Source organism: Ralstonia sp. SET104 (genome assembly GCF_003851545.1).
Lineage (GTDB): Bacteria > Pseudomonadota > Gammaproteobacteria > Burkholderiales > Burkholderiaceae > Ralstonia.
This window is the reverse complement of sequence record NZ_BHVX01000008.1, coordinates 1-222,359: the sequence shown is the minus strand read 5'-3', so window position 1 is coordinate 222,359 and position 222,359 is coordinate 1. Positions and strand designations below refer to the sequence as shown.

The 222,359-nt window shown below is 64.0% G+C and carries 214 protein-coding genes, 1 tRNA gene, 3 pseudogenes and 4 riboswitches (1 of these 222 running past the window's edge); of the genes and pseudogenes, 101 read left to right on the top strand and 117 right to left on the bottom strand.

Going from position 1 to position 222,359, the window contains the following annotated elements:
* The 3 genes in view from slmA to argB are tightly spaced (at most 45 nt apart) and all read right to left on the bottom strand, a layout consistent with a single transcriptional unit that may run on beyond the window.
* Positions 1-604: the 5' portion of a nucleoid occlusion factor SlmA gene (slmA, locus tag PSUB009319_RS12990; RefSeq protein ID WP_124382634.1), read on the bottom strand. The gene continues 47 nt to the left of window position 1, outside the view; only the first 604 of its 651 coding nucleotides appear in the window; it begins with the start codon at positions 602-604; its stop codon lies beyond the left edge, outside the window.
* Positions 605-649: 45 nt separating this feature from the next.
* Positions 650-1,528 (bottom strand): pyrimidine 5'-nucleotidase, encoded by an 879-nt coding sequence (locus tag PSUB009319_RS12985; protein WP_124382633.1) that lies wholly within the window; start codon positions 1,526-1,528, stop codon positions 650-652.
* On the bottom strand, positions 1,528-2,460 hold the full coding sequence (gene argB / locus PSUB009319_RS12980; RefSeq protein ID WP_124382632.1) for an acetylglutamate kinase: 933 nt from the start codon (positions 2,458-2,460) through the stop codon (positions 1,528-1,530). The genes PSUB009319_RS12985 and argB overlap by 1 nt, the downstream gene beginning before the upstream one ends.
* A gap of 205 nt (positions 2,461-2,665) precedes the next feature.
* On the opposite strand from argB, the gene PSUB009319_RS12975 reads away from it, so the two are divergent.
* Genes PSUB009319_RS12975 through PSUB009319_RS12965 form a run of 3 tightly spaced genes read left to right on the top strand, consistent with a single transcriptional unit; the run spans position 2,666 to position 3,718 of the window.
* Positions 2,666-3,259, top strand: a complete 594-nt coding sequence (locus PSUB009319_RS12975) for a sigma-70 family RNA polymerase sigma factor (protein WP_124382631.1) — start codon at positions 2,666-2,668, stop codon at positions 3,257-3,259.
* 34 nt (positions 3,260-3,293) lie between these two features.
* Positions 3,294-3,506 (top strand): zf-HC2 domain-containing protein, encoded by a 213-nt coding sequence (locus PSUB009319_RS12970; RefSeq protein ID WP_124382630.1) that lies wholly within the window; start codon positions 3,294-3,296, stop codon positions 3,504-3,506.
* A complete protein-coding gene (locus tag PSUB009319_RS12965) occupies positions 3,503-3,718 on the top strand; it encodes a cysteine-rich CWC family protein (RefSeq protein ID WP_124382629.1) in 216 nt (71 codons plus the stop codon). The genes PSUB009319_RS12970 and PSUB009319_RS12965 overlap by 4 nt, the downstream gene beginning before the upstream one ends.
* Here the strand turns inward: PSUB009319_RS12965 and PSUB009319_RS12960 are convergent, their stop codons facing one another.
* Together PSUB009319_RS12960 and PSUB009319_RS12955 are read right to left on the bottom strand one after the other, a co-directional pair.
* Positions 3,719-3,940, bottom strand: a complete 222-nt coding sequence (locus tag PSUB009319_RS12960) for a hypothetical protein (RefSeq protein ID WP_124382628.1) — start codon at positions 3,938-3,940, stop codon at positions 3,719-3,721. It abuts the gene before it with no gap.
* 48 nt (positions 3,941-3,988) lie between these two features.
* A complete protein-coding gene (locus tag PSUB009319_RS12955) occupies positions 3,989-4,483 on the bottom strand; it encodes a copper chaperone PCu(A)C (RefSeq protein WP_124382671.1) in 495 nt (164 codons plus the stop codon).
* Between the two features lie 145 nt (positions 4,484-4,628).
* Here PSUB009319_RS12955 and PSUB009319_RS12950 point away from each other — a divergent pair, with 145 nt between their 5' ends.
* Together PSUB009319_RS12950 and PSUB009319_RS12945 are read left to right on the top strand one after the other, a co-directional pair.
* Positions 4,629-5,990: an ATP-binding protein gene (locus tag PSUB009319_RS12950; RefSeq protein ID WP_124382670.1), complete on the top strand. Its 1,362-nt coding sequence runs from the start codon at positions 4,629-4,631 to the stop codon at positions 5,988-5,990.
* Between the two features lie 50 nt (positions 5,991-6,040).
* Positions 6,041-6,619: a response regulator transcription factor gene (locus tag PSUB009319_RS12945; RefSeq protein WP_124382627.1), complete on the top strand. Its 579-nt coding sequence runs from the start codon at positions 6,041-6,043 to the stop codon at positions 6,617-6,619.
* Positions 6,620-6,652: 33 nt separating this feature from the next.
* On the opposite strand, the gene PSUB009319_RS12940 is transcribed toward PSUB009319_RS12945, so the two are convergent.
* The 20 genes from PSUB009319_RS12940 to gatC all read right to left on the bottom strand — a co-directional run bounded on the left by PSUB009319_RS12940 (position 6,653) and on the right by gatC (position 26,924).
* The gene (locus tag PSUB009319_RS12940) at positions 6,653-6,856 is read right to left on the bottom strand and encodes a CsbD family protein (RefSeq protein ID WP_124382626.1); all 204 of its coding nucleotides are present in this window, start codon (positions 6,854-6,856) and stop codon (positions 6,653-6,655) included.
* Positions 6,857-6,927: 71 nt separating this feature from the next.
* Positions 6,928-7,542 (bottom strand): hypothetical protein, encoded by a 615-nt coding sequence (locus PSUB009319_RS12935; protein WP_124382625.1) that lies wholly within the window; start codon positions 7,540-7,542, stop codon positions 6,928-6,930.
* Positions 7,543-7,755: 213 nt separating this feature from the next.
* Positions 7,756-9,087, bottom strand: a complete 1,332-nt coding sequence (gene hslU, locus PSUB009319_RS12930) for an ATP-dependent protease ATPase subunit HslU (protein ID WP_124382624.1) — start codon at positions 9,085-9,087, stop codon at positions 7,756-7,758.
* 47 nt (positions 9,088-9,134) lie between these two features.
* Positions 9,135-9,671: an ATP-dependent protease subunit HslV gene (gene hslV / locus PSUB009319_RS12925; RefSeq protein WP_004628261.1), complete on the bottom strand. Its 537-nt coding sequence runs from the start codon at positions 9,669-9,671 to the stop codon at positions 9,135-9,137.
* 161 nt (positions 9,672-9,832) lie between these two features.
* On the bottom strand, positions 9,833-11,434 hold the full coding sequence (locus PSUB009319_RS12920; RefSeq protein ID WP_124382623.1) for an ABC transporter substrate-binding protein: 1,602 nt from the start codon (positions 11,432-11,434) through the stop codon (positions 9,833-9,835).
* Between the two features lie 111 nt (positions 11,435-11,545).
* Positions 11,546-12,874, bottom strand: a complete 1,329-nt coding sequence (zigA, locus tag PSUB009319_RS12915) for a zinc metallochaperone GTPase ZigA (protein ID WP_124382622.1) — start codon at positions 12,872-12,874, stop codon at positions 11,546-11,548.
* Between the two features lie 84 nt (positions 12,875-12,958).
* The gene (gene dksA, locus PSUB009319_RS12910; RefSeq protein WP_124382621.1) at positions 12,959-13,378 is read right to left on the bottom strand and encodes an RNA polymerase-binding protein DksA; all 420 of its coding nucleotides are present in this window, start codon (positions 13,376-13,378) and stop codon (positions 12,959-12,961) included.
* Positions 13,379-13,800: 422 nt separating this feature from the next.
* Positions 13,801-14,886: a GTP-binding protein gene (locus tag PSUB009319_RS12905; protein WP_124382620.1), complete on the bottom strand. Its 1,086-nt coding sequence runs from the start codon at positions 14,884-14,886 to the stop codon at positions 13,801-13,803.
* The gene (locus PSUB009319_RS12900) at positions 14,874-15,401 is read right to left on the bottom strand and encodes a Fur family transcriptional regulator (protein WP_124382619.1); all 528 of its coding nucleotides are present in this window, start codon (positions 15,399-15,401) and stop codon (positions 14,874-14,876) included. Before PSUB009319_RS12900 ends, PSUB009319_RS12905 begins: the two co-directional genes overlap by 13 nt.
* Positions 15,402-15,493: 92 nt before the next feature.
* Positions 15,494-16,741 (bottom strand): lactonase family protein, encoded by a 1,248-nt coding sequence (locus tag PSUB009319_RS12895; protein ID WP_124382618.1) that lies wholly within the window; start codon positions 16,739-16,741, stop codon positions 15,494-15,496.
* Positions 16,742-16,755: 14 nt separating this feature from the next.
* Positions 16,756-18,282, bottom strand: coding sequence for an FAD-binding oxidoreductase (locus PSUB009319_RS12890; RefSeq protein ID WP_124382617.1), 1,527 nt, complete (start codon positions 18,280-18,282; stop codon positions 16,756-16,758).
* Positions 18,283-18,414: 132 nt separating this feature from the next.
* Positions 18,415-18,933, bottom strand: a complete 519-nt coding sequence (locus tag PSUB009319_RS12885; protein WP_124382616.1) for a metal-dependent hydrolase — start codon at positions 18,931-18,933, stop codon at positions 18,415-18,417.
* A gap of 81 nt (positions 18,934-19,014) precedes the next feature.
* Positions 19,015-20,211, bottom strand: coding sequence for a class I SAM-dependent rRNA methyltransferase (locus tag PSUB009319_RS12880; protein WP_124382615.1), 1,197 nt, complete (start codon positions 20,209-20,211; stop codon positions 19,015-19,017).
* 36 nt (positions 20,212-20,247) lie between these two features.
* Positions 20,248-21,237: a tyrosine recombinase XerC gene (gene xerC / locus PSUB009319_RS12875; RefSeq protein WP_124382614.1), complete on the bottom strand. Its 990-nt coding sequence runs from the start codon at positions 21,235-21,237 to the stop codon at positions 20,248-20,250.
* A gap of 13 nt (positions 21,238-21,250) precedes the next feature.
* Positions 21,251-21,946: a DUF484 family protein gene (locus tag PSUB009319_RS12870; protein ID WP_124382613.1), complete on the bottom strand. Its 696-nt coding sequence runs from the start codon at positions 21,944-21,946 to the stop codon at positions 21,251-21,253.
* Positions 21,947-21,966: 20 nt separating this feature from the next.
* Positions 21,967-23,445: an Asp-tRNA(Asn)/Glu-tRNA(Gln) amidotransferase subunit GatB gene (gene gatB, locus PSUB009319_RS12865; protein WP_124382612.1), complete on the bottom strand. Its 1,479-nt coding sequence runs from the start codon at positions 23,443-23,445 to the stop codon at positions 21,967-21,969.
* Between the two features lie 72 nt (positions 23,446-23,517).
* A complete protein-coding gene (locus PSUB009319_RS12860) occupies positions 23,518-24,510 on the bottom strand; it encodes a dienelactone hydrolase family protein (RefSeq protein WP_124382611.1) in 993 nt (330 codons plus the stop codon).
* Positions 24,511-24,533: 23 nt separating this feature from the next.
* Entirely contained in the window at positions 24,534-25,007 is a 474-nt protein-coding gene (locus PSUB009319_RS12855; protein ID WP_124382610.1) for a hypothetical protein, read from the bottom strand.
* 39 nt (positions 25,008-25,046) lie between these two features.
* Complete coding sequence (gatA, locus tag PSUB009319_RS12850; RefSeq protein WP_124382609.1) at positions 25,047-26,546, bottom strand: Asp-tRNA(Asn)/Glu-tRNA(Gln) amidotransferase subunit GatA; 1,500 nt, start codon at positions 26,544-26,546, stop codon at positions 25,047-25,049.
* A 78-nt stretch (positions 26,547-26,624) separates the two neighbouring features.
* The gene (gene gatC, locus PSUB009319_RS12845) at positions 26,625-26,924 is read right to left on the bottom strand and encodes an Asp-tRNA(Asn)/Glu-tRNA(Gln) amidotransferase subunit GatC (protein WP_124382608.1); all 300 of its coding nucleotides are present in this window, start codon (positions 26,922-26,924) and stop codon (positions 26,625-26,627) included.
* A gap of 659 nt (positions 26,925-27,583) precedes the next feature.
* On the opposite strand from gatC, the gene PSUB009319_RS12840 reads away from it, so the two are divergent.
* The 5 genes from PSUB009319_RS12840 to rodA all read left to right on the top strand — a co-directional run bounded on the left by PSUB009319_RS12840 (position 27,584) and on the right by rodA (position 34,100).
* Entirely contained in the window at positions 27,584-28,627 is a 1,044-nt protein-coding gene (locus tag PSUB009319_RS12840; RefSeq protein ID WP_004628293.1) for a rod shape-determining protein, read from the top strand.
* A gap of 245 nt (positions 28,628-28,872) precedes the next feature.
* Positions 28,873-29,931: a rod shape-determining protein MreC gene (gene mreC / locus PSUB009319_RS12835; RefSeq protein WP_124382607.1), complete on the top strand. Its 1,059-nt coding sequence runs from the start codon at positions 28,873-28,875 to the stop codon at positions 29,929-29,931.
* A 12-nt stretch (positions 29,932-29,943) separates the two neighbouring features.
* A complete protein-coding gene (gene mreD, locus PSUB009319_RS12830; protein ID WP_124382606.1) occupies positions 29,944-30,456 on the top strand; it encodes a rod shape-determining protein MreD in 513 nt (170 codons plus the stop codon).
* A gap of 42 nt (positions 30,457-30,498) precedes the next feature.
* Positions 30,499-32,925, top strand: a complete 2,427-nt coding sequence (gene mrdA / locus PSUB009319_RS12825; RefSeq protein ID WP_124382605.1) for a penicillin-binding protein 2 — start codon at positions 30,499-30,501, stop codon at positions 32,923-32,925.
* A gap of 23 nt (positions 32,926-32,948) precedes the next feature.
* Positions 32,949-34,100, top strand: coding sequence for a rod shape-determining protein RodA (rodA, locus tag PSUB009319_RS12820; RefSeq protein WP_374704190.1), 1,152 nt, complete (start codon positions 32,949-32,951; stop codon positions 34,098-34,100).
* 38 nt (positions 34,101-34,138) lie between these two features.
* Here the strand turns inward: rodA and PSUB009319_RS12815 are convergent, their stop codons facing one another.
* Positions 34,139-35,827, bottom strand: coding sequence for an AMP-binding protein (locus PSUB009319_RS12815; protein ID WP_124382604.1), 1,689 nt, complete (start codon positions 35,825-35,827; stop codon positions 34,139-34,141).
* Positions 35,828-36,280: 453 nt separating this feature from the next.
* Between PSUB009319_RS12815 and PSUB009319_RS12810 the strand changes: the two genes are divergently transcribed.
* A complete protein-coding gene (locus tag PSUB009319_RS12810; RefSeq protein WP_024977062.1) occupies positions 36,281-37,219 on the top strand; it encodes a LysR family transcriptional regulator in 939 nt (312 codons plus the stop codon).
* A 74-nt stretch (positions 37,220-37,293) separates the two neighbouring features.
* Here PSUB009319_RS12810 and PSUB009319_RS12805 read toward each other — a convergent pair whose 3' ends face one another.
* The 4 genes from PSUB009319_RS12805 to PSUB009319_RS12790 all read right to left on the bottom strand — a co-directional run bounded on the left by PSUB009319_RS12805 (position 37,294) and on the right by PSUB009319_RS12790 (position 43,076).
* Positions 37,294-39,936: a DNA topoisomerase III gene (locus PSUB009319_RS12805; protein ID WP_124382603.1), complete on the bottom strand. Its 2,643-nt coding sequence runs from the start codon at positions 39,934-39,936 to the stop codon at positions 37,294-37,296.
* 239 nt (positions 39,937-40,175) lie between these two features.
* The gene (locus PSUB009319_RS12800; RefSeq protein WP_124382602.1) at positions 40,176-40,556 is read right to left on the bottom strand and encodes a thioredoxin family protein; all 381 of its coding nucleotides are present in this window, start codon (positions 40,554-40,556) and stop codon (positions 40,176-40,178) included.
* A gap of 62 nt (positions 40,557-40,618) precedes the next feature.
* Positions 40,619-41,827: a DNA-processing protein DprA gene (gene dprA / locus PSUB009319_RS12795; protein ID WP_124382601.1), complete on the bottom strand. Its 1,209-nt coding sequence runs from the start codon at positions 41,825-41,827 to the stop codon at positions 40,619-40,621.
* 61 nt (positions 41,828-41,888) lie between these two features.
* A complete protein-coding gene (locus PSUB009319_RS12790; RefSeq protein ID WP_124382668.1) occupies positions 41,889-43,076 on the bottom strand; it encodes a LysM peptidoglycan-binding domain-containing protein in 1,188 nt (395 codons plus the stop codon).
* 252 nt (positions 43,077-43,328) lie between these two features.
* On the opposite strand from PSUB009319_RS12790, the gene def reads away from it, so the two are divergent.
* The 15 genes from def to PSUB009319_RS12715 all read left to right on the top strand — a co-directional run bounded on the left by def (position 43,329) and on the right by PSUB009319_RS12715 (position 59,106).
* Positions 43,329-43,844 carry a peptide deformylase gene (gene def / locus PSUB009319_RS12785; protein WP_124382600.1) on the top strand — a complete coding sequence of 172 codons (516 nt, stop codon included), beginning with the start codon at positions 43,329-43,331 and terminating at the stop codon, positions 43,842-43,844.
* Between the two features lie 10 nt (positions 43,845-43,854).
* Positions 43,855-45,873, top strand: a complete 2,019-nt coding sequence (locus PSUB009319_RS12780) for a glycosyltransferase family 39 protein (RefSeq protein ID WP_124382599.1) — start codon at positions 43,855-43,857, stop codon at positions 45,871-45,873.
* A gap of 56 nt (positions 45,874-45,929) precedes the next feature.
* Entirely contained in the window at positions 45,930-46,916 is a 987-nt protein-coding gene (gene fmt, locus PSUB009319_RS12775) for a methionyl-tRNA formyltransferase (protein ID WP_124382598.1), read from the top strand.
* A 47-nt stretch (positions 46,917-46,963) separates the two neighbouring features.
* Entirely contained in the window at positions 46,964-47,629 is a 666-nt protein-coding gene (locus PSUB009319_RS12770) for a LysE family translocator (protein ID WP_124382597.1), read from the top strand.
* Between the two features lie 120 nt (positions 47,630-47,749).
* On the top strand, positions 47,750-48,610 hold the full coding sequence (htpX, locus tag PSUB009319_RS12765) for a zinc metalloprotease HtpX (RefSeq protein ID WP_124382596.1): 861 nt from the start codon (positions 47,750-47,752) through the stop codon (positions 48,608-48,610).
* A 124-nt stretch (positions 48,611-48,734) separates the two neighbouring features.
* Positions 48,735-50,078, top strand: coding sequence for a 16S rRNA (cytosine(967)-C(5))-methyltransferase RsmB (gene rsmB, locus PSUB009319_RS12760; protein WP_124382595.1), 1,344 nt, complete (start codon positions 48,735-48,737; stop codon positions 50,076-50,078).
* A 13-nt stretch (positions 50,079-50,091) separates the two neighbouring features.
* Positions 50,092-50,856: a DUF4390 domain-containing protein gene (locus PSUB009319_RS12755; RefSeq protein WP_124382594.1), complete on the top strand. Its 765-nt coding sequence runs from the start codon at positions 50,092-50,094 to the stop codon at positions 50,854-50,856.
* Entirely contained in the window at positions 50,853-53,324 is a 2,472-nt protein-coding gene (locus tag PSUB009319_RS12750) for a PAS domain-containing sensor histidine kinase (RefSeq protein WP_124382593.1), read from the top strand. Before PSUB009319_RS12755 ends, PSUB009319_RS12750 begins: the two co-directional genes overlap by 4 nt.
* Before the next feature lie 36 nt (positions 53,325-53,360).
* Complete coding sequence (locus tag PSUB009319_RS12745; RefSeq protein WP_124382592.1) at positions 53,361-54,074, top strand: response regulator; 714 nt, start codon at positions 53,361-53,363, stop codon at positions 54,072-54,074.
* Between the two features lie 68 nt (positions 54,075-54,142).
* Positions 54,143-54,218, top strand: a tRNA-Phe gene (locus PSUB009319_RS12740).
* Positions 54,219-54,505: 287 nt separating this feature from the next.
* Positions 54,506-54,811 (top strand): hypothetical protein, encoded by a 306-nt coding sequence (locus tag PSUB009319_RS12735; RefSeq protein ID WP_124382591.1) that lies wholly within the window; start codon positions 54,506-54,508, stop codon positions 54,809-54,811.
* Positions 54,812-54,996: 185 nt separating this feature from the next.
* On the top strand, positions 54,997-55,905 hold the full coding sequence (locus PSUB009319_RS12730; RefSeq protein ID WP_124382590.1) for a MurR/RpiR family transcriptional regulator: 909 nt from the start codon (positions 54,997-54,999) through the stop codon (positions 55,903-55,905).
* Between the two features lie 15 nt (positions 55,906-55,920).
* Positions 55,921-57,276: an aspartate aminotransferase family protein gene (locus PSUB009319_RS12725; RefSeq protein WP_124382589.1), complete on the top strand. Its 1,356-nt coding sequence runs from the start codon at positions 55,921-55,923 to the stop codon at positions 57,274-57,276.
* Positions 57,270-58,106 (top strand): 3-keto-5-aminohexanoate cleavage protein, encoded by an 837-nt coding sequence (locus PSUB009319_RS12720; RefSeq protein WP_124382588.1) that lies wholly within the window; start codon positions 57,270-57,272, stop codon positions 58,104-58,106. The genes PSUB009319_RS12725 and PSUB009319_RS12720 overlap by 7 nt, the downstream gene beginning before the upstream one ends.
* 94 nt (positions 58,107-58,200) lie before the next feature.
* Positions 58,201-59,106, top strand: coding sequence for a transporter substrate-binding domain-containing protein (locus tag PSUB009319_RS12715; RefSeq protein WP_124382587.1), 906 nt, complete (start codon positions 58,201-58,203; stop codon positions 59,104-59,106).
* A 22-nt stretch (positions 59,107-59,128) separates the two neighbouring features.
* On the opposite strand, the gene PSUB009319_RS12710 is transcribed toward PSUB009319_RS12715, so the two are convergent.
* The 4 genes from PSUB009319_RS12710 to PSUB009319_RS12695 all read right to left on the bottom strand — a co-directional run bounded on the left by PSUB009319_RS12710 (position 59,129) and on the right by PSUB009319_RS12695 (position 64,502).
* The gene (locus PSUB009319_RS12710) at positions 59,129-60,415 is read right to left on the bottom strand and encodes a multifunctional CCA addition/repair protein (RefSeq protein ID WP_124382586.1); all 1,287 of its coding nucleotides are present in this window, start codon (positions 60,413-60,415) and stop codon (positions 59,129-59,131) included.
* Positions 60,412-61,113 carry a glutathione S-transferase family protein gene (locus tag PSUB009319_RS12705; RefSeq protein ID WP_124382585.1) on the bottom strand — a complete coding sequence of 234 codons (702 nt, stop codon included), beginning with the start codon at positions 61,111-61,113 and terminating at the stop codon, positions 60,412-60,414. Before PSUB009319_RS12705 ends, PSUB009319_RS12710 begins: the two co-directional genes overlap by 4 nt.
* Before the next feature lie 227 nt (positions 61,114-61,340).
* Positions 61,341-62,345: a complex I NDUFA9 subunit family protein gene (locus PSUB009319_RS12700; RefSeq protein WP_124382584.1), complete on the bottom strand. Its 1,005-nt coding sequence runs from the start codon at positions 62,343-62,345 to the stop codon at positions 61,341-61,343.
* A gap of 195 nt (positions 62,346-62,540) precedes the next feature.
* Positions 62,541-64,502: a lytic transglycosylase domain-containing protein gene (locus tag PSUB009319_RS12695; RefSeq protein ID WP_124382583.1), complete on the bottom strand. Its 1,962-nt coding sequence runs from the start codon at positions 64,500-64,502 to the stop codon at positions 62,541-62,543.
* Between the two features lie 193 nt (positions 64,503-64,695).
* Here PSUB009319_RS12695 and PSUB009319_RS12690 point away from each other — a divergent pair, with 193 nt between their 5' ends.
* Together PSUB009319_RS12690 and PSUB009319_RS12685 are read left to right on the top strand one after the other, a co-directional pair.
* Positions 64,696-65,298: a 5-formyltetrahydrofolate cyclo-ligase gene (locus tag PSUB009319_RS12690; protein ID WP_124382582.1), complete on the top strand. Its 603-nt coding sequence runs from the start codon at positions 64,696-64,698 to the stop codon at positions 65,296-65,298.
* Between the two features lie 19 nt (positions 65,299-65,317).
* Positions 65,318-65,932 (top strand): pyridoxamine 5'-phosphate oxidase family protein, encoded by a 615-nt coding sequence (locus PSUB009319_RS12685; RefSeq protein ID WP_124382581.1) that lies wholly within the window; start codon positions 65,318-65,320, stop codon positions 65,930-65,932.
* A gap of 4 nt (positions 65,933-65,936) precedes the next feature.
* On the opposite strand, the gene PSUB009319_RS12680 is transcribed toward PSUB009319_RS12685, so the two are convergent.
* The 7 genes from PSUB009319_RS12680 to PSUB009319_RS12650 all read right to left on the bottom strand — a co-directional run bounded on the left by PSUB009319_RS12680 (position 65,937) and on the right by PSUB009319_RS12650 (position 71,817).
* Positions 65,937-66,392, bottom strand: coding sequence for a TfoX/Sxy family protein (locus PSUB009319_RS12680; RefSeq protein WP_124382580.1), 456 nt, complete (start codon positions 66,390-66,392; stop codon positions 65,937-65,939).
* 26 nt (positions 66,393-66,418) lie between these two features.
* Positions 66,419-67,249, bottom strand: coding sequence for a methylenetetrahydrofolate reductase [NAD(P)H] (gene metF, locus PSUB009319_RS12675; protein WP_124382579.1), 831 nt, complete (start codon positions 67,247-67,249; stop codon positions 66,419-66,421).
* Between the two features lie 10 nt (positions 67,250-67,259).
* Positions 67,260-67,604, bottom strand: a complete 345-nt coding sequence (locus PSUB009319_RS12670) for a phage holin family protein (protein ID WP_004628357.1) — start codon at positions 67,602-67,604, stop codon at positions 67,260-67,262.
* Between the two features lie 64 nt (positions 67,605-67,668).
* Positions 67,669-69,093: an adenosylhomocysteinase gene (gene ahcY, locus PSUB009319_RS12665; RefSeq protein WP_124382578.1), complete on the bottom strand. Its 1,425-nt coding sequence runs from the start codon at positions 69,091-69,093 to the stop codon at positions 67,669-67,671.
* 95 nt (positions 69,094-69,188) lie between these two features.
* Positions 69,189-69,262: riboswitch (S-adenosyl-L-homocysteine riboswitch) on the bottom strand.
* Positions 69,263-69,627: 365 nt separating this feature from the next.
* The gene (locus PSUB009319_RS12660) at positions 69,628-69,921 is read right to left on the bottom strand and encodes a contact-dependent growth inhibition system immunity protein (RefSeq protein ID WP_124382577.1); all 294 of its coding nucleotides are present in this window, start codon (positions 69,919-69,921) and stop codon (positions 69,628-69,630) included.
* A 12-nt stretch (positions 69,922-69,933) separates the two neighbouring features.
* Positions 69,934-70,779 (bottom strand): RNase A-like domain-containing protein, encoded by an 846-nt coding sequence (locus PSUB009319_RS12655; protein ID WP_185453461.1) that lies wholly within the window; start codon positions 70,777-70,779, stop codon positions 69,934-69,936.
* A 312-nt stretch (positions 70,780-71,091) separates the two neighbouring features.
* Entirely contained in the window at positions 71,092-71,817 is a 726-nt protein-coding gene (locus tag PSUB009319_RS12650; protein ID WP_124382576.1) for an AAA family ATPase, read from the bottom strand.
* Positions 71,818-72,030: 213 nt separating this feature from the next.
* On the opposite strand from PSUB009319_RS12650, the gene PSUB009319_RS12645 reads away from it, so the two are divergent.
* The 5 genes from PSUB009319_RS12645 (at position 72,031) to PSUB009319_RS12625 (ending at position 77,264) form a co-directional block, all read left to right on the top strand.
* Entirely contained in the window at positions 72,031-73,491 is a 1,461-nt protein-coding gene (locus PSUB009319_RS12645) for an alkaline phosphatase (RefSeq protein WP_124382575.1), read from the top strand.
* A 16-nt stretch (positions 73,492-73,507) separates the two neighbouring features.
* Positions 73,508-74,905, top strand: a complete 1,398-nt coding sequence (locus PSUB009319_RS12640) for an alkaline phosphatase (protein WP_124382574.1) — start codon at positions 73,508-73,510, stop codon at positions 74,903-74,905.
* A gap of 81 nt (positions 74,906-74,986) precedes the next feature.
* Entirely contained in the window at positions 74,987-75,691 is a 705-nt protein-coding gene (locus PSUB009319_RS12635; protein ID WP_124382573.1) for a hypothetical protein, read from the top strand.
* Positions 75,692-75,966: 275 nt separating this feature from the next.
* Positions 75,967-76,878 carry a bifunctional hydroxymethylpyrimidine kinase/phosphomethylpyrimidine kinase gene (gene thiD, locus PSUB009319_RS12630; RefSeq protein ID WP_124382572.1) on the top strand — a complete coding sequence of 304 codons (912 nt, stop codon included), beginning with the start codon at positions 75,967-75,969 and terminating at the stop codon, positions 76,876-76,878.
* Positions 76,879-76,904: 26 nt separating this feature from the next.
* Positions 76,905-77,264 (top strand): DUF4369 domain-containing protein, encoded by a 360-nt coding sequence (locus tag PSUB009319_RS12625; protein WP_124382571.1) that lies wholly within the window; start codon positions 76,905-76,907, stop codon positions 77,262-77,264.
* A gap of 70 nt (positions 77,265-77,334) precedes the next feature.
* Here the strand turns inward: PSUB009319_RS12625 and PSUB009319_RS12620 are convergent, their stop codons facing one another.
* From PSUB009319_RS12620 to PSUB009319_RS12585, 8 genes are all read right to left on the bottom strand, one after another.
* Positions 77,335-77,814, bottom strand: coding sequence for a VOC family protein (locus PSUB009319_RS12620; protein WP_124382570.1), 480 nt, complete (start codon positions 77,812-77,814; stop codon positions 77,335-77,337).
* A 93-nt stretch (positions 77,815-77,907) separates the two neighbouring features.
* Positions 77,908-79,062, bottom strand: a complete 1,155-nt coding sequence (locus PSUB009319_RS12615; RefSeq protein WP_124382569.1) for a thiamine phosphate synthase — start codon at positions 79,060-79,062, stop codon at positions 77,908-77,910.
* Positions 79,059-79,886, bottom strand: coding sequence for a thiazole synthase (locus tag PSUB009319_RS12610; protein ID WP_124382568.1), 828 nt, complete (start codon positions 79,884-79,886; stop codon positions 79,059-79,061). The genes PSUB009319_RS12615 and PSUB009319_RS12610 overlap by 4 nt, the downstream gene beginning before the upstream one ends.
* A gap of 9 nt (positions 79,887-79,895) precedes the next feature.
* Positions 79,896-80,123 carry a MoaD/ThiS family protein gene (locus tag PSUB009319_RS12605; protein ID WP_124382567.1) on the bottom strand — a complete coding sequence of 76 codons (228 nt, stop codon included), beginning with the start codon at positions 80,121-80,123 and terminating at the stop codon, positions 79,896-79,898.
* Positions 80,120-81,277 (bottom strand): FAD-dependent oxidoreductase, encoded by a 1,158-nt coding sequence (locus PSUB009319_RS12600; RefSeq protein WP_124382566.1) that lies wholly within the window; start codon positions 81,275-81,277, stop codon positions 80,120-80,122. Before PSUB009319_RS12600 ends, PSUB009319_RS12605 begins: the two co-directional genes overlap by 4 nt.
* A gap of 14 nt (positions 81,278-81,291) precedes the next feature.
* The gene (gene thiC / locus PSUB009319_RS12595; protein ID WP_124382565.1) at positions 81,292-83,199 is read right to left on the bottom strand and encodes a phosphomethylpyrimidine synthase ThiC; all 1,908 of its coding nucleotides are present in this window, start codon (positions 83,197-83,199) and stop codon (positions 81,292-81,294) included.
* Positions 83,200-83,293: 94 nt separating this feature from the next.
* A riboswitch (TPP riboswitch) is annotated at positions 83,294-83,395 on the bottom strand.
* A gap of 300 nt (positions 83,396-83,695) precedes the next feature.
* Entirely contained in the window at positions 83,696-85,129 is a 1,434-nt protein-coding gene (locus PSUB009319_RS12590; RefSeq protein ID WP_260392973.1) for a hypothetical protein, read from the bottom strand.
* Position 85,130: 1 nt separating this feature from the next.
* Positions 85,131-85,607 carry an HEXXH motif-containing putative peptide modification protein gene (locus PSUB009319_RS12585; RefSeq protein WP_124382564.1) on the bottom strand — a complete coding sequence of 159 codons (477 nt, stop codon included), beginning with the start codon at positions 85,605-85,607 and terminating at the stop codon, positions 85,131-85,133.
* A 308-nt stretch (positions 85,608-85,915) separates the two neighbouring features.
* On the opposite strand from PSUB009319_RS12585, the gene PSUB009319_RS12580 reads away from it, so the two are divergent.
* Entirely contained in the window at positions 85,916-87,064 is a 1,149-nt protein-coding gene (locus tag PSUB009319_RS12580) for a nitronate monooxygenase family protein (RefSeq protein WP_124382563.1), read from the top strand.
* Positions 87,065-87,142: 78 nt separating this feature from the next.
* On the opposite strand, the gene PSUB009319_RS12575 is transcribed toward PSUB009319_RS12580, so the two are convergent.
* A complete protein-coding gene (locus PSUB009319_RS12575) occupies positions 87,143-88,240 on the bottom strand; it encodes an ABC transporter substrate-binding protein (RefSeq protein ID WP_124382562.1) in 1,098 nt (365 codons plus the stop codon).
* A gap of 254 nt (positions 88,241-88,494) precedes the next feature.
* Here PSUB009319_RS12575 and hemN point away from each other — a divergent pair, with 254 nt between their 5' ends.
* Positions 88,495-89,979 (top strand): oxygen-independent coproporphyrinogen III oxidase, encoded by a 1,485-nt coding sequence (hemN, locus tag PSUB009319_RS12570; protein ID WP_124382561.1) that lies wholly within the window; start codon positions 88,495-88,497, stop codon positions 89,977-89,979.
* A gap of 22 nt (positions 89,980-90,001) precedes the next feature.
* Here hemN and pyk read toward each other — a convergent pair whose 3' ends face one another.
* The 5 genes from pyk to gcl form a co-directional block, all read right to left on the bottom strand.
* Positions 90,002-91,480 carry a pyruvate kinase gene (gene pyk / locus PSUB009319_RS12565; RefSeq protein ID WP_124382560.1) on the bottom strand — a complete coding sequence of 493 codons (1,479 nt, stop codon included), beginning with the start codon at positions 91,478-91,480 and terminating at the stop codon, positions 90,002-90,004.
* Between the two features lie 183 nt (positions 91,481-91,663).
* Positions 91,664-92,983 (bottom strand): glycerate kinase, encoded by a 1,320-nt coding sequence (locus PSUB009319_RS12560; RefSeq protein WP_124382559.1) that lies wholly within the window; start codon positions 92,981-92,983, stop codon positions 91,664-91,666.
* Positions 92,984-93,055: 72 nt separating this feature from the next.
* Positions 93,056-93,970 (bottom strand): 2-hydroxy-3-oxopropionate reductase, encoded by a 915-nt coding sequence (glxR, locus tag PSUB009319_RS12555; RefSeq protein ID WP_124382558.1) that lies wholly within the window; start codon positions 93,968-93,970, stop codon positions 93,056-93,058.
* A gap of 631 nt (positions 93,971-94,601) precedes the next feature.
* Positions 94,602-95,384, bottom strand: coding sequence for a hydroxypyruvate isomerase (gene hyi, locus PSUB009319_RS12540; protein ID WP_124382557.1), 783 nt, complete (start codon positions 95,382-95,384; stop codon positions 94,602-94,604).
* A gap of 43 nt (positions 95,385-95,427) precedes the next feature.
* Positions 95,428-97,203: a glyoxylate carboligase gene (gene gcl / locus PSUB009319_RS12535; protein WP_124382556.1), complete on the bottom strand. Its 1,776-nt coding sequence runs from the start codon at positions 97,201-97,203 to the stop codon at positions 95,428-95,430.
* A gap of 346 nt (positions 97,204-97,549) precedes the next feature.
* Here gcl and PSUB009319_RS12530 point away from each other — a divergent pair, with 346 nt between their 5' ends.
* Both PSUB009319_RS12530 and PSUB009319_RS12525 read left to right on the top strand, forming a co-directional pair.
* Positions 97,550-98,467 carry a LysR family transcriptional regulator gene (locus PSUB009319_RS12530; RefSeq protein ID WP_124382555.1) on the top strand — a complete coding sequence of 306 codons (918 nt, stop codon included), beginning with the start codon at positions 97,550-97,552 and terminating at the stop codon, positions 98,465-98,467.
* A gap of 328 nt (positions 98,468-98,795) precedes the next feature.
* On the top strand, positions 98,796-99,023 hold the full coding sequence (locus tag PSUB009319_RS12525; protein WP_124382554.1) for a hypothetical protein: 228 nt from the start codon (positions 98,796-98,798) through the stop codon (positions 99,021-99,023).
* 29 nt (positions 99,024-99,052) lie between these two features.
* Here the strand turns inward: PSUB009319_RS12525 and PSUB009319_RS12520 are convergent, their stop codons facing one another.
* The 3 genes from PSUB009319_RS12520 to PSUB009319_RS12510 are packed head-to-tail and all read right to left on the bottom strand — an operon-like array spanning position 99,053 to position 101,722.
* Positions 99,053-99,640, bottom strand: coding sequence for a YigZ family protein (locus PSUB009319_RS12520; RefSeq protein ID WP_124382553.1), 588 nt, complete (start codon positions 99,638-99,640; stop codon positions 99,053-99,055).
* 8 nt (positions 99,641-99,648) lie between these two features.
* Entirely contained in the window at positions 99,649-100,344 is a 696-nt protein-coding gene (locus PSUB009319_RS12515; RefSeq protein ID WP_124382665.1) for a GntR family transcriptional regulator, read from the bottom strand.
* Between the two features lie 37 nt (positions 100,345-100,381).
* On the bottom strand, positions 100,382-101,722 hold the full coding sequence (locus tag PSUB009319_RS12510; RefSeq protein WP_124382552.1) for a C4-dicarboxylate transporter DctA: 1,341 nt from the start codon (positions 101,720-101,722) through the stop codon (positions 100,382-100,384).
* Between the two features lie 344 nt (positions 101,723-102,066).
* Between PSUB009319_RS12510 and alc the strand changes: the two genes are divergently transcribed.
* The 3 genes from alc (at position 102,067) to PSUB009319_RS12495 (ending at position 104,970) form a co-directional block, all read left to right on the top strand.
* Positions 102,067-103,077 carry an allantoicase gene (gene alc / locus PSUB009319_RS12505; RefSeq protein ID WP_124382551.1) on the top strand — a complete coding sequence of 337 codons (1,011 nt, stop codon included), beginning with the start codon at positions 102,067-102,069 and terminating at the stop codon, positions 103,075-103,077.
* Complete coding sequence (locus tag PSUB009319_RS12500; RefSeq protein WP_124382550.1) at positions 103,074-103,601, top strand: ureidoglycolate lyase; 528 nt, start codon at positions 103,074-103,076, stop codon at positions 103,599-103,601. The genes alc and PSUB009319_RS12500 overlap by 4 nt, the downstream gene beginning before the upstream one ends.
* 94 nt (positions 103,602-103,695) lie before the next feature.
* Positions 103,696-104,970 (top strand): M20/M25/M40 family metallo-hydrolase, encoded by a 1,275-nt coding sequence (locus PSUB009319_RS12495; protein ID WP_124382549.1) that lies wholly within the window; start codon positions 103,696-103,698, stop codon positions 104,968-104,970.
* Between the two features lie 172 nt (positions 104,971-105,142).
* On the opposite strand, the gene PSUB009319_RS12490 is transcribed toward PSUB009319_RS12495, so the two are convergent.
* A complete protein-coding gene (locus tag PSUB009319_RS12490) occupies positions 105,143-106,891 on the bottom strand; it encodes a GMC family oxidoreductase (RefSeq protein ID WP_124382548.1) in 1,749 nt (582 codons plus the stop codon).
* 382 nt (positions 106,892-107,273) lie between these two features.
* On the opposite strand from PSUB009319_RS12490, the gene PSUB009319_RS12485 reads away from it, so the two are divergent.
* Complete coding sequence (locus PSUB009319_RS12485) at positions 107,274-108,698, top strand: coniferyl aldehyde dehydrogenase (protein WP_260392971.1); 1,425 nt, start codon at positions 107,274-107,276, stop codon at positions 108,696-108,698.
* Positions 108,699-108,756: 58 nt separating this feature from the next.
* Positions 108,757-109,665 carry a LysR substrate-binding domain-containing protein gene (locus tag PSUB009319_RS12480; protein WP_124382547.1) on the top strand — a complete coding sequence of 303 codons (909 nt, stop codon included), beginning with the start codon at positions 108,757-108,759 and terminating at the stop codon, positions 109,663-109,665.
* Between the two features lie 10 nt (positions 109,666-109,675).
* Here the strand turns inward: PSUB009319_RS12480 and PSUB009319_RS12475 are convergent, their stop codons facing one another.
* A complete protein-coding gene (locus tag PSUB009319_RS12475; protein ID WP_260392969.1) occupies positions 109,676-110,620 on the bottom strand; it encodes a VOC family protein in 945 nt (314 codons plus the stop codon).
* Here PSUB009319_RS12475 and PSUB009319_RS12470 point away from each other — a divergent pair.
* The gene (locus PSUB009319_RS12470; protein ID WP_124382546.1) at positions 110,605-111,534 is read left to right on the top strand and encodes a hypothetical protein; all 930 of its coding nucleotides are present in this window, start codon (positions 110,605-110,607) and stop codon (positions 111,532-111,534) included. The genes PSUB009319_RS12475 and PSUB009319_RS12470 overlap by 16 nt on opposite strands.
* Before the next feature lie 310 nt (positions 111,535-111,844).
* Positions 111,845-112,642, top strand: a complete 798-nt coding sequence (locus PSUB009319_RS12465) for a hypothetical protein (RefSeq protein WP_124382545.1) — start codon at positions 111,845-111,847, stop codon at positions 112,640-112,642.
* Positions 112,643-112,888: 246 nt separating this feature from the next.
* Here the strand turns inward: PSUB009319_RS12465 and PSUB009319_RS12460 are convergent, their stop codons facing one another.
* Both PSUB009319_RS12460 and PSUB009319_RS12455 read right to left on the bottom strand, forming a co-directional pair.
* Positions 112,889-113,110 carry a hypothetical protein gene (locus PSUB009319_RS12460; RefSeq protein ID WP_124382663.1) on the bottom strand — a complete coding sequence of 74 codons (222 nt, stop codon included), beginning with the start codon at positions 113,108-113,110 and terminating at the stop codon, positions 112,889-112,891.
* Between the two features lie 109 nt (positions 113,111-113,219).
* Positions 113,220-113,660: a thioesterase family protein gene (locus tag PSUB009319_RS12455; RefSeq protein WP_124382544.1), complete on the bottom strand. Its 441-nt coding sequence runs from the start codon at positions 113,658-113,660 to the stop codon at positions 113,220-113,222.
* A gap of 159 nt (positions 113,661-113,819) precedes the next feature.
* Here PSUB009319_RS12455 and PSUB009319_RS12450 point away from each other — a divergent pair, with 159 nt between their 5' ends.
* The 4 genes and pseudogenes from PSUB009319_RS12450 (at position 113,820) to PSUB009319_RS12435 (ending at position 116,522) form a co-directional block, all read left to right on the top strand.
* The gene (locus PSUB009319_RS12450; RefSeq protein WP_124382543.1) at positions 113,820-114,209 is read left to right on the top strand and encodes a hypothetical protein; all 390 of its coding nucleotides are present in this window, start codon (positions 113,820-113,822) and stop codon (positions 114,207-114,209) included.
* 88 nt (positions 114,210-114,297) lie between these two features.
* A pseudogene (locus PSUB009319_RS12445) lies at positions 114,298-114,447 on the top strand (hypothetical protein); the annotation flags it as partial.
* A 60-nt stretch (positions 114,448-114,507) separates the two neighbouring features.
* The gene (locus tag PSUB009319_RS12440; RefSeq protein WP_124382542.1) at positions 114,508-115,173 is read left to right on the top strand and encodes a response regulator transcription factor; all 666 of its coding nucleotides are present in this window, start codon (positions 114,508-114,510) and stop codon (positions 115,171-115,173) included.
* Positions 115,149-116,522, top strand: coding sequence for an ATP-binding protein (locus PSUB009319_RS12435; RefSeq protein ID WP_185453460.1), 1,374 nt, complete (start codon positions 115,149-115,151; stop codon positions 116,520-116,522). Before PSUB009319_RS12440 ends, PSUB009319_RS12435 begins: the two co-directional genes overlap by 25 nt.
* Before the next feature lie 144 nt (positions 116,523-116,666).
* Here PSUB009319_RS12435 and PSUB009319_RS12425 read toward each other — a convergent pair whose 3' ends face one another.
* Positions 116,667-116,939 carry a metal/formaldehyde-sensitive transcriptional repressor gene (locus tag PSUB009319_RS12425; RefSeq protein ID WP_124382540.1) on the bottom strand — a complete coding sequence of 91 codons (273 nt, stop codon included), beginning with the start codon at positions 116,937-116,939 and terminating at the stop codon, positions 116,667-116,669.
* 105 nt (positions 116,940-117,044) lie between these two features.
* On the opposite strand from PSUB009319_RS12425, the gene PSUB009319_RS12420 reads away from it, so the two are divergent.
* Positions 117,045-118,166 (top strand): nickel/cobalt efflux protein RcnA, encoded by a 1,122-nt coding sequence (locus tag PSUB009319_RS12420; protein WP_124382539.1) that lies wholly within the window; start codon positions 117,045-117,047, stop codon positions 118,164-118,166.
* Between the two features lie 122 nt (positions 118,167-118,288).
* Here PSUB009319_RS12420 and PSUB009319_RS12415 read toward each other — a convergent pair whose 3' ends face one another.
* Positions 118,289-118,732, bottom strand: a complete 444-nt coding sequence (locus tag PSUB009319_RS12415) for a PaaI family thioesterase (protein ID WP_124382538.1) — start codon at positions 118,730-118,732, stop codon at positions 118,289-118,291.
* A gap of 268 nt (positions 118,733-119,000) precedes the next feature.
* On the opposite strand from PSUB009319_RS12415, the gene PSUB009319_RS12410 reads away from it, so the two are divergent.
* Positions 119,001-119,378 carry a hypothetical protein gene (locus tag PSUB009319_RS12410; RefSeq protein ID WP_124382537.1) on the top strand — a complete coding sequence of 126 codons (378 nt, stop codon included), beginning with the start codon at positions 119,001-119,003 and terminating at the stop codon, positions 119,376-119,378.
* 136 nt (positions 119,379-119,514) lie between these two features.
* On the opposite strand, the pseudogene PSUB009319_RS12405 reads toward PSUB009319_RS12410, so the two are convergent.
* Positions 119,515-119,710, bottom strand: a pseudogene (locus tag PSUB009319_RS12405) (hypothetical protein); the annotation flags it as partial.
* On the opposite strand from PSUB009319_RS12405, the gene PSUB009319_RS22910 reads away from it, so the two are divergent.
* Complete coding sequence (locus PSUB009319_RS22910) at positions 119,660-119,800, top strand: hypothetical protein (RefSeq protein ID WP_185453466.1); 141 nt, start codon at positions 119,660-119,662, stop codon at positions 119,798-119,800. The pseudogene PSUB009319_RS12405 and the gene PSUB009319_RS22910 sit on opposite strands and share 51 nt — an antisense overlap.
* Positions 119,801-119,812: 12 nt before the next feature.
* Here PSUB009319_RS22910 and PSUB009319_RS12400 read toward each other — a convergent pair whose 3' ends face one another.
* Positions 119,813-120,649: a bifunctional allantoicase/(S)-ureidoglycine aminohydrolase gene (locus tag PSUB009319_RS12400; protein ID WP_124382536.1), complete on the bottom strand. Its 837-nt coding sequence runs from the start codon at positions 120,647-120,649 to the stop codon at positions 119,813-119,815.
* 404 nt (positions 120,650-121,053) lie between these two features.
* On the opposite strand from PSUB009319_RS12400, the gene PSUB009319_RS12395 reads away from it, so the two are divergent.
* A complete protein-coding gene (locus PSUB009319_RS12395) occupies positions 121,054-122,346 on the top strand; it encodes an MFS transporter (protein WP_124382535.1) in 1,293 nt (430 codons plus the stop codon).
* A 3-nt stretch (positions 122,347-122,349) separates the two neighbouring features.
* Here the strand turns inward: PSUB009319_RS12395 and PSUB009319_RS12390 are convergent, their stop codons facing one another.
* From PSUB009319_RS12390 to PSUB009319_RS12370, 5 genes and pseudogenes are all read right to left on the bottom strand, one after another.
* A complete protein-coding gene (locus tag PSUB009319_RS12390; RefSeq protein WP_124382534.1) occupies positions 122,350-122,787 on the bottom strand; it encodes an SRPBCC family protein in 438 nt (145 codons plus the stop codon).
* 48 nt (positions 122,788-122,835) lie between these two features.
* Positions 122,836-122,934: pseudogene (locus PSUB009319_RS12385) on the bottom strand (carboxymuconolactone decarboxylase family protein); the annotation flags it as partial.
* A 142-nt stretch (positions 122,935-123,076) separates the two neighbouring features.
* The gene (locus PSUB009319_RS12380) at positions 123,077-124,534 is read right to left on the bottom strand and encodes a PLP-dependent aminotransferase family protein (protein WP_124382533.1); all 1,458 of its coding nucleotides are present in this window, start codon (positions 124,532-124,534) and stop codon (positions 123,077-123,079) included.
* Between the two features lie 79 nt (positions 124,535-124,613).
* On the bottom strand, positions 124,614-125,828 hold the full coding sequence (locus tag PSUB009319_RS12375; RefSeq protein ID WP_124382532.1) for an NnrS family protein: 1,215 nt from the start codon (positions 125,826-125,828) through the stop codon (positions 124,614-124,616).
* A gap of 20 nt (positions 125,829-125,848) precedes the next feature.
* Entirely contained in the window at positions 125,849-127,054 is a 1,206-nt protein-coding gene (locus PSUB009319_RS12370; protein ID WP_124382531.1) for a globin domain-containing protein, read from the bottom strand.
* 229 nt (positions 127,055-127,283) lie between these two features.
* Here PSUB009319_RS12370 and PSUB009319_RS12365 point away from each other — a divergent pair, with 229 nt between their 5' ends.
* The 3 genes from PSUB009319_RS12365 (at position 127,284) to PSUB009319_RS12355 (ending at position 128,825) form a co-directional block, all read left to right on the top strand.
* Entirely contained in the window at positions 127,284-127,766 is a 483-nt protein-coding gene (locus PSUB009319_RS12365) for an Rrf2 family transcriptional regulator (RefSeq protein WP_124382530.1), read from the top strand.
* Positions 127,767-127,891: 125 nt separating this feature from the next.
* The gene (locus tag PSUB009319_RS23415) at positions 127,892-128,260 is read left to right on the top strand and encodes a DUF2795 domain-containing protein (protein WP_124382529.1); all 369 of its coding nucleotides are present in this window, start codon (positions 127,892-127,894) and stop codon (positions 128,258-128,260) included.
* A 28-nt stretch (positions 128,261-128,288) separates the two neighbouring features.
* Positions 128,289-128,825: a DUF4142 domain-containing protein gene (locus PSUB009319_RS12355; RefSeq protein ID WP_124382528.1), complete on the top strand. Its 537-nt coding sequence runs from the start codon at positions 128,289-128,291 to the stop codon at positions 128,823-128,825.
* A gap of 94 nt (positions 128,826-128,919) precedes the next feature.
* Here PSUB009319_RS12355 and PSUB009319_RS12350 read toward each other — a convergent pair whose 3' ends face one another.
* Together PSUB009319_RS12350 and PSUB009319_RS12345 are read right to left on the bottom strand one after the other, a co-directional pair.
* Positions 128,920-130,380 (bottom strand): sensor histidine kinase, encoded by a 1,461-nt coding sequence (locus PSUB009319_RS12350; protein WP_124382527.1) that lies wholly within the window; start codon positions 130,378-130,380, stop codon positions 128,920-128,922.
* Entirely contained in the window at positions 130,358-131,038 is a 681-nt protein-coding gene (locus tag PSUB009319_RS12345; RefSeq protein ID WP_124382526.1) for a response regulator, read from the bottom strand. The genes PSUB009319_RS12350 and PSUB009319_RS12345 overlap by 23 nt, the downstream gene beginning before the upstream one ends.
* 147 nt (positions 131,039-131,185) lie before the next feature.
* Here PSUB009319_RS12345 and PSUB009319_RS12340 point away from each other — a divergent pair, with 147 nt between their 5' ends.
* Positions 131,186-132,235, top strand: a complete 1,050-nt coding sequence (locus tag PSUB009319_RS12340; RefSeq protein WP_124382525.1) for an ABC transporter substrate-binding protein — start codon at positions 131,186-131,188, stop codon at positions 132,233-132,235.
* Between the two features lies 1 nt (position 132,236).
* Here the strand turns inward: PSUB009319_RS12340 and PSUB009319_RS12335 are convergent, their stop codons facing one another.
* Positions 132,237-133,367, bottom strand: a complete 1,131-nt coding sequence (locus tag PSUB009319_RS12335; RefSeq protein WP_124382524.1) for a porin — start codon at positions 133,365-133,367, stop codon at positions 132,237-132,239.
* 281 nt (positions 133,368-133,648) lie between these two features.
* On the opposite strand from PSUB009319_RS12335, the gene PSUB009319_RS12330 reads away from it, so the two are divergent.
* Entirely contained in the window at positions 133,649-134,083 is a 435-nt protein-coding gene (locus PSUB009319_RS12330; protein ID WP_124382523.1) for a PaaI family thioesterase, read from the top strand.
* Positions 134,084-134,115: 32 nt separating this feature from the next.
* The gene (locus tag PSUB009319_RS12325) at positions 134,116-134,706 is read left to right on the top strand and encodes a hydrolase (RefSeq protein ID WP_124382522.1); all 591 of its coding nucleotides are present in this window, start codon (positions 134,116-134,118) and stop codon (positions 134,704-134,706) included.
* Positions 134,707-134,709: 3 nt separating this feature from the next.
* Here PSUB009319_RS12325 and PSUB009319_RS12320 read toward each other — a convergent pair whose 3' ends face one another.
* The gene (locus tag PSUB009319_RS12320) at positions 134,710-135,555 is read right to left on the bottom strand and encodes a helix-turn-helix transcriptional regulator (RefSeq protein ID WP_124382521.1); all 846 of its coding nucleotides are present in this window, start codon (positions 135,553-135,555) and stop codon (positions 134,710-134,712) included.
* Between the two features lie 124 nt (positions 135,556-135,679).
* Here PSUB009319_RS12320 and PSUB009319_RS12315 point away from each other — a divergent pair, with 124 nt between their 5' ends.
* Positions 135,680-137,146: an MFS transporter gene (locus tag PSUB009319_RS12315; RefSeq protein ID WP_124382520.1), complete on the top strand. Its 1,467-nt coding sequence runs from the start codon at positions 135,680-135,682 to the stop codon at positions 137,144-137,146.
* A gap of 123 nt (positions 137,147-137,269) precedes the next feature.
* Positions 137,270-138,049: an aquaporin gene (locus PSUB009319_RS12310; RefSeq protein WP_124382519.1), complete on the top strand. Its 780-nt coding sequence runs from the start codon at positions 137,270-137,272 to the stop codon at positions 138,047-138,049.
* 10 nt (positions 138,050-138,059) lie between these two features.
* Here the strand turns inward: PSUB009319_RS12310 and PSUB009319_RS12305 are convergent, their stop codons facing one another.
* The 15 genes from PSUB009319_RS12305 to PSUB009319_RS12240 all read right to left on the bottom strand — a co-directional run bounded on the left by PSUB009319_RS12305 (position 138,060) and on the right by PSUB009319_RS12240 (position 158,462).
* Positions 138,060-138,707 carry a response regulator transcription factor gene (locus PSUB009319_RS12305; RefSeq protein ID WP_124382518.1) on the bottom strand — a complete coding sequence of 216 codons (648 nt, stop codon included), beginning with the start codon at positions 138,705-138,707 and terminating at the stop codon, positions 138,060-138,062.
* Positions 138,708-138,956: 249 nt separating this feature from the next.
* Positions 138,957-140,171, bottom strand: coding sequence for an EAL domain-containing protein (locus tag PSUB009319_RS12300; RefSeq protein WP_124382662.1), 1,215 nt, complete (start codon positions 140,169-140,171; stop codon positions 138,957-138,959).
* Positions 140,172-141,101: 930 nt separating this feature from the next.
* Positions 141,102-141,908 carry a MetQ/NlpA family ABC transporter substrate-binding protein gene (locus PSUB009319_RS12295; protein WP_124382517.1) on the bottom strand — a complete coding sequence of 269 codons (807 nt, stop codon included), beginning with the start codon at positions 141,906-141,908 and terminating at the stop codon, positions 141,102-141,104.
* 162 nt (positions 141,909-142,070) lie between these two features.
* Positions 142,071-144,887 (bottom strand): sensor histidine kinase KdpD, encoded by a 2,817-nt coding sequence (locus tag PSUB009319_RS12290; protein ID WP_124382516.1) that lies wholly within the window; start codon positions 144,885-144,887, stop codon positions 142,071-142,073.
* Between the two features lie 82 nt (positions 144,888-144,969).
* On the bottom strand, positions 144,970-146,346 hold the full coding sequence (locus tag PSUB009319_RS12285) for an L-serine ammonia-lyase (protein WP_124382515.1): 1,377 nt from the start codon (positions 146,344-146,346) through the stop codon (positions 144,970-144,972).
* Between the two features lie 94 nt (positions 146,347-146,440).
* Positions 146,441-147,559, bottom strand: coding sequence for an alginate lyase family protein (locus PSUB009319_RS12280; RefSeq protein WP_124382514.1), 1,119 nt, complete (start codon positions 147,557-147,559; stop codon positions 146,441-146,443).
* A gap of 175 nt (positions 147,560-147,734) precedes the next feature.
* A complete protein-coding gene (gene gcvP / locus PSUB009319_RS12275) occupies positions 147,735-150,686 on the bottom strand; it encodes an aminomethyl-transferring glycine dehydrogenase (RefSeq protein WP_124382513.1) in 2,952 nt (983 codons plus the stop codon).
* 76 nt (positions 150,687-150,762) lie between these two features.
* On the bottom strand, positions 150,763-151,143 hold the full coding sequence (gene gcvH / locus PSUB009319_RS12270; RefSeq protein ID WP_124382512.1) for a glycine cleavage system protein GcvH: 381 nt from the start codon (positions 151,141-151,143) through the stop codon (positions 150,763-150,765).
* Between the two features lie 43 nt (positions 151,144-151,186).
* Positions 151,187-152,314 carry a glycine cleavage system aminomethyltransferase GcvT gene (gene gcvT / locus PSUB009319_RS12265; protein ID WP_124382511.1) on the bottom strand — a complete coding sequence of 376 codons (1,128 nt, stop codon included), beginning with the start codon at positions 152,312-152,314 and terminating at the stop codon, positions 151,187-151,189.
* Between the two features lie 127 nt (positions 152,315-152,441).
* Positions 152,442-152,569: riboswitch (glycine riboswitch) on the bottom strand.
* Positions 152,570-152,581: 12 nt separating this feature from the next.
* A riboswitch (glycine riboswitch) is annotated at positions 152,582-152,679 on the bottom strand.
* Between the two features lie 88 nt (positions 152,680-152,767).
* Complete coding sequence (gene kdpC / locus PSUB009319_RS12260) at positions 152,768-153,382, bottom strand: potassium-transporting ATPase subunit KdpC (RefSeq protein WP_124382510.1); 615 nt, start codon at positions 153,380-153,382, stop codon at positions 152,768-152,770.
* Positions 153,383-153,392: 10 nt separating this feature from the next.
* Complete coding sequence (kdpB, locus tag PSUB009319_RS12255; protein WP_124382509.1) at positions 153,393-155,594, bottom strand: potassium-transporting ATPase subunit KdpB; 2,202 nt, start codon at positions 155,592-155,594, stop codon at positions 153,393-153,395.
* A 33-nt stretch (positions 155,595-155,627) separates the two neighbouring features.
* Positions 155,628-157,400: a potassium-transporting ATPase subunit KdpA gene (gene kdpA / locus PSUB009319_RS12250; protein ID WP_124382508.1), complete on the bottom strand. Its 1,773-nt coding sequence runs from the start codon at positions 157,398-157,400 to the stop codon at positions 155,628-155,630.
* A gap of 19 nt (positions 157,401-157,419) precedes the next feature.
* Positions 157,420-157,509, bottom strand: a complete 90-nt coding sequence (gene kdpF / locus PSUB009319_RS12245) for a K(+)-transporting ATPase subunit F (RefSeq protein WP_037026363.1) — start codon at positions 157,507-157,509, stop codon at positions 157,420-157,422.
* On the bottom strand, positions 157,506-157,631 hold the full coding sequence (locus PSUB009319_RS23255; RefSeq protein ID WP_260392964.1) for a hypothetical protein: 126 nt from the start codon (positions 157,629-157,631) through the stop codon (positions 157,506-157,508). The genes kdpF and PSUB009319_RS23255 overlap by 4 nt, the downstream gene beginning before the upstream one ends.
* A gap of 30 nt (positions 157,632-157,661) precedes the next feature.
* The gene (locus PSUB009319_RS12240) at positions 157,662-158,462 is read right to left on the bottom strand and encodes a TorF family putative porin (protein ID WP_124382507.1); all 801 of its coding nucleotides are present in this window, start codon (positions 158,460-158,462) and stop codon (positions 157,662-157,664) included.
* 351 nt (positions 158,463-158,813) lie between these two features.
* On the opposite strand from PSUB009319_RS12240, the gene PSUB009319_RS12235 reads away from it, so the two are divergent.
* From PSUB009319_RS12235 to PSUB009319_RS12225, 3 genes are read left to right on the top strand one after another with little or no spacing between them, the layout of a single operon-like run.
* Positions 158,814-159,785 carry a chromate resistance protein ChrB domain-containing protein gene (locus PSUB009319_RS12235; protein WP_124382506.1) on the top strand — a complete coding sequence of 324 codons (972 nt, stop codon included), beginning with the start codon at positions 158,814-158,816 and terminating at the stop codon, positions 159,783-159,785.
* 22 nt (positions 159,786-159,807) lie between these two features.
* The gene (locus PSUB009319_RS12230) at positions 159,808-161,010 is read left to right on the top strand and encodes a chromate transporter (RefSeq protein WP_185453459.1); all 1,203 of its coding nucleotides are present in this window, start codon (positions 159,808-159,810) and stop codon (positions 161,008-161,010) included.
* 13 nt (positions 161,011-161,023) lie between these two features.
* Positions 161,024-161,485 carry a chromate resistance protein ChrB domain-containing protein gene (locus tag PSUB009319_RS12225; protein ID WP_124382505.1) on the top strand — a complete coding sequence of 154 codons (462 nt, stop codon included), beginning with the start codon at positions 161,024-161,026 and terminating at the stop codon, positions 161,483-161,485.
* Between the two features lie 52 nt (positions 161,486-161,537).
* Here PSUB009319_RS12225 and PSUB009319_RS12220 read toward each other — a convergent pair whose 3' ends face one another.
* The 4 genes from PSUB009319_RS12220 to PSUB009319_RS12205 are packed head-to-tail and all read right to left on the bottom strand — an operon-like array spanning position 161,538 to position 163,573.
* Positions 161,538-162,245, bottom strand: a complete 708-nt coding sequence (locus PSUB009319_RS12220; protein WP_124382504.1) for an MIP/aquaporin family protein — start codon at positions 162,243-162,245, stop codon at positions 161,538-161,540.
* Between the two features lie 5 nt (positions 162,246-162,250).
* On the bottom strand, positions 162,251-162,745 hold the full coding sequence (locus tag PSUB009319_RS12215; RefSeq protein ID WP_124382503.1) for an arsenate reductase ArsC: 495 nt from the start codon (positions 162,743-162,745) through the stop codon (positions 162,251-162,253).
* A 10-nt stretch (positions 162,746-162,755) separates the two neighbouring features.
* Positions 162,756-163,238: an ArsI/CadI family heavy metal resistance metalloenzyme gene (locus PSUB009319_RS12210; protein WP_124382502.1), complete on the bottom strand. Its 483-nt coding sequence runs from the start codon at positions 163,236-163,238 to the stop codon at positions 162,756-162,758.
* 11 nt (positions 163,239-163,249) lie between these two features.
* Positions 163,250-163,573 carry a helix-turn-helix transcriptional regulator gene (locus PSUB009319_RS12205; protein ID WP_124382501.1) on the bottom strand — a complete coding sequence of 108 codons (324 nt, stop codon included), beginning with the start codon at positions 163,571-163,573 and terminating at the stop codon, positions 163,250-163,252.
* Between the two features lie 643 nt (positions 163,574-164,216).
* Here PSUB009319_RS12205 and PSUB009319_RS12200 point away from each other — a divergent pair.
* Positions 164,217-165,173: a hypothetical protein gene (locus PSUB009319_RS12200; protein ID WP_124382500.1), complete on the top strand. Its 957-nt coding sequence runs from the start codon at positions 164,217-164,219 to the stop codon at positions 165,171-165,173.
* 69 nt (positions 165,174-165,242) lie between these two features.
* On the opposite strand, the gene PSUB009319_RS12195 is transcribed toward PSUB009319_RS12200, so the two are convergent.
* The 3 genes from PSUB009319_RS12195 to PSUB009319_RS12185 form a co-directional block, all read right to left on the bottom strand.
* Complete coding sequence (locus PSUB009319_RS12195; RefSeq protein ID WP_124382660.1) at positions 165,243-165,620, bottom strand: RidA family protein; 378 nt, start codon at positions 165,618-165,620, stop codon at positions 165,243-165,245.
* Positions 165,621-165,815: 195 nt separating this feature from the next.
* Positions 165,816-167,195 carry a nitrate/sulfonate/bicarbonate ABC transporter ATP-binding protein gene (locus PSUB009319_RS12190; protein WP_124382499.1) on the bottom strand — a complete coding sequence of 460 codons (1,380 nt, stop codon included), beginning with the start codon at positions 167,193-167,195 and terminating at the stop codon, positions 165,816-165,818.
* A gap of 33 nt (positions 167,196-167,228) precedes the next feature.
* Positions 167,229-169,013 (bottom strand): ABC transporter permease subunit, encoded by a 1,785-nt coding sequence (locus PSUB009319_RS12185; RefSeq protein WP_124382498.1) that lies wholly within the window; start codon positions 169,011-169,013, stop codon positions 167,229-167,231.
* Between the two features lie 260 nt (positions 169,014-169,273).
* Between PSUB009319_RS12185 and PSUB009319_RS12180 the strand changes: the two genes are divergently transcribed.
* Positions 169,274-169,561, top strand: coding sequence for an acylphosphatase (locus PSUB009319_RS12180; RefSeq protein WP_124382497.1), 288 nt, complete (start codon positions 169,274-169,276; stop codon positions 169,559-169,561).
* A gap of 36 nt (positions 169,562-169,597) precedes the next feature.
* Here PSUB009319_RS12180 and ppk2 read toward each other — a convergent pair whose 3' ends face one another.
* From ppk2 to minC, 6 genes are all read right to left on the bottom strand, one after another.
* Positions 169,598-170,500 (bottom strand): polyphosphate kinase 2, encoded by a 903-nt coding sequence (ppk2, locus tag PSUB009319_RS12175; RefSeq protein ID WP_124382496.1) that lies wholly within the window; start codon positions 170,498-170,500, stop codon positions 169,598-169,600.
* 131 nt (positions 170,501-170,631) lie between these two features.
* Entirely contained in the window at positions 170,632-171,489 is an 858-nt protein-coding gene (locus PSUB009319_RS12170; RefSeq protein ID WP_124382495.1) for a 23S rRNA (adenine(2030)-N(6))-methyltransferase RlmJ, read from the bottom strand.
* 60 nt (positions 171,490-171,549) lie between these two features.
* Positions 171,550-172,980, bottom strand: coding sequence for a CoA transferase (locus tag PSUB009319_RS12165; protein WP_374704192.1), 1,431 nt, complete (start codon positions 172,978-172,980; stop codon positions 171,550-171,552).
* 81 nt (positions 172,981-173,061) lie between these two features.
* Entirely contained in the window at positions 173,062-173,316 is a 255-nt protein-coding gene (gene minE, locus PSUB009319_RS12160; protein ID WP_024977189.1) for a cell division topological specificity factor MinE, read from the bottom strand.
* Positions 173,317-173,331: 15 nt separating this feature from the next.
* Entirely contained in the window at positions 173,332-174,150 is an 819-nt protein-coding gene (minD, locus tag PSUB009319_RS12155; RefSeq protein ID WP_124382493.1) for a septum site-determining protein MinD, read from the bottom strand.
* Positions 174,151-174,196: 46 nt separating this feature from the next.
* A complete protein-coding gene (gene minC / locus PSUB009319_RS12150; protein ID WP_124382492.1) occupies positions 174,197-174,964 on the bottom strand; it encodes a septum site-determining protein MinC in 768 nt (255 codons plus the stop codon).
* 324 nt (positions 174,965-175,288) lie between these two features.
* Between minC and PSUB009319_RS12145 the strand changes: the two genes are divergently transcribed.
* Together PSUB009319_RS12145 and PSUB009319_RS12140 are read left to right on the top strand one after the other, a co-directional pair.
* The gene (locus tag PSUB009319_RS12145) at positions 175,289-177,346 is read left to right on the top strand and encodes a bifunctional 2',3'-cyclic-nucleotide 2'-phosphodiesterase/3'-nucleotidase (protein WP_124382491.1); all 2,058 of its coding nucleotides are present in this window, start codon (positions 175,289-175,291) and stop codon (positions 177,344-177,346) included.
* Positions 177,347-177,359: 13 nt separating this feature from the next.
* Positions 177,360-178,163, top strand: coding sequence for a tetratricopeptide repeat protein (locus tag PSUB009319_RS12140; RefSeq protein WP_124382490.1), 804 nt, complete (start codon positions 177,360-177,362; stop codon positions 178,161-178,163).
* 13 nt (positions 178,164-178,176) lie between these two features.
* Here the strand turns inward: PSUB009319_RS12140 and PSUB009319_RS12135 are convergent, their stop codons facing one another.
* The 4 genes from PSUB009319_RS12135 to PSUB009319_RS12120 all read right to left on the bottom strand — a co-directional run bounded on the left by PSUB009319_RS12135 (position 178,177) and on the right by PSUB009319_RS12120 (position 181,472).
* The gene (locus PSUB009319_RS12135; RefSeq protein WP_124382489.1) at positions 178,177-179,154 is read right to left on the bottom strand and encodes a 2-dehydropantoate 2-reductase; all 978 of its coding nucleotides are present in this window, start codon (positions 179,152-179,154) and stop codon (positions 178,177-178,179) included.
* Positions 179,155-179,158: 4 nt separating this feature from the next.
* Entirely contained in the window at positions 179,159-179,992 is an 834-nt protein-coding gene (locus PSUB009319_RS12130) for a class II aldolase/adducin family protein (protein WP_124382488.1), read from the bottom strand.
* Between the two features lie 110 nt (positions 179,993-180,102).
* Positions 180,103-181,050 carry a DUF2272 domain-containing protein gene (locus PSUB009319_RS12125; protein ID WP_124382487.1) on the bottom strand — a complete coding sequence of 316 codons (948 nt, stop codon included), beginning with the start codon at positions 181,048-181,050 and terminating at the stop codon, positions 180,103-180,105.
* A gap of 143 nt (positions 181,051-181,193) precedes the next feature.
* Positions 181,194-181,472 (bottom strand): HU family DNA-binding protein, encoded by a 279-nt coding sequence (locus PSUB009319_RS12120; protein ID WP_124382486.1) that lies wholly within the window; start codon positions 181,470-181,472, stop codon positions 181,194-181,196.
* A gap of 650 nt (positions 181,473-182,122) precedes the next feature.
* Here PSUB009319_RS12120 and PSUB009319_RS12115 point away from each other — a divergent pair.
* Positions 182,123-182,662 carry an SET domain-containing protein gene (locus tag PSUB009319_RS12115; RefSeq protein WP_124382485.1) on the top strand — a complete coding sequence of 180 codons (540 nt, stop codon included), beginning with the start codon at positions 182,123-182,125 and terminating at the stop codon, positions 182,660-182,662.
* Positions 182,663-182,687: 25 nt separating this feature from the next.
* Here PSUB009319_RS12115 and PSUB009319_RS12110 read toward each other — a convergent pair whose 3' ends face one another.
* Positions 182,688-184,361, bottom strand: coding sequence for a sensor histidine kinase (locus PSUB009319_RS12110; RefSeq protein WP_124382484.1), 1,674 nt, complete (start codon positions 184,359-184,361; stop codon positions 182,688-182,690).
* 9 nt (positions 184,362-184,370) lie between these two features.
* The gene (locus PSUB009319_RS12105) at positions 184,371-185,081 is read right to left on the bottom strand and encodes a response regulator transcription factor (RefSeq protein ID WP_124382483.1); all 711 of its coding nucleotides are present in this window, start codon (positions 185,079-185,081) and stop codon (positions 184,371-184,373) included.
* A 64-nt stretch (positions 185,082-185,145) separates the two neighbouring features.
* On the opposite strand from PSUB009319_RS12105, the gene PSUB009319_RS12100 reads away from it, so the two are divergent.
* On the top strand, positions 185,146-185,373 hold the full coding sequence (locus PSUB009319_RS12100) for a DUF3717 domain-containing protein (protein WP_124382659.1): 228 nt from the start codon (positions 185,146-185,148) through the stop codon (positions 185,371-185,373).
* An 18-nt stretch (positions 185,374-185,391) separates the two neighbouring features.
* Here the strand turns inward: PSUB009319_RS12100 and PSUB009319_RS12095 are convergent, their stop codons facing one another.
* Together PSUB009319_RS12095 and phhA are read right to left on the bottom strand one after the other, a co-directional pair.
* Positions 185,392-185,697, bottom strand: coding sequence for a 4a-hydroxytetrahydrobiopterin dehydratase (locus PSUB009319_RS12095; protein ID WP_124382482.1), 306 nt, complete (start codon positions 185,695-185,697; stop codon positions 185,392-185,394).
* 47 nt (positions 185,698-185,744) lie between these two features.
* A complete protein-coding gene (phhA, locus tag PSUB009319_RS12090; RefSeq protein WP_124382481.1) occupies positions 185,745-186,689 on the bottom strand; it encodes a phenylalanine 4-monooxygenase in 945 nt (314 codons plus the stop codon).
* Positions 186,690-186,828: 139 nt separating this feature from the next.
* Between phhA and PSUB009319_RS12085 the strand changes: the two genes are divergently transcribed.
* From PSUB009319_RS12085 to PSUB009319_RS12070, 4 genes are all read left to right on the top strand, one after another.
* Positions 186,829-187,305, top strand: a complete 477-nt coding sequence (locus PSUB009319_RS12085; protein WP_124382480.1) for an Lrp/AsnC family transcriptional regulator — start codon at positions 186,829-186,831, stop codon at positions 187,303-187,305.
* 92 nt (positions 187,306-187,397) lie between these two features.
* Positions 187,398-188,162, top strand: coding sequence for a lysoplasmalogenase (locus tag PSUB009319_RS12080; RefSeq protein WP_124382479.1), 765 nt, complete (start codon positions 187,398-187,400; stop codon positions 188,160-188,162).
* 35 nt (positions 188,163-188,197) lie between these two features.
* Positions 188,198-189,199 carry a delta(1)-pyrroline-2-carboxylate reductase family protein gene (locus PSUB009319_RS12075; protein ID WP_124382478.1) on the top strand — a complete coding sequence of 334 codons (1,002 nt, stop codon included), beginning with the start codon at positions 188,198-188,200 and terminating at the stop codon, positions 189,197-189,199.
* Positions 189,200-189,402: 203 nt separating this feature from the next.
* Positions 189,403-190,122 carry an OmpW family protein gene (locus tag PSUB009319_RS12070; protein ID WP_124382477.1) on the top strand — a complete coding sequence of 240 codons (720 nt, stop codon included), beginning with the start codon at positions 189,403-189,405 and terminating at the stop codon, positions 190,120-190,122.
* 65 nt (positions 190,123-190,187) lie between these two features.
* Here the strand turns inward: PSUB009319_RS12070 and PSUB009319_RS12065 are convergent, their stop codons facing one another.
* Positions 190,188-190,400, bottom strand: a complete 213-nt coding sequence (locus PSUB009319_RS12065; protein ID WP_124382476.1) for a heavy-metal-associated domain-containing protein — start codon at positions 190,398-190,400, stop codon at positions 190,188-190,190.
* 147 nt (positions 190,401-190,547) lie between these two features.
* Between PSUB009319_RS12065 and PSUB009319_RS12060 the strand changes: the two genes are divergently transcribed.
* The 9 genes from PSUB009319_RS12060 (at position 190,548) to PSUB009319_RS12020 (ending at position 200,994) form a co-directional block, all read left to right on the top strand.
* Positions 190,548-192,773: a cation-translocating P-type ATPase gene (locus tag PSUB009319_RS12060; RefSeq protein WP_124382475.1), complete on the top strand. Its 2,226-nt coding sequence runs from the start codon at positions 190,548-190,550 to the stop codon at positions 192,771-192,773.
* Complete coding sequence (gene cueR / locus PSUB009319_RS12055; RefSeq protein WP_124382474.1) at positions 192,770-193,252, top strand: Cu(I)-responsive transcriptional regulator; 483 nt, start codon at positions 192,770-192,772, stop codon at positions 193,250-193,252. The genes PSUB009319_RS12060 and cueR overlap by 4 nt, the downstream gene beginning before the upstream one ends.
* Before the next feature lie 75 nt (positions 193,253-193,327).
* Positions 193,328-194,197, top strand: coding sequence for an alpha/beta hydrolase (locus tag PSUB009319_RS12050; RefSeq protein ID WP_124382473.1), 870 nt, complete (start codon positions 193,328-193,330; stop codon positions 194,195-194,197).
* A gap of 67 nt (positions 194,198-194,264) precedes the next feature.
* Positions 194,265-195,899: a GMC family oxidoreductase gene (locus tag PSUB009319_RS12045; RefSeq protein WP_124382472.1), complete on the top strand. Its 1,635-nt coding sequence runs from the start codon at positions 194,265-194,267 to the stop codon at positions 195,897-195,899.
* A 235-nt stretch (positions 195,900-196,134) separates the two neighbouring features.
* Positions 196,135-196,905: an ABC transporter ATP-binding protein gene (locus PSUB009319_RS12040; protein ID WP_124382471.1), complete on the top strand. Its 771-nt coding sequence runs from the start codon at positions 196,135-196,137 to the stop codon at positions 196,903-196,905.
* An 86-nt stretch (positions 196,906-196,991) separates the two neighbouring features.
* On the top strand, positions 196,992-197,744 hold the full coding sequence (locus PSUB009319_RS12035) for an ABC transporter ATP-binding protein (RefSeq protein WP_124382470.1): 753 nt from the start codon (positions 196,992-196,994) through the stop codon (positions 197,742-197,744).
* A gap of 75 nt (positions 197,745-197,819) precedes the next feature.
* Positions 197,820-199,028, top strand: coding sequence for an ABC transporter substrate-binding protein (locus PSUB009319_RS12030; protein ID WP_124382469.1), 1,209 nt, complete (start codon positions 197,820-197,822; stop codon positions 199,026-199,028).
* Between the two features lie 80 nt (positions 199,029-199,108).
* Positions 199,109-199,993 carry a branched-chain amino acid ABC transporter permease gene (locus PSUB009319_RS12025; protein ID WP_124382468.1) on the top strand — a complete coding sequence of 295 codons (885 nt, stop codon included), beginning with the start codon at positions 199,109-199,111 and terminating at the stop codon, positions 199,991-199,993.
* A 14-nt stretch (positions 199,994-200,007) separates the two neighbouring features.
* The gene (locus PSUB009319_RS12020; protein ID WP_124382467.1) at positions 200,008-200,994 is read left to right on the top strand and encodes a branched-chain amino acid ABC transporter permease; all 987 of its coding nucleotides are present in this window, start codon (positions 200,008-200,010) and stop codon (positions 200,992-200,994) included.
* Positions 200,995-201,278: 284 nt separating this feature from the next.
* Here PSUB009319_RS12020 and PSUB009319_RS12015 read toward each other — a convergent pair whose 3' ends face one another.
* On the bottom strand, positions 201,279-201,713 hold the full coding sequence (locus PSUB009319_RS12015) for a hypothetical protein (RefSeq protein ID WP_124382466.1): 435 nt from the start codon (positions 201,711-201,713) through the stop codon (positions 201,279-201,281).
* A gap of 270 nt (positions 201,714-201,983) precedes the next feature.
* On the opposite strand from PSUB009319_RS12015, the gene PSUB009319_RS12010 reads away from it, so the two are divergent.
* Both PSUB009319_RS12010 and PSUB009319_RS12005 read left to right on the top strand, forming a co-directional pair.
* On the top strand, positions 201,984-202,421 hold the full coding sequence (locus PSUB009319_RS12010) for a hypothetical protein (protein WP_124382465.1): 438 nt from the start codon (positions 201,984-201,986) through the stop codon (positions 202,419-202,421).
* Positions 202,422-202,444: 23 nt separating this feature from the next.
* Complete coding sequence (locus PSUB009319_RS12005) at positions 202,445-203,203, top strand: TSUP family transporter (protein ID WP_124382464.1); 759 nt, start codon at positions 202,445-202,447, stop codon at positions 203,201-203,203.
* Positions 203,204-203,206: 3 nt separating this feature from the next.
* On the opposite strand, the gene PSUB009319_RS12000 is transcribed toward PSUB009319_RS12005, so the two are convergent.
* The gene (locus PSUB009319_RS12000) at positions 203,207-203,584 is read right to left on the bottom strand and encodes a cupin domain-containing protein (protein ID WP_124382463.1); all 378 of its coding nucleotides are present in this window, start codon (positions 203,582-203,584) and stop codon (positions 203,207-203,209) included.
* A 170-nt stretch (positions 203,585-203,754) separates the two neighbouring features.
* On the opposite strand from PSUB009319_RS12000, the gene PSUB009319_RS11995 reads away from it, so the two are divergent.
* Positions 203,755-204,306 carry a phosphonate degradation HD-domain oxygenase gene (locus tag PSUB009319_RS11995; RefSeq protein ID WP_124382462.1) on the top strand — a complete coding sequence of 184 codons (552 nt, stop codon included), beginning with the start codon at positions 203,755-203,757 and terminating at the stop codon, positions 204,304-204,306.
* Here PSUB009319_RS11995 and PSUB009319_RS11990 read toward each other — a convergent pair.
* Positions 204,292-205,248 (bottom strand): SDR family NAD(P)-dependent oxidoreductase, encoded by a 957-nt coding sequence (locus PSUB009319_RS11990; RefSeq protein ID WP_124382461.1) that lies wholly within the window; start codon positions 205,246-205,248, stop codon positions 204,292-204,294. The genes PSUB009319_RS11995 and PSUB009319_RS11990 overlap by 15 nt on opposite strands.
* Before the next feature lie 105 nt (positions 205,249-205,353).
* Here PSUB009319_RS11990 and PSUB009319_RS11985 point away from each other — a divergent pair, with 105 nt between their 5' ends.
* Positions 205,354-206,250 (top strand): LysR family transcriptional regulator, encoded by an 897-nt coding sequence (locus PSUB009319_RS11985; RefSeq protein WP_124382460.1) that lies wholly within the window; start codon positions 205,354-205,356, stop codon positions 206,248-206,250.
* Positions 206,251-206,262: 12 nt separating this feature from the next.
* Here the strand turns inward: PSUB009319_RS11985 and PSUB009319_RS11980 are convergent, their stop codons facing one another.
* Complete coding sequence (locus tag PSUB009319_RS11980; RefSeq protein ID WP_124382459.1) at positions 206,263-206,478, bottom strand: DUF3820 family protein; 216 nt, start codon at positions 206,476-206,478, stop codon at positions 206,263-206,265.
* Positions 206,479-206,483: 5 nt separating this feature from the next.
* Positions 206,484-207,392, bottom strand: a complete 909-nt coding sequence (crgA, locus tag PSUB009319_RS11975) for a LysR family transcriptional regulator CrgA (RefSeq protein ID WP_124382458.1) — start codon at positions 207,390-207,392, stop codon at positions 206,484-206,486.
* Positions 207,393-207,499: 107 nt separating this feature from the next.
* On the opposite strand from crgA, the gene PSUB009319_RS11970 reads away from it, so the two are divergent.
* The 15 genes from PSUB009319_RS11970 to PSUB009319_RS11900 all read left to right on the top strand — a co-directional run bounded on the left by PSUB009319_RS11970 (position 207,500) and on the right by PSUB009319_RS11900 (position 222,193).
* A complete protein-coding gene (locus tag PSUB009319_RS11970) occupies positions 207,500-208,105 on the top strand; it encodes a short chain dehydrogenase (RefSeq protein WP_124382457.1) in 606 nt (201 codons plus the stop codon).
* Positions 208,106-208,253: 148 nt separating this feature from the next.
* On the top strand, positions 208,254-209,402 hold the full coding sequence (locus PSUB009319_RS11965; protein WP_124382456.1) for an ABC transporter substrate-binding protein: 1,149 nt from the start codon (positions 208,254-208,256) through the stop codon (positions 209,400-209,402).
* Positions 209,403-209,830: 428 nt separating this feature from the next.
* The gene (gene mnmG, locus PSUB009319_RS11960; RefSeq protein WP_124382455.1) at positions 209,831-211,780 is read left to right on the top strand and encodes a tRNA uridine-5-carboxymethylaminomethyl(34) synthesis enzyme MnmG; all 1,950 of its coding nucleotides are present in this window, start codon (positions 209,831-209,833) and stop codon (positions 211,778-211,780) included.
* Positions 211,780-212,445 (top strand): 16S rRNA (guanine(527)-N(7))-methyltransferase RsmG, encoded by a 666-nt coding sequence (rsmG, locus tag PSUB009319_RS11955; RefSeq protein ID WP_124382454.1) that lies wholly within the window; start codon positions 211,780-211,782, stop codon positions 212,443-212,445. Before mnmG ends, rsmG begins: the two co-directional genes overlap by 1 nt.
* Positions 212,446-212,482: 37 nt before the next feature.
* Positions 212,483-213,268, top strand: a complete 786-nt coding sequence (locus PSUB009319_RS11950; protein ID WP_124382453.1) for a ParA family protein — start codon at positions 212,483-212,485, stop codon at positions 213,266-213,268.
* Positions 213,269-213,295: 27 nt separating this feature from the next.
* Positions 213,296-214,207, top strand: coding sequence for a ParB/RepB/Spo0J family partition protein (locus tag PSUB009319_RS11945; RefSeq protein ID WP_124382452.1), 912 nt, complete (start codon positions 213,296-213,298; stop codon positions 214,205-214,207).
* A 352-nt stretch (positions 214,208-214,559) separates the two neighbouring features.
* Positions 214,560-215,108 carry an ATP synthase subunit I gene (locus tag PSUB009319_RS11940; protein WP_124382451.1) on the top strand — a complete coding sequence of 183 codons (549 nt, stop codon included), beginning with the start codon at positions 214,560-214,562 and terminating at the stop codon, positions 215,106-215,108.
* Between the two features lie 220 nt (positions 215,109-215,328).
* Positions 215,329-216,210: a F0F1 ATP synthase subunit A gene (gene atpB / locus PSUB009319_RS11935; protein ID WP_124382450.1), complete on the top strand. Its 882-nt coding sequence runs from the start codon at positions 215,329-215,331 to the stop codon at positions 216,208-216,210.
* Positions 216,211-216,293: 83 nt separating this feature from the next.
* A complete protein-coding gene (gene atpE, locus PSUB009319_RS11930; protein WP_003262709.1) occupies positions 216,294-216,560 on the top strand; it encodes a F0F1 ATP synthase subunit C in 267 nt (88 codons plus the stop codon).
* Between the two features lie 106 nt (positions 216,561-216,666).
* Entirely contained in the window at positions 216,667-217,137 is a 471-nt protein-coding gene (locus tag PSUB009319_RS11925) for a F0F1 ATP synthase subunit B (RefSeq protein WP_124382449.1), read from the top strand.
* Between the two features lie 2 nt (positions 217,138-217,139).
* Positions 217,140-217,676: a F0F1 ATP synthase subunit delta gene (locus PSUB009319_RS11920; protein WP_009239555.1), complete on the top strand. Its 537-nt coding sequence runs from the start codon at positions 217,140-217,142 to the stop codon at positions 217,674-217,676.
* Positions 217,677-217,748: 72 nt separating this feature from the next.
* Positions 217,749-219,290 carry a F0F1 ATP synthase subunit alpha gene (atpA, locus tag PSUB009319_RS11915; protein WP_124382448.1) on the top strand — a complete coding sequence of 514 codons (1,542 nt, stop codon included), beginning with the start codon at positions 217,749-217,751 and terminating at the stop codon, positions 219,288-219,290.
* Between the two features lie 64 nt (positions 219,291-219,354).
* Positions 219,355-220,230, top strand: coding sequence for a F0F1 ATP synthase subunit gamma (gene atpG, locus PSUB009319_RS11910; RefSeq protein WP_124382447.1), 876 nt, complete (start codon positions 219,355-219,357; stop codon positions 220,228-220,230).
* A 43-nt stretch (positions 220,231-220,273) separates the two neighbouring features.
* Positions 220,274-221,677 carry a F0F1 ATP synthase subunit beta gene (gene atpD / locus PSUB009319_RS11905; protein WP_037012562.1) on the top strand — a complete coding sequence of 468 codons (1,404 nt, stop codon included), beginning with the start codon at positions 220,274-220,276 and terminating at the stop codon, positions 221,675-221,677.
* A gap of 99 nt (positions 221,678-221,776) precedes the next feature.
* Complete coding sequence (locus tag PSUB009319_RS11900) at positions 221,777-222,193, top strand: F0F1 ATP synthase subunit epsilon (protein WP_124382446.1); 417 nt, start codon at positions 221,777-221,779, stop codon at positions 222,191-222,193.
* The last annotated feature ends 166 nt before the right edge of the window (positions 222,194-222,359 follow it).

Here is a 222,359-nt window from a genome sequence, read left to right as displayed (position 1 = left end):
ACTTGCGGAAGCCGCTCTTGGCATACCGATGCCAGCGCCCCAGCACCGCGCAAACGATCAGATTGGCACGCGAAGCAATATCGGCATCGGCCGGCCACGCGCCCTGCGTCACCGCCATGCGCAGGCTCTGCTTGAACGACGCCTCGATGCGGTCCAGGCACTGCGCCATGCGCTCTGGCAGGCGCTCGTCTTCGCCGACCAGCGCATCACCCACCAGCACGCGCGTCATGCCCGGATTTTTATCGGCAAACGACAGCAGCATGTGCGCGATGGCGTGTGCCTGGCGCAGACCGTGTTCTTCCCGCAGCGTGATCTGGTTGATGAGACCAAAGACGGTCTGCTCGATAAATTCGATCAGCCCTTCGAACATCTGCGCCTTGCTGGCGAAGTGGCGGTACAGCGCCGCTTCCGATACATCCAGCCGGGCGGCCAATCCTGCCGTAGTGATTTTTTCACCACGCGGATGCTCCAGCATACCGGCAAGTGTCTGCAGAATCTGCACGCGCCGCTCGCCTGGGCGGGGGCGCTTGCGTACCGGCGGTGCTTCTATCGCGACGTCCGCGACCGGCTCAGCGGTCGGAAACTCCGTTTGCGCATTGCTCATGACTTCCTGCCCCTCTCCCGTTCTGAACGCGGAGTTACCCACTGCCTAGCCGCGTCGAACAAGCCTTCGTTTTAGTTGAAGCACCGATTTTACTTTCACGCTCACATAGCCGGGCCGGTTGGCGAACAAAATCGGTGCGGCGGCCGGTTGATGTGGCGAATTTGCACGCGCGTCCATCGCTGGCACTTGCATCGGATGCAACGCATCGGCTGCGGAAGCCGGCTGTGCGCCGGGCGCCACCGCAGTCGCCACTTTCCGCAGGTAGCCGGTCACCCACACGGTGCCGATTCCCAGATGCCGGTAGCGCTTGAGATGCGAGAGTGTGTCTTCTACCAGAATGGCACGCGACGGCGCGATCCGCTCGCGCGCCAGCAGCCGGCGCAACATCAGCGGGTCGGGTTTCGGCCGCAGGCGCCGATGCACCCACATGTGCTCGACGGCAATCTCGCGCATGAACGCGCGCTTCAGGCCGATGAGCCGCACCACCTCGCGCGCATAGGCGACGGGCGCATTGGTCAGCAGAATCTTGCGCCCAGGCAGGGCGCGCAGCAGTTGGGCCAGGCCGCGTTCGGCGCGCACCATGGTGCGCAGGTCTTCAAAGCGGTGGGCCTCGGCGAGGAAATCATCGGGATCGACACCATGATGGCGAACCAAGCCGAGAATGGTGGCCCCATAGCGGCGCCAATAATCCACCCGCACCTGGCTGGCGGTGGCGTCGTCTGTGCCGAGCACGCGCGCCATGTAAGCCGTCATCAGCCGGTTGATCTGCGGAAAGATCGCGTGCGATGCATGGTGGAGGGTGTTGTCGAGGTCGAACAGCCAGACCGGCTGCCGGGCGGCCCGATCAGACAATGGGCCCGCCGGCACCTCGCGCGGCCAGGTGCGCGCTGCATGGCGCATCCGGGCCGCTCGGGTATTTCGCATCAATGCGAGCGGATCATCGTGCCGAACGCCTGTTCGGTCAGGATTTCCAGCAACAGCGAATGCTCGATCCGGCCATCGACGATGTGCACCGAGTTGACGCCGCTCTTGGCCGCATCCAGCGCAGACGAGATTTTCGGCAGCATGCCGCCCGAGATCGTGCCATCGGCAAACAGCTCGTCGATCTCGCGGGCGGAGAGATCCGTCAGCAGATTGCCCTGCTTGTCCATCACGCCCGGGATGTTGGTCATCATGACCAGCTTCTCGGCCTTGAGAATTTCGGCCATCTTGCCGGCCACCACGTCGGCGTTGATGTTGTAAGCCTGGCCTTCGTCGGAAAAGCCGATGGGCGAGATGACGGGGATGAACGCGTCGTCCTGCAGCGCCTTGACCACGGCGGGGTTGATCGTCTCGATGTCGCCCACAAAGCCGATGTCGATGAATTCGCCGGGCTTTTCGCGGTCCGGCATTTTCAGCTTCTTGGCGCGGATCAGGCCACCGTCCTTGCCGGTCAGGCCGACTGCCTGGCCGCCGTACTGGTTGATCAGCATGACGATGTCCTGCTGAACTTCACCGCCGAGCACCCATTCGACCACTTCCATGGTCTCTTCGTCGGTCACGCGCATGCCCTGGATGAAGGTGCCTTGCTTGCCAACCTTCTTCAGGGCTTCGTCGATCTGCGGACCGCCGCCGTGCACCACCACCGGGTTCATGCCGACCAGCTTGAGCAGGATCACGTCACGCGCAAACCCGTGCTTGAGCTTCTCCTCCGTCATGGCGTTGCCGCCGTACTTGATGACGATGGTCTTGCCGTGGAACTTGCGAATGTAAGGCAGAGCCTGCGCGAGAATTTCAGCCTTCACCGGCGGCGCAATGTGCGCGAGTTCGGGGTCGAGGCCAGCAGGGTCGGGGGCAGCAGCAACAGAAGCGGTCATGAAGGTGACATCCGGGATTAAGCGGACTGATTGGGCGGATTGGGCGGATGGGGCGGGTATGATGGAGCGCCGAATGTCGCGTGCTACACAAAACGCAGCAGCCCATTTTCGGCAGGCGCGATTTTACAAGAAAAGCCAGCATAGTCGGATGGCGCACCTTGCGTGCCTACGGTACCGTTGCGAGCAAAGAACACCCTGGGGAAACATGGCCATCGCACCCGACCAACTCGACGCCCTGCGCCCGCACCTGCTGCGATTTGCGCAACTGCAATTGCGCGACACAGCGTTGGCCGAAGACGTCGTTGCCGACACCATCCTGGCCGTGCTGGAACACCCCGAACGCTTTGCCGGCAACGCTTCGCTCAAGACGTACGTAATCGGCATCCTCAAGCACAAGATCATCGATGCGATCCGCTCTGGGCGGCGCGAAGTGCGCATCTCGCTACTCACAGGCGGCGAGTCCGACGAGGCTGGCCTGCGTTCCGACGAAGCCGTTTTCGACAGCTTGTTCGCCGCCGATGGTCATTACGTCAGCCCGCCCTCGGATTGGGGCGATCCTGATGCGGCGCTGTCACGGCGCGAGTTCTTCGATGTGCTGCAGATCTGCGTCGACCGCCTGCCGCCGCGCGTGGGCCGCGCGTTCATGATGCGCGAGTGGCTGGAGTTGGAGACCGACGAGATTTGTCAGGAATTGGAGATCACCGCGACCAATGTCTGGGCACTGCTCTATCGTGCCCGCATGCGCCTGCGCGAGTGCCTTGACCTGCACTGGTTCGGCAATCAGCCGAGCGCCGCCTGAGCCGCATATCTGTTGCACCACCGAGAAAAACTACATGCCGAACCGTTGGGGAATGCTCTCCTGCAAGGAAGCGCACCGCATGCTGGTGAGCGGAATGGACCGCGACCTGCGCACGGGCGAGCGCCTAAGCCTGCGCGTGCACCTGTTGGCGTGCGATGCGTGCACGCGGTTCTCGCACCAGATGGGGTTGCTGCGTCAGGCGATGCGCAAGCTCGGGCGGGACGAAGATGGGGGCGGCCGCTCGTGAACCCGTTAGCCGCCAACACCGCGTGCGCAATCTGCGGCGCAGCATTGCGCTGCGGTGCCATCGGCGACGGCAAGCAGCGCGACGCGACGTGCTGGTGCACAGCGGAAGAGACGCTGCCCGCCAGCGCGCGGCGCCCAGGACAGGGCTGCCGCTGTCAGCGCTGCCTGCGCGCGGCGATCTTGCTGGCGCAAACGGCTTCTGAATCCGACTGATTAGTCTTTGTCTTTGCTGTCGTCGTCCAGCGTGCGCAGTGCGCGGCGGACATCGGCCCGGCCGCGCTGGCGTTCAGCGTGGCCGCCTTCGGTGTGGGCCCCGGCCTTGCGGCCCCGGGCGAGCGGCACGAGGACGTTGCGCGGGCGCGCCGTGCCGGCCTGCGTTGAAGGCTCGATGCGGAAGGTCAATTTCTGGCGAGTGCCAAGCGTCTTGTTAGCCATGGGAATGTGCTTCCTTGTGTGGCCTGCCGCAGCACTCGCCGCAAGCGATTAATGTTTGTGTTCGCCGCCGTGATTCATGGCGGGCATGTTGCCGGCGGTCAGGTCGCGCACCTTGACGTCCACCTTCTGCTCGACGACGCGCTTGTCGGCCAACTCCACCTTGAGCGTGAGGGGCACGGTGGTGTCTTTGACCAGCGGCTGCTTCACGTCCATCAGCATCACGTGGTAGCCGCCCGGCTTGAGCTGCACGGTCTGGCCCTTGGGCAGATCCAGCACGGGCATCCTGCGCATGCGCATCACGTCGCCTTCCATCTTCATCTCGTGAATCTCGGCCGTGCCAGCCACGGGCGTCGACACGCCCACCACCTTGGCACCCTCGGCCGATTGCAGCGTCATGAATGCGCCGCTGGACGTCTGACCCGGCACCGTGCCGCGCACCCAGGCGTCTTGCACCGTGATCTGTGCAAAAGCGGCGGCGCTGGCAAGCAAGCCTGCGGTGAATACAGCCAGGCAAGCGGAAGAACGGATCGATCGAGACGTCATCATCAAAGGCTCCTGTCGGGGACAAACGTGCTGCGCATTAAAGCACAGCGCCCGTGGGGCGACAGGTTGAGTGCACAATTGTGCGGCTGATTGACGCATCGCCGCACAAAGAACCGCGGAGTGCGCGCGTTTACACTTGTCCACCATGCTTTCCACCCTGTCTCTTGCCGCACCGCTGCTGGACGCATCCAGTCTACGCCGCCTCTTCTGGCTGCGATGGAGTCTGCTGGCCACCCAGCTCGTCCTCATGCTGCTCGCGCCGCTGGTGTTTGGCGTGCAACTGCCCGTGCTGCCGCTGCTAAGCGTGATGGGCCTGCATGCGCTGTTCAACCTGCTGACCGGCTGGCGCGTGCGGCGCAACCGGCCCGTGCAGCATATCGAGATCACCGTCCAGTTGCTGGTGGACCTGAGCGCGCTGTCCGCCCTGCTGTACTTCACGGGCGGCGCGACCAATCCGTTCGTCTCGTTCTACCTCCCTGCGCTGGCGATTGCCGCCGCCATGCTGCCGATCGCGCATGTGGTGGGCCTGACGCTGTACGCGCTGGCCGCCTACAGCATGATGCTCGGCAACTACATCCCGCTGAAGCTCGCGAACCCGGCCGATGCCGTGGCGTACCACCTGGCCGGCATGTGGATCGACTTTGTGGCCAGCAGCGCGATGATCGCGGGCTTTACGGCACGCCTGTCCGCCGCGCTGCGCGAAAGCGATGCACAACTGACCGAAGCGCGCGAGCGATTGCTGCGCGAACAGCGTATCGAAGCGCTGATGTCGCAAGGCGCCAGCGTGGCGCATGAAATGGGCACGCCGCTGTCCACCGTGGCCGTCATCGCCGGTGAGTTGCAGCACGACGCGAAGCAACCGAACTCGCCGCTCGGCCCGTACCGCGAAGACCTGCGCGCCATCGAACAGCAGCTCGAACTGTGCCGCGCCGCCCTGGCGCGCCTGCAGCGCAAACCCAACGACGGCGCGCCCGAGCCGCTGGGCCAATGGCTGCCGAACTTCACGCAGACATGGCAACTGCGCCATCCGGACATCCGCCTGCACACCGAAACATCACCCGCGGCGCAAGCGGTGGAGCTGGATGCCGTGAACGTCGGCCAGATCCTCACCATCCTGCTGGACAACGCGGCCCGCAGCCAGCACCACGCCGGGCGCGATCTGGTGCCGCTGCTGCTGACCGTCAAGATCGACGCCAACCACGAAGCCCAGCGCTCGCCGGGCAACCACAACCCGCCCCCGCAGATCGTGCTGTCCATCGTCGATACGGGGTTGGGGCTGCCGGAAGACCTGCGCACCTCACTGGGCCGCACGCCGGTGCCGAGCCGGCACGGCGGTCACGGCATCGGGCTGTATCTGGCCTCCACCACCGCGCGCCGCCTGGGTGGTACCGTGGCGCTACGTCCGAACCCGCCGCAAGGCGCCATTGCCGAACTCCGACTGCCCGTTGGCGGTCCGACGGAACACGCGGCGGCGCCCATCATTGGCGCACCCACCCTCTTCACATAACGAGACCGCCTGACGCAGCCCCAGTGGCACGTACGGCCCCGGAGAACACCATGCAGCAACCCGCCCCTTTCCTGATCCTCGACGACGACGACGTCTTTGCGCAGACGCTGGCGCGCGCGCTCACGCGCCGCGGGTTTGCCCCGCAGATCGCCCACACCGGCGGCGAAGCACTGACCCTGGCGCGGCAGACGCGCTTTTCCTGCGTCACGGTCGATCTACACCTGGCCGCCAGCGACAAGGGCCTGATGCCCCATGGCGGCACAGATTCGGGCCTGCACTGGATTGCCCCGCTACGCCAGGCATTGCCGGACGCGCGCATGCTGATCCTCACGGGCTATGCGAGCATCGCCACCGCTGTGCAGGCGGTCAAACTCGGGGCGGATGAATATTTGGCCAAGCCGGCCAATGTCGATTCGATTCTGCTGGCCCTGCAAGTGGGCGTGTCTGAAGCCGTGGCCGAGCAGACAATGGAAAACCCCGCCCCGCTGTCGGTCGCGCGGTTGGAGTGGGAGCACATCCAGCGCGTGCTGGCCGAGCACGGCGGCAACATCTCGGCCACCGCGCGGGCGCTGAACATGCACCGGCGCACGCTGCAGCGCAAGCTGGGCAAGCGGCCGGTCGCCAAATAAACGCCGGCCGCGTGGAGCAGTCTCAGTGTCGCGTCACCAGCGGGTATCGCGTTCCCACGCCTTGAGTTCGTCTTCGGCGCGCTCCTTCGTGTAGCCGTAGCGTTCCTGGATCTTGCCGGCAAGCTGGTCGCGCTTGCCGCGGATCGTGGTCAGATCATCGTCCGTGAGCTGGCCCCACTTCTCCTTGACCTTGCCCTTGGCCTGATCCCATTTGCCTTCGATCTGGTCCCAATTCATACGTCCTCCGTTGTGATTGAAACAAAGCAGGGGCAACCCGTTGGCCGCCCGTGTGGACACTTCTGCGCGGCTTACTTCTTGAACTTGGCGGCTACGTCGTTCTGGCACTTCGTCTTGGCATCGCCCGACATGGCGTCGCAACGTTCCTTGGCGGCCTTGTAGTTGGCGTCGTTGTCATCCTTGACAGCATCTCGGCGCGCTTCGCTGACGTCCTTGGCGGTACCCGTCGCCTTGGCGTGGCTCACTTCCTCACCACCCTTGGCGCGCGTGTAGGCGGCCTTGGCGTCCTTCACGCAGTTGTCTTTGTCGTTGCCCTTCATGGCACCGCACTTGGTCTTGGCGACGTCATAGTCAGCCTCGGCCTTTTCCTTCGCGGCGCGGTCGCGGGCGGCCTCGGTGCCGTCGCGGTCGACCATGGCGTTAGCCTTGGCGACGTTGTAATCGCCCTTGGCCTGCGCACGGCAGACGTCCCGGTCATTGCCCTTCACTGCATCGCACTTGTCCTTAGCGACTTTGTAGTTGGCATCGGCTTGTTTGACCGCGCTGTCGTAGGCGGTGCGCTTGGCATCGTTGGGTGCCGAAGCGCTGGCGGGCCCGGTTGGCGCGGGCGTGAGTTGGGCATGGGCAATGCCAAACGGGGCACAGGCGAGCACGCAACACAGGGCCAGGCGTTGGATCGGTTTCATACGCTTCTCTCCTTGTCATGGTTGGGGTCGCGCACGCTGGGTGCGCGGCGCGCATTGTCTTTGCGGCACCACCGTGTTCAGCAGATAACGGGCCCGATCCCGCAGGATTCTGAGCAATCCCTTGCGGGGCCTGGCTTGGCAGGCGCCCAAACAGAACGGGCCGCATCGTCTCCGATGCGGCCCGCAGGGCGTGAGAATGCGTTGCTTACACGCTTAGAGCACGTAGCGCGACAGATCTTCGTTGCCCGACAGTTCGCTCAGGCGCTCATCGACGTACGCAGCGTTGATGGTCACCGTCTCTCCCGACGATTTGTGCGCGTGGAACGACAGATCTTCAAGCAGCCGCTCCATCACCGTGTATAAACGGCGTGCGCCAATGTTCTCGACCTTCTCGTTCACCGAGCAGGCGATTTCCGCCAGGCGATGGATGCCGTCATCGGCAAACACGAGGTCAACGCCTTCGGTCTTCAGCAGCGCCTGATACTGCTTGGTGAGGCTCGCGTCCGTCTGCGTGAGGATCGCGCGGAAGTCTTCCACCGACAGCGAATCCAGTTCCACGCGAATCGGGAAGCGGCCCTGCAGCTCCGGAATCAGATCGCTCGGCTTGGACAGATGGAACGCGCCCGACGCGATAAACAGGATGTGATCGGTCTTGATCATCCCGTACTTGGTGTTGACGGTCGTGCCCTCCACCAGCGGCAGCAAGTCACGCTGCACGCCCTGGCGCGACACCTCGCCGCCGCCGTACTCGCTGCGGCTGGCGATTTTGTCGATCTCGTCCAGGAACACGATGCCGTTCTGCTCGACGTTGGCCACCGCCTTCTGCTTGAGCTCGTCTTCGTTCACGAGCTTGGCAGCCTCTTCGTCGATCAGCAGCTTGAAGGCTTCCTTGACCTTCATCTTGCGACGGTTCTTCTTGCCCTGACCCAGGCCCGCAAACATCGAGCGGATCTGCTCGGTCATGTCTTCCATGCCGGGCGGGCCCATGATGTCCATGCTCGGCGTGCCGGCCGACACTTCCAGCTCGATCTCCTTGTCGTCGAGTTGGCCTTCGCGCAGCTTCTTGCGGAAGGTCTGGCGCGCGGTGGAATCCTTCTCTTCCGGCTGCGCAAAACCGATGTCGCGCGGCGGCGGGATCAGCACGTCGAGAATGCGATCTTCCGCTGCGTCTTCGGCCTTGGCGCGCACCTTCTTCATCTCGGATTCGCGCGTCTGCTTGACGGCCATCTCGGCCAGGTCACGCACGATGGTGTCGACATCACGGCCAACGTAGCCCACCTCGGTGAACTTGGTTGCCTCGATCTTGATGAACGGTGCATCGGCCAGTTTGGCCAGGCGGCGCGCGATCTCGGTCTTGCCCACACCGGTCGGCCCGATCATCAGGATGTTCTTGGGCGTGATCTCCTGGCGCAGCGGGTCACTCACTTGCTGACGGCGCCAGCGGTTGCGCAGCGCCACGGCCACGGCCTTCTTGGCCTTGTGCTGGCCGATGATGTGCTTGTCGAGTTCGGAGACAATTTCCGACGGCGTCATGGTTTCAGACATGGGAATCCTGGCAGTACGTGCGGACGAGATGGCGAAAAGCGGGGCGCTTACTCGAGCGTCTCGATCACGAAATTGGTGTTGGTATAGATGCAGAGTTCGCCGGCGATGCGCAGCGATTTCTCCACCACGTCGCGCGGAGCGAGGTCGGTGTTCTCCATCAGCGCCTTGGCAGCCGATTGTGCATACGAGCCGCCCGAACCGATGGCAGCGATGCCGCCTTCGGGATCGAGCACATCGCCGTTGCCTGTGATGACGAGGGTGGCTTCACGATCCGCGACGATCAACATCGCCTCGAGGTGGCGCAGCGCCCGGTCGGTGCGCCAGTCCTTGGCGAGATCCACGGCCGAGCGCAGCAGGTTGCCCTGGTGCTTCTGCAGCTTGGCCTCGAAACGGTCGAGCAGGGAGAAGGCGTCGGCGGTGGCGCCGGCAAAGCCGACCAGCACCTTGCCATCGTAAATGGCGCGCACTTTGCGGGCCGAGCCTTTCATCACAATGTTGCCCAGCGTGACCTGGCCATCGCCGCCGAGCGCGACCTGGTTGCCGCGCCGCACGCTGACGATGGTGGTGCCGTGATACTGTTCCATGCGCTTGTTCCTAGGGGTGAGCCAGCGTGGCGCGGCCCAAAACGGGCCGACCACCGGGGTCGGCCAAAGAGCTCCATACTTGACGCCAGCCCCCAGGATTTCAAGCCTGATTTCCGTCACAACGCACACTTTTTGTGCACCGGAAATCGCTTTTTGCTGCTTCAGCGCGTCACATCAAATGCGTAGGTGCGTTCATCCAGACGCGGCACCACCGTGTAACCCTTGCGCGCCGCCCATACGTTGATATTGAAGTAGAGCGGAATCACGCCGCCATCGCGCATGCCGATTTCGGTAGCTTCCTGCAGCAGTTTCTCGCGCTTGGCATCATCGATGGTCTGCAGGGCTTCGGCCAACTTGGCGTCAAGCGCCGGGTTCGAATAGCGCCCGCGATTGGATGCACCCCAGCCGCGCGCCGGATCATAGGTGGCGAGCAACGCCTTCAGGCTCGAACTGGCTTCGCCCGTATCCGCGCCCCAGCCCGCTTGCAGAAAGGAGAAGTCCAGCTTGTTCGCCCGCGTGAAGAACGACGCCGATGGCATCGTCTCGACCTTGGTCGCAATGCCCACCCGCGAAAGCATCGAAGCGATCACCTGCGCGACGCGGTCATCGTTCGGGTAGCGGTTGTTGGTCGCGTGCAGCGTGATGGCAAAACCATCGGGGTAGCCAGCCTGGGCAAGCAGCTTTTTGGCGCCGGCCGGATCGGCCACCGGCGCCTTCAGGCTCGGCACGTGGCCAAACAACGCGCTGCCCACGAGCTGGCCGGTCGGCTCGGCAGCGCCTTCCATCACGCGGTCGACGATGGCCTGGCGCGAGATCGCCAATGAAATCGCCTGGCGCACGCGCGGGTCCTTGAGCGGATTCTTCGGCAGCGGCTTGCCGGCCTTGTCGGTCACAAACGGCGACACATCGCGGTTTGAATCCATGTGCAGATACATCATTCGAAACACCGGCATCTTGAACACCGACACCGCCGGGTTGGTCATCAGCTTCTTGATGTCGGAACTGGGCACGTTCTCGATGACCTGCACGTCGCCGGCCAACAATGCAGCAACGCGCGGTGCGTCAGCCGTCAAAATGCGCAGCGTCACGTGCTCCCATTGCGGCTTCTTGCCCCAGTAGCCGTCATAGCGCGTCAGCTCAAGCCGATCGCCGCGCGTGAACGACACGAATTTGTACGGCCCCGTGCCGATCATCGCGCGGCCATTGTTGAAGTCGTCGGCGCTGGCTTTCTCGACGGCCTTCTTCGACACCATGTAGATGGTCGACAAGTCGTTGGGCACCAGCGGATACGGCCCGTTGGTGGTGATGCGCACGGTCAGCTTGTCGATCGCCGTCACCTCCTTGAAGCCGCGCGTATAGATCGTAAACGGCGACGGGCTGTTCTTGATGGTGGCCGGGCGTGCCAGCGAGTAGACGACATCGGCCGAGGTGAACTCGCTGCCGTCATGGAAATGCACGCCGGGGCGCAGCTTGATCTCCCACACCACATCGCTCACGGCCTTCCACGACGTGGCCAGGCCGGGCTTGAGGCGCATCTTCTCGTCCTTGGCGATCAGCGCCTCGAACATGTGCTCGGCCACATTCGAATTGGGCGTGACGTTGTGGAAGTGTGGATCCAGCGAGGTGATATCGCCCGAGAGGCCGATCGCCAGCGTAGACGCAGGCTGGGCATGCGCCGCAAGCGGCACCAGCGCCGTGAGCGCTGTGGCAAAAGACAGCGTGGCGATCAGGCTTGCAACGCGCAGCAGACGCAGAACCGGCATGACGACTCCCCGATGGTTTGTGACGAAAACAAACGTTCGGGGATTGTCAGGATGGGATGACGCCGGTGTCAACGTCGATGAAGCGGGAGGAGGGCTGTGCGCTGGCAGTGCTCAGTGATGGTGCCCGCAGCCGCAATCGTCACCGTGTTCGTGATCGTGCCCATCGGCTTCGTCATCCCAGTCTTCGTCGTCATGGTCGTCAAAGGCCCAGGCCGGAAACGGATCAGGCAGTGCGGCCCAGGCTTCGGGGCCGGCAGCCAATTCGGCGTCGGTCAGCAGACAGGCGTCGATCTGTGCGACGAGCGCGGCCTCATCCAGATCCGTACCGATGAAGACGAGTTCCTGGCGGCGGTCGCCCCATGCTGCAGGCGCACCGTTGTCGAGCATCTTGTCGACGATGTCAGCGCGGGCCTCTTCCTCGTCGGGCCATTCGGCTTCGTCCACGGCGGCCCACCACGCACCGGCACCGCCGTGGCGCATCACACCGCCGGCCTGGCCCCAGCTACCGGCCGTCTCCATGCGCGACGCCAGCCAGAAATAGCCTTTGGAGCGCAGCACGCGGCCGTGTTCACGCAGCCATTCGGTGTGCATCAGGTCCCACAGGCGCTGCGGGTGGAACGGCCTGCGGCGGCGATAGACAAAGCTGCGGATGCCGAACGCTTCCGTTTCGGGTACGTGCTCGCCGCGCAACTCGGCCAGCCACGCGGGTGCAGCGGATGCGGCATCGAAGTCGAAGCGGTGCGTGTTGAGAATCTCGTCCAGCGGCACCGTGCCGAACGACGCCGGCACGATGCGGGCACGCGGGTTCAGCGAATGCAGGATGCCGGCCAGGCGCTCGCGCTCCGCGTCGCTCACGAGGTCGATCTTGTTGAGCACAATCACGTCGCAAAACTCAACCTGTTCGATCAGCAAGTCGACGACGGTGCGGTCGTCGTCCTCATCACGGGCCTGACCACGGTCTGCCAGGAAATCCGCAGCATCGTAGTCGGCGGGGAAGTGCTGAGCGTCAACCACGGTGACCATCGTGTCCAACCGCGCGAGGTCCGACAACACGTCGCCCTCGGCATCTTCAAAGGTGAACGTCTCGGCAATCGGCAGCGGCTCGGCCACGCCGGTCGATTCGATCAGCAGATAGTCGAAGCGGTCTTCGCGGGCCAACCGCGCGATTTCGTCGAGCAGGTCTTCGCGCAGTGTGCAGCAGATGCAGCCGTTGGACAGCTCGACCATGCGCTCGTCGGTGCGCGAGAGTTGGGCGCTGCGGTTGTCGATTGCCGCCGTGCCGTCGCCCACGAGTTGCGCGTCGATATTGACGTCCGACAGGTCGTTGACGATCACGGCCACGCGCTTGCCCTCGCGGTTGGCGAGCACATGGTTGAGCAGCGTGGTCTTGCCGGCGCCCAGGAAGCCGGACAACACGGTAACGGGAAGCGGACGAGACATGTTCGTGGCCTATAAAGCAAACAGCCCGGTGGGTTACCGGGCTGCAAGATTCAAACGAATGCGTCAACCGATGCGACGCACGCGTCAGTCACCCATCAACTTCTGCCGCTTTTCGCGGCGCTCCTGCGCCTCCAGCGTCAGGTTGGCGGTGGGGCGTGCAAGCAAGCGCGGAATGCCGATCGGCTCGCCGGTTTCGTCGCAGTAGCCGTAGTCGTTGGCGTCAATGCGGGCGATCGACTGTTCGACCTTCTTGAGCAGCTTGCGCTCGCGATCACGCGTGCGCAGCTCCAGCGCGTGCTCTTCTTCGATGGTGGCACGGTCAGCCGGGTCCGGCACGATCACAGTCTCGCGCAGGTCGCTGACAGTCTGGTTGGCATTCGCGAGAATTTCGTCGCGCATTTTTACAAGCCGGTCCTTGAAGAAGGCAAGTTGCGCCTCGTTCATGTAATCCTTGTCGCCCATCTTCAGGATTTCGGCTTCGGTGAGTAGTTTCTTGCTGCTCATGGTTGCTGCGGATGATCCTGGTAAATCGCGCGCCGTGTCGGCTTTCGCGTCGTCCTTGCGCGGGGATGCGCCGGACTCATTCTGGCTGGCGGCGGACTTGCCGCCCCGCGCGCCTCCTGTTGCCTTGCCCGCAGCGGCGCCCCCTGCCGCTTTTTTCCGGGTGGCTGGCTCAGCCTGGGCTGCAGCCGACTCCGTTTCGGGCCGCATGGCGCCCCCTTGGGCGCTGCGTCCGTCCTTGTTCTGCGTGACCATCGCCTGCTCCTCCTGTCGGACGTGCTTCTGACGACGTGCCTCGAAATCGACCTATTGTAGCTGAACGATATTAACTGAACTATCGGAGAAACACGGACAGAAAACCCGGGCCGGATTCTGCCTGAAAGCGACCGGCAGAGCCACCCAAAAGGAGGGGGAAGCATCCTGGATCAGGCCAGGCAGTTCTCCAATCCTTTCAGAATCGTTTCGCGCGGCAGGTCCACGCCAATGAACACCATCCGGTTGGAAGGGGTCTCGCCGTCCCATTTGCCGCCCACATCGCTGCCCATGAGCTGGTGCACGCCCTGGAACACCACCTTGCGGTCGACGCCCTCCATATAGAGCACGCCCTTGTAGCGCAGCAGCTTCTCTCCGTAGATGTTCAGCACGCCCGAGAGGAATTCCTCCAGCTTGGTGTAATTGAACGGGCGCTCGCTGCGGAAGACGAACGAGGCGATGCGATCGGTGTGATGCGCGTGACCGTGGTGATGGTGGCCGTGACCATGGTGGTGGTCATGCCCGTGATCGTGGTCGCAATCGGCCGAGCAGGCGTGGTCATGCCCGTGGTCGTGATCATGATCATGGTCGTGATCGTCTTCACGCAGGAAATCGGGGTCGATCTCCAGCTTGGCGTTCAGGTTGAAGCCGCGCAGATCAAAGATGGTGTCGATCGGCGTGTCGCCAAAGTTGGCGGTGCGGATCGGGGCGCGCGGGTTCATGTGCAACAGCCGGTGGCGCAGTGCGTCCACGTCGTCGGCGGAAACGAGATCGCTCTTGGTAATGAAGATGGCGTCGGCAAAGCCCACCTGGCGCTGCGCCTCTTCCTGCTTGTCGAGCTGCATGTTGCCGTGCTTGGCGTCGACCAGCGTGATGACGGCGTCCAGCAGGTAGCGGCTCGCGATTTCGTCATCCATGAAGAAGGTCTGCGCGACGGGGCCGGGGTTGGCCACGCCGGTCGTCTCGATGACCACGCGGTCGAACTGGATCTGGCCGTTGTCGCGGCGCGTGAGCAGATCCGACAGACCGGCCACGAGATCGCCACGGATGGTGCAGCAGATGCAGCCGTTGCTCATCTGCACGATCTGCTCGTTGCCATCCTGCACGAGGATGTCGTTGTCGATGTTCTCTTCGCCGAACTCGTTTTCGATCACGGCGATCTTCATGCCGTGCTGTTCGGTCAGGATGCGCTTGAGCAGCGTGGTCTTACCGCTGCCGAGAAAGCCCGTCAGGATGGTGACCGGGATCATTTTGGACATGATGCGTTTCCTGTCTTGTGGTGGGCGGCGGGATCAGCGCAATCCGCGCAAGCGCCTTTGATGGTGAGTTCGGCATGGTCTGCCGCGAAGCCGGCGGGCAGAGCGGCCTTTGGCATGGCCGGTGGCTCGGCGGCTTCCAGGCAGAAGTCGCGCCCGCATTGTGTGCAATGGAAGTGGCTGTGAGTGCGATGCACCGCTTCGCGCGCGGCGTCATGCTCCGCCAGGCTGAAGCGGAAGACGCGATCCGCGCCCGCAGTCTTGTGGACGATGCCGCCAGCCACCAACCAATCGAGCACGCGATAGACCGTCACACGATCGATGCCCGAGTCGACCGGCAGCGCGTCGCACACGGCCTGGTGCGAGAGCGGATCGGCGCCCTGCATCAGCACGGCCAGCACGCGTACGCGGGGCTCGGTCACACGGCTGCCCAAACCGCGCAAGCGTGCGCGCGCAGCCTCTTCAGGCGAATCGGGGTGCTTAGTGACGAGATCGTCTCGTGCGGCCGGGGCAGTCATGCGCGGGATTGTCCCACGGGGCGCGGGTTGCTGCAATTGAGTTGCAACTGGGCGACCCTGCACCGCCCAGTCCTTTTGCGCTTAGCTTCAGCTCATGCCGCAACCACCAGACACACCGGCGTCGGCACCTTCGCCACGACTGTGGGCTGATCCAGCTTGCCGGTCTGCGGGTCAATGCGCAGGCGCAGGATCGTGTCGCCTTTCTGGTTGAGCACGTAGAGGTGGCCGCCGTCGGGTGCCATCGTCATCGCGCGCGGGAAGCGCACACCTTCACTCCAGTGCTGGAGCGGCGTGAGCTTGCCCGACGCGTCAATGCTGAACGCGGCCACGCTGTCGGCCAGCGGGTGGTCCGACTTCAGCTTTCGGTTGCTGGCATAGAGGAAGCGCCCCGACGGATGCATCAGCAACTCGGCGCCGCTCTTCTGGCCGGTGTAGTCGGCAGGCGTGGTGGAGATGCGCTGGCGCTCCTCCAGCACGTGGCCGGTGGCGGGGTCGTACCCGTGGCAAGCGACGGAGCCATCCAGTTCGTTGATGACATACAGCAGCGTGCCCTGCGGATGCAGCGCCAGATGGCGCGGGCCGCTGCCGGGCTTGAGCTGTGCGCGATCACGCGGGGCGAGCTTGCCGCCTTCCATGGCGAACACGTTGATGCGATCGGTGCCCAGGTCGGTGCCGATCACGTGCTTGCCGGTGGTGTCGAACAGCATCATGTGGGCGTGCGGCGCTTCCTGTTCGGGGCGCGGGCCCGAGCCGGTGTCCTTGAAGATGCCGGATACGTTGCCGAGCTTGCCGCCTTCATCAATCGGCAGGAGGTTGTATGCCCCGCCGCTGTAGATCGACACGCAAAGGTAGCGCCCATCCGGTGACACCACCACGTGCGCCGGATTCGTGCCCGATAACGATAGCGGCTGCCGGTTGAGCAGCGTCAGCTTGCCGTCCTGCGGGTCGATGGCGTAAGCCTCGGCACTGCCGTTCGGGCGGCCTTCGTAGACTTCAAGCTCATTGATGGCGTACAGAAACCGCTGATTCGGGTGCACGGCCAAGAACGACGGGTTGGCGCTCTCGACCACCTGCACCTGCGTCCAAGCATCGCCGCGCGGGGCAAGCACGTAGATGCCGCGTGCGGCCGGGCCACCGGCGGTACCGCCCGGTGCGTTGAACGTGTAGGTGCCGACGTAGGCGAAGCGCAGCGCGCGGGGCACTGCGGCGGGCTGTGTACCCGAAGCAGCGGGCGCGTCGCCGGCCTGGGCCATCAGAGTTTTGGGAAACGCGCCTGCCAAGGGCAGGCTACCGGTCCATTGCATGAAGGTTCGACGCGTTGGGGGTTGGCGGTTGGTCATTAGGTGGCTCCTCCTCACACACGCACGGACATCGCGTGGTGGAAGATGTTGTTCGGATCATACCGGCGCTTCACTTCCTGCAGAAATGCATACAGGTCGCCATTGCCGTAATAGAGCTGCGGCCAGAACGGGTGGGCGAGCATGTCGACGTCGGGGTAGTTGATGTAGCAGCCCTCGTACCGGTCACCGGGGTAGGGCGTGCCGCTGTGCGGGGCGGGCACGTCGGGGGCACCGTAGACGTCGCGGTAGAAATCACTGATCCAGCGCAGGTGCCCCGCGTCGTCAGCAGGGGCGCCCCAGTACGTCTGGTATTGCAGCTTCATGATGGACGCGCGCTGCGGCACAGCGGTATCGCCAATGCGCTCGGCCTTGTTGGTGGCGCCACCGTACGAATCCACCTGCAGCAGCGATTGGCTCAAATCCAGGCCGGGCATCGTCCGCGTGAGGTGCGTGTAGATACGCTGCGCCTCGTGCGCCGTAAAGCCGCGCTTCATGTAAGCAGACTTGTACTTGCCGCGCTGGTTGACGCCCGAGCCGTTCAAGTATTGCGTGGCCGTCAGCCAGTCGTATTGCACGATGGTGTGCGGCTTGGAGCAAAGCAGTTGCCCCATGCCTTGCTTGTGCGCAGGGCCATAGCCGGGCGGGCGCCCCTTGACCGGTGCAGGCGCGCAGGCCTGGAAGCGGTTCAGAAAATCATTGAGGACAGAGAGATCACGGCACGTGCCATCCGGGTTGCAGAACTGTGTGAGCAGCACGATCTGCCCGGCCGATTTGTGCGTGAGCTTAAGCAGCGAGAACATGCCCCAGGTGTCCGGGTCCTTGCCGCGCGTCTCCCAGTAGTCGCCGTAGATGCGCAGCAGCTCGGCAAAGCGCTGGGGCGTCATGTTGGCCCAGTCAAACGCCACGGTGGCGAGCGCCACTTCCTGCGGCGCCTCGGGCAGCTTGGCGAACGTGTAGCCGGTGATGACACCAAAATTGCCGCCGCCCGCACCCCGGCATGCGCGGAAGAGATCCGGATCGTGCGCAGCGTCCACCGTACGCGCGGCCGCCTTGCCCGCCTTGTCGACGGTAACGATATCCACGGCGGAAAGCCAATCCACCGTCAGCCCCTGCAGCCGTGATAGCAACCCGTAACCGCCGCCGCAGATATGCCCACCCGCGCCCACCGAATAGCACGAGCCGCCGGGCAGCGTCACGTTGTGGCGCTTGTACAGCTCGAGGTAGCCGTTCCAGTTCTGCGTGCCGGCCGGAATGCGCACCGAGCCATCGGCGTGCACCTCGGGCGAGTCAAGCAAGCTCAGGTCGACGATCGTGCCGCCGGGGTTGTTGGAGACAAAGTCTTCATAGCAATGTCCGCCGCTGCGCACCGTCGGGCGCTGGCCCGCGTTGATGATGCGCTGTACGGCGGGCACCACATCGCCGGGCTTTTCAATGAGGGCGATGCGGCCGGCAGCCTGCGCATCCGTTGCCGGCCAGCGCAGGTTGAAACCATGTTTGAGTGTGTTGTAGCGAGGGTCCTGGCGAGTCACATCCAGCGTCATCGACGGCTCCCGGTGAGGGCGTTTGCGCAAGCGTTGCGCAAACGAAGTTGGATTCGGACGCGCGACGTCCGGCGGTTTCAACTTAGTCGCTCGCAGGCCCGGCTACCATCAGACAGTGTCGATAGCGCTGCGTCAGCGCATTGGATGGGCGAACCACGTGAGGACACGTGTCGCTGTCGTTGCCCACAACGGCCGCGCCAGCCAGCACGCTGCGCCCCACGCCAGGATCACCACGATCAGATCGCAGCGCCCGCTCTTCCAAAGGTTCAGGGAATGACGGCCCCAGATCCACGGCACGCCCAGCGGGTTGGGCCAATCGGCCAGCAGGTGCATCAACCCGCCGCAGGCAAAGCCGAACAGCAGCGGCGCCCATGCGTGACCGTGGCCGAGCGCGTGATACGACAGCACCAGCACCGCAATCCAGCCGACGCCCCAATGGGTGGCGGTGCGATGCGTGATCCAGAGGCGGCGTGCGCGGCGCCACCACGCCACCTCCATCCAGTCAGGCGCAGTGCTGCCGGCAACTGCCGCGCAAAACGCCAGGATGCTGCCGAGGTGCTCAAGAGAGGTATGGGAAGCCTGTGCGACGAAGGTGGCGGCGATCAAACCCGCCGCCCAGCCTGTCGCGTGATGGGCGGCGCTGGATGCCATCGACGTGATGCGAAAAAACCAAAGGGCCGCATCTTCGCAATTTCTGGCTTGCCGGGACAAGCCAAAAATTGCGACAAATTGCTAGCCGATCTGCAGCAACAAGCCCTTGAGGTATTCGCCCTCCGGGAAACTTGTCAGCAACGGGTGGTCCACACCACCGGCCAGCCGACGCTGGATGCGCGCGGTCACCTTGGCATCGGCGGCCGCGCCAGCGACGATCTTCTGGAACAGGTCTGCATCAATGGCGCCCGAGCACGAATACGTGAACAGCAGACCGCCCGGACGCAGCAATTGCATGCCGACGAGGTTGATCTCCTTGTACGCCCGCGCCGCGCGATCCACCTGCTGCGCCGACGCCGCAAACTTGGGCGGGTCCAGCACAATCAGGTCGAACTGGCGCCCTTCCGCGCGGAAGTTGCGCAACGACTTGAACACATCCGCATCGAGCCACTCGGCGCGCGCGGCATCAAAGCCATTGAGTGCGACGTTGCGCTCGGCCACCGCCAGCGCTTCGCCAGACGAATCGATTGACACCACCGAGCGCGCCCCGCCCTTCAATGCCGCCAGCGAGAAGCCGCCGGTGTAGCAGAAGCAGTTGAGTACGTCCCGGTCTTTCGCCAGTGCGCCGACGAGTGCGCGGTTGTCGCGCTGGTCGACGTAGAAGCCGGTCTTGTGGCCTTCGCGCACATCCACGTAATACCGCACGCCGTGCTCGGTGGCCGACAGGTCTTCGGGCGGCTCGGCACCGGCCAGCACGCCGGTCATCTGCTCCAGGCCTTCGCGCTCGCGCACGCTCACATCAGAACGTTCATACACGTTCGGGCAGCCGGTTTCTTTGATGAGCGCGGCGACGATGGCGTCCTTCCAGTGCTCGACGCCGGCAGCGCTGAACTGGCAGACAAGCTGGCCAGTCTCGCCCGTGCCGTACTGGTCGACGATCAAGCCGGGCAGGCCGTCGGCCTCGCCCATGACGAGGCGCACGGCGTCGGTGTCGTGCACCCACGCGCGGCGGTACGCCACGGCAGCGGCGATGCGGCGCTTGAAGAAGGCGTGATCGATGGGCTCGGCCTCGTCAAACGACCACACGCGAGCGCGAATCTGCGAAACAGGGCTGAATGCGGCGCGCGCCAGGAACTGGCCGCTGGCGGCACGCACGACCACCGTTGCACCGGAGGCCGGCGGGCGGCCTTCCATACGGTCGATGGCGTTGGCGAAAATCCACGGGTGCCGGCGCAGCAGCGAGCGCTCCTTGCCGGGCTTGAGAATCAGGGTTTGCATACGACTGGGATGGTTCGCCCGGCAAAGCGGGCAGCGCTACTTCTTCTTCGCGCGGGGATGCGCCTGATCGTAGATCTTGGCCAGGTGCTGAAAATCGAGCGAAGTATAAACCTGCGTGCTGGCAATGCTGGCGTGCCCAAGCAGTTCCTGCACCGCGCGCAAATCGCCAGAAGACTGCAGCATATGCGTCGCAAACGAATGCCGCAGCACGTGCGGATGCACATCGGCCGGCACCCCCCCCTCGATGGCGTTGCGCTTCATGCGCAGCTGGATCTGCCGCTGCGCAATCCGCTTGCCGCGCGGCGAGAGAAACAGCGCATGCGCATCTTCCGGCGCGGCATCCGGCTTGGCCAGTTGCTCGCGCACCGCCAGCCACGCGGCCAGCGCCTGGGCGGCTTTGGAGCCGACCGGCACGGTGCGCCGCTTGCTGCCCTTGCCGAGCACCATCACCTCGCGCGCGTCGAGGTCCAGCCAGCTGGCCGATTCGTACTCGCCGGCCTTCACGTGGCGCAAGTCCAGGCTGACCAGCTCAGACAAACGCAGCCCGCACGAATAGAACAACTCGTTGACGGCGCGGTCCCGAATCGTCTCGGCATCGTCGCCGGGCAATTGCTCCATCAGCGCAACAGCGTGTTCGACGGACAGCGCTTTGGGCAATCGCTTGGGGCTTTTCGGCGCACGCACGCCATCCACCGGATTGGCGGTGACCGCCGCATCGCGCAGCGCCATCCACTTGAACCAGCCGCGCCACGCCGACAGCGCCCGCGCAATGCTGCGGCCCGACAGACCGTTGCCGTGCAGTTGCGCCATCATGCGGCGAATGTGGTGGGTCTGCAGTTGCGTGAGGTCGATGCCGGCGGCGTGTTGCGCGCCCAGGCGCTGCAGCACGGCCAGCTCGTGGCCGTAGCTCTCCAGCGTGTGCGGCGAGAGTTGCCGCTCGAACTTCAATGCATCGAGATAGGCCGCAATCTGCGGATGCGGTGGCGCGGGTGCGTCGCGATCCTCGTGGTGGGCAGATTGCGGCATGTGGCGCGTGCGCTCAGTCGCGCAGGCGGTTGAGCGTGGCGGCGGCCAGTTCGCCGATCTGCGCCAGATAGGTCGTGCCCATGCCGTCGTGGAAGCGGCGGGCATCTGGCGAGCCGAGCACCAGCAGGCCGAAGGCCGGCGCGGCGCTGGCATCGGCATCGGCATCCCCACGTACCGGCACGCGCAACGTGACAATGGCGAGCGACTCGATGGCCTCGCCGCCGGTGTCCGACGTGTCGAGCCAGCCAGCCGCCTCGAAGCCTGCATTGGCGCCGCAATACGGCGCGCGCAGGCCGGCTGCGAACAGGCGTACTTCCTCGCTCACGCCCTGCGCCACTTCCAGGTGCGCGAACTCTTCGCCCACCTGCCACACGCGCAGCGCCACGGCGGGCACTTCAAAAATCTCGCGCAAGCCATCCAGCACCGCGTACGGCAGCGCGTGCGTGTCGGCTTCGCCCAGCAGGCGCGTTGTCCACGCGTGCACGCGCTGCTGTGTGCGGTCGTTCTCGTTACCGTGGCGCATGAGGTCCGACAGCTTGAGTTCGAGGTGCTTGTTCTTGTCGCGCAGGATTTCCATCTGGCGCTCCTGCAACGACACGGCGCGGTGGCTGTGCGGGCTGGTCAACTGAATGGCGGCCAGCAACTCGGCGTGTTCTTCAAAGAAGGCCGGATGCGCTTGCAGATAGTTGGCGACGTCTTGTGCGTTCATGGTGCTTGGGGTCTGGTTTCCTAGGCTGCGCCCAGTTTCTTCTTCAGCAAATCGTTCACTTGTGCGGGGTTGGCTTTGCCCCGCGTGGCCTTCATGGCCTGGCCGACCAGTGCGTTGAACGCCTTCTCCTTGCCCGCACGGAATTCTTCCACCGACTTGGCATTCGCCGCCAGCACGTCGTCGATGATCTTTTCCAACTCGCCGGAATCCGACATCTGCTTCAGGCCCTTCTCGGCGATGATCGCGTCGGCATCGCCACTGCTCTCGCCAGCCCACATGGCCGGGAAGACGTCCTTCTTGGCGGTGTTGTTCGAGATCGTGCCGTCAGCAATGCGCGCGAGCAGCTTGGCCAGTTGCGCAGGCGACACCGGTGCAGCATCGATTTCCAGATCGGCGCGGTTCAGGTTCGAGGCAACCTCGCCCATGATCCAGTTGGCCGCAGCCTTGGCGTTGGCAGCGCCCGTATCGCCCCCAACCGCGGCCACGACGGCTTCGAAGTACGCGGCGGTGGCCTTGGTGGCGGTCAGGATGCTGGCGTCGTACTTCGGCAAGCCGTAGGCCGATTCAAAGCGCGCAGCCATGGCGGCGGGCAGTTCGGGCAGCGTGGCGCGCACGCGGTCGACCCAGTCGTCGCCGATGACGAGCGGCAGCAGGTCGGGATCGGGGAAGTAGCGGTAATCCTGCGCGTCTTCCTTGCTGCGCATCGAGCGCGTTTCCTTGCGGTCGGGGTCGTACAGGCGGGTTTCCTGCACCACGGTGCCGCCGTCTTCGATCAGCTCGATCTGGCGGCGCACTTCGTAGTTGATGGCTTCTTCCAGAAAGCGGAACGAGTTCAGGTTCTTGATCTCGCAGCGCGTGCCAAAGGGCGCATCCGGGCCCCGGCGCACAGAGACGTTCGCATCGCAGCGGAAGCTGCCTTCCTGCATGTTGCCGTCGCAGATGCCCAGCCACATCACCAGTGCGTGCAGGGCCTTGGCATACGCCACGGCTTCGGCCGCGCTGCGCATGTCGGGCTCGGTCACGATTTCCAGCAGCGGCGTGCCGGCACGGTTCAGGTCGATACCGGTCATGCCGGCAAAGTCTTCGTGGAGCGATTTACCGGCGTCTTCTTCCAGGTGGGCGCGCGTCAGTTGCACGGTCTTCTCATAGCCGGGCTGGCCGTTCTTGCCCTCCACCTGGATGGTGAGCGTGCCACCCTGCACCACCGGAATCTCGTACTGGCTGATCTGGTAGCCCTTGGGCAGATCGGGATAGAAGTAATTCTTGCGCGCAAAGATGCTCTTGGGCGCGATCTTGGCGCCAATGGCCAAGCCAAACGTGATCGCGCGCTCGACAGCGCCCTTGTTGAGCACCGGCAGCACGCCCGGCAATGCCAGATCCACCGGTGCGGCCTGCGTGTTGGGCTCAGCACCGAATGCGGTGGAGGCGCCGGAGAAAATCTTCGAGACCGTCGAGAGCTGCGTGTGCGTCTCGAGGCCGATCACCACTTCCCATTGCATGTTGCGTGTGTCCTGTCGATTGTTGTGGTGTGAATGTCTAGGTACTTAAGTCTTGGTGTGCTGCCGTGCGGATCAGGGGTGCGGCGCATCGAGCCACGCCGCGAGCTTCGCGAATGCCGCTTCGCGTGCCGCCGGATCACCGCCAACGGTGACGGTGCCCGTATGTCGCCCATTCTGGCGCCCATTCGGAATGCCGCTGCGCTCCTTGACCGGCGCCGTGCCGTCAAAGCCGTGATACGCGCCGCCAAACATGTCCAGCTCGAAACGCGCCTGCGGCTGGCGGGCCAGCACGGCGGTCTGCAATGCCTGGCAGTGATCGGCGGGGGTCCAGTCGTCGTTGCCGCCGGCCAAGAGCAGCAGCGGCGCGTTCAACCGATAATCGGCCCGCTTTTGCGCCGACGCACAGCCCGGGTAGAACGCCACGGCGCGATTGACCGGCGGCGTATCGGCGGGCCATGCGCGGCTGCCGTCCACAGCTTCCAGCACCGCTTGCGCGCCGTTGGACCAGCCCAGAAGCACAATGCGGCGGGCATCCACGCCCGGCTGCGTGGCCACCCAGCGGATCGTCGCCAGAACGTCGGCCCGCCGGACAGTCCCATTGATATCACGCGCGGCGGTGCGCTCAGTGCAGATGCCGTGCGGCTTGCCGCGCGGGCCAAAGCTGTCCGGGAACACCACGGCGTAACCGCGTGCGCGCAGCCACTGCGCATAACCGCGATACCGCGAGCCCAGCGCCTTGGCATCCGTACCGGTCTGCGTGTACAGGCCGCTGCAGCCGTGCAAGGCGATCACCACCGGCGAACCGCCAGCGGGCGCCTTGATGGGCGATGTGGGCGATGTGGACGATGCGACCCAATAGGCAGTCAGCGTTTGCGGCGCGTCCTCCGCATCCTTCATGGATGCACGTGGAATCTCCACCGTCTGCACATCCAGTTCTGCTGACGACGGTGCACGCGCAGCCGGCATATCCGGCAGGGCGCCTTCAGCGTCCGGCGTCGGTTGCGCGACGGCGTGCAGCGCCAAGGCGCCGGCCAACCCCGCAAACACGCGAAGCGATGTACGCATCACTGCGGACATTACCGAGCGCATCAGCGGGCATTCCGGGCGCACTGGCCCGTTTGCGGATCGAACATCACTGGCCACGCTTCTTCATAGATGCCGGGCGTGCAGTGCGCTTCGCAATTGGCGTGCGCCAGCGTCACGCGGCGCGGATCCTGCCAGACCATCAATGTGCAATTGCTGTTGCGCTCGCGCAGTTCGATGCTGGGGCGGCGCTTGGTCTGCTGGAACGTCGACAGATCAAACCGGCACGAACCGCGCCGGCCGACCCACAGTTGCCATTGCATTGCGCTGACGTTGTTGTCGGCCACCGTGAGCGTCGCCTGCTCGCGGAAGCCGTCCTCCTCGGTCTGGCTGCAGTAGCCGTTGACGTCGATGCGCCGATCGGAAATCGGCGTCGGCCGGCCCAAGCCCGGAAGCGACGGCAGCGGAATCGGCACGCACGCCGCCAGCAGGCCAGCGGCAAGCCCCAGCCAAAGTGCAGTGCGGATGCGGTGGTTCATGCGTGCCTCCTGCGTACAGCGGGATCGTCGAAACGGGCCTCAGGCGGCCGGCTGGCGGTTGTGCCAGTCGGTCGCCTGCTGGAACGCATGTGCAATCTGCAACATGCGCGCCTCTTCAAAATAGTTGCCGATGATCTGCAAGCCAACCGGCAGACCGTTGGCGCCAAAACCGGCCGGCACGCTCATGCCCGGCAGGCCGGCCAGGCTGGTCGACAGCGTGAAGATGTCGGCCAGGTACATCTGCACCGGGTCACTGGTCTTCTCGCCGAGTTTCCAGGCGACGGTCGGGGCCACCGGCCCCATGATCACGTCGCATTGGCGGCTGGCACCGGCCAGCACGTTCTGGAAATCCTGCGCGATGATGCGGCGGATCTTCTGCGCCTGCAGGTAGTACGCGTCGTAATAACCGTGCGACAGCACATAGGCGCCCACCAGGATGCGGCGCTTGACCTCCCAGCCGAAACCCTCGGCGCGGGACTTGCGGTACATGTCAGCCAAGTCGCGGTATTCCGCCGCGCGGTGGCCGTAGCGCACGCCGTCAAAGCGCGACAGGTTGGACGACGCTTCGGCCGGGGCGATCACGTAGTACGTCGGGATCGACAGCTCGGTCTTGGGCAGGCTGATGTCGACCAGCGTGGCACCGAGCTTTTCCAGTTCAGCCAGCGCGGCACGCACCGTATTGCGCACGTCATCGGCCAAGCCTGCGCCAAAGTATTCCTTGGGCAGGCCGATGCGCAGGCCTGCCAGCGGACGCGCTGCATCGGCGCCTTGCAGGGGCTGGCCGAGCAGGCGGCTGAAATCTTCCGTATCGCCACCGCGGCCCGGTTCCAGGCTGGTGGAATCGCGCGGATCAAAGCCGGCCATGGCAGACAGCAGCAGCGCGCAGTCTTCAGCCGTGCGCGCCATCGGGCCGCCCTGGTCCAGCGACGAGGCAAAGGCGATCATCCCGTAGCGCGACACGCGCCCATACGTCGGTTTGATCCCGGTGATACCTGAGAACGATGCCGGCTGGCGAATCGAGCCGCCCGTGTCGGTGCCGGTTGCGGCTGGCGCCAGATCGGCCGCCACAGCCGCTGCCGAGCCGCCCGACGAGCCGCCCGGCACGTGCTCGACGTTCCACGGGTTCTTGACCGCGCCGAAGGCCGAGTTCTCGTTGGACGAACCCATGGCGAATTCGTCCATGTTGGTCTTGCCCAGCGTCACCATGCCGGCAGCGCCCAGGCGCTCGACCACGGTGGCATCAAACGGGCTGACGTAGTTGCCGAGCATCTTGGAGCCGGCCGTGGCGCGCCAGCCGCGCGTGACGAACACGTCCTTGTGCGCGATCGGCACGCCGGTCAGCGGCGCCGCGTTGCCGGCTGCGATGCGCGTGTCGGCGGCTCGCGCCTGGGCGAGCGTCAATTCGGCATCGACATGGGTGAAGGCGTTGAGGTGCGCCCCCGCCTCGATGCGCGACAGGTAGTGGCGCGCCAGTTCTTCCGCCGAAACCTCCTTGGCGGCGAGTTGGGCGGACAGGGCTTTGATCGTGGATGCGGTCATCGAATACGTTCGGATGGGCTGCCGGCAATGGCCGGCGACGTCGAATGGGGAGGGTCGAGGGTGACGCCTGGGCGCCGTTTATTCGATCACCTTGGGTACGAGGTACAGGCCGGCCTCGGTGGCCGGGGCGCACTGCTGGTAGTCGGCGCGGCGGTCGGCCTCGGTGACGGCATCTTCGCGCAGGCGCTGAGCTTGCGCCTGGACCTGCTCGATCGGGTGGGCCATCGGCTCGATGCCGGTGGTGTCCACGGCCTGCATCTGCTCGACCAGCGAAAAGAACTGGTTGAGCTGGGTAAGGGTCTGCGCCGCCTCGCCTTCAGAGACTTCGATACGGGCGAGATGGGCGATGCGTTTGACGTCGGAGAGTTCGAGTGCCATCGGAGTGGGTCAGTGAGTGCAGCAGCGGGCAACGTGCGTAATCTGCTGTAAGCGACGGCAGTGCGCTGCTGTAAGCGACGACTACTGCGCGCAGGGCGCTCCCAGATTGCGGCCTGGCGGCGCCGATTTGCCGCAATTTTGGCGCCAAACGCTCGCCGAATACCCGCAGAATGCCCGAATTATAAGGTATGATTGCCGACTAAATTTCTAAGTCAGCAGGCGACTTCGTGCAGTCACGGACCCTCTGATTAAGTGCTCGGGAACGTCCCGACAGCGGCAGGTTCTGAGAATCTGTTCGCAATCCGTAGCGAGCGGCCCGAGGTTGGCCTGGGAAGCGAAGCCGTACATGGGTACGGCGAGCATCGCAAGGCCAAGATCGGGCAGCGCAACAGGATTGCGGGCAGATTCTCGCGACACTTAATCAAAGGTTCCTTGGGGCCAGCCCTCTCCGGGCGGCTTGCGATCGGCAGGATGGCCGGTGCTTCGGCACCCCTTTGCGCCGACCACCACGGAGCCCGCGACACATTCCCGGGAGCGCAGTAACAAGATCGGACCGTTCGGTGGCCATGTGGCAACCTGCGACGTCCGCGCATCGGTGTAGCCGGTGACCGTGATCTTGATGCTGGGCGGCCCATGACTTGAAAAACAGGATTCATTCGATGTTCGGCTTTCTGCGCAGCTATTTCTCCAACGATCTCGCGATCGACCTCGGCACCGCCAACACCCTGATCTACGTCCGCGACAAGGGCATCGTCCTGGACGAGCCGTCGGTGGTGGCCATTCGCCAGGAAGGCGGCCCGAACGCCAAGAAAACCATCCAGGCCGTCGGCAAGGAAGCCAAGCAGATGCTGGGCAAGGTGCCGGGCAATATCGAGGCGATCCGCCCGATGAAGGACGGCGTGATCGCCGACTTCACCGTCACCGAGCAGATGCTCAAGCAGTTCATCAAGATGGTGCACGACACCAAGCTGCTGCGCCCGAGCCCGCGCATCATCATCTGCGTGCCGTGCGGCTCGACCCAGGTCGAGCGCCGCGCCATCCGTGAATCGGCACTGGGCGCCGGTGCCTCGCAGGTGTACCTGATTGAAGAGCCGATGGCCGCGGCCATTGGCGCCGGCCTGCCGGTGTCGGAGCCGTCGGGCTCGATGGTGGTGGACATCGGCGGCGGCACCACCGAGGTGGGCATCATCTCGCTGGGCGGCATGGTCTACAAGGGCAGCGTGCGCGTGGGCGGTGACAAGTTCGACGAAGCCATCGTCAACTACATCCGCCGCAACTACGGCATGCTGATCGGCGAACAGACCGCCGAAGCCATCAAAAAGGAAATCGGCTCGGCCTTCCCGGGGTCGGAAGTCCGCGAGATGGAAGTGAAGGGCCGCAACCTGTCGGAAGGCATTCCGCGCGCCTTCACGGTGTCGTCCAACGAAATCCTGGAAGCGCTGACCGATCCGCTGAACCAGATCGTGTCGTCGGTGAAGATTGCGCTGGAACAAACTCCGCCGGAACTGGGCGCCGACATTGCCGAGCGCGGCATGATGCTCACGGGCGGCGGCGCGCTGCTGCGCGACCTGGACCGCCTGCTGGCCGAAGAAACCGGCCTGCCGGTGCTGGTGGCCGAAGATCCGCTGACCTGCGTGGTGCGCGGCTCGGGCATGGCACTCGAGCGCATGGATAAGCTCGGCAGCATCTTCTCGTACGAATAACGGAACCATGCACCACGCCAATCCGCGTTCCGCTGTTGTGGCCGATTCCGTGACCACGGTTGGGGTCACGCCAACAGCCTTCGCGGATCGCTGAGATGCGTCTCGCGCCGGTGCGCCGTGCTCCGCCCACCTTGGGGCCCGGCACTGCACCGGCGCCACACTCAATCTGTTGCCGGCAGGCCGCTGACGTTGATTCTGACGTCGACCGTCACGCGCCTGCCGTGCCTATTTGAAGCGTCCGGGTCATGGATTACTCCCCGCCGCCCCTCTTCAAGCAGGGCCCGTCCGCTACCGCGCGACTGGTCGCTTTGCTCGCGCTTGCGCTTGCGCTGCTGGTGATTGATGCTCGCATGTCGGTGCTGGGCGTGGTCCGGCAAGTCGTGTCGATCATCCTGTACCCCGTCGAGCGCCTGGTGCTGATTCCGCGCGATACGGCGCGCGCAGCGCTCAATTACACACAATCGTCCACCAAGCTGGCCGTTGACAACCGCAACCTGCGCGAGTCGGCTGTTGCCCAAGCGCAGCAATCGCTGCGCGCCTCGCAGCTCGAAGCCGAAAACCGCAACCTGCGTACGCTGCTCAATCTGAAGCAGCACGCAGCAGTGCCCACGGTGGCCGCGGAAGTCCTCTACGAAGCACGTGATCCTTATACGCAGCGCATCGTGATTGATCGCGGCTCCAAGGACGGCGTGCGCGCGGGCTACCCGGTCATTGATGATCGCGGCGTAGTTGGCCAGGTGACGCGCGTGTCGCTGTTCGAATCGCAAGTTACGCTGCTGACCGACAAGGATCAGGCGATTCCCGTAGAAGTCGTACGAAATGGCTTGCGCAGCGTGGCCTTTGGCGGTGCCCGGCCGGGCGCGCTGGACCTGCGCTTCATGGCCGCTTCGGCCGACTTGCAGCAGGGCGACCTGCTGGTGACGTCAGGGCTGGACGGCGTCTATCCGGCAGGCCTGCCGGTGGCGCGCATTTCGCAGATCGAGCGCAAGGCCGACACCGCGTTCTCGCGCGTGATCTGCGAGCCGGTGGCCGGTATCCGCAGCAACCGGCACTTGCTGATCGTGAAGTACGAGTCGGGCTTCCCGCCGCCGACGGATCTGTCGCCGGCGCCAGTGCCCAAGGGCAAGAACGCCGCGCGTGACGCGCGCGAAGAGAAGGACCGCGCCGCACGCGCCGCCGCCGAAGCCAACGTGCCAGGCCCTGCGACTGCGCCCGCGCCCACGCCTGAAGAGAACGCTCCGCCGCCGCGCCCGACCGACGCAGACGGCAATCCGCTGGATACCGATTCAGCGGCCAAACGCTAGAAGGCGACACGCATGAACTCGCCCCAATACCTGCTTCGCCCCGTCAACCCCGGCTTCATCGCTTTCAGCTTCGTGCTGGCGTTCCTGTTCAACCTGATGCCGTGGGGCCACATGGAGTGGATTCCCGATCTGGTGGCGCTGGTGCTGGTGTTCTGGAACATCCATCAGCCGCGCCGCGTGGGCATGGTGGTGGCCTTCCTGCTGGGCCTCTTGATGGACGTGCATGAAGCGCGCCTCTTGGGCGAGCACGCGATGGCCTACACGATGCTGTCGTACTTTGCGATCACGATCCATCGGCGCGTGCTGTGGTTCTCGGTGCTGTCGCAGGCGCTGCATGTGCTGCCGTTGCTGGTGCTGGCGCACGCCGTGCCGATCGTCATCCGCCTGCTGATGGGCGCGCACCTGCCGGACTGGCAGGTCATCCTGCCACCGCTGATCGAGGCAGCCCTGTGGCCGTTTGCGAACGACTTCCTGCTGGCGCCGCAGCGCCGCCCAGAGAGCGTCGACGAAACCCGGCCGATCTAAGGCGGCCGATCTGATGCGCTCCGCTATTCGCGCTTATCTGGCATGACCGAAATCCGCAACGTCGAACAGGAGCTGTCGCGCTTCCGCCTGCGGCTGGCGGCGGCCGCCCTGTTCGTGCTCATCTGCTTCGGGCTGTTGCTGGCGCGCTTCTTCTGGCTGCAGGAGGTCAAGCACGAGCAGTACTCGGCCAAGGCCGAAGACAACCGCATCTCGGTGGCGCCGATCGAGCCCAATCGCGGCATCATCATGGACCGCAACGGCGTGGTACTGGCGCGCAACTACTCGGCGTACACGCTGGAGATCACGCCGTCCAAGCTGCAGGACACGCTGGACAACACCATCGACCAGCTTGCGCAGGTGGTCGACATCCAGCCGCGCGACCGCCGCCGCTTCAAGCGCCTGATGGAAGACGCACGCAGCTTCGAGAGCCTGCCGATCCGCAGCCAGCTCTCCGATCAGGAAGTCGCGCGCTTCTCGGCGCAGCGCTTCCGCTTTCCTGGAGTGGACGTGCATGCGCGGCTGTTCCGCCAATATCCGCTGGGCGAATCGGCCTCGCACGTGATCGGCTACATCGGCCGCATCTCCGAGCGCGATCTGGACCGCATCGACAACATGAGCGATGCCAACAGCCAGCCCGGCGTGGCGTACGACCCGCGCAAGGACGCCAACAACTACAGCGGCACCGAATACATCGGCAAGGTCGGCATCGAACAGAGCTACGAGACCGAGCTGCACGGCCTGACCGGCTACGAAGAGGTGGAAGTCAGCGCGGGCGGGCGGCCGATCCGGACGCTCTCGACCTCGCAGGCAACGCCGGGCAACAACCTGATCCTGTCACTCGACATCAACCTGCAGCGCCTGGCCGAGCAGCTTTTCGGCAACCGCCGCGGCGCGCTGGTGGCGATCGAGCCAGAGACGGGCGACATCCTCGCCTTCGTCTCCAAGCCGACGTTCGACCCGAACATGTTCGTCGAAGGCATCGACAGCACCTCCTGGAGCGAGCTGAACAACTCGCCCGACAAGCCGCTCTTGAACCGGCCGCTGCGCGGCACGTACCCGCCGGGTTCGACCTACAAGCCGTTCATGGCACTGGCTGCGCTGGAGCTGGGCAAGCGCACGCCGCAGTGGGGCATGGCTGATCCGGGCTCGTTCACGCTTGGCAACCACACCTTCCGCGACGACGCGCCGGGCGGGCATGGCTGGGTCGACATGTTCCGCTCGATCGTGGTGTCGTGCGACACGTACTACTACCGCCTCGCCAACGACATGGGCGTCAACGCCATCCACGATTTCATGAAGCCGCTGGGCTTCGGGCAGATCACAGGCATCGACATCGAGGGCGAGCGCACCGGCATCCTGCCCTCCACCGAGTGGAAGCGCAAAGCCTACAAGCGCCCCGAGCAGCAGAAGTGGTACGACGGCGAAACGATTTCGCTGGGCATCGGCCAGGGCTACAACAGCTTCACTATCCTGCAGCTCGCGCATGCCGTGTCGACGCTGGCGAACAACGGCGTGGTGATGAAGCCCCACCTGGTGAAGGCCGTCGAGGATTCACTCTCCAAGTCACGCGCGCTGACAGTGCCGACCGAGAGCTATCGCATCCCGCTCAAGCAGGCCAACATTGACGTGATCAAGCGCGCCATGGTGGGCGTGAACCAGGCAGGTACGGCCGCCAGGGCGTTTGCCGGTGCGCAGTATGTGTCGGCGGGCAAGACGGGCACGGCACAGACCTTCTCGCTGGGCAAGAACGAGAAATACAGTCACCACGCGATTCCTGAATACAAGCGCGATCACGCGCTGTTCGAGGCCTTTGCGCCGGCGGATCATCCGAAGATCGCGGTGGCGTTGATCGTCGAAAACGCCGGCTTTGGCGCCACCTCGGCCGCGCCGATCGCGCGCGCGGTCATGGACTATTACCTGAGCGGCAAGTGGCCGGCCGAGCTGGCGGCTACCGCGCCGAAGGCCCAACCGCAACCGCCGGTGGATACGCCGAGCGTGTTCTCGACCGGCAAGACGGCTACCATCGCCAGCGCCACGGCCGCACCACCGGTGGCGGCCGATGTGGTCGCGCAGACGGCGTCCGGCGTCGCGGCCGCTTCTGGCGTGGCAGCCACCGCCAGCGGTGACGCCGCGGCTTCCGCCCCGGCTGCCTCGTCTGCAACCGGCGCCACGCGCGGCACGCCGCCGCTGTCGCCCGATCTGTTGGCGCCGGCCCTGCGCGAGGCCGGCACCAGCGCAGAGGCTGTCGCCCCAGCCACGCTGGACGCTCAGGTCCTGCAAGCGCTATCGCACGCTCAACCGGCCCCCGAACTGCCGCCGCGCGGACGCGGCAATACCGCCGCACCGGCCTCGGCGCCCGCCACGAGCCCCAAGGGCGGGAAAGAGGCGAAGCCGGGCAGCAAGCCGCCACCAAAGCCCGCGCAAAAGCCCACGCCCAAGCCCGCACCCGCTGCGTCGGCCGCGCCCTGATATTTGCGCTTGAGGATCACGCCATGGACAAACTGGACAAGCGCCGCATATTCAACGTCATCAAGTCGCTCTTCACGGGCTTCGATGGGCCACTGGCCCTGATCGTCTTTCTGCTGCTGGGCACGGGGCTGATTGCGCTGTACTCGGCGGCCATCGACATGCCGGGCCGGGTGGAAGACCAAGTCCGCAACATCCTGCTGTCTTTCGTGCTGATGTGGATCATTGCCAACCTGCCGCAGCAGACGCTAATGCGCTTTGCGGTGCCGCTCTACACCGTCGGGGTGGCGTTGTTGATTGGCGTGGCGGCGTTCGGGCTGATCCGCAAGGGTGCACGGCGGTGGCTGAACATCGGCGTAGTGGTACAGCCCTCCGAGATCATGAAGATCGCCATGCCGCTCATGCTGGCGTGGTACTTCCAGAAGCGTGAGGGGGTGATCCACTGGTACGACTATCTGGCGGCGGCCGTGCTGCTGCTGATTCCGGTGGGCCTGATCGCCAAGCAACCGGACCTGGGCACCGCACTGCTGGTGCTGGCCGCGGGCATCTACGTGATCTACTTTGCCGGCCTGTCATGGCGGCTGATCGTGCCGGTGCTGGTGATTGCGGTGACGGCGATCACGCTGGTGGTGTCGTTCGAGTCGCGCATCTGCGCGCCAGGGGTGAACTGGCCAATCCTGCACGACTACCAGCAGCACCGCGTGTGCACGCTGCTGGACCCCACCACCGACCCGCTGGGCAAGGGCTTCCACACCATCCAGTCGATCATCGCCATTGGTTCGGGTGGAGTCACGGGCAAGGGATGGTTGAAGGGTACGCAAACCCACCTGGAGTTCATTCCCGAGAAGCACACCGACTTCATCTTTGCGGTGTATTCCGAAGAGTTCGGACTGGTGGGCAACGGCATCCTGCTGTTCCTGTATCTGCTGCTGATCTTGCGTGGGCTCTTCATTGCCGCCAATGCAGGCACGCTGTTCGGGCGCCTGCTGGCCGGATCGATCACCCTGATCTTCTTTACCTATGCCTTCGTCAACATGGGTATGGTGAGCGGGATTCTGCCGGTGGTGGGCGTGCCGCTGCCGCTGATCAGTTATGGGGGCACGGCGCTCGTCACACTGGGCATGGGCATTGGCATCCTGATGAGCATCGCCCGACAGAAGCGCTTCGTGCAGACCTAAACAAAAACGGCCGCCAGAATTTGGCGGCCGTTTTGCATTCAGGCAGCGATTGCTTCTTCGCGCAGCAACCGCCTGAGCACCTTGCCTGTCGCCGTGGACGGCAACGCATCATGAAACTTGACGCGGCGCGGCACCTTGTACGGCGCCATGTTGTCGCGCGACCAGGCAATCAATTCCGCTTCCGAGAGCGTCACACCGCTCATCGGCACCACGTGCGCGCAGACGACCTCGCCTTTGTCCGGATCGGCCAGGGGTGTCACGGCCACCTGCCGGATGCCCGGATGGCGCGACAACAGTGCCTCGACTTCTTCCGGAAACACGCTGTAGCCCGATACCTTGATCATCTCCTTGATGCGGCCCTGCCATTGCAGATAGCCGTCGGGCGAGACCTGGCCGATGTCACCCGTGCGCAGAAAGCCGTTGTGCAGGACGGCACGTGTGGCCTCGTCGCGCTGCCAGTAACCGCGGAACACGCCGGGGCTGCGGATGGTGATCTCGCCGGGCTGGCCGGGCGGCAGTTCAGCGCCGGTGAGCGGGTCGGCGATGCGTACCTCGGTCTGCGGGACGATCTTGCCGTGCCACCCCCAGCGCGGGGCATCAGCAGGAGTGATGGCGTCACAGGTGTGCGTTTCCGACAGGCCGTACGCGGCTTCGTACGTGCGGCACTGCGGCCCGGCGAAGGCACGCCACTGCTCGGCAATCGCCTCGGTGAGTGTCACGCCAAAACTCGTGCACGGATTGGTCACGAGCGATTCCATGCGGTATTGCGCTGCATCGGGGTGCGCCATCACCGCAAGGTTCATCGGCGTCATGCTGTACCACCACGTGACGCGGTAACGGTCGATGGCCTGAAGCACGGCCAGCGGGTCGAAACGGTAAAGCAGGATGGTGGGCGCGCCGGAATACAGCATCACGTTCATGCCCATCAGCATGCCGGCGATGTGCGACAGCGGCGCTACCGCCAGCAGCACGTCGGCCGCGTGGATGCCGCCCACCTGTACTGTCACGGCGGTCTTGTACAGCGCATTGCGGTGCGTGAGCATGGCGCCCTTCGGGCGGCCGGTGGTGCCAGAGGTGTAGACCATCAGCGCCACTTCATCCAGATCCACCTGGATGGCGGCCACGGCATCGCGTTCGGCCACATCCACGGGTTCGGCCATCAGTTGCATCAGATCGAGCTGCGCGGCGCCCGGCTTGTTCTTGAGCGGTGGCGCAGACGAGGCATCCGCCGCAATCAGTTCGGGCGGCACGGCCAGCGCCTTGCGGCACGCAGGCTGCGACGGCTGCAGATCGGCATAGCGGGTTGTGATGACGGTCGTGATCGACGTGCCGGGCCGCGCGGCCTCGACAATCGGCATCAGGTCTGCCGCCGCCACCAGAATCCTGGCGCCGGAATCGGCCAGTTGGTCGCGCAGCTCGTGCTGGCGCGACAGCGGCCCGCACGGCACGACAATGCCGCCCAGCTTGGCCGTGGCCAGATGCGCCACGATCGCTTGCGGACAGTTGTGCAGGAACAGCGCAACGCGGTCACCGCGCGCCACGCCCAGCCGCTGCAACTGCACCGCCAGCCGCGTCGAGGCCTGATCCAGCTCGCGCCAGCAGATCGTGCGGCCGTACCACAGCAGGGCGATACGCTCGGGCGTCTGCTGCGCATGGTGGGCGCAATACCGGTGCAGCGGCATCTCGCCCGCCAGATAGTTGACCGGTTCGCGGTTCTGGATGGTCATGTGGTGTCTCCTCGGCCGCCGGCATCGCAGAGCGATACATCGGCCGTGATGGCCGCCCTCATCGCGGGGCGCTCATGCTGGTCAGGGTTCGTGGCATCCATTATTCGAGTATGGCGAAGCCGCCTGGCCACCGCCGCACCGATTTGCGCAAGATCGCGTTCCACCCATGATCTGGAGCAAGCGTGACCTCGTACAAGGCGAATCCCACAAAAAATCTACCGTTCGGTATAGAGTCTCGGCGCAAATCTGCTGTTGCGTCAATCGGTGAGAAGTCGGATACGCAGCCTCGGCAATAAAACATCGCAAATGCAACTGTGGTGGATTTTCCCGCATGAGCGGGCGCTCACATTTAATAATTGTCCCTAGGCAGTAAATTGCGCGAGCCACTATTAAACATTTGCTGTCATAACAGATTTGTTCTATTTTTGACAACAAATCATGTGAGAGGCTGGAATGGATCGTTTGCAGTCGATGCGGGTGTTTTCCAAGGTGGTGGAGCTCGGCAGCTTCGCCCGGGCGGCCCAGCATCTGTCAATGAGCAATGCCGTAGTCACGCGCTACGTGGCCGATCTGGAGGCGCATCTGGGCACGCGCCTGCTCAACCGCACCACGCGCAGCCTGTCGCTGACCGACGTGGGCGAAACCTACCTGCAGCGCTGTGCGCAGATCCTGCTCGACATTGACGAAGCAGAGTCGCTGGCCACGTCGCGCAGCCAGGCGCTGGTCGGCGGCCTGCGGATCGTCGCACCGGTGATGTTCGGGCTGCACGTGCTACCGATGCTGCTGGCGCGCTTCCAACAGCTCTATCCCGAAGTGACGTTTGACGTGGCGCTGTCGGATCGCCCCATCGACATCGTTGAAGACGGCCGCGACGTCGGCATCATGGTCTCGGAACTCGGCCTCGGCTCGCACTTGGTGGCGCGCCGCATGATCTCGGCCGAGATGGTGATGGCTGCCACGCCCGCCTACCTGCGCCAGCATTCCACCCCGCAGCGCGCCGAAGACATTGCCGAGCACCGCGTGATTGCCATGTGGCACCCGCAACTGCGTCACGAGTGGGAGATGAGCACGGCGGACGGCCAATCGATTTCGGTGCCGGTGCAGCCCTCGCTCGTCACCAGCAACGCGGAGCTGATGCACCGCGCGGTGCTGGCTGATATGGGTATCGCGATTCTGTCGTCGTACATGGCGCGTCCGGATCTGGAATCCGGACGGCTGGTGCGCGTGTTGCCGCAGTACAAGCTGCCGCACCGGTCGCTGTCGCTGGTGTATCCGAGCCGCAAGTTTCTGCCAACCAAGGTGCGTACCTTTATCGACTACATGCTGGCCCAGGCGATGGAGGTCAAGCACAGCGAGGCGCGCGCTGGCCGGGGCCTGAGCGAAGCTGCATAAGCGCAAACCGCGTCGCCAAAACAAAACGGGAGGACACTGTCCTCCCGTTTGCATTGGCGCTTGCGAAAGCGTGATCAGGTTTCGCTGGTGCTTTCCTCGTCGGTCTCGGCTTGGGCCGCTTTCTTGCGTGCCGGCGCTTTCTTGGCGGCGGTCTTGCTTGCGGTCTTGGCCGGAGCCTTCTTGGCAGCCGGTGTCTTGGCTGCGGCCGTTGCCTTCTTCGCGGCCGTCTTCGCAGCGGGCTTGCCCTTGCCTTCGCCGCGCGGCTCGAACTCGAAGCCGATCTTGCCGTCCGGCTGCTTCACCAGGAATGCCTTGAAGTTGCGACCGGTGCGCGCCGACTTGAAACCGGTCAGCAGATCGGTCTTGCCTTCGGTCAGCAGCTTGGCCAACTGCTCGCGGCTGATCTCCTGCTGCAGGATGATCTTGCCCGTAGTGAAGTCGCAGGTCTTGGGCTGCGCCACGGCGTTCTCGCACACGTATTTCAGGCCGTGCTCGTAGACGCTGCCGTTACACTTCGGGCAATGGCCGACGCTTTCCTGGCCGGAGAAATCCACCGGTTCGCCGTCGTCCTCGTCGTTCTGGCCGAAGTCGAACTCCATCTTCCAGTGGCCGTCTTCCTGCGCCAGCTTGAGGATGGCTGCAAACGGCCGGCCCATCTTGCTGCGGAAGCCCTGCAGCGGGCCGATGGTCTTGTTGATCAGCAGCTCTTCCACTTCATTCAGTTCGAACTGCCGGCCGCCCGGAATCTTGCTGATCGAGAAGTCGCAGTGGCTGCAGGCGAAGCGGCGGTAGTTTTCCTTGACCACGTGGCCGCACTGCGGGCATGGCGTGGCCAGCGTCGCGTAGTCGCCGGGGATGGTGTCGCTATCGTATTCTTTGGCGCGCTTGACGATCTGCTGCGTCATCTGCGCGATCTCGCGCATGAATTCGTCGCGCTCAAGCTGGCCGCGCTCGATGAGCGAGAGCTTGTGCTCCCAGCCTCCGGTCAACTCGGCTTGCGTGAGCTCTTCCACGCCCAGGCCGCGCAGCAGCGTCATCAACTGGAATGCCTTGGCGGTCGGGATCAGCTCGCGGCCTTCGCGCACGAGGTACTTTTCCGTCAGCAGCCCTTCAATGATGGCCGCACGCGTGGCTGGTGTGCCCAGGCCCTTGCCGGCCATGGCTTCGCGCAGCGCGTCGTCGTCGACCAGCTTGCCTGCGCCTTCCATGGCCGAGAGCAGCGTCGCTTCGTTGTAGCGCGCGGGCGGCTTGGTGGTCAGGCCCACCGGCTCGACCTTGTCGGTCTTGACCTTTTCGTCCTTGGCGATCGGTACGAGGTTGGCGCTGTCGTTGTCATCCTTGCCCTGCGCCTCACGGCCGTACACCGCAAGCCAGCCCGGATTCACCAGCACCTTGCCTTCAGTCTTGAAGTGATGCCCTGCCACTTCGGTAATACGCGTGGTGACCTGATATTCGGCCGCCGGAAAGAACACTGCCAGGAAGCGGCGCACCACCAGGTCGTACAGCTTCTGCTCCGGCTCCGACAGGTTCTTCGGTGCCTGCAGCGTTGGGATGATGGCGAAGTGATCGCTGATCTTGCTGTTGTCGAAGATCCGCTTGTTTGGCTTGACCCACTGGTTGGCGAGGATCTTCTTCGCGTGCGGCAGATAGTTATGCGAGCTCTCGCTTAGCATGTCCAGCGTCTGCTTGACCGTGCCTATGTAGTCTTCGGGCAGCGCGCGCGAATCGGTACGCGGGTAGGTCAGCACCTTATGCTTTTCATACAGCGCCTGCGCCAAGCCCAGCGTGTTCTTGGCCGAGAAGCCAAAGCGGCCGTTGGCCTCGCGCTGCAGGCTGGTCAGGTCGAACAGCGCCGGTGACATCTGCGTCGACGGCTTCGATTCTTCGGTGACCGTGCCCGGCTTGTCGCGGCATGCGGCCACAATGCTCTTGGCCTCGGCTTCGCTCCACAGGCGCGAGTCGCGCTGCTCGGGGTCGAACTCGTTCTTCTTGAACTTGGGGTCGAACCAGCGGCCTTCGTACAGACCGGCTGCGGCGATGAACTCGGCACGCACTTCCCAGTAATCGCGCGGCACGAAGCGTTTGATCTTCTCCTCGCGCTCCACCACGATCGACAATGTGGGCGTCTGCACGCGGCCCACGGTGGTCAGGAAGAAACCGCCGCCCTTGCTGTTGAAGGCGGTCATGGCGCGCGTGCCGTTGATGCCGACCAGCCAGTCGGCTTCGGAGCGGCAACGGGCGGCGTCGGCCAGCGGCATCATGTCTTCGTTGCTGCGCAGCTTGCCAAAACCATCGCGGATGGACTGCGGCGTCATCGATTGCAGCCACAACCGCCGCACGGGCAGCTTGGTATTCGCGTGCTGCGCGATCAGGCGGAAGATCAGTTCACCCTCACGCCCCGCGTCACAGGCGTTGATCAGGCCGGTCACGTCCTTGCGCTTGATCAGGCGCGTGAGCACCTTCAGGCGCGATTCGGATTTGGCGATCGGGCGCAGATCAAAGTGCGGCGGGATCACCGGCAGGTGAGCAAAGCTCCATTTGCCGCGCTTGACTTCATATTCATCCGGCGCGGCAATCTCGACCAGGTGGCCAACCGCCGACGAGAGGACGTATTCGTCGCTCTCAAAGTACTCGTCGTGCTTGGTGAAGCCACCCAGCGCGCGCGCGATATCAGCGGCGACCGACGGTTTTTCGGCAATGATGAGAGCCTTGGACATGTGAGCGGATCCTGGCGATCGCAAGTGATCGGTAAAAAGGGGCGCTTATTTATAGCGACCGTTCGCGTGGTTTTTGTAGAGTCTTATGGCAACGCCTGCCGACTTCAAGTGCCGCGGGCGCCCGTCAGAGCGCACATCGGAGCAGTGCGCCCAAAATTTGGCCGCCAATCATAAGCGCGGTTCCTTTTCAGGCGCAATAGAGTGGCGCATGCATCGCATGGCATTGTCAAGGCCTGCGATCACGCCGATTCCAGCAGCCAGCCTCGCAAGTCCGGGGCTGCGACCACTGCGGTAGTGGCGCTCAGATCACGCGAAAGCAATCCATCAACAACGCCCGCGTGCGGCAAGACTGGGCCGAAAAACAACACATCGCTCCCACGCTGCACCAGCAGGGTCGGGAAGTTTTCAACGTCGAAATCGCCCAGCGCATCGGCATGGTCTTCCACATCGACCCAGACAAAGCAGCATTCCGGATGCCGTGCCGCCAACTCCGTGAAGGTCGTGCGATAGCTGCGGCATGTGCCACACCATTCCGCGCACAGGCACGCGACCAGCAGTTGCCCGGCGCGGATGCGCGCATGCAGCATGGCGGCGTCGATGTTGGGCGAGAACAGGGGCATGAAAAACTGGACTGAGCGATCTGCTGGGTGACGAACGGATCGCGCCTATTGTAGTCACGCTTTCACGGAAGCCGCAGGAAGCGCCCGCCTGGCTGCCGCTCGACGCGGCCGTCCAGTTCCAACGCAAGGAGCTGCGCGGACAGCGCGGCAGCCGCTTGGCCCGTACGCTCACACAAGGTGTCCAGATCGACCGGATCAAAACCGAGCGCATCGAGCAACGTGGTTTCGGCAGCGCCAGGCGCGGGCCGATCGGCAAGGGCAGGCGCGGCGGAAGCTCCCTCCGCCATGGCCGCCCGCGTCGCACGTCTGGCCGGCGCGGCGGCGCGCCCCCAGCCGAGTTCGTCAAGGATATCGGCGGCGGTTTCCACCAGCTTGGCACCTTGCTTGATCAGCAGATGGCAGCCCTTGGCCAGTGGCGAATGGATCGACCCGGGTATCGCAAACACGTCGCGCCCCTGTTCGGCGGCCAGCCGCGCTGTGATGAGCGAGCCTGATTGCGCAGCCGCCTCCACCACCAGCAGCCCGCGCGCCAAACCCGAGATCACGCGATTGCGGCGCGGGAAGTTCTCAGCGCGCGCCCCCATGCCCAGCGGGTATTCGGAGACGATCACGCCCGCCTCGGCAATGCGATGCGCCAGCGCCCGGTTGCGCGCCGGGTAAACAATATCGAGCCCCGTACCGACGACGGCTATCGTGCTGCCGGGCCCGGCCAGCGCACCATCATGCGCAGCCGCGTCAATGCCAAGTGCCAGACCTGACACGATCGTCACGCTCGCCGCCGACAGCGCCTGGGAAAACGCCCGCGCATTGTCGATGCCGGCCGCCGTGGCGCTACGTGCGCCCACCACGCCCACCGCTGCCGCGCGCAACAAGGAGGCGTTGCCCTTGGTATACAGCAGGGTCGGTGGGTCTGGCAGTTCAAGCAGGCGGGGTGGATAGCCGCGGTCGGCCAGGGTGAAGACGGCGTTGCCCGGCTCGTTTACCCAAGCGACAGTGCGCTCGATAAGCGCCGCAAGCGCTGCGTCTGGCTCGGCGAGCACCGCGCGCGCCTGCCGCTCCGGCAGCACCTTGGTGAGGGATGCGTACGACTGGGCGAAGATGTCTTGCGGCAACCCGAAGGCCGTCAACAACTGCCGCGCTGCGACAGGCCCGACACCGGGCGTTTCAGTCAGACGCAGCCACGCGGCCAGTTCGGCCGGGTCGCGCGTGCAGGAGAGGGAATCGGTGGAGTCGGTCGCAGCGGGCGCCGCGACCTGGGATGCATCGGTCAAATCAAGGCGTGCGGGTAGCGCGTAGTTCAGGGGCGCGCAAGGCGTGCGGGTAGCGCGTAGTTCAGGGGCGCGGCGACATCGGGTTGCTGACGCTGTCGCCCACTTCCACAGTATTGGAGGCGTCCGTCACCAGCGCATAGGCCACGTGCGGGAACACGCGGAACACGAAGGCCAGACCGTAACGCTCTTCCGGCAACTGCACGGTCTCGTTGCCGGCAGTCGCGTCTTTCACGGCCACCCCAGCGCGCGCCAGCGACAGCACATGCCCCGGCTCAAGCCCCTGCTGGCTGCCGATGTTCAGCACGACCACTTGGTCGGTGCCGCCAAAGCGCACGCCACCCGTTACCTTGGCAATCACGCCATGCACATCGCCTTCGGGCGCATGCGGCACATAGCGCACCGGCACGCGAGGCGGCAGCGGCATCAGTTGCGAGCCGACGCCCATTTCCTCCTTGGACGACAGCACTTCCATCTTGGTCACCGCCTGCGGGCCGGTTGCCGCGCGCACCACGCGCAGCGTGCCCAGGAAGTCCGCTTCATAACCGAGCACGCTGCCGGTCATCGGATCCTTGAGCGGCCGCACCGGGCGATATGCCTGCCATTCGGCGCCAGCCCGGCCGCTTTCGCCAGCCGGCAGGCCGCGGGCGTAGGCATTTTCGCCCTTGCCCAGATAAACGCGGCCCTCGGGCAGCGAGAAGATGCGCGCCGGCGTGGCCAGCGTTTCTTCATCCACCACGATCGGCTGCGTCAGGAACGGTTCGATGGCGGCGGCGGGGATGCTGGAGATGGCATCACCATCCTGCCCCGACACACGGGTGTGCGGCGACAGGCGCACCGTGCTGCCATCCGCCGAGGCGGGTGAGGTCGACAGCCAAGCGCGGCCGTTGGCGTGATGGAGATACAGAATCTGGCCCGGATAGATCAGGTGCGGATTGCGGATCTGCTGGCGGTTCATGCCCCACAGCTCCGGCCAGCGATACGGCCGCTTGAGATACTTGCCCGAGATTGCCCACAGCGTATCGCCACGGCGCACGGTGTACTGCGCCGGCGCGCTGGTGGACAGTTCGGACTCGGGAATACCCGCTTGGGCAGCGGTCGCGGCCTGGGCTTGTTGTGCCGGCGTCACAGTACGCTCGACGGCGTGCGCGGCGCCCACGCAGAAAAGCACTGCCGCGGCAACCGCCGACAGGGCGCAAACGTAAGACTGGCGCGCTTTCATGGCAGATTGCATGGCGGGCTGAGAGAGCATCGGTGTGTTACGATGGCGCATTATTCTATGAAGAATCGGCGAGTGGTCCGCGTGCCTGTTCGACGCCTCACCGCCGCAGCTGTACGCGGTTTTGCGCTGCAGCAAGAGGGGTATGGCATCCAACATTCGTCAGGCTTTTTCCTAAGCCATGTGGCGGATAGCGCCCCCGATTCTGCATGACATTCCAAGCGATCGCAATTGAAGGCAACCCCTCGTTAGCGTGGCCTTCTGCAACCGTTGTTGCCAAGCATCATGGCCCTACTGAATATCCTGCAATACCCTGATCCGCGGCTGCATAAAGTCGCCAAACCGGTCGCTGTTGTGGATGACCGCATCCGCAAACTGGTGGCCGACATGGCCGAGACCATGTACGAGGCGCCGGGCGTTGGCCTGGCCGCCACGCAGGTCGACGTGCATGAGCGCGTGATCACCATCGACGTGTCGGAGTCTCGCGACGAACTGCGCGTGTTCATCAACCCCGAGATCATCTGGGCAAGTGACGCGCACAAGGTCTGGGACGAAGGCTGCCTGTCGGTGCCCGATATCTATGACAAGGTGGAACGGCCGGCCCGCGTGCGCGTGCGCGCACTCAACGAAAAGGGCGAAACCTTCGAGCTGGAGGCCGACGACCTGCTGGCGGTGTGCATCCAGCACGAGATGGATCATCTGATGGGCAAGGTGTTTGTCGAATACCTCTCGCCGCTCAAGCAGACGCGCATCCGCTCCAAGCTCAAGAAGCATCAGCGCGACACGGCGCCCCAGCGTTGAACGCGTTTTCATGCCTGCCGACGCCGACGCGCACCCCATCCCGCTGATGTCGATCACTCCCGCTGACGCAGGCACGAACGCCGGCCCGCGCCGTCTGTTGGCGCTGCTGGTGCGGCGCTGGCGGGCTGTTGTCATGCTGATGCTGTGCGCGTATTTCGTCGCCGGCACGTTCTGGCGCGCACCGTGGAAGGCCGACGAGCCGTATTCGTTCGGCATCGTTATCAACATCATCGAGCGCGGCGACTGGATCGTCCCCAATGTCGCCTTCGAGCCGTTCGTTGAAAAACCCCCGCTGATGTACTGGACCGGGGCGCTGGCCGCGCTGGCGCTACCCGACATGCCGCCGCACGAAGCGGTGCGCGTGGCCGTGCTGTTCTGGATGGCGCTGACGTGCTGGGCGGTCTGGCGTACGGCGCGCCTGCTGCGCGGCGAAGCGCGCGACTGGCGCATGCGCGTCGGCGCCGACCTCGCGCGCGGACGGCCCGGGCTGACGCTCGCGGCACGCCGCGCCGCCAGTCTCGACGCTGGCGGTGCCACGCTGCGCGACTATGCGCTAGGCGCACTGCTGCTGTTTGCCGGCTGCATCGGGCTGGTGGAGCACGTCCACAAGTTCATTGCCGACGTCCCCCAGTTGGCCGGCACGGCGATGGCGCTGTATGGCCTCGCGCGCTTCGCCAAAGAGAGCGAAGCCGGCGGCACCGCAGGCGTTGACGTGCTGCGCCCCGCGCTGTGGTTCGGCACGGGCATCGGTGTGGCATTCCTGGGCAAGGGCGTACTGGTGCCGGGGCTGTTCGCGCTCACCCTGCTGGCGGCAATTGCGCTGCTGCCGGATTTCCGCAACCGCCAGGCGTGGCGCTTCTATAGCCTCTCGCTGCTGGTGGCGCTGCCATGGCTGGTGGTCTGGCCGGCCATCTTCTGGCACGAATCGCCGGATTTGTTCATCGAATGGCTCTGGGTCAACAACCTGGGCCGCTTCTTCGGCTTCTCGCACCTGGGCGGCGAGAAGGGATCGCTGGCAACAACCATCCGGTCAATCTTCCTGACCGGCACGCCTGCCGTGTGGCCGGCGGTGGCGGTGCTGGGCGTGTCGCTCTACAAACTCGTGCGGCAACGCGGACGCGGCGCGCGCACGGCGTGGCTGCTGCCGTATCAGGGGCACCTTGTCGTTGCGTTGTTCGTGCTGGTGACGATTGCCGTAGTGCTGCGTTCGGCCGTGCTGCGCGATGTGTATCTCATGCCGCTGCAGCCCGCGCTGGCGGTACTGGGTGCGCCAATGCTGCTGCTGATTCCGCCCGCATGGCGCGCGCGCGCATGGGGCGCGGCGGTGGCGCTGTTTGGCGTGCTGGGGCTGGTGGTCTGGGCCGTATGGGGCGCGCTCGTTACCAGTGCCGGGCAGTTGCTGCCGGGCTGGCTTGCCAAGATGCTGGGCCGCGTGTTGCCGTTGCCGTATGACATGCTGATTCACCCGGTCGCCGTATTGGCGGCAGGGAGCATCACCGTGCTCTGGGCGATCTGCGTATGGCTGCGGCCGGCGCGTTCGGGCGTGGTGGCGTGGACGGCAGGCCTGGGCATGGTGTGGGGCCTGCTCGGCACCCTGCTGATGCCATGGGTGGATGACGCCCGCAGCTACCGCCCGTTGTTCCAGGCGATCAAGCCGGTGCTCGAATCGGCGCAGATCTGCGTGGCCACGCGCGGCATGGGCGAAAGCGAGCGCGCGCTGATGCACTACGAAACCGGCGTACGCCCCGTCAAATGGCTGCTGGGCCACAGCGGCGCGGGCGACGACCACCGCCCCAACCCGACCGCGCGCACCTGCGATCTGATGCTGGTGCTCGAAAAACGGCCGGAACACGCCCGACGCCGTCCGCACGGCAACAACTGGGAAATGGTGTGGCGTGGCAGCCGCCCCGGCGATACCAACGAAACCTTCTCGCTGTTCCAGCGGCGCGGCAATGGCGTGTCCGAGGCGCTGCCATCGCCCGAGCCGATCATGCCGCTGACCGACACCCCGCATCGCAGCCGCCGTTAAGCCCGATGCGCTACGCTGTCGTGTAGCGCGTCTTCCCTTGTTTTGGTTTCCCATCCATGACGTCCACCCTTCGCGTAGCGTTTGCCGGCACGCCTGAATTTGCGCAGATCGCCCTGGCGGCGATTCATCAAGCCGGCTTTCCCGTCGTTGCCGTACTGAGCCAGCCGGATCGCCCGGCCGGGCGTGGCATGCAATTGCAGGCGAGCCCCGTCAAGCAGTACGCAATGACACACGGGTTCGGACCGATCATTCAGCCGCCGTCGCTGCGCCGCACGGGCAAGTATCCGCAAGAAGCCGCCGAAGCCATTGATACGCTGGCCGCCCAGCGCCCCGACGTGATGGTCGTAGCCGCCTACGGCCTGATCCTGCCACAGGAAGTGCTCGACCTGCCGCGCTTTGGCTGCATCAATATCCACGCCTCGCTGCTGCCGCGCTGGCGTGGCGCTGCCCCCATCCACCGAGCCATTGAAGCGGGTGACGCCGAATCGGGCATCACGCTCATGCAGATGGATGCAGGCCTCGATACCGGCGACATGGTTGCCATGGAGCGCGTGCCCATCGGCCTGACCGACACGACTGGCACGCTGCACGACACGCTGGCCGCGCTTGGCGGGCGCATGGTGGTGGAAGCGCTCACCAAGCTGGCGGCGCAAGACAGCAAGCTGCCCGCCACGCCGCAGCCGGCCGAAGGCATCACCTACGCCGAGAAGATCGCCAAGGACGAGGCGGTACTCGACTGGTCGCGCCAGTCCGCCGCCCTGCTGCGCCAGGTGCATGCGTTCAATCCATTTCCGGGGGCATGCGCTACGCTCGATGGCGTGGCGATCAAGTTCTGGCAAGCGCAAGCGCTGGCCGACCGCCCGGCGGGCGCCGAACCCGGCACGGTGCTCGCCGCCAACGCCGATGGCGTCACCATCGCCTGCGGTGCTGGCGCGCTGCGTGTGACCCAGTTACAGAAGCCAGGCGGCAAACGCCTGCCTGCGCGCGAATTCCTGCAGGGCCTGGCCGTCCAGCCCGGCCAGCGCTTCGCCTCGCGCGGCTGACTAAAGCGATCTCGACATCCAACATCTATATAGAAGAGGGTTTCACCATGACCGCGCTGGGCATCGTCAATCTGCCGCTCTTCATGCTGGCCGTGTTCCTGCTGAATGTGACGCCAGGGCCGGATACGGCGTACATCGTTGGGCGCAGCGTCTCGCAGGGGCGCGCGGCTGGGTTGCTGTCTGCGCTGGGCGTGTCGGCCGGTTGCTGCGTACACGTGCTGGCGGTGGCCTTCGGGCTGACGGCCCTGCTGGCGGCATCCACCGTGGCGTTCACGGTCATCAAGGTGGTGGGCGCGGCCTACCTGGTCTATCTGGGCGGCCGCATGCTGCTGGCGCCACCCGAGCGCGACGATGCTGCCGATGACGCCGAAACCGCCGGGCAGACCGCCGCCGCCAAACGACCGCGCCCGCTCAAATCGCTGTTTATGCAGGGTTTTCTCACCAACGTGCTGAACCCGAAGGTGGTGCTGTTCTTCCTGTCGTTCTTCCCGCAGTTCGTCGATCCGCACGCCAGTCACAAGGCGGTGGCGTTCCTGATGCTGGGCGCGGTGTTCATCCTCATGTCGACGGTGTGGAACAGCCTGGTGGCGTGGGTCGCCGCCAGCGTCACGCGCAGCGTGGCGGGCAAACCGGGCATCAAGCGCTGGCTCGATCGTGTGGTCGGCACGGCGTTCATTGGGCTGGGTGCGCGGCTGGCGTTCGCCACCCGTTGATGGGTCAAGCGTTATCTGCGGCGAAATATCGCGCAAGTACCGCCCAAATCCTTGAATTTCCGCCGATTATCGCGATCTAAGAGACTCGCAAAACCCTAGACCCACAGGAGCCACGCCCCCATGTTCAACTGGATCAAGACCTTCATGCTGATGGCAGCGATTACCGCGCTGTTCATTGTCATCGGCGGCATGATCGGCGGACGCAGCGGGATGATGCTGGCGCTGCTGTTCGCGCTGGGCATGAATGTCTTCTCATACTGGTTCTCCGACAAGATGGTCCTGCGCATGTACAACGCGCAGGAAGTCAACGAGAGCAGCGCGCCGCAGTTCTACCGGATGGTGCAGGAGCTTGCCGGCCGCGCCGGCCTGCCGATGCCACGCGTCTACCTGATCCAGGAAGACCAGCCCAACGCCTTCGCCACCGGCCGCAACCCGGAACACGCTGCAGTTGCGGCCACCACCGGCATCCTCAACATCCTCTCGGAGCGCGAATTGCGTGGCGTGATGGCGCACGAGTTGGCGCACGTGCAGCACCGCGACATCCTGATCTCCACGATCTCGGCCACCATGGCCGGTGCGATCTCGGCGCTGGCCAACTTTGCAGTGTTCTTCGGCGGGCGCGACAGCGAAGGCCGTCCGGCCAACCCGATCGCCGGGATCGCGGTAGCGATCCTTGCACCACTGGCTGCAGCGATGATTCAGATGGCGATTTCCCGCGCGCGTGAGTTTGAGGCCGACCGAGGTGGCGCCACGATCAGCGGCGACCCGCAGGCATTGGCGTCCGCGCTGGACAAGATCCATCGCCACGCCGCGGGCATCCCGTTTGCCGCGGCCGAGGCCCACCCGGCCACCGCACAGATGATGATCATGAACCCGCTGCACGGCGGCGGTCTGGCCAACCTGTTCAGCACGCACCCGGCCACGGAAGAGCGCATCGCGCGCCTAATGCAGATGGCGCAGACCGGCCAGTATCCGTCGTAAAAGCGGCGGCCGTCGATTGGGCCGATTGGGTCAATTGGGCGCTTCCTTTATACTTTCGCAGTCCGCACGAGCCCGCCCACCGCGGGCTCGTTGCTTTTCCTCTGCCTGATTCCCTGCTGCTCCGATGCGCCTGCCGCCCGATTCCCTCGCCCACGCCTTGTCGCTTGCTGCCGTTGCGCTGGGCAAGCTGCGGCAGGGCACGGCATTGCCTCAGGCCATTGATGCCGTCTGCCAGGGGCAACCGGCCCCCGTGCGCGGCGCCGTGCAGGATCTCGCCTACCGCGCCACGCGCTGGTTGGGCAGCACCGACTGGCTGATCCGCACGCTGATTCCGCGCCCGCCCGCCGAAGGCGCCGCCAACCTGCTGCGCGTCGCACTCGCACAATTGCTGGACGACCCGCTGCCGTACGCATCCTTCACCGTGGTCGACCAGACCGTAAGTGCCGCCTCGGCCGACCCGAAGCTTTCGCACAGCAAGGGCATGGTCAACGGTGTGCTGCGGTGCTTCCTGCGCGAGCAGGGCGAACTCCTCGCAAGCATGCAGTCCGATGCGGTGGCCACCACCAACTATCCGGCCTGGTGGATCGACGCCGTCCGCAGTGCATATCCCGACACATGGCAGGCCATCCTGGCCGCTGGCAACCGCCGCCCGCCGATGGTGCTGCGCGTGAACCCACGCCGCATTGCCGTCGATGCGTACCTCACACGCCTGGCTGAAGCCGGCATCGACGCCAAGCGCATCGGCGAACAGGCCGTGCGCCTTGCACGCGCCGTCCCCGTTTCCGAGCTACCGGGTTTTGCCGAGGGCGATGTCTCCGTGCAGGACGCCGGTGCGCAACTGGCTGCAACGCTGCTCGATGTGGCGCCCGGCCAGCGCGTGCTCGATGCCTGCGCCGCGCCCGGCGGCAAGACCGGCCATCTGCTGGAGTTGGCTGACGGCCTGAATGTGACGGCGCTTGAATCGGATGCCGTGCGCGCGGTGCGTATCAACGAGAACCTTGCGCGCCTGAACCAGACCGCCACCATCTGCGTGGGCGACGCAGCCAAACCCGACGCCTGGTGGGACGGCCGCCCGTTTGATCGCATCCTGGCCGATGTGCCATGCTCGGCCGCCGGTATCGTGCGGCGCCATCCGGACATCCGCTGGCTGCGCCGCCAGGACGACCTCAAAGCGCTGGCTGCGCTGCAGCGGGACATCGTGCGCGCCCTCTGGGCATGCCTGAAGCCCGGAGGCAAGTTGGTTTATGTCACCTGTTCGATTTTCCCGACGGAAGGTGAAGACCAGGCCCGATGGTTTGAACGCCATCTGGAAGATGCGATACGATTGCAAGCGCCCGGCCAGCTGCTGCCCGAGTTGTCGCCCGTTGCGCCCGACGCGGCGCCGGCCAGCGGCTTCATCCCCGGCACCTCGCTCTTGCCGCTCGATCACGACGGCTTCTTTTACGCGGTTTTCCAGAAACGGCCCTGATGCACCGACCGTTGTGACTGTCATCCTTCGCCCATCGATCCGGCTGCTGCAATCGCGGTTCCGGCAGATTCTGCAACGGCTGGTCGTATTGGGCATGCTGTTCCTGTGGTGGCCGGTCATGGCGCCCGCTCAGTCCATCGAAATCAACCGCGCTCAGCTCGAGTATGCCGACGGCGGCTGGAACCTCTCCGCCGATTTTGATTTCGATCTGCCCAGCAACCTCGAAGATGCGGTCAACAAGGGCATCGCGCTCTACTTCCTCGTCGAGTTCGAGTTGATCCGCCCACGCTGGTATTGGTTTGACGACCACGCCATCAGCGCCACGCGCGTGGTGCGGCTGTCGTACCACCCGCTCACGCGCCAGTACCGCGTGTCGACCGGGGGCCTTCAAGTCCCGTTCTCGCGGCTGAAAGATGCCGTCGACTTCATGCAGCACGTACGTGGCTGGCGCGTGTTCGAGCAGCGCGCCGTCAAGACCGGCGAAACCGTGCAGGCCGAAGTGCGCATGCGCCTGGACGTCACGCAGTTGCCCAAGCCGTTCCAGATCAACGCCGTCAACACGCGCGACTGGAATCTCAGTTCCGAGTGGAAACACTTCAGCCTGCAGGTGCCGAACGAGCCGCCGCCGGCTCCGGCGCCCGCCCCTGCTGCGCCGCCGGCCAGCACGCCGGCATCTTCGCCACCGGCATCCGGCTCATTGGGCCTGTCGCCCAATCCGGGCTGGGGCATGAGCGCTGGCCCCTCCAGCGCAGGCTCGCTGCTGGCGCCCGCCAAATGATCTTCGATCGCAGCTACAAACGGCTGCTCTATCAGGTGGTGGCTGGCACCATTGTCTTTCTGGCGATCGTGCTGGTGGGGCTGCTGGCCGCGGCATCAGCCAACACCGAGTTCTTCGACCGGTATTTCACGCTGCTCTACAAGGTCAATCTCGTCATCGGGGTGCTGCTGGTAGTGATCATCGGCGGGCTGATGCTGGCGCTGGCGCTGCGTGCGCGGCGCGGCAAGTTCGGCACACGGCTGATGACCAAGCTGGCGGTGTTCTTTGGCGTGGTGGGCGTGCTGCCGGGGGTGCTGATCTATCTGGTGTCGCTGCAGTTTGTATCGCGCAGCATCGAGTCGTGGTTCGACGTAAAGGTCGAATCTGCGCTGGAGGCCGGCCTGAACCTGGGGCGCTCCACCATGGACACCGCGCTGGCCGATCTGCAGAACAAGGGCAGATTGATCGCCGAGCAGGTAGGCGATGGATCCGCCTCGGCCACAGCCATCACGCTCAACCGCTTGCGCGAGCAATTCGGCGTGCAAGAGGCCACCATCTTCACCGCCAGCGGCCGCGTGATCGCCACCGCGTCGAACACCTACGACACGCTCGTGCCCGCCCTGCCCGATCAGGCCGTGCTCGAGCAGGCGCGCGCACCGGGCGGCTATGCCAGCCTGGAAGGCGGCGGCGATACCGAAACCGATGGCGCCTCCACGCCGGCCGCATCGGCGCCTGCTGCGCGCAACAACGGCCGCCGCAGCGATCTGTACCAACTGCACGTGGTGGTGGCGCTGGGCACCTCATCCCGCGAAGAGCCAGGCCTGGGGCTGAACACGCCGGCGCGCAAATGGGCCGGCACCGGCCTGCTCGCCGATCGTCGGCCGGAAGATGGCAGCAGCACCTCGCGCGGCTTCGGCCTGATCGGCGACAGCGGCCGCGACGAACGCTTCCTGCAGCTCGTGCAACCGGTGCCGCAGGCGCTCGCCCGCAATGCCGACGCTGTCCAGCGCGCCTATCAGGAATACCAGGAGAAAGCGCTCGGCCGCACCGGCTTGCGCAAGATGTACATCGGCACGCTCACGCTCACGCTGTTCCTGGCGGTGTTCATTGCCGTGATGCTCGCGCTGCTGCTGGGCGCGCAGCTGGCACGGCCGCTGCTGATGCTGCTCCAAGGCACGCGCGAAGTGGCTGAGGGTGATCTCTCGCCCAAGCGGGAACTGCATACGCGTGACGAACTGGGTGTGCTCACCCAGCAGTTCAACCAGATGACGCGCCAGTTGGCCGATGCGCGCCGCGCCGTGGAGCAGAACCGCGCGGCACTCGAGCAATCGAAAGCCTATCTTGAGAGCGTGCTGACAAACCTGACCGCAGGCGTGTTCGTGTTCGACCATCGCTTCGTGCTGCTGACCGCTAATCCCGGTGCCGAGCGCATCTTCAAACAGCCCTTCGGCGCGTGGGTCGGCCAGGGGCTGTCCAGCATTACACCGGTGGCGGCGTTCGCCCCCGTCGTCGAACAGGCCTTTGCCGAGCAGGATGCGAGCACTGCTGCCGGCGGCGCGGTAGCCCACTGGCAGAAACAGGTCGAGATTCCGCTCGAAGACGAAGACGAACCCCTCACGCTGCTGGTGCGCGGCACGCGCCTGCCCGGCCCGTCGGTCGGCGCGCACGGCACCGAGCGCGGCTACGTCGTGGTGTTCGACGATATTTCGGACGTCATCTCGGCGCAGCGCTCGGTGGCGTGGGGCGAGGTCGCGCGGCGCCTCGCGCACGAGATCAAAAATCCGCTCACGCCCATCCAGCTCTCCGCCGAACGGCTGGAGATGAAGCTCTCGCCCAAGCTGTCGGATACGGACGCCGATGTGCTGCGGCGCGGCGCCACCACCATCGTCAACCAGGTGGCTGCGATGAAGCGCATGGTCGATGACTTCCGCGATTACGCCCGCACGCCGCCGGCCATGCTGCAGGAGCTGGACCTCAACGCGCTCGCCGCCGAGGTGCTGCACCTGTACGGCATCGATCACCCCGACCGTCGCGATCATCCTGTCATCGAGGCCAAGCTGGGCGCCAATCTGCCGCTCATCAAGGGTGACCCGACACAGTTGCGCCAGGTCATCCACAACCTGCTGCAGAACGCACAGGATGCTGTGGCCGAGAATGAAGCGGCCGGGCGAGCCGCTCCACATGTCATGTTGCAAACTGACACGGTAGAATACGACGACGCCTCGGGCGCGCGGCGGCAAGCCGTGCGGCTTGCGATCGCGGATAACGGCGGCGGATTTCCCTCCCGCATCCTCAACCGCGCTTTCGAGCCGTACGTCACGACCAAAGCCAAAGGCACAGGATTGGGCTTGGCCATGGTGAAGAAAATCATGGATGAGCACGGGGCGCGTATCGAATTGCGCAACCGCCAATCCGACACAACATCGGGCACATCGGGTACCGACACCGTCGGCGCCCAGGTTTCCATACTGTTCGTAAAACTCGCGTAGCGCGGACGGCAATCCCGCCGCACATAGAGGAAAAGCATGGCCACCATCCTCGTTGTCGACGACGAAATGGGTATCCGGGAGTTGCTCTCCGAAATCCTCGGAGACGAAGGGCACGTTGTTGAAGTCGCCGAGAACGCGCAACGCGCGCGCGAATATCGCGCGAACGCAATGCCCGACCTCGTCCTGCTCGATATCTGGATGCCGGATACCGACGGTGTGACGCTGCTCAAGGAGTGGGCGTCACAGGGTCTGTTGACCATGCCCGTCATCATGATGTCGGGCCACGCCACCATCGACACCGCCGTCGAGGCAACCAAAATCGGCGCGCTGAATTTCCTTGAGAAGCCCATCGCACTGCAAAAGCTGCTGACAGCGGTGGAACAGGGCCTGTCGCGCAGCAAGGAAAAGCCGCGCTCGGTGGCACCGGCTGCCGCACCAGCGGCAGGTCTCGCAGGCGCCGCGCCTAACGCCGCAGCAGCAGGTGCACCAGCCGCGCTCGGTGGCGCTGACATCAACGGCGTACCAACCCGGGCAGCCGAAGGCGGCGGCATGCAGTTCTCGTTCGACATGCCGCTGCGCGAAGCACGCGATCTGTTCGAGCGCGCCTACTTCGAATACCACCTGCAGCGCGAGGGGGGCAGCATGACCCGCGTGGCCGAAAAGACCGGCCTGGAGCGTACCCACCTGTATCGCAAGCTCAAGCAATTGGGCGTCGAACTCTCGCGCAACAAGGGCGAGCCGGCCGCCTGATCATCAAAAGTGCGCACAGACGCTTGACGGCAGTGCGCAAACCCTGTCATACTTGCCTTTCTTTGCTTGGCCCGGTAGCTCAGTTGGTAGAGCAGCGGATTGAAAATCCGCGTGTCGGTGGTTCGATTCCGCCCCAGGCCACCAAAATTCTTCGCCCTTCAAGATCAATCGATTTTGCAGGGCAACAAAAAAGACCTCCTCGCGAGGTCTTTTTTCATTTCTGCGCCGCACTTCGCACGCGCCCGCCATCTCCTTGTTTGCCGCGCCAGTCGCCAATCTGCGGCGCAGTGTCGCAGTCACAAAAAATGCATCCAAGCCTCTTGACGCAGCGCAGCTCAGGGTATACCTAGCGGCGCAAACTGCGCCAAACTGTCGCAGGTCTCGGTATAGTGACTCAACGCTATCAGGCGGCAAGCACAAGGAGATTCTCCATGGCACTCGTTGGCACCGGTCACCACCACTTTCATTTCCACGCTTTCGACGGCATCGGCCGCAAGACGCGGTTGACGTGGTTGCGCAACGCCGCGGCGCTGACGTGTTTGATGGCCCTCATCGCGGCCATGTGGGTTGGCGGCAATCTGTCGGCACTGATGCATACGCCGCTCATGAGCGGGATTTCATCGCTGGGCGCAGTCATGATTCTGGCCTGCACGTGCATGGCGTTGAGCCTGCTCGGCCTGATCGCTGCCGGGTTCTTCCAGTTCCGCATGGAACAGCTGGACGCGCCAGCAACCTGATATACATACGCCACATCTACATCTGATCAACGGAGGCTTCGGCCTCCGTTTTTGTTTGCCCGCCACGGCCGCATTCCTCTTGGATGGGGCCGTTTTGCTTGCGCACAGCGCCGGGTGAATTCGCTATTGACTCAACTGTTTCAGTTAAGTAGTTTACGAAACAATTGAATCATCGCAATCACCTCATGACGTTCGATGGGCTTATGCAGACGCTGCGCGACCGCGCCGGCGATCTGTCTCCGCAATTGCAGCGCGCCGCCATGTTGCTTGAAACGCACCAGAGCGACATCGCTTTGCTCTCCATGCGCGATCTGGCGCGCCGCTGCGACCTGCCCCCGGCTACGTTCTCGCGCCTGGCACGCGCGCTCGGCTTTGACGACTTTGCCGCACTGCGCGACATCTGCGTGAATCACCTGCGCCAGCAGGCTGATGGCTTTGCCGGCCGCGCCAGCGCGCTACAGGGCGACGAGGCTGCGGGGACGTCCGACGCCGAACGCATCGGCATTGCCATTGGCGCGCATGTGCAGTCGGCGTTTTCGCCCGCCAACCTGGCGGCATTGGACACGGTGGCCGCAGCGCTGTGCAAGGCGCACCGTATTTATCTGCTCGGCGCGCGCAGTTGCCTGGCGCTCACGCACGCGTTCGGCTATGCCGCGCAATTGTTCGACGACAAGGTCGTGCTGTGCGCTGGCAGCGGCAACACGCTGGCCGACCCGCTGCGCTTTTGTGGTGAAGGCGACATCGTGGTCGCCGTCACGTTCGATCCGTACACGCGCGAGGTTATCGAGGCGATGCAGTACGCGCATGCACGTGGCGCACGCCTCGTCTATGTGACCGACAGCGCCATCGCCCCCGGCGCTGAACTGGCGTGGCAGCAACTCGTTGCGCCGGTGACGATCCCATCATTCTTCCATTCGCTGGCCGCACCACTGGCGCTGCTCGACGCGCTCCTGATGACGTGGTTCCGCCACGCCGGCCCGGCGGCGCTGGCCCACTTGGCCGACAGCGATGCCCAACTCAAGCAACAAGCCGCCTACGTGCGCAGCACCCGCCGCAGTGAAGCGGCCGTCGCCGTGCCACCTACACAACGCTGATCCTCCCGACCAACCATGACGCCACCCACGACATCCGTCTTCCACCGCGACCCGCGCAAGACACTGCCCACCGCTGTCAGCGGTGCCGGCATGACCCTCATTGACGCCGACGGCAAGCGCTACCTCGATGCCTGCGGCGGTGCCGCCGTCTCGTGCCTGGGCCACGGCCACCCGCGCGTGGTAGACGCCATCTGCAAGCAGGTGCGTGCACTAGCCTATGCGCACACGTCGTTCTTCACGACCGATGTGGCGGAAGAACTGGCTGCACGCCTGACCGCTGCTGCGCCGGGCGATCTGGATCATGTGTACTTCGTCAGCGGCGGTTCGGAAGCGATCGAAGCGGCGCTGAAGCTCGCGCGCCAATACTTCGTCGAAATCGGCCAGCCGCAGCGCCACTACTTCATCGCGCGTCGTCAGAGCTATCACGGCAACACCCTGGGCGCCCTGGCGATTGGCGGCAACGCGTGGCGCCGTGAGCCCTTCCTGCCGCTGCTGGTGCCCGCGCATCATGTATCGCCGTGCTATGCGTATCGCGAGCGCCTGGATGGCGAGAGCGACGCGCAATACGTGCAGCGCCTGGCCGACGAGCTGGACGCGAAGATCGTCGAGCTTGGCGCAGACAACGTCGCCGCCTTCGTGGCCGAGACGGTGGTGGGCGCCACAGCGGGTGCGGTGCCGCCGGTGGGCGACTACTTCCGCAAGATCCGCGCGGTGTGCGATCGCCACGGCGTGCTGTTGCTGCTCGATGAGGTGATGTCCGGCATGGGCCGCACCGGCCACCTGTTCGCCTGCGAGGAAGACGGCGTGGTGCCCGACCTGATCGCCATCGCCAAGGGGTTGGGCGGCGGATATCAGCCGATCGGCGCGACGCTGGTGAGCCATCGCATCTACGACGCCATCACGCGCGGCAGCGGCTTCTTCCAGCATGGCCACACCTATATCGGTCACGCCACGGCATGCGCGGCGGCACTGGAAGTGCAGAAGGTGATTGCCGAAGAAAACCTGCTCGCCAACGTACAGGCGCGTGGCGAACAACTGCGTACCGCGCTGCGTGCGCGCTTTACCGACCATGCGTACGTGGGCGATGTGCGCGGACGCGGGCTGTTCGTCGGCGTGGAACTGGTCGCCGATCGCGCGACCAAGGCGCCGCTGCCCCCCGCACGCAAGACGCACGCACGTGTGAAGACCGAAGCCATGCTGCGCGGCCTGATGGTCTATCCGATGGGCGGCACGATCGATGGCCAGCGCGGCGACCACATCCTGCTCGCGCCGCCGTTCATCGCCACCGCACAAGACATTGATGCCATCGTCGAGCGCCTGGGCGATGCTGTTGACGCCGCCACGGCCGACGCACTGGAGGCCGCGTGGTAACGCAACCCATTGCCATCGCTGTTGCGCCCAATGGCGCGCGCAAGACGCACGCTGACCACCCCGCGCTGCCAATCACGCCCAATGAACTGGCCGCCTGCGCGCGCCAATGCGTTGACGCGGGTGCGGCGATGCTGCACCTGCATGTACGCCGCCCCGATGGCACGCACAGCCTGGAGCCGGACGATTACCGCCCGGCCATCACCGCCGTGCAGCAAGCCGTGGGCGATGCGCTGGTGATTCAGATCACCACCGAGGCCGTCGGCATCTACACGCCCGAACAACAGATGGCATCGGTGCGCGCGCTGCAGCCGGAGGCGATCTCCGCCGCGTTGCGCGAGCTGGCACCCGATGCGGCGCACGAGGCGCAAGCCGCGCGCTTCTTCGGCGAGCTTGCTGCGGCGCGCACGGCCATCCAATACATCCTCTATTCCGCCGACGACGTGGTGCGCTACCGCGACCTGCGCGCACGCGGTGTGTTGCCTGACACGCCGCACTGGGTTCTGTTTGTGCTCGGCCGCTACAGCGCCGGCCAGCGCTCCGATCCGTCCGACCTGCTGCCCTTCCTGCAAGCGTGGTCCGATGGCGGCGAGCTGACGGCCAGCGTGCCCTGGGCGATGTGCGCGTTCGGCCCGCGTGAAGCCGAATGCGCGCTCAGCGCCGCGCTACTCGGTGGCCATGCGCGCCTGGGGTTCGAGAACAACATGGCCCTGCCCGACGGCAGCACCGCGCCCGACAACGCAGCGCTCGTCACCAACCTGCGGCGGCATCTCGACGCGCTGCATCGGCCACTGGCCAGCGCCGCAGATTTGCGTAGCTGGTTCCACCGCTAGGTTGACCACTCAGCGCTCCACACTCATCACCACGAAGCCAAAGCACAGACGGCCGCAACACAACAGGCCGCGCACCACAACCATAGGAGGAAGTATGCGTTTGACCACCCGCTGTATCCGATCCATCCCGCTGGCGCTGACCGGCCTGCTCGCGATCAGCGCGCACGCGCAGGCCCTCGACGGCACGCTCAAGAAAATCCAGGACAGCAACACGATCCTCATCGGCGTGCGCGAATCGTCGATCCCGTTCTCGTACCGCGACAGCAAGAATCAGATCATCGGTTTCTCGGCCGACCTGTGCTCGCGCGTGATCGACGCGGTCAAGCAGAAGACCGGCAAACCCAACCTGCAGATTCAGCAGATTCCGGTGACATCGCAAAACCGGACGTCGCTGGTACAGAACGGCTCGGTGGACCTGGAGTGCGGCGTGACCACGCACCTGAAGTCACGCGAGCAGCAGACGGCGTTCTCCACCACCTTCTTCATTGCGGGCACGCGCCTGCTGACCGGCGTGAAATCGGGCGTGAAAGATTTCCCCGATCTCGCTGGCAAGTCGGTCATCACCAACGCTGGCACCACGTCGGAACGCATCCTGCGCAAGATGAACGACGAGAAGAAGATGAACATGAACGTCGTCAGCGGCAAGGACTACGGTGAATCGTTCCTCACGCTGCAAAGCGGCCGCGTCGCGGCGTTCATGATGGACGACGTGCTGCTGGCTGGCGCGCGCACCCTGGCGCAGAAGCCCGACGACTGGGTCGTGACCGGCACGCCGCAGTCGTTCGAGGCCTACGGCTTCATGCTGCGCCGTGACGATCCGCAGTTCAAGAAGCTGGTTGACGACACGATGATCGGCGTGATGAAGAGCGGCGAGATCAAGACGCTCTACGCCAAGTGGTTCGAAAAGCCGGTGCCGCCCAAGAACCTGAACTTCAACTTCCCGATGAACGATCAGTTGAAGGCGCTGTACGCCAACCCGAGCGATACGCCGTTCGAGTAAGCCAGTCCGAGTCCAGGCCGGCTTAGATGCCGGCGTGCGCGACAGCCTCGATGCGGGCCTGATGCACGGCTTGTTTGATGTGTGCCGGGTTCTCGGCATAGCGTTTGGCGACCGCGCCCGCATCGATCGACGAGGCGGCCGCCAGCGCGCGCAGCAGGCGCTCCGTTTGCGGATAAGCGCGGTCTTCAAACCCGAGGCGCCCACGCGCATCAGCCTCGCACGCCTGCAGCGCCTGACGGAAACGATCGGGCTTGCGCAGCGCATCGCAGCGTTCGAGCAAGCGCACCAGTGCAGCGGCGTCAAAGCCATCGCAGCGGTGGATATTGCCGTGCTCGCGCGCGACCACGAGCGCCAGTTCGCGGCAGTCGGTCGGCACGCGCAGGCGCAGACAGATCGCTTCGATCATCGGCACGCTGCGTTGTTCATGGCCGATGTGGCGCGGCAGAACCTCTTCGGGCGTGGTGCCCTTGCCAAGGTCGTGCACCAGCGCGGCAAAGCGCACGGGCAACGATGCTCCCATTGCGGCAGCCGTTTCGATCACCATCATCGTGTGCACGCCGGTGTCGACTTCGGGGTGATAATCGGCCCGCTGCGGTACGCCCCACAGGCGGTCGAGTTCGGGCAGCAGGCGCACCAGTGCGCCGCAGTCGCGCAGCACGGCAAACATGCGCTGCGGGTGCGCCTCCATCAGCCCGCGGGCGATTTCCTGCCACATACGCTCGGCCACCAGCGCATCGACCTCACCGGCCTGCACCATGCGCTGCATCAGCGTGTTGGTTTCGGGCGCGACATGAAAGTCTGCAAAGCGCGCGGCAAAGCGCGCCAGGCGCAGGATGCGCACCGGGTCTTCCATGAACGCGTCGGACACATGCCGGAACGTGCGCGATGCGACATCGGCCTGTCCGCCATATGGATCGATGACGGGTCCGACCAGCGCGCCGTCTTCCGCCACGCGCTGCGCCATCGCGTTGATGGTCAGGTCGCGGCGGATGAGGTCGTCTTCGAGCGTGACGTCGGGCGCGTAATAGACCGAGAAACCCTTGTAGCCGGCAGCCGTCTTGCGTTCGGTACGCGCGAGTGCATATTCGGCACGCGTGACCGGGTGCAGAAAGACCGGGAAGTCTTTGCCAACGGCACGAAAGCCGCGCGCTTCCATGCCTTCCGGCGTGGCACCGACCACGACGTAATCCCGGTCCTGCACCGGCAGCCCGAGCAGCGCATCACGAATGGCGCCACCCACGGCATACACTTCCAGCCCGTGCGTGGCCGGATCGACAATGGCCTCAGCCTTCGCTGCGCGTTCCGTCATTGATTGGCGGCATGGTCGGTAACAACAAGCGTGTCTTCGTCCGGCGCGGTGCGATAGGGCTCATCGTCGGCGAGGAAGTCGTGCTCGGCGCGTGCACCGTCAATCCACTCCTGCATGGCGGGCAGGTTGAGGATGTGATCGGCGTAGGCCTTGGCAACTTCGGGCAGACGCACGCCATAGGTGGCGAAGCGGCTGACCACCGGCGCGTAGAACGCATCGGCCACCGTGAAGTGGCCAAACAGGAACGGGCCCGCCGACGCGTACTTCTGGCGCAACTCGGTCCACATGCCGGCAATGCGGTCGATGTCACGCTGCACAGCCACGTTCCAGCCCATGCCGGGCAGCACGGCTGTCACGTTCATGGGCATGTTGTTGCGCAGGTTGCCGAAACCGGAGTGCATTTCAGCGCAGATCGAGCGGGCGTGTGCGCGGCTCTTCGGGTCTGCCGGCCACAGTTGCGCGCGCGGAAAGCGCTCGGCCAGCGTCTCGCAGATGGCGAGCGAATCCCACACGTTCATGTCACCGTCCACCAGCACAGGCACGCGGCCGGCCGGGGAATGGCGCGCCACGTCGGCCGCAAAGGTCTCGCTCAGCAAGCGCACGCGAATCTCTTCGAACGGAATGCCGGCCTGCTTGGCCAGCAGCCACGGGCGTAGCGACCACGACGAATAGTTCTTGTTGCCGATGACCAGTTTCATGATTCCCGTCCTTGGAGAGTGCACAGCAATTGTGTTGTGGGAGCCCGCCTGCATCGCGCAGGAATGCCGGGGCGCTCTAGTCTTGTTGTATCGGAAGCGGCGGGCGGCAGCGCGAAGGCGAGCGAATCATTCTAGCCTCGCGCTGCACCGCCACAAAATGAAACGGATTGGCCACCGTTGTGAAGCTGATTCACAAACGGCGTGAACGCTCCGGGTTTCCGTAGCCGCTAGCGATGGACCCGCGTCCGTGCAGCACGCAATCCGCGGTCCGGCCCTAGGCCAGCCAGCGCGGGCAGCATCACCGCCTCCATGCCAAGCGGGCGGATACCCAGTTCCGGTGCGACCGGCTCCATGCTGACGTTGTCCACGCGCATGGAGTCGAGGTTGTCCCGCGAAATGGGCGCACCCGGCAAACGCTCCAGCAACGCTGCCTGCATGCGGCCCAGACCTTCGGGCAGCGGCACGATCCAGCGCGGATGGCCGCTGGCACGCCCAGCAAAGCGCATCAGCTCCGCCAGGGTGTAGATGCGCGGCCCGACCAGCGGATAGGCGTGCCGGATCGTGGCCGGCTTCTTGAGTGCGTTGATGAATGCGGCGGCCACGTCGTCCACATAGACGGGCTGGAAGCGCGCATCGGCACACGCCAGTGGCACGAACGGCGCCATGCGCTGCATGCTTGCAAACAGATTCAGGAAATGATCCTGCGGGCCGAACACGACCGACGGGCGAAACACGGTCCAGTCCAGTTCGCTGTTCATGACGACGCGTTCGCCGTCGCCCTTGCTGCGCAGGTACATCGACGGGCCGGCGGGATCAGCGCCCAGAGCGCTCATGTGCAGCAGCCGGTTCACGCCGTGGCGCCGGCAGGCGGCAACGATACGGCGCGGCAGATCGACATGCACACGCTGGAAGTTCGGGCCGTACGGCATCTCGCGCGCATCCTGCAACACGCCGACGAGGTTGATGACGGCGCAGTGCTCGCCGCCGCGCTCGGTGAGCGCCAGGAACAGCGCGTCGAGGGCATCGTCAGCGTAAATGTCGGCGTCCATCACATCCACGCGTGGCAGCAGCGTGAGATTGTGCGCGCGGGACGATTCAGGATCGCGTGTGGGCACGATCACCCGGCCCTCCGGAAGGCCGGGTGCGGAGAAGGTCTCCGTCACCAGCCGCGACAGCAGCTGCGAACCGATAAAACCGGTACCGCCAAAAACAAGCAGATTGGAGGGCTGCATGGAGGCATCTCCAGGACGGGTGGGGGGCAACACTCACAATATATCCCGAACGTGATCGCCCCCAAGGGGCGTCGACACGCCATGCTGCCGGTGTATCGAAGTCCGCACTGTTGTGATTCGACAGGCGCATGCGCCCATGAGAAACGCCCGCGTTGCAGCGGGCGTATTGTGGGACGAGGCGATGACGCTCGTCTCTTACGGCAGATCGTCCGGCGTCACCGGCTCCGGCCCGACCTTGCCCAGGCGATCCTTCAGCGATTGCGGACGACCGCTGAGCAGCGCGCTGTAGTACGTCGCGTTCGACAGCACGTTTTTCACATACGTGCGCGTCTCGTTGAACGGAATCGTCTCGGCGAAGATCGCGCCTTCCACAGGGCGCGTGAGCGTCGAGCGCCAGCGCTTCGGCCGGCCCGGGCCGGCGTTGTAGCCGGCGGTAGCCAAGGTCATGGAGCTATCGAGATCGGTCAGGATCATCGACAGGTAGCTCGTGCCGAGCAGTACGTTGGTATCGATGTCGCTCATCTGCGAGGGGCGGAAACCCGGTAGGCCGATCTTCTTGGCCACGCGCTTGGCGGTTTCCGGCATCACCTGCATCAGGCCCGACGCCCCCACCGATGAACGCGCGTCCATGATGAAGCGCGACTCCTGACGGATCAGACCGTACGCCCAGGCAATGTCCAGGCCCACGGCATCGGCATTGCGCTGGACCACATTAAGGAACGGTGTCGGGAAGCGAAGTGAGAAGTCATGCTCGGTCTTGGTCTTGTCGGCCGAATTGACAGCGCGGTCGAGCAAGCCGAGCTTGCGGCCGTATTCTGCCGCCGCAATCAGCTCGCGGTCGCTCATGTTGCGCAGCTCCCAGTTCCACTCGCGGTTGCCCTCAAAACGCAGGTTCAGGTCGTACAGCTTCTTGGCGCGCGCGAAGCCTGGGTGGTTGCGTCCCATCGGGTCGATCTCGGCATCCGTCACCGTGGTCTTGGCCGGCACGGTGATGCGCTGGCCCAGATCCTCCAGCGCCAGTTGGCCGTAGAAGTTGAACTGCCCGGCGATCGACTGGAACTGCTGCTTGGCCTCGTCGTTACGGTTGTCGGCCTTGAGCGCGCGGCCGTACCAGTATGTCCAGGCCGGATCGCGGCTGCGCAGTGTCGGGCGCATGGCCTCGATGGCCTGGCGCACCATCTTCCAGTCACCCGCGCGCAGGGCGGTGCGCACGCGCCATTCCTGCGAATCGTCCGAGAGATAGGCATCGCCGCCGAGCGTCATCTGGCGGCGGTAGGCATCCAGCGCATCGGGCGTCTGCTTCTTGGCCGCGTACTGGCCGATCACGCCCCAGCCCGCACCTTGCTCTTCGCGCGACAAGCCGCCGCTTTGCGCCAGCAGATACGCCGTCGCCTGCGATGGGTCATTGCGCGCCATGCGCGTCACGTTGGCCGGCGTGTCGTTGTCTACACGGTCGCCCTCGGGCAGCACGGCCGCAATGCGCGATGCCTGCGTAACGAGGTTCTGCTCCAGCGACAGCCGCGCGGCAAAAGCCACGTCCGCCCGGGTGAACTGCTGCGATTGCGCGAGGTAACCGATCAGGTCGATACAGCCTTCGCCATAGCCCTTCGGATCGAGCAGCGTGGCGCGTGCATCGGCAACCACGTTCTGCCCCTTCATCGCGCGCGAGAGCAGGGCGTAGCACTCGACTTGCGTGTCGTCCTTCAGCACGAAGTTGGGGTACTCCGCATCGAAGGTGGCCCAGTCGCGCTTCTTGCCGAGCACGAGCAGCCAGTCGTTGCGCAAACGGTCGGCAATCGCTTCGCCCTTGTAGCGTTGCAGGAACGCGCGGATATCGTCTTCCGGTGCATCCGTGCGCGCATAGCCGCTGGCATCAAACAGCTGCGGCTTGATGCGGAAATACTGCACATAAGACTGGATGGGGTAATCGGAGAGGCTGTCGGCCAACTCCCAACTGCGCGCAACATCGTTGCGGCGCGCCGCATTGCGCAGCTCAACAAACGCATCGTCCGGATTGGCCGGAATGCCTTGCGGCGCCTGGCGTTTGGCGGCCACCGCCAGCGAAATGGGACTCAGCGGGCCCACCACGCTCATGCCCACCATGCCCGCAAAAGCCAGCGCTACCGCGCGATATACTGCCTTGGCCTTCAATGTCATCTCCTGCCCCATCCGATCATCACTGTTAGGTCCCGAATTATCCCATGTCAGCCTTAGCGCCAATTCACGATCCTGCCGCGCGCCCCGATCTTGGCACTGCGATGCTCGCCCTACTGCACGTGTACGGCTGCGTGCCTCGCACCAACCTCGGGCCGCTCGCCACGAATCGTGAACCGGCGAGGGGCCACATCCAATGAGCGCGCACGATCCGGCGCACCCCACCACGCCAATCGAATCGCGGCGCACGCTGCGCACCATGCTGCTCGATGCGCGGGCCGGACTGTCCGATCGCGTCGCACACGATGCTGCACTGGCGCATCACCTTGCCGAGTTGCTGGGCGCACTGCCCATCAAGCGTCTGGCCGCCTACTGGCCAACGCAGGGGGAATTCGATGCGTTGACCGTGCTGCGGCATTGGCTGGCGGCCGGTTCAACCACCCGCACGCGCCACGCGCTGCTGCCCGTAGTGACAGACAAGTTTTCGCCCCTGCAGTTTCGGCGCTGGACGCCCGATTGTGAAATGACGCCGGGCGCGTACAACATCCCCATCCCCCGCTCGGGTGAGATGGAAACACCCGATGCCTTGCTGATCCCATGCGTGGGTTTTGACGCGCAGCGCTATCGCATTGGCTACGGTGGCGGCTTCTACGACCGCACACTCGCCGCGCTGCATACCGCTGGCCACCGCCCGCGCACGATTGGCGTGGCGTACGAAGTGAACCGGGTGGAATCCATCGCACCGCAATCGCACGACATCGCACTCGACTGCATCGTCACCGAATGCGGCGTGTTTTAAGCCGGTTCAGAACCTCCACATGCCCTACACGCTGAAAACCGTTGCCGACCTCGAAACCGTGTACGGCGCCCCGAACCCGCGCTCGCTGCTCAAGGAGATCGACCACCTGAACGAGGACTACCGCGCGTTCGTCGAAGCGTCGCCGTTTATCGTGCTGTCGTCGGTGGGCGCGGCGGGCACGGACGCCTCGCCCAAGGGCGATGCGCCGGGCTTCGTGCGCATCCTCAACGAGCGCCTGCTGGCGATTCCCGACCGGCCCGGCAACAACCGCATCGACAACCTGCGCAACATCGTGGAAGACGGGCGCGTGTCGGTGCTCTTCATCGTGCCGGGTGTGGGTGAAACGCTGCGCGTGAACGGCACGGCCACCATCACGGCCGATCCGGAATGGCTCGCGTCATTTGCGGTGCAAGGCAAGCCGCCGCGCAGCGTGATCCTCGTAAAGGTGCAGACGGTGTACTTCCACTGCTCGAAGGCGCTGGTGCGCTCGAAGCTTTGGGAGCGCGGCGCGCAAGAGGCGAAGCCAGCCGTGCCCACCGCAGGCAAGATCCTGCAGCACATCAGCGGCGGCGCGTTCGATGGCGACGCTTACGACCGTGAGCTGCCGGAGCGGTTGAAGGCAACGCTGTACTGAACGCTCAGCGCTTGGTGGTGACTTTCTTGGTGGTTTTTTGCGCGGCGGCCTTCTTGGTCGCCGTTGTCTTTGCTGCCTTTGCTGCGACGCGCTTGGGCGCGGCCGCCTTGGCATTCGCATCGCGCAACGCGGCTTCAATCGCCAGCCGCACCCAGTCGCGCAATGGTTGGCCGCCGTCGAGCGCCTCCGCTGGCATGCTCAGGTAGCCCGTCATGCTGATGGTGCGGCCGTTGCGATCGTAGCTGAACGGTACGGATTTCTCGGCGACAAAGCGCCCGCGCGTGGAATCGTCCACGCGCAGGTAGCACGTGCCACGCAGCACCAGCGCAAAGACGATGTCGTCGTAATACAGCGCCGCACCGCCAAACATGCGGCGCGCGCGGATCGGGCCGATCTGCGCGGCAAGCGGCTGGAGTTCGTCAAGCAACCAGACGATCAGCGGATCGGGTGCGGCGGCCATGACGATCTCCTTCTTCTTGTTTGCCTTTACAGACCCAAGCGCTGCCAGATCGCGCGCGTGGAGCCGGCCGCGTTGAGCGTATAGAAGTGCAGGCCCGGTGCGCCACCTTGCAGCAGGCGGTCGCACATCGCTGTCACCACATCCAGGCCGAAGGCGCGGATCGATTCGCGGTCGTCGCCAAAGCTCTCCAGGCGCTTGGCGATCCAGCGCGGCACTTCTGCACCGCACATCTCAGAAAAGCGCATGAGCTGCGACGAATTCGTGATCGGCATGATGCCCGGCACGATGGGCACGTCCACGCCGAGCTTGCGTGCGTCGTCAACGAACTGGAAGTACGCATCCGCATTGAAGAAGTACTGCGTGATGGCGGAATCAGCACCAGCCTTCACCTTGCGGGCGAAGTTGTCCAGATCGTGCTTGGGCGAGCGCGACTGCGGGTGGTATTCCGGATACGCCGCCACTTCAATGTGGAAGGCCTCGCCAGTTTCCTGGCGGATGAACTCGACCAGCTCGTTGGCAAAACGGAATTCACCGATCTCGCCCATGCCCGAAGGCATGTCGCCGCGCAGCGCGACGATGCGACGGATGCCGTGATCGCGATACGTGTTGAGAATGCCGCGGATGCTCTCGCGCGACGAGCCCACGCACGACAGATGCGGCGCGGCCTCGATGCCTTCGCGCTGGATTTCCACCACGGCGTCGAGCGTGCCCTGTTGCGTGGTGCCGCCCGCCCCGAAGGTCACGGAAATAAAGCGCGGCTTGAGCGGCGAGAGCTGCGCGCGCGTATTGCGCAGCTTCTCAGCGCCTTCCGCCGTCTTGGGCGGGAAGAATTCGAAACTGAATTGACGGTCTTGCATGACAGAAACCTTAAGCCTCGCGCAGCAGCAAGCTCGAGAGCAGCCACGAGATCACGCTGTACAGGATGGAGCCCAGCAGCGCCGCGCCAAAGCTGGCCACCTGAAAGCCCGCCAGCAGGTTGCCGACGAACAGGAACAGCAGCGCGTTGATGATGAAGATGAACAGCCCGAGCGTGAGCAGCGTCACCGGCAGGGTGAGGATCACCAGAATCGGACGGATCAGCGTATTGACGAGACCCAGCACCAGCGCCGCGATCAGCGCAGAGCCAAAGCCGTTGACGTGAATGCCTTTGAGCAGATAGGCGACAAGGAGCAAGGCCAGCGCGTTGATGACCCAGACAGCAAGCAGTCTCATGGGAAGTCCTCGGGTTGAATGCCGGCGGCAGGAAATGCCGCCGGCAGTTACGGCTTACAGCAGATCAATAACGGTAGTGATCAGCCTTGTACGGGCCCTGCTTGCTCACGCCGATGTACGCGGCCTGCTGATCGGTCAGCTCGGTCAGTTGTGCGTTCAGCTTCTTGAGCTGCAGGCGCGCGACCTTCTCGTCCAGGTGCTTGGGCAGCGTGTACACGCCCACCGGGTACTTGTTCGAGCCCTTTACCGCTTCGGTCCACAGTTCGATCTGCGCGATGGTCTGGTTGGCGAACGAGCTGCTCATCACGTACGACGGGTGGCCCGTGGCGCAGCCCAGGTTCACCAGACGGCCCTTGGCCAGGATGATGATCTTCTTGCCGTCGGGGAAGATCACGTGATCCACCTGCGGCTTGATCTCTTCCCACTGGTACTTCTCGACAGAAGCGATGTCGATCTCGTTGTCGAAGTGGCCGATGTTGCAGACGATGGCCTGATCTTTCATGCGGGCCATGTGGTCGTGCGTGATGACGTGGTAGTTGCCCGTGCAGGTGACGAAGATGTCGCCGTGCTCGGCGGCGTAATCCATGGTGACAACGCGGTAGCCTTCCATCGCGGCCTGCAGCGCGCAGATCGGGTCGATTTCCGTCACCCACACTTGCGCGGACAGCGCACGCAGCGCCTGCGCCGAGCCCTTGCCCACATCACCGTAGCCCGCCACGATCGCCACCTTGCCCGCGATCATCACGTCGGTTGCGCGCTTGATGCCGTCGACCAGCGATTCACGGCAGCCGTACAGGTTGTCGAACTTGCTCTTGGTGACCGAGTCGTTCACGTTGATGGCCGGGAAGCGCAGCTCACCGCGCTGGGCCATCTGGTACAGGCGGTGCACGCCCGTGGTGGTTTCTTCGGTCACGCCCTTGATGGCGTCCAGGTTGCGGCTGTAGAAGGTGGCGTCCTTCGCCAGCTTTTCCTTGATGGCGGCGAACAGGAAAGTTTCTTCTTCGCTGCCCGGCTTGGCGATGACGGAAGCATCCTTCTCAGCGCGGGCGCCCAGATGCAGCAGCAGCGTCGCGTCGCCGCCGTCGTCCAGGATCATGTTCGGCGTGCCGCCATCGGCCCATTCGAAGATGCGGTGCGTGAAGTCCCAGTATTCCTTGAGCGACTCGCCCTTGAACGCAAACACCGGCGTGCCCGATGCGGCGATGGCTGCCGCGGCATGATCCTGCGTCGAAAAAATGTTGCACGAGGCCCAGCGCACGTCTGCGCCGAGCGCCTTGAGCGTCTCGATCAGCACGGCAGTCTGGATGGTCATGTGCAGCGAGCCGGCAATGCGCGCGCCCTTGAGCGGCTGGCTGGCGGCAAATTCGTCGCGGATCGCCATCAGGCCGGGCATTTCGGTCTCGGCAATGGCGATTTCCTTGCGGCCCCAGTCGGCCAGCTTGATGTCGGCGACGAGGTAGTCGTGTTTCAGGTCGGTCACAGCGTTCATTGGATCACTCCGGAAAATTGGGGTGACTGCACGCTGGGGAGTGCCAAGGCCATGCGCCTTGGGGTAGATGCGTTCTCGCCATCGTGTCAGCCACGATACTGCGAGCGCCGTTTGAACTTCCGAGCCTGGCGGTTGGGCTGTGCCGACCGTTGCAACGCTCCTCGGAATGGGCTGGATTGTAGCGGATTCTGAAGGGGCTGCGCGGGCAACAAGAGGGGACTTTGCTCAAACCATGTAACGCATCAGCCACCCCAAACGCTCTGCAGTGTCAATGCGGCTTGAATGCGTGACGAATCTTCTCCAGACAATTGGGCGAGGACACGTCAGAACGGCGCTCACGCTCCGGCACGCTTAGGCCACTCAAGCGAAACTGCCTGAGCCCCCCTCCTGACTAAGTCCGAGCATGACATTGGTGGCAATTTCGTACCAACCGTACACGTCTCCCTACGACAAGCACAGCACCCGTCGACGTGAGCCGTACTGAGAGACATATGAAAGACCTCAGTCCCAGGCTGTTCGATGCAGATGAATTCGCTATTTCTGCAGGAGCCGCTTTAGCTCATCGAGAAATGGAACCACTTTTTTTTGTCCCCACATATCAATATGCCCAAGTTCACCGAATATTTCGACAAAAGCGGCATCGATATTTTTATCGTTCTCAATCTTGAACGCGTCAATCTGAGACACAACCTCCATCCGCAGATCATCGTCCGCATCGGCATTGAATGACGAAACAATCTCCTCCATGGTTTCACCAAACAAATCGTAATCCTCATGAAAATAGCAAACAATAAGCTGCCATAACTCAGGATAGCGACTCTCGTCCATAAAAAACCTCACTCAAGGTTCCAAAAATGCCGTAAGAATGTAGTACGGCGTGCCATTATAAATTTTGCACTTCAGCATTACGAAAATTGTTCTACCTGGAACGGATGCCTTCGCACCTCGATCCAATACAATCCCAGCACTCAATACAATGCGCGTAGAAAACGCTTTGGGAGTGGAAGGCTTTGTGCTCGCCCAGCGGGCAATCTGTGTAGCATTCGCTCGCATCACCTCGGAAATCGCCCGTTCCGCCAGTCGTTGATTGGTAAATGTGGACACGCGTAGCCTGCCGGGCTCCGCCGCAAGCCGCGCCCGCAACTCCGCCTCAGTCTTACCAACGTGTTTCAGAAGCGTATGCCCGCCAAGCCGGGAACCCGGTTTCGCCTCATGCATCGCCAGATTGATCCGCCCCATCTGGATGCTACTGGCCCGCACAGCGCCCAACATCCCAGAAATTCCGAACGGCACTGCAATATCCAGCGACAGCCCGATGTTGTCCGCCAGATCGGGGGCTACCCTCATCGCGTCGGCAAGCTTCGTTGTGCCTTGTTGGACCAGCGTGCGCGTGTCTTGTCCCGTCCACACTTGCTTCAGGCCTGTGCCTGCTACGTCCGAGCCATGTAGCCCAAACGCGATGCAACCCACCTTGCTCGCCATCGTGGGTTCGGGCATCACGCACAGTGCTGCAGCGCCCGTCATTTCCAGCACACCACCGACAACGGCCAGGCCACCCCACAGGCGGTTGGACAACGTGGCTTCTTGGCTCAACGACTCCCCAGCCAGCACAGCAGCCAACTGCACCGGAGAGAGGGCAACACGAACACCATCTTGATCGGCTTGCGACGTTGGATACGGCTCCATTGGATAACCAGGAAGCCGCATGCTAGTTAGACATGCGGATATGTAGCGCTCCTGTAATCGAAATTGATAATGGCAGGCACCCCACACAGCACATATGCACGATCGCTATCATCCACGTGTCACCGCCTCGGCAGTGACCGGGTTTAGCAGCCCATCTACCTCAGATGGACAGCCGCCTTTTGCGCGGCGTTTTCATGTCCGATGCTTGCGCACGCCTATGCTTTTTATGGCGGGCCGGGCGGTGAGACCTTTGGGGCTGGCGAGCGCCAATAACGATAAGAAGGACGTATCTCCGAGACGGGCGGAGATACTTCACGCTTCAAGCAGCATATTGAGCATCCGCTGCGGATTCGCCAGAAAATCGCGCGTCACCTGAAAGTGCGCGGTCTCTTCATAGGCGATGCGCCGGATGCCGCCCCCATCGCACTGGTAGATCCACGCATCGGGATACGCCATCAGGATGGGCGAATGCGTGGCAATCAAAAACTGGCTTTCCGCCTGCACCAGGTCATGCAGGCGCGTGAGCACCGCCAGTTGCCGCTGCGGCGAGAGCGCGGCTTCGGGTTCGTCGAGCAGGTAGAGGCCGTTATCGCCGAAGCGTTGCATCAGCAACGCAAGAAACGATTCCCCATGCGATTGCGCATGCAGCGACTTGTCGCCGTAGTAATGGCCGACATCCAACCGTTCGATCTCGCTAGCAACGTTATAGAAGCTCTCTGCACGCAAGAAGAATCCAGTACGCGGCTTGCGAAAGCCCCTGGCAATGCGCAAATGCGCGTGCAGCTCGGAGTGCGATGCGTGGGTGCTGAAGTTGAAATTGCGCGAGCCGCCCTCGGCGTTGAAGCCAAGCGCCACGGCAATCGCCTCCATGAGCGTGGATTTGCCCGAGCCGTTTTCGCCAACGAGGAACGTGACCTTGGGATGCAGCTCTAGCGTGTCGAGCGCGCGCACGGCGGCCAGGCTGAACGGATACGCATCGAACGCGGTAACGGTGTCGCGCCGCAGCGTGACATGGCTGACGAATTGGCGGGTGAGCATGGCAGCGCGTGGCAATAAGAGAGGCCGCATCGTATCGCGCCACGCTTTTGACTGACTGCTCAGACAACGGCGCGGCTCTAGCGCTTGCCACACGGCGGTGTCAATGCGCTGTCACATTCCAACCTTGTGATCCGGTTAGCAAGTGGCGCCTCCGCATCACGCCACTGCAACACGTAGCCACCAAAGTGCCGGGCATCGTTCAGGGAGCCAACGATGCACAACCATAAACTCACGAAATACGCCGCCGCCATTGCGGCCGCAATCGCCATGGCGGCATGCGGCACCGACGGCACGTCGACCCCCGGCGGCGCCACGCCGGATGCCGGCACGCCCTCCACCACCCCCGCCAAGAACGTCGTGTTCTTCCTGGGCGATGGCATGGGCCTGACCACCATGACCGCCGCGCGCATCTACAAGGTGGGCGAAGACGGCGAGCTGACCATGGACACGCTGCCGGAAACCGGCTTCGTGCGCACCTTCTCGAACAATGCACAGGTGACCGACTCGGCGCCGTCGATGTCGGCCTACATGACCGGCGTGAAGATGAACAACGAGGTCATCTCCATGTCGGCGGACACCAGCGCCTATGACGCGGGCGGCAAGGATTACATCTCGGGCGCCGACAGCACTTGCCCGTCGACCGGCAACGGCAAGCCCGTCACCACGCTGCTTGAGCTGATGAAGGCCGCAGGCTACGGCACGGGCGTGGTCACCACCACGCGTATCACGCACGCCACGCCGGCAGCCACGTACGCGCACATCTGCCACCGTGATGGCGAGAACACCATCGCCGCGCAACTCACGCCGGCCGGCAAGAGCTTCAACGCTGCGCTGGGCGATGGTGTGGACGTCGTCTTCGGCGGCGGCCGCAAGCACTTCTTGCCGACCACCGCGGGCGGCGCACGCACCGACGGCCGCGACCTGATCGCTGAACTCAAGGCGGGCGGCTACCGCTACGCCAGCAACAAGGCCGAGTTCGACACGCTGGCCGCCACCGACAACAAGGTCGTGGGCCTGTTCACCAGCAGCCACATGTCGTACGACCTGGACCGCGACCCGACCAAGGAACCGAGCCTGGGCGAGATGACCAACAAGGCCATCGACGTGCTCGCCGCCAAGAAGAAGGGCTTTTTCCTGATGGTGGAAGGCGGCCGTATCGACCACGCGCTGCACGAGACCACCGCCCGCAAGGCACTGCAGGACACCGTGGCGTTTGATTCGGCCATCCGTGGCGCAATCGACAAGCTCAACACGATCGATCCGGGCCTGAAGAACACGCTGATCGTCGTCACGGCTGACCACGACCACACGCTGGTGCTCAACGGTTACGCCAAGCGCACGGGCCCGACCAGCGACACCAGCCCCGGCGTGCTGGGCCTGCTCAAGAGCTACGCGAGCGGCAACAACGCCACCGACACGGCGGGCAACCCGTTCACCATCATCGGCTTCGGCACGGGTGAGAACCGCCCGGCCACGCGCGGCGCACTGACAGATGCCGCCGTGTACGACAAGACCTACCACCAGGAAGCTGCCATCCCGGTTGCACCGGGCGGCGAAACGCACGGCGGCACCGATGTCTTTATCGGCGCGCGCGGCCTGGGTGCCGAGCGCTTTACCGGCACGATGGACAACACCGAGGTCTTCGGCCTCATCAAGCAGGCCGTGGGTCTGTAAGAGGGAGAGGGCAATCATGAACACGCAATCGAATCGCATTGTCCGCGCCACGGTGTTGGCGCTGGCCGCCGCTGCATGTGCCCAAGCGCACGCCGCCGGTGAAGCCAAAAACGTGATCTTCTTCCTGGGCGACGGCATGGGCCCGACCACCGTCACGGCCACGCGCATCTACAAGGTGGGCGAGGCTGGCAAGCTGACGATGGAATCGCTCAAGCGCACGGCGCGCATCAAGACGTACTCCAACGATGCGCAGACCACCGACAGCGCCCCGTCGATGTCGGCCTACATGACCGGCGTGAAGATGAACAACGAAGTCATCTCCATGTCGCAGGACACCAAGGCCAGCGACAGCACCGGCAAGGGTTATGTGACGGGCTCTGACAGCACGTGCCCCGCCACGGGCAATGGCACGCCGGCCGTCACGCTGCTGGAGCTGGCCAAGGCGGCTGGCAAATCGGTGGGCGCCGTCACCACCACGCGCGTGACGCACGCCACGCCAGCGGCCACGTACGCGCACATCTGCCACCGCGACGGCGAGAACCAGATCGCCGCACAAGGCGCTCCGGGCAACGCGCTGTACAACGCCGCGCTGAAGGACGGCGTAGACGTGCTGCTGGGCGGCGGCCGCCGCCACTACCTGCCGCAAGGCACCACCGGCAGCAAGCGCACCGACACGACGGACCTGATCGGCCAGTTCACGGCCGCCAACTACACGTATGTGTCGACCGGCACGCAACTCGCCGCCGTGGACCCGACGAGCACCAACAAGCTGCTCGGCCTGTTCAACCTCGACCACATGAACTACGAGCTGGACCGCAAGAAGAACAATGTGGACGAGCCCAGTCTGGCCGACATGACGGAGAAAGCCATCCGCGTGCTGCAGAAGAACGGCAAGGGTTACTTCCTGATGGTGGAAGGCGGCCGCATCGACCACGCGCTGCACGGCACCAACGCCAAGCGCGCGCTGGAAGACGCCGGTGCGTTTGATGAGGCCATCAAGCGTGCACTGGGCACGGCCGATCTGTCGAACACGCTGATTGTGGTGACGGCCGATCACGACCACACGATGACGATCAACGGTTACCCGCGCAAGGGCAACCCGATCCTGGGCGTGTCGAACGACATCAAGACCGGTCAGCCGCAACTGGCCGCCGACGGCCTGCCGTACACCACGCTGGTGTTCGGCAACGGCGGCACGCCGCGCAAGGCGACGCGCGACAACGTGGCAGCAGTCGATACGACGGCAGACGACTATCTGCAGGAAGTGGGGGTGCAGCTCGGCACGCCTGGTTCGGAAACGCACGGCGGCGGTGATGTCATGCTGTTCTCCTCTGGTCCGGGCAGCACACCGCTGAAGGGCACGCTGGACAACACGAAAGTGTTCGGCGTGGTCAAGACGGCCATGGGCCTCTGATTCCGGCGTTTCCATTCACGCGCATGCCGAGGCAATCGGCATGCGCTTTTTTCGTTTCAGCTTTCCCGATTGCACATTCGCATGATCCGATCTGCCCGCTTTTTGCTGCCCTTTGCCGTCTGCGCGCTGGCTGCCACGGCACAGGCCGCCGCCCCCGCATCCAATACCGCATCTAGCGCGCTCACCGCCCTGCGCGTCGAACACCAGATGTCGTCGCTTGGCACCGACGGCATCCAGCGCGACATGCGCTTTGCCGAGCGCGTCTACCGCCAGGGCGAGCGCGTGTGGATCGCGCGCGAACTGCCGCCCGCCTCCGCTCATGCAGAGCACGACCATACCAACGCCCACGCCGGCCACAAGCACGCCGACACCGACACCGCCCCGCGCTGGATCGAGCGCGACGCCAAGGGCGCGCTGACCGTGCGCGTGGTCAGCGAGTCGCAGCAAAAGAACTACGCCGTAGAACCCGCCGAGTATTCCAATATCGGCTTCGACGGCTCGTGGGCCACGGCCTATCACCTGCTCGACCCCGCCGCGCTCAAAGGCATGCGCGCCGACGGCCCCGTGCGCAATGGCGTGCAAACCTATCGTGCCAACCAGGGCGAGCGTACCGTCACGGTGGACTGGGATGTGGCTGGCCAATACCCGCGCCGCGTGGAATCGCGCAACGCCAGCGGCTCGCAGCGCAAGCTCACGCGCGTAACGGCGCTGCCCGCACCGGCCGCCGCGCCGTGGGTGCGCGCCCAGCGCTATACCGCGGCGGACTACACCGACTTGATGGATTGAAGCGCGCGGCGTTCAGAACCCCGCGCTCGGAGCACCGAGCCTCGCGCTCCGGGTTCCGGGCCTCACGTTCGGGGTTCCGAACCTCGACTGCCGGGTTCGGTGCCTCACGCGTGGGGTTCCGGACCTCGCCCTCCACGTTCCAGACCGCGACCTTGGCGTGCCGGACTTCACATTCGGGGTTCGGAACGCCGCGTTCTGTGTGCACGGCCCCGCACCATCCGGCGGCCCCCGATGGCGCTATAGTGCGAACACTCCCCTCAACGCTCGCACCCGTCATGACGATCACCGATCCGACCCTCGCTGCGTTTGCTGCTCCCGCCTCGCACGTGCCGCGCGTGCTCACTATTGCCGGTTCAGACAGTGGCGGCGGGGCGGGCATCCAGGCCGACCTGAAGACGTTTGCCGCGCTCGGCTGCTACGGCATGTCGGCCATCACAGCCATCACCGCGCAGAACACGCTGGGCGTGACGGCGGTGGAATCGCTCACACCGGATATCGTCGCCGCGCAGATCGATGCCGTGGCAGGCGACATTGGCGTGGACGCCGCCAAGACCGGCATGCTCGGCACGCCGCAGGTGGTGGAGGCCATCCTCTCGGCGCTAGACCGCCACCCGATCGCCAACTTGGTCGTCGACCCGGTCATGGTCAGCACCAGCGGCGCACCGCTTGGCAGCGATGCCACAGCCCAGGCCATGGCGAAGTGGTTGTTTCCGCGCGCGCTGCTCGTCACGCCCAACCTGCCGGAAGCCAGCGCGCTGCTCGGCCGCGAGGTGCGCACGGCAGACGACATGCTGCCCGCCGCGCATGATCTGCTCGCGCTGGGTCCGCGCGCGGTGCTGCTCAAGGGTGGTCATCTGGCCAGCGTATCCCCGGCGGGGGAAGACGACGTATTGCAGGACGTGCTCGTCACCGCCAATGGGGCCGAGCGCGTCTACGTCCACACCTATATCGACACGCCGCACACGCACGGCACGGGCTGCACGCTGTCTGCCGCCATTGCCGCGCACCTGGCGCGCGGCGACGCGCTGGAAGCGGCCATCGAAGCATCGCTCGATTACCTGCTGCACGCCATCGGCGCCGGCCGCCACCTGGCGCTCGGGCGCGGGGCCGGCCCGCTGAACCACGGCTTTGCGCCGCGCCCGCTGGCCGCACCGCGTGCGCTGGAAGTGGATATCGAAGAAGACTGAACTGCGCCACCCAAGGAGCTGCCGCCATGAAACGTCTGCCAACCATGCTGGTCCGCCACCTTCCGGTCGCCGCGCTGTGTGCGTTGCTGAGTGCCTGCAACGGGTACGTCGGTATCGGCTCCCCCATCGGCAGCGCCTTCTCGATTGGCGGCACGTTGAGCGGGTTGCCGGGCGGTCAGTCCATCGTGCTGCTCAACAACGGCCGCGATTCGCTCACGCTGGCCGCCAACGGCGCGTTTGTGTTTGGGGGGCTGGTGCCGTTCAACGGCAGCTATCTGGTGACGATCAGCGCGCAGCCGGCGTCGGCCAACTGCACGGTGGCCAACGGCAGCGGCACGGTCGACGGCGACATCAACAACGTGCAGGTGACCTGCCAGCCGCGTTAGGCATGCAACGCTGGTATGGAAAGCAAAAAGCGCGGATCTCGGTCCGCGCTTTCCTTTTGGGCAAACAGGTTCAAGCCGCACTGCCAGCCTGTTCCTTCGTCCACTTCTCCATGCGCTGGGCCATCTCCTGCGGCGCGACGTCTTCCACATGCGTGGATACGGTCCACACATGGCCGAACGGGTCTTTGAGCGTGCCGGAGCGATCTCCGTAGAACTGGTCCACCACCGGGCGGACCTCCGTGCCGCCGGCCTTGAGCGCGTTGGCAAACACGGTATCGACGTTGGGCACGTAGATCATCATCCCGACCGACGTGCTCTGCAACGTGTCGGGGCTGGCGCAGGCCATGTTGGGAAATTCATCGGCCAGCATGATGGGCGAATTGCCGATGCGGATTTCAGCATGCGCGATGGTGCCATTGGGGCCGGGCATGCGCATGATTTCGGTGGCGCCGAAGGCTTGCTTGTAGAAGTCGATCGCGCGTGCGGCGCCTTTGATGCTCAGGTACGGGGTGACGCTGTGGTAACCCTCGGGGATGGGCTTGACCGCCATGTCTTCTCTCCTGCTGCGTGGTGTGGGGTACCGCCACAGCAAAGGCCGCAGCGGTGCACGAACAGGATAGGTCAGCCCGATCGGGCTCGCGTGTCAGCCGCGCACGTGCGCCGCGAACGTCGCTTGCAGCGTGTCGACGGCGGCTTGCACATCCTCCGCCTGGGTGATGGCACGTACCACGGCTACGCAGCCGACGCCCGATTCCAGCACGCGCGGCATCGCCGCCAGATCAATCCCGCCGATGGCCACCAGCGGCGGCGCCGGCACGCGCGTGCGCATGGCGGCCGCATAGGCAAACAGCCGGCCCAGGCCCTGCGGCACGGTTGGCATGGTCTTGGTGGGCGTGGCAAACACGGCGCCCAGCGCAAGGTAGCTCGGGTTGAGCGGGGCGACGCGCAGCATTTCGGCGTAGCCGTGCGTGCTGATGCCCAGACGCAAACCTGCCAAGCGGATCGCCCTCAGGTCGGCATCGTCGATGTCTTCTTGTCCGAGATGGATGCCGTAGATGCCGCTGTTGAGCACGCTTGCATGCACGTCCAGCGCCACCCGCCAGTGGTCGTTGATGAACAGGCGCGTGCTGCTGCCGCGTGCGGCGGCTTCTGCGCGGCGCACCTGGTCTGCCACGGCTTGCACGTCGTCGGATTTGAAGCGCAATTGCACTGTCGGCACCTTGAGCGCGACAAGGCGTGCCACCCATTCGGCATCCGGCACGACGGCGTAGATGCCGAGTTGCGTCGGGCACGGTGCGAAGGCGAGATCCGCCGCCACCGGACAGGGCAACGCCGGTTCCAGCACGCGCGGCAGGGCATCAAAGCACGTAGGCCACGTCAGCCCGTCTGCATTGGCCTCGGCGACCCAGGCACGCGCCACGCACAGCGCATCGCGCGGCTCAAAGGCCAGCGCCAGCGCCGCGCCGAAGATGGCGACAAAGCGGGCGCCGAGCGCATCGCCTTGGGCAGCGGAAGTGAAGCGATACGTGCCGAGGCGGTCGTGCACGGTGTCGATGCGCTGGTCGCCTTCCGTTGCGGCGAGCACGACAGCGGCGCCAGCCGTGCGGGCGCGGTCGGCTTGTGTGGCGTCGGCGGTCAGTAGAACGGTGGTGGCGGTGGTCGCCTCATCGGCGCGGTCAGTCACGCTCCAGGCGTGCGGCGCGCGGCCGAAGGCTTCGGCGTGACGATCAATGACCTGCGCGGCAAGGGCAGCCGCCTCGGGCCACGCGGCAGAGAACCGCAACGCAGACATGCTCATGCCTGCTTCTCCTCGGCATGCCAGAACGGGAGCCCGACAACGGGCGTGCTGGCCTGTGCAACATCACGCTCGGGCATCGGGCCGGACAAGCGCGCAAGGCGGCCGGCCTGCGTGGCCATCGCAAACGCCTGCGCCATTGCCACAGGGTCACCCGCCTGTGCGACGGCGGTGTTGAGCAGCACGGCGTCGTAGCCCCATTCCATCACCTGCGTGGCGTGCGACGGCACGCCCAAGCCTGCGTCAACGATGAGCGGCACATTGGGCAGACGCTCGCGCAGCAAGCGCAGGCCATACGGGTTGGTGGGCCCGCGGCCGGTGCCGATGGGCGCGGCCCACGGCATCAGCGCCTGGCAGCCGACGTCGAGCAGGCGGCGGCACAGCACGAGGTCTTCGGTGCAATACGGCAGCACCTTGAAGCCATCGCGGATCAGGCGTTCGGCAGCGGCAGGCAGTGCGAGTGTGTCGGGCTGCAGCGTGTAGTCGTCGCCGATGACTTCGAGCTTGATCCAGTCGGTCTCGAACACTTCGCGTGACATCTGCGCGAGGGTATAAGCCTCGTCGGCGGAATAGCAGCCGGCGGTGTTGGGCAGCACGGGCACGCCCAGCTCGCGCAGCATCTTCCAGAAGCCCGCGCCGCCTTCGGGCGAGCCCGCGCTCTGGCGGCGCAGCGCGACAGTCAGCATGGCCGGGTTGGACACGCGCACCGCATCCTCCAGCGATTGCGGCGACGGATAGCGCGCCGTGCCGAGCAGCAGGCGCGAGGCGAAGGTTTCGCCGTACAGGCGCAGCGGGTCAGCGAGCGCGGAAAGATTCGTAGTGGTCATCAAAAACTCCTAGCCGCCCACGACAGGCTGCACCAGCGCAATGCGGTCGCCTGTGTTGAGCGCATGCTGCGCGTGGCGCGTCTTGGGCACGAAGTCACCGTTCACGGAGGCAGCAAACGGCGGCGCGATCTGCAGTTGCGGTGCGCCCGCCTGGGTGACGAAAGCGATGGCATCCGCCAGCGTGCTACCAGCGGGCAGCGCGAGCGACAGATCGTTGAGGGTGACGTTCAGCGTCATGACAAAACAGGTTCGGGCCGGTTTGGCGACATGCGGCTCGCAGCGAACAGTTCGGGCCATGCGTCGTTGTTCGCATCCATGGCACGGCCATCCAACAGTTCACGCGCAACCGCCACCGCCGCTTGCGTGACGGCGGGCGCGATCATGTAGCCGTGCCGGTACAGACCGTTGACCGACAGCGTGCTCGCACCATCCCAACGGATAGCGGGGCGGTGGTCGGGCAGCGTTGGGCGGCACTGCGTGTTCAGCTCCAGCACACGCGCCTCACCAAAGGCGGGGTGCACAGCATAGGCAGCAGACAACAGCTCCAGCGTGGAGCGCACACTGGCGGGCGACATGTCGTCGGATTCGATTTCCGTCGCGCCGATCACGTAGACGTTGCCTGGCTTGGGCGCGATGTACAGCGGATAGCGCGGATGCAGCATGCGAACGGGCCGCGTGAGCGATACATCGGGCGCATGGATGCGCACCACCTCGCCACGCAGGCCACGCAGACGCGGCCATTGCGGTTTGGCGCCCAGCCCACGGCAATCGAGCACGAGACGCGCGCCCAGGCCATTGGCCGCGAGTGCATCGGGGCTCGGATCGGTGACCTCCGTGTTCCAGCGCAACTGCACGCCGAGCATTTCCAGTTCCGTCGCCAGCGCATCGAGCAAAGTGCGCGGGTCGAGCTGAGCTTCGCCCGCCAGATACAGGCCCTGCGTGAAGCGCTGCGCGAGCAGCGGCTCCAGCGCGGCGATGCCAGCGGCGTCTACCGCGCGCAAATCGGCGGCAACGCGCTCGGCGGGCGCGGCGGCTCGCACGTGGTTGGCAAACAGCGATGCCTCGCCGCGGTCTGCCGCATGCCACACCACCAGCGTGCCGGCTTCCTGGAAGAACACCGGCGTGCGCAGCCGGGGCAGCCAATCGCGCCACAGTGCCAGACTTGCCAACCCCAAGTCGACGACGAAACGATCCGCCACGGCGGCTTCGGCCAGCGGGGCGAGCATGGCCGCTGCCACGTACGCAGCAGCACCGCTGCCATCGCGCGCGCCGCGCTCCACCACGGCAATGCGCGCGGGCGGTACCCCCGTCTGCGCGAGTTGCCAGGCACACAGGCGGCCAGCAAGGCCGCCACCGAGGATCGTTACATCAAAAGCCGTTGAAGTTGACATTGCACCGGTTGAGGTTAGCTGTAGATCTTGCTGCCGCTCTTGCGGAACTCGATCGACTTCTCTTCCATGCCCGCCGTTGCGTTAACCGCGGCGGTGGTGGCGTTGGCGTCGAGCGAAGCCGCGTAGTCGCGCACTTCCTGCGTGATCTTCATCGAGCAGAACTTCGGACCGCACATCGAACAGAAGTGCGCGATCTTGGCGCCCTCGGCCGGCAGCGTTTCATCGTGGAAGGCGCGTGCCTTCTCCGGATCGAGGCCGAGGTTGAACTGGTCTTCCCAGCGGAATTCAAAGCGCGCCTTGGACAGCGCGTTGTCACGCAGTTGGGCACCCGGCCAGCCCTTAGCCAAGTCCGCTGCATGCGCGGCAATCTTGTAGGTGATGATGCCTTCGCGCACGTCTTCCTTGTCCGGCAGGCCCAGGTGTTCCTTGGGCGTGACGTAGCAAAGCATGGCGGTGCCATACCAGCCGATATTGGCCGCGCCAATGCCGCTGGTAATGTGGTCGTAGCCCGGCGCAATGTCCGTCACCAGCGGGCCCAGCGTGTAGAACGGGGCTTCGAAGCAGTGCTTCAGCTCTTCGTCCATGTTGGCCTGCACGCGCTGCAGCGGCACGTGGCCCGGGCCTTCAATCATCACCTGCACGTCGTGCTCCCACGCCTTCTTGGTGAGTTCACCCAGCGTGTGCAGTTCGCCGAATTGCGCGGCGTCATTCGAGTCGGCAATGCAACCGGGGCGCAAGCCATCGCCCAGGCTGAACGACACGTCGTACGCCTTCATGATTTCGCAGATCTCGTCGAAGTGCGTGTACAGGAAGTTTTCTTTGTGATGCGCCAGGCACCACTTGGCCATGATCGAACCACCGCGCGAGACGATGCCCGTGATGCGGTCGGCCGTGAGCGGCACGTAGCGCAGCAGCACGCCCGCGTGGATGGTGAAGTAGTCAACGCCTTGCTCGGCCTGCTCGATCAGCGTGTCGCGGAACATCTCCCACGTCAGGTCTTCGGCCACGCCGCCGGTCTTGTCCAGCGCCTGATAAATCGGCACCGTGCCGATGGGCACCGGCGAGTTGCGCAGAATCCATTCGCGCGTTTCATGGATGTGCTTGCCGGTGGACAAATCCATGATCGTGTCGGCGCCCCAGCGGATCGCCCACACCATCTTTTCCACTTCCTCGGCCAGCGACGAGGTGACCGCCGAGTTGCCGAGGTTGCCGTTGATCTTCACGCGGAAGTTGCGGCCGATGGCCATCGGCTCCAGTTCCGTGTGGTTAATGTTGGCCGGGATGATCGCGCGGCCGGCGGCGATTTCTGCGCGCACGAATTCCGGCGTGATGTCTTCCGGGCGCTGCGGCAGGTTGGCGCCGTACGAGAAGCCCGGATGCTGCTTAAGCAGTTGGCGGTACTCGGGCTTGTCTTGCAGCGCCTGCAGGTTCAGCGATTCGCGCAGCGCGACGTATTCCATTTCCGGCGTGATGATGCCGCGGCGCGCGTAGTGCATCTGGCTCACATTGGCGCCAGCCTTGGCGCGGCGCGGCTTGGAGATGTGCGAGAAGCGCAGGTGCGCCGTGGCCGGGTCATTCGCACGCGTCTGGCCGTATTCGGACGACAGGCCGGAGAGGATTTCCGTATCGCCGCGCTCTTCGATCCACTTGGCGCGCAGCGGGGCCAAACCGGCCTTCAGGTCGATGTGCACGTCGGGGTCGGAGTACGGGCCCGACGTGTCGTACACCGGCACGGGCGGGTTCAGCATCTCGCCCTTGTCGGTGCGCGTGGCGGTCTGCTTGATGGTGCGCATCGGCACGCGAATGTCTGCTCGGCTGCCTGCGATGTAGGTCTTGCTGGAGGCCGGATAGGCGAACTTCTGGTCGAGCTCGGACTGCAGCGAGTCGAATGAGGCGGCGGGGGCGTTTTTGGCTTGGGGCATGGTCTCGTCCTTGATTCTGTGGCCTGGTGGAGCAGGCGGTGGACGAAACCGGGAGAGGTGGCGTGACCCAGAAGGGTGGCTGCCAGAGACTGCGCGGTGTTCTGTAGAAACTTCCCACGCCGGTACGAACCGGATCGGGTGCGAAGGGACTCTCTCAGCCGCACGGCCCATCCGTACGGCACCCCTGTTTCATCCAACGAGGCTGAATTTAAGCACAGGGCTGCCAGCGTTGCCAGCAGGAAAACCCGACAGGTGACGGGGCCAAGCGGTCATTTCAGTCGGAACCCGCATGCAATGTGCAGGATTGCGCACCAGAAACGCCCCTTAATCTAGCTGTTCATCTCACGGGATCACGCCTGAGCCAGCCTTGGCAGAGACCCGAACGTCACATGAAGCCTTTCCAACCAGTCCCTTGTCCAGCAGGCTCTGGAGGATGGGGGCAACGTGATCCCATCCGCCTCGGGCAACAGTGCTTCGGCCAGCTCGTTTCCGTTCATCAGTCCCTCCTTATATGTCGAACTTCGACGATCACCTTATGCTCTGCAATCCCGTCCAACATGGCATCGACCGCCGACGCGTTATTCGAATCGAGGTTTGCGTCCCACTCATCGAGCAGGACGTACTTCACATCATCTTGTTGGAGAATTTCTTGGAGACACGTCACTGTTCGCTGCCCGGTAGACAAATTCTTGCCGTCCGCGAGCCACATCAAGCCCGTAAGATTGGCCGGCAACATGACGCACTGAGTCCCGTACTCCTGTTTAAGCGCCATAAGTGCCGTCGATTTACCGCTGCCGTTGGGCCCTGTAATTCGATACCTTCCATTCGCAACTGCAGAGAAATAATCAAGCAGATCGGTCTTCCCTGAAATCGCCACCCCATTTACATTGATCTGCCCGATAGTTCCAGGATCAAGAAGGGCCTCTTCAGAAATACTATCCCTCACGGAGAATAAAACATTAAGCCGAGACTGCACAGCCGACAAATCCAAAGCCTTGTGAACAAGCGCGCTTAAGGAATTAATTATCAGAAATATTCTCGTCAAGCTAACAATAACTGCCGCAATCACCGGCGGACTTGCAGCGTTATCACGCACAATCGCCAATACGAGGTAGATGGTCGGCGCCAACGACGTCGCAGCCAGCAGCACATTACTAATTTGTTTCCTTGCCTCCAAACTGTTGGCGGAAGCATAGAACGATTGCCCAGCATCTTCTCTTCTGTTTTGCCATACAGCAGCGTTATGCCGGTTTCCAATCGTCAGGTTTTGCCATCCCACATCTAGCACGGTGGAGTAGTCCAGGTACCGGTTTTCATACGCCGATGACGCTCGCGAAACTGTTCCGCGCAACGCAGCGATGATGACAAAGCATAGAGCGAGGCTCACCCCGTATCCGACCAAGAGATCGGTCGGCAGCAGGAAACTGATCACGGATATGCTCAGTACACTGTTGAGCGTGAAACTTGCCAGGTCATGGATGAATGAAATGTAGTCCTTCAAAACGGGAAATGCATTACGCGCCAAGATGGCAGTCACGCGCTCACGCACTTTCTCGTGTCGATACTGGCCGGTACTGTCCTTCATTCTGCGAACTACAAGCGCAACAAAATCTTGATGGGCATTGTTAATCCATCGCTGCAGGAACAAAAATGACGCACATCCCGGCAAGTAAGGGAATGCCATTGCTGCAAGATAAAGTGCGAGACTCGTCGCGTATGGATGGCCCGATTGGAATTGCTCGATGACCCTTGTTAGGAAGATGGTTGAACTAGCCACGACGCCCTGATGCAGAACAACAAGGGCAAGCGCGACATAAGCGGAGGCGTGGAAAAGAACAATGCGTGTTTTCGAGTCCCCTGAGCGTGCGCTTGCGGCACCGCACACAGACGTAGGCTCAGTGGACGTTTCGCGTGTTAACACATTTTCCATGTTAGAGGGTGCTCGCAGGGAGGGGCATCGCGCCCTCATGCCGATGTGTCGCTTCGGTCGATGGGCGACCGAAAACATTGGCCATCACCCGCTTCGCGTTGGCAAGCAATGCAAGGGCTCGCGGCTGAAAGACCGCCTGATTCTGCTGAACGGACGCCTCCATAGAGGCAATGGAGGAACTCACTTGCTCGATAAGAACATCCGTCGGAGGATGAACGCGAGACTGAACGGGATGACCGAGATGCGCATTCCTCCATAGCAACACTTCCACAGCAACAACAGTGCTATGCAAAACCTTATCCAGTGGGCGATCAACGTTCAGGATGGCCGAACGGGCCCATGTGGAGCGCTTCAGAATTTCCGCATATGCGTAGTGCCCATACCGCAACTCATCAAGGAACATTGCATGATGCGTAAATTCGTGAATAAGTATCCTTGATCTTCTCCACTGCCTTTTTAACGACGGCGTCGATTTCAATCGATTTCATAAGCCTCTCCAAGAAGTTTTAATCGCACCGGAATGGGTGCTTTTTCACGTTAGAGTTCATGCCCTCTGGGTTCAAGAATCAAGCTGAACTTCTGACAAGAAGAGACAGATTGCCGGCCTTTGTGATTCCTACACCCCCTCAAATCGCTGAAAAAATATCAACTGCGCACGTGGCGCATGTGCAGCGATGTGCACCGATATCCCCGGCCTTGATCTGGCGCAACGCGGCCGCGTTTCACTTATGCGACGCTCGAACCCATTTTCTATTGCGTTGCGGTAAAGCCGCTGAGGGAGTTGTCATGCTGGAGCGTCGGTTCACACTCGCGGGGCGCAGCCTCGTGCCCATCGTGCAGGGCGGGATGGGCGTGGGTATTTCGGCGCACCGGCTGGCCGGCGCCGTGGCGCGCGAGGGCGGCGTCGGCACTATCGCCAGTATCGATTTGCGGCATCACCATGCAGACCTGCTGGCCGCCACTGAAAAGTCGCGCGACAAAGACGCCATCAACGCCGCCAACCTCGTCGCGCTGGACCGCGAAATCCGCGCCGCGCGTGAAGGCAGCCAGGGCAACGGCATGATTGCCGTAAATGTGATGAAGGCGGTGGAATCACACGCGGCGCTGGTGCGGCAGGCGTGCGAGAGCGGCGCCGATGCGATCGTCATGGGCGCGGGATTGCCGCTCGATCTGCCGGAGATGACGGCGGAGCATCCGAAGGTGGCACTCATTCCGATTCTTTCCGACTCGCGCGGCGTGGGCGTGGTGCTCAAACGATGGATGAAGAAGGCGCGGTTGCCCGATGCGGTGGTGATCGAGCACCCGACCCACGCCGGTGGGCACCTGGGTGCGGCGCGCATTGAGGATTTGCGCGACGAGCGGTTCTCGTTTGCGCGCGTGCTGGATGAATGCCGTGAACTGTTCGTCAAGCTGGGGCTGGCCGCCGAGCAGATTCCGATCATCCTGGCGGGTGGCATTGATTCGCATGCGAAGGTGAAGCACTGGCTCGACAAGGGCGCAGCCGCCGTGCAGCTCGGCACCGCGTTTGCAGTGACGGAAGAGGGCGATGCGCACGTGCGCTTCAAGCGGGTGCTGACCGGCGCAGAACAGGGGGATATCGGCGAGTTCGTCAGCGTGGCGGGCTTACCCGCACGCGCGGTCATGACACCCTGGTTGTCGCGCTATCTGTCGCGGGAGAGTGCCTTGCAGGCCAAGGCCAAGGTGCGGGATTGCCTGCAGGGGTTCGACTGCCTGCAAACCTGCGGACTACGGGATGGGATTGGAAAGGTGGGGCAGTTTTGTATTGATTTGAAACTGGCCCAGGCGCTGCGGGGAGATGTTGAACGTGGCTTGTTCTTCCGCGGCGCCGGGAAGTTGCCGTTTGGTCAGGCGATTCGGCCCGTGCGGGAATTGATGCATTACTTGCTGACTGGGGAAAAGCCAGCGGCGAGTTGAACCGTTGGGGCCCTGGGGCCTGTCAGTAATTTCGTACCTCTGCCGGCGACGAACAGGCGGAAAACCGCAGCGCCCCAATCAATCCCTCACCCCCTGGATGTAGGTCAGATCCACAAATTCACTACCGCGATTCCCGCGTGTGAAGTCCAACGTGAATCCACCCACATCCATCCGCGTCTGCAACGCCCGCCGCAGTTCAGCCCCTGCCACCCTCCCTCCAGCCGTATTGATCGCCTGAATCAAATACGTCGCGGCGATATACCCTGACAGCGTCGCGGCAGAGGGGGGCTCATCCAGAAACTGCTTCATCCGCGCCATATGCTCGCGCGCAACCTTGGTGTTGCCGCTGGCCGGGTTCGGCACCGTCTGCGCGAGCAGCAACCCACCGCTGTACCCCGTGCCCAGAATCTCCCGCGCGACCTGCGGGTTGACCGACGACAGCCCGACCAGAAAGCCGTACCAACCCTGCTGCGCCAGCGCGCGCCCGACGGTGGCGTAGGTGAGGGTGTCGCCAGCAACGATGACTGCCGTGGGTTTGGTTGGCGCAATGCGCGCGGCAAGCGCGCCCGCATCGCCGGCGAGTGTGTAGAGGTCCAGCGTTTCCGTCGCCGCACCCTTGGCCAGCGTGCTGCGCAGCCGCGCACCAAGCTGCGGATCAAAGCCCGCAGCGGTAACCAGCGCGATCCGCCGCATACCGAACTGCCGCAGCCTGAGATGCGCGGCAACGATTTCATGGTCGTAGTCGGGGCGGATGAACAAGACGTTGTCAGAGGCAGACGTCGCGCCCGAAAGCGGTGCGAGCAGCGGCACATTGCGCCGTGCGATGTCCGGTGACGCGGCCAGCGCGGGCAGCAGGCGCTCACTTACACCGAAGAGCACCTCCACGCGGTCGCGCTCGATCATGTCGATGGCCTGCGGTACGGCCTCGTTCTGCGCAACTTCACGCCGGACCAGGCTGATGGGCCGGCCCTTGATGCCGCCGCTCTGGTTGGCGGCATCGAACGCGACTTTGGCGCCGGCCATGAAGTCGCGTGCGTAGTCGGCTTGGTCCCCGCCGCGCTCGATCAGTTGTCCGACGACGAACGACGTGCCTTGCGCATGCGCCGTCAGCGTCACAGCGGCCGCGCACGCCAGTGCACATGCACACGCGCAGCGGCGTGCCAGTGTCTGCCACATGGTGCTTCCCCCAAAAGGCGAATCGATGGCGTGCGCTGTTGTGTTGTTCTGACGGCCCAAGCATGGTGAGCAACAGGGCCACGACGCCGATCATCGATGTTAGAGGGCGGAACATGACAGATCGGTGAAGTTAGCCCCCTACTGACGGAGGGATCGACGCGTTTGAACCCACGTTGACGGGCGTTGACACACGTCAACGCGGCGCAGATTCCATCGCTCTACGATGCATCATCGCCCTCGCTACAACCGCCCCCATGTTCCCCTTTGCCAAGCCGGCCGACGATCCGTCCGCCGCAAACGACACCGCCTTCCGCTGGTCGGCGCCGCAGGTGCGCGCGCTCGCGCAGCGCTTTGACACGCACGGCCCGCGCTATACCTCGTACCCGACGGCAGACCGCTTTCACAACAAGTTCGGTAACGCCGACTACCTCGACGCCTTGCACCGCCGCGCCGCGATTGCGCCCGCGCTGCATGCGCCGCTGTCGCTGTACATGCATCTGCCGTTCTGCGCGAACCTTTGCTACTACTGCGGCTGCAACAAGGTCATCACAAAAGACCACTCGCGCAGCGCACGCTACGTTGAAACCCTCGCGCGCGAGATGGCGATGGTGGCCGGGCAGATTGGCCCGCTGCGTCGCGTGACACAGTTGCACTGGGGCGGCGGCACGCCCACGTTCCTTGCACACGACGAGATGCGTGCCGTAATGGCCGCCACGCGCGAGCATTTCGACCTGGCCCGCGACGGCGAGATCTCCGTCGAGCTCGACCCGCGCCACGCCGATGACGCCACGCTCGAAGTGCTGGCCGAGATCGGTTTCAACCGCGCGAGCCTGGGCATTCAAGACTTTGACCCCGACGTGCAACGCGCCGTCCACCGCATCCAGAGCGTGGAACAGACGCGGCGCGTGGTCGACACGGCGCGGCGCCTGGGTTTTGAGTCGATCAGCTTCGATCTGATCTACGGCCTGCCGTATCAGCGCACCGAGACCTTCAACGCCACGCTGGACCGCGTACTGGAGATGGCGCCCGATCGGCTCTCCGTCTACAGCTACGCGCATCTGCCGCACCTGTTCAAGGCGCAGCGCCGCATCGACGCGCTCACGCTGCCCAGCGCTGACGAAAAGCTCGATCTGCTGGCAATGACCGTCGAACGCCTGGTCGCGGAAGGCTACGTGTACATCGGCATGGACCACTTCGCACGCCCCGACGATGCGCTCGCCATCGCGCAGCGCGAAGGGCGGCTGCAGCGCAATTTCCAGGGCTATTCCACGCACGCCGATTGCGATCTGCTGGCCTTTGGCGTGTCCGCCATCAGCCGCGTGGGCGATGTGTATGCACAGAACGAGAAAGATCTCGACGCGTATTACGCCCGCATCGACGCCGGCGAGCTGGCCGTGCTGCGCGGCATGTCGCTCACGCCGGACGACCACGTGCGCCGCGCGCTGATCAGCGAGCTGATGTGCGGCTTTGAATTGGACATGCGCGCATTCGGCGCGCGCCATGGGCTGGATTTCAAGCGCAGCTTTGCTGAAGAGCTTCAGGCGCTGCAGCCGCTGGAAGAAGCGGGGCTGCTGCAGGTGGGCGACGAGCGCATTCTCATCACACCGCAGGGGCGGCTGCTGGTGCGGCGCATCGCCATGGTGTTTGATGCGCATCTGCGCGCCGCTGGCACCGAGCGCGCGGTCGAGGCGGAGGGCAAGCCCGTCACCTTCGTCCCGCGCTACTCCAAAGTGGTCTGAGACCTGCTGATCCCGGGCGGCGTCAGACCGTTGCCGGTTCGGGCTGCAGCGCGTTGGTTTCCGTCTGCGCGGTCACCAGCGTCTGCGGCCAGATTTCAGCCAGGCGCAGCAGGTTGGTCGAACCCGCCTGACCGAACGGCATGCCCGCCGTGATGGCAATCTGATCGCCCGACACGGCAAAGCCTTCACGCGCGGCGGCGCGGCACGCTGCATCCACCATCTCATCCACGTTGCTCACGTCCGGGCTGACCGTGCTGTGCACGCCCCAGGCGATTGCCAGACGGCGCGCCGTATCCAGACGCGGCGTGATGCTCACAATGGGCGCCAATGGGCGCTCGCGTGCGGCACGCAGGCTGGTCTTGCCGCTGGAGGTGTAGGTGACGGTGGCCACCGCGCCCAGGATGTGTGTCACGTCGCGCAGCGCCGCGCAAATGGCGTCCTGGCGCGTCGGCAGCGGTGGTTGATGTTGTGCATCGATCAGGTTGCGGTACAGCGGGTCGCGCTCGGTCTCGGCAATGATGCGGTTCATGATGCTGACCGCCGCCACCGGATGCTTGCCGCTGGCCGATTCGGCCGAGAGCATCACCGCATCGGTGCCGTCGTACACGGCGGTGGCCACGTCGGACGCTTCGGCGCGCGTGGGCACCGGCGCTTCGATCATCGATTCCAGCATCTGCGTGGCCACCACCACCGGCTTGCCGTGCTGGCGCGCGATGCGCAAGATGCGCTTCTGCACACCGGGTACGCGCTCGGGCGGCAGCTCCACGCCAAGGTCGCCACGCGCCACCATCAGCGCGTCAGAGGCCTGCACGATGTCTTCCAGATGCAGCAGCGCGGCGGGCTTCTCGATCTTGGAGAGCAGGCCAGCGCGGTCGCCGATGATCTCGCGCGCGGCGATCACGTCTTCGGCGCGCTGCACGAACGACAGCGCAATCCAATCCACACCCAGCGACAGGGCGAAATCGAGGTCGCGCAAGTCTTTCTCAGTGAGGGCGGGGATGGGGATCACGGCGTCCGGCACATTCACGCCCTTGCGGTCCGACAGCGGGCCGCCGTCGACCACGCGGGTGATGATGGCCGTCGGGTCTACAGCCTCCACGGCCAGGCGGATCTTGCCGTCGTCCAGCAGCAGCGATTGGCCCGGCGCAGCGGCTGCGTACAGCTCGGCGTGCGGCAGATGCACACGGGTGACATCACCCGGCGTCGGGTCGCGGTCGAGCACAAAGCGCTCCCCGTTCTTGAGCACGACGCGGCCTTCGGCAAACGTACCGATGCGCAGCTTCGGACCTTGCATGTCGGCCAGGATGCCAATGGGGCGGCCGGTCTCGGCTTCTACTGCGCGCACGGTGTCGTAGCGCTTGCGGTGGTCTTCGTGCGAACCGTGGCTGAAGTTCAGGCGGAAGACGTCTGCGCCCGCATCGAAGAGGGCGCGGATGGTGTCCTTGTCGCTGCTGGCGGGGCCGAGGGTGGCGAGGATTTTGGTGTTGCGGAAGCGGCGCATGATGTGTTGTTCCGGTGTGTTGCTGTTTGGGCCTTGGTGGTCCACTCCCTTTCACCCCCTGCCGGGGGCGACTCACTTTCTTTGTCTTGCCAAAGAAAGTAAGCAAAGAAAGTGAGTCAGCCCCGGCAGGGGATGAAACAAGGGATGGACCACAAACAAAAAAAAACCATCCCACATCGAACCTCACCCAGTAATCAAAATCGCCCGAAAGTCATTCACGTTAGTCCGAGTCGGCCCGGTAACGATCAGATCGCCGAGCGCATCAAAAAACCCATACCCATCGTTGTTGTCGAGCAGTTGCTTCGGCTTCAAGCCGAGTGCCTCGGCACGGGCAAGACTGTCCGGCGTCAGAAGCGCGCCAGCGTTGTCTTCCGAGCCATCGATGCCATCGGTATCGCAGGCAATCGCATGCACGCCCGGCAAGCCATCCAGCGCCACGCCCAGCGCGAGCAGGAACTCGGCATTGCGGCCACCACGCCCATTGCCACGCACGGTAACGGTCGTCTCACCGCCGGACAGAATCACGCACGGCTTGTTGAACGGCTGATTGCGCGCCACGATCTGCCGCACGATGCCAGCATGCACTTCGGCCACATCGCGCGCTTCGCCTTCGATGCTGTCCGACAGGATGTGCGCCTCATAACCGAGTGCACGGGCCTGTGCTGCAGCGGCTTCCAGCGCGTGTTGCGCCGTGGCGATGACGTGACTGCGGTGGCCTTCGAAGCGTGCATCGCCGGGCTTGGGCGTTTCACCCGCGCCGGTTTCCAGATGACGGCGCACGGCTTCGGGCACGTCGATGCCGTATTTGTTGATCACGGCCAGGGCATCTGCGCAGGTGGTCGCGTCGGGCAGCGTCGGGCCGCTGGCGATGAGCGTTGGGTCATCGCCGGGAATGTCGGAGATGAGCAGCGTCTCCACACGCGCCGGTGCGCAGGCCAGTGCCAGGCGCCCGCCCTTGATCGACGACAGGTGCTTGCGCACGCAGTTCATCTCGCCGATGCTCGCGCCGCTCTTGAGCAGCGCGCGGTTGACGGCCTGCTTGTCGGCCAGCGTCAGCCCTTCGGCCGGTGCCGCCAGCAGGGCCGAGCCACCGCCGGAAATCAGGCACAGCACGAGGTCGTCTTCTGTCAGACCTTCCAGCAAGCCAACCATGCGTTGCGCAGCACGCTGACCGGCCTCGTCGGGAACCGGGTGCGAAGCCTCCACGACTTCGATACGGCCGCTCGTGCCCGGCGCGCGACCATGCTCGTAACGCGTGACCACCAGGCCAGACAGCTCGCCCTTCCAGTGCTGCTCAACCGCTTCGGCCATCGCCGCAGCGCCTTTGCCTGCGCCAATCACAACCGTGCGACCACGTGGCGGCGCAGGCAGAAAGCCCGGCAGACACTGCGACGCGCTGACCGCGGCCACGGCGGTATCAAACAAGCCGTGCAGCAACGCGCGCGGCGACGGATTGGGCAAAGCGGCGCGCAAGGCGGCCTGGGCGGAGGGGTCGTTGTGCATGGCGAAAAACGTGGGGACAGCTCAAACGAAACTGCCGGCACCCGAAGGCGACGGCAGGGTGCGGCTCAGCGCTTAGGCAATGTCGTGGTTCGACATGATCTCGATCGCGCGGCACAGTGCCGAATGATCTTGCTTGCCCATGCCGTTGGCGGCGCAGGTGTTGAAGAGCTCTTGCGCGGTGGCGGTGTTGGGCAGGGCCACGCCCAGCGTCTTGGCGCCTTGCAGGGCGAGGTTCAGATCCTTCTGGTGCAGCTCGATGCGGAAGCCCGGATCAAACGTGCGCTTGACCATGCGCTCGCCGTGCACTTCCAGAATGCGCGACGCCGCAAAGCCGCCCATCAGCGCCTGACGTACCTTTGCCGGGTCTGCGCCCGCCTTCGATGCGAACAGCAGCGCTTCCGACACCGCCTGGATGTTCAGCGCCACGATGATCTGGTTGGCCACCTTGGTGGTCTGGCCGTCGCCGTTGCCGCCGACCAGCGTCACGTTCTTGCCCATCAGGTTGAACAGCGGTGCAACGCGGTCGTACGCAGCTTGTTCACCGCCCACCATGATCGTCAGCGACGCCGCCTTCGCGCCCACTTCGCCACCCGACACCGGCGCGTCCAGGTACTGCGCACCGGTCTTGTTGATGCGGGCAGCGAAGTCCTTCGTCGCGATCGGCGAGATCGAGCTCATGTCGACCACGATCTTGCCCGCAGCGGCGTCCTTGCCTGCCTCCTTCAGCGCCTTGGCGACGCCCTTCTCGCTGAACAGCACCGCCTCTACGTGCGGCGTGTCCGGCACCATGATGAAGATGATGTCGGCGCGCTTGGCGACTTCTTCCGCGCTGGTGCAGACCGTCGCCCCCGCTTCCACCAGCGCGGCCGGGGCCGGGTTCACGTCGTGCACAAACAGCGTGTGGCCTGCTGCACGCAGATGGCCAGCCATGGGGGCGCCCATGATGCCGAGGCCGATGAAACCGAGGTTCAGAGTTGTGGTTGCCATGGTGAGGGAGCTCCTTGGTTTGGGTGTTGGTGGTTTGGTCTTTGGGTTGGGCCTTGGTGGTCCATCCCCCTTTCACCCCCTGCCGGGGGCGACTCACTTTCTTTGTCTTGCCAAAGAAAGTAAGCAAAGAAAGGCGCGCCCAAGATGGCGACACCCCCCTTGAATTTGTGTAACCGGGCGGAGACGGGGAAAACTCGCTTCGCTCAAACAGTTCCCCGTCTTTTTTCCGCCCGCTTACACAAATTCAAGGCGCCATCTAGGGCAGGGTACGGCCACACAATCTGTGTGCTGTCCTGGACGGCTCTTGGTTGTGTTGCTCTTGCTTGCTTTGCTTCGCGCTGTGTTGCTGGTTCCCACTGCACTCGTGGTCGATGGTTTGGCCTTTGACGTTCCTGCCCTTGATGGCGCCTTGAATTTCTGTTGCAAGGAGGATCAAGGAAGGGGAACTGTCTGAGCGCAGCGAGTTTTCCCCTTCCCCTCCTTGCAACATAAATTCAAGGGGAAGTCGCCATCTCGGGCGCGCCTTTCTTTTGCTTACTTTTCTTTGGCAAGACAAAGAAAAGTGAGTCAGCCCCGGCAGGGGATGAAACAAGGGATGGACCACCCCCGCCGGAACAAGGCAAAAAACAAATCAAGCAACCTTGTGATCAGCGCGCCAGCCAAGGCCCTCAACCGTCCCAGCCTTAGGCTTGTACTCACACCCAATCCAGCCGTTGTAGCCAATCTCATCCAGCCAGTTGAACAAGAACCGGTAATTGATCTCACCCGTCCCCGGCTCATTACGCCCAGGGTTGTCCGCCAATTGCACATGCTTGATCTTGTCCAGATGGCGCTTCAGCGTGTTCGCCACTTCGCCTTCCATCCGTTGCATGTGATAGATGTCGTACTGCACATACAGGTTGGACGCATCCACGTCGTTGATCAGGTCCAGCGCCTGCTGCGTGCGGTTCAGGTAGAAGCCGGGAATATCAAACGTGTTGATCGGCTCGATCAGCAGATCAATCTTCTCGGCCTTCAGTGCCTTGGCCGCAAACTTCAGGTTGTCCACCAGCGTCTTGCGCGCAGCGTCTTCGCTCACGCCTTCGGGGCGAATCCCCACCAGGCAGTTGAGTTGCTTTACGCCGAGCACCTTGGCGTATTTGATCGCCTCGCCCACGCCTTCCTGAAACTCGCCCACGCGATCCGGCAGCACGGCGATGCCACGCTCGCCGCCGTCCCAGTTGCCGGCCGGCAGGTTGTGCAGCACCAGATCGAGCTGGAAGCGGTTCAGGCGATCGGCAATCTGGTCTGCATGAAACGCGTAGGGAAACAGGAACTCCACGCCGCGAAAGCCCGCACGCGCGGCGGCTTCGAAGCGGTCGAGGAACGCCTGCTCGTTGAAGAGCATGGTCAGGTTGGCTGCCAGCTTTGTCATGGTTTCTCCTTTATCGGAACGGTGAGGGAACAGCGCGCCGTCTTTATGCGGTGGCGTCTTCTTCAGCGAGGGTGTCTTCCAGGTCGAGCACCTCTTCAAACTCGACCACGTTGTCGATCTCGGTGCCCATGGCGATGTTCGTCACGCGCTCGAGAATCACTTCCACCATCACCGGCACCGAGAACTCGGCCATCAACAGGCGGGCCTGCGCGAAGGCGGGTTCGATGTCTTCCGGCTTGAACACGCGGATGGCCTTGCAGCCCAGACCTTCCACCACCTTCACGTGGTCGACGCCGTAGCCGTTCAGCTCCGGTGCGTTGACGTTGTCGAAGGCGAGCTGGACGCAGTAGTCCATGTCGAAGTTGCGCTGCGCCTGGCGGATCAGGCCCAGGTACGAGTTGTTCACCACCACGTGGATGTACGGCACCTTGAACTGCGCGGCCACCGCCATTTCTTCGATCATGAACTGGAAGTCGTAGTCGCCCGAGATGGCCACCACGTCGCTGTTGGGCGAGGCCACCTTCACGCCAATGGCGGCGGGAATCGTCCAGCCCAGCGGGCCGGCCTGGCCGCAGTTGATCCAGTGGCGCGGCTGGTTGACCGACAGAAACTGCGCCGCGGCGATCTGCGACAGGCCAATCGTCGACACGTAGCGGACGTCGCGCGGGAAGTACTGGTTCATCTCGCGGTACACGCGCTGCGGCTTGATGGGCACGTTGTCGAAGTCCGAACGGCGCAGCATGGTGCGCTTGCGCTTTTGCACATCGGCGTTCCAGCTTTTGCGGCACGGCAGCTTGCCGGCGGCCCTCAGCTCGCGCGCGACTTCAATGAACTTCTCCAGCGCGGCTTTGGCGTCGGACACGATGCCCAGGTCCGGGCCGAACACGCGGCCGATCTGGGTCGGTTCGATATCAACGTGCACGAACTTGCGGCCCTTGGTGTAGACATCAACGCTGCCGGTGTGGCGGTTGGCCCAGCGGTTGCCGATGCCGAACACGAAGTCGGAGGCGAGCAGCGTGGCGTTGCCGTAGCGGTGCGAGGTCTGCAAGCCGACCATGCCGGCGTTGAGCGGGTGATCATCGGCCAGCACGCCCCAGCCCATCAGGGTGGGCACCACGGGCACGTTCACCAACTCGGCAAACTCGACCATCAGCTTGGCCGCATCGGCGTTGATCACGCCGCCCCCGCATACCAGCAGCGGACGCTCGGCTTGGCACAGCATTTCGATGGCGCGCTCGGCCTGTGCACGCGTGGCCGCGGGCTTGTAGACCGGCAGCGGGCTGTAGGTGTCAGGGTCGAATTCAATTTCAGCGACTTGCACGTCGAACGGCAGGTCGATCAGCACCGGGCCCGGACGGCCCGAGCGCATCAGGTGGAACGCCTGCTGGAACACGCGCGGCACCAGCGCCGGCTCGCGCACCGTGACGGCCCACTTGGTGACCGGCTTGGCAATCGATTCGATATCGACCGCCTGGAAGTCTTCTTTGTACAGACGGGCGCGGGGCGCTTGGCCGGTGATGCACAGGATGGGAATCGAATCGGCCCAGGCCGAGTACAGACCGGTGATCATGTCGGTGCCCGCCGGGCCCGAGGTGCCGATGCACACGCCGATGTTGCCGGGCTCGGCACGGGTGTAGCCCTCGGCCATGTGCGAAGCGCCTTCCACGTGGCGGGCGAGCACGTGGTCAATGCTGTTGCCAGCCTTGCGCAAGGCCGAGTACAGCGGGTTGATGGCGGCACCAGGCACGCCGAAGGCCGTGGTGATGCCCTCTTTTTCCATCACCGCAACTGCGGCGTCAATCGCTCTCATCTTCGGCATGGTGTGTCTCCGGGAAGGGGAAGGTGGGAATGGGTTGGAGCTGATCCTATTCCCGCACACCGATATCGATAAACGGCGTTTTCGTCAGTTGATTGCTAACCATGTATATCGAATGCTTTCTCGTGCCGCAGCAATTCAGAGGCAACAAGATCGCCGCAGAAGCCCGCAGCCATGCCATTTACCCGTGATTTTGTGCGCCGCAAAAATCGAGCGCCTTGCGCGAGCATTGATCCCATCACTGCTTCGCATTTCAGTCATTCGTCACAGGTGATATGCGCTGGATAGCGCCAATCCGCGTACGGAATCCTCCATAAAATGGTCAGACATTGCGAACTGGAATGATGGAATGGACAAGCTCAAGCAGATCGAAGCGTTCATCGCCGTGGTGGAACACGGCAGCATGGCCGCCGCCGCACTCACGCAGGATGTGACGCCCGTCATGATCGGCCGCCGCATCAATGCGCTGGAGGCTCGCCTGGGCGTCAAGCTGCTGCATCGGTCCACGCGCCGCATTGCGGTGACGGAGCAGGGCGCGGTGTTCATGGAACAGTGCAAGAAGGCACTGGGCGAACTGGACCGCGCTGAACTGCTGGTTGCCGAAGGCCGCCACAAGGCGACCGGCCACCTGATCGTCTCGGCACCGGCCGCGTTCGGCCGCAAGCACGTCGCGCCGCATGCGCCGGACTTTCTGCGCGCCAACCCGGACGTGCGCATCTCGTTCAACCTGACCGACCGCGTGGTTGATCTGGTGCGCGAGGGTTACGACGTGGGCATCCGCATTGGCGGGGCGATCGATCCGAACTTCGTGGCGATTCGTCTGGCGTCAAACAAGCGCGTGGTGTGCGGCACGCCCGCGTACTTTGCCAAGCACGGCGTGCCGCGCACGTTGGATGATCTGGAAAAGCACAACTGCCTCGCCTTCAACCTGCAGGGCGGCCAGCAGCGCGGCTGGTATTTTCAGCACAACGGCAAGGCCGTCACCGTAAAGGTGAACGGCAACCTCGACTGCAACGATGGCGAACTGCTGCACCGCTGGATGGGCGAAGGCTTGGGTCTTGGCTGGCGCTCAACGTGGGAGATCCAGCCCGAGCTGGAATCGGGCGCGCTGATGACGGTGCTGGATGACTACGCGCTGCCCGACTACGACATCCTCGCCGTGTATCCGCAGCAGCGGCCGGTGCCGGCCAAAATCCGGTTCTTTATCGAACATCTGAAGACGGTGTATGGGCAGCCGGGGTATTGGTCGCGGGTGGGTGAGCGATAATCGCGTCCCTGCGCGTCCCCGCGCATAGTCCTTTTCTGATTTATCCCGTTTCGTATTGCCTTCATCAAACGCAGCCCGATAGACTTGTCGGCGCTGCTTTCGTGCCACGAGAGAAAGCGGCCGAAGACTGGACATCTTCGATTAGCAACCGGCGAGGGCTTGGCACAAGTCCTTGTCGTCAATCTCCCGTGGCCGCTCTCCCTTATGGGCGAGCCGGCAGGGACGGCCTCGGCCGTGTCGAGCGTTGCTACTCGGTGTCCAACTTGCTGTGCTCGCCCACCCGCCTCTTGCGGGTGGCGCGTTTCCTCAATTCGACGGAGACCACGCCATGACAGATTCCAATGCCGTTCCCGATCCTCACCCTTATCAGGCGCATGCCGAATTGTTCGACAAGCTATCCAAGCTGCGTGCGTTTTTGAGCATGCTGCATGCGGGTGGCTTCGAGCATTTCCGGTCATTGGATGAGACGCGGCAAGCGGAGATTCTCTGGACCTGCCTGGACTACGCCGAGGGTGCCTATACAGCAACGACCGTCCGGGACGGGGCATCCTCCTGAGGCCGTCGTAAGGCCCTCGTGAGGCGGCATCAGGAAGCCACCACCACCCGCCCTTGCGTCAAATCCCGCAGCGCCCCGCGCGCCGCCGCCTCATCCGTCACCGGCAGCCGCACCGTCAACGTCACGCCCCCATCGTAGGCCGCATCGACGAGCGTGTAGCCGCCATCGTCAATCCAGCGCCGGATGCGTGCCTCATCGGCATAGTTGGTGACAAGCGTGAGGGTGGTGCGGGCGATGCGCTCCACGCGTTCGGCCTGCATGAGCGCGGTGGCGATGGCGTCGGTGTACGCACGCACGAGTCCGCCCGCGCCCAGCTTGACGCCACCGAAGTAGCGCACCACAGCACCCAGCGTGCTGTCCAGATCGTGATGGCGCAGCACTTCCAGAATCGGGCGCCCGGCGGTGCCGGAGGGTTCGCCGTCATCGGACATGCCGGATTGCCCGCCCGCAAGCAGTGCCCAGCAGACGTGCGTGGCGGCCGGGTGTTCGGCACGCAGGCGTGCGATGACATCCATGGCGGCCGCGCGGTCCTCAACCGGCACGGCCCATCCGATGAAACGGCTCTTCTTGATTTCCAGCTCGACGCAGACTGGCGCGCGCAGCGTGTAAGTTGGCACCGCGAGGTTCAGGCCAGCAGTGCGGCAACGAGGTCCGTTGCGCGGCCGCCCGGCGATTCGAACTTGAGCGAGCTCTCGGTGTGCGCCATGTGCTCTTCCATCAGGGCGATGGCGCCTTCCACGTCACCGCGCTTGGCCGCTGCCAGAAAGGCGGTGTGCTCGTCGGACGAGCGCACGGCGTCATAGGTGGATTGATACATCATCGTGATGACCGAGCTGCGCGCGGAAAGCTCGTACAGCATTTCCTTGAGCACGCTGTTGCCGACCACATCGGCCATCAGCAGATGGAAATCGGCCATCAGGCGGTTGCGGCGCGGGACGTCTGACAGGTCACCGCTGGCGGCCACCTTGTGTTCTTCGGCCAGATGCTTTTCCAGCCGCTTGTAATCGGCGGGCGTGGCCTTGGCGATGAACTCGCGCACCAGCGCCACTTCCAGCACGCGGCGCACGGCAAACACCTCGCGCGCCTCGGTTTCGTCCGGCTTGGCCACAAACGCACCGCGATCCGGCTCCATGCGGATCAGCTTGTCTTTGGCCAGCATCAGCAGCGCCGCGCGAATCTTGGTGCGGCTGACGCCGTAGACCTTCGCCAGCGCTTCTTCGCGCAGCTTGGTGCCCGGCGGCAGCCGGTGCGCGACGATCGCCTGGGCGATGTCGTCGGCAATGCCTTCGGAGGAGATGTCGGCGGCGGTGGTTTCAGTCATGGCGCCGATTTTACCGCCGTCCGACCAGACACCGGCTTCAGGCATGCGGCACGGTATGCGCCGAGACCGCCGGCGTGCCGTGTGCATGCGGAATCGACTCGCCTTCTTCGGTGATATCGATCTTGCCGTCCAGTACTGCGTTGGCGCGCACGCGGTCGATGTCTTTCTCCCACGCGGCGATCACGACCGTGGCGACGCAGTTGCCGATCAGGTTGCCCAATGCACGGGCAATCCCGATGAACCAGTCGACGGAGAGCACCAGCACCAGACCAATGGCCGGAATGGCAGGAATGACCGACAGCGTGGCTGCCAGAATCACGATGGCCGAGCCCGGAATGCCATGCGCGCCCTTTGACGTGATGAGCGCCACACCGAGGATGAGCAGCAAGTCCTGGAAGGCCAGCGGCGTGTTGGTCGCCTGGGCGATGAACACGGCAGCCAGCGTCAGGTAGATCGAGAATGCATCGAGGTTGAACGAATACCCGGTCGGGATGACGAGGCCCACCACCGAGCGCTTGATGCCCATCTTCTCAAGCTTGTTCATGATGGACGGCAGCACCGCGTCGGACGACGCCGTGCCCAGCACCACCAGCAGCTCGGCGCGCAGGAAGCGGATCAGCTTGAAGATGTTGAAGCCCGCCAGGCGCAGGATGCTGCCCAGCACCACCACCACGAAAATCGTCACCGCCGCATAGAACAGCAGCACCAGGAAGCCCAACTGCTTGAGCGAGCCCGCGCCGTACTTGCCCACCGTAAAGGCCACCGCGCCCAGCACGCCCAGCGGCGCCAGACGGATGATCACCGCCATCATGCGGAACAGCACGTGCGAGAGCTGATCGATCAGGTTCACCAGCGGCTTGGTGCGCTCACCCAGCAACGACAGCGAGCAACCGAACAGGATCGACACCAACAGCACCTGCAGGATGTCGCCCTTCACGAAGCCACTCACGAACGTATCCGGGATCAGCTTGAGAAAGAACGCCGCCACACCGGTCGATTCCACCTGCTTGGCCGTGTTCATGTACGACGCCATGGCCGCCGGGTCGAGCGATTTCGGATCGACATTCATGCCGTGGCCAGGGCCGAACAGATAGGCCAGCGCAATGCCCAGCGCCAGCGCAATCGTCGTCACGATCTCGAAGTAGATGACGGCTTTGCCGCCCACGCGCCCAACCTTCTTCAGCTCGCCGGCGCCGCAAATGCCGACCACCACGACTGAGAACACGATCGGCGCGATCAGCATCTTGATGAGTTTGAGAAAGCCGTCGCCAAGCGGCTGCAGTTTCTGCGCAAATTCAGGCGCCCAGATGCCCAGCGCGATGCCCACCGCCAAGGCAATCAAAACCTGCCCGAACAAGGGGCGCGTAAAGCGTTGCATGATGAATCCTCCTTTGGATTACAGATGTCTCGAGCCTTGCCCAATCGTCTAATTCGGTCTGCTGCGATTGTCGTCACGGCTTTGTTTCGCTCGTTGCATCGCAACAAATTGTCGTCACGAATTGTTGAGCGTTGACGGCATCATAGGCGATCCAATTTTTGTATGCAATTTTTGAATTCACATGCTAGCATCGGTCCATGCAGTCCCGCGAAGCCTTGTGCTTGCACCATCTACGCTGCACTTCCGGCGTTCCCATCGTCAGGGTTTCGAGTGTTCTTACTCGTCGTTTTTTGCCCGGTGGGTCTGCCGCATAACATCCAGAGACAAAGACCAAGGAGACTCCCATGGCGATGCCCATGCTCGATCCGAACGCACCCGATTTCACGCGCCGATATCCGAACCTGGCGGACCCCCGCTTGGGCGCCGAAGCCACGTTCGCAACTGACGAATTCTTCGCACCGAAGAACCGCATGCTCGACCCGCAGCCGGCGGTCTTCATTCCCGGCAAGTACGACGACCACGGCAAGTGGATGGACGGCTGGGAAACGCGCCGTCGCCGCAACGGCGGCTATGACTACTGCATCGTCCGTCTGGCCCGCCCGGGCGTGGTGAAAGGCGTCGATATCGACACCAGCCACTTCACCGGCAACTTCCCGCCGGCCGCTTCCATCGAAGCCGCCTACCTGCCCGACGGCGAGCCGACCGACGCGACGCAGTGGACCGAAATCGTTCCGTCGACCACGCTGCAAGGCAACAGCCACGCCTACGTGGCCGTGACCAACGGCGGCGCCTTCACGCATCTGCGCGTGAACATCTTCCCGGACGGCGGCATTGCGCGCCTGCGTGTGTACGGCCAGCCGCAAGTCGACTGGAAGGGCGCTGACCGGACCAAGCTGTTCGACCTGGCCGCCATGGAAAACGGCGCCTACGTGGTCGAAGCCAACAACGAACACTTCGGGCCGGCCTCGCGCATGCTGATGCCGGGCCGTGGCGAAAACATGGGTGACGGCTGGGAAACGCGCCGCCGCCGCGAGCCGGGCAACGACTGGTGCGTGATCGCACTGGCCAATCCGGGCCGCATCCGCAAGATTGAAGTCGACACCGCCCACTTCAAAGGCAATTTTGCTGACCGCGTTTCCATTCAGGCCGCACGCGTGGTGGGCGGCACCGACAGCTCGCTGAAGACGCAAGCCATGTTCTGGCAGACGCTGCTGCCCGAGCAAAAGCTGCAGATGGATCTGCAGCACTATTACGAAGCGGAAATCGCTGACTTGGGGCTGGTCACGCACGTGCGGTTCAACATGTTCCCGGACGGCGGCGTGTCGCGTCTGCGTTTGTGGGGAGTTCTGGAATGAGCCAAGACACTGCCGCTCGCGTAGCGCTCGCCATCGAGCCGCTCACGCGCGAAGCCTTCGCGCCCTTTGGCGACGTGATCGAGCTGGAAGGGGCCAAGCAGTTCCCGATCAACCAGGGCACGACCACGCGCTTTCATGACCTCGCCAACGTGGATGTGGGTGACGATGGCCGCGCGCTGATCAACCTGTTCCGTGGCCAGCCGCGTACGCTGCCGTTCGAGGTGAAGATGCTGGAGCGCCACCCGCGTGGCAGCCAGGCCTTCATCCCGCAGAACGACAAGCCGTACCTGGTGGTCGTGGCACCCGCCGGTGAGCTGGATCCGTCCAAGCTGCGCGCGTTCGTTTCACGTGGCTGGCAGGGCGTGAACTATGCGCGCGGTGTGTGGCATCACCCGTTGCTGGCTCTGGGCGAAGTGAGCGACTTCCTGGTTGTCGACCGCGGTGGCGAAGGCCACAACTGCGACGAGCAGGACCTGCCAGAATCGGTGTGGCTGACCGCCGAGGCCATGCAAGCCGCACAGTAAGCGCCGCTTTCATCGGTACCAATCCTGGGCCCCCGCACAACGGGGGCTCAGTCACTTTCGATCCTCGTCCAACAACAACCCCGGAGACATCGACATGACTCAGGCTCAGCTCACCTCCGCCGGCATCGACGCGGACATCCGCGCGTTTATCGAGGCTGCGCACGCGCGGCAGATCGATTTCCTGCGGGAACTGGTGAAGGTGCCGTCGGACAACCCGTCCGGCGACTGCGCCGCGCACGCGGCGCGCGCCAAAGCGCTGCTGGAGACGCTGGGCCTGACGGTCGAGGCGCATGCCGTGCCCGAAGCCCAAGTGCGTGCCGCCGGCATGGTCAGCGCCACCAACCTGATCGTGCGCCGCACGTTTGGCAATGGTGGGCCGACGCTTGCCATGAACGCGCACGGTGATGTCGTTCCGCCCGGCCAGGGCTGGACGCATGATCCTTACGGTGGTGAGATCGTCGAAACCGAACAGGGCCCTACGATGTTCGGCCGCGGCGTGGCGGTTTCCAAATCGGATTTCGCAACCTACACTTGGGCGCTGCTCGCGCTGATCGATGCCGAGAAGCGCGGTGCCAAGCTCAACGGCACGGTCGAACTGCATTTCACTTACGACGAAGAAACCGGCGGCGACATTGGCCCGAAATGGCTGCTGGATCAGGGCCTCTCCAAGCCGGACTACGCCATCTCGGCTGGCTTTGCGTATGGCATCACCTCGGCGCATAACGGCTGCCTGCACGTGCAGGTAACGGTGCGCGGCAAGCAGGCGCACGCCGCCATGCCGCATACCGGCATCGACGCCATTGAAGCGGCCACCCACATCCTGCAAGCTGTGTATGCGTATCGCGCAGAACTGGCGACGCGCAAGTCAGCCGTGTCCGGCATTGACCACGCAACGTTGAACGTGGGTTTGATCCGGGGTGGCATCAATACCAACGTGGTGCCGGATCTGGTGACGTTCCGCATCGACCGTCGAATGATTCCCGAAGAGGCCGGGCGCGATGCGCAAGGCGAGCTGCGAGCGGTGATTGAGCGTGCCGCAGCCGAGCGGCCGGGGATTGCGGTGTCGGTTGAGCGGATTCTGCTGGCTGAGCCGCTTGCCGAACTGCCGGGCGTAGACGTGTTGATTGGCGCTGTGCGGCGTCATGCGCTGGCGGTGTTTGGGGGCGATGTGCCAGTGCACGGTGTGCCGTTGTATACCGATGCCCGGCATTACACGGCGCATGGCGTGCCGACAATCCTCTATGGCGCTGGGCCGCGTACGCTGATGGAAGCGCGCGGGCACAACACAGATGAGAACCTGCGGTTGAATGATCTGCGGGCCGCTACCGTTGTGGTGGGTTGTGCCGTGGCGGAATTACTGGGCGCTTGACCGCTGTCGCTTAGCGTTGCGCTTGGGGCTTGAAACCGCTCTTGCCTTCGCTCTTGCCTTTTCCTCCCGGCAACAGAGGCGCAAGGCGCCGCATAGGGCGCAGGGCACGGCCAAACCGTCGGTGTGCCCGCGGCGGCGCCAAGGCTCGTCTTGCTGGCCCCGGCGCCTCCACTCAGTGGACTTCGGCCGGCGTGGCTTGTGCGGGGGTGCTCGTCAGCACATTCTGCGTTGGGCGCCCATATTGGCGCATCAAATCTGCGTGGCGCATCAAATCTGCGGCGCGCTCGGCAATCATGATGATCGGCGCGTTGGTGTTGCCGCCAATCAGCGTCGGCATGACCGAGCCATCGATCACGCGCAGGCCGGTCAGGCCACGCACGCGCAGTTCTGGGTCCACCACGGCCATGGCATCGTCTGCGCTGCCCATCTTGCAGGTGCCGACGGGGTGGTAGATGGTGTCGGCATGCTGGCGGATGAGCGCGCGCACGGCTTCGTCATCCGACCCGTCGCCGCGGAGGTTTCCCGAATACAACTCACGCCCGCCCAGATCGGCCAGCGGACGCTGCGCGAAGATGCTCTTCACGGCACGGAAACCGGCGAGCATACCAGCCATGTCGCCAGGGTCTGAGAGGAAGCGCGGGTCGATCAGCGGTGCCTCGCGCGTGTCGGCCGAGGCCAGGCGCACCTCGCCTCGGCTCTTCGGGCGCAGCACGCACACGTGGCACGAATAGCCGTGGCCGTAGTTGAACGTGCGATTGTGGTTGTCGGCCATGGCGACCACGAAATGCAGTTGCAGGTCGGGTTCGGCCAGATCGGGGCGGCTCTTGATGAAGCCGCCGGCCTCAGCAAAGTTGGTGGCGAGCATGCCGCGCCGCTCGCGCCGGTAGCGCAGAATCTCGCCCAGCATGTGGGCGCTGCCGCGCGCGGAATAGCCGATCAGGTCAAGGTTGAAGACCTTCTTGTGCAGGATGATGTCGAGATGGTCCTGCAGATTCTGGCCGACGCCGGGCAGGTCATGCACAACCGGAATGCCGAGCGAGCGCAGATGTTCGGCCGGGCCAACGCCCGAGGCCATCAGCAACTGCGGCGAGCCGAACGCGCCGGAAGACACGACGACTTCGCGGCGCGCATGCAGCGTTTCGGTGCGGCCCGCGCGCTCCACCACCACGCCCGCCGCACGCTTGCCCTCAAAGATGATGCGCAGCGCCTGCGTTTCGGGCATCACCGTCAACTGGCGGCGGTTGCGGCTGAAGGTGGTGTCGGCCTTGTCGCCGCCATGCAGATAGGCGCGTGCGGCGTTCCAGCGTTCGCCATTGTGCTGCGTGACCTGATATGGGCCGACGCCTTCCTGATCCGGGCCGTTGAAATCGTTGTTGCGGCGGTAGCCTGCAGCCACGCCGGCATCAACAAAGCGTTGTGCGATCGGATTGCCGGTACGCAGGTCGCTTACGTGCAGCGGGCCGGTGCCGCCGTGCAGCGCGTCGTCATCGCGGCCGGCAAAGCGCTCGTTGCCTTCTGAGCGCTTGAAGTAGGGCAGCACGTCGTTCCAGCTCCAGCCGGTGCAGCCTTGTTCGGCCCAGTGGTTGTAATCGTTGGGGGTGCCGCGGATATAGATCATCGCGTTGAGCGACGAGCTGCCGCCCAGCCCGCGCCCGCGCGGCTGATACCCCTGACGCCCGCCCAGGCCCGCTTGCGGCACAGTCTCAAACCCATAGTTGCGCTTGTTTTTGAACGGCAGCGACGCTGCGCACCCGGCCGGTACCCACACCGAGAGGTGATGGTCGTGCGGCCCCGCTTCCAGCAGCGCAACCGTCACGTCGGGGTCTTCGGTCAGCCTGCTGGCGAGAGCGCAACCGGCCGAACCGGCGCCGACGATGACGTAATCGAAGGTGAGGGCGGAGGTGGGCAAATCAGTGGCCATGGGTGTCTCCGGATGGATTTTTTATTGGGCGAGCGCCGCCGCCGGCTTATTGCCGGTCATGAACCCACATCCTAGGCGCTCCGGGTTGTTTCAAACGGCGGGGCTTACCCGCATTAGAAGCATCGCTCGATGGCATGCAGCAATGCCGGTGAAGCTGGGGCGGCAATCGCTGCCGAGGCGCGGATCCTGCGATTGCCGCATCGCAGCAAACCGCGCCTCACACACGTGTGCGCGCACCCGTACGAGCGGGCCGTGCCGCACACGGCGCTGCCGTATCAGCCCGTTGAAGGCCGCCCGGGCGACCATACTCGTTGGCAATTGCACCTATCTGCCAACCGACCTCTCCCACCCCGGGCTTCGCCCACCCTGCCAGGAGCACGCCATGCAACCTGCCGACCTGCCCGCCCCGCACTTGCTGCGCATGCAGCAGACCTTCGAAGCCATGCGTGCCGCTCATCAGGCCGACATGCTGCCCGCGTGGCCAGTGCGCCGCGACAGGCTCGCGCGGCTCAAGCGCCTCGTCATGGATAACCGCGAGGCCATCGCCCAGGCCGTCAGCGCAGACTTCGGCAACCGCTCACGACAGGAAACCGAGCTGCTGGAAATCTTCCCGAGCGTGGACGGCATCAAGCACGCGCTCTCACACGGCAAACGCTGGATGCGCGTGCAGCGGCGCGGCGTGAGCCTGTGGTTCCGGCCCGCCAGCACGCGGTTGATTCCGCAGCCGCTGGGCGTGGCGGGCATCGTCGTGCCGTGGAACTACCCGATCTATCTGACCATCGGGCCGCTGGTATCTGCACTCGCGGCGGGCAACCGGGCAATGGTCAAGCTGTCGGAATACACACCGCGTTTTTCTGCGTTGTTTGCTGATCTGATCGAGCGCCACTTTGCCGCCGATGAAGTGCGCGTCGTCAATGGCGATGCCGCCGTTGCGGAAGCCTTTTCTCGCCTGCCGTTCGACCATCTGCTGTTTACGGGATCGACCAACGTCGGCCACCACGTCATGCGCGCGGCGGCCGACAACCTCACGCCCGTTACGCTGGAACTCGGCGGCAAGTCGCCCACCCTCATCGGGCCCGATGCAGACTTTGATCGCGCGGTAGAACGCACACTGGTCGGCAAGCTGCTCAACGCCGGGCAGACATGCGTGGCGCCCGACTACGTGCTGCTGCCGGCCGGCACCGAGCAACGCTTCATTGATTCCGCACGCAAGCTGGTCGGCAAGATGTACCCAAACATGGCCGCCAACCGCGACTACACCACGCTCATCAGCCCGCGCCACTTCCAGCGCATGACGCGCATGGCCGACGAGGCACGCGAGCAGGGCGCACAGGTGCTGCCGCTCACCGACGTGGCGCCCAATGACGCCACGCGCCAGTTCCCGCCCGCACTCATCACCGGCGGCACCGACGACATGCGCGTGATGCAGGAAGAGATTTTCGGCCCGCTGCTGCCCTTGGTGCCGTACCGCACACTGGACGAAGCGCTCGCCTACATCAACGCGCGCCCGCGCCCGCTGGCGCTGTATGTGTTCGAGCGCAGCAGCAGCACCGTCGACCGCGTGATGGCCAGCACCATTGCCGGCGGCGTGTGCATCAACGAGACGCTGCTGCACGTAGCGCAAGACGACCTGCCGTTTGGCGGCGTGGGCGCCAGCGGCATGGGCGCGTACCACGGCATCCACGGGTTTGAGCGGTTCTCAAAGATGAAGCCGGTGTTCAGGCAAGCCAAGCTCAATGGGCTGGGCATGTTCCGCGCGCCATACGGCAAGACGTTCGACGCAATGATAAAGCTGCTGGTGCGCTGACAAGCCATTAGCAACCGCGAGGTTTTTGGCCTGACGCATTAGCACCTAGAATGCAGCGATGGCCAAGAACCTCGACATCACCCTTGTCCGCACCTTCGTTGCCGTGGCGGAAAACGCCAGCATGACGGTCGCGGCCAACGCGCTGCACCTCACGCAGGGGGCCATCAGCCAGCAGATCAAGCGGCTCGAAGACGCCTTCGAATGCCGCTTGTTCGCGCGCGACGGCCGCCGGCTCGAACTCACCCACGCGGGGGAACGCTTTCTCGGCCGGGCCAAACGGCTGCTCGCCCTCAACGACGAAATCTGGGCCGACATGGCCGCACGCCCGCTGCAAGGCCCGGTGCGCCTGGGCGTGCCGTATGACCTGGTCGGCACCGTCTTCCCGCCGATTTTCAAGGCCTTTACTGAGGCGTGGCCATCGGTGGAACTGACCATCGTGTGCGGTACCTCGCCTGACTTGGCTGAAGGTATCGCGCGCGGCGAACTGGACGTCGCCGTGGTCGAAGCCCCGGTGGACGAGGCGACCGGCGAATGCCTGTGCGTGGAGCGTCTGGTGTGGGTTGGTGCACGTGGCGGCAACGTGCATGCGAAACGGCCACTGCCGCTGTCGATGGTGGACGAGAGTTGCGCCTTTCGCGCCCGCGTGCTCAAGGCGCTGGGGGAGCACCGCATCGAATGGCGCACGGTGTTTGAGAGCGGCAACATCGAGGCGACCACCGCCACGGTGCGCACCGGGCTGGCCGTCACCGCGTGGCTGACGCCCACAGTGCCGGCGGACCTGGACATCCTCGGGCCAGAAACCGGCTTGCCTGAACTGCCGATGTTTGCCATCAGCCTGCTACTGCCCGCGCAGGGTGCGAGTGCTGCGGCGCAGGCGCTGGGGCAGTGTGTGCGAGACGGGTTTTCTACGCGGCAGCAGGTGGGGCAGCAGGTGGGGCAGCGGCTGGGAGAGCGGCGCGCCGCCTGACCGGTGGCCGTTACAGACCGCCGCCTTCGATCTGCACCCGCCCATTCGGCGTATCGAGCACGAGCGTCAATGCCGGCCGCGCCGCATCGGCAAATTCAACGTATCGGTTCTCGGGGCTGGCAGCAGCCCATCCGAGGCCATGGAGCTTGGTGCGAATGGCGGCCATCTCTGGATGCGCGAGTTGGAATCGGTTCAGGCGCAGCCCAACATCCTGCATCTTGTCGGCGGGGCTTTTGCCGCCAGCCCAGTCGATGAAGGCAGGCAAGCATCCGCCTGCTTCGGGCTCACCATCTGCCCGGTGGAAGAAGTGCCACCGCAAATCGCCGCGAGACACTTCAAGCAGCTCGTGCTGCGGCGACTGGATTGCGTTGTTGCGCGCCAGACCGGGAAGGCTGGCAACCCAGCCAAGCAACTGCGGCGCATCTTCCAGTTTGCCTTCCCGCATCAGACGGTCGAGCGCAAACCAGCGCGTCCTGTTTGGCGCAAGCGCCTCGGGGTCAATGGCGATGAATTCCAGAAAAACACCGGGCGCGATCCGCGTGACCAGATTGTGCGTTCCCATCAAAGGATGCCGGCCCCCGCAGGCAACGCCACGCCAAACACCTGCGAGGCATACGCCTTCGCTTGGTCGAGGGATCGCGCGGCGAAGGCAATGTGATCGATCTTCAAGCTGGCTCCCGTTGGTGTGCGTCTGAAACAGGAGGCGCCAGAATGCCACAGCGCACGCTACGGTGTTTTCTGGAGATCGGCTTGGCAGCGGCTTATTGCTGGCATCCCCGCCTGCCCGGAGGATGCGTCGATGGCATCGATAAAGCCGTTCACGAATGCCGGTGGCCTGCATCTCGGTGAGGTCACAAATCAATACATGCAAAGGATGGCACCCGCCCAATTGGGAGCCTACGCTGAAAATCCTGAATTTCGTAGAAGAGGATGCAGCCCATGATGCCAGCAGCAAACAACGTCTTTTCCAGTCAATCTTCAGAGGCACCCGCCCAAAGCGAAGAGAACAATCTGCAAGCATTGGCGCAGCAAGCCATGGCGGAATACCTGACGCCACGGCAAACAGAAGCAATTTATGAACTGCTGCAAGGCGAATCATCACAAGGAATGATGCAGCCTCCCCCGGCGACTGGAACGACGAATGAATTTTTGCAAACTGAAGCGAAAAAAATAAATGCAGATCTATCCCCGCATGAACTTCAATTGATTCACGCGCAAATAGATCAATGGAATCACATAGAAAAAAGACAGCGGTTTTTGGAAAAAATATTTGAGCGCGCGCAACTCTCCCCGTGTTTTGTGAAGATCAGATTTCAATCTGATTTCCGCGCCATTAAGAAATTTAAAAAAGCAGAGCACGAAATCATTGGGAATTTCGAAGACATGAGACGCGCCATGATCGACGGCACGATCCGCCAGCATCTCGCCACCAAATCACCTGATCTCGACACCGCGCTATCAAAAATAAAACAAAACCAAGATAAATTCGCCCACAGCCTATCCAATACTAAAGAAATCATCCAATTGGATGAAATCCAGCGCCTTAGTGACAACAATGCGATGCTGGAACTCAGCATGAAGCAAGCGGGGCAGCTTGGAACCCTTATTCAGAAGATCGAGCAAAAATGTATTGCAGAGTCTCGCCCAGAGAATCTGGCTGCCTTGAAGACGAGGCAAGTGCATTTACAACGACAACATGCCAGGGAACAAACTCACATCAGCAGGCAGCAAAGCGAACTGCAACGCCTGCAAATGCCATGGCCCGAAGTCCCGCCCGACCTCTGCCTCGATGCCGGAGTCGAGACACAGCCTGGCCCCAGCACAAGAGCAGGAGCCATCGCACCACCGGGCCTTCCGCATGAGCGCTGAACGGACTGGTATGTCACATGATTGATGGGTACGACTGGCGTTGGCAGCCGCAAGACTCGCGCGATCAACGACCGATCGGGTCATATAGGCGCGCGCTTATGGGGCAACATCCGCGGTGACGGGTCGCAAGGAACAGCATGCGTGAAGAACAGCAGGACGTGAAGCAACACTCACTTGTGGAAGCGGCCACACGGTTTCTATTGAGGCCCACAAACCGAAGCACATCACAAATCTATACAAGTCAATGTTGGCACCGGCTCCGCCGACCCTCTATTCTGAAATCTCGAACTTCAGAAGGAGGATTTGATTGATGATTCCAGCCAAAAACAATGGCAATGGTAATGAAGGCGCCTCAGATACATCCACGCAGCAGATGGCGCAAACGCTCGATTCAACATACGAAACGAATACCATGCTTCAGCAGTTCAAGGCAATTGCAACGCAGCACAAATTGCCATCACCAGAGATAAAATTAGCCGTAGAGCAAATAATAAAATGGGACACTCTCAGAAAAAATCAGCTATTTATTGAAGAAACACTAAATCGCGCGAATCAATCTCCCATGCCAGAGAGAAACAATCTTCATGTGGAAACCCGAAAAATCGAAAACCTGAAGTACCTCAACAGCGAGATCGCCTTACACTTCGACACCATTCAAAACACAAAAAAGGATGAAGAATTCAGCAAAAATGTCATCGTGGCCATACACAAAATTGACAAGAAAGTTTATGAAATGGAAATGCTTCAGAAGCATTTGCTCCCCGGCTTTGAGAAAAATATCAAGCTGATCAAAGACAACGAAGCCTTGCGACGCTCGCATCTAGAGAAAGAAATAGAGAAAACGATGAAGCGCGCCGGAGAGCGTGAAGCCAGGGCGCGCGCCAACGGGTTCGGGCGGGAAAATCCAGCTACGCGACAAATAGCGCAAGCGAATGAAATGCAGCAAATAAGGGCGCAGATTGACCTTCGCAGGCACCAGAATGAACTACAACCGCTTCGGGCGCCGTGGCCAGAGAAACACCCAAGCCTTTGCGTAGGCGTAGAGGCGCCGCAACCCGGTCCCAGCGCAGGAGCCAAGGCTCGAACAAGCCCCGCTTTCGAACGCTGAATGTGCGGCGGTGCCATCGCCGTGCGCCGGGGTCATGGGCCTGTGTGTCATCAATAACAGCCACGGCATCGCAACACTGGCGACTTCACAGGCGGCCTCAGCGCGCTCAACCGCGTGATCGGCGCATGCACGGATTTGGCACGGATTTGGCATGTATTCGGCCATCCGGTCGGCTTGTTCAACATGCCAAATAAAAACCCCGCCAGCCGGCGGGGTCCCCCAAATCCTTTCGAGCCTGCAAGCCAATCAAGCCTGCGGCGCGGCTCCATCTTGCGAAGCCGCCTCGGCACCTTCGGCCTTGGCTTCGTCCTTCTTTTCCAGCATCTCTTCCAGCGCACCGGCGCCCTTGAAACCAGCGACCGCTGCGACAGCCTTGGTCAGCAGGCCGGCATCCGGATCGACTTTCTCGGCGGCTTCAACGGCGGCGACGGCGCCGGCGATCTTGCCCACTTCATCCAACAATCCCATGGTCATCTCCACCAGGTTGAACGGGAGAGTCATCTTCCCACCGGCAAGTGGCAGGAGCGCAAACAAAGTTAAAAATTTTTCAGCAGCGCTCGTTTGCGTAGGCCATGCATCACTCGGCTTCTGCGCCTGCCGGGGCGATGGTGAGTGCGCCAAGACGTTGGCGTGCGCTATCGGTAATGGGGCTCGATTGGCGTGTGGCAACCTCGATCTGCACGATCACGGATTGCGAGGTGGCGGCGCAGCGGCCGTTCTGAAAGATGGCCTGTTCGAGCTTGACAGAACTGCGGCCGACGCTCGCCACGCGCGTGCCGATCTGTACCGAGCCGGGCCAGAGAATCTCGTTGCGGAAGTCGAGCACGAGCTGGGCGATGACGAACTCGCAGCCGGGCGCGGCCAACGGGTTGTCAGGCGTGAAGAGCATTTCCACGCGGCCCGTTTCCAGATAGGTAGCGAAGACGGCGTTGTTAATGTGGCCCTGGCGATCGGTGTCGCCATAGCGGAGTTTGTCGGTGGACAGCAGCGGGAAATCGTTGGGCGACGGGAGCGTCATTGCAATGTGTGATGAGGCGACAGTGCCTGCATTGTGCCGGGCTTTGCGCACCGGTGCAGAGCGAGCGTCACCCCAGGGCCCGCACTGATGTGTCATCACTGACCGGTCCGGCATGGTCTAGGATGAAGGCACCTTTTCGTCACATCCCGAGGACACACCATGCCGCATCGCCGCCGTCTTGCGCTTGCCTTCGCTGGCGCCGCGCTGTTTGCCGCCGCTACGCCGTCGTTTGCATATTTCCGCAATGTGCTGGCCAGTACCATCATCGGATCGATGAGCCCGACGGAGCTGAAGTCATTCACCAAAGCCGTGGGCGATGCGCTGGTCAACACCACCGACAACACGCCCGCGCAATGGACGTGGCCCGCCAAGGGCAAGCAGGCCGCCATTGACGCCACCATCACGCCGCTGGAAACCAAGACCGACGCCGGCCAATCCTGCCGGCGCCTGCAAAGCGAACTCGCACGCGGCAGCAGCAAGGAGCAATGGACGGCGTGGCTGTGCAAGCAGCCTGGAGGGGAATGGAAGTTGCGGCGCCTGGCGCAATAAGCCATTGGCTGCCGGGCGGCTATGGATGATCTAAGTCTGCCCCGGCAGACTGATGCGGAATCTCCCTTCATCCCCTTGGAGAATCCGCATGGTTCTCTCCGCACAAAAGCACCCCATGGCCCCGTCCCGCAGCAAACTGCCCGAGATCACCCTGGCGTTCTGGATCGTGAAGATCAGCGCCACCACGCTGGGCGAAACCGCGGGCGATCTGCTCTCGATGGCGCTCAAGATCGGCTATACGACCGGGCAGGCGCGGCACAGCGCGTTGCAGGCTGCCTGACCATTCACCAGACATTGAATGCGCGTTCTCCTCGTTGAAGATGACCCGATGATCGGCGCGGCCGTAGAAGCCGCGCTGCAAGACGCCGCCTATGCCGTGGACTGGGTGCGCAACGGCCAGACCGCGCTGGACGTGGCCGCGCATCAGCACTACGACGTGCTGCTGCTCGATCTCGGCTTGCCGGGCAAAGACGGCCACGCCGTGCTCGGCAGCCTGCGCACCCGAGACAACCCGGTGCCGGTGCTGATCCTGACCGCGCGCGATGCGGTGGATGAGCGCGTACGCGGCCTCGACGGCGGCGCCGACGACTACATCCTCAAACCCTTCGAAATGGTCGAGCTGCTGGCCCGGATGCGCGCCGTCCTGCGCCGCAAGGGCGGGGCCGCCAGCCCGGTGCTGACCAACGGCACGCTCACGCTCGACCCCGCCGCGCACGAAGCGCGCATGGGCGATGCCGAGCCGGTGCGCCTGTCCGCACGCGAATTCGCACTGCTGCAAGCACTCATGCTGCGCCCCGGCGCCATCCTTTCGCGCACGGAACTGGAAGAACGCATTTACGGCTGGGGCCACGAGGTGGCAAGCAACGCAGTCGAATTCCTCATCCATGCGCTGCGCAAGAAGCTCGGCGCGGAGGCCATCAAGAACGTCAGGGGGGTGGGATGGATGGTGCCGAGGGGCCAATGACGGCATCCACGTCCACCGCGGCATCGGTGCAGCGGCGGCTGTCGATCTGGCTGTCGGCAATCATCGTGACGGTGGCGGTGCTGGCTGGTGGTGTGGCGTTTGGCGAAGCGTTTCACGAAGCCTATGCACTGCAGGATGACGTGCTGCGCCAGGTCGGCGCCATGTTTGACCCGACGCATCTGCCCGCCACCAACAATCTGGGCGAGAACACGCCGGTGTCGGACAAAGAGGCGCGCGTGCTCGCACAAGTGCTGCCCGCGCCCGGCACGGCGGCCGCGCCGGATGCAGACGCACGGCGCCCGACCCTTCCGGCAACGCTGGTCGACGGCATGCAGACTGCACGTGCCGGCAAGCGCGAGTACCGCGTATGGGTCCGTACGCTCGTCAATGGTCAGCGCGTTGCCGTGGCGCAGGAGACCGCCGTGCGCGATGAGACCGCGCGCGACAGCGCCATCCTCACGCTCATCCCGTTCGTGATCCTGGTGCCCATCCTGTTGCTGGCGGTGGCCCACGTGCTGCGCAAGATGTTCGCGCCCATTAAGCGCCTTGCGCACGAGGTCGACCAACGCGAGACGGTGGATCTGCGTCAACTGCACGCCTTCGCACCCGAGGCCGTGCCCGACGAAGTGCGTCCGTTTGTGGTGGCCATCAACCGCCTGCTGGCGCGGGTGCAGCAGTCGATGGACGCGCAGCACCGCTTTGTTGCCGATGCCGCGCACGAACTGCGCACACCGCTGTCCGCACTGTCGCTGCAGGCCGAGCGGCTGGGGCAGGCCGCCATGTCGCCCGATGCGCAGGAGCGGCTTGCCACGCTGCGCCAGGGCATCGAACGCAGCCGTGGGCTGCTCGAACAGTTGCTCGCACTGGCGCGCGCGCAGGAAGCCACCGGCGTGCCAACGAGCACCGTGTCGGTCCAGCGCGTGTTCCGCAGCGTGCTCGAAGACCTCATGCCGCTGGCTGACGCCAAGCGGCTCGACATGGGCGTCACCACTGAAACCGATGCGCGCGTGCATGCCAATGAACTCGACCTCTTCGTCGCCGTGCGCAACCTTGTTGACAACGCCATCCGCTACACGCCGGCAGGCGGGCGCATCGATCTGTCGGTCGCCACCGATGCGCGCGTGGTGTCGATCGCCGTGCAGGACACCGGCCCCGGCATCCCCGCCGGCGAACGCGCGCGCGTGTTCGACCCGTTCTATCGCGTGCTCGGCAACGAGGCGACCGGCTCGGGGCTGGGGTTGTCTATCGTCAGTACCGTTGTGCGGCGCCTGGGTGGCGAGGTCGAACTGGGTGACGCCGAGGGTGATGCCGGCGGGCTGCGCGTGACGGTGCGGCTGCCGAAGGCCTGACGGCAACCGCACGGCTGGCCCGCTATCTCGCCCGGAACACCACCGCCAGCCCCAGCAGGATCATCGCCATGCCCGCCACCGCAACGGGCGCGAGACGATGGCCGAGCACTGCGTCATCCAGCAATGCCGTTACGCACCCACGCGCTATTTCAGATAGGACTTGATCACCTGCAGCACGGCGTCGAGGTCTTCCTGGCGCTGCGCCTCGGTGGGTTCTTTCACCACATGATCCGTCAGGTGGCCTTCAATGACAGCAGCCATCAGCCCATTGACTGCACCGCGAATTGCTGCGATCTGCTGCAGGATGGCCGTGCAATCGCCCTCGTCAGCGAGTTGCTTCTCCAGCGCAGTCGCCTGCCCCTGGATGCGCCGTACACGCGCCAGCAGCTTGGCTTTGTCGCGGATGGTATGGGCCATGGGTTGATGTGTCGAGGGGGGATGTTGAAGTCGCGGCAGGGTAGCACGGCAATACTAGGGGGGAGTATAATCCGCCGATCGAAAAATCGTAACCTGCACCCGCCCATGACTGCGTTCGCCACCCTGCTGCAACAAGGCAATGCCTGGCTGTTTGTCCCTAGCGCGATCCTGCTGGGCGCGCTGCATGGCCTGGAGCCTGGGCACTCCAAGACGATGATGGCGGCGTTCATCGTCGCCATCCGGGGCACGCTGGGGCAGGCGGTGCTGCTGGGGCTGTCGGCGACGCTCTCGCACACGGCGGTGGTGTGGGCAGTGGCCATGGCGGGCCTGTACTTCGGTCGCAACTGGAATGCAGAGACCACGGAGCCGTACTTCCAGGTGGCCTCTGCCGTACTGATCGTGGCCGTGGCGGCGTGGATGATGTGGCGCACATGGCGCAGCACGCACGCGGCACATGATCATGACCACGCCCATGACCATGATCACGGCCATCATCACGGCCATGACGAGGCCCGGCGCATCGACACCGGGCACGGCATCGTCCGGCTGGAAGTGTTTGAAGACGGCGTGCCGCCACGCTTCCGGCTCACGCGCGAGGGCAGGCACGGCCACATGTGGACGGCCGATCAGGTTCGGATCGTGACGGAACGGCCCGAGGGCAGCCAGCAGACCTTCCGCTTTGTGCAGCGCGATGGCTTTCTGGAATCTGAGCAAACCATTCCAGAACCGCACGCGTTCACCGCACGCCTGTCGCTCGGACACGAACACCATCGGCACGACTATGACGTCGAGTTTGCCGAGCACGACCACGGTGGGCTGGATGTGTCGTCGGCCGAATACCAGGACGCCCACGAGCGCGCGCATGCAAACGACATCCGCCGCCGCTTCGCCAACCAAAACGTGACCACCGGCCAGATCGTCATGTTCGGGCTCACCGGCGGGCTGATCCCATGCCCCGCGTCAATCACGGTGCTGCTGCTGTGCCTGCAGCTCAAGAAGGTGACGCTGGGCGCGGCACTGGTGCTGTGCTTCAGCATCGGCCTGGCGCTGACGCTGGTGGCGTCGGGCGCGCTGGCCGCGCTGAGCGTGAGGCACGTCTCGCGGCGCTGGAGCGGCTTTGGGGACTTCGCACGCAAGGCGCCTTACTTTTCTGGCGTGCTGATTGCGCTGGTGGGGCTCTATGTCGGCTGGCAGGGCGTGCATGGCTTGCTCGCGCTGCCGGGCTAGCAACGCGAGCGCTGTCGGCTGCACGTTGACTGGAATCCATTGAGGTTTTGGCCCGGGAAGGTGCGCAGCGCTTCCCCACCACGCGGGTGGCAGAGCGCGCCCCAGCACACGGGACCCGGCTGCTACTTCTCTGCCTTACCCTGCAGCACCATGATGGTCTGCTGCATCAGCGCGCACAGCGCTTCCCGGCCGCCACTGACCGCGAAGACTTCCGCCTGGGTGACGATCAGCGTTCGACCCGCGCGAACGACCGCGCCCCTGGCGATGAGCTTCTCGCCGTCGGCCGGTGCGACAAGGTTCATCTTGTATTCGACCGTCAGCACCGACGCACTCGCCGGGACCGTCGTCATGGCCGCATAGCCGGCGGCGGAATCCGCGATCATGCCGACGACCCCGCCGTGCACGAAGCCATGTTGCTGCTCCACGCCGTCCCAATGGGGAAGGTGAATTTCAGCGCGGCCGTATTCAACGACGGGCAGCGTCGCCTGAATCAGATGCATCGCATTCTGCTTGTTGAAGCTGGCAGCAATGGTGGCGGCAAAGTCGGGATTGGCTGGCTGGGTCATGCACGGGCTCCATGCAATATGGAAGGTCAGATGGTGTGCGGCGTTCACCTTATAAGAAGATCGGCGCGTACGCATTCTCTGCATCCACCTCTGTCCCCTCTGCGTATCTGAGAGGACAGGCTGGCGCGCCACATTTTTTTTGTCGATGCTGTGTCAGGTTTGCAGCCGTGCCGCGACCAACCTGGGAGATCGATGCCGTCCAGCCGGTGGCGCCGATCCGTCGGACTGCCATCCACCGATGGCGCACGCTCACCCTGAGGAGTTCATCATGCACACCCCCCGTTCAAGCACACGCGCCCGCACCCGCCGTCTGCCGCTCGCCCTGCTGGCCACGCTAACGGCATCTGCAGCCCTGTTCGCAGCGCAACCCGCCGTCGCCCTAGTTGCAGACCCGTACACGCAAGGACAAAGCCGCATGGACCAAGCGGACCCATTCACGCAGGGGCAACAGCAGACGAACAAGGCCGATCTCTTTACGCAAGGCGCCGATCGCCAGGCCGACACCTATGGTTACCTGTCATGGAGAGGCGACCGCTTCGATCCGTACACACAAGGCACCGACCAACCACGCAGCGACGCACGCGGCGTGCTGGCCTGGCACCGCGATTCAAGCTATCCCACCGACCCGCAGAGCTCACGCGCGTGAGCCGCACGGTCGGGGTGAGAAGGTCCAGGCCGCCCCGACCGGTTTTTCACCCGCGCGCACCATGGCAGCTTCATCAACGGGCCAACGTTGTCCCTTCGTCAACGATCATCTCGTAGAGCGCACGTGCAGCGGGGGATCACTGCGCGGCCTTGCGCGTCACGAGCACCAGCGTGCGCGAGACCTCTGGCTCGATCGGCTCGATCAGCTCGATCAGCTCGATTGAACTGCGCTGCACTTCATAGAACGAATGCAGCGTCACGCCGCAGCACGGAAGCGGATGCATGATCCAGAATCTTCACGCGATCGTGCGGCCGGTGCTCGGAGAACGCACGCGCCCAGTCGCGACGCGCAAGTCGGCGCAACGCAGCGGCACCGCCCATGAAAAAACCCGCCGGCATATCCGGGCGGGTTTTTTCGTCTGACCTGCGCGGTGCTTAGCGCGCCGGGTTCAGCGTCAGGTTCATGTGGCGGTTCACATCCTTGTACAGCAAGTAGCGGAAGCGGCCGGGGCCACCCGAATAGCAAGCCTGTGGGCAGAACGCGCGCAACCACATGAAGTCGCCCGCTTCCACCTCAACCCAGTCCTGGTTCAGGCGATAGACAGCCTTGCCCTCGAGCACGTACAGGCCATGCTCCATCACATGCGTTTCAGCAAACGGAATCACGCCGCCCGGCTCGAACGTCACGATGTTCACGTGCATGTCGTGGCGCATGTCGCTCATGTCGACAAAGCGTGTTGTCACCCAGGCGCCGTTGGTGCCCGGCATCGGAATCGGCTCGACGTCCTGCTCATTGGTAACGAACGCGTCCGGCAGCGGAATGCCGTCGACCACCTGGTAGTGCTTGCGGATCCAATGAAAGCGCACCGCAGAATCGCTGGCGTTGTGCAGCGTCCAGTCAGCACCCGGCGGAATGAACGCGTAGCCACCTGGCTTGAGCGTGTGCGTCGTACCTTGCAGCGTCAGCTCGGCTTCGCCTTCAACGACAAACAGCACGGCTTCGGCGTTCTTGTCTTGCTCAGGCTTGTCGCTGCCGCCGCCCGGGTTCACTTCAACGATGTACTGCGAGAAGGTTTCAGCAAAACCCGACAACGGGCGCGCGATCACCCACAGGCGCGTGTTCGTCCAGAAGGGCAGCCAGCTCGTGACGATGTCGCGCATTACCCCTTTCGGGATGACTGCGTACGCCTCGGTGAACATCGCGCGGTCGGTCAGCAGATCGGTCTGCGGCGGATGGCCGCCATGCGGTGCGTAATACGTGGTCTTAGACATATTGCATTCAGGCATTGGGTTGGTCCGGCCCCGAGTGCAAACGGCATCGGGCAGGCGGCGTTGACGATAGCGAAGTCGCTCACGATCGACCAATTAAATGTTGCGATGACGTTCATTTGATTTGCCACTATCTGCCCGGCCCGCACGCATCACGCCCTGACGATCGGAGGGTCTGCCGCCAATGGGCACCGCCCGTGCCGCGCGCTTTCGATGCGGCGGGCGAAATAATTCATTGCACGCCTCGGCGCTGTGACGAGATGCAGAATCATCCTTGAATAAAGTTTGACTTCTTGTGTCACGACAACTATCTTAAGATATGTTTTTCGACACAACGCGGTGCGCCAGCGGGCCGGTTCCGGCTGTGGTCTGCGCGCGCCGCTTCTTCCCTCTCTTCATTCGCCCTCATGCCCTTACTTGATTCCTCGCGCGAGCGCCGGTTGCTCTGGCTGCTCGCGCTCACGCAGTTCACCGTCATCATGGATTTCATGGTGATGATGCCGCTCGGTCCGCAAATCATGCATACGTTTGGCATTGGCCCGGCGGCGTTCGCGACGGCGGTGTCGGTGTATTCGCTTTGCTCCGGCGCTTCGGGGCTGCTGGCCGCTACGTATGTCGACCGCTTTGACCGGCGCCGCCTGCTGCTGACCGTCTATGGCCTCTTCACACTGGCCAACCTGGCGTGTGCGCTGTCGGGCAGCTACAGCATGCTGCTGTTTGCCCGCGCGTTTGCGGGCCTCACGGGCGGCGTGCTCGGCTCGATCGTCATGGCGGTGCTGTCCGACGTGATCCCGCCCGCGCGGCGCGGCGCGGCCACCGGCGTAGTGATGACGTCATTTGCCCTGGCCGCCATGGCGGGCGTGCCCGTGGGCATTGCGATCGGCGCGCACTTCGGCTGGTCAGCGCCGTTCTTCCTGCTGACGGCGCTCACCGTGCTGATCTGGCTGGGCGCGCGGCAGACCATTCCGCCGCTGGCCGAACATCTGGCTGGCAAGCACAGCCAGACGCTGGGCGAAATTCTCTACGGCCTGTGGCAACTGCTCACCAACCCGCGCCATTTGCGTGCCTTCGTGCTGACCTTCGTGATGATGGGCTCGCACATGATGGTGATCCCATTCATCTCGCCGGTGCTGGTGGCCAACCACGGCGTGTCGCCCGAAAACCTGTCATGGCTGTATGTGGCGGGCGGCGCGGCGTCGTTCTTCAGCTCACGCGCCGTCGGCAAGCTGGCCGACCGCTACGGCCGCCGCCGCGTGTTTGTGGGCGCCGCGCTGCTGGCGTTCATCCCGGTGCTGGTGATGACGCATCTGCCTGACTGGCCCTTCATCGGCATGCTGCTGTTCTTCCCGTTCTTCATGGTGATTCTCTCCAGCCGCATGGTGCCGATGCAGGCATTGATGACGACGGTGCCCGCTCCGCAAGTGCGGGGCGCGTTCCTGTCGGCCAACAGCGCGGTGATGTCGGTCGGCACCGGCGTGGGCGCATGGGTGGGCGGGCTGCTGCTGTCCGGCGGCGCGGGCGGCCGCATCGAGGGCTATGGCCTCAACGGCTGGCTGGCCGTGGTGGCGGGGCTGTTCTGCGTGTTCTGGGTGAGCCAGGTGAAGGGGTCGGATGCGCATGGCGATCCGTCGCTGGCGGCACCGTCCGCACCGTCCGGGGCACAAACGGTGCCGCAAGCCCCACAGGCGGAGAAGGCCTGAGCGCTATTCGGCTTCCAGCACGATCTTCAATCTCGCCAGATCGCGTTGTACCCAATCAGCGTCGGCGTCGAATTGCGCGTCGTCCATGTTGGGCTGCTGGAACAGCGTGAGCGACACCGTGGTACCCGCGCCGTTGCGCACCACGCGCAGCGGCACGTAGATCACCGCGCCGTCGGGCAGGCGGACCCAGTGGTCGGCAATACCAAAGGTGTTGGGCGGGCTGAAGCGGATGAACACCACGCCGTCGCTGCTATCAGGGTTGGGCGCTGCCTTGGCGATCCACTCGTCCGGCGCCGCGCCAGAACCCTGCGTGCCGGGTGCCAGCCCCTCCGACAGACCGGTCGCCCAGATCGGAAAATTCAGCGGCTCGGCCAAGAACGTGGCCACGTCATCGAAGTGACGGTCGACGTTGATGCTCAGGGTGCGGACGTTGTGCAGCATGAAGCCTCCGTGTGCGGTGCGCGCCGTGCGAGGCAGTATATGCGCCGCTCAGGTCGGCAGCTTGCGAAAGCGGATCGCCTGCCGGTTCCACGTGTTGATGGTGCAGACCCGCAGTGTCAGGTCGACCAGCTCCGCATCGGAAAACTGCGCACGCATGACGGCCGGGAGGGCGGCCGGATTGCTTTGGGTGAAGTGGCAGCGGGCTTGCATGATTTGGCTCCTGTGCTTGAGAACGGAAGCCGGTCCAGGGGCCGTGGCGGCACCTTGAAATCGTCAATCTCAACGAACATCAGGTAACCGCCTTGGCCAGCACTTGCGCCAGCTTGCCGAGCCCCGCGTCGATCTCCGTGATGTTTACATGACCGTAGCCGACCAGCAAACCGGGCTGCGGTGGCCGCGCCATATACATCCTGGCAGTGCCGTATAGGCCCACCCCCACGCGCTCTGCCAGCTTCACCAGCTCCGCCTCCGGCAACGGCGTTTGCAACAGCGCCGCCATGTGGATGCCGGCAGCAGATGGCACAGGCACCAGCCACGGGGCCAGGGGCCCGCACAGATGCTGCAGCAGCGCATTGCGGCGTGCGGCGTATTCCTTGTGCATGCGCCGCAGGTATTTGCCGAAATCCCCATCAAGCATGAACTTGGCCAGCGCCGCCTGCATGAGCGATTCACTGTGCAAGTCGGCTACCTGCTTGGCGTGCCGCAGCGGCACCACCAGCGAGGGCGGCGGCACCACGTAGCCGATGCGCAACTCCGGAAAGATCGTCTTGGAAAACGTGCCGACGTAGGCCACGCAACCTACGGCATCCAGGCTCTTGAGTGATTCCATCGGGCGGCCATCGAAGCGGAACTCGCTGTCGTAGTCGTCTTCCACGATGAGCGCGTCATGGCGCTGCGCCCAGTCGAGCAGTTGCGCGCGGCGCGCGAGACTCATCGGCATGCCGAGCGGAAACTGGTGCGACGGCGTCACGTAGACGAGCTTGGCGTGCGGCGGCAGCGCATCAACGATCAACCCTTCGGCATCCACGGGCACCGGCACCACGTTGGCGCCCAGCGCCTGCAGCGCAATGCGCGCGGGCGGATAGCCGGGGTCTTCCACCGCCACCGTATCGCCTGGGCGCACCAGCACGCGTGCGATCAGGTTGATGGCCTGCTGCGCGCCGTGCGTAACAACAATATCGGCCCACGCACACACCACGGCGCGGCTGAACGCCAGATAGCGCGAGATCGCCAGGCGCAGCGCCTCGTCCCCCGCCGGGTCGTGATAGCCGCCGCGCCCACGCGCCTGCTGGCGCAACGCGTGCGCCACACAACGGCGCCACACATCAAAGGGGAACAGGCGCTTCTCCGTTACACCGCCAACGAAGTCGTAGACAACGTTTGTGCGCGGCATGGGCAGCACCGCGGGCATGGTGTTCCAGGAGGTGTCGAACGTGCGTACGGCCGGCGCGGGCGAGGCCAGTTGCGCAGCAGGCGAGGCCGCGGGCGTACGGGCGCGCAACCCTCCGGTGGCCTCGGCGACGAAGGTGCCGGATCCGGCGCGCGAGCGCAGATAGCCCTCGGCGATGAGGCGTTCGAACACATCGAGCGTGGTCTTGCGCGACACGCCAATCTGCAGCGCCAGGTCGCGCGTGGAGGGCAAGCGCTCGCCCGGCACGAGCCGGCCATCAAGGATGGCGGTGCGGAGTTGCTGATAGAGCTGGCCGGCAAGATCATGCCGGCCATGGATCGTTAGATGGACATCCATCGTGGGCGCAGTGTGCGAAGGGGCTGCGCCATTCTACGTAGCTGCCGGCAAGAAGGCGGCAGACCGGCAACGTTGAAGCTCAGCCTTCCCGGCCGTCAGCGCGCGGCGCCATCAGCCACGGTGTGTAGCGCCACAGATACACCACAAACGCCGCCACCCACAGCACGCTCGCCCCGCCGACCCACACCCCGCGCGGCAGCAACGCAGGGCCAGCCACCCGCACAAGTGCTGCCAGCGCGATGGCGGCGTAGGCGAAGTTTTCTGCCCAGCCCGTGCGCAACATCCGCCCGGTGTGGCCCAGCGCGGTGCGCGTGATCATCGCGATGATGGCACCGCCAATGGCCCCGGCCGTGAGCGCATGCAGCGCGGTGGAGCGATCGCCCCAACCAAGTGCCGCCGCGGCCAGCATGGCAAAGCCGATCGGCAGGAAGGCATATGCCACATGCAGGATGGAAACGATGGGCGTGCGCAGTGTGCGGCGCGTGTCCCAGCCAGCCCAGCGGACGGCCTGCACCACTGCCGCCGCTGCAAACACGATGGCGGGAACGATGCCCTGAAGAGGCGTCGCCAACATGACGACCGCGAACGCCGTTGCCGGCACGATTGCGCGCTCGGCCCACACAACACGCCGCACACGCGCGCCAGGCACTGCGTTGGACGTGAACATCGGGATGACACGCCCGCCGATCACAGTGACGAACAGGCAGACCAAGCCCGCGGCCGCATCCAGGCAACGCAATGCAACCAGCGGCGCATCCAGTGTCAGCGCCGCATGGAACATGGCGTTGACGGTGCCGAGCACCAGCAACGCGATCGCCAGGCCATAGTTGCGTGCGCTCTTCGCGCGCCGGAGGACACGCAGGAACGCCAAGCCACATGCGGGCAGGAAGGCCACGTCGGCCACCACTGCCAGCGCAACGGGGCCGGTCCACATCAGCACGCGCGCCGCCAGCCATAAGGCAGCCAGCGCGGCGAGCTGCGTGCCTTGCGGCGTCTGCAGGCCCGTCCAGTTTTTGCCAGCGGTGAAGAGGAAGCCGACCACCACCGCCGTCGCAAAGCCAAACACCATCTCGTGCGCGTGCCAGAACAGCGGCGCCATGGTGGCCGGGCCGTGCGCCGACGGCAGCACGCCCAACAGCAGGGCAGCCCACAACGCCATACCCAGCGCGGCAAACGCGGCCGCCAGCAAGTAGAACGGCCGGAAACCGAGCGCGAAGACAGCACGCCCCGCGTAAGGCAAGCGGCTTGCCGGGTCAGGCTTGCCGATGGTGAGCAGCGGGGCGGGGCGGGGCATGGTGAACTCCGTGGTTCTGGTCAGAGGATGTCGTCCAGCAGGTCAGGGCCGAACACTTCGCGGTGGATGCGCTCCGACGGCACGCCACTGGCGAGCAGCGCCGCACGCTGTGCCTGCATGAACGGCAGCGGGCCGCAGAGGTAGAAGTCCGCCTCCGCCGCGTTGTCGCGCACGAACGTGTCGACCGTCATGCGGCCGGGCTGCGCGGGGCGCGATGCAAATTGCGTGTCTTCACCCGACTCCAGGAACACGTGCGCCTCGAACGCCGGCAAGGCCTGCGCGGCACGTTCCAGATCATCTGCATGGGCCACGTACGAGGCTGCGCGACCCGCATGGCTGAACACGATCTTGCGTGCGCTGCTCTGCTGCGCGAGCGTGTTGAGCGCCGAAATCATCGGCGTGATGCCAACGCCGGCCGACATCAGCACGATCGGGTTGTCGGTGGCGAGTTGCGGCACGAAATCGCCGTAGGGCTGGCTGACCAGCAGGACGTCGCCTTCGCGTGCATTGGCGTGCAGCCAGCTCGACACCGTGCCGGCCGGGCGATCACCGTCGCCGGCGTCGCGCTTGACCGAGATGCGCCACGTGCGGCCATTCGGCGCATCCGACAGGCTGTACTGGCGCTGCTGCAGTGCGCCCGGTGCCAGCTCCACCTGCACAGAGATGTACTGGCCCGGCAGGAAATCGGCCAACGGTGCGTCGCCCACGGCTTCGAGCGTGAGCGAGACGACGTCTTCGGCCTGCTGACGGCGCTCGACAATGCGCACGGGCTGGCGATGGTCGGGGCCGCTGCCGGTGTGCTGATACAGGCGCGCTTCAGCGGCGATCAATTCGGCGGCGAGCAACCAGTAGGCTTCATCCCAGGCGGCAAGCAGATCCGGCGTGGCGGCATCGCCCAGCACTTCGGCAATCGCACCCAGCAGGTGGCGGGCGACGATCGGGTAGTGGCTCGGTTTGATGCCCACGGCAGCGTGCTTGTGCACGATGCGGTTGACAACCGGCCCCAGCGCCGCGTTGTTGCCATGGTTGGCGGCGTACGCAAACACCGCGGAAGCCAGCGACTGCTGCTGCGACCCATTGGCCTGGTTGCCCATGTTGAACACGTTGGTCAGCTCGGGGTGGCTGGCAAACATGTTGCGATAGAAGGTCTGGGTGATGGTCAAGCCGTGCTCGCGCAGCACAGGAACGCTGGCATCGATATAGGGCTTGGACTTGTCGGACAGCATGCTGGACTCCAAATATGCGTGAAATATGCAACAAATAAGACGGGGGGCGCCGTCACGCTTTGTTCTGGATTGCCGGACACCCAGGCAACCGCTGCATTGGATTCTATTAAACGTATATTTGTGATGCAACAAATTGAGCTGCGGCAAACCGGCGCATCTTAAGTGCAACTTCCCGATAAGATGTGTCTCTTATGAATGTTTCCACTCGCGGCACCCCCGCGCGCGCGCCATGCGACTGACCGACTACACCGACTACGCCCTGCGCACGCTGATCTACGTGGCCGTACACCCGGACGAGCTCGTCACGATCCAGCGCATTGCGGATGCCTTCGACATTCCCAAGAACCACCTCATCAAGATCGTGCAGCAGCTCGGGCAGGACGGCTTCTTGCACACCGTGCGTGGGCGTGCGGGCGGCATCACACTTGGCCGTCCTGCGCAGGAAATCAACCTGGGCGACGTGGTGCGCGCTACCGAGCCAGACTTCCGCATGGTCGAGTGCTTCCACGCCGACCACAACAACTGCGTCATCACGCGCGTGTGCGGGCTGCGTGGCGTGCTGCACGCGGCATTGCAGGCGTACTTTGGGGTGCTGGGCCGCTACACGCTGCAGGATCTCGTTGACAAGCCCAATGCGGTCAGCCGGGCGCTGGGGGAGGCCAAGTCCTTGCCGATGCCGCGCTCACGTGCCAAGGCGGCAGCGCACACGTAGCCGCGCCGTCGCGCGTTTCATCTCCGCGGGTTTTTGCGGCATCGCAGGCATGTTCAGTGCTGCGAAACCGTTGTCGGCCGCGCCATTCCCGGTGACGGCCCGATCAACCGACCAGCGGAGGTGTCATGAAACCGACTCGCGACAAGAGCAAGCACGCGTCGCATTCGAAAACGGCGTCGCACAGCAAACACGGCAGCGCATCAGGCGAACAAGGGGGACACGCCAGCCACGGCAAATCCACTGAACGCGCCGGTGCCAAGTCGCACGAACGCGGCACGCCAGGCACCCATGGGCGCGAGCACGCCACGCATTCGCCCATCGGCATCCAGAAGGCGCTGAAGGGCGCTTCGTATCCGGCCAAGAGGCAGGATCTGCTCAAGACCGCGCAAGCCAATGGTGCCGACGACAGCACCCTGCAAACCCTGCGCAAGATGCCCGATGACGAGTACGACTCGCCGGCCGCCGTCTCCAAGGCCATAGGCCATGAGACCTGACGCGCGCCCGCACAGGAGGACGATTCCCATGAAGACATCGAAACACCGATTTGGCGCGCGGCGCATTGCCGCGCTGTGCCTGGCAGGCGGGCTCGGCTTTTTTGGCGCGCTGGATGTGGCTTCGGCCGCTGCGGACAAGGCCGATACCACTTACGTGACCAAGGCTGCCACGGCCGGCATGATGGAAGTGCAGGCCAGCCAGACCGCCGTCACCCGCGCCAGCAACCCCGATGTGCGCGCCTTCGCGCAACGCATGGTGAAGGACCACACCGCCGTCGGCGACGAACTGAAAACGCTGGCCAGTAAAAAGGGCATTGCCGTGCCAGATGCGTTGCCCGCCGACGAGCGCGCCAAACTCGACAAGCTCGGCACGCTGGAGGGCGCGAAATACGACCGCACCTATGCCGACGAGGTGGGCGTGAAAGCGCACAAGGAAGCCGTCACACTGTTCGACCAGGCATCGAAGAACGCGAAGGACCCCGATATCAAGGCCTTCTTCGCGCACAATCTGCCCGCGCTGCGCGAGCATTTGCAGATGGCGGAGCAGCTCAAGACGGCCAAGTAGATCCGCTCGAACCCTTCAGGAGATGGCCCCCGCGTGGGGCCGTTTTTCTTGCGCGCGCCCTGCCCATCAAAACGAATCGGCAAGGGGCCAAGACTTACGCCACGGCGGGCGCGCTCGTCCGCCGCAGCCATACCGTCACCGCCAGCCCGGCGCCGCCCGGCCCCGGCGCCAGAGCAATCTGGCCGCCCATGCGATCAACAATCTGCCGCACAATCGCCAGCCCCAGGCCACTGCCTTGCGTCTGCTGAATGTGCGCACTCGCCAGGCGGGTGAAACGCTCGAACACGCGTGCATACGCCTCGGGCGGAATACCAGGGCCGTTGTCGGTCACGGTCAGCATCGCCCAGCCGTAATCCGCCGACACTTGCACCGTCACGTGGCCGCCTTCCTGCGTGTAGCGCACGGCGTTGTCGACCAGGTTGAACAGCAAAGCGGCAATCAGCGTGCGGTTGCCCGACGTCCACACGGGCTGCTCGGCAAGCTCAATCCCCAGATCAATACGGCGACCATCGGCCAGCAGCGCGAGGTCTTCCAGCACGGTGCGCGCCACCTGCGAGAGATCGACCGCCTCGCTTGTCGCGGCCGACGCTTCGGCTTGCGAGAGCAGCAGCAAGTCGTTGATGAGGTCCGCCAGGTTGCGCGTGCTCGTTCGCGCGGCTTTGAGGACTTCGTGCAGCGCCGCATCGGCGTTGGTCTGCGACGCCACCTGCATCTGTGTATCGAGAATCGCCAGCGGCGTGCGCATCTGGTGCGCGGCATCGGCAATGAAGCGCTTCTGCGTGATCGCATTGTCGGCAATGCGCTGCAGGTACTGGTTAAACGCGCCCGCAATCGGCTGCAGTTCGTGCTGCAGGCCGCTGGGGTCGAGCGGCGCGAGGTCCGTCGGCGCACGTGCCGACACGTTGCCCGCCAGCCGCAGGATCGGCCGCAATTCCAGCGTCAGGCCAATGAGGATCATCGCCAGCGCCAGCCCCACGAGCGCGAGCTGACGTACGGTGGCAGGCCACCACAGTTGGCGGACCATCGCGTCGCGGCCGTTCATGGTTTGCGCAACGCGCGTGACAACGCGTTCAATGCGGCCAGCGTCGTACATGGTGCGTACCACGGCGGCCACGTGCACGGCTTGGCCCTCCACGGTGTCGGTATAGGTGCCGGCATCAGCCAGGCCCGCGGCGTCGAATGCCGGGCGCGTGCCGAAGTCGAGCCGACCGGCCAGCAGGCGGCCATGCTCGGTGCTCACCTGGTACGCCACCTGATCGCGTACGGGCGTTTCCGGCGCCGCAAACACCGCCAGCGCGGCCGGCGGCACCGACACGCGCAGGCGGCCTTCGTCCCATTCGATCTGGCCGCTGATCATCTGCGCGGCAGTGTCGAGTGCGTGGAAGTGCACGAGGTCTGCGTTGTGGCGCGCGGCGGCCAGATCCAGCCAGCCATCGGCCGCCACGTAGACCACCAGCGGCAGCGCCAGCCACAACACCAGCCGCGCACGCAGGCTGCGCGCGCGTGCTGGCGCGGTCTGCGCTGGAGCCGGCTCAGGACTGCGTGACAGAGGCATCGCGCAGCAGGTAACCGAGGCCGCGCAACGTGACGATGGTTGCGGCGGAATGCTCCAGCTTTTTGCGCAGGCGGTGGATGTAGATCTCGATGGCCTCGGGGCTGGCTTCGTCGTCCATCCCGAACACGCCGTTCACCAGCGCCGGTTTGGACACCGTCCGGCCGAGCTTGAGCATCAGGATTTCGAGCACGGTGTGCTCGCGCGCGGGCAGCACCAGCGGCTGGCCGGCCAAATTGAAGGTACGGCTACCGGTGTGGTACGTCAGATCGCCGCACTGCAGTTCGACGGACTGATCGGGCGCGCTGCGCCTCACCAGCACCTGGATGCGCGCGATCAGCTCGCGAATCTCGAATGGCTTCACGAGGTAATCATCGGCACCAGCGCCCAGGCACGCGACCTTGTCGTCGATGCCGCCGCTGGCCGTGAGAATCAGCACCGGCACCGGGTTGCGCCGACCGCGCAAACGTTGCAATACACCTTGCCCCGACAAGGTAGGCAACTGGAGGTCGAGCAGCACTACGTCGTAGTGTTGCGTAAGCAACAAAGTGTCGGCGGATTCGCCATCCGTGGCGTGATCCACCGTGAAATGCGCGCGGCGCAGCGCCTCCGACAGCCAGTGCGCCAGCGGGGCGTTGTCTTCGATCAGTAGCAGCTTCATACGAAAACAGCGCGTCTGAAAAATGAAAGCGATTTGTGGGTTGCCGCTCCCTAGAATGGTGGCGGCTGCCTACACGCGCCGGATGCATCACTCATCAAATCCGGGCCGCGCGATACCGATATCTACAAAAGAGCCGGAGACAACTCAATGGGTGTTTTTACCTGCAGGAGCGCCCGCACACGCGGCCTCCGGGGCTTGATCACGCCGTGGCTCGCTGCCCTTCTGGCAGTGGCAACTTCACACGCCCTGGCGCAAGACCCCACGCGCCTGACCCTCATGGTCAGCGGCACCGCCAAGATGATCTACCTGCCGGCCACGCTGGCGCAACGTCTGGGCTATTTCCGCGACGAGGGGCTCGAGGTGGAACTGCTCTCGCAGCCCGCCGGCGTGGATGCGGAAAGCGAACTGCTCACCGGTTTTGCGCAAGGCGTGGTCGGCTTCTATGACCACACCATCGACCTGCAGGCCAAGGGCAAGGAGGTCCGCGCCATCGTCGTGTTCAGCCAGGTGCCGGGCGAAGCGGAAGTCGTGTCCACACGGTTGCCGGTAACGGTGCAATCCATGCGCGACCTGCGCGGCCGCACGCTGGGTGTGACGGGACTGGGCGCATCCACCAGCTTTCTCACGCGTTACCTGATGGCGCAGCAGGGGCTGTCGGCCGGCGACTACACCATGCTGCCGGTCGGCGCGGAACGCAGCTTCGTTAGCGCGCTGCGCAGCGGCCGCATCGATGCTGGCATGACCACCGACCCAACGGCCTCGCGCCTTGTGCACAACGGTGAAGCCCGTGTGCTGCTCGACCTGCGCACGCTCGAGAGCACGCGCGCTGCGCTGGGCGGCCCGTATCCGGCCGCGTGTCTGTACCTGCAGACAGAATGGCTGGAGGCCCATCCGGATATCGCCGCCAAGCTGGCCCGCGCGTTTGTGCGCACCTTGCGCTACATGCACACGCATGGTGCAGAAGACATTGCCGCGCGCATGCCGCCTGAATTCCGGCGCGATCATCCCGAGTTGTACGTCAAAGCGCTTGCCGCCGCGTTGCCCACCTTCAGCGCCGACGGACGCATGCCGGACGACGGCCCACCCACCGTCCTGCGCGTCCTCGCCGCCAGCAATGCCAACGCGCGCGACAAGCACATCGAACTCTCGCGCACCTACACCAACAAGTTTGTCGATCCGGTGCGCGAGCGCCGCTAGCTTAGAAGCGCGTGCGCATACCGACGCCGAACTCCGTCTGGCTGTTGTGGCCGTTGGTGCCGCCCACGATGTACTGATCCTTGAGCTTCATGTAGTCGGCCGCCACGTAAAACTCGGTGCGCTTGGACACGTGATAGAAGACCGAGCCATACAGCGTGTTCTTGCGGCCACTGCCCGCAGCCGTGGCACCCACCACGCTTGCGTACGCGTTGAGCGTGTTGCCATCGGCGTTGAAGGCGGCGTTGTTGGCCTTCATGATCTGGTAGCCGATTTCGTAGTCGAAGGCGCCTTGCGGAGCGATCTTCAGCGACACGGTGTAGGCGTTGTCGCTGCGGTTGCCGATCGCGGCCGGCTGTTCGCCGGTGTAGTGGAAGTAACCGGCGTTCACGCGGAACATGCCCAGGATCACGTTGCCGCCCACCGAGTACGAGCGGTCCATGAAGCCGCCCACCTTGGCCTGTTGCGCGAAGCCAGCCACGTGGAAGTTGTCGCCGTTGTAGCCCAGCGCCAGCGACTCGGTGGTGCCTTGCGAGAACTGGCCCGGCACTTCGCCAAACTGGTAGCCCAGGGCCGTCAGGAAGCGGCCGCCCCACATCTTCTTCCACACCACGCCGTTGTTCAGACGCGTGCCCGTGGCGCTGCCTGCGTAGAAGATCAGTTGCTTGAAGTTGTTGGTGTTGGTGTAGCCACCTTCATCCAGGCCCACTGCGGCGCCGGTGTACGGGTCACCGTAGATGCCGGAGATGTCGCGCGCAATCGCGTTCTGGCGGCCGAAAGTCAGCTTGCCCAGCGCTTCGCTTTGCAGGCCCACCCAGGCGTCGCGGTTGAACAGCACCCCCGGGGTGTCCATGTTGCCGGTCGGCGTTTCAAATTCGGATTCCAGCTTGAAGATGGCCGACGTGCCGCCGCCCAGGTCTTCCTTGCCGGTCAGGCCCCAGCGGCTGCCCGAGAACCAGGGGATCTGGAAGCCGGTGGTACGCCCGCCGTTGGCAGTCGTGTTGCTGACGGTGCTGATCGTGGTGTCGATCAGGCCGTAGAGCGTGACATTTGACGCTTGTGCGTGAGCGCCGGTAGTGGCCAGGGTGGCCGCAGCGGCGGCAGTGGCCGCGAGGGCGAACTTGATGCGGGACATTAACGTCTCCTTCCTTGTGGGTAATGGTGTCCGGTCGTGATGCCGGCTTGAGGTAACGCGCAAGGGCAGTTGGTCAGGCCGCCCGATGCAATCGCTGGGCGAGCGTAGAAGGGGGCACCTTTCTGGAGCCTTTCGCGTCGGCGTGCACGCAACGCTAGGGTCTACCCGCATTGGGAGACTGCGGGTTATTGCACCGTCCAATGCAACGCATTGCAGCCCTGGCAATCGGGCTCGCGGTAGAGTGTCGAGTCACTTCACCTCAACGGCCCCCGATTCCTCCCATGCATCCGTCCCAAATGACCGGCCTGCAATTGCTGCAGGCCATGTCGCGCGGTGATCTGCCGCGCGCGTCCATCAGTGAAACCATCCCGATGACGATGGACGCCATTGAAGCCGGCACCGTGCACTTCGGCGCCCAGGCCGACAAGCGCCACCTCAATCCGCTGGGCGGCGTGCACGGCGGCTTTGCGGCGACGGTGCTGGATTCGGTGACGGGCTGCGCGGTGCATTCCATGCTCGAAGCCGGCGTCGGCTATGGCACGGTCGACCTGAACGTGAAGATGGTGAAGGCGGTGCCGGTCGATACACCGCTGGTGGCCGTTGGCCGCGTGCTGCATGTCTCGCGCACGATCGGCGTGTCCGAAGGCACCCTCAAGACGCAGGACGGCACGCTGCTGGCGCATGCCACGGCAACGTGTGTCATCCGCCGTCCGTAGTCGAACAATCGCCGATTCACCTGGAGCACTTGATGTCTGAACCGCTGCAAACCCTGTCCGCCAAGACCACCGCGCTCGTGCTGATCGACCTGCAACGCGGCATCCTGCCGTTTGCGCAGGGGCCGCATTCGGCCGAGCAGGTGTTGGGCGCCTCCGCCAAGCTCGCCAAGCGCTTTCGCGCGCTGGGCGCACCGGTGGTGCTGGTGCGCGTGGGTTGGGCGCCGGACTATGCCGACGCGCCTCGCCAGCCCGTCGATCGCCCCGCGCCCATGCAGCCCGGTGGCCTGCCGCCGCAGTGGTGGGAACAGCCCGCAGAGCTGGAAGTCGCGCCCACCGACATCCAGATCACCAAGCGCCAGTGGGGCGCGTTCTACGGCACCGAGCTGGATCTGCAACTGCGCCGCCGCGGCATCACCACCATCGTGCTGGGCGGCATCTCGACACATGTGGGCGTGGAATCGACCGCGCGCGCAGCGTGGGAACACGGCTACGCGCTGGTGCTGGCTGAAGATGCGATGAGTTCAAACGATGCGGCAATGCATCGATCGTCGGTGGAGCACGTCTTCGCGCGCCTGGGCCGCGTGCGCAATACGGACACCATCCTCGCGGCCCTGACGGCTTAAGGCCTAGGAGCCGCCGTCGACCGGCACGTACAGCACCATGCGCAAGCGCGGGTCTTCCATCACCGGCAGGCCGATGTAGTCGTAGCGGACGATCTTGCCGCCGGGCGTGCGGATCAGCTTGTGCTCGGCACGCTGGGCACGCACTTCGTGCTGACGCCACCACGTATCAAACTCACGGCTGCGGGTGCGCAGCCGGTCGACCAGCGCCACGAGCACGGGGTCATCCGCATGCGGGTCGTACACCGCGCGAAACTTCGCCAGCATGCGGCGCGCTTCGTTCTCCCACTCCACAAAGCGCTCGCGCGCGTTGGCGTACAGGAACATGTAGACCAGCGAGTTGCGGTCTTCGGGCGGCATCGTGCTGAAATCCATGAAGAGCTGCGAGGTAGCCTCGTTCCAGCACAGCAGCTCGGTGCGGTAGCTGCGCACATGGGCGGGCAGAACCATGCCGGCAACAGCCCGGCGCAGGACGTCAGGCACCGCTTCGGCCGCGGCGCGCCCGGTCGTACCAACCCCGCCCCCCGAGAAGACCGATTCCGCGCGCGCCAGGCCACGCATATGCGCGCGTTCATCCGTTGACAGCTTCAGCGCCCGGCCGATTGCCTCGATGGTCGCCACCGAGGGCCGCACGTCGCGCCCCTGCTCGATGCGCACATACCAATCGATGCTGATGTTGGCCAACTGCGCGACTTCTTCCCGGCGCAGGCCGGCGGTGCGGCGGCGCCCGCTGCCTTCGGGCAACCCTACATCCTGCGGACGCAGGTGACTGCGGCGGCTGCGCAGGAACTCGCCCAGCTCGTTGCGAGGCGTGGCAGGGAAGGGGGCAAGATCCGCGGTGAAATCGTCCATGGGGGCATTACACACGATGGTGCGCGCAGGTGGGAGGGACAGCTCAATCCTAGGTTAATCCTAGCTCTGCATCGAATCGGCTCGCGCACCTACGCTGCGTTCATCCTTCTTTCCGGAGCCGATCGTGACCCATGTTTCTTCTGCGTCTTCCGTATCAGAACCCCGCCGCTGGCTCGCCTTTGGTGTGATGGTGACGGCGCAATTCATGTTCATCGTCGATGCGTTCATCGCCAATGTGGCAATCCCAAGCATCCGGGCGAGCCTGCACGCCACACCTGCGCAGCTTGAGGCGGTGCTGGCCGTGTACCAGCTCGGCTACGCGATCCTGCTGATCACCGGCGGCCGTCTGGGGGATCTGTTCGGGCGGCGGCGCGTATTCCTGCTGGGCCTCGTCGCCTTTACCGCCACGTCGGCCGGCTGCGGGCTGGCTGGCAGCGCGGCGGCGCTGATTGCGTGGCGGTTTGCGCAAGGGCTGTCTGCCGCGATGCTGGTGCCGCAGGTGCTGGCCAGCATCCAGGCGCTGTTTGCCGGCGCCGAGCGCGACCGCGCGCTGTCGATCTTCGGGCTGGTGCTCGGCACCGGTGGCGCGGCGGGGCTGTTGGTGGGCGGCGCACTCACCAGTGCGGACATCGCCGGGCTGGGCTGGCGTTCGGCCTTCCTGATCAACGTGCCGGTGGGGCTGGCGGGTGCGCTGCTGGGCTGGCGCTGGATTCCGCGCCCGGCCGCGGCCCACGCAGAGACCCATCTCGACATCGCCGGCGTAGCGTGGATGGCCATCAGCGTGGCCGCCGTGCTTGTACCGCTGCTGTTCGGCCGCGAACTGCACTGGCCGGTGTGGACCCTGGCGCTGCTCGTCGCAGGCCTGTTCGGCATGGCGACGTTCCAGCAGCTTGAGGCACGTGTCGACCGCGCTGGCGGTACGCCGCTGCTACCACCCGCCTTGCTGCAACATCGCGCATTCATGACGGGGCTGACGGCATCGGGGCTGCACTACATCGGGATGATGGCGTTCTTCCTGGTGCTCACGCTGTATCTGCAGAACGGGCGGCAGCTCTCTGCAGTACGCATGGGCGTTGCCATCCTGCCGCTGGCCATCACCTTTCTGGTGACATCACGGGTGGCCAATGCGCTGGTGCGGCGTTACGGCGTTCGCGCGCTGCTGGCGGGCCTCGGCCTGATGGCGCTGGGCCTGCTGGTACTGCTGTCGGGCTTCGGCACGGTTTGGACACACCCCGCCACGCCCAGCATGACGCGCATCGGCATTGCCGTGGCGCTGTATGGGGCGGGGCAGGGGCTGGTCGTCGTACCGCTCATCGGCCTGGTGCTGACCGGCGTGGCACGCACGCAAGCGGGTGCGGCGGCGGGGCTGCTGATCACGGCACAACAACTGGCGGGCGCGCTGGGCGTCGCCTGTATCGGCGGGCTGTATTTCACCTTTGCCGCAGACGGCAGTGCAACCGGCATGGCACATGGCACGATGGCCGGATGCATCGCCATGCTGGCGGCGCTGGGCGCGGCGGCCGCGGGCTTTGCCCGACTGGGCACACAGCAACGGCAACTGGCCGCAGCCAGCGCGGCGAGCCCGGCCTGAACCACCTCACACCATTCGATACTCGGGCGCGCGACACAAGCGCGCCCGCGTGCATTGATCGGCCTCGGCGGAGATTCCACACTCACGCGCGATGCACTTGGCATCGTTCATTTTTCTTTCCGCATGGCCAGTGTTTTCCCCCTCCACGCCGCAGCTTCAGCCACACCCGTTGCACCGTCGCTGGCTCGCCGCATCGTCGCGGAAGGGCTCGGCACGGCCTTGCTGATTGCGGTGGTGATCGGCACGGGCATCCACGCAAGCCGGCTCTCGGGCGGCAATGCCATGTGGACGCTGCTGGCGCAATCGCTGGCGGGTGGCGCGGGTCTGCTGGCATTGCTGACGGTATTCACGCCGGTGTCGGGTGCGCACCTGAACCCGGCGGTCACGCTGTCGGCGATGCTGCGGGGCGGCCTGCGCGGACATGAGGCGCTGGCCTATCTGATTGCACAAGCCCTGGGCGCCGCGCTGGGTGTGGCGGCTGCGCACGCCATGTTCGGCATGCCGGTCTGGGCGTCGGGCACGCACACCGCCACCGGCCCCGCACTGTGGTGGAGCGAGGCGCTGGCAACGTTCGGGCTGATCGGGGTGGGTATCGCCTGCGGCCGTCACGCGCCAAAGCAATTGCCGTTGGCGGTGGCGGCGTATATCGCGGCAGGGTACTGGTTCACGGCGTCGTCATCGCTGGCCAACCCGGCGCTGGCCTTTGCCTGCGCACTGACCGACAGCCCGTCTGGCATCCGTCCTGCCGATGTACCGGGCTACATGCTGGCGCAACTGGCCGGCGCACTGCTGGCCACGCCGCTGTTCAACTGGATGATGGGCATGCAAGGCGCGCCCGCGCAGGTGGCCGACGCCGCCATCGCATCTGCGCAAGCCGTGCCGATCCACCGCCAGGCAAGCTGATGGCCGGTGCTCAGTGGAGCGTTGTCAGCCCATTGGTGCGGACGTACTGAAACAGATCGGTCTCGCGTTCCAGCCCAAGCTTGCGCAGCGCCACGGTCTTCTGCGTGCTGACCGTCTTGATGCTCGAACCGAGCTTGATTGCGATGTCCGACACGGCCATGCCGTCGGCATACATGCAAAGCACTTCACGCTCGCGCGCGCTCAACCGCTCAAACACATTCCGTCCATTGGAACTGAGGCCCGTGTCTTCCAGGATGCGCGGGCTGTCGTACCGCACGCCGCGCGCGGCAGCCATGATGGCGTGCCCGACATGAATCAGGTCATCGTTCTTGCTCACGATGCCGGCCACGCCAATCTGCCGCATGGCGCGCAAGAGGGCCGGGTTGTGAACCATCGTGCAGACGACGACGGCGCGCTTTGGATATTGCTTGCGCAGGCGCGCCAGCAATTGCATGCCATCGAAGGCAGGTTCGCCACCCAGGTTGTAGTCGGCCACGATGACGTTGCAGTCTATGTGCGCCAGCACCTGCATCAGCTCGCGCCCATCATGCGCCTGCGCAACAACACGCTGCTGCGGAAACTGCGCGATGGCCGTCGCCAGTCCCATCAGAATCACAGGATGATCGTCCGCCACGACGATCGAGAGGACAGAGGACATGCGCACGGCGTCAGGTCAGGCGCATCGCCAGCGAAGGCGTGTCCAACTTGGCGAGCAGCGGAGCGAAATAGATCGAAGCCGTCATGGAGAAGTCGGGAAGGCCGCAGAAAGGAGCAGTTACCTTACTCACCCGATGAGCCGTGCGGGGTCAGACTTTTCTTACTTTGATGGCGCGTAACCTTTCGGGGCAGAAGCTGCTTCTATCAGGGCTGAGGAAAACTGAATGGCCCTGCGGCATTCCAATCGCACTCAAGCCGCCGCTTGCACGTGCGCCAGAAACGCGGTGACGGACAGCGGCGCCGCCCACAGATAACCCTGTCCGGTTGCACAGCCCAGCGCGCGCAAGGTCTGGCGCTGCGCGTCGGTTTCCACCCCTTCGGCAATGCATTCGAGATGCAGCGCCCGCGCCAGCTCGATCATCGTGCGGCAGATCACGCCGCGCTGGCTGGTCTGATTCACCGCGGCAGTAAACGAGCGGTCGATCTTGAGGATGGTGAAAGGCAGGTCGGCCAACAACTTGAGCGTAGCGATACCCACGCCAAAATCGTCGATGGACAGCGGATGGCCCAACAGCCGCAGGCGGTTGAGCGCAATGGTGAGCTGCGCGACATCGGGCACGGGCGAATCCTCCGTCAGCTCGATGGCGATGGCCGCCGGCGCAATGCGCGCCTCGCGCACGATGGCTTCGATGCGATCGACAGTGCCGGCCCGGCCCAGCGTCTGCGCAGACGCATTCACACCAATCGAGACGGAATGCGCATGCGCGACCAGCGCGTGCTGCACGCGCACACAATGCCCGAGCACGTGAAAGAACAGGCCATCGGCCAGACCAAGCGCTTCCAGGCGCGGCACAAACGCCGCAGGCGACACACGCCCATGCACCGGATGCATCCAGCGGCACAGTGCCTCGGCCCCAGCGATCTGGTTGCTGGCCAGATCGTGCTGGGGTTGGAATACGACCTCGATCTGCTCGGGCGTTTCGTGGATGAGCGCGGCAAGTTCATCGTCGGAAAATTGCGGCAGACCGGTGGCGGCGGCGGGCGCGCGGCCCCGCTCACGCGCGGCGGCTTCTTCCAGCAGCGGCAATACATGCGCCGGACGCAGCGGTTTCTGCACGCCATGCGTATGCGTGAGCCCGATCGCATCGGCCAGGCTTACGTGCGACTCGACGATCTGCGCATCCAGCGCGCTGACCCACGCCCATACGGGCGCGTGTCGTGCAAAGACGCGACCGCCGCGCAAGTGCATCTGTTCCATTAGTTCGGGGCCGTTCATGCCGGGCATGTCGATGTCGCACAGCACGAGGTCGACGTGGCAGAGCTGGAGCAGGTAGAGCGCCTCGCGGCCGTCGCAGGCGCTCAGGATCTGCTGCACGCCCAGCGTATGGAGCAGTTGCCGGGCGGCGGCCCGTTGCACCGGGTGGTCATCCACCACCAGCACGGCGAGTTGCGCGAAACCTTCCATCGGCCAGTCCCTGTCGTTGTAGGTATCGGGGCGAGGCACATCCCGTTTGCGCTGTGTGACGCCGCCGTCAGCCGCCATTGAAGCACTGCGCGCAGACCTTGTCAGGCGGCCCGAAAAAAACAAAGCCCGCGCAGCTTTTCAACTGCGCGGGCCTTGAGCGATTCCCCCAACCTTTTGAGCTTCCGGCGCCGGTGTCGACTCGGCGTCAGGACGTGAGAAATCGTGCCCGAAAAAAATGAAGCCCGCAACAGGGGCGGGCTCAAAAGGGGGGGAGTGCTCTCTAAAGAGAGAGCAAGGTGAAGTTTAGTGGAGGGGGCGGTGTCAGACTGTCCGGGGTTCGCCGAAACGCTTGTAGGACAAAAACTGACGAAATTTAACGATATTAGCGGCACAAAGCACGTGGTTGCGCGCACATTCGCGGCTTTGGCGTGATTCAAACAGCGCTTCGACTATTCAGTACAGACATGTGTGCCGGCGTTCGAAATCTGGCTCGAAGCGCACGCTTGAAAAAACTGCGCTCGTTGCTATCGGGCAACGCTGCCGCAGAAAACACACAACGAAGAAGAGCAATCAGGGGAGCCGGGATCGGCCGAGACGCAAGGCGGTCGGAAGAACCGTAAAAGACGCGCGCCAAAGAAAAAAGCCCGAGCACCAGGTGCTCGGGCCACAATCCACCAAGGAGGGTGGAGGAGACAGTTCCCACTATAGCCAATCATTTGCTGCGTTGCAATAACGTAGAACTACTTAATGTAACGAGAGGCTACAAGCGTTGCCAAGGCGCCACGAGTGACGAAAACGATTGCAAGTGTCACATGCTGGTGCAGCGCAACAAACAACGCGGCGCACCGCGGCCGTCATCAGGCCAGCGGCGCGCCGAATGTCAACGCAGGGCGATTCGCAAAAGTCACGGCTGACTTTTAGCGCCGGGGCTTAAAACGCCGGCAGGATCGCGCCCTTGAACTGCGTGTCGATGAACTTGCGCACTTCCTCCGATTGGTAGGCATGCACGAGCGTCTTCACCCACGGTTGGTTCTTGTCTTTTTCGCGCACGGCGATCAGGTTGGCGTACGGGCCCTGGCGGTCTTCCAGCGCAATCGCATCCTTGGCGGGCGTCAGGCCGTTCTTGACCGCGTAGTCGGTGTTGATGGCAGCGGCGTCCAGATCCTCCAGCGAGCGCGGCAGTTGGGCTGAATCCAGCTCGATCAGCTTGATCTTCTTCGGGTTCTCAACCACGTCGCGCGGGGTCGCGTTGTTGCCGTTCGTGCCCGCGCCGGGCTTCAGCTTGATCACGCCAGCCTTCTGCAGCAGAAGCAGCGCACGGTTGCCGTTGGATGGGTCATTCTGGAGACCAACCTTCGCGCCTTCCTTGAGCTGCGCCAGCGACTTGATCTTCTTCGAGTAGAAGCCCATCGGCGCCACATAGGTCAGGCCCACGTTGACGATCTTGTAGTGGCGCGCCTGAATCTGGCTATCGAGGAAGGGCTGGTGCTGGAAGCCGTTGGCGTCCAGGTCACCCGAATCGAGCGCGGGGTTGGGTTGGGCGTAGTCGTTGAACTCGATGATCTTGACGTCCAGGCCGTCCTTCTTGGCGACCTTCTGCACGACTTCCCAGATCTGCGCGTCGGGGCCGCTCATGGTGCCGAGCTTGATCTGCCGGGTGTCGGCGTTGGCGGCGCAGGCAACAGCAAATGCAATGGCCGGTACGGCCACGCGCGCAAGGCGGGAAAACAGGGACATGGAGAAACCTCGTGGATTTGTCGTGGATGCGTGAACGAAATCCGCCCGCGGGTAGCGGGCGATGTGACGCAATCGTGTCACGCTTGCGCTCGCGACGGAACGACATTTTCGGCATGTCCATATGCCCCGCAACGGTGCAGGGCCAAGCCTTGAACCTGCGCCCTAAGCTGCGGGCGCCTCTTCCGCTACGGGCGGGGGTTCGGCTGCGGGCAGGGCGACGACGAAGCACGCGCCACCATCGGACGGTGCCTCGACCCAGACGCGGCCGTGATGCGCACTGACAATCGCCTCGCACACAGCCAGCCCCAGGCCGACGCCGGTCGTGGCCGATTCAGTCTCGCCGCGCGTGAATTTTTCGAAGATGGTCCGCACCGCGCCAGCCGGTACGCCGGGGCCGTGATCGCGCACGCGCAGGTGCAGGACGTTGCCGCCAGCTTCATCGTGGACGATCTCGCCCGAGATGTGGACCTCGGTGCCAACCGGGGCGAACTTGCCAGCGTTCTCCAGCAGGTTTGACAGCACGCGCTCCATCAGCGGCCCATCGCAGCGGATGAGCGGCAGGGCAGCAAGGTTATCCACCACCACGCGATGCTCTGGCAGCGGAATGGCCTGAAGCGCCGCGCCGACGAGTTCCTCCACCGACTGCCACTCCAGCCGCAGCTTGACCTCCTGGTTTTGCAGGCGGGCCATGTCGAGCAGGTTGGTGACCATCGTGCGCATGCGCCGCGCCTGCTCGCCGATGGCAGTGGCGGCTTCGGCCTGCAACGCAGGCAAGGGTGGTTGCGTGCGCAGCAGCGTCTCGGCCATCCCCACCAGCCCGGTGAGCGGCGTGCGCAGGTCGTGCGACACGGCGGCCAGCAGTGAATTGCGCAGCCGCTCCGATTCGATGCGCACCAGCGCGTCGCGGGCGACCTCCACGTAGTGCACGCGCTCAATAGCAATGGCGATGAGCGTGGCGCAGGCGTCAATCTGGCGGCGGTTGTCCGCCCGCGTGAGCACGTGGTAGGTCTCGGGCTCCACGGCCAGCACGCCGCGAATGGTCATCGGCGCCTTTAACGGCAGATAGAGCACCGAGCCCGACGGCAGTGTGTGCGTGCCGGTGCCAGCGGGTTGACCGTGCTGATACGTCCAATCGGCCAGCACGCGATCCAGGTTCGGCATGCCGGAAGGCGCATCGGCCGCACCTTCGGGCTTGGCCACCTGCGGCGCACCAAGCCGCCCATCAAGCCCCACAAAGAAGAACGCGCAGCGCCCACCGAACGTCGCGTTGACGAAACGCCCACCGATGCTGACGATCTGGTCCAGCGTGAGCGCCGCCGACAATTCACGCGCTGCCTCGTACAGCGCACGCGCAGCCGCCTCGCGCTGCACAGCAGCTTCTGCCTGTTCACGCAGCCCCGCAGTGAGCTGCCCCACCAGCAAGCCAACGGCCAACATCACCGCGAAGGTCAACAGGTACTGCACATCGCTCACAGCAAACGACCAGCGCGGCGGCACGAAGAAGAAGTCGAACAGCGCGACCGACAGCACCGATGCCAGCGCCGCCGGCCCGCGCCCATGACGCATCGCCACCGCAACCACTGCAGCCAGGAACAACATGACGATGTTGGCAAGATCAAACACCGGCCGTACGAGACTGGAGAGCGCCGTCGCAATGCCCACATAGACGCACGCCGCGATGTAAGCCGGCCGCAGCAGCACGGGCGCGTCATCAGCGGCGCGCTGGGCCTCGGTGCGCATGTCGGTGCGGCCCAGTGTGGGGGCCTTGGGCGCGAGTTGGATATGCGCCGGGTCAGCCGCCGCACGAATCACGTCGACTTCCGGACACTGGCGCGCCAAGGCTTCCGCAAAGTCGCCGCCGGGCAGGCGACGCTCCAGCCCGATCGCCAGGCGCAGCGCCACGACCATCGCACGCGGCGAGCGCCAGCGCTTCTCGGGCGGTCGCCCAATCATGGCCTTAGTGATGTTGTGGCGGCGGATATAGCCGGTGATGGCTTCGACCGCGTTGGTGCCGGCCAGCGTCTCCACCCGTGCGCCCGCGTCTTCGGCCAGCTTGAGCAGTGCATGCAAACGCTCGGAACGCCCGTCGGCGGCGCGCAGATGCGGCATCACCACAGCCACGGCGTGCCAATCGCATTCGAGCTGCGCGGCCAGGCGTGCGGCGCTGCGGATGACCTGTTCACCATCGCCCTGCGGGTCGAGGCACGCGACGATGGTTTCGCGCGTGCGCCAGACGTTTTCGATGCGGCGTGCGCGGCGGTAGGCCTGCACGTCATCGTCCACGCGATCTGCCGTGCGGCGCAGAGCGAGTTCGCGCAGCGCGATCAGGTTGCCCTTGCGAAAGAAATTGCGTGCGGCGTGCTGGGCCTGCTCGGCCATGTAGACCTTGCCCTCGGCCAGACGGCGCAGCAGTTCGTCAGCGGGCAGATCAACGAGGATGACTTCATTCGCGCTGTCGAACACGGCGTCGGGCACGGTTTCCCACACGCGGATGCCGGTGATGCTGCCGACGGCTTCGTTCAGGCTGTCCAGGTGCTGGACGTTGACGGTGGTCCAGACGTCGATGCCTGCAGCCAGCAGGTCTTCGATGTCCTGCCAGCGCTTGGGGTGGCGCGAGCCCGCGACATTTGAGTGCGCGAGTTCGTCGACGAGGATCAGTGCCGGCTTGCGCGCCAGCGCCGCATCGAGGTCGAACTCAGGGAGGGTGCGGCCTTTGTACTCGAGTTGGCGGGTGGGAAGGTGTTCCAGGTCTGCGACGAGCGCGGCGGTTTCGGCTCGGCCGTGGGTTTCGACCAGGCCGATGACGGTGTCGATGCCCGCTACGCGGGCTGCTTTTGCTGCGCAGAGCATGGCGTAGGTTTTGCCTACGCCCGCGGATGCGCCGAAATAAATGCGGAGCCTGCCGCGGGCGGCCTGCTCTTGACCGGAATTGAATTCGGCCAGGAGTTGATCGGGGTTCGGGCGCTCGTTTGCTGGCATGGGACGTATTCTGGGGTGTTTTCCTGTTGGCGGTACATCCCGTGTTTCATCCCGTGCAAACCATCAGCAAAAAACCAAAGCCTCAGCACTCCACAATATTGACCGCCAGCCCACCGCGAGCCGTTTCCTTGTATTTGGTCTTCATATCGGCCCCCGTCTCCCGCATCGTCTTGATCACGGAATCGAGCGACACATAGTGCGTGCCATCTCCGCGCAGCGCCATGCGCGCGGCATTCACCGCCTTCACTGACGCCATCGCATTGCGTTCAATGCACGGAATTTGCACCAACCCGCCCACCGGATCGCAGGTGAGCCCCAGATTGTGTTCCATACCAATTTCCGCAGCGTTCTCGACTTGCGCAGGCGAGCCACCCAGCACGGCAGCCAGCGCGCCAGCAGCCATCGAACACGCCACCCCGACCTCACCCTGGCAGCCGACTTCCGCACCGGAGATGGAGGCATTCATCTTGTAAAGCATGCCGATCGCGCCTGCGGTGAGCAGAAAGTCCACCACACCGTTGTCATTCGCGCCGGGCACGAAGCGATCGTAGTAATGCATCACGGCCGGGATGATGCCTGCCGCGCCGTTGGTGGGCGCCGTGACCACGCGCCCGCCGGCGGCGTTCTCTTCGTTCACGGCAATCGCATACAGGTTCACCCAGTCGATCACCGACAGCGGGTCGGACAGCGTGCGCTCAGCCTGCACCGTCAGCCGTGCATACAGTTCAGCCGCGCGGCGGCGCACGTGGAACGGGCCAGGCAGCTCGCCCTCGGTGCGGCAGCCGCGCGCCACGCATGCCTGCATCACGTGCCAGATGTTGAGCAGACCGGCGCGCACTTCGGCTTCGGTGCGCCACGTCAGCTCGTTTTCCAGCATCAGGCGGGCGATGGATTTGCCTGTCGATTCGCACATCGCCAGCAGTTCGCGGCCGCTGCGGAAGGGGTGCGGCAACTGGTCGTGTGCTGACAGCACCTGTGTATTCGCCGCCCCGGCGGTGACAACAAAACCGCCGCCGACCGACAGATAACGCGCCTCGCGCAGGCGCTCGCCTGCCGCATCAAAGGCATGGAACTTCATGCCGTTGGGGTGCTCGGCCATCGCCTCGCGACGATAAAAGACGATGTGCTCCTTCTCGGTAAAGCGCACCGCGTGACGGCCCAGCAGCGACAGCGATTGCGCTTTGCGCAGCGCGGCCAGCTTGGCGTCAATGGTGTCGGGGTCGATGGTGTCTGGCGCCTCGCCCATCAGGCCGAGGATGACGCCACGATCCGTACCGTGGCCCTTGCCAGTGGCGCCCAGCGAACCGTACAGCTCCACGCGCACGCTGGCGACTTGCGGCATCAGCCCATCCGCTTCCAGGCCGGAGGCGAACATCAGCGCGGCGCGCATCGGCCCGACGGTGTGCGAGCTGGAAGGGCCAATGCCGATCTTGAAGAGGTCGAAAACAGAAACAGCCATGGGGTAGGGCTCCGGAAGTGTTAAGGGCAAGTCGGCTTGTGGCCACTTGCGCCGGGTGGGTGCGTGCCCGCTGTCTATCGCAATGATGCGCCGATCAGTGTGCCGCGCACAGCGCGAGCCAGTCGGGCGCGGTGGCGGCCAGCCGTTCGGCCAGCGGGCGATATTTCGGGTCCAGCCGCGCAGCCTGCCAGTAGAGCGCGCCGGCGCTCTTCGGCTCCCACGGGCCGGAGAAACCGGGCAAGCCGGCGTCGGCGCGCTTCTTGTCAAAAGCGACGTGCGAGTGGACGTACTCTTCGTGCGTGCGGCTGCCGTCGGCATATGGCACGAGCCAGTCGAGGGCGGCAGCAAGCGTGGCGCCGTTGCTCGCGCGCTCGCGCAGCCAGTGCTGGCCGAATGGCTGCACGGCAATCGCGGCCATGGTCAGCGGCTCCAAGTCATAGACGACGTAGTGCAGCGCATCGCGGTCTTCAAAGTCTTCCACCGAGCCATCGGGCCGCACGTTGTTGGCGAGCTGTTGCAGGAACAGGCGATGTGTCTGCTCAATCAGCCCGCGGTCGCCCAGCGCGGCGGCCGACATTGCCATCAGCTTGATGCGGTGGCTCTGCCAGTTGTTGACCCACGTGTGCGAAAGCGGCTGGCGGGCCGCTTGCGTGCGGGCGATGTAACCCTCGGCCAGCGTGCGCAGGAAGCGTTGCGTCTCTTCCCGCGTGCCCGGCGTCAGGCCGTCGCGCCCCAGCGTGTAGGCCTGGATCAGCGCATCGAACTTGGTCTCGTCAATCGGGTTGAAGCTCGGCACATACGTGCCGACCCACGCGTGCAGGAAAGTGTCGAGCTGCTCGGCGAAGTGCTTGTCGCTCGTGAGGCGCCAGGCCAGTGCGGCGTCGCGCATGACAGGAAAATCCCGTGCAGCGACAACAGATTCGTCGTAGATGCCCTGGTGCGGCAGTGTTCCTTCTGTATGCAGACGCGGCAGCGGGTGCGGGGTCTGCACAAGGCGCTGGGTTGCGCGGGCAATCAGTTTGACGGCAGCCGGATCGCCGGACTGCGCAGGTGACACACTGCACCAGTCGTGCGCTGGGCCGGCGGCGTTGTGCGCACCGGCATACACAGACGCTGCTGCCCCCGCTTGGGTTGGCGAACACGCGCTGCACACCGCAGCGGCGGCGGCGCAGGCAAGCAGGCGAAGGAGCGGGGCGCGGTGGAGCATCGGCATGGAAGGGTCTCGTCGATCTGGTGAACTGTCGTCACCTTAAACGCCGAGGCGCCTGAAAGCGTCGATTATGAAAGCGGGTGACGGCGCGCGTTGCGACGATCCGGCCCGGTTACATGTGACGCGACGGTGAGGATTCTGCCCCGCCACCGCCGCGTCACCTCAGGCCCGCCCGTCTTCAGTCTTGCGCGTACTCGCTCATCGGCACGCAGGCGCAGAACAGGTTGCGATCACCGTAGACGTTATCGGCGCGGCCAACCGGCGGCCAGTACTTGCGCGCACGCAGCGATGCCACCGGGTAGGCGGCCTGCTCACGCGTGTACTTGTGTTGCCAATGATCGGCCATCACCACGCTGGCGGTGTGCGGCGCGTGCTTGAGCGGGTTGTCTTCGCGGTCGAATTCGCCCGAGATCACCTTGTCGACTTCGCCACGGATGGCGATCATCGCGTCGATGAAGCGGTCGAGTTCCACCTTGGGCTCGCTCTCGGTCGGCTCGATCATCAGCGTGCCCGGCACCGGGAAGCTCATCGTCGGCGCGTGGAAGCCGAAGTCCATCAGGCGCTTGGCGATGTCTTCATTGCTGATGCCCGACTCCTTCTGCAGCGGGCGGATGTCGAGAATGCACTCGTGCGCCACCAGATCGTGCGCGCCGGTGTACAGCACCGGGTAGTACGGGGCCAGACGCTTGGCCACGTAGTTGGCCGACAGGATGGCCGTTTCGGTGGCGGCGGTCAGGCCGGCTGCGCCCATCATGGCGATGTACATCCAAGAGATCGGCAGGATCGACGCCGAGCCGAATGCCGCCGCCGACACGTTGCCGATGTTCTGGCTGGCGTCTTCGCCCGAAGCCGCGCGGCCGGGCAGGAAGGGCGCAAGATGCGCACCCACCGCTACGGGGCCTACGCCCGGGCCGCCACCGCCGTGCGGAATGCAGAACGTCTTGTGCAGGTTCAGGTGCGAGACATCGCCGCCAAAGTGGCCGGGCGCGGCGGTACCGACCATCGCGTTCATGTTGGCGCCGTCCACGTAGACCTGGCCGCCGTGGCTGTGCACGATTTCGCAGACGCGCTTGACGCCTTCCTCGAACACGCCGTGCGTGGACGGGTACGTGATCATGATCGCCGCGAGGTTCTTGCTGTGCTCGGCCGCCTTCTTCTCCAGGTCGGCCAAGTCAACGTTGCCGCGCTCATCGCACGCCACCACCACCACTTGCATGCCGGCCATCTGCGCCGATGCCGGGTTCGTGCCGTGCGCCGACGACGGGATCAGGCACACGTTGCGGTGGCCCTCGCCACGGCTGGCGTGGTACGCATGGATGATCAGCAGGCCAGCGTATTCACCCTGCGAGCCGGCGTTCGGCTGCAGGCTCACAGCCGCGTAGCCCGTGGCCGCGCACAGCATCTGCTCGAGCTGGTCGATCATCTCGCGGTAGCCCACGGTCTGGTCGGCGGGCGCGAACGGATGGATGTTCGAGAACTCGGGCCACGTCACCGGCAGCATCTCGGCGGTGGCGTTGAGCTTCATGGTGCACGAGCCCAGCGGGATCATCGTGCGGTCCAGTGCCAGATCCTTGTCGGCCAGGCTGCGCAGGTAGCGCAGCATTTCGTGCTCGGAGTGGTGCGCGTTGAACACCGGGTGCGTCAGATACGCGCTTTGGCGCACCAGCGACGCCGGGTACGCATCGGCGACGGTCGCTTCGGTCTTGTCGAAGTCCGGGGCGGCAGCATGGGCGGCATGCGCGAAGACTTCCCACAGTGCCACCACATCGGCGCGCGTGACGGTCTCGTCAAGCGAGATGCCCAGGCGCGCATCATCGATCTGGCGCAGGTTGATGCCGTGCGCCTGTGCAGCGATGTGCAGGTTGGCGGTGCGCGGGCCGGTGGCAACAGTCAGCGTATCGAAGAAGGCATCGGCTTCAAGCGTGTAGCCGACAGCGCGCAGGCCTGCGGCCAGCGTGGCGGTCAGGCGGTGCACGCGCTGGGCGATGCGCTTCAGGCCCTGCGGGCCGTGATAGACGGCGTACATCGACGCCATCACGCCCAGCAGCACCTGTGCGGTACAGATGTTGGACGTGGCCTTTTCGCGGCGGATGTGTTGCTCGCGCGTTTGCAGCGCCAGGCGGTAGGCCGGGTTGCCTTGCGCATCGACCGTCACGCCGACGAGGCGGCCCGGCATCGAGCGCTTGAACGCATCGCGCACGGCCATGTAACCGGCGTGCGGGCCGCCGAAACCGAACGGCACGCCAAAGCGCTGCGTGTTGCCGATGACCACGTCGGCGCCCCATTCGCCCGGTGCGGCCAGCAGCGTGAGCGCCAGCAGATCCGCAGCCGCAACAACCAAGCCGCCAGCCGCATGCACGGCGTCGGTCAGCGCTTGGTATGTCGACAGATCGCCCAGCAGCGCACCATTGGCGCCCGGGTATTGCAGCAGCACGCCAAAGGCGTCGTGCTTGGCAGCGTCAGCAGCAGGGCCAGTCACGATCTGCACGCCGATCGGCTCGGCGCGCGTGCGCACGACTTCAAGCGTTTGGGGCAGCACGTCGTCGGCCACGAAGAACACGGTCGACTTCGACTTGCCGATGCGTTGCAGCAGCGTCATCGCTTCAGCGGCGGCGGTGGCCTCATCCAGCATCGACGCGTTGGCGATGTCCATCGCCGTCAGGTCGATCACCATCTGCTGGAAGTTCAGCATCGCTTCCAGACGGCCCTGCGAGATTTCCGGCTGATACGGCGTGTAAGCCGTGTACCAGGCGGGGTTCTCGAGGATGTTGCGCAGGATCACGCCCGGCGTATGCGTGCCGTAATAGCCCTGGCCGATCAGGCTCTTGGCCACGCGGTTCTGCCCGGCGATGCCGCGCAGCTTGGCCAATGCGGCTTCTTCGGTCAGCGGCTGCGTGAACTCACCCAGCGGCATGCCGTCCTGGCGGCGGATGGCGGGGGGGATCACGGCGTCGATCAGCGCGGCGCGGCTGGCGTAACCAAGCGTGCCGAGCATCTGGGCCTGCTCGTCGGCAGACGGGCCGATGTGGCGATGCGCGAAGGCGTCGCGCGCCTCCAGGTCAGCCAGCGTGGGGCGTTCGGCGGCGGCGTTGGCCAGCGCGGCCGAGGAAGCGGGGTGCGGAGCGTTCATGGCAAGGGCTCGAATCAAACAGAAAAAGCCGATGCGTGGCGCAGGTCAGGGCGCGCGCATCGGCTTGAGGTATGGCTTAGCCTTTCGTGGCAGCGTACTGCTCGGCCGTCATCAACGCGTTCACGTCGTCGACGTTGGTCGGCTTGATCTTGAACAGCCACGCCGCGTAGGCATCGGCGTTGACGGATTCGGGTGCGCCCGAAGCAGCCTCGTTGTTGCCGATGATCTCGCCCGACACGGGTGCGTAGATGTCGGAAGCGGCCTTCACCGATTCCACCACGGCAATCGCTTCATCCTTGGACACGGCGCGGCCGGCTTCCGGCAGATCCAGAAAGACGATGTCGCCGAGCGCATCTTGCGCGAAGTCGGTGATGCCGATGGTCAGCGTGCCGTCGGCTTCAACGCGGATCCACTCGTCGTGTTCGGTGTACTTCAGATCAGCAGGAAAGTTGCTCATGAAAGGTTTCTCCGGAAGATTGCAATGATTGGAATTCGGGGGGTTAGCTGACCAGCGCCTTGCCGTTGCGCACGAACGGCAGTTTAACCACAGTCGCGGTCAACTTGCGGTCGCGAATTTCGACCTGCACATCGGTGCCGATGGCCACGGTTTTGGGCAGGCGCGCCAGCGCGATGGATTGCTGCAGGCTCGGGCTGAAGGTACCGCTGGTGATCTCACCGTCACCAGCAGGCGTAATGACTTTCTGATGAGCGCGCAGCACGCCGCCCTTGTCACGCAGGATCAGGCCAATGAACTGCTCGCGTTGGCCACCGGCCTGCAGCGCCGCCTTGCCGGTGAAGTCGCGTTCGCTTTGCAGATCGACCGTCCAGGCAAGCCCGGCATCGAGCGGCGAAACCTGCTCGTCCATGTCCTGGCCGTAGAGGTTCATGCCGGCTTCCAGGCGCAGCGTGTCGCGTGCGCCCAGGCCCGCCGGGCGCACGCCGGCCTGCAGCAGGCGCTCCCACACGCCGGCGATCTGCGCGGCGGGCACCACCAGCTCGAAGCCGTCTTCGCCGGTGTAGCCCGTGCGCGCAAGCATGATCTCGCCCACGTTTTCAACGGTAACGAAGCCCGCGTTGAAGGGCTTAAGCGCATCGCCCACGGCTTGCGTGCCGGGCAGGGCGGCGTAGGTTTTGGCGCGCGCGTTCGGGCCTTGCACGGCGAGGATGCCCAGCGGCTCGGCGCCTGCGTTGTTGTCGGAGCGGCGCGGCGTGATGGTCACGTCGGTGCCGGCAGCGGCGTTCTGCGCGACGATCCATTCCAGATCGGTCGGGGCGGTGCCCGCGTTGACCACCAGGCGGAACCAGTCTTCGCGGAAGAAGTAGACGATCAGGTCGTCGATCACGCCGCCTTTGGGGTTAAGCATGCAGCTATAGAGCGCCTTGCCCGGTGTTTGCAGCTTGTCGACGTTGTTGGCCAGCAGCCCACGCAGGAAATCGCGCACGCGCGCGCCGGTGAGGTCGACCACGCACATGTGCGAGACGTCGAAGATGCCGACGTCCTGGCGCACGGCGTGGTGTTCTTCAATCTGGGAGCCGTAGTTGACGGGCATGTCCCAGCCGCCAAAGTCGACCATGCGGGCGCCCAGCGAGCGGTGGATGGCATTGAGCGGCGTGTGTTGGAGCGTCATGGAATCTCTCGGCTGAGTGCGCCGCCGGTGGCTTGGGCGCGGCGCATGGATCGGGACCAGAAAAGCAAAAAGGCCACCCGCGCAGCCTGAACCCTCATGGTGACGCCATGAAGATACAAGCCGCGCAGATGGCCCCTCTGTCCTTGGTACCTGAGAGATTGCGAAGCGGGCGCAAACGTGATGCGCGCCGTTCGTGAGCCCCTTCGGTGGGCGCCCGCATTGATCGTGCGGCGCCAGCTCTCCAGAGTGCGGTCGGACGCATGTCCGCCGATCCGCCCGGTCCTTGGTGCCTGAGAGTTTTTGGGTGCTACCCCTTCGGCGGTGCCTTGCCGTGTGCGGCGGGCACGCTCTCCCGGATGGATGGGCGGAATTTACGGAAGGGGGATTGGATTGTCAATTGGGGTGGCACGAAACGAGGGGGCCACCAGGAAGAAAACCGATGGTCCACAAACCTCACTTCAAACCGTCCAGCGCAAGGTTGAGCTGCAGCACATTGACCGTAGCCTCGCCAAACAAACCAAGAATCGGTTCCTTGGTGTTTTCAGCCACCACCTTGCGCACGGTCTGCACCGGCAGGCGACGAACCCGAGCCACCCGCTCAACCTGGTACGCCGCGGCAGCCGGGCTGATCTGCGGGTCGAGCCCGCTCGCAGATGCGGTCACCAGATCCGCTGGAATCAGCGCTGTATTTGCCGGGTCTGCTTCTTTGAGCGCCGCAATCCGTGCCTTGGCAGCCTCCGTCAATGCCGGATGACTCGGCCCCAAATTCGACCCACCAGACGCCGTAGCGTTATACGGATTGGGCGCAGTGGCAGAAATCCGCCCCCAGAAATACTGCGGCTCACTAAAGTTCTGCCCAATCAACGAAGACCCAACAATCTTGCCGCCACGCTCAATGAGCGAGCCCCCGGCCTGCGCCGGAAACAAGCCCTTACCGATGCCCGCCACCACCACCGGATACAGCACCCCGGTAACGAGCGACAGGCCCACAAAAACGACCAGCGCCGCGCGCAGCAGGCCGCCTTGTTGCGGCACATCGGCCTGCACAGGTTGCGTTGTGGTTGCCATCACGTTCTCCTTACACCCAGCCCATTGCGGCCAGGAACATGTCGATGATCTTGATCCCCGGGAACGGCAGCAGCAGGCCGCCCAGCCCGTAGATCAAGAGATTGCGCCGCAGCAGCGCGGCTGCCCCCAGCGCGCGGTACGTCACGCCCTTGAGCGCCAGCGGAATCAGAAACACGATGATCAGCGCGTTGAAGATCACCGCGCTCATCACGGCTGATGCGGGCGTGGCCAGATGCATCACGTTGAGCGCCGCGAGCTGCGGATATGTGGTCGCAAACGCCGCCGGAATGATCGCGAAGTACTTGGCCACGTCATTGGCAATAGAGAACGTGGTGAGCGCGCCGCGCGTCATCAGCATCTGCTTGCCGATCTCGACAATCTGGATCAGCTTGGTTGGGCTGGAATCCAGGTCGACCATGTTGCCGGCCTCTTTGGCGGCCTGTGTGCCGCTGTTCATGGCGACGGCCACGTCGGCCTGGGCAAGTGCGGGCGCGTCATTGGTGCCGTCCCCCGTCATGGCGACGAGGCGGCCTTGCGCCTGCTGCTCGCGGATGAGCGCGAGCTTGGTCTCGGGCGTGGCTTCGGCGATGAAATCATCGACACCGGCTTCAGCGGCGATAGAGGCCGCAGTGAGGCGGTTGTCGCCAGTGATCATCACCGTCTTGATGCCCATCTGACGCAGTTCGGCAAAGCGCTCGCGAATGCCAGCCTTCACGATGTCCTTCAGTTCCACCACGCCGAGCACGCGGTCATTGTCGGACACCACCAGCGGCGTGCCGCCTGCGCGGGCCACGTCATCCACAGCGGTGGAGACGGCTTCCGGAAACTTGCCGGCCAGCAGCGTCACGTGTGTGCGGATGGCATCGGCAGCGCCCTTGCGGATCTGGCGTGCCGTATCGCCCGATGCGCTCTGCCCAACGTTGATGCCGCTCATGCGGGTCTGCGCAGAGAACGCGACGTACACCGGTTGCGTCTTGGCGAGTGCGGCCTCATCGACGGACGCTTCGCCCAGATTGCGCGCCAGCGTAACAATGCTGCGGCCTTCCGGCGTCTCATCGGCCAGCGACGAGAGCCACGCCGCTTCGGCCAGCGCTTTGGCCGTCACGCCCGGCGCCGGGATGAAGCGCGAAGCCTGGCGGTTGCCATGCGTGATCGTGCCGGTCTTGTCGAGCAGCAGCACATCCACATCACCAGCCGCTTCCACGGCGCGCCCCGAGGTGGCGATCACGTTGGCCTGCATCATGCGGCTCATGCCCGCCACGCCAATCGCCGAGAGCAACCCGCCGATGGTGGTCGGAATAAGACACACCAGCAGCGCGACGAGCACGGTGATGGTGATCGGGCTGCCAGACTTCATCGCCTCCACCGAGAACAACGAGTAGGGCAACAGCGTCACGGTCGCCAGCATCAGGATGATGGTCAGACTCACCAGCAGGATCGTCAGCGCGAGTTCGTTGGGCGTCTTTTGGCGCTTGGCGCCTTCCACCATCGAGATCATCCGATCCAGAAAACTCTCGCCCGGGTTGGCCGTGATGCGCACGATGATCCAGTCCGACAGCACGCGCGTGCCGCCCGTCACCGACGAGAAATCGCCACCGGATTCTCGGATGACGGATGCGGATTCGCCCGTGATGGCGCTTTCATCCACCGAGGCCACGCCTTCGATGACTTCGCCATCGCCCGGCACCATATCGCCGGCTTCAATGAGGACGATGTCGCCACGGCGCAGCGCAGTGGCGGCGCGGGGTTCTACGCGGTCACGGCGGTGGGCGTCGGCGAGCACCTTGGCCTGCACGGTGGTCTTGATGCCGCGCAGCGACGCCGCCTGCTGCTTGCTGCGGCCCTCGGCCAGCGCCTCGGCAACGTTGGCAAACAGCACCGTGAACCACAGCCACACCGACACAGCGAGGATGAAGCCCGCCGGCGCTTCGGCCTGACCGCGCAGCGCCATGATCCACAGGATGGTGGTGAAAATGCTGCCGACGTAGACAACGAACATCACCGGGTTCTTGGCCTGCGCGCGCGGCGACAACTTGCGCAAGCTATCGACAATGGCCGGCTTGACCAGCGCTGCGGAAAACATCGACAGCTTGCGCACGTCTTTGGCTGACAGCGGTGCGTGCGTGGTCGTGCGTGCGGACGGCGGCGATGGCTCAAGCCGATGCTTGACCGTACGCACCGCGGGATCAGATTCTGGGTAACGGATCGCCATAAGGCACCTGTTGATATGAGTGGACTGCGCGCGTTAGCGTGCGAGGTGTTCTGCAATGGGGCCGAGCGCGAGTGCCGGGATGTAGGTGAGCGCGCCCACCAGCAGCACCGCGCCGATCAGCAGCACCACAAACAGCGGCCCATGCGTGGGCAGCGTGCCGACTGTTACCGGCAGGCGTTTCTTGGCAGCAAACGTGCCCGCCATGGCCAGCACGGGCACGATGATCCAGAAGCGGCCCAGCCACATGGCAATGCCCAGCGCCACGTTGTAGAACGGCGTGTTGGCAGACAGGCCCGCAAACGCGCTGCCGTTGTTGTTGGCGGCCGAAGAGAAGGCGTACAGCACTTCAGAAAAGCCGTGCGGGCCCGGGTTCAGGATGCCCGCCTTGCCCTGCGCCATCACCACGGCCACTGCCGTGCCCACCAGCACCAGTAGCGGCGTCACCAGAATGACGATGGAGGTCATCTTCATCTCGAACACCTCGATCTTCTTGCCGAGGTATTCCGGCGTGCGCCCGATCATCAGGCCCGCAATGAACACCGCCAGGATGGCGTACACCAGCATGCCGTACAGGCCCGAGCCCACGCCGCCGAACACCACTTCGCCCAGTTGCATCAGAAACATCGGCACGAAGCCACCCAGCGCGGTGAACGAGTCATGCATGGCATTGACCGCCCCACACGATGCCGCCGTGGTGATAGTGGCAAACAGCGCCGACGCCACGATGCCGAAGCGCGTTTCCTTGCCCTCCATGTTGCCCACGGCTTGATCGACACCGAGGTTGGCGAGCATCGGGTTGGCATGCAACTCTGCCCACGCCAGGAAAACAGCAAGCACCACGAACAGCACCGTCATGGCCGCCAGCACTGCCCAGCCCTGACGACGATCCCCCACCATGCCGCCAAACGTAAAGCACAGCGCCGCCGGGATGATGAAGATCGCCAGCATCTGCACGAAGTTGGTCAGCGCGTTCGGGTTCTCATACGGGTGCGCCGAGTTGGCGTTGAAAAAGCCGCCACCGTTGGTGCCCAGCATCTTGATCGCCTCTTGCGAGGCCACCGGCCCCATCGGCAAGGTCTGCGTTTGCGTGGTAGCGCGCTCGGTGACGGGGTTGCCTTGCGCATCCTTGAGCGGATTGCCGCTGGCGTCCAGCTTCGGGTTGTCGTACGTGGTGGCCGTGACGGTGGCCACGTCCTTGTACGCATCGAAGTTCTGGATCACGCCCTGGCTCACGAAGAACACCGACACGACAATCGACAACGGCAGCAGCACATAAACCGTGGCACGCGTGAAATCCACCCAGAAGTTGCCGATGGTGTCGGCCGAGTGGCGCGCAAAGCCGCGAATAAGCGCAATCACCACCGCAATGCCGGTGGCCGCAGACAGGAAGTTCTGCACCGCCAGCCCCAGCATCTGCGTGAGCGTGCTCATGGTGCTTTCACCCGAATAGCCCTGCCAGTTGGTGTTGGCCACAAAGCTGATGGCCGTGTTGAACGATGAATCGGGCGACACCGCACCAAAGCCCTGCGGGTTGAGCGGCAGCCACTGCTGCAACCGCTGCAGCGCATACACCGCCAGCGCGCCCAGCAGGTTGATGACGATGACGGCCACGGCATAGCGCTTCCAGCTCATCTCTGCCTGCGGGTTGACGCCGGCTGCGCGATAGAACAATCGCTCGACGGGGCCAAGCCAGTGCGCACGCGACGGCTTGTCGCCAAACACGCCAGCCATGTACGCGCCCAGCGGACGCGCGAGCACCAGCAACACGACCAGGTAGATCGCAAGCTGGAGGAGGAACGCATTCATGGTCTGCCTCGCGTTGTAGTTAGAAGCGTTCGGGCCACAGCAGCGCCACGAACAGATACACGAGCAGGGCCACCGTGATGGCCCCGGACAGCACGTAGAGCCAGGTCATTGCTGTTTCTCCATCGCATGCGTAGTGGGTTGGTCTTTCGTGGCGAGCCTGCCGGCAAGGGCGAGCAACCCGCCCACTGCCAGGGCCAGCACCGCGAGACCGCCGAGATAGACGGCATCCATGTGCGCCTCCTTTGTCGAGTTCGGGGATGGTCAGAACGTCTTGGTCACGGCCAGCAGCGCCGTGGCCTTGCCCATGTCATTGCCGCGCGTGTTGGTGTAGGCCAGGCGCGAAGCATTGGTGTCGATGTACGCCAGCGATGCCGTCCAGCCATTGCCGAAATCTTTCGTTGCGCCGACTTTCCAATCCGCATACGACGTGCGCACCGCCTGATGCGGCACCTGTTGATAACCAACGTGCAGGTTCAGCGTCAGGCCCCAGAAGCCGGTATCGAAGTTGCCCGACAGATCGAAGTATTGGCTGTGGTGGCTATCTGCAAAACCGAACAGGTTGGAAAACGCGTGCGAGACCTTGAACAAGACCGGGCCATAGCCGATCTGTGCATAACCTTCAGTGGTGTGCGGGCGGGTGTACCCATCGGGGTAACTGCCCGGGTAGGTGTACTGCAGCACGCCCACATCAATGGGCACGTCCTTCATCAGCTCGGTCTTGTAGCCGCCGTAGAAATCCATCTCGATGGGGGCCGACACGTTGGGGTTGGAATCTCCCAGCCAACTGATAGATGAATTCCAGTTGCCGATGTAGAAGCCGTTGGGCAGTGCGTAGTCAACGCCACCTTGAATGGCGGGCCTGTTGTTGGTCTGCATGAGACCGCGATAGCGGTACTGGCTGGCGAGCGTGACGTTGGCCGTCAGCGGGCTCGGGGGTGCCGCAGCGGTTGCGGGCGCAACATCATTGGACTGCGCACGGGCGGCCGCGCCCGAGAGCACTGCGGCACAGAGCGCAACGCCACCGATGACCGTGGCGCGCAAAGAAACCTGCTTGGCTTGCATGGACCTTTCCCTTGTTGTTTTGGGCACCGATCGGCCCGGCGCGTGTGCACGCAACGAGGCGGAAAGCGGCTTGCACGCGGGCTTCCGTCAGGGGGCCGGCGCGCAGTGCAACAGTAGGGAAAGGGGGATAAAAACGGGGTAAAGGTTGGGGCGAGGGGTGTAAACGGTGTGTAAAAACGAAGGCGTGTAAAAACGAGGCGGCCCGCCCACAGCTTCGAGCGCTTGTCGAACAGATCAGCGTGCGCTTGATGGCGGCGGTTATCAGGATTGGCGTGGGGGGTCTGTTATGGCGAAATCTGTAGCGACCTCTACATCGTTGCAGCAGTTCGTACGGCTATCTATGCTGCCGTCATGACTGCCAATTTTGATGCCTGGCTCCTGCTGATCGTCAGCCTGCCCACCGCCAGCGCCACCGCGCGCATGCGGATCTGGCGGGCGCTGAAGGCCATCGGCTGTGCCGCGTTGCGCGACGGCGCCTACCTCTTGCCCGCACACGCTGAGCAGGCAGCACAACTGCGCCGCCTTGCCGACGAGGCCCTGCAGGAAGACGGCCAGGCGTGGCTCCTGCGCGTGCAGGCCCAAGACGCCGCAGAAGACAGCGCCTACCGCGCCTTGTTCGATCGCACCGCCGATTACGTGGACTGGCTGGCCGACCTGGCGGAGGCCCGCAAGACGTTCTCAAGCCTGGGGACGGCTGAACTCAATCGCTTACAGCGCCGCCACGATCGCGCCTACGAGGCCATCCGCAAGATCGACTTCTTCCCCGGCGAGGCGTCCATCCGCGCAGATGCGCAATGGCGTGATTTTGCCGCCGCCGTCGAATCCGTTCAGTCGCCCGGCGAGCCACATGCTGCCGCCGGCAACATTGCGCGCCGCGACCCCGCCCAATACCAGGGGCGCCTGTGGGCAACACGCCGCCACCTGTGGGTTGACCGCGTGGCCTGCGCGTGGCTGATCCAGCGCTTTATCGACCCCCATGCCCGCTTCCTCTGGCTGGAAAGCCCCGCCGATTGCCCGCCCGATGCCCTGGGCTTCGACTTTGACGGCGCCACCTTCACCCACGTTGGCAACCGAGTGTCGTTTGAGGTGCTGATGATCAGCTTCGGGTTGGATGGCAACCACGGGCTGAACAGGCTCGGCGCCGTGGTGCATGCGCTGGACGTGGGCGGCCCCACCGTGGCCGTGCCGGAAGCCAGCGGTTTTGAGGCCATTCTGGCGGGCGCGCGCAAGCGGCTGGCCAATGACGACTCCATGCTGCTGGCGGAAGTCGGCAGCGTGTTGGACTCGCTGTACACCCATTTTTCCGGTAGCCGGAAACCCTAGTTCACACCGTCGGCCCACCACGATGAACACAACCCCGCAAACCATCCCGCCACTGCACGCTGGGCACGAACGCCCGGCATATACGTTGTGGCAACTGCTGCTGTACTTCGCGCGGCTAGGCGCCCTGGGCTTTGGCGGCCCGGTTGCCCTGGCTGGCTACATGCGTCGCGATCTGGTGGAAACCCGCCAGTGGATTACCGAAGGCGACTACAAAGAAGGCCTCGCGCTGGCCCAGCTCGCCCCAGGGCCACTGGCCGCGCAACTGGCGATCTATCTCGGTTATGTGCACTACCGCATCCTGGGCGCGACGCTGGTCGGCATCACGTTCGTGCTGCCATCGTTCCTGATGGTGGTGGCGCTGGGCTGGGCGTATGTGCGCTTTGGCGGGCTGACGTGGATGCAGTCAGTGTTCTACGGCGTGGGCGCGGCGGTCATCGGCATCATTGCCATCAGCGCCTACAAGCTCACCACCAAGAGCGTCGGCAAAGACAAGCTGCTGTGGTTCGTCTACCTGGTCCTGGCGGGCGTGACGGTCGTCACAGAATCCGAGGTGGCGTGGCTGTTTCTGGCCAGCGGTGTGCTCGTGTGGTTCTGGCGCGCACCGCCCAAGTGGCTGCGCCAGGGCAAGATGAACGCGCTGGCAGCAACGCCCATCCCAGCGGCAAGCGGCCTCTTCAGCATGATCGACTGGCCGCTGCTGTCGCAGATTGGCGTGTTCTTTGCCAAGGCCGGCGCCTTCGTGTTTGGCTCGGGGCTGGCCATCGTGCCGTTCCTGTACGGCGGCGTGGTCACCGAGCACCACTGGCTCAATGAAAAACAGTTTGTGGATGCCGTGGCCGTGGCGATGATCACGCCGGGCCCTGTCGTCATCACGGTGGGTTTTATCGGCTACCTGGTGGCCGGCCTGCCGGGTGCCTGTGTGGCCGCGCTTGCCACCTTCCTGCCGTGCTACCTGTTCACGATCCTGCCCGCGCCGTACTTCAAGAAGTACGGCAAGCTGCCAGCCATCCTGGCCTTTGTGGATGGCGTAACGGCAGCGGCCGTGGGCGCCATTGCGGGCGCGGTGATCGTGCTGGCCAAGCGCTCGGTCGTCGATGTGCCAACGGTGCTGCTGGCGCTCGCAACCGTCGTGCTGCTGGTGAAGTTCAAGAAGCTGCCCGAGCCCGTCATCGTGGCGGGCGCAGCCCTGATCGGCTTGGCCGTCTATCCGCTGCTGCATCACTGACAAGGAGGCCGCCATGCAATGGATCACGCGCGAGCGCCCCAAGATCGACCGGATCGCCTGCCCCTGGCTGATCGCCCGCTTCATCGACGAGACTCCCGATTTCCTCTACGTGCCGCCGGGCGATGTGCTGCGCATTGCCAACGAGACGGGCGCCATTCCGTACGACGTTCCTGGCGTGGCGCTCACCCACGTGGGCGAGCTGTGCAGCTTCGATGCCTTCATCAGCACGTACCACCTTGGCGATGATGCCGCCTTGCAGCAACTGGCCCGCATCGTGCGCGGTGCGGATACCTCGCGGCTGGACCTGACACCGCAATCGAGCGGGCTGTACGCCATCTCACTGGGTCTGTCGCAGGTGTTTGCCAACGACCACGAGATGCTGGAGCACGGTCTGGTGATGTACGACGCGCTCTATGCATGGTGCAAGCACTGCCAGGCAGAAACGCATAACTGGCCACCCAGGATGCCCGCGTAGGCAGCGGCGCAGAAACAAGAAAGCCGCCCACGGCGGCTTTCTCTAGCACGCCCTACGTTTTGGGCGCGTGCTCGCCAGACGATTCAATAACATTGGGATGGCCGCTGCGGGCAAGGCGCGGCTCAAGCGCACGATGCAGCAGCACACCAACCACGGCGCCCACGCATTCGGCCAGCACGAACCCCGGCACGCTGCCCGGCGCGATGCCGGCAAAGCTGTTGCTGAACATGCGCCCGAACGCCGCCGCCGGATTGGCGAACGACGTAGACGCCGTGAACCAGTACGCCGCGCCAATGTACGCCGCCACCATGGACGAGGCACGCCCGTTGGGCGCGCGCAGGATGACCAGAAGCAGGCCAGCGGTTGCCACCGCTTCGGCAATCCACTGGCCCGTGCCGCTGCGCACCTTGGTTGACAGTTGCACGATGGTCATGTCGAACATGGCGTGGGCCAACCATGCGCCCAGCACCGCGCCAATCAGTTGCGCAACGATGTACGGCACCAGCGCGGCGCCGGGCAACTCACCGCGCGCTGCCATCACCGCGCTAACCACCGGGTTGAAGTGCGCGCCGCTGACGGGCCCCAGGGTTTCGATCAGGACGTACAGCCCGCCCACTGTGGCGGCCGTGTTGGCGAGCAACGCGATCGCAACGTTGCCACCAGCCAGGCGCTCGGCCATGACGCCTGAGCCGATGACGATGGCCAACAGCAACGCCGTGCCCAGGGTTTCGGCGCAAAGCCGGCTGCGCATGTCCATCATGGTGTTCAGCTCCGCGAAATGCGTTCAAGCGCGGCCTGCAGTTCGGCGTTGCTAAGGGTGTCGAGCGGCAATGCCAGCAGTTGCAGCATGCGGTAGCCAATGGCCTGGCGCGTGAGTTCAAAGGCAAGGCGCTTGCCTTCGTCACCGCCTGCGGCGTTGGACGGGTCGGCATAGCCCCAATGCACCTTCACGGGACTGCCGGGCCAGTATGGGCAGGTCTCGGCTGCGGCGCTGTCGCACACGGTAATGACGATGCGCATCTGCGGTGCGCCGTCGGCAACAAACGCATCCCAGCTCTTGCTGTGATAGCCGGTGGTGTCAATGCCCGCGTTGGTAAGCGCTTCCAGCGCGAACGGGTTGAGGCGCCCGCTCGGTGCGCTGCCTGCACTGTATGCGCGCACGTCTTTGCCAAGCTTTTGCGCCCAGTGGTTGAGCATGCCTTCGCTCAGCACGCTGCGTGCGGAGTTGTGGGTGCAGAGGATGAGGACGTTGGTTGTCATGGGGGCTCGCTCAGCAGCAGGACGATCCGGACTTCACGGCAATGCCGATCGGCTTTCCACGCGGCGTGCGCGGTGGGCAGCAAACGGCACCTTCCGTGGCAGCGTCTGCCTGCTTGCCTTCGCTGAATACCGGGATGTTGTCCAGCGAGTGGAAGTGCTCCCATGCGATGCCCTGCGGGTCTGTAATCCAGTGCTTGTCGCTGCGGGCATAACAGCAGGTGGTTTCGCCTTCGTCCAGCAACGCCATGTCTGCGGCTTCGGCGCGGGTTTTCAGTTCAGCCAGCTCGGCAGCGTCATCCACCTGGAAGCCGAGGTGATCCACGCCAACGGCGCCGCCGCGCGTGGAGATGGCGAAGTTGATGCGCGGGTCGTAGAGCATCCATTTTGCGTAATCGCTTTCTACGCGGGTCGGCTCGGCGGCGAACAGCCTGGAGTAGAAGGCGATGCTCTTGTTGAGGTCGTCAACGTGGACATGGACGTGGAATCGTTTCATGGGGTGCTCCTTCAGCAATTGCAATCGGTGAAACGGGCTTCCAGGCAAGCCTCCCCCTGGCAGCAGTTGGCGCTCAGGAAGCCCAGCAGGGCGTTCATGTGGTCGTACGCGGCGCGATAGATCAGATTGCGACCATCACGCTCCTGCGTTACCAGATGCGCGTTCGTCAGTTCCTTGAGGTGGAACGACAACGTGGCGCCCGGCACGTCGAGCTGTTCAGCAAGGGCGCCTGGCGTGAGGCCAGTCGGCCCGGCCACCACGAGCAGGCGGAACACTTGCAGGCGGATGCCGTGGGCCAGCGCGGCGAGGGAGCGGATAGCGTCGTTTTCTTCCATATTTCCAATATATTCGAAATATATCGTTGCAACAAGGCATCTTGATGTCTTGAAGAGACAGGGGAGCGCCCGTTCTGGCACGGGGCAGGGCTGTTTGCCCACAACCCCATCGCGGGCTCGGTGCCTCACAGTGGGTTTATCGGTTTACTTCTTTATGTATACAGATAGTAGTAATAGATAACGGTGGACAAGTCCTGTGGATAAGTTCCAAAAGCGCTGTTACATCAATGCGTTACAGAACAGACAACCCATCGGACAGCGTGTGCTGCGGTGTGGATGTGTCGGGCAATGGCATTGCACGCGGTCTCTGCGGTTGAACGTTGTTCCCACGCTGTGCGCACGCTAACCCCAAAGAACCAACACGCTTTTCCCTGGAGTTGTTCACAGGGGCCGGTGGAGTTATCCACATCGGGTTCGGCAAACCGTTGTGTGTGGTCTCGGGGCGGCAGCCGCAGCGCTGGCTACGGCGTGAACGCGCTGTTGCAGCAGAAGTGCAGGGCGTGCCTGGGGGCAGGCGTTTGTGTCTGCGCCAACGGCGTGCGCCAGACATCGATTGTTGGCAAGTTGTCACAGGCATGCACCAGCAGGAACTTGCCGAGACGCCTGGGGCTCCTTCCTCCGTACCTTTTGCGGAGAGAACATCATGCGCAGCGTCGTTGCCGTGCTGGCCCTGTCGATGGCCCTGTCGCTGGCGTGCACCAGCGCGGCGGCCAGCGAACCACGCCACTTCCTCTACACCGGATCAGACGAACTCACGCAGATCGAGCCGTTGCTTGCGCGGCCCGATATTGACGGCGTGCAGATCATCTATAGCTGGAAGCAGTTGGAGCCCGTTCAGGGGCAATATGATTTTTCGGCGATCGAGCGCGATCTCGCATACCTGCAGCAGCGGCACAAGAAGCTCTTCGTGCAAGTGCAAGACCGCTTCTTCCTGCCGACAGCGCGCCATATCCCGGCGTACTTGCTGAAGGAGCCTGCCTACACCGGCGGCCTGGTGCGCCAGTCCGATGATTCGGAGGTGAACCCGGGCGGCAGCGGATGGGTCGCGCAGCAATGGAACCCCGCACTGCGCACGCGCTTCCAGGCATTGCTGGCGGCGCTCGCCAAGCAGTTCGACGGACGGATCATGGGGGTCAACCTGCCCGAAACCGCCATCGACATTGACCGCAAGCGCGACAAGACCGGCTTCAGTTGCAACGCCTACTTTCATGCCACGCTGGCAAACATGCGTTTTGCCCGGCAACAGTTCCACCGTACGAACGTCGTGCAATACGTCAATTTCTGGCCGTGCGAATGGGACAACGACCGCGAGTACATGTCACGCCTGTTTGCCGCCGCCGAACAGGACGGCATCGGCTTAGGCGGGCCCGACATCGTGCCGTGGAAGAAGGCGCAGATGAAGAACGCCTACCCGTTCTTCCATCAGTACAAGGGGAAGCTGCCACTGGTGGCAATGGCGGTGCAGGAACCGACGCTGCGCTACGTCAACGCCAAAACCGGCAAGCCGTTCACCCATGACGAATTCGTCGGCTTCGCCAAGGATTACCTCGGCGTGGACGTGATCTTCTGGGCGGTCGATTCGCCCTGGCTCAGGCACTGAACGGGCGGTCCATCTCCACCGTGAGCCAGCTACCGGCAATGGTCAGGGCCGCAGGGGGGCTTCACGGCTTCACGGTCGGTAAGCAACGGCCTCGATCTCGATCTTTGTGCCAACCATGTTGTTCCCCTGCAAGGTCGATCTTGCGGGCTTGTTTTCTGGGAAGAACGCTCCGTAGACGCGGTTGAATGCATCAAAGTCGCGCGCGTCTTCAAGCCATATGGTCACCTTCACGACGTCCTCGAGCGTGCAACCCGCAAGCGCGAGCACGTCGGCAACGTTCTTCAGCGTCTGGCGCGTGTGGGCCTCGATGTCGCCCACGACGATGCTGCCGTCTGCGTGTCTGGCGACTTGACCCGACACGAAAACAAAGTCGCCGGCCTTCGTCGCGCGCGAGCGTGGCAGGCTGTGCGTGCTCGGGTTGCTTTCCGCAAAGTACTGAATCGTCATTGGCGTCACCTCCCCAAGACCCGTTGGGTGCCTCGCGTCAAGAATAGGTGGCCGGATGGCAAATCGCTGCCATGCATTTGCATGAGGTGCCAAAAAGCCGGCCGCAGCCGCAGCAGGCGACAACTCACTGCCTGAGCGTGAAAAGAGCCGCATGACGCGGCTCTTCTTCAGTGCGAACAAGGATGCTGCAAGGCCTCAAGCCCCGCTCGCCCCATCCCCCCCGCCTTCAGCCTCGCGCTCCTCACGCTCTTCGCGTTCCTCGCGGGGCAGGATCAGCATGCCGGTGTTGTACACGTACTCGTACACCTCGCCGTAGCGGCCCCATTCAATGCCGATCTTGAGCACGCGCTCGGCTTCTTCGGGCTTGAGGTAGGCCTCCAGCTCGCGCAACACGTGCTCTTCGCGGATCTCGCCATTTTCGTTGGCGGCCAGTTCGGCACGGATGTGCGAGGCCAGGGCCACGCGCTCCAGCAGCTTCTGACCGAATAGCACTTTGCGCTCAGGCGGTTCGGTTTCCATGTAGGTCTTGCCGAACGGGGTGACGATGATGTCGCCGCGCTCGATGGTGGCCAGTTGCAGCAGGGCCAGCGCTTCACAGGCGGGCAGCAGGTCGTCGTCGGTCACGCCGGCTTCTTCGGCCAGGTGCGGCAGGTCGGCGCGGCCGTTGAACGGGGCTTCGACCAGCAGGTCGAGAATGGCCTCCATCTGGCCGATCTCGGCCTCGGGCAGGCGGTAAGCGAGCTGCTCGGCAGCGGGCTCGACGCCCACATGCACGCCCACGCGCTCGGGCGAGGTCATCAGGCCGTACACCTCGTCGATAAGGTTGCGCACGGCGGCCGAGTCACGATTGCGCGGGCGCGGGAACGGCACGCGCACCTCGGCACGGATGCGCCCCGGATCGCTCGACAGGATGACGATGCGGTCGGCCATCATCACCGCTTCTTCAATGTTGTGCGAGACGATCAGGATGCTCTTGATGTTGGTGCGGCGGTCTTCCCACAGGTCGAGCATTTCGTCGCGCAGGTTCTCGCCGGTCAGCACATCCAGCGCAGAGAACGCTTCGTCCATCAGCAGCAGGTCGGGTTCGGTAACAAGCGCGCGCGCAATGCCCACACGCTGGCGCATGCCGCCCGAGAGTTCGCGCGGCAGGGCGCTGTTAAAGCCCGACAGACCGATCAGGTCGATGGCCTGCTCGGCGCGCTCTTCACGCTCGGCCTTGGCCACGCCTTGTGCTTCCAGGCCCAGCTCCACGTTCTGCTGCACCGTCAGCCACGGGAACAGCGCGAACGACTGAAACACCATCGCAATGCCCTGCACGGGGCCGGAATACTCGCGCCCACGGAACAGCACCTGGCCACGATCGGCGCGCACCAGGCCCGCCATGATGCGCAGCAGGGTCGACTTGCCCGAGCCGGACTTGCCCAGCATGGCGACAATCTCGCCCTGGCGCAGGTTGAGGTCCACGCCCTCGAGCACCGAGCGGTCGGTGTGGTCTGCGGTGCGGAAGATTTTCGAGACGCCGCGCAGTTCGATGACGCTTTCGGCGCTTTGGCTGTGGGTGCCGTTGATAGCCATGGTGGGTTCTCTGCTGAAAAGGTCGTCGTCGTTTTACAGGCGGGTGCGCTCTTGCGCGATGTCATACAGCCGGTTCCACAGCAGCCGGTTGAAGCCGACCACGAACAGGCTCATCACGGCAATCCCGAGTGCGATGCGCGGGAAGTCGCCCTTGGCCGTCATCTCTGCGATGTAGCTGCCCAGGCCCGTGGCCACCAGCGTGCGGTCGCCCCACGACACGTATTCGGAGACGATGCTGGCGTTCCATGAACCGCCTGCGGCCGTCACCAGACCCGTGAGCAGGTTGGGAAACACGGCGGGGATCAGGAAGCGCTTCCACAGCAGCCAGCCGCGCAGGCCGAAGTTGCGGGCAGCCAGTTTCAGTTCGGTCGGGATGGCCGACGCGCCAGCAATCACGTTGAAGAGGATGTACCACTGCGTGCCAAAAATCATCAGCGGGCTCAACCAGATTTCCGGGTTGAGCGCGAAGCGCGCGATGAGCATCACCGCCAGCGGGAACATCAGGTTGGCCGGGAACGCCGCCAGGAACTGCGCCACCGGCTGGGCGATGCGCGCTACGTTCGGGTTCAGGCCGATGCGGATGCCGATCGGCACCCACACCAGGGCTGCCAGCGCAATCAGCAGGATCACGCGCACCATCGTCAGGAAGCCGAGCCAGAACACGTGGCCCACTTCTGCCCAGCCCACCTCGGAGCGCACGAACTGCAGCACGTGCGCCACCGCCACCAGCGCGGCCACGATGATGACGACATCGGCCACGCGGTGCGACCACGGGAAGCGCGGGAAACCGTTGCCGCTGCTGCTGGCGGTCGGGCGCGTGCGCTCGGCACCCCAGGAGAGCGTGCGCTCGGCCAGCGCGGCGGTACGCTCCAGCAGCGCCTTGACCCATTCGGAGCGGCGCAGCAGGTCGAGCAGCCAGGATTGCGGCTCGCGCTCCGACGACATCGTGTCAAAGCGGAAGCGGTCTGCCCAGGCAATCAGCGGGCGGAACAGCAGTTGGTCGTACAGGATGATGCCGATCAGCATGGCCAGGATGGCCCAACCGATGGCGGCCAGGTTCTGCTGGGCGATCGCCAGCGAGATATACGAACCGATGCCCGGCAGCTTGATGTCGTGGCCCGACACCGAGATGGCTTCCGACGCCACCACGAAGAACCAGCCGCCCGACATCGACATCATCATGTTCCACAGCAGGCCCGGCATGGCGAACGGCACTTCCAGGCGCCAGAAGCGCTGCCATTTGGACAGCCGGAACACCGTGGCCGCTTCTTCCAGATCGGTCGGGATGGTGCGAAACGATTGGTACAAAGAGAACGCCATGTTCCACGCCTGCGACGTGAAGATGGCAAAGATGGCCGCGCATTCCACGCCCACCAGGTTGCCTGGGAACAGCGCAATGAAGCCCGTGACCGTAATCGACAGGAAACCCAGCACCGGAATCGATTGCAGGATGTCCAGCGCGGGCACCATCACTTTCTCGGCCGTGCGGTTCTTGGAGGCAATGGCCGCAAATGCAAACGAGAACGCCAGCGACGCGCCCAGCGCCAGCAGCATGCGGATGCTGGTGCGCAGGAGGTAGTAGGGCAGTTCGGCCACGTCCAGGCTCACGTCCAGGTGTTCGCCGGGCGTGTAGGGCACGTTCATCTGCTTGGCGGCATAGGCCACGAGCACGATGGCGGCCAGGATGATCGGCAGCAGCGCCAGATCGAAGCGGTTGGGCGGCGCGGTCAGCAAGTTGCCGAAGTTGACGCCAAAGTTGGTGCCGAAGGTGGCACCCAAGCGGCCCCGGAAAGTGGTTTCGTTGTCGTTTTGCTGCATCTTGGATAACCGGGACGGAAACCGCGGACGAAATTCGGGCGCCTCAGGGCTCAGGGCTCAGAGCCGGGCGCAGTGCGTTGCGCAGGCATTGCTTGGCACCCGTCGGCAAGCCGCCTAGTTTACCTTGCGTAACGTCAGAGCCCGCGCTGCGGTTGTCAGTCTGACGACGTCACATTCCAGAAATGTGACAGAGATGCGACAGCGCCGGTTTGTCATGTTCGATCCAACACATCACCTGCCTTTTTGCTCGGAGACCCGCCATGTCCGCCATTGCGCAAGTGATCGTTATCGTACAGGGCCGGGTGCAGGGGGTGGGCTACCGCGCCGCTTGTGCCGACCACGCTCGCCTGCTGGGCCTGCGCGGCTGGGTGCGCAATCGCCGTGATGGGGCGGTCGAAGCCTTTCTGGCCGGCCCCGAAGCCAATGTGCTGCGCATGCGCGAATGGATATGGGCGGGCCCGGTCTGCGCGCAAGTCACGCAACTCGATGTCGCGCCGGGTGAGCACGAGGCGCCCGTGCCCGGTTTCGAGATCCGCCCCACGGTGTAATTTTCAGCAATCTTTGCGGACGGATCTGCTGGCTGATCAGTACACGTTCGGCACGATCATCTCTTGCGGCACCGGGTGGCGGATGTACTCCGCGTGGTGCACGCGCTCGGGTAGCAGCACTGGAGAATGCGGCACCGGGTGGTAAGGCACCTGGCCGAGCAGGTGGTGGATGCAGTTCAAGCGTGCGCGCTTCTTGTCATCGGCCAGCACGACCCACCACGGCGATTCGGGAATGTGCGAGCGCTCAAGCATCGCCTCCTTGGCGCGCGTATAGGCCTCCCAGCGGCGGCGGCTCTCCAGGTCCATCGGGCTGAGCTTCCATTGCTTGAGCGGATCGTCGATGCGGCTCTGGAATCGCACTTCCTGCTCTTCGTCCGTGACCGAAAACCAGTACTTGACGATCTGGATGCCCGAGCGCGCCAGCATCTTTTCAAACTCGGGCACCGAGCGGAAGAACTCTTCGTATTCATCGTCGGTGCAGAAGCCCATCACGCGTTCCACGCCGGCGCGGTTATACCAGCTGCGGTCGAACAGGACGATCTCGCCAGCCGCCGGCAGGTGGGCCACATAGCGCTGGAAATACCACTGCGTGCGTTCGCGGTTGGTGGGTGCGGGCAGGGCCGCCACGCGGCAAACGCGCGGGTTCAGACGCTGCGTGATGCGCTTGATGGCGCCGCCCTTGCCAGCAGCATCGCGCCCTTCAAAGAGGACGATCAGCCGGTGACCGGTTTCGATCACCCAATCCTGCAGCTTGACGAGTTCGCCCTGCAGGCGAAACAGCTCGCGAAAATACACGCGCCGCGTCTCGCGGGCTTCGTCGCTGATGCCTTTGCCGCCACCGAGCAGGTGGTCGTCGATTTCCATCTCCAGCTCCTCGTCCAGCGTGTCGAGGAGGTCTTCCTGCAGGCGTGCCTGCCGCTCTGCGTCACGTTCACTCATGATGTCCTGCTCCTGCCGATCCTGATGTTGGGGCGCTGCGCGCGGGCGGCGCATTACAAGTCTAAGCCCGACTAGGTAGCACGAGCATGTGGCGGAGGAGTGACATGGAAAAGCGCCGGGCGCCCGTGAACTCAGCTCGACTCGCCTTCCAGCGTGAACTTGGCGCCATCGTCCTGGCCGAGCAGGCGCACCAGCGTGGGCAGGGCTTCCTGCAGTTGCGCCTTCAGCGTCCAAGGCGGGTTGACGATGAACATGCCGCTGCCGTGCAGGCCCAACCCGCCTTCCACCGGGCGCTTGACGGTAAGCGTGACGTGCAGCCAGTCTGTTGGCCGCAACTGCTTCAGGCGGGCGGGAAACTGCGCGGCTTCGCGGCGCTGCACCTGCGGATACCAGATCGCGTACATGCCAGTGGCAAAGCGCTGCAGGCTGTCTTGCAGCGCCTGCACGGTGCGTGCGTAGTCCTGCTTGTCTTCGAACGACGGATCAATCAGCACCAGCGCACGGCGCGGCGGCGGCGGCAGGATCGCCTTGATACCGGCAAAGCCGTCACCGTCGTACAGCATGACCTTGCGACCCGCACCGCGAAAATTGTTGGACAGCACCTTGATCTCGGCGCTGTGCAGCTCGAACAGGCGCAAGCGATCAGCATCGCGCAGCATCTGCCACGCAAGCCACGGGGATCCGGGATAGTGCTTGAGCTGGCCATTGGCGTTCAGTTCGCGCACTTGGTCGAGGTAGGCCTGGAGCAGCGGGGGCAGCGTTTCGCCGGCTTGCGCCGCGCGCCACAGTGGGCCGATACCGGTGTCGAACTCGGCCTTCTTCTGTGCCCATTCGTGGTCCAGCGCGTAGAGCCCCGCGCCGGCATGCGTGTCGATGTACCAGAACGGCTTGTCCTTCTGCGTCAGGTAGTCGAGCAACTGCACGACGATGGCGTGCTTGAGGACATCGGCGTGGTTGCCGGCGTGGAAGGCGTGACGGTAACTGAGCATCGGCGGGCCATGTGCGCGCTGGGTATCCGGCGCAGGCAAAGAAAACGGTAGGCGCGAATGCTACCACCGCGCGGGGTGCGTCCCCAGCGGTACGGCAGGCAGCGTCCAGTGCGGCGGCGTGTCGGAAAGCTGCCCCGCGTGGCGCAGTGCCGTGAGCATGCCGAAGCCGGAGGGCGTGGTCTCCAGATACGTGCCAATGTCTTCGTAGCGCGGGTCGTGCGCGTCAAAGCCGTGCGCAACGCGACCAAAGCTGCGCAGCCAGCGCGCCGTTTGTGCCAGCGACACGCGCACGTGCCAGCTTCCGCCCTCGGTCATGCGGCGCGCGAGGGCCGCCATTGCGCCAGCGGCCATCAGGTAGCCCGCGCCGTGGTCCAACGCCTGCGCGGGCAGCGGGCGCGGCTTGACGTCGCTGGCTGCTTCGGCTTCAGCCCAGTTGAAACCGCTGGCGGTCTGCACAAGCGAATCGAAACCGCGCCGATTGGCCCACGGCCCGTCATCGCCATACGCACACAGGCTCACGTAGACGATGCCGGGGCGCAATGCCGCAACCTGTTCCGGGCCGAACTGGAGCGACGCCAGGCCGCCCGGCCGATAGCCCTGCACGAAAATGTCGGCGTCGCACAACAGGGCGCGCAGTTGCTCCGCGCCGGTAGCATCGCGCAAGTCGAGCTGTGCCGAGCGCTTGCCGCGCCCGGTATCAATCACCAGCGGCGGCACAGCGGGCAGATGCGGCCCCGTGACGAGCAGCACGTCCGCCCCGTGGGCAGCCAGCGTCCGGCCGCAGACGGGGCCGGCAATCACGCGCGTGAGGTCAAGTACGCGCACGCCGGAAAGCGGGCGCCCATCGGCATGGGCGTGCAAGGGCCGCGGTGGCGCATCGCCAATGCGCTCGATGGTCATGAGCGGTTGACCCGCGAGGGCGATGCCTTGCGAATGGTGATCCCACTCTTCAAACGTGCGCGCTGCGGTCACGACCATGCCCGCCTGCGCCGCAGCCTCTTCAAACGCTTCCGCCTTCCATTGGTTCAGCGCAGCAGCCACGGCTTCGCGGTCATATGCGCAGCCGAGCAGCTTGAGCACGCCATCGCGGTGATGCGGGAAGTTGGTGTGCAGGCGCACCCAGCGGCCATCGGCGCAGCGGTACAGCCCGGCGATCTTGTCCCACGGCTCGGGCGGCAGTTGGCCATCGACACGGAAGTAGCGCTCGGAGCGAAACTCCAGCGCAGCGTGGTGCATCTCTACCGATACGGTTTGCTGGCGCCCCGTGCGCAGCGTGTCGACGTGCGCGGCGGCCAGGGCGGCGGCGGCAATGGTGCTCTGCGCCAGCGTGCCCACCGCGAACGACGAGGGCAGAGCAGGCTCGACACCCGTCAGCGTCACGCGCGACAGCACGTCGGCTGGCTGGCCGAGCACGGTCCACAACTGGCTGAGTGCTCCGGTAGGGCTGACAGTCTGCATAGAACGATCAACCTCTTTGGCGGGTGACAGCAGACGGGACTGTTCGATGCGGCCGCCGAAGCACCGGCGGGCCGCATCATTCGCGTCAGGTAACGACGATGCAGGCGAAAAGACTCAGGCCTGCGGAATCTCGATCTTCACTTCGAGCACTTCCAGATTGTCCTGACGCTCGAGGTTGACCTTGATGTCGTCGTTGCCGATCTTCACGTATTTCGAGATCACGGCCACCAGCTCGCGTTGCAGCGCGGGCAGGTAGTCGGCAGGCGCACCGCTGGCGGTGCGTTCATGGGCGAGGATGATCTGCAGGCGTTCCTTGGCGACGGTTGCAGTCTTCTTCTTCTCGCCCAACAGGAAAGACAGAATCGACATGTGTGTGCGTCTCCTTTACTTGCCGCCACCAAACAGGCGTTGCAGAAAACCAGGCTTCGCGTATTCCACGTAACGCAGTTCCTTTTCCTTGCCCAGGAAGCGGTCGATCACGTCGTGGTAGGCGTTGGCCACATCGGAGCCTTCCAGGTGGATGGCGGGCACGCCCTGGTTGGACGCTTGCAGCACGGCTTCCGATTCCGGAATCACGCCGATCAGCTTGATGCGCAGGATTTCCTGAATATCCGTGAGCGACAGCATCTCGCCTTCGGACACGCGCTTCGGGTTGTAGCGTGTGAGCAGCAGGTGTTCCTTGATCGGGTCTTTGCCTTCCACCGCGCGGCGCGACTTGGACGACAGGATGCCCAGGATGCGGTCGGAGTCGCGCACGGAAGACACTTCCGGGTTGGTCACGACAATGGCTTCATCGGCAAAGTACATCGCCATCAGCGCGCCCGATTCGATACCGGCAGGCGAATCGCAGACGATGTATTCGAAGCCCATTTCCTTCAGGCCCTCGATCACCTTCTCGACACCTTCACGCGTGAGCGCGTCTTTGTCGCGCGTTTGCGAGGCGGGGAGGATGAACAGGTTCTCGCACTTCTTATCCTTGATGAGGGCCTGGTTCAGATTGGCCTCGCCGTGGATCACGTTGATCAGGTCATACACCACGCGACGCTCGCAACCCATGATGAGGTCGAGGTTGCGCAGGCCGACGTCGAAATCGATGACGGCAGTCTTGTGACCGCGCAGCGCAAGGCCGGCGGAAAACGCCGCACTGGTGGTCGTCTTGCCGACGCCGCCCTTGCCGGAGGTGACTACGATGATCTTGGTCATGGCTCGTATATCTGTGAGTTAAATCGCTCGGCACGCACGCAGCGTGTTATTTCATCCGCAACGGTTCGAAAACCAGCGTGTTGTCCGCGAGCCGGACCTGCGCAGGCTTGCTGGCGTAGGGCTCCGGCCACGGGGTTTCGCCGGTGCGGTAGATGCCGGCGATGGAAATCAGTTGGGGCTCCAGGCACGTGCAGAAAATGCGCGCGTCCAGGTTGCCCTTGACGCCCGCAAGCGCGCGGCCGCGCAGCGAGGCATACACGTAGATGTTGCCCTCGGCGATCACCTCGGCGCCGTCGCTCACCAGATCGAGCACAACAAGGTCGCCCCGCGTGTAGATGCGCTGGCCGGAACGCAGGGGGCGGTCGATGATCATCGTGCCGGGTTGCATGGCCGCGACGTCGACGGCCGGAACGGCAGGGGCTGCGGCGGCCTGTGCGTGCTCGGGAGCCTCCTGGCTGTCATCGCTTTCCTTGGCGTCTTTCTCGCTGCGCTGGCGACGGCCGTGGCTATCAAGCAATGGCAAACCAAAGGCCTGGGCCCACTCGGCCTGCTCGGGACTGGCGACCACGCCGATCGCGCGGGCGCGCAGCGCAGTCAGGGTCTCCACCAAACGGTCGATGGGCAGGCGCTCATCCTCGGCCAGGCGGCGCACGTCGATGGCGATCACGTCGTTGGAGAAAAACTCCGGCGTGTCGGCAAAGCGTCGCGTGAGTTCGGCGGCCAGCGCGTCCATGTCGGCGGTGCGCGGCGACAGCAGCAGGGCGTCGACGGTGCCGCTGCGAATCTCGAACAACGGCGCTTTCTTCTGAGACATAGAACAGCTACGCGGAAAAATGGGCTCATTCTAACGTTGTTGACGAAACGCCTTGAATTTTTTGGCCCCCTCGATCCGCCGTCCGGCTGAGATGCGCGACCGGCGCAGTTCTCCGCGCTGCCGACGCCGCGCGCAAATGTCATGCGATGGTCACGGCATCGTCATGCACGCTTTTGATACTTCTCCGCTTCTGGGCCCCCGGCACAGTCTGTTGTTCTCTCGTGTTGCGCAAACGGTTATCTACCTGCGCGCGCGTCCTCCGCTTCATCGGCAGTTCGCAGTCTGTAGTTCGCATACCAAAAAATAGACTTCAGGGAGAAGTTCATGCGAGTCCGACCGTTGTGTTCGGCGGCGTTGCCGCTTGCTGTTTTTTTGTCGATGTCATTGGCTGCCTGTGGCGGCAGCGATGATTCGCCCACCACCGGTTCGACCGGTAACACGACCCCGGCTGGCACCAAGGCCACGCTGGCCGTGCTGGAAACAACCGACCTGCACACGAACGTGCTGTCGTACGACTACTTCAAGCTCGCGGCCGACAACTCGTTCGGTTTCGAGCGTGTGGCGACGCTCATCAATCAGGCGCGCACGCAGTTCCCGAACACGCTGCTGCTGGACAATGGCGACACCATCCAGGGCACTGCGCTGTCGGACTACCAGGCCATGGTGAACCCCATCACGTGCAGCCAGACGCTGGCGATCTACAAGGTGATGAACGCAGCCAGGTACGACGGCGGCGGTATCGGTAACCACGAGTTCAACTACGGCCTGCCATATCTGTCGCAAGTCACGGGCAACACGTTCAACGTAACCGGTATGCCCGATCCGGGCGCGCAGACCAAATGCGCGGGCCCGAGCTTCCCGCAGGTGCTGGCCAACGTGATGAGCGCGAAGACCAATGCGCCGTTGTTCCAGCCGTACACCATCATCACCAAGACCGTGACGGCCACGGCGCCGGACGGCAGCACCATCAGCGCACCGGTCAAGGTCGGCATCATCAGCTTTACACCGCCCACCATCACGAGCTGGGACAAGCGCTGGCTCGACGGCAAGGTCTACACCGTCGGCATCAAGGAAACGGCTGCCAAGTACATCCCCGAGATGCGCGCGAACGGTGCCGACCTGGTGGTGGCCATCTCGCACGGCGGGCTGGACAACTCGACGTATTCGCCGACGATGGAAAACGGCAGCTGGTGGCTCTCGACCGTGCCGGGCATCGATGCCATGCTGATCGGCCACTCGCATCAGCTCTTCCCGGATGCGAAGAGCACGGTAACCCAGTTCAATCTGCCGGGCGTGGACAAGGTCAACGGCACCGTGAACGGCGTGCCGACCGTGATGGCCAACTACTGGGGCAAGCACCTGGGCGTGATCAAACTGGGTCTGACGTTCGACGGCACGAACTGGGCTGTCGACAAGACGCAGACCACGGTGGAAGCGCGTTCGATCCAGAACGCCGACAAGACTTACGTGGCCGCCGACCCGACTGTCTCGGCCGCCATCGCCACAGAACACCAGGCGACGATCAACTACGTGAAGACGCCGGTGGGCAGCACGGACTTCAACATGAGCACGTACTTTGCCGACGTGGGCGACCCGGGTGCGATCGAGATCGTCAACCAGGCGCAGGCCGATTACGTGTCGGCATACATCCAGGCGAACCTGCCGCAGTACGCATCGCTGCCGGTGCTGTCGGTCAGCGCGCCGTTCAAGAGCGGCTTTGGGGGCGGCACGGACTTCACCGACGTGGCCGCAGGTCCGCTGGCGATCAACAACGCGGCCGACCTGTACCTGTATCCGAACACGGTCTACGCGGTGAAGGTGGCCGGCTCCGACATCAAGAACTGGCTGGAAACCGCGGCCAAGCGCTTCAACACCATCGACCCGACCAGCGCGACGGTGCAGAAGCTGGTGAGCACGTTCCCCGGCTACAACTTCGACATGTTCACCACGCCCGACCTGACGTATGAGATTGACGTCACGCAGCCGGTAGGCAGCCGCATCAAGAATCTGCTGTACAAGGGCACACCGATCGATCCGGCAGGCCAGTTCATCGTGGCCACTAACAATTATCGTGCGAGCGGTGGCGGCAACTTCCCCGGCCTGGATGGCAGCAAGACGATCTATGCGTCGCCGGATGCCAATCGCGATGTGCTGATCAGCTACATCAAAAAGCTCGGTACGGTAACGCGTGCCACCAACGGCTCGCAACGCAGCTGGCGTTTCACGAAGCTGGCGACGTCGGTGGCGCAGGTGCAGTTCTCGTCAGCGCCCAACAAGCAGACCAACGCCACGGCTGCCGGCATCACCAACGTCACGCAAGTGGCCGCGGATGACGGCTCGGGCAAGGGTCTGGCGGTGTACCAGATCGACCTGACGCAGTAAGCAGGAGCCATCAATGCCATCTCTTCGTTCTGCATGGGTTGGTGCGCCAGCCATGGAATCGCCGCGCCAGTCAGTGCCGATGCTTACGGTGGCCGCCGCACTGGCGATTGTCGTGACTGTTGGTGGCTGGCTGTCGCATGGGCGTCAGGCACCCACGGTGGATGCCACGCAATTGGAAGCGTGGCGCGCGATGGTCGTGCAGGCGATGGAGCCCGAAGCGCTGCAGCAGTTGCGTCAGTTGGCGCGCAGTGGCTCGGTGCCGGCGCAATCGGCGTTGGGCGAAGCACTGCTCAGCGCGCACGACGGCTCGCTGCGCAACGAAGGGATACGTTGGCTGGAAACCGCGGCACCGAGCGATGCGCGCGCGCAGTTGTCGCTCGGTAAGGTGTTGTTGCTCGGTACCGGTGGTGTGGAACGCGACTATCCGCGTGCGCTGCATCTGCTGCGTCAGTCCGCTGACAAGGGCGATGCGGCAGCGGCTTATTACCTTGGCGTGATGTATCGCAGCGGCTACGGCACGGCCATCGACACGACACAGGCCGCGCACTGGTTTGATCGTGCCGCACGCCGTGAGATTCCGGCTGCGATGTTCATGCTCGCCAACGCGTACCGTGACGGTGATGGTGTGCCGCGCGATGAAGCCCGCGCGCTGGCGCTGTACCAGGATGCCGCCGAACACGAATTGCCCGAAGCCGTGCAAGCCCTGGCAATGGCGTATCAGAACGGTGAACTCGGCCTCAAGCGTGACGATGCCGCGTATCACCAACAGTGGATCGAAACGGCGCATGCATTGAAGCACCCCGCGCTCGCGCCGTAACGAAGACGCTTCTTCAGTAGAGTCCTCGGGTCTGGGCGTGCAAACGCACCAGACCCAGCAGGGCATCGATCTGCGGTGTCGGCACACCCACGTGCTGGCCGATTTCCCGCACCGACGCCACCAGCGCGTCGATCTCCAGCGGGCCGCGTCCGGCTTGCGCATCCTGCAGCATCGACGTCTTGAACGCACCGAGTTGACGTGTCACGGCGCTGCGCTCTTCACCACTTTGTTCGATCGGACAACCGATGCGCGCGCCAATCGCTTTGGCTTCTTCCATGATCGCCAGACAGAACGCCGCCACCTGCGGATCGTCCAGGATGCGATCGCATGTAGCACCCGTCAGCACGGACACCGGATTCATCGTCATGTTGCCCCACAGCTTGAACCAGACATCGCGCTGGATGGCCTGACTGCGTTCGATCTGCAAGCCGGCACGTTCAAAAAGCGCGCTGACCGCTTCCAGGCGCGTTGAAGTACCACCCGCAGGTTCGCCGAGAATCAATCGCTTGCCGAACCCATGACGCACATGTGCTGGTGCAGACGTCGAACACGTCAGATGCACCACGCAGCCGAGCACATTCTTCGTGGGAATCGACCGCGCAATCGAGCCGTGCGGATCGACCGACCGCAATCGCAACCCTTCGTGCGGGCCGGGCCGATCAAAAAACCACCACGGCACGCCGTTCATCGCCACCACCACGCAGGTCTCGGGGCCGATCAACGGGGCGATGCTTTGCGCAACGCTTTCCATGGCCGGTGCCTTCACGGCAACGATCACCACGTCGTGCACGCCGAGTGCATGCGCGTTGTCACTCGCGTGCACCGGCACAGATTGTGTGTTGCCGTCTTCGGTCAGACAAAGCCCTTCCGCCTGCAACGCAGCAAGCGTGGCGCCACGTGCCAGCACGTTGACCGGTTGATCCGCCAGCGCGAGCTTCGCGCCAAAATAGCCGCCGACAGCGCCGGCGCCGACGATGCAAATGCGTGTCATGAGATCAGATACGGTAGGAAGGGTCGATGCGATCAATGGTGCGGGTCAGCGCCGCGAACACGTCTTCACCGGCGCCAAAGTTCGGGTTGAACTGCAGCGAATCGCGCGTGCAGTTGCGCGCAACCGCCTCGGGAATCTCCAACACCGGGCCCATCGATGTTGATGCCAGTTGAATCTCACACGCGCGGTTGAGCAACCACAACACGGCAAACGCCCGCGCAATCGAATCGCCCCAGGCCAACAGCCCGTGATTGCGCAAGATCACCGCGGGCTTGCCGCCGATGTTCTCCACCAGGCGCGGCCCTTCATCGGCATGCACGGTGATGCCTTCAAAGTCGTGGTACGCCACTTTGCCGTGCAGTTGTGCTGCGTAGAAGTTGCTGATCGACAAGCCATCGCGCGAGCAGGCCACGGCCATGCCGGCAGTGGTGTGGGTGTGCATGACGCAGTGCGCGCCCTGAATGCCGGCATGGATGGCCGCATGCACCGTAAAGCCCGCCGGGTTGACCGGCCAGTCTGGCTGTCCTGCCGTGCGTTGCACATTGCCCTGCAAGTCGAGCTTCACAAGGTTTGAAGCGCAAACCTCGGCATACGTCAGGCCAAACGGATTAATGAGGAAGTGCGGACCATCATCGTCATTCGCGCCGTCCTCGGGCGGCAGGCGCAGCGTGATGTGGTTGTAGATCAGTTCGGTCCAGCCGAGCTGCGCAAAGATGCGGTAGCACGCCGCCAGCTTCACGCGTGCGGCCCATTCGCTCGGGCCGCACCAGGCGGGACGATGAGCCTGGATGTCCGATCCGGCATCGGCAACATCGGAAGTGAGCGAAAGCACGGACATGACCTGTCTCCTGGTCGCAGGATCACGCGCCGGTCGATTGTCGGCGCTTTTGTAATTCACATGTTAATGAACTTGCGCCGGACGTCAAACGCCGTTACATCCGTTCGCGGCTAAGGCAGTTGGTTGCGCAAGATCACCAGCCACTGCATGACCGAGTTCGTATACGGGTCGAGCTGGTTCGCATCGTTCAACTCGGTGATGCTCATCGACGCAGATTGCTGCACGTTGCCGCCAATTGATTTCACCTCATGGCGCACCGGGTCCACCTCGACAACGAGATCGCAATGCATGGGCGTCCTGCCGGCTTGGATCTCAGTGGGGTCGGTCATGAAGCGATCGGCGCCGCGTGCGGTGCACATGAGATCGCCCGGGCGCGGCACGGCCGGCGTGGGTTCGAGCGCGAAGGCGGGGTGCTTGAGCAGGAGGTCGCGCGCATCGGTCACGTATTCGGCATGCGTGGCACCGGTGAGGAACTGGTCGTTCTGCAAGCCGGCCTTGCGCATGATCCACGAGATGAACACGGCCGACCACGCCCAGCCGCCGGTGGTCAGTTGCTGGCAGGTCGGCGTCTTGCCGACGATGCCCCAGTAGCGCTTGGCCAGCATGCAGCCGCGGGCCGTTGCTTCACCACCCGTGCCATCGGGGTAGCGCAGGCAAGGCGTCGGGGGCGGTGCTACCGGTGTGGCAGCCGCCTTGGGCAGCGGTATGTCGGCACCGCCTTCTTCATCGGAAGGGGCAGGGGCGGGGTAGTCGGGGGTCAGCCAGCGGCCTTGCGGCTGATCGGGAAAACCGCCACCGGTCACGCAATACGTATCGTCACGCCCCACACGCACCGTCTGGCGCCCCCACCGATCCCACTCGGTCAGGGCAATCTCGATCATCCTTTCACGCGGTGTGGCGCCTGGCTTTGTCTGCACGACTTCATTGTCAGGCAGCGGTTCGGCTTGCGGGCGCGCAGGCGGCGTTGCGCAGCCGGCAAACCAGAGCACCGGTGCGATCAGGACAATCGGCAGGGCAATGCGCAGAGCGCGTGAATTGCGCGGGAAGCGGCAAGACATGGAAGCGGGAGAAGGGATGGCCTGACGGGGAGACAGGCCTTCCGACGTGGTACGCCAATGCTGCGGTCTGTTCACGCATGCAACGGCATGCCACGTCGAGGGCGCTGACCAGCCTGGCTGGTCACGCCAAGGTCGTCACTGCCTTAGCCGTTGACAGCGTCCTTGAACTTCTGACCGGCCTTGAACTTGACCGTCTTGGCAGCTTCGACCTTGATTTCCTCACCGGTACGCGGGTTGCGAGCCATGCGCTCGGCGCGCTCACCCTGGCTGAAGGTACCAAAGCCGATAAGGCTGACCGTATCACCCTTGCCAACGGATTCCATGATGGCTTGCAGCGTCGCATTCAGTGCCTGCTCGGCCTTGGCCTTGGTCAGACCGTCTACGCCGCTGGCGATGGCGTCGATCAGTTCGGTTTTCGTCATTGCTTGACTCCCTTCAAGAGTAGATAAAACACACAACAGAGCCGCCCGGGGGATGGCTCCAAGGGCGACATGATACCGGCATGCGAACAGCGCCGGCACGTGAGCTTTGTAACCGCGCATGGCATGTGGGTTCCGCAAACCCCGCATGGGGCCTACGTTGCGAGGCGATCCCATCACATCAGCATTGCCGTTGGATGTCGTGGTTTTCGGTTGGCTTGCGTGTTCGCTGATTGGTTCGACGCAAGTCGATTGGTTGGTTTACCTTTTTCTTTATGTATACAGATAGTAGTAGTAGATAACGGTGGACAGTTTCTGTGGATAAGTGGAAAAAGCGCTTTGTGTTCAATTACTTGCTGCAAGCAAAACCAGGGGTACCGGGTGTGTCCTCTGGTGGATAGATTGCTGATTTTTTCGGTGCCCCTGCCGGCAAGTGCATCACTTGTGCCCACGCCATCGACAGGGCAGCCACAGACAGCCAACAGGCTTTGACGGTAGTTATCCACAGTTGCGGGCCGGGTTATCCACATTGGTTATTCACATGGACCGGGTTGCACGGGACGGCGGCACGTGTCGAGGTGCCATGCTTTTGGTGTAGGCTCACGGCTTCGTTGATCGACGTTTTTGTTCCGCTTCACCGCGCCATTTGCCCCATGACACGTACGTCCCCTGATGCCACGCCGGCCCTGGCTGAGTCTGCGCCCGCGCCGGAAGCTCCGGCCAAACTGCGCCGCCGCGATCGCATTGAGGTGCGTGAATCGGGCGTGCACGGACGCGGTGTGTACGCCGTGGTCGCCATCGCCCGCGGCAAGAAGATCATCGAATACAAGGGCGAGCACATCACGTGGAAAGAGGCGCTGCGCCGCCATCCACACGATCCGACCGACCCGAACCACACGTTCTACTTCAGCCTGGAAGACGGCAGCGTGATCGACGCCAAGTTTGGTGGCAACCGCGCGCGCTGGATCAACCACGCCTGCAAGCCGAATTGCGAAGCGCGCGAACAAGACGGCCAGGTGTTTATTCACGCGCTGCGTGACATCGAACCCGGTGAAGAACTGTTCTACGACTACGGCCTCGTCATTGAAGGCCGCCAGACCAAGGCGTTGAAGGAACAGTTTGCGTGCCGCTGTGGCGCCAAGAAATGCCGCGGCACGATGCTGGCGCGGCCTGAGAAGCGCAAGAAGAAGTAAGCCGAACGTCTCGAAGACCTGCCATTCAGGCGGACTCGCCTGCCAGCGGCAGGCGCAACACGAAGCGCATCACGTGGTTGCCATCGCGTGTGAGCGCATCATCAATGGCAACGGTGCCGCCGTGCAATCGCACGATGTCGTGCACGATGGCCAGGCCCAGGCCGCTACCCTGCGGTTGCCCAGAGCGGTGATCCGCATCCCCACGGAAGAAGCGCTGGAACACTTCGCCACGGCGCTCGGGTGGGATACCCGGGCCGTTGTCTTCCACGCTCACGACGCCCCACCACTGTGAAGCGGCATCGGCTTCCATGCCCGCACGCAGGGTCACGCGCCCGCCGGCTGGCACGTACTTGATGGCGTTGTCGAGCAGGTTGTTGATGGCTTCGCGCAGCAGCAGCACGTTGGCCATGACCGGCGCCCGCAACGAACCCGGCGAGGTGGCTTCCTGCGGCCAGGCTTCGAAACCGAGATCCAGCCCCCGTGCCAGTGCACGCGGCACCCATTGCGCACCGGCATCAAACGCGAGCGAGACAAGATCCACCCGCATGGGCGGCCCCAACTGATCGAGCGTCATGCCCGGTTCAGCACGTGCCAGCGTCAGCAACTGGTTGGACAGGCGCACCGCGCGGTTGGCGCCCGATTGCAGTTCCAGCAGAGCGGGTCGTGCGTCGTCCAATGTCTTGGCCTCGACTGCGCGGTCGGCATGCAGCTTCAATGCGGTGAGCGGCGTGCGAAGTTGATGTGCCGCGTCGGCAATGAAGGTGCGTTGCGCTTCGAGGGCATCGCGCAAGCGGGCGAGCAGCGCGTTCATCGCGTTGATGAGCGGTTGCAGTTCAGCAGGTACGCGTTCGGCCGATTCGGCGGGCAGCGGCGTCACCGATCTCGCGCTTTGCCTGTTGAGCGTATCGGCCAGCGTTTGCAGCGGCTGCAGTTCTTCTTTGAGCACGAGCGAGAGAATCAGCCCGCCCACAGCCAGCAGCACGATCAGAGGAATCGACACTGACAGCAGCACTTCCTTGGCTGCTGTATCACGATGATCGAGCAGTTCCGCTACTTCCACGACGATGCCGCCGTCGGCTTGCATGGCGTCCGGCGGATTGGATGGATTGAATGCCGGGGCCGTCTGCGCCTGTGTGGGCGCGAGCGCGGGGCGCGTGACATCATCTGCCGGGTCGGGTGGCACGGGCTGGCGTGGCGAGACCGGCTTGGGTACTTCGGCGCTCACGCCCGGCACCAGCAGATGCACAGCGCGGACCTGTTTGCCGTCGATCCAGCTATAGAACACGCGTGCATCGCCAATGCGCACCTGGCCTGAGCCGTAACCCAGCGGCGTGTCGCGCCCGATCAGCGTGCCCGCCGGGCCGTAAATGCGCCAGTAGATGCGGTCTTCGCCGCTGTTCTGTACCAGCGTCTGCGCGGTGAGGGCAATGTCGTACAGCTTGGCCGCCGGCACATGTGGACCGGCGATGCGCAATTGCTCGGCCAGCGTGTTAGCCACACCCACCAGCGCGCGATCAAACACCTGCGCGGTGTAGTGCGCCGCCAGCCAATACGACAGCGCGCCGGTGCCCACAATCAAACCAAACAGCGGCGTTGCAAGCGCCCGCAACAGATGCAGGCGCAGGCTGACGGCGCCGTTACCCACGCTCTTGGCCGGAGCCGATGAACCCGACGAGGTGGGGCGATGGCGCTTGAACATGGGCGAGAACTACGCCGCAGCGCGCGCCTGCAACAAGTAGCCGAAGCCGCGCACCGTGACGATCTCCGCTTCGGAATGTTCGATCTTGCGCCGCACGCGGTGCACATAGACTTCGATGGCCGTGTCGCCCACCACATCGTGGCTGGCCTCGCCGATGGCATGACCGAAGCTGGCAAGATGGTCCTGCAGTTGCACTTTGCTGACCACGCGGCCCTGGCGCAGCATCAGCAGCTCCAGCACAGCAAACTCGCGCGGCGACAGTTCCAACGGTGCAGCATCAACAAAGATGCGTCGTTCCACGCCGCTCATGCGCAACCGGCCAACCAGAACATCCGGACGCGCCGCAGGTTCAGAGGGATCACCGCGACGGCGCAGCAGCGCACCCACGCGGGCCACGAGTTCAAGCATCTCGAACGGCTTGAGCAGGTAATCATCGGCGCCGGCGTTCAGGCCGTTCACCTTGTCGAGCAAACCATCACGTGCGGTGAGGATCAGCACCGGCGTTGCGCGATCGCGCGCGCGGAACTGCGACAGCAGCGTCATGCCATCGATGCCCGGCAGCCCAAGATCGAGGATCACCAGATCGTGAGTCTGCCTGGCAAGTTGTTCTGCGGCGAACACACCGTCGTGCACAACATGCACGCGATGCCCAGCCTGCGTGAGCCCGGCATGGATGCCGCTGGCGATGGCACGGTCGTCTTCAATCAGCAGAATGCGCATGAATGCAGCCGGGGAAGCAAAAGTGAAAGAGATCAGAGCAGATGGGCAGCGCTACAATGCGCGGATGACCGATGCCCTGCTCACCATCACCGATTTGGAGGCCGCCATCAATTTCTGGCGTGCCCGTTCGCCCGCCGAGGGCGAGGAACTGCGGCTGTGTGCCGAGGCGTCGGCGCTGGCCAAGCCGTATGCGCTGATGATTGTACAAGGCGCCACCCGTATCGCCCCCGACCAATTGGGCGACAAGGCGCGGGCAGCGTATGAGGCGTGGCGCGCAGCCACGCAGGGCTGAGCGCCAGCTTTCAGAGGGTTACTTCGCGCCGGTGGTCTTTGCGGCCTGCTCGATGAAGCGCGCGAGATCGGCATCACGGTGCGTGAGCCCGTTCGCATCATGCGTGGACAAGGTGATGTCGACGCGATTCCACACGTTGAACCACTCCGGGTGGTGATTCATCTGCTCGGCCTTGATCGCCACGCGCGTCATGAAGCCGAACGCGGCGTTGAAGTCGGCAAAGGTGAAGGTCTTCTGGATGGCGTCGCGGTCGCTCTGTAGTGTCCAGCCGGGCACTTCGGCAAAGAGGGCCTTGCGTTGGTCTTCGTTCATGGTCGGCATCATGGCTTGTGGCGGAAATCGGTCGTGAATGCGCGCAGTATAGTCAGCGCTCAGATATCTGCCGTATCTGCCCAACCTTCGCGGTTGCCAACGTTCAGCACCAGATCGCTATCCACCACATCGCCGGCACCAATGGCCGGCAGCGCGGCGAGCTCTTCATACAGCGGGGTGAAGTCTGGGCGCGTGGCGTCGAACAACTGCTCGAAGCTGTCGATCGTGAAGTAAGTCTTCTGGAACGTGTCGATGCGATAGCGCGTGCGCATGATGCGGCGCACGTCAAAGCCGATGCGGTTCGGGCTGGCTGAATCCAGCGCGTACACCGATTCACTCTTGCTCGACACGATGCCCGCGCCGTAGATGCGCAGGCCGGCCGGCGTGCGGATCAGGCCGAATTCCACCGTGTACCAGTACAGGCGCGCGAGCATGTCGAGCTGGCCCAGGCGTGCGGCCTTAAGGCCACCCTTGCCGTACGCTTGCATGTAGTCGGCAAAGATCGGGTTAATCAGCAGGGGCACGTGGCCAAAGATATCGTGAAAGCAGTCGGGCTCTTGCAGGTAATCGAGCTGATCCGGGCGACGCATCCACCAGCTTGCGGGAAAGCGGCGGTTGGCAAGGTGATCGAAAAACACTTCGTCGGGCACCAGGCCGGGCACGGCAACGATTTGCCAGCCGGTGGCACGCATCAGCGTTTCGTTGAGCTGGTCGAATGACGGTACGGCATCGCGGCTCATGCCCAGCGTCGACAGGCCTTGCAGGAATTCATCGCACACACGGCCCGGCAGCAGTGCTTCCTGGCGGTCATACAGCGTGCGCCACGTCGCATGATCGGTGGCGGTGTAGCGGTGCACCGGCTGCTGCATGGTGAAATCGGCGCGCAGGGTCTGGCCGTCCAGGCCTTCAGCAAACTGCTCGCGCAGCTTGTCGGTCAGGGTGCCGTTAAAGCCGGCCGGGGCGGCATTTTGGGCGGCTTCGGGGGCGGTGGTTGCGATGTCCATTTTGTAATGTCGATCTCGTGCAATCAGAGTCCGGCCAGTGTATTGGCGCAGCCACGCGGGTTGGCCGCAAAACCGCCATCCATTGCGCATTGTGTGCGGAAATCATGCAGAATGTCGTTGATAAACGCAGGAGATATGCATGATTTCGCTGGATAACTTCGATCTGGCTCTGCTGGCGGCCCTTCAGCGCGATGGGCGTGCGACGCATCAGCAGCTCTCGGAGCAGGTTCACCTGTCAGCCAGTCAGGTTGGGCGGCGCCTGGCGCGGCTTGAGTCGGAAGGCGTGATCGAGGGCTACCGGGTGGTGCTTTCGCCGACGGGACTGGGGCTGGGCGTGACGGTATTCGCCAGCGTCAAGCTCGCGCATCACGGCGACGCCATCGTCGAACGCTTTCGCGAAGAGATCAGCCTGCTCGACGCAGTGCAGGAATGTTATTCCGTGGCCGGCGATGCCGATTACATGCTGCGTGTGGTGGTGCCTGATCTGCCGGCGTTGTCGGAATTCGTCATGCGCAAGTTGATGCGCGTGCCGGGCGTGGACAATGTGCGTTCCAATATCGTATTGACGGCCTTGAAGCGCGATGGCGCGCTGCCGCTATCCCACCTTGGTGGGTAGATTCGCGCCTTGCGCCGGGGTGCGCAGCGTGTCACGCTGCAAGCCGACATCACCTGCTGACATGAATCGCCCGTCTTGGGCGGGAGACCACGATGGTTGACGGACACACCACGCATCCGGCGCACGCGCTGGCGCATCTGGCAGGCGGCTACGGCATGCCGGCACGGGTTCGCGCTTGGTGGGTGGCCGCGGCGGTGGCAGGCGTCACCTACGGCGGCATGCTGACCATGGTGGCTGCGGATGTACCGCCCGGCACGCCGCTGGTCGGCCGCATCGTCGCGCAGCCGTTGTGGAAGATGCTGATGGCGCTGCTGCTGGCGCGTGCAGCCTCGCTCCATGAGGTTCCGCGTGAGCGGCGCTGGCTGATCGGCGCCATGGTGTTCTCTGCGCTGGGGGATCTGTGGCTTGCGCTGCCGTGGCTGGCGTTCTCGTTCATGGCCGGGCTGGGTTGCTTTCTGCTGGCGCACCTGTGTTATCTGCGGGTGCTGATGCGGCTGCGCGGCGCGTCGTCGGCCATTCGCATGATCGGGGTCGGGCTGATGATTGGCGTGGCCATCGGCATGCTGCTGTGGTACTGGCCTGGCTTGGGTGTGTTGAAGGGGCCGGTGATTGCCTACATGCTCGTGCTCTCGGCAATGGTGTGTGCGGCCTTGCTCGCGCGCTTGCCGGGCCCGCTCACGGCGTGGGGCGCGCTCGCCTTTGCAGCGTCTGACGCAATGATCGGCATCAGCGTGTTCGTCTTTCCGTTTACCGACCATGAACTGGCGATCTGGTGGAGCTACGCCGCCGCCCAGCTTCTCATCAGCGCCGGTTTGCTGACGCGCCGCACACCACCGGCGCGCCAGACCGCGGCATAAGTCTGTCCGACGTTTCTTCCGCTGCAGGAGCCCCCATGCTGCAGACCCTCGACGCTGCCACCACGGCGGCCCGTTTGCCGTATGCCGCGTTGGCTGATGCCATTGCCCAGGTGTTGCGCGATGCGCGCGCCGGCCGGGCCCAGGCGCCCGCGCGGCTCGTGATGCCCGTGGCCGGCGCCGGCAGTTTGCTGCTGATGCCGGCGTCCAACGCCGACATCGCCATCACCAAGATGATTACCGTGCATCCGCACAACCCGGCAAACGGCTTGCCGGCCATTCATGGCGAGGTGGTGGTGATGGACGCCCGAACCGGCCAGCGCCGACTGATGCTGGATGGCCCCACCGTTACCGCACGCCGTACGGCAGCCGTGTCATTGCTGGCGGCGCGCTTGCTGGCACCGGAGCCAGCGGGTGATTTGCTGCTGGTTGGCGCCGGGGCCCAGGCACGTGCCCACCTGGAAGCCTTTCGCTTCGGGCTGGGCACACGACGCGTCACGATCGTTGCGCGCACGGCTGCCAGCGCGGATGGGCTGGCCGGCTACGCACGTGCGCTCGGCATGGACGCCACCGCACTGGCCGGTGGTGATGCGGCGGGCGTGGCGGATGCCGCGCGCGCGGTGTTGCCGCAGACGCCGCTGGTGATCACCGCCACACCATCATCGCAACCGGTGCTCCCGGATTTGGCTGAGCCAAGTCACACCGCCGGCTATGCGTGGGGGCCGCATCACTTTATTGCGGCAGTCGGCGCATTCCGGCCCGATATGGCTGAGCTTCCGCCGCGCTTGTGCGTGCATGCGGCGGCAGTCAATCGGTTGTACGCCGACACACTGGTCGACCTGGAAGCCGAAGCGGGCGATCTGCTGCAGGCCGGTGTGCCATGGTCACGTGTGCGGCCGTTACAACAGTGCATTGATACGCCGCCGGACAGCCTCACGCAGCCTGCGCCGGTGTCGCCGGTGGTGTTCAAGAGCGTCGGCAGCGCCCTATGGGACTTGGCCGCGTGCGTGCTTGCGCTGTCCAAATCCAAGCCTGTTTAAAAATCGGTCATGTGCTGAAAACGCCCGTCCCAGGCGGGTTTCGCGTGCTGCTTATAACAGGAAACCTCTAGAAAAAGGGTTCTAGCCAAGGCAATCACACGGGATAATGGCCATCCCTTCCGTCTGGGAGGAGACTTAGAACGCACCGCAAACGTATTAGCTGCGCTTGCTCGGGATGCGTCTCAACAGGAGCACATACAGAGATGGCCTATAAAAAAGCACTGGCGGCCGCCGCCGGGATGATCCTCGCCACCGCCGCGCACGCACAGGCTGCCGGCAGCAACATCGTCAGCCTTGGCTGGTTCCGCGTGATGCCGAACAGCTCGAGCGACCCGCTGTTGGTCAAGAGCATCGGCGGCATGCCGGTGAACCAGTCGCAGTCGGGCACGGGCGCCAAGATTCAGGAAGCCGATACGGTCGGCCTCGCTTTCACGCATTTCTTTACCGATAACGTTGCTTTGGAACTGGTGGGCGGTATTCCTCCGCGCCACAAGATCGAGGGCACTGGTGCGCTTTCGCCCTATGGTGAAATCGGCTCCGCCAAGCAATGGAGTCCGGCCCTGCTGGCCAAGTGGTACTTCTTTAACGCGGATACCAAGCTGCGTCCGTATGTTGGTGTGGGCCTGAACTACACATGGTTCTCCGACGAGAAGATCACGAACAGCGCCTTCCAGACGAAGCTGGCCGGTCCGGGCAGCACCAGCAGCGTGTCGACCGACAGCTCGCTGAACCCGGTGCTGAACGTGGGCGCCACCTATGCCATCACGAAGGATTGGTTCGTTGGTCTGTCAGTGTCGTATCTGCCGCTCAAGACGACGGCGACGATCGACTCCAAGACGGCGACGGGTGTACACGTCGTGAGTGAAGCGAAGATCAAGATCAACCCGGTCGTGACCTTCCTGAACGTCGGCTATCGGTTCTAAGCGGCTTATGCGCAAACAAAAAAGGCGTGCCATTGCGGCACGCTTTTTTGTTGCCCGCGCGCCGTTCAGGCAACGGCTTTGACCGGATAGCCGGCCTGTTCGATGGCGGCTTTGACCGCATCGGCGCTGGCACTGCTGGTGACGGCTACGGTTTGTTTATCCAAATCCACCTGCACATTGGCACCGGCATCGACCTGCTGCACCGCACGCGTGACGGCCGATACACAATGGCCGCAGCTCATGCCTGTTACGGCGAACGTTGCGGAAAATGTCGTCATGGTCTGCTCCTGATAAGAGGGAAGAGAAAGTCACGAGCGCAGTATGAACCTTCCCACCATGGGAAGCGCAAGCGTAAAATGCGGGCTTGACCTTACCAAGATGGGAAGGTTTAGGATGGTGCCATCTTCCTCAGAACGGACGCTTCCATGACTGCCGCCAGCCCCGTCGTCGACACGTTTGACGCGACCTCCACCGATCTCGATATCAGCGGGATGACGTGCGCCGCCTGTGCGGGCAGGGTCGAACGTGCCTTGCGCGCGGTGCCCGGTGTGACCGAAGCCAGCGTGAACCTCGCCACCGAGCGCGCCCGGGTGCAGGGCGCCGCCGCCAGCGATGCACTGATCGCCGCCGTCACGGCTGCCGGCTATGAGGCGCGCGTCGCTTCCGACGAAACCGCCGCCGCTCCCGCCGCCGCCCCCGACTTCTGGGACGGGGCCGGCCCGGTGTGGATTGCCGCCGCGTTGTCCGTGCCGCTGGTGCTGCCGATGATCGCTGGCTGGTTCGGCAGCGACTGGATGCTGCCCGCCTGGGCGCAATGGCTGTTGGCGACACCGGTGCAGTTTGCGATTGGCGCGCGCTTCTACAAGGCGGGCTGGAAGGCGGTGCGCGCGGGGGCCGGCAATATGGACTTGTTGGTCGCGCTCGGTACATCGGCAGCGTATGGGTTGTCGCTGTGGCTGTGGTGGCGCGCGGGTGCGGAAGACATGCCGCACTTGTACTTCGAAAGCGCCGCAGTGGTCATCACGCTGGTGCGCCTGGGCAAGTGGCTGGAGGTCCGTGCCAAGCGCCAGACCGCCCAGGCCATCCGCGCATTGCAGGCGCTGCGCCCCGATACCGCCCGCGTGCGCGGTGCAGATGGCACGCTGCGCGATACACCTGTCGCGCAAGTGCGTGTTGGCGATGTGGTGTCAGTGCGCGCCGGTGAGCGCATCCCGGTGGACGCGGCGGTGCTCGAAGGCGTCAGCCACGTTGATGAATCCATGCTGACCGGCGAAAGTCTGCCCGTGCCCAAACGCGAAGGCGACCGCGTGACCGCCGGCGCCATTGTCACCGATGGTGTGCTGCTCGTGCGCACCACGGCCATTGGCGCTGACACGATGCTCTCGCGCATCATCCGCCTCGTTGAAGACGCCCAGGCCGCCAAGCCGCCCATCCAGCAACTGGTTGACCGCGTGAGCGCGATCTTCGTGCCGGCGGTGCTGGTGGCGGCGGTGTTCACGCTGGCCGGTTGGATCATCTCTGGCGCAGGGATGGAGACGGCCATCGTCAATGCCGTGGCCGTGCTGGTCATTGCCTGCCCGTGTGCGCTGGGGCTGGCCACGCCGTCGGCCATCATGGCGGGCACTGGCGCAGGGGCGCGACGCGGCATCCTGATTGCCGATGCGCAGGCGTTGGAACGCGCGCAGCAAGTGGATTTTGTCGTCTTCGACAAGACGGGCACGCTCACCATTGGCCAGCCGCGTGTGACGGCGGTGGAAGCGGCCCCCGGCATCGACGCCAATGCGTTGCTCGACCAGCTCGCTGCGCTGCAGGCCGAGAACACGCACCCGTTAGCGCACGCCACACGTGAGTATGCGGTTGAGCAGGGCCGTGCGATCGTTCCTGCGCAATCGCCCGAAGTGTTGGCTGGGCGCGGTACGCGCGGCGTCGTGGATGGCGCATCGCTGCATCTCGGCAACGCGCGGTGGATGGACGAACTGGGGCTCGACCGCAGCGCATTGCAGGCTCGTGCGCAGGCGTTGGAGGCGCAAGGCAACACTGTCTCGTGGCTCGCGCAGCGTGGCGAAGGCAACGTGCAACTGCGTGGCCTGATTGCCTTTGGTGATGCGCTCAAGCCCGGTGCCAAGGATGCGGTGGCCGCATTGCAGGCGCGTGGTGTGCGCACTGCACTTGTGACGGGCGACAACGCAGGCGCGGCGCGCAGCGTGGCTGATGCACTCGGCATTGACGAAGTGGCCGCGCAGGTGCTGCCGCAAGACAAGGCTGCGCGCGTGACGGCGTGGCAGCAGAGCGGCCATGTGGTTGCGATGGTGGGCGATGGCATCAACGATGCGCCCGCGCTGGCGGCGGCTGACGTTGGCATTGCCATGGCTACGGGTACGGATGTGGCAATGCAGGCGGCCGGTATTACGCTCATGCGCGGTGAACCGCGCCTGGTGAGCGACGCGCTGGACCTCTCGCGCCGCACCGTCGCCAAGATCCGCCAGAACCTGTTCTGGGCCTTCGTCTATAACGTGGTGGGCATTCCGCTGGCGGCATTCGGCCTGCTCAACCCGACCTTTGCCGGCGCGGCGATGGCGTTCTCCAGCGTGAGCGTTGTCACCAACGCGCTGATGCTGCGCCGCTGGCACGCCACCGGAGATAACGCATGACGCGCACCGATCTCATCGACAATCAGGGCGCCATTCCTGGCGCAATGAGTATTGGCGAGGCCGCCCGCGCCAGCGGCGTGTCGGCCAAGATGATCCGCTACTACGAGAGCATCGGCCTGCTGCCGCCCAGCCCGCGCACCGAGGGCAACTACCGCATGTACGATGCGCGGGCGGTGCACGTGCTGCGCTTTATCCACAAATCGCGTTCGCTGGGCTTCGCGCTGGAAGAGATTCGCACGCTGCTTTCACTGTGGAATGATCGCGAACGCGCCAGCGCTGACGTGAAGGCCGTCACCCTGCGCCACGTGGCTGATCTCGACGCGCGGATCGGCGAGCTGCAAAACATGCGCGACACGCTCATGACACTCGCCAACGCCTGCTACGGTGATGACCGGCCCGATTGCCCCATCCTCCAAGGCGTGGCCGGCGAGGAGGGTGACGGCACCGGCGGCACCGACGGCGACGCCCGCTGCCGCTGACAGGGCGCTCTATCGCCACGCATTGCGACGGGCGGCGTCTATGCCACAATCTGGCAACCCAAGGAGGAGACGCCGATGACGCAAGCCCCCGCTCAGGCCATCGCCCCGCATGCGCAGGAAACCCGCCAGCGCATGAAGGACGGCACTGAATTGCTGGTTCGCACGTGGTTGCCCGCGCCCGAGGCTGGCGCACCGCGCGGCACCGTCATCCTCGTTCACGGCATGGCCGAACACAGCGGCCGCTATCCACATGTCGCCAAGGTGCTCACCGGTCTTGGCCTGCGTGTGCGCGCCTTCGACCTGCGCGGCCACGGCAAGAGCGGCGGCCCGCGCATGGCGCTGGACGCGCAAGACAACTACCTGACCGACCTCGCAGAAATCATCGACGCCGCTGTCGCTGAATGGCATGAGACGCCGTTCGTGCTCGGGCACAGCATGGGCGGGTTGATCGTCGCGCGCTTTACTACCGCGCGCATGCGGCCGGTGCGCGGCGTGCTGCTGTCATCGCCCGCGCTGCGCGTGAAGCTGCCACCGGGGGCGGGGCTCGTGCGCGGGATTCTCTCTGCGCTGGCGCCCAAGTGGGCGGTGCCCAATCCGGTGGACCCGGCCAAGCTCTCGCACGACCCCAGCGTTGCGCCTGCCTATCGGGCAGATGCGCTGGTGCAGGGCACGATCAGTGCATCGCTGCTTGAATTCATGCTCAATGCGATGACGCAGGCGCAGCAGGATGCGCCGCGCCTGGACGCGCCGATGCTGCTGATGGCCGGTGGGGCCGATTCGATTGTCGATCCTTCCGGCAGCCGCGATTTTTATGCGAACGCGCCGGAGGCGTTACGCACGCTGGCCTGGTTCGATAGTGGTTATCACGAGATCTTCAACGAAGCCGAACCGATGCGCAGTGAGGTGTTCAGGAAGATGACGGAGTGGCTTGCGTCGCAGATTTGATTTGAAGTGAGTTGGTTGCGCCACAAGAATAAAAACCAATAACACCAAGCAAAAGAAGCACGGAGACATGGAAACCTACGATTACATCATCATTGGCGCAGGCTCCGCAGGCTGCGTCCTGGCGAACCGCCTGACACGCGATCCCGACGTCTCCGTGCTGCTTCTGGAGGCCGGCGGCAAGGACGATTACCACTGGATCCATATCCCTGTCGGCTATCTGTATTGCATTGGCAACCCGCGCACCGACTGGCTCTATCGCACACGCGAAGAGCCCGGCCTGAATGGCCGCTCACTTGGCTATCCGCGTGGTCGCGTGCTGGGTGGTTGCTCGTCGATCAACGGCATGATCTACATGCGCGGCCAGCGCGAAGACTACGACGGCTGGGCCGCCATCGCCGGTGATGATTCGTGGAAGTGGGATGCGGTGCTGCCGCTTTTCAAGGCCAGCGAGAACCACCACGGCGGCGCAAACGCATGGCACGGCGCCGATGGCGAATGGCGCGTCGAGCCGCAGCGTTTGCACTGGCAGGTGCTGGAAACCTTCATCGAAGCTGCAGTGCAGGCGGGTATTCCGCGCACGGACGATTTCAACCGCGGCGATAACTTTGGCGTCGGCTATTTCGAGGTCAACCAGAAACGCGGTATCCGCTGGAACACGGCCAAGGGTTTTCTGCGCCCGGCTTCGCGGCGGCCGAACCTGACCATCGTTACGGGTGCGCAAGTGCGGGCGCTGACGTTTGACGGCAAGCGCTGTACGGGCGTGACGTATCGCGGGGCGGGGCAGGACTACACGGTGGCCGCACGCGAGGAGGTGATTCTCTCGGCCGGCGCGATCAACTCGCCGCAGTTGCTGGAATTGGCAGGCATTGGTCAGCCGGAGCGGTTGCAGGCGCTCGGTATCCCTGTGCGTCAGGCGCTGCCGGGTGTCGGCGAGAACCTGCAGGACCATCTGCAACTGCGCAGCGTGGTCAAGGTGAACGGCGTGCCGACACTCAACACGCGTGCGTCCAACTGGTGGGGCAAGGCGCTGATCGGCATGCAGTACGCGTTCAACCAGAGCGGGCCGATGAGCATGGCGCCGTCGCAGTTGGGTGTGTTCGCGCGCTCCAACCCGCACGTGTCGCGGCCCGATGTGGAGTACCACGTGCAGCCGCTGTCGCTCGACAAATTTGGCGATCCGCTGCACGCGTTCAACGCGTTTACCGCCAGCGTGTGTAACCTGCGGCCGACTTCGCGCGGCACGGTGCATGTCACCTCGGCCGATCCGTTTGCGGCACCGGCCATCGCGCCGAATTACCTGTCGACCGAGGAAGACCGCAAGGTTGCGGCCGATTCACTGCGCCTCACGCGCCGCATCGTCGCGCAACCTGCGTTGGCGCAATACAGGCCCGAAGAGTATCTGCCCGGCGTCGCCTTCCAGACCGACGAAGAACTCGCCCGCGCCGCTGGGGAGATCGGCACAACCATCTTTCACCCCGTCGGCACCTGCCGCATGGGCCGCGCCGATGATGCAAACGCAGTGGTCGATGCGCAACTGCGCGTGCGCGGCATCGAGGGCTTGCGTGTGGTGGATGCGTCGGTCATGCCGACGATTACCTCGGGCAATACCAACTCGCCGACGATCATGATTGCAGAGAAGGCGAGCGAGATGATTCGGGCCGCGCGCAAGGCGCGGGCGCGGGGTGAGGCGGTAGCGGTTTGATGGCTGATGACATGGGCGTGACACAGCGCCTGTGTCTACTGCCCAAGGCAATCGGCATTGCCCCGATACGTAACTCTACGTAACCCCCTCCGGCGAGCCGGAAAGCCAATACGGGAGCGGGTTTCGGGGTCGTAAGCGGGGTGTAATCGTCTCGGTAAAAACCCCGATGTTTTGCAACGCAACAGCCGTTGACAATCATCCGCACCATAAAAAGGGCGGGAGACAAGAGGGAATCATGGCGCAGGACATCATTCTCGAAACGCGCGGACTGACTAAAGCCTTCAAAGGCTTTACCGCCGTGTCCGACGTCAACCTGCGTGTGCAGCGCGGGTCCATCCACGCGCTCATTGGCCCGAACGGCGCCGGCAAGACGACCTGCTTCAATCTGCTGACCAAATTCCTGGTGCCCACGCGCGGCACGATTCTGTTCAACGGCGGCGATATCACCTCGGAAAAGCCGGCACAGATTGCGCGCCGCGGTGTGATCCGCTCGTTCCAGATCTCCGCTGTGTTTCCCCATCTAACCGTGATGGAAAACGTTCGCGTGGGCCTGCAGCGCCAACTGGGTACGGCGTATGCGTTCTGGCGCAGCGAGCAGTCGCTCAACACGTTGAATGCGCGCGCGATGGAGCTGCTCGAACAAGTGGGCCTGACGCAGTTCGCGCACACCGTGACGGTGGAGCTGCCCTACGGCCGCAAGCGCGCGTTGGAGATTGCCACCACGCTGGCGATGGAGCCCGAGCTCATGCTGCTCGACGAGCCCACGCAAGGCATGGGCCACGAAGATGTGGACCGCGTGACGGAGCTGATCAAGCGTGTCGCGCAGGGCCGCACGATCCTGATGGTCGAACACAACATGAACGTGGTCTCGTCCATTGCCGACAAGATCACGGTGCTGCAGCGTGGCCAGATTCTGGCCGAAGGCCCGTACGAAGACGTCTCGAAGAACCCGCAGGTGATGGAAGCCTACATGGGCACCGCCGATGCGGCGCTGGAAGGCCATTGAGGCCACGGATCGACGCTGATCGATCATGCGACGCGGCCGTACGCTGTGTCACCCGAACGCTAGACCCGAACACACGAGAACACTGCATGAGCACGCCCGCGCTCCAGATCAAGGACCTGCACGCCTGGTACGGTGAATCGCACATTCTGCATGGTGTTGACCTGACCGTGAACCGCGGCGAGGTCGTCACGCTGCTCGGCCGCAACGGCGCGGGCCGCACCACTACGCTGCGCGCCATCATGGGCCTGGTGGGCACGCGCAAGGGCTCCATCGTTGTGCATGACGCGAGCGGCCAGGGCGTGGAGACCATCGACCTGCCCACGCACAGGATCGCCCACTGCGGCATTGGCTATTGCCCGGAAGAGCGCGGCATTTTCTCCAGCCTGTCGTGCGAAGAGAACCTGATGCTGCCGCCGGTGCTGAAAGGGCAAGTGGCCAAGAGCGCGGCGGGGGGCAATGCGGCCGGCATGAGCATCGGCGAGATCTACGAGATGTTCCCCAACCTGGCCGAGCGCCGCCAGAGCCAGGGCACGCGCCTGTCAGGCGGCGAGCAGCAGATGCTGGCGGTCGGGCGCATTCTGCGCACCGGTGCGAACCTGTTGCTGCTCGATGAGATTTCCGAGGGGTTGGCCCCGGTGATCGTGCAGGCGCTGGCCCGCATGATCCTGATGCTCAAGAAGCGTGGCTATACGGTGGTGATGGTGGAGCAGAACTTCCGCTTTGCCGCGCCGCTGGCGGATCGCTTTTATGTGATGGAACACGGCCGCATCGTTGAGCGTTTCGAGGCGGCGCAGTTGCAGGACAAGATGCCGGTGCTGCACGAATTGCTCGGCGTTTAAGACGTTTTCCCCACTGGTTTGCAAGACCCATGCGCCAGCATGATCTGCGGCGCGCACGACACAGGAGATGAGACCATGACACTCAAGAAGCTGGCTGGTGCATTGATGGCGGTAGGACTGGGCGCGGCGGCATTCGGCGTGCATGCGCAGGTGAGCGGCGACAAGGTGAAGATCGGCTACATCACCGATCTCTCCGGTCTGTATGCCGACATCGACGGGCAGGGCGGCGTCGAAGCAGTGAAGATGGCGATCGAGGATGCGGGCGGCAAGGTGCTCGGCAAGCCGATTGAACTGGTCACGGCCGATCACCAGAACAAGGCTGACATTGCCGCTTCCAAGGCGCGCGAGTGGATGGACCAGCAAGGTCTGGACATGCTGCTGGGCGGCACGAACTCCGCCACGGGCCTTGCCATGAACAAGGTGGCTTCGGAGAAGAAGCGCGTGTTCATCGACATCGGTGCCGGTACGGCGCGCCTGACCAACGAAGAGTGCACGCCATATACGATCCACTACGCGTATGACACGGTGGCGCTGGCCAAGGGCACCGGCAGCGCGGTGGTCAAGCAGGGCGGCAAGTCGTGGTTCTTCCTGACGGCCGATTACGCCTTCGGCCACTCGCTGGAGAACGACACCACGGCCGTGGTCAAGGCTAACGGCGGCACGGTGGTGGGTTCGGTCAAGCATCCGCTGTCGGCGTCGGACTTCTCGTCGTATCTGCTGCAGGCACAGTCGTCCAAGGCGCAGATCCTGGGTCTGGCCAACGCCGGCGGTGACACGATCAACTCGATCAAGGCGGCCAAGGAATTCGGCATCACCAAGTCGATGAAGATCGCCGGCCTGCTGATGTTCATCAATGACGTGCACAGCCTTGGCCTGCAAACGGCCGAAGGCCTGCTGATGACCGATAGCTGGTACTGGGACATGAACGACGCCAGCCGCAAGTTCGCCAACCGCTACTTCTCGAAGATGAAGAAGATGCCGAGCAGCCTGCAGGCCGCCGACTATTCGGCCGTGTCGAACTACATCAAGGCGGTTGCCGCTGCCGGCACGGACGACCCGGACAAGGTGATCGCGCAGCTCAAGAAGACCAAGATCGACGACTTCTACACCAAGGGCTATATCCGCCAGGACGGGCGCGGCATCCACGATATGTATCTGCTGCAGGTGAAGACCCCGGCCGAGTCGAAGAAGCCGTGGGATTACCTGAAGGTCGTGGCGACCATTCCGGGGGAGCAGGCGTTCACCACGCCGGCCGAGTCCAAGTGCTCGCTGATGAAGAAGTAAAAGCGTAGGCAATCCGGCGCCGCTGCCCGTGTGGGCGGCGGCGCCGTCAATGTTGTGTTGGCGTTCTTTCTCTGACCGCGATGGAAATCTTCGGCGTTCCGCTACCGGCCATGCTCAGCCAGTTGCTGCTGGGTCTGGTCAACGGTTCCTTTTATGCGATGTTGAGCCTGGGCCTTGCGGTCATCTTCGGGCTGCTCAACGTCATCAATTTTGCGCACGGTGCGCTGTTCATGCTGGGCGCGGTGCTCACGTGGATGGGGTTCTCGTATCTGGGCGTGCCGTACTGGGCGATGCTGGTGCTCTCGCCGCTGGTGATCGGCCTGCTGGGCGTGGTGATCGAACGCACGCTGCTGCGCTTCATCTACAAGCTCGACCACCTCTATGGCCTGCTGCTCACGCTGGGCGTGACGCTTGTCATCGAGGGTGTGTTCCGCGCCATCTATGGCGTGTCCGGCCTGCCGTATGACACGCCCGAGCTGCTGCAGGGCGCGACCGACCTGGGCTTCATGATGCTGCCCAACTATCGCGCGTGGGTGGTGGTGGCCTCGCTACTGGTGTGCTTCGCCACGTGGTTCATGATCGAGAAGACCAAGCTGGGCGCGTACCTGCGCGCCGGTACCGAGAACCCGAAACTGGTGGAAGCCTTTGGCGTGAACGTGCCGCTCATGGTCACGCTGACCTACGGCTTTGGCGTGGCACTGGCGGCGTTTGCGGGCGTGCTGGCGGCGCCAGTCATCCAGATCTCGCCGTTGATGGGGCAGAGCATGATCATCACCGTGTTTGCGGTGGTCGTGATCGGCGGGATGGGGTCGATTCTCGGCTCGATCGTCACTGGGCTGGGCCTGGGCGTGATCGAAGGGCTGACCAAGGTGTTTTATCCACAGGCGTCGGCCACCGTGGTGTTCGTGATCATGGTGCTGGTGCTGCTGGTGCGTCCGGCGGGCCTGTTCGGTAAAGAGAAATGAGCGGCGCAGCCAACATGACCAACTCTTCTTCCCTCAAATACGTCCTGTACGGCTTGCTGTTGGTGGCGCTGATTGCCGCGCCGCTGGTGGGCGCGTATCCGGTGTTTGTTGCCAAGCTGCTGTGCTTCGCGCTGTTTGCGTCGGCCTTCAACCTGCTGCTGGGTTACACCGGGCTGCTGTCGTTCGGGCACGCGGCATTCTTTGGTGGCGCCGGCTACGTGGCCGGCTACATGATGCGCGACCTGCATGTCACGCCGGAGCTTGGCTTGCTGGCTGGCACCGCGGCGGGCGCGTTCATCGGCCTGATCGTCGGCCTGCTGGCCATCCGCCGCCAGGGCATCTACTTTGCGATGATCACGCTGGCGCTGGCGCAGATGCTGTACTTCTTCTGCCTGCAGGCGCCGGTCACGGGCGGTGAAGACGGCCTGCAAGGCGTGCCGCGCGGCAAGCTGTTCGGCGTGCTGGATCTGTCGTCCGACCTGACGCTGTATTACGTGGTGCTCGTCATCGTCGCGCTGGCTTTCCTGCTGATCGTGCGCACGATTCACTCGCCGTTCGGGCAGATCCTCAAGGCCATCAAGGAGAACGAGCCGCGCGCCACGTCCCTCGGCTACGACACCGACCGCTTCAAGCTGCTGGCCTTCGTGCTGTCAGCCGCGCTCACCGGCCTGGCGGGTTCGCTCAAGACCCTCGTGCTCGGTTTTGAGACGCTGACGGACGTGCACTGGTCGATGTCGGGCTCCGTCATCCTGATGACGCTGGTGGGCGGCCTGGGTATTCTGTCGGGCCCGCTGTTGGGTGCGGCGCTCGTGATCGCGCTGGAAAACAAGCTCGGCGATATCGGCGCCTTCCTGGCGGGCGCGACCGGCATCGACGGCTTCAACATCCTCGGCGAATCGGTCACCACGGTCACGGGCGCGATCTTCGTGATCTGCGTGCTGACCTTCCGCCGCGGCATCATGGGCGAGATCGCGGCCCGGGTGCCCTGGCTGCGGCGTTAAGGCCACAATGGCCGAAGAAGCTGCCGCGTTTCAACCGAATGGGTGATCTTTGGTGCGCAATGCACCGTAAGGGTTTGCTCTAGTTGCTGCATTGCGGTGCATCTTTTACAGTCGCGTCACGGTTTTCGCACGAGATAAATGAGGCGGGAGCGAGGAGACGACAGCACACACCGCATGTACGGTGGAGATGCAAAATAGATAAAGGCCCTGCCAGGCGATCCCCGGCAGGGCCTTTTAGTTTGTGGCCATCAGGTTATCGACCCATGGCTGGCTAAGCGATTGCCTCAAATCTTTGAACTGACCTTGCTTGCCGAGTCGCTGATTTCCCGCCAAGAGCGCCCTTTCTTTTTGAAATAATCGATGTCGGGGCCGATCTCATTTCCATATTTCTTTTTGTTGCTGGCGTAGAGGGCTTTGCGCTCGGCATCCGGAAGCGTCGAATAATACCGCTGATTCAATTCTCGGCGCTTCTGGTCGACATTTCGGGCGATTTCTTCTTCCGACTTTCCTTCCTCTCGCTGCTGTTCTTCCACCTGCTTCAATGCAGTTACCTCGTCCCTGTATTTATCCTTGGTGAGTGCTTTGGCTTGCGTGGTGCCCGCTGTGGGGGCGGGCGGACTGGATTCCGCCAGCGCAGGCCGCTGCACGAAAAGCAGCACGGCGGCAGATTGGCACAACAGCGCCGTCGTCAAGAATACCGTTCGCAGTGCACGATGCATGCCATTTCTCCTATCATATTATTCAAGGCGGTTTGAAAAATAACTGAATATCTGCCGGGTCTGTTGCATTTCGCAATCGACTGCTGGATCCTAGAAATCAATATACCGAGTGTCAAATGCAATTTTCCGCATTAATGGCTGGATGCGGTAATAATGCCTGGAATGAGTTGCACGCAGGCGTGCCGTGATGGGAAACGCAGAATCCTTCCCACGAGGTGTCGACGCCCATGCAGCCGCTGCATGACAATGGCGCCTTCGCCAGAGCCGCCCATGAACCTGTCCACCCGCCTTGCCACGCCCGACGATCGGCCGCGCCTGCTGTCTGCCATCGCGTCGACTGCTTCGCCGCTGCAGTTGGCGCATGCCGTCGATACGCTGCTCGCCCATCCGAGCGTGCATCCGTGCTTTCTGGTTGAAATGGGCGACGCGTTAGCCGGGGTGGCGCCGATCACGCTGGTGCCGCACTTGGCGCTGGGCGGGCTGGTGGCGTGGTTGCCGGTTGGCGTGATGGTGCTTTCTGGCGACGTGACCACGCGTGATACCGCCTTGGCGGCCATCCATGAGTACGCTCGTGCACATGGCATACTCCACGTCCTGCTGCCGCCCGCAGCGCTTGCGGCGGATGACGCCACAGGGCTTGGCTTCGCGCTGGATGCGTCCGGTTGCTGGCGGCGCAGCGCGCGCCCCTCGCCCAAGTCGCTGGGCTAATTCTTCCTGTTTGGCTGTCTCTGATGGAATTCGCTTTGCTCGCCGTGGCCGGTTTTCTCGCTGGCCTGATCGACGCCGTGGCCGGTGGCGGCGGTCTGGTGCAGATCCCCGCGCTCTTCTCGGCGTACCCGAACATCGCGCCTGCCACGCTGATCGGCACCAACAAGGTCGCGTCGATGTCGGGCACGGCCACGGCGGCGGTGCGTTACGGCCGTACGGTGCGCATCTATTGGGGCGCAACGGCGCCCGCGGTGGTCACGGCGTTTGCATTTTCACTGCTGGGCGCGTGGGCGCTCATGCATATCCCGGCCGAGCCGCTGCGCCGCGCGCTGCCCTTTGTGCTGGCGGTGCTGCTGATCTACACCGTGGTGAAGAAGAATCTCGGTGCCGACCACGCCCCCAGTCTCAAGGGCTGGCGCGAGCGCACGGCGGCGCTGCTGGCTGGTGCTGTCATCGGCTTCTACGACGGCGTGTTCGGGCCCGGTACCGGCAGCTTTCTGATGATCGTGTTCGTGCGCGTGTTCGGGTACGACTTTCTGCACGCATCGGCGTCCACCAAGATCGTCAATCTGGCGACCAACGTGGCGGCCTTGCTGCTGCTGGCATCCAAGGGGCATGTGTGGTGGCAGCTTGGCCTGGTGATGGCAGTGGCCAACGTGGCCGGCAATCAGGTTGGCAGCCACCTTGCGCTGCGGCATGGCAGCGGCTTCGTGCGCAAGGTGTTTATCGTGGTGGTCCTGGCGTTGATCCTGAAGACGGCCTACGACGCGTTCATCCGCTGATGTTTACGCACCCAACTGCGTCTCGAGCGCTACGGTGCGCTCGGTGATGGTGTCGCCGGTGTGCTGCGTGGTGACGGTTTCAATCAGCAGGATTCCGCACTCATCATCAGCGACGGGAAAGTGGCGCACGCCGCGCGGCACCACACAGAATTCGCCTGGGCCGAGGTGCACGTCGGGGCGGTCTTCAAAAGCGATCTTCAGGCGGCCGTAGACGACGAAGAACAGCTCGTCTTCATTCGGGTGGTCGTGCCAGACGAACTCGCCCTTGAGCTTTGCGACCTTGATGTACTGGTCGTTGACCTGGCCGACGATGCGCGGCGACCAATACTCCGTCACCTGTTCCAGCGCGTGCGCGACCTGCACGGATTGACCTGCGAGCATGATGCGCTCCGATGTATCGGCAGGCCCTGAAGATAAGGCCATGTCCGGCGCATTCCCAACCAAACTTTCTAATCGTGCGGATCACGCAGGCTAATGGGCTGCCTTGCTGTCACTGCGTTGCCGCATGCGCGGATTACGCTGCGAGGTTCCGCTTTCTTTCGCGCAGCATCATGGCCCTGAGCCTCGACGATATCCGCACGCTATTTGGTCGCCACGGCGATATCGCCTACAGCGGCGAGCCCGTCACCCAGCTTGAACACGCGTTGCAGACAGCGGCGCTGGCAGAAGCGGCCGGGGCCTCGGATGCGCTTGTTACCGCGTCGTTGCTGCACGATCTGGGCCATCTGCTGAACCTGCAGGGTGACACGCCCACCGCTCACGGTATTGACGATCAGCACCAGTACTTTGTGCTGCCGTTTCTGCGTGCGACGTTTCCTGATGCGGTGCTGGAGCCTATCCGCCTGCATGTGGATGCCAAGCGCTGCCTGTGCGCGATGGACGCGCATTACTACGCGCGGCTGTCTGCGGATTCCGTGCGCAGCCTGGCGCTGCAGGGCGGCGTGTTCACGGCGGAGGAGGCCGAGGCCTTCATGCAGCACCCATACGCCGCCGATGCGCTGCAACTGCGCCGCTGGGATGACCTCGCCAAGATGGAGCGCCAGGCGACGCCCGATCTCACGCACTTCCTGACGATAGCCGCGCGCGTTTCAGTGGCAGCCTAGGCTGCGCAGCGTCGCGCCCACGGCTTCGTCCCACGGCGTGTGCGGTTCGGCGCCGAGCGTCTGCACGAGCTTCGCGTTGTCCATGCGCACCGGGTGCTGCCACAGATAACGCATCTCGCGCATCTCACGCAGCATTTCAGAGAACGGCGCCAGGGCCGGCATCAGCCACCACGGAAACGCGCGAGTCTTCACGGGATGCCCCACCGCGCGGCCGATCGATGCGGCCATCTGCGTGCCGTCGGCATCCCAGTGGCCACGCATGTGATAAACGGCGAAGTCGGGCAGGCGGTCGCCTTGATCGACCAGGCGCAACATCGTCTCGGCCACGTCCGGCAAATACGCCCATTGGTGGCCGATGCCGTGCGCACCCGGATACGTGAGCGTGCGCACCGGCTTGCCCGCCCGCACCAGCGCACCGGCAAACCAGTTGTTGCCCGTATGGGGCCCGAAGAAATCGCCCGCCCGCACGATCAGGCTGCGCACGCCGTCTGTGCTGGCGGCTTGCATGCGGCGCTCCAGCTCCGCGCGGATCTTGCCTTTGCGCGTGAGCGGCTGTTGCGCGGTGCTCTCACGCAGCACCGGAAACGTGTCCGGCGCGAAGTTGTACACCGTGCCCGGCAGCACGATGCGTGCGCCCCGAGCGCGGGCCGCGGCGATCGTGTTGTCGATCATCGGCAGCACCTGGCCAGCCCAGTTCTTGTAGCCCGGCGGGTTGACGGCGTGGATGATCAGTTCCGCGCCTTGCGCCGCGCCGACCACGTCCTCGCGCACCATCGCGTCACCGCGTATCCATTCGAACGCGGTGTTGCGGTTAGTGAGTGCATCCGGATTGCGCTGCAGCGCCCGCACATGCCAGCCGCGTGCGACCAGGCGCCGTGCCACTTCGCCGCCGATGCCGCCCGTGGCGCCCAGAACCAATGCGATGCGTTTTGCCTGTTCCATGTCCGTGCTCCTTGGAGATGTGTGAGCGTTGCGATGGAGGCATTCTGGGCGCGCGTGTGCTTCAATGGAATTGATGATGATGAACGTGCAGTTATACAAATTTGTATGAACAAATCGGAACCCGGTTGGGAGTTGTATCGGACGTTTCTGGCCGTGGTGAGAGCGGGTTCGCTGTCGGGCGCGGCGCGCGCGCTGGGGCTGACGCAGCCCACGGCAGGGCGCCATGTCGATGCGCTGGAACAGGCCCTGGGCATGTCGCTGTTCATCCGTACGCAGCAGGGGTTGAGCCCGACCGAGGCGGCCCTGTCACTGCGGCCGTTTGCCGAATCGCTCGAAGCCACCAGCGCCGCCTTGCTGCGTGCCGCTTCCAGCCAGGGCGAAGGCGTGCGCGGCACCGTGCGGATTACCGCCAGCGAAGTCGTCGCGGTGGAAGTGCTGCCGCCCATCCTCGCCGATCTGCACGCTGCGTATCCGGAACTGACGCTCGAGCTGGTGCCCTCGAACCGAATGGAAGATCTGCTACGCCGGGAGGCCGACATCGCCGTGCGCATGCTGCCGCCGAGCCAGGGCGTGCTCGTCGCACGGCACCTTGGCGGTATCGAACTGGGGCTGTTTGCGCATCGACGCTATCTGGCGCAGCGCGGTACGCCCACCACGGTAGAAGCCCTCGCTGCCCACGCGCTGATCGGCTACGACAAAGAGAACGCGTTCCTGCGCAGCATGCGAGCGCAGTTGCCGTGGATTCAGCGCAACCGCTTCGCATTGCGCACCGACAGTGATCTGGCTGCGATTGCCGCGCTGCGGGCGGGCTTTGGTGTCGGTTTCTGCCAGGTCGGCCTGGTGCGTCACAACCCGGATCTGGTTCGGCTGTTCAGCGATCAGATCTCCATCACGCTCGATACGTGGCTCGCCATGCATGAAGACCTGCGCGACAGCCCGCGTTGCCGTGTCGTGTTTGATGCGCTGGCGGCGGGGCTGCTGCGCTACATCAACGGCGATTGAATGATCGGCGTGCTATCGGCGCTGGCGCAATGGGTCGAGCAGGCCTTTCAGGCCGTTGTGATCCAGTTCCTGCATCAGCGCAAGCAAGCGGCCGATCTGCCCCGGCGGAAAGCCCTCCCGCGCGAACCAGTTGAGGTAGTGGCTCGGCAGATCGGCAATCAGGCGGCCCTTGTATTTGCCGAAGGGCATTTGCGTGGTGACGAGGCGTTGGAGGTCTTCGGGTTGCATGGGCGCTATTGTGCCGCCGATGTGGGGACGCGCGCCGTCACCTGCGCCACCAGATGCGCCACAAAACTCGTCAGCTTCGGCAACGGCCGCCGATCCTGCCGATACACGATGTGGATCGGCCGAGGCGCTGGCGCATAGGCTTGCAGCACACGCACGAGCCGGCCATTCGCCAGGTCTTCTGCAACGAGCACTTCCGGCTGCAACAGCAAGCCAGCCCCGGCCATCGCCGCCATGCGCAGGCCGTGACCGTCGTTGCAGGTGAGGGCCGGATCATCGCGCCATGGCGTGCTCGCATCCCAGCCGGTGAGCTGCCACGCATTGCGGTTGTTCCACACCATGTGCGAGAGGCAGCGATGCTGCGGCAGGTCAGCCGGTGTTTCCGGATGCCCATGCCGCGCCAAGTAATCCGGTGACGCACAGATGACCATGCGGTACACGCACAGCGGCTTGGCCACGAGATCGGCTTCTCCGAGTGGCCCGATGCGGATGGCAAGATCGAATCCTTCGTCGACGAGATCGACCCTGCTGTTGCTCAGGCTCAGGTCCACCCGCACCTGCGGGTGCGCTTGCTGGAACGTTGCCGCGAGTGGGGCGATTACGCATGCGCCGAAGGTGGTGGGCGCACTGATCTTGAGCGTGCCAGATGGCGAGGCACGCAACCGCTCGACGGATGTCTCCGCCCAGCGCACCTGTTCCAGCACGCGTTTGGCGTCTTCATAGAAGACGCGACCGGCATCGGTCAGGCTTTGGCGGCGCGTGCTGCGCTGGAGCAGGCGCGCACCGAGCTGCGTCTCCAGTGCGCTCACGTACTTGCCGACCATCACTGCCGATATCTCCAGCCGCGCCGCCGCCTCGGTGAAGTTGCCGCCCTCCACCACGGCGACGAAGGTTTCCATGCTGCGCAGCTTGTCCATATTCCGAACTATTGATTAGCAATAGGTGAAGGTATCACGGCTTTATCGCATGATGGGTTCGGTCAAGAATGAACGCCATTCCAACCGGATATGCGAAGGAGCACAGCATGAAAATCGTCGTGATTGGCGCCAGTGGCACGCTTGGCCGCGCCGTGGTGGCGGAACTGGAGCAGGGCGGGGCGCATGAAATCATCCGCGTCGGCCGTACGCAAGGCGAGCATCAGGTCGACATCACCCATGCCGACAGCGTGGCGGCGCTGTTCGACAAGCTCGGCTGCGTGGATGCGGTTGTGTCCACCACCGGCAATCTGTTCTTCGGGCCGCTGACCAGGATGACGGCGGCGGATTTCAACATCGGCCTGCAGGACAAGCTGCTCGGTCAGGTGCGGCTGGCGCTGGTCGGCCAGCATTATCTGAGCGACGGCGGTTCGATCACACTCACAACCGGCATCGTCGGCCAGGAGCCGATCGCACAGGGCGCTAACGCAACAGCGGTGAACTCCGCGATAGAAGGCTTCGTGCGTGCCGCTGCGTGCGAGCTGCCGCGCGGCATCCGCATCAACGCTATAAGCCCGACGGTGCTGACCGAATCGATGGACGCGTATGGCCCGTTCTTCCCCGGTTTTGAGCCGGTGTCGGCAGGGCGCGCGGCGCTGGCGTACCGGCGCAGCGTGGAAGGTGTGCAGAGTGGCCGGGTGTATCACGTGGGCTGAATCGGGACGGGTCGTGAACACGTTAAGGTTCGGGGTATCTCCCCCTTGCCTGCGCGGCGTGACTCCTTCTAGACTCGTTCATCCCCGACCCAGCGGTCGGCCAAATTAGGGCGGGCGCAGAACCCGCCCACACTCTTCAGGAGACGGCATGAAGGTTTCGCGCGCATCCCGCATCGCACTCGCCGCGACGGCGCTGTTGGCAGGCACGGCATTCGCCCAGGTGAAGGTTGGCATCACGGTGTCGGCCACCGGGCCGGCGGCGTCGCTGGGGATTCCCGAGAAGAATACGGTGGCGCTGCTGCCCAAGGAAATCGCGGGCAAGAGGATCGAGTACATCGTGCTCGACGATGCATCCGACACCACCACCGCCGTCAAGAACACGCGCAAGCTCATCACCGAAGACAAGGTTGACCTGGTGATCGGCTCGACCGTCACGCCCAACTCGCTGGCGATGGTGGACGTGGTGGCCGAAAGCGAAACGCCGATGATCACGCTGGCCGCATCGGCACGCATCATCGAGCCGATGGATGCCAAGCGCGCGTGGGTGTTCAAGACGCCGCAGAACGATTCCCACATGGCCACCGCCATTGCCGAACACATGGCCAACCATGGCGTGAAGACGGTCGCGCTGATCGGCTTTACCGATGCCTATGGCGAGTCGTGGGCGCAGGAGTTCGACAAGGTCGCGGCGCTGCGCAAGCTGAAGGTCGTCGCCAACGAGCGTTTTGCGCGCACCGATACATCGGTGACGGGGCAGGTGCTGAAGATCATGTCGGCCAATCCGGATGCGGTGCTGATCGCCGGTTCGGGCACGCCGGCGGCATTGCCGGAGCGGGCGCTCAAGGAGCGGGGTTACAAGGGCAAGCTGTATCAGACGCATGGAGTGGCAAATGCCGACTTCCTGCGGGTATGTGGCAAGGATTGCGAGGGCACGTTCCTGCCGGCCGGCCCGATCTTGGTGGCCGAGCAGTTGCCCGACAGCAATCCGGTGAAGAAGCCGGCACTGGCTTACAAGGCCGCGTATGAGAAGGCGTATGGCGGGCAGGTTTCCACCTTCGGCGGCCATATGTGGGATGCGGGTCTGCTGTTGGCGCATGCGATGCCCGAGGCGCTGAAGAAGGGGGCGCCAGGCACGCCCGCGTTCCGCAAGGGCCTGCGGGATGCGATGGAGACGACTTCCAATCTGGCGATCTCGCATGGGGTGATGAACATGAATCCGAAGGATCACCTGGGGCTGGATCAGCGGGCGCGTGTGATGGTAGAGATCAAGGATGGGAAGTGGAAGCTGCAGAACTGAGCTGACGCTTTCAATAACCGGTGTGTTCAAACGCCGTACCTCTTGGGGTGCGGCGTTTTGTTTTGGTTGCTTATGGTGTGCTCGCCAACGGAGCCAGGCAAAGAAAGGTTCGCCCAAGATGGCGAACACGCATTGAATTTCTGTAGCAGAGAGGGAAGGGAGGCAAACGCCCTGCACTCAGACCGGCCGCCCTTCTTTTTCCTCGCGCCAACGGAAATTCGAGGCGCCATCTAAAAGCAGTGGGTTTCACGCTCCGATGTGTTTCACGTGAAACACAAACGATTGAAGTAAGCGGTGCATGTTTCACGTGAAACACGAAAGGCGAGGGAATTTCGTCTCGATTACCGCATCGTCGAACTGCGGTGTAGCTGCCCGACTTATAATTCCGCTTCTCCAAATTTTCGATGCCTCCATGCGAGGAGGAAGCCATGCTGTATCCAATTGAATTCGATGTGATCGTGGTGGGCGGCGGACACGCCGGCACCGAGGCCGCTTTGGCGGCGGCACGCATGGGTTGTCAGACCCTGCTGCTAACGCACAACATCGAGACGCTGGGGCAGATGAGCTGCAACCCGTCCATCGGGGGCATTGGCAAGGGCCATCTGGTCAAGGAAGTCGATGCGCTGGGCGGTGCCATGGCCATCGCCACGGACGAGGGCGGGATCCAGTTTCGCATCCTCAATTCCAGCAAGGGGCCGGCCGTCCGTGCGACCCGCGCCCAGGCGGACCGCGTCCTGTACAAGGCGGCGATCCGCCATCGCCTCGAAAACCAGCCGAACCTGATGCTGTTTCAGCAGGCGGTGGAAGATCTGCTCGTTGACGGCGATCGTGTGATCGGCGCGGTCACGCAGGTTGGGGTGCAGTTCCGTGCACGTGCCGTGGTACTGACGGCGGGGACGTTCCTCGACGGCAAGATCCACGTGGGGCTGAACAACTACACCGGCGGCCGCGCGGGCGATCCGGCAGCGGTGTCATTGTCAGCGCGCCTGAAAGAATTGAAGTTGCCGCAAGGGCGCCTGAAGACCGGCACGCCGCCGCGGATTGATGGTCGCACCATTGATTTCTCGGCGCTGGAAGCGCAGCCGGGCGATCTTGATCCGGTGCCGGTGTTCTCGTTTATGGGCCGTGCGGATATGCATCCGCGCCAAGTGCCATGCTGGGTCACGCACACCAACGAGCGCACGCACGACATTATTCGCGCTGGGCTTGACCGCTCGCCGATGTATACAGGCGTGATCGAAGGGGTGGGGCCGCGCTACTGCCCGAGCATTGAAGACAAGATTCACCGTTTCGCCAGCAAGGACAGCCACCAGATTTTCCTGGAGCCAGAAGGTTTGGCGACCAACGAATTCTATCCAAACGGTGTGTCGACCAGCCTGCCGTTTGACGTACAGCTCGACCTGATCCACTCGATGCGCGGCCTGGAGAACGCGCACATCCTGCGCCCAGGTTATGCCATCGAGTACGACTACTTCGACCCGCGTGCGCTGAAGTCTTCGCTTGAATCCAAGGCGATTTCCGGGCTGTTCTTCGCAGGCCAGATCAACGGCACAACCGGTTATGAAGAAGCCGCAGCCCAAGGCTTGCTCGCCGGTATCAATGCCGGTCTGCAAGTTCAGGGCAAAGATGCGTGGACGCCGCGCCGCGACCAAGCCTACCTGGGCGTGCTTGTTGATGATCTGATCACACGGGGCGTGACCGAGCCGTACCGCATGTTCACCAGCCGCGCCGAGTTCCGCTTGAGCTTGCGGGAAGACAACGCCGACATGCGTCTGACCGAAGCCGGCCGCGCCATTGGTGTGGTCGACGATGCCCGCTGGGACGCGTTCAATCGCAAGCGCGATGCTGTTTCACGTGAAACAGAGCGGCTGAAATCGACCTGGGTGAACCCGGCGATCCTTCCGTTAGAAGACGCAGAGCCAGTGCTGGGCAAAGGCATCGAGCGCGAATATTCGCTGGCCGATCTGCTGCGCCGCCCGAACGTGACGTACGAATCCCTAATGGGCATGCAGGGTGGCAAGTACGCGCCCGAAGGCCCATTTGCAGAAGATCCGCTGCTGGCCGAACAGATCCGCGAACAGGTCGAGATCGGCATCAAATACCACGGCTACATTGCCCGCCAAGCGGATGAAGTTGAGCGCCTGGGCGCCAATGAGAACACCCGCCTGCCGGCGGACTTCGACTATTCGCAGGTGCGTGGCCTGTCGATCGAAGTGCAGCAGAAGCTGGCCAAGCACAAGCCCGAGACCATCGGCCAAGCCTCGCGTATTTCTGGCATCACGCCGGCGGCGGTGTCGCTGCTGCTGGTGCATTTGAAAAAGGGCGTGCTTCGCGGCCAAGTTGGCCCCCGTTCGAGTGCTGAAGGCGAGGCAGCTTGATGGCGAATGTGGCTGATGCTCGATTGGAACTGGAAGCCGGTGCGCGCGCGCTTGGCCTGTCGCTCGATGCCGCGCAACTGGATCGCCTGCTTGCATATCAGGGGCTGCTCGCCAAGTGGAACCGTGTCTATAACCTGACCGCCATCCGCGATGCGGGCGAGATGCTTACGCATCATCTGCTGGATTCGCTGTCGGCTGTGTCGCGCATTGCTGAGCTGGCGCGCCGTGCGCAGCCCAAAGCGCCACGCGTGCTGGATGTCGGCTCCGGCGGCGGCTTGCCCGGCATTCCCCTGGCGATCGCTTTTCCGGATGTGAGCGTCACGATGGTCGATATCGTGCAAAAGAAGACCGCCTTCCTGACACAGTGCCGCGCGGAGCTTGGCTTGGCCAACGCGCAATCGCATTGGGGCCACGTGGAAAAGCTGGCCGATGCCAACGGCTACGGCGTCATCACGTCGCGCGCATTTGCCGAACTGGTCGATTTCGTGAATCTGGCTGGCCATCTGCTGGCGCCAGGCGGCCGCATGGTCGCCATGAAGGGCGTGCGCCCCGATGCCGAAATCGAGCGCCTGCCTGCCGGCTGGACTGTTGAATCCATCGAACGCCTGACCGTGCCGGGGTTGCCGGCCGAGCGTCACCTGGTCATCCTCGCGCCGTCGGCGTGAGTGAACGTTGTAGCGAGCCATTCACCGCAGAGGAGTCATGTCGAATATTTTCGTGATCGCCAACCAGAAGGGTGGGGTCGGCAAGACCACCACCACGGTGAACCTCGCGGCGGGGCTGGCCGCACAAGGGCAGCGCGTGCTGCTGGTCGACCTCGACCCGCAAGGCAATGCCTCGATGGGCTCGGGCATCGACAAGCACACGCTCGAGTTCAGCGTCTACCAGGTGCTGGTCGGCCTGGCGACGATTGCGCAAGCGCGTCAGCACTCGGAAGCCGGGCGCTATGATGTGCTGCCCGCCAACCGCGATCTGGCCGGCGCTGAAGTCGAACTGGTCGATCTGGAGCATCGTGAAAACCGCCTCAAGCTCGCGCTGGCCGAGGTGGCCGATGCGTACGATTTTGTCCTCATCGATTGTCCGCCATCGCTGTCGCTGCTTACGCTCAACGGCCTGTGCGCCGCGCACGGCGTGGTGGTGCCAATGCAATGCGAGTACTTCGCGCTCGAAGGGCTGTCGGATCTGGTCAATACCATCAAGCAGGTGCACGCCAACCTGAACCGTGATCTCAAGGTGATCGGTCTGCTGCGCGTGATGTTTGACCCGCGCGTGACGCTGCAACAGCAGGTGTCGGCGCAACTTGAATCGCACTTCGGCGACAAGGTATTCAAGACAGTGATCCCGCGCAACGTGCGTCTGGCCGAGGCGCCGTCGTACGGTATGCCCGGCGTGGCGTTCGATGTGGCATCGAAGGGTGCCAAGGCGTACCTGGATTTTGGCGCCGAAATGATCGCGCGCGTGCGGCAGATGGCCGACATGCCAGCCTGACGCCGGCTCTGTGGCAAGAGGAACAACATGAGCACAATGAAGAAAAAGGGATTGGGACGTGGCCTCGAAGCACTGCTCGGCAGTCCCGCCGAGATTGTCGAGACCGCCAAGCAGGAGGGCGCGCCGACGGTGCTGAAGCTCGAGCAAATGCAGCCCGGCAAGTATCAGCCGCGCACGCGGATGGACGAGGGTGCATTGCAGGAACTGGCCGCGAGCATTCGCGCGCAAGGGCTGATGCAGCCGATCCTGGTGCGCAAGGTCGAGTCCGACGGCACGAAGCCAAAGTACGAAATCATCGCAGGTGAGCGTCGCTTCCGTGCCTCGCGCCTCGCTGGCCTGACCGAAGTGCCGGTGCTCGTGAAGGACGTGCCGGACGAATCCGCCGCCGCGATGGCGCTGATCGAAAACATTCAGCGCGAAGATCTCAACCCGCTGGAAGAAGCGCAGGGCATTGCGCGGTTGGTGCGTGAATTCCAGTTCACGCATGAGCAGGCAGCGGAGTCGGTCGGTCGCTCGCGCAGCGCCGTATCGAATCTGTTGCGTTTGCTGAACCTCGCGCAGCCCGTGCAGACCATGCTGATGGCCGGCGACCTCGACATGGGCCATGCCCGTGCGCTGCTGGCCGTTGATGGCGCAACCCAGATCACATTGGCTAACCAGATCGTCAACAAGCGCCTTTCGGTGCGTGAGACGGAAAAACTGGTGGCGTTGACGCTCAAGCCGTTTGAGTTGAAGTCACTCAAGCAGAAGGGCGGTCATCAGGGTGGCCGTGACGTTGCGCGCCTTGAGGAAGAACTGGCTGACCAACTCGGTTTGGGCGTGCAGATCAAATTGGCGGCCAAAGGTCGCGGTCAGTTAACCGTGCAGTTCAGCAGCCTCGATGAGTTTGACGGTTTGCTGGCGCGCCTGCGACCAGAGAACGACAAAGAGGTTGCGTGAATCCGGCGCCTGCGACAGTTTGACGCAGGCTCCATCTCGCCTACGGCTGCGCCATTTACGGGCACTTCGTGGCACAGAATTGGTGCGATTACCTCGCACGTCATCGACGCTGTGTGTCGCCAGCACCATCATGGAATCAACGGGGCGCCCGCTGCATCGGTGGATTTGGTACTCCGGCAGCAGCACGTCATTGCGCTTGCGGTATGGAACGCTGCCGTGCGGAGTGCTGCCTAAGGCGCCCGCACGAGCGTTCGCTTGCGCGTTGACGGGCGAACGCCGTGTCCCGTAAAATCGTGCGGTTTTAAATCCGCCTGACCCAAAGCGGTGCGGCATGATGAAAGCGCATTCTTCCATGCAGCCAACCGACCGGCAACGGCCCGATTCTTACGCTTCGTTCGAAGCCGCCCGACCTCAGTCGGAGCAGGATCCGAAGCGCGATCGTTGGGACGACGAGGAGAAGGCGGAGCCGCCAGTGCGTGCGCTTTCACATGACGAGGCGGTCGCTCTGTTCGGCGAGCAGGCTCTGCGGGCCTCGCGTATCACGCCCTTTTCCATCGTGCTCGGCCAGGTGGCCATCACACTCCTGTGTGCGCTCGGATGGTTTGTCGGCAGCTGGTACGCAGGCACGGGGACTGCGTCAGCGGGCCAAGCTGCGTTGTCGGCCCTGCTGGGTGGCGGTGTATGTGTGGTGCCTTCGGCATGGTTCGCGATGCGGCTGTCGGGGGCCAGGGGTTTCGAATCCATCGCCCGTCTGGTGGTGGGCGAAGCGATCAAGGTGCTCGGCACGGTCGCGCTGCTGGTGGTTGTGGTGGTGGTGTTCAAGGGCCTGCATTGGCCGCCCTTGCTGATCACCCTGATCCTGGCGCTCAAGATGTATTGGGTCGGTCTCGCGCTGCGATGATCGACTCCGGCCCACCGCGATGCGGCGGGCACCGGAAATGTTGGCACGTAGCAGGAACCGCGGTAGGAGAAGCCTCGGTTCATTGCGCTGACACTCCGCAAGAATAAGGTGGCACGCTCCAGCCGCGTGCAGTCCGCGATCTCCAGGGAAACCTGTTGAGCATCGGGCGCGAGCTGAAACGGATCACGAAGAATGTTTCGCAATATTGGACTGAATCATCATGGCAACTGAAGTCGCAGAAGCCGCTGGCCACGCCGCCGAGCACGCTCTCACGCCTTCCGCGTATATCGCGGAGCATTTGCAGAATTTCAATAGCATCGGTGGCAAGCAAGCCTCCGTCGTCGACTTCTCCGTCATCAACTGGGACACGATGTTCTGGTCCGTGTTGATGGGCGCGATCGGCATTGTCTTCCTGGGCATTGCTGCACGCCGCGTCACCGCCGGCGTTCCCGGCCGCTTCCAGGCATTCGTTGAACTCGTTGTCGAGATGGTCGATGACCAGGCAAAGGGCATCATCCACGGCGATCGCTCGTGGATCGCTCCGCTGGCGCTCATGGTCTTCGTGTGGGTCACGCTGATGAACGCGGTCGACTTGATTCCGGTGGATTGGGTCACGGGCGTCAACCATCTTCTGAGCACCTTCGGCGTGCACGTGCCGCACCACCGCGCGGTGGCCACGGCCGATCTGAACGGCACCTTCGGTATGTCGTTCGCTGTGTTGATCCTGATGATCTACTACAGCTTCAAGATCAAGGGTGCGGGCGGCTTCGCGCACGAGTTGCTCTCCGCTCCGTTCGGCGCCAAGTGGTATCTCGCGCCATTCAACCTGATCCTCAACATCATTGAATTCCTCGCCAAGGCTGTGTCGCTGGGCATGCGGTTGTTCGGCAACATGTACGCAGGCGAACTGGTGTTCCTGCTGATCGCGCTGCTTGGCTCGATCTGGACGTTCGGTGCTGACACGTCGGCGCTGGGTTTCGTGGGTCACGTGGTGGCCGGCGCAGTGTGGGCGATCTTCCACATCCTGATCGTGCTGCTGCAAGCCTTCATCTTCATGATGCTGACGCTGGTGTACATCGGCCAGGCACATGAACACCACTAAGTAGTTGCGGTTCAGGTTCTCCGGTTCCGTTTGATTTTTCCAAGTTCTCAAGTTCTTAGTCTTTCACGTAAAAGGGAGTCATCATGCAAGCATTTCTCGCCAACATCCAAGGTCTGACCGCCATCGGTATCGGCATCATCATCGGCCTGGGTGCCATCGGCGCCTGCCTCGGCATCGCACTGATGGGCGGCAAGTACATCGAAGCCTGCGCACGTCAGCCTGAACTGATGAACCCGCTGCAAACCAAGATGTTCCTGCTGGCTGGCCTGATCGACGCGGCATTCCTGATCGGCGTTGGCGTGGCCATGCTGTTCGCGTTCGCCAACCCGCTGCTGTCGGTCATCAAGTAATTCTTTTCGGTCTGCATGATGCCGGAGGCGGCCAGGGCACTCGCAACGCGTGACCCTCGCCGCTTCGTGCATTGATCCGTAGTCTCAATACCGAAAGGAACACACCATGAACCTGAACGCCACACTCGTCGCGCAGATGGTCGTGTTCTTCATCCTGTGGTGGGTTGTCGCCAAATTCATTTGGCCGCCCCTGGTGAAGGCGCTCGACGAACGCGCGAAGAAAATTGCCGATGGCCTGGCCGCAGCCGATAAGGGCAAGGCTGAGCTGGAGCTGGCCAACAAGCGGGTCGACCAGGCACTGACCGAAGCGCGCAATGAAGGCGCGCAGCGCATCGCGGACGCTGAGAAGCGTGCCCAGATGAGCGCCGACGAGATCAAGCAAAACGCCCAAGCTGAAGCCGCGCGCATCATCGCGCAAGCCAAGGCCGAAGCCGAGCAGCAAACCGTGCGCGCGCGTGAATCGCTGCGCGACCAGGTTGCCACGCTGGCCGTCAAGGGTGCCGAGCAGATCCTCAAGCGTGAAGTCAATGCGCAGGTCCACTCTGATCTGCTCAATCAACTCAAGGCTGAGCTGTAATCATGGCAGAACTCGCAACCGTTGCCCGTCCGTACGCAGAGGCGCTGTTTCGCGTAGCGAAGGCCGGCAATCTGGGTGCATGGTCTGAGCTCGTGTCGGAAATGGGGCAAATTGCCGCTGTGCCCGACATGAAGGCAGTCGCCGATGATCCGAAGCTCTCCAAAGCCGATGTGGCGGGGATCTTCCTGTCGGCGCTGAAATCTCCGGTTTCGCATGAGGCGAAGGAACTGGTTGGCCTGCTGGTGGCCAACAAGCGCCTGTCGCTGCTGCCGGAAATTGCCGCGCAATTCCATGTGCTGCGGAATGCCAGCGAAGGCGCCGCCGACGTCGAGATCACCAGTGCGTTCCCGCTTGAGGGCGCGCCCCTGACCGAACTGGTCGCCACGCTCGAACGCAAGTTCGGCAAAAAGCTGCAGGCGCATGTGAGCGTCGATCCCTCGTTGATCGGCGGCGTGCGTGTGCAGATTGGCGACGAAGTGCTCGACACCTCGGTGCGCGCGCGCCTGACGCAGATGCAGTCTGCGCTGACCGCCGCGTAATGCTGATTCGCGTGACTGGCTAAATCGACGAGACGCCGCCCGCGAACCAGATTGAAGAATTAGGAGCATTCGATGCAACTGAACCCCTCCGAGATCAGCGACCTGATCAAGACCCGTATCGAGGGCTTGAAGGCTGGCGCTGACGCAAAGAACACCGGCACGGTCATCTCCGTGACGGACGGTATCTGCCGCATTCATGGCCTGTCGGGCGTGATGCAAGGCGAAATGCTGGAATTCCCGGGCAACACGTTCGGCCTCGCGCTGAACCTTGAGCGCGACTCCGTCGGCGCTGTGGTGCTGGGCGAGTACGAGCACATTTCCGAAGGCCAGGAAGTCAAGTGCACGGGCCGCATTCTGGAAGTGCCGGTCGGCCCGGAACTGCTGGGCCGCGTGGTCAACGCACTGGGCCAGCCGATCGACGGCAAGGGCCCGATCAACGCCAAGAAGACGGACGTGATCGAGAAGGTCGCTCCGGGCGTGATCGCACGTCAGTCGGTGAGCCAGCCGGTGCAGACCGGCCTGAAGTCGATCGACGCAATGGTGCCCATCGGCCGTGGCCAGCGTGAGCTGATCATTGGCGACCGCCAGACCGGCAAGACCGCCGTGGCAGTCGACGCCATCATCAACCAGAAGGGCAAGGGCATCTTCTGTGTGTACGTGGCAATCGGCCAGAAGGCTTCGACGATCGCCAACGTGGTGCGCAAGCTCGAAGAGCACGGCGCGCTGGAATACACGATCGTGGTGGCTGCTGCTGCGTCCGACTCGGCCGCCATGCAGTACCTGTCGGCTTATGCCGGCTGCACGATGGGCGAATACTTCCGCGACCGCGGTGAAGACGCACTGATCGTGTATGACGATCTGACCAAGCAAGCCTGGGCTTACCGTCAGGTTTCGCTGCTGCTGCGCCGTCCGCCTGGCCGTGAAGCCTACCCGGGCGACGTGTTCTACCTGCACTCGCGCCTGCTGGAGCGTGCTGCTCGTGTGAACGCTGACCACATTGAAAAGATCACCAACGGTGAAGTCAAGGGCAAGACCGGTTCGCTGACCGCACTGCCCGTGATCGAAACGCAGGCCGGCGACGTGTCCGCGTTCGTGCCGACCAACGTGATCTCGATTACCGACGGCCAGATCTTCCTGGAAACCGATCTGTTCAACGCTGGTGTTCGCCCCGCTATCAACGCCGGTATTTCGGTGTCGCGTGTGGGTGGTGCTGCGCAGACCAAGGTCATCAAGAAGCTGTCCGGCGGTATCCGTACCGACTTGGCCCAGTACCGTGAACTGGCTGCGTTCGCGCAGTTCGCTTCCGACCTGGACGAAGCGACCCGCAAGCAGCTCGAGCGCGGCCGCCGCGTGACCGAACTGCTCAAGCAGCCGCAATACCAGCCGCTGCAAGTGTGGCAGCTGGCCGCGTCGCTGTACGCAGCCAACAACGGCTTCCTCGACAACGTGGACGTGAAGGACATCCTGGCTTTCGAAAAGGGCCTGCACGACACGCTGAAGACGAAGTACGCCGATCTCATCAACCGCATCGAAGATACGAAAGATCTGTCGAAGGACGATGAGGCCGCTCTGCGTGCCGCGATCGAGGATTTCAAGAAGTCCGCCGCGTTCTAACCGCGTCATTCCTGGAGTTGGCCACGCTTAGCCTGCGTGGCCAGGTCTGAACGGAGAGAGTGAAATGGCCGGAACAAAAGAAATCCGCACCAAGATCAAGAGCGTGCAAAACACGCGCAAGATCACCAAGGCGATGGAAATGGTCGCCGCATCCAAGATGCGCCGCGCGCAGGAACGGATGCGTGCTGCCCGCCCGTACGCTGAGAAGATCCGCAACGTGGCTGCGCACATGGCGCTGGCCAATCCGGAGTACAAGCACCCGTTCATGGTTGCGCGCGACATCAAGCGCGCCGGCCTGATCGTGGTGACGACGGATAAGGGCCTGTGCGGTGGCTTGAACACCAACGTGCTGCGTGCCGTCACCAACCAGTTGCGCGACCTGCAGAACAAGGGTGTCGAGACGCAAACCACCGCCATCGGTACCAAGGGCATGCAGTTCCTGGGCCGCGTCGGTGCGAAGGTGGTCTCGAATGTCGTGCATCTGGGCGACACGCCGCACCTGGAAAAGCTGATCGGCGCGATCAAGGTGCAACTGGACGCGTTCAACGCTGGCCAGATCGACGCGGTGTATCTCGCGTACACCCGCTTCATCAACACGATGAAGCAGGAGCCGGTGGTCGAGCAGCTACTGCCGCTGACCGCCGACAAGCTGACGCAGAGCGACGCCGAGAAGCAGGCCTACTCGTGGGATTACATCTACGAGCCGGACGCGCAGACGGTGGTTGATGAGCTGCTGATCCGCTACGTCGAGGCGCTGGTGTACCAGGCGGTGGCTGAGAACATGGCCTCCGAGCAATCGGCCCGGATGGTTGCGATGAAAGCCGCTTCGGACAATGCGAAGAACGTGATCGGCGAACTGCAACTGGTCTACAACAAGACCCGTCAGGCAGCGATCACGAAGGAACTGTCCGAGATCGTCAGCGGCGCAGCGGCAGTCTGATAGCCACGGCAAAGAATCAAGTTATTTGGAGATACAAATGAGTATCGCAAACGGAAATATCGTGCAGTGCATCGGCGCCGTGGTGGACATTCAGTTCCCGCGCGACGCGATGCCGAAGGTTTACGACGCGCTGGTGCTGGATGACAGCAACGAAGCGTCGTTCGCCGAGAAGGGTCTGACCTTCGAAGTGCAACAACAGCTGGGCGACGGCGTGGTGCGTACCATTGCGCTGGGTTCGTCCGACGGTCTGCGCCGCGGCATGCGCGTGGCGACGACCGGTGCGCCGATCTCGGTGCCGGTGGGTCACGGTACGCTGGGCCGCATCATGGACGTGCTGGGTCGTCCGATTGACGAAGCCGGCCCGATCGCTTGCGACGAAAAGCGCGCGATTCACCAGAAGGCCCCGAAGTTCGACGAGCTGTCGCCGTCGGTGGATCTGCTGGAAACCGGCATCAAGGTGATCGACCTGGTCTGCCCGTTCGCCAAGGGCGGTAAGGTGGGTCTGTTCGGTGGCGCCGGCGTCGGCAAGACCGTGAACATGATGGAGTTGATCAACAACATCGCCAAGCAGCACTCGGGCTTGTCGGTGTTTGCTGGCGTGGGCGAGCGTACCCGTGAGGGCAACGACTTCTACCACGAAATGAAGGACTCCAACGTGCTCGACAAGGTGGCCATGGTGTTCGGCCAGATGAACGAGCCGCCGGGCAACCGTCTGCGCGTGGCGCTGACCGGCCTGACGATGGCCGAGCGCTTCCGCGACGAAGGCCGCGACATCCTGTTCTTCGTCGACAACATCTACCGCTACACGCTGGCCGGTACGGAAGTGTCGGCACTGCTGGGCCGTATGCCTTCGGCCGTGGGCTATCAGCCGACGCTGGCTGAAGAAATGGGCAAGCTGCAGGAACGTATTACGTCGACCAAGACTGGCTCGATCACGTCGATCCAGGCTGTGTACGTGCCTGCCGATGACTTGACCGACCCGTCGCCGGCCACGACCTTCCTGCACCTGGACTCCACCGTCGTGCTGTCGCGTGACATCGCTGCACTGGGTATCTACCCCGCAGTGGATCCGCTCGATTCGACCTCGCGTCAGCTCGACCCGCAAGTCGTGGGCCAGGAGCACTACGAAGTCGCCGACCGCGTGAAGAAGACGCTGCAGCGCTACAAGGAACTGCGCGACATCATCGCGATTCTGGGCATGGATGAGCTGTCGCCGGAAGACAAGCTGGCTGTGGGCCGCGCCCGTAAGATCCAGCGTTTCCTGTCGCAGCCGTTCCACGTTGCAGAAGTGTTCACGGGTTCGCCGGGCAAGTACGTGCCGCTGAAGGAAACCATCCGCGGCTTCAAGATGCTGGTGGACGGCGAGTGCGATCACCTGCCGGAACAGGCGTTCTACATGGTCGGCTCGATCGACGAAGCCTTCGAAAAGGCCAAGAAGCTCCAGTAAGCGCGACGTCTGGCCCCGTGCGCGACTGTGGCGCGGGGGGCCAGTACTGGCTTCCTGAAGTCCATTCAGGAAGCGGCTTTTCTGAGCAAAGGAATCGAGATGGCAACCATTCATGTAGACGTCGTCAGCGCTGAGCACGAGATCTTCTCCGGCAATGCCAAGTTTGTGGCGCTGCCCGGTGAAGCCGGCGAGCTGGGCATTCTGCCCGGCCACACGCCGCTGATCACGCGCATCAAGCCGGGCGCCGTGCGCATCGAGAAGGAAGACGGCGGCGAAGAGTTCGTGTTCGTTGCCGGTGGCATTCTCGAAGTGCAGCCGAAGAGGGTGACTGTGCTGGCCGATACCGCAATTCGCGGTCACGACCTGGACGAAGCCAAGGCAACGGAAGCCAAGCGTGCGGCCGAAGAGGCGTTGCAGAACCAGAGCAGCGACCTGGATCTGGCCCGTGCGCAAGGTGAACTGGCCGTGGCTGCTGCGCAGTTGGCAGCGATCGCGCGGCTGCGCCGCAAGCGCTAAGGCAGTATGCGCCGGCTGGTGTGATCAGCTGGCTCAGATGAAAAAGCAGCCCCGAAGGGCTAATGCCGTTCAGTTAAGACCTGAACGGCATTTTTGTTTTTAGGGGTTGGAGTTGTAAACAGAGCGGCAGGCTGTTAACTTTGGTCGCGATGCTGAGCGACCACCT

Bases quoted from the DNA above. Each gene is read 5' to 3' on its own strand.
- PSUB009319_RS12985 (WP_124382633.1), bottom strand. From the start codon at position 1,528: ATGCGAAATACCCGAGCGGCCCGGATGCGCCATGCAGCGCGCACCTGG.
- argB (WP_124382632.1), bottom strand. From the start codon at position 2,460: ATGACCGCTTCTGTTGCTGCTGCCCCCGACCCTGCTGGCCTCGACCCC.
- PSUB009319_RS12975 (WP_124382631.1), top strand. From the start codon at position 2,666: ATGGCCATCGCACCCGACCAACTCGACGCCCTGCGCCCGCACCTGCTG.
- PSUB009319_RS12970 (WP_124382630.1), top strand. From the start codon at position 3,294: ATGCCGAACCGTTGGGGAATGCTCTCCTGCAAGGAAGCGCACCGCATG.
- PSUB009319_RS12960 (WP_124382628.1), bottom strand. From the start codon at position 3,940: ATGGCTAACAAGACGCTTGGCACTCGCCAGAAATTGACCTTCCGCATC.
- PSUB009319_RS12955 (WP_124382671.1), bottom strand. From the start codon at position 4,483: ATGACGTCTCGATCGATCCGTTCTTCCGCTTGCCTGGCTGTATTCACC.
- PSUB009319_RS12950 (WP_124382670.1), top strand. From the start codon at position 4,629: ATGCTTTCCACCCTGTCTCTTGCCGCACCGCTGCTGGACGCATCCAGT.
- PSUB009319_RS12945 (WP_124382627.1), top strand. From the start codon at position 6,041: ATGCAGCAACCCGCCCCTTTCCTGATCCTCGACGACGACGACGTCTTT.
- PSUB009319_RS12940 (WP_124382626.1), bottom strand. From the start codon at position 6,856: ATGAATTGGGACCAGATCGAAGGCAAATGGGATCAGGCCAAGGGCAAG.
- PSUB009319_RS12935 (WP_124382625.1), bottom strand. From the start codon at position 7,542: ATGAAACCGATCCAACGCCTGGCCCTGTGTTGCGTGCTCGCCTGTGCC.
- hslU (WP_124382624.1), bottom strand. From the start codon at position 9,087: ATGTCTGAAACCATGACGCCGTCGGAAATTGTCTCCGAACTCGACAAG.
- hslV (WP_004628261.1), bottom strand. From the start codon at position 9,671: ATGGAACAGTATCACGGCACCACCATCGTCAGCGTGCGGCGCGGCAAC.
- PSUB009319_RS12920 (WP_124382623.1), bottom strand. From the start codon at position 11,434: ATGCCGGTTCTGCGTCTGCTGCGCGTTGCAAGCCTGATCGCCACGCTG.
- zigA (WP_124382622.1), bottom strand. From the start codon at position 12,874: ATGTCTCGTCCGCTTCCCGTTACCGTGTTGTCCGGCTTCCTGGGCGCC.
- dksA (WP_124382621.1), bottom strand. From the start codon at position 13,378: ATGAGCAGCAAGAAACTACTCACCGAAGCCGAAATCCTGAAGATGGGC.
- PSUB009319_RS12905 (WP_124382620.1), bottom strand. From the start codon at position 14,886: ATGTCCAAAATGATCCCGGTCACCATCCTGACGGGCTTTCTCGGCAGC.
- PSUB009319_RS12900 (WP_124382619.1), bottom strand. From the start codon at position 15,401: ATGACTGCCCCGGCCGCACGAGACGATCTCGTCACTAAGCACCCCGAT.
- PSUB009319_RS12895 (WP_124382618.1), bottom strand. From the start codon at position 16,741: ATGACCAACCGCCAACCCCCAACGCGTCGAACCTTCATGCAATGGACC.
- PSUB009319_RS12890 (WP_124382617.1), bottom strand. From the start codon at position 18,282: ATGACGCTGGATGTGACTCGCCAGGACCCTCGCTACAACACACTCAAA.
- PSUB009319_RS12885 (WP_124382616.1), bottom strand. From the start codon at position 18,933: ATGGCATCCAGCGCCGCCCATCACGCGACAGGCTGGGCGGCGGGTTTG.
- PSUB009319_RS12880 (WP_124382615.1), bottom strand. From the start codon at position 20,211: ATGCAAACCCTGATTCTCAAGCCCGGCAAGGAGCGCTCGCTGCTGCGC.
- xerC (WP_124382614.1), bottom strand. From the start codon at position 21,237: ATGCCGCAATCTGCCCACCACGAGGATCGCGACGCACCCGCGCCACCG.
- PSUB009319_RS12870 (WP_124382613.1), bottom strand. From the start codon at position 21,946: ATGAACGCACAAGACGTCGCCAACTATCTGCAAGCGCATCCGGCCTTC.
- gatB (WP_124382612.1), bottom strand. From the start codon at position 23,445: ATGCAATGGGAAGTGGTGATCGGCCTCGAGACGCACACGCAGCTCTCG.
- PSUB009319_RS12860 (WP_124382611.1), bottom strand. From the start codon at position 24,510: ATGCGTACATCGCTTCGCGTGTTTGCGGGGTTGGCCGGCGCCTTGGCG.
- PSUB009319_RS12855 (WP_124382610.1), bottom strand. From the start codon at position 25,007: ATGAACCACCGCATCCGCACTGCACTTTGGCTGGGGCTTGCCGCTGGC.
- gatA (WP_124382609.1), bottom strand. From the start codon at position 26,546: ATGACCGCATCCACGATCAAAGCCCTGTCCGCCCAACTCGCCGCCAAG.
- gatC (WP_124382608.1), bottom strand. From the start codon at position 26,924: ATGGCACTCGAACTCTCCGACGTCAAACGCATCGCCCATCTCGCCCGT.
- PSUB009319_RS12840 (WP_004628293.1), top strand. From the start codon at position 27,584: ATGTTCGGCTTTCTGCGCAGCTATTTCTCCAACGATCTCGCGATCGAC.
- mreC (WP_124382607.1), top strand. From the start codon at position 28,873: ATGGATTACTCCCCGCCGCCCCTCTTCAAGCAGGGCCCGTCCGCTACC.
- mreD (WP_124382606.1), top strand. From the start codon at position 29,944: ATGAACTCGCCCCAATACCTGCTTCGCCCCGTCAACCCCGGCTTCATC.
- mrdA (WP_124382605.1), top strand. From the start codon at position 30,499: ATGACCGAAATCCGCAACGTCGAACAGGAGCTGTCGCGCTTCCGCCTG.
- rodA (WP_374704190.1), top strand. From the start codon at position 32,949: ATGGACAAACTGGACAAGCGCCGCATATTCAACGTCATCAAGTCGCTC.
- PSUB009319_RS12815 (WP_124382604.1), bottom strand. From the start codon at position 35,827: ATGACCATCCAGAACCGCGAACCGGTCAACTATCTGGCGGGCGAGATG.
- PSUB009319_RS12810 (WP_024977062.1), top strand. From the start codon at position 36,281: ATGGATCGTTTGCAGTCGATGCGGGTGTTTTCCAAGGTGGTGGAGCTC.
- PSUB009319_RS12805 (WP_124382603.1), bottom strand. From the start codon at position 39,936: ATGTCCAAGGCTCTCATCATTGCCGAAAAACCGTCGGTCGCCGCTGAT.
- PSUB009319_RS12800 (WP_124382602.1), bottom strand. From the start codon at position 40,556: ATGCCCCTGTTCTCGCCCAACATCGACGCCGCCATGCTGCATGCGCGC.
- PSUB009319_RS12790 (WP_124382668.1), bottom strand. From the start codon at position 43,076: ATGCTCTCTCAGCCCGCCATGCAATCTGCCATGAAAGCGCGCCAGTCT.
- def (WP_124382600.1), top strand. From the start codon at position 43,329: ATGGCCCTACTGAATATCCTGCAATACCCTGATCCGCGGCTGCATAAA.
- PSUB009319_RS12780 (WP_124382599.1), top strand. From the start codon at position 43,855: ATGCCTGCCGACGCCGACGCGCACCCCATCCCGCTGATGTCGATCACT.
- fmt (WP_124382598.1), top strand. From the start codon at position 45,930: ATGACGTCCACCCTTCGCGTAGCGTTTGCCGGCACGCCTGAATTTGCG.
- PSUB009319_RS12770 (WP_124382597.1), top strand. From the start codon at position 46,964: ATGACCGCGCTGGGCATCGTCAATCTGCCGCTCTTCATGCTGGCCGTG.
- htpX (WP_124382596.1), top strand. From the start codon at position 47,750: ATGTTCAACTGGATCAAGACCTTCATGCTGATGGCAGCGATTACCGCG.
- rsmB (WP_124382595.1), top strand. From the start codon at position 48,735: ATGCGCCTGCCGCCCGATTCCCTCGCCCACGCCTTGTCGCTTGCTGCC.
- PSUB009319_RS12750 (WP_124382593.1), top strand. From the start codon at position 50,853: ATGATCTTCGATCGCAGCTACAAACGGCTGCTCTATCAGGTGGTGGCT.
- PSUB009319_RS12745 (WP_124382592.1), top strand. From the start codon at position 53,361: ATGGCCACCATCCTCGTTGTCGACGACGAAATGGGTATCCGGGAGTTG.
- PSUB009319_RS12735 (WP_124382591.1), top strand. From the start codon at position 54,506: ATGGCACTCGTTGGCACCGGTCACCACCACTTTCATTTCCACGCTTTC.
- PSUB009319_RS12730 (WP_124382590.1), top strand. From the start codon at position 54,997: ATGACGTTCGATGGGCTTATGCAGACGCTGCGCGACCGCGCCGGCGAT.
- PSUB009319_RS12725 (WP_124382589.1), top strand. From the start codon at position 55,921: ATGACGCCACCCACGACATCCGTCTTCCACCGCGACCCGCGCAAGACA.
- PSUB009319_RS12715 (WP_124382587.1), top strand. From the start codon at position 58,201: ATGCGTTTGACCACCCGCTGTATCCGATCCATCCCGCTGGCGCTGACC.
- PSUB009319_RS12710 (WP_124382586.1), bottom strand. From the start codon at position 60,415: ATGACGGAACGCGCAGCGAAGGCTGAGGCCATTGTCGATCCGGCCACG.
- PSUB009319_RS12705 (WP_124382585.1), bottom strand. From the start codon at position 61,113: ATGAAACTGGTCATCGGCAACAAGAACTATTCGTCGTGGTCGCTACGC.
- PSUB009319_RS12700 (WP_124382584.1), bottom strand. From the start codon at position 62,345: ATGCAGCCCTCCAATCTGCTTGTTTTTGGCGGTACCGGTTTTATCGGT.
- PSUB009319_RS12695 (WP_124382583.1), bottom strand. From the start codon at position 64,502: ATGACATTGAAGGCCAAGGCAGTATATCGCGCGGTAGCGCTGGCTTTT.
- PSUB009319_RS12690 (WP_124382582.1), top strand. From the start codon at position 64,696: ATGAGCGCGCACGATCCGGCGCACCCCACCACGCCAATCGAATCGCGG.
- PSUB009319_RS12685 (WP_124382581.1), top strand. From the start codon at position 65,318: ATGCCCTACACGCTGAAAACCGTTGCCGACCTCGAAACCGTGTACGGC.
- PSUB009319_RS12680 (WP_124382580.1), bottom strand. From the start codon at position 66,392: ATGGCCGCCGCACCCGATCCGCTGATCGTCTGGTTGCTTGACGAACTC.
- metF (WP_124382579.1), bottom strand. From the start codon at position 67,249: ATGCAAGACCGTCAATTCAGTTTCGAATTCTTCCCGCCCAAGACGGCG.
- PSUB009319_RS12670 (WP_004628357.1), bottom strand. From the start codon at position 67,604: ATGAGACTGCTTGCTGTCTGGGTCATCAACGCGCTGGCCTTGCTCCTT.
- ahcY (WP_124382578.1), bottom strand. From the start codon at position 69,093: ATGAACGCTGTGACCGACCTGAAACACGACTACCTCGTCGCCGACATC.
- PSUB009319_RS12660 (WP_124382577.1), bottom strand. From the start codon at position 69,921: ATGGACGAGAGTCGCTATCCTGAGTTATGGCAGCTTATTGTTTGCTAT.
- PSUB009319_RS12655 (WP_185453461.1), bottom strand. From the start codon at position 70,779: ATGGAGCCGTATCCAACGTCGCAAGCCGATCAAGATGGTGTTCGTGTT.
- PSUB009319_RS12650 (WP_124382576.1), bottom strand. From the start codon at position 71,817: ATGCTCACCCGCCAATTCGTCAGCCATGTCACGCTGCGGCGCGACACC.
- PSUB009319_RS12645 (WP_124382575.1), top strand. From the start codon at position 72,031: ATGCACAACCATAAACTCACGAAATACGCCGCCGCCATTGCGGCCGCA.
- PSUB009319_RS12640 (WP_124382574.1), top strand. From the start codon at position 73,508: ATGAACACGCAATCGAATCGCATTGTCCGCGCCACGGTGTTGGCGCTG.
- PSUB009319_RS12635 (WP_124382573.1), top strand. From the start codon at position 74,987: ATGATCCGATCTGCCCGCTTTTTGCTGCCCTTTGCCGTCTGCGCGCTG.
- thiD (WP_124382572.1), top strand. From the start codon at position 75,967: ATGACGATCACCGATCCGACCCTCGCTGCGTTTGCTGCTCCCGCCTCG.
- PSUB009319_RS12625 (WP_124382571.1), top strand. From the start codon at position 76,905: ATGAAACGTCTGCCAACCATGCTGGTCCGCCACCTTCCGGTCGCCGCG.
- PSUB009319_RS12620 (WP_124382570.1), bottom strand. From the start codon at position 77,814: ATGGCGGTCAAGCCCATCCCCGAGGGTTACCACAGCGTCACCCCGTAC.
- PSUB009319_RS12615 (WP_124382569.1), bottom strand. From the start codon at position 79,062: ATGAGCATGTCTGCGTTGCGGTTCTCTGCCGCGTGGCCCGAGGCGGCT.
- PSUB009319_RS12610 (WP_124382568.1), bottom strand. From the start codon at position 79,886: ATGACCACTACGAATCTTTCCGCGCTCGCTGACCCGCTGCGCCTGTAC.
- PSUB009319_RS12605 (WP_124382567.1), bottom strand. From the start codon at position 80,123: ATGACGCTGAACGTCACCCTCAACGATCTGTCGCTCGCGCTGCCCGCT.
- PSUB009319_RS12600 (WP_124382566.1), bottom strand. From the start codon at position 81,277: ATGTCAACTTCAACGGCTTTTGATGTAACGATCCTCGGTGGCGGCCTT.
- thiC (WP_124382565.1), bottom strand. From the start codon at position 83,199: ATGCCCCAAGCCAAAAACGCCCCCGCCGCCTCATTCGACTCGCTGCAG.
- PSUB009319_RS12590 (WP_260392973.1), bottom strand. From the start codon at position 85,129: ATGGAAAATGTGTTAACACGCGAAACGTCCACTGAGCCTACGTCTGTG.
- PSUB009319_RS12580 (WP_124382563.1), top strand. From the start codon at position 85,916: ATGCTGGAGCGTCGGTTCACACTCGCGGGGCGCAGCCTCGTGCCCATC.
- PSUB009319_RS12575 (WP_124382562.1), bottom strand. From the start codon at position 88,240: ATGTGGCAGACACTGGCACGCCGCTGCGCGTGTGCATGTGCACTGGCG.
- hemN (WP_124382561.1), top strand. From the start codon at position 88,495: ATGTTCCCCTTTGCCAAGCCGGCCGACGATCCGTCCGCCGCAAACGAC.
- pyk (WP_124382560.1), bottom strand. From the start codon at position 91,480: ATGCGCCGCTTCCGCAACACCAAAATCCTCGCCACCCTCGGCCCCGCC.
- PSUB009319_RS12560 (WP_124382559.1), bottom strand. From the start codon at position 92,983: ATGCACAACGACCCCTCCGCCCAGGCCGCCTTGCGCGCCGCTTTGCCC.
- glxR (WP_124382558.1), bottom strand. From the start codon at position 93,970: ATGGCAACCACAACTCTGAACCTCGGTTTCATCGGCCTCGGCATCATG.
- hyi (WP_124382557.1), bottom strand. From the start codon at position 95,384: ATGACAAAGCTGGCAGCCAACCTGACCATGCTCTTCAACGAGCAGGCG.
- gcl (WP_124382556.1), bottom strand. From the start codon at position 97,203: ATGCCGAAGATGAGAGCGATTGACGCCGCAGTTGCGGTGATGGAAAAA.
- PSUB009319_RS12530 (WP_124382555.1), top strand. From the start codon at position 97,550: ATGGACAAGCTCAAGCAGATCGAAGCGTTCATCGCCGTGGTGGAACAC.
- PSUB009319_RS12525 (WP_124382554.1), top strand. From the start codon at position 98,796: ATGACAGATTCCAATGCCGTTCCCGATCCTCACCCTTATCAGGCGCAT.
- PSUB009319_RS12515 (WP_124382665.1), bottom strand. From the start codon at position 100,344: ATGACTGAAACCACCGCCGCCGACATCTCCTCCGAAGGCATTGCCGAC.
- PSUB009319_RS12510 (WP_124382552.1), bottom strand. From the start codon at position 101,722: ATGCAACGCTTTACGCGCCCCTTGTTCGGGCAGGTTTTGATTGCCTTG.
- alc (WP_124382551.1), top strand. From the start codon at position 102,067: ATGGCGATGCCCATGCTCGATCCGAACGCACCCGATTTCACGCGCCGA.
- PSUB009319_RS12500 (WP_124382550.1), top strand. From the start codon at position 103,074: ATGAGCCAAGACACTGCCGCTCGCGTAGCGCTCGCCATCGAGCCGCTC.
- PSUB009319_RS12495 (WP_124382549.1), top strand. From the start codon at position 103,696: ATGACTCAGGCTCAGCTCACCTCCGCCGGCATCGACGCGGACATCCGC.
- PSUB009319_RS12490 (WP_124382548.1), bottom strand. From the start codon at position 106,891: ATGGCCACTGATTTGCCCACCTCCGCCCTCACCTTCGATTACGTCATC.
- PSUB009319_RS12485 (WP_260392971.1), top strand. From the start codon at position 107,274: ATGCAACCTGCCGACCTGCCCGCCCCGCACTTGCTGCGCATGCAGCAG.
- PSUB009319_RS12480 (WP_124382547.1), top strand. From the start codon at position 108,757: ATGGCCAAGAACCTCGACATCACCCTTGTCCGCACCTTCGTTGCCGTG.
- PSUB009319_RS12470 (WP_124382546.1), top strand. From the start codon at position 110,605: ATGATGCCAGCAGCAAACAACGTCTTTTCCAGTCAATCTTCAGAGGCA.
- PSUB009319_RS12465 (WP_124382545.1), top strand. From the start codon at position 111,845: ATGATTCCAGCCAAAAACAATGGCAATGGTAATGAAGGCGCCTCAGAT.
- PSUB009319_RS12460 (WP_124382663.1), bottom strand. From the start codon at position 113,110: ATGGGATTGTTGGATGAAGTGGGCAAGATCGCCGGCGCCGTCGCCGCC.
- PSUB009319_RS12455 (WP_124382544.1), bottom strand. From the start codon at position 113,660: ATGACGCTCCCGTCGCCCAACGATTTCCCGCTGCTGTCCACCGACAAA.
- PSUB009319_RS12450 (WP_124382543.1), top strand. From the start codon at position 113,820: ATGCCGCATCGCCGCCGTCTTGCGCTTGCCTTCGCTGGCGCCGCGCTG.
- PSUB009319_RS12440 (WP_124382542.1), top strand. From the start codon at position 114,508: ATGCGCGTTCTCCTCGTTGAAGATGACCCGATGATCGGCGCGGCCGTA.
- PSUB009319_RS12435 (WP_185453460.1), top strand. From the start codon at position 115,149: ATGGATGGTGCCGAGGGGCCAATGACGGCATCCACGTCCACCGCGGCA.
- PSUB009319_RS12425 (WP_124382540.1), bottom strand. From the start codon at position 116,939: ATGGCCCATACCATCCGCGACAAAGCCAAGCTGCTGGCGCGTGTACGG.
- PSUB009319_RS12420 (WP_124382539.1), top strand. From the start codon at position 117,045: ATGACTGCGTTCGCCACCCTGCTGCAACAAGGCAATGCCTGGCTGTTT.
- PSUB009319_RS12415 (WP_124382538.1), bottom strand. From the start codon at position 118,732: ATGACCCAGCCAGCCAATCCCGACTTTGCCGCCACCATTGCTGCCAGC.
- PSUB009319_RS12410 (WP_124382537.1), top strand. From the start codon at position 119,001: ATGCACACCCCCCGTTCAAGCACACGCGCCCGCACCCGCCGTCTGCCG.
- PSUB009319_RS22910 (WP_185453466.1), top strand. From the start codon at position 119,660: ATGATCCAGAATCTTCACGCGATCGTGCGGCCGGTGCTCGGAGAACGC.
- PSUB009319_RS12400 (WP_124382536.1), bottom strand. From the start codon at position 120,649: ATGTCTAAGACCACGTATTACGCACCGCATGGCGGCCATCCGCCGCAG.
- PSUB009319_RS12395 (WP_124382535.1), top strand. From the start codon at position 121,054: ATGCCCTTACTTGATTCCTCGCGCGAGCGCCGGTTGCTCTGGCTGCTC.
- PSUB009319_RS12390 (WP_124382534.1), bottom strand. From the start codon at position 122,787: ATGCTGCACAACGTCCGCACCCTGAGCATCAACGTCGACCGTCACTTC.
- PSUB009319_RS12380 (WP_124382533.1), bottom strand. From the start codon at position 124,534: ATGGATGTCCATCTAACGATCCATGGCCGGCATGATCTTGCCGGCCAG.
- PSUB009319_RS12375 (WP_124382532.1), bottom strand. From the start codon at position 125,828: ATGCCCCGCCCCGCCCCGCTGCTCACCATCGGCAAGCCTGACCCGGCA.
- PSUB009319_RS12370 (WP_124382531.1), bottom strand. From the start codon at position 127,054: ATGCTGTCCGACAAGTCCAAGCCCTATATCGATGCCAGCGTTCCTGTG.
- PSUB009319_RS12365 (WP_124382530.1), top strand. From the start codon at position 127,284: ATGCGACTGACCGACTACACCGACTACGCCCTGCGCACGCTGATCTAC.
- PSUB009319_RS23415 (WP_124382529.1), top strand. From the start codon at position 127,892: ATGAAACCGACTCGCGACAAGAGCAAGCACGCGTCGCATTCGAAAACG.
- PSUB009319_RS12355 (WP_124382528.1), top strand. From the start codon at position 128,289: ATGAAGACATCGAAACACCGATTTGGCGCGCGGCGCATTGCCGCGCTG.
- PSUB009319_RS12350 (WP_124382527.1), bottom strand. From the start codon at position 130,380: ATGCCTCTGTCACGCAGTCCTGAGCCGGCTCCAGCGCAGACCGCGCCA.
- PSUB009319_RS12345 (WP_124382526.1), bottom strand. From the start codon at position 131,038: ATGAAGCTGCTACTGATCGAAGACAACGCCCCGCTGGCGCACTGGCTG.
- PSUB009319_RS12340 (WP_124382525.1), top strand. From the start codon at position 131,186: ATGGGTGTTTTTACCTGCAGGAGCGCCCGCACACGCGGCCTCCGGGGC.
- PSUB009319_RS12335 (WP_124382524.1), bottom strand. From the start codon at position 133,367: ATGTCCCGCATCAAGTTCGCCCTCGCGGCCACTGCCGCCGCTGCGGCC.
- PSUB009319_RS12330 (WP_124382523.1), top strand. From the start codon at position 133,649: ATGCATCCGTCCCAAATGACCGGCCTGCAATTGCTGCAGGCCATGTCG.
- PSUB009319_RS12325 (WP_124382522.1), top strand. From the start codon at position 134,116: ATGTCTGAACCGCTGCAAACCCTGTCCGCCAAGACCACCGCGCTCGTG.
- PSUB009319_RS12320 (WP_124382521.1), bottom strand. From the start codon at position 135,555: ATGGACGATTTCACCGCGGATCTTGCCCCCTTCCCTGCCACGCCTCGC.
- PSUB009319_RS12310 (WP_124382519.1), top strand. From the start codon at position 137,270: ATGGCCAGTGTTTTCCCCCTCCACGCCGCAGCTTCAGCCACACCCGTT.
- PSUB009319_RS12305 (WP_124382518.1), bottom strand. From the start codon at position 138,707: ATGTCCTCTGTCCTCTCGATCGTCGTGGCGGACGATCATCCTGTGATT.
- PSUB009319_RS12300 (WP_124382662.1), bottom strand. From the start codon at position 140,171: ATGGAAGGTTTCGCGCAACTCGCCGTGCTGGTGGTGGATGACCACCCG.
- PSUB009319_RS12295 (WP_124382517.1), bottom strand. From the start codon at position 141,908: ATGTCCCTGTTTTCCCGCCTTGCGCGCGTGGCCGTACCGGCCATTGCA.
- PSUB009319_RS12290 (WP_124382516.1), bottom strand. From the start codon at position 144,887: ATGCCAGCAAACGAGCGCCCGAACCCCGATCAACTCCTGGCCGAATTC.
- PSUB009319_RS12285 (WP_124382515.1), bottom strand. From the start codon at position 146,346: ATGGCTGTTTCTGTTTTCGACCTCTTCAAGATCGGCATTGGCCCTTCC.
- PSUB009319_RS12280 (WP_124382514.1), bottom strand. From the start codon at position 147,559: ATGCCGATGCTCCACCGCGCCCCGCTCCTTCGCCTGCTTGCCTGCGCC.
- gcvP (WP_124382513.1), bottom strand. From the start codon at position 150,686: ATGAACGCTCCGCACCCCGCTTCCTCGGCCGCGCTGGCCAACGCCGCC.
- gcvH (WP_124382512.1), bottom strand. From the start codon at position 151,143: ATGAGCAACTTTCCTGCTGATCTGAAGTACACCGAACACGACGAGTGG.
- gcvT (WP_124382511.1), bottom strand. From the start codon at position 152,314: ATGACGCTCCAACACACGCCGCTCAATGCCATCCACCGCTCGCTGGGC.
- kdpC (WP_124382510.1), bottom strand. From the start codon at position 153,382: ATGGCAACCACAACGCAACCTGTGCAGGCCGATGTGCCGCAACAAGGC.
- kdpB (WP_124382509.1), bottom strand. From the start codon at position 155,594: ATGGCGATCCGTTACCCAGAATCTGATCCCGCGGTGCGTACGGTCAAG.
- kdpA (WP_124382508.1), bottom strand. From the start codon at position 157,400: ATGAATGCGTTCCTCCTCCAGCTTGCGATCTACCTGGTCGTGTTGCTG.
- kdpF (WP_037026363.1), bottom strand. From the start codon at position 157,509: ATGACCTGGCTCTACGTGCTGTCCGGGGCCATCACGGTGGCCCTGCTC.
- PSUB009319_RS23255 (WP_260392964.1), bottom strand. From the start codon at position 157,631: ATGGATGCCGTCTATCTCGGCGGTCTCGCGGTGCTGGCCCTGGCAGTG.
- PSUB009319_RS12240 (WP_124382507.1), bottom strand. From the start codon at position 158,462: ATGCAAGCCAAGCAGGTTTCTTTGCGCGCCACGGTCATCGGTGGCGTT.
- PSUB009319_RS12235 (WP_124382506.1), top strand. From the start codon at position 158,814: ATGACTGCCAATTTTGATGCCTGGCTCCTGCTGATCGTCAGCCTGCCC.
- PSUB009319_RS12230 (WP_185453459.1), top strand. From the start codon at position 159,808: ATGAACACAACCCCGCAAACCATCCCGCCACTGCACGCTGGGCACGAA.
- PSUB009319_RS12225 (WP_124382505.1), top strand. From the start codon at position 161,024: ATGCAATGGATCACGCGCGAGCGCCCCAAGATCGACCGGATCGCCTGC.
- PSUB009319_RS12220 (WP_124382504.1), bottom strand. From the start codon at position 162,245: ATGATGGACATGCGCAGCCGGCTTTGCGCCGAAACCCTGGGCACGGCG.
- PSUB009319_RS12215 (WP_124382503.1), bottom strand. From the start codon at position 162,745: ATGACAACCAACGTCCTCATCCTCTGCACCCACAACTCCGCACGCAGC.
- PSUB009319_RS12210 (WP_124382502.1), bottom strand. From the start codon at position 163,238: ATGAAACGATTCCACGTCCATGTCCACGTTGACGACCTCAACAAGAGC.
- PSUB009319_RS12205 (WP_124382501.1), bottom strand. From the start codon at position 163,573: ATGGAAGAAAACGACGCTATCCGCTCCCTCGCCGCGCTGGCCCACGGC.
- PSUB009319_RS12200 (WP_124382500.1), top strand. From the start codon at position 164,217: ATGCGCAGCGTCGTTGCCGTGCTGGCCCTGTCGATGGCCCTGTCGCTG.
- PSUB009319_RS12195 (WP_124382660.1), bottom strand. From the start codon at position 165,620: ATGACGATTCAGTACTTTGCGGAAAGCAACCCGAGCACGCACAGCCTG.
- PSUB009319_RS12190 (WP_124382499.1), bottom strand. From the start codon at position 167,195: ATGGCTATCAACGGCACCCACAGCCAAAGCGCCGAAAGCGTCATCGAA.
- PSUB009319_RS12185 (WP_124382498.1), bottom strand. From the start codon at position 169,013: ATGCAGCAAAACGACAACGAAACCACTTTCCGGGGCCGCTTGGGTGCC.
- PSUB009319_RS12180 (WP_124382497.1), top strand. From the start codon at position 169,274: ATGTCCGCCATTGCGCAAGTGATCGTTATCGTACAGGGCCGGGTGCAG.
- ppk2 (WP_124382496.1), bottom strand. From the start codon at position 170,500: ATGAGTGAACGTGACGCAGAGCGGCAGGCACGCCTGCAGGAAGACCTC.
- PSUB009319_RS12170 (WP_124382495.1), bottom strand. From the start codon at position 171,489: ATGCTCAGTTACCGTCACGCCTTCCACGCCGGCAACCACGCCGATGTC.
- minE (WP_024977189.1), bottom strand. From the start codon at position 173,316: ATGTCGATTCTGTCTTTCCTGTTGGGCGAGAAGAAGAAGACTGCAACC.
- minD (WP_124382493.1), bottom strand. From the start codon at position 174,150: ATGACCAAGATCATCGTAGTCACCTCCGGCAAGGGCGGCGTCGGCAAG.
- minC (WP_124382492.1), bottom strand. From the start codon at position 174,964: ATGTCTCAGAAGAAAGCGCCGTTGTTCGAGATTCGCAGCGGCACCGTC.
- PSUB009319_RS12145 (WP_124382491.1), top strand. From the start codon at position 175,289: ATGCGAGTCCGACCGTTGTGTTCGGCGGCGTTGCCGCTTGCTGTTTTT.
- PSUB009319_RS12140 (WP_124382490.1), top strand. From the start codon at position 177,360: ATGCCATCTCTTCGTTCTGCATGGGTTGGTGCGCCAGCCATGGAATCG.
- PSUB009319_RS12135 (WP_124382489.1), bottom strand. From the start codon at position 179,154: ATGACACGCATTTGCATCGTCGGCGCCGGCGCTGTCGGCGGCTATTTT.
- PSUB009319_RS12130 (WP_124382488.1), bottom strand. From the start codon at position 179,992: ATGTCCGTGCTTTCGCTCACTTCCGATGTTGCCGATGCCGGATCGGAC.
- PSUB009319_RS12125 (WP_124382487.1), bottom strand. From the start codon at position 181,050: ATGTCTTGCCGCTTCCCGCGCAATTCACGCGCTCTGCGCATTGCCCTG.
- PSUB009319_RS12120 (WP_124382486.1), bottom strand. From the start codon at position 181,472: ATGACGAAAACCGAACTGATCGACGCCATCGCCAGCGGCGTAGACGGT.
- PSUB009319_RS12115 (WP_124382485.1), top strand. From the start codon at position 182,123: ATGACACGTACGTCCCCTGATGCCACGCCGGCCCTGGCTGAGTCTGCG.
- PSUB009319_RS12110 (WP_124382484.1), bottom strand. From the start codon at position 184,361: ATGTTCAAGCGCCATCGCCCCACCTCGTCGGGTTCATCGGCTCCGGCC.
- PSUB009319_RS12105 (WP_124382483.1), bottom strand. From the start codon at position 185,081: ATGCGCATTCTGCTGATTGAAGACGACCGTGCCATCGCCAGCGGCATC.
- PSUB009319_RS12100 (WP_124382659.1), top strand. From the start codon at position 185,146: ATGACCGATGCCCTGCTCACCATCACCGATTTGGAGGCCGCCATCAAT.
- PSUB009319_RS12095 (WP_124382482.1), bottom strand. From the start codon at position 185,697: ATGATGCCGACCATGAACGAAGACCAACGCAAGGCCCTCTTTGCCGAA.
- phhA (WP_124382481.1), bottom strand. From the start codon at position 186,689: ATGGACATCGCAACCACCGCCCCCGAAGCCGCCCAAAATGCCGCCCCG.
- PSUB009319_RS12085 (WP_124382480.1), top strand. From the start codon at position 186,829: ATGATTTCGCTGGATAACTTCGATCTGGCTCTGCTGGCGGCCCTTCAG.
- PSUB009319_RS12080 (WP_124382479.1), top strand. From the start codon at position 187,398: ATGGTTGACGGACACACCACGCATCCGGCGCACGCGCTGGCGCATCTG.
- PSUB009319_RS12075 (WP_124382478.1), top strand. From the start codon at position 188,198: ATGCTGCAGACCCTCGACGCTGCCACCACGGCGGCCCGTTTGCCGTAT.
- PSUB009319_RS12070 (WP_124382477.1), top strand. From the start codon at position 189,403: ATGGCCTATAAAAAAGCACTGGCGGCCGCCGCCGGGATGATCCTCGCC.
- PSUB009319_RS12065 (WP_124382476.1), bottom strand. From the start codon at position 190,400: ATGACGACATTTTCCGCAACGTTCGCCGTAACAGGCATGAGCTGCGGC.
- PSUB009319_RS12060 (WP_124382475.1), top strand. From the start codon at position 190,548: ATGACTGCCGCCAGCCCCGTCGTCGACACGTTTGACGCGACCTCCACC.
- cueR (WP_124382474.1), top strand. From the start codon at position 192,770: ATGACGCGCACCGATCTCATCGACAATCAGGGCGCCATTCCTGGCGCA.
- PSUB009319_RS12050 (WP_124382473.1), top strand. From the start codon at position 193,328: ATGACGCAAGCCCCCGCTCAGGCCATCGCCCCGCATGCGCAGGAAACC.
- PSUB009319_RS12045 (WP_124382472.1), top strand. From the start codon at position 194,265: ATGGAAACCTACGATTACATCATCATTGGCGCAGGCTCCGCAGGCTGC.
- PSUB009319_RS12040 (WP_124382471.1), top strand. From the start codon at position 196,135: ATGGCGCAGGACATCATTCTCGAAACGCGCGGACTGACTAAAGCCTTC.
- PSUB009319_RS12035 (WP_124382470.1), top strand. From the start codon at position 196,992: ATGAGCACGCCCGCGCTCCAGATCAAGGACCTGCACGCCTGGTACGGT.
- PSUB009319_RS12030 (WP_124382469.1), top strand. From the start codon at position 197,820: ATGACACTCAAGAAGCTGGCTGGTGCATTGATGGCGGTAGGACTGGGC.
- PSUB009319_RS12025 (WP_124382468.1), top strand. From the start codon at position 199,109: ATGGAAATCTTCGGCGTTCCGCTACCGGCCATGCTCAGCCAGTTGCTG.
- PSUB009319_RS12020 (WP_124382467.1), top strand. From the start codon at position 200,008: ATGACCAACTCTTCTTCCCTCAAATACGTCCTGTACGGCTTGCTGTTG.
- PSUB009319_RS12015 (WP_124382466.1), bottom strand. From the start codon at position 201,713: ATGCATCGTGCACTGCGAACGGTATTCTTGACGACGGCGCTGTTGTGC.
- PSUB009319_RS12010 (WP_124382465.1), top strand. From the start codon at position 201,984: ATGAACCTGTCCACCCGCCTTGCCACGCCCGACGATCGGCCGCGCCTG.
- PSUB009319_RS12005 (WP_124382464.1), top strand. From the start codon at position 202,445: ATGGAATTCGCTTTGCTCGCCGTGGCCGGTTTTCTCGCTGGCCTGATC.
- PSUB009319_RS12000 (WP_124382463.1), bottom strand. From the start codon at position 203,584: ATGCTCGCAGGTCAATCCGTGCAGGTCGCGCACGCGCTGGAACAGGTG.
- PSUB009319_RS11995 (WP_124382462.1), top strand. From the start codon at position 203,755: ATGGCCCTGAGCCTCGACGATATCCGCACGCTATTTGGTCGCCACGGC.
- PSUB009319_RS11990 (WP_124382461.1), bottom strand. From the start codon at position 205,248: ATGGAACAGGCAAAACGCATCGCATTGGTTCTGGGCGCCACGGGCGGC.
- PSUB009319_RS11985 (WP_124382460.1), top strand. From the start codon at position 205,354: ATGAACAAATCGGAACCCGGTTGGGAGTTGTATCGGACGTTTCTGGCC.
- PSUB009319_RS11980 (WP_124382459.1), bottom strand. From the start codon at position 206,478: ATGCAACCCGAAGACCTCCAACGCCTCGTCACCACGCAAATGCCCTTC.
- crgA (WP_124382458.1), bottom strand. From the start codon at position 207,392: ATGGACAAGCTGCGCAGCATGGAAACCTTCGTCGCCGTGGTGGAGGGC.
- PSUB009319_RS11970 (WP_124382457.1), top strand. From the start codon at position 207,500: ATGAAAATCGTCGTGATTGGCGCCAGTGGCACGCTTGGCCGCGCCGTG.
- PSUB009319_RS11965 (WP_124382456.1), top strand. From the start codon at position 208,254: ATGAAGGTTTCGCGCGCATCCCGCATCGCACTCGCCGCGACGGCGCTG.
- mnmG (WP_124382455.1), top strand. From the start codon at position 209,831: ATGCTGTATCCAATTGAATTCGATGTGATCGTGGTGGGCGGCGGACAC.
- rsmG (WP_124382454.1), top strand. From the start codon at position 211,780: ATGGCGAATGTGGCTGATGCTCGATTGGAACTGGAAGCCGGTGCGCGC.
- PSUB009319_RS11950 (WP_124382453.1), top strand. From the start codon at position 212,483: ATGTCGAATATTTTCGTGATCGCCAACCAGAAGGGTGGGGTCGGCAAG.
- PSUB009319_RS11945 (WP_124382452.1), top strand. From the start codon at position 213,296: ATGAGCACAATGAAGAAAAAGGGATTGGGACGTGGCCTCGAAGCACTG.
- PSUB009319_RS11940 (WP_124382451.1), top strand. From the start codon at position 214,560: ATGCAGCCAACCGACCGGCAACGGCCCGATTCTTACGCTTCGTTCGAA.
- atpB (WP_124382450.1), top strand. From the start codon at position 215,329: ATGGCAACTGAAGTCGCAGAAGCCGCTGGCCACGCCGCCGAGCACGCT.
- atpE (WP_003262709.1), top strand. From the start codon at position 216,294: ATGCAAGCATTTCTCGCCAACATCCAAGGTCTGACCGCCATCGGTATC.
- PSUB009319_RS11925 (WP_124382449.1), top strand. From the start codon at position 216,667: ATGAACCTGAACGCCACACTCGTCGCGCAGATGGTCGTGTTCTTCATC.
- PSUB009319_RS11920 (WP_009239555.1), top strand. From the start codon at position 217,140: ATGGCAGAACTCGCAACCGTTGCCCGTCCGTACGCAGAGGCGCTGTTT.
- atpA (WP_124382448.1), top strand. From the start codon at position 217,749: ATGCAACTGAACCCCTCCGAGATCAGCGACCTGATCAAGACCCGTATC.
- atpG (WP_124382447.1), top strand. From the start codon at position 219,355: ATGGCCGGAACAAAAGAAATCCGCACCAAGATCAAGAGCGTGCAAAAC.
- PSUB009319_RS11900 (WP_124382446.1), top strand. From the start codon at position 221,777: ATGGCAACCATTCATGTAGACGTCGTCAGCGCTGAGCACGAGATCTTC.